This window comes from uncultured Aquimarina sp., from assembly GCF_947496855.1.
In the GTDB taxonomy this organism is placed as follows: Bacteria; Bacteroidota; Bacteroidia; order Flavobacteriales; family Flavobacteriaceae; genus Aquimarina.
Genome location: NZ_CANMED010000001.1, coordinates 807402 through 1038087, shown reverse-complemented (window position 1 = coordinate 1038087; position 230686 = coordinate 807402). Strand labels below are relative to the sequence as shown.

The window sequence follows — 230686 nt, the reverse complement described above, 5'->3', positions numbered from 1 at the left end:
TAGCCGAAAAAGCATCTTTAAAGTTTTCGAATTCGAACGACGTATGAAGCGCATTATCTTCATATTCCCAACCATCCATTTTTTCTAGTCGAGAGGTGATTTCAGTTTCAGTTAATTTCATAATAGTACAATTTTTATTTTATGTTATTATTTGAGGTGTTTTTTAAAGGTCTAATTCTTGTCTTAGCACTTCATCTTTATTGCTGTTCTTTCCCCAATAAGCAGATTTAATGCTTTTTAATTTGGTAGCCTTTGTGGTTAATTCTTTAGCGTTAGTCCCAAAACCACTTTTAAACGTTTCTGTCCAACCTTCTATCTCGTATGGGAAAGAACTATTAAAAGTAATACTGATACTTCTGTTTAATTCTGGGTAGTTTATTGTGTAAACATTAGAAGTGACATCTTTTTGTAAGGTAGCTTTTGCCGAATATGCCTTAATCTCTTTGTGTTTGAGTCTAGAATATTCAAAAGAAGGTATGATTTTTAAGTCTCCTTGAGGTAAATTATCAGGATCGATTCTGATTTTTGTCCACAATTCGTTTTCTAGAATATCTTTGTTTAATGTAAAGTTTTGATCTGCTTCTCCCTGAAAGTATGAGTGAGACATCACATCATATTTTTCACGATTATTTAATTGTGTATATACATGTCCGCACCACTCTTGCATAGAGCTAGATATTTTAATAGCGTGCTGGTTGCCTGCTACAGGAAAAAAAGTACTTTGCATAATTGAATATGGATAAATACCTGTATTGAACTTTTTGGTAGCATTTAATTTTAAGACAGGAATATTATCTGCATTTTGATAATCGGATTTCACTTGTTCTTTACTAAGAAAATCTTCAGTTACATAAATGAGAACAGCTTTTCCCTCTCTGATTTCTCCATATCGGGCTTGTTCTAGTGTATAAGATGTAATTTCTGCATCACCAGCATACCAGTATTTTTTAAAACTTTCTGAAAGCTCTTTTGCCGGTTTTAAAGCTGATGCTGTATTTTCGGTAACTACTTTTTTATCATTTTTGTTCTTTTCATCTGCTTTAATATTACTGCAAGCAATAATCACTAAAACACCTAATATTCCGAATAGGAGCAATGACTTTTTCATAATATATTTTTTATGCTTTTCTATAGCAAATTACAATAAAGCCACTTCCTGACTATTATGATTAACGTTTTTGTAACTAGATTTTATTTTTTGATTAAGAATTTAGGGGAATTAATCAAAAGAATGTTTTAATTATAGTAACAAATGTAGTCGTTCATAGACTATAAAGTAGAGCTATATGACAAAAAACATGTAGTAAATTCCAATTAACTTTTAAAACCTTATTATTTATGAAACTTTTTTTTAAATTTTTATGTGCAGTCTTTTTATTTACTAGTATTATTTCTTGCGAAACTGATAAACAGGATTTAATCGAAGAAACGGGAGCAGAGTTACAAGAGACAAATGATAGTACTTTTGAAAAACTTATTAGTGATCCAGAATGTACGCGAATATCAGGAGAATTGGGGCCTGTCTGTTTCACGGGAGAGAGAACGTATTCTGTGGTACATCCCTTTGGTTCCCAAGCATCAATTAAGTGGACGATTAGAAGTGGAAATGGAATATCGATTGAAGGCTCTTCTACAAGCATTAATGTGGTAGTAAGATTTAATAGTCAATTTAATGGTGGAGAGTTACAAGTAGTCGTAGGGAATTGCATTTCAATAGTACAATTAGGAGTATGCTCTGGTGGAATACAGTGCCCAACAAATGTGGCTCCGTCAAGACCAGGACCCATTACGTTTGATATATTTTTGGGGTCTCAGCCTACTACCGGAAATTTTTGCACCAATACAGTAGCAAATGTACTTTGGATTTCTAATGTAGAATGTGCAGTAGATTATATTTGGACAATTAGCCCATCAATTTTTGGTGCGAAATTGACCCAAAGCCCAGTACATCCAGGGACAGCTTTACTTCAGGTTAGTAGACCAGGTGAATATGTAGTATCCGTAAAATCGGTAGGTAGTAATGGATTAGTCAGTCCGGAAAGATCTATTAGTTTATTAGCAGAAAATTGTAGTGGTGGAGGCTTAGGAGGATTTTAGGTTAATTAATAATCCTAAAAAAGAAACTACATCATACGTGCAAAAATATTTTTGTGCGTATGATGTAAAATTATATTATAACGATACAAGTTTCATTAACGTTTCATAAACAAGTTGAACAGGAAGTCCCATAACATTAAAATAACTTCCTTCTATATGAGTAATACCTATATGTCCAATCCACTCTTGTATACCATAGGCACCCGCTTTGTCCATTGGAGAAAAGGTATCTACATAATAGTTTATTTCCTCTTTTGTGAGTGGTTTAAAAGTAACTTTTGTTGTTTGATTTATAATTTTGGTGGTATTAACCGTCTTAAAACATACAGATGTAATTACTTCGTGAGTTTCTCCGGATAATAAAGTTATCATATTTTTAGCATCTTGTACATCTTTAGGTTTTCCGATTGCTTTATTATGATGCCATACAATTGTATCACTGGTAACCAAAATATCATTTGACCTTAATCCAGTAAACTCTGCCGCTTTTAGTTTGGCTAAATAATCTGAAATTTCTGTTGCTTTAAGATGATCAGGATATATTTCGTTTACTTCTCTTAATTGGATTGTGAAATCCAAATCTAAATCCCTAAAAAATTGTTGTCTTCTAGGTGATCCGGAAGCCAGAATAAGGTTATGATTTTTTAATAATTCTCTTAACATATGTTATAATAGGATGAATTGGTATTGCAATATAGATAAAGAGGCTAAAAATAATACTGATTTTAAAATAAGACTCAACGTTTTAAAGTCCTGATTTGTTTCTGCACTCCAGCTTTTGAAAATAAAATATAATAAAGGTGCTACTAAGAACCCTAAAACCAATACAACTGCAATAGAATTACTAAATAGATATGTATAAACATAATAGATAATTAATCCAATTGGAATCATAGTTAATCCACTAATGAGTTTTACGGTGCGATCTTTTCCTAAAGCTATAGGAATTGTTTGTATGCCAGCATTATGATCCTTGTCTATTGAAAAGCAGTCTTTTACAATTTCCCGAATAGTAACAATAGTAAAAGCAAAAATAGAATAGTCAACTATAATTAAAAAAATAACTTTCTGAGAAGCTCTGTTCTCATCAGTAATGGCAGGAAGTAAATCAAAAATGGCAACAGAAATTAAAGCCAATGCCATTAGAAGACCTATAATCACATTTTTTATAACTAAAATTTCCTTTAAATATGTAGCGTAGATATAAAAGATAGCAGAGATTACTATAAATAAAGCAGATAACTTAGGGTTTCCTATAATATTAGATAAGTAGAAACCAATGGCAACACCAATAATATTAAAAATTATAAAAAGACGATTAGCGATCTTTTCAGAGATTATTGCATTTGCGTTTTCTTTCTTAATTGCATACTCCTTGTTTTCAATATATAGCATAACATTTGCTGCTGCAACCAAAGATGTTGTAGCGATAATCAAAAGTGAAATCCCAAACCCATTTAAGGTAATAGCAATGTCAAAAGGTTCAAAAAGACCATATTTTATACATAATTGTGCTATGGCTATAAGAATGAGATTATCGAATTTAATTAGCTTTAAATATGCTTGCATGAAAAGACAGGTTGATTAGTCAGCAAATGTAATAATTTATCCTTTTGGATATGGCATTAACTTATCGTCTTAAACCCATTGTTGTATATAGAGATAAAGATTTATTAACGTTAATGGTGGGTTAACGGTACTGAATTCTTCGGTTTGTTTAAGACTATGCTATAATTTTGATCTCATCAACAATCAAAAAGCGAATAGTAATGATAAGAATCATCATCATTTTATGTGTAGTGTCTAGTTCCTTTGGGCAAACTAAGTATCAGAAAGACTTTGAAGATTATTGGAAAATAGTTGATCAGTATTTTGCATATTTCGATGTCCAGAAAACTAACTGGGACGAAGTAAGAAGGATTTATCAACCTTCTTTTGATACAATTCAAAATGATGATGATTTTATTCGTTTGTTAGAAATGACTAATAATGAATTGTATAATGGGCATGTGGGTCTTAATAGAAATTTAGCATCTTCAAGTAGGGTAATTCCAACAGGATCTGATATTTGGGTGTCTTATAAAGATAATCGATTTATGATATCCGCCATTAGAGAAGGTTTTGAAGCAGAAAAAGCAGGTCTGTCTTTAGGAATGGAAGTGAAAAAATATAATGGGATTGCAATTACTGAAGCCATAAAGAGATTTTTACCTCAAAGTGTTAAAATACATACTAATAAAATGTATGAATATGCGGCTAACCTATTATTGGCTGGAACTCATAATTCGAAGAGAAGTCTGAATGTTAATGGCTCATTAACATTCAATATCGAAAATGTAAAGAATCATAAATCAACAAAGCTTGTAAAGGGAAAAATAATTAATGCTAATATCGGATACATCAGAGTTAATAATTCTCTAGGTAATAACAATACGATTCAAGATTTTGATAAGACCTTGGATAGTTTAAAAAATACGATTGGACTTATTTTAGATCTTCGCGATACACCTAGTGGCGGAAACACAACCGTAGCCAGAGCTATAATGAGCCGTTTTATTACTGAGGAAGCACCTTATCAAAGGCATAGTTTTTTTTTCGAAGAAAAATTGTATGGAGTGAAAAGAAATACTATTGAGTTAGTTTCTCCAAGAGGGAAAATATATGATAAACCATTAGTCATTCTTTGCGGAAGATGGACTGGTAGTATGGGAGAAGGTATGACTATTGGTTTTGATGGATTGAACAGAGCAGAAATAGTAGGCACAGATATGGGAGATTTATTAGGTGCCATCTATAGCTACACATTGCCAGAAACCAATATTGGATTTCAGATTCCTGTAGAAAAGTTATTTCATATAAATGGAATGCCTAGAGAAGATTTTAGTCCAAAACATTATATCTTAGATACCCAGGATCAATTGCAAAAAGCTATTGAAATTATTAAAGAATCTCTATAATGAAGCAGAAAGTAAATACACTTATTATTACATCTATCATAGCACTGTTGGCACTTTGTATTATACAAGCATATTTGATACATAATACCTATCAGTTAAAGAAAGATGCTTTTATTAGAGAAACTAAGAAAGCTATTAGCAATATTGATAATACTAAGGAGATGGATTCATTGGCAGAGACTTGGTATACATATCTTAGTGAAAATCTTGTAGAATATAAAAAGAATAATATTCGTAAAAAAGAAGCTCTCAGTAGGTTTAAACCCATAACAGATTCTCTTAATCATTTGTTTGTGTTGTATTATAAGAAAGAAATAGCGAATCGTAATTTAGAATATGAGATTCAATATAAAAAGGATATTAAAAGTATTGTTATCTATGAAGAAGAAGAATTGGACACTATTTTTTCAACGATAGATGGTGAAAATGTGTACTCATTTGGAGAAAAATTTTCTAAGGAAGATGAAGTAGTGATGAGTAAAGCTCGTTGGTTTACTGATCTTGATTATGAAAACGAAATTAACGGAGGGTCGATCAATGTGTCTTTGGATATAGAAGTTAGAACTGTGGACTATATCAACATTATAGGGTGGAAGCGAATAGTATTTAAACAGATGGCTATGCTTTTTATTTTTTCGGTATTATTATTTCTTTTCGTAGTCAGTTTGTTTTTTTATTCTATTAGGAATTTGATACGTCAGAAAAAATTAGCAGATATTAAAACTGATTTTATCAATAATATTACACACGAGCTTAAAACTCCATTGGCAACCTTAGGAATAGCTTCTAAAAGCTTAAGAAAATCCGAAATACAGAATTCTTCTGATGCATTCGCAAATACATTAGATATTCTTGATCGTCAGAATAATAGATTACAAAAACTTGTTGATCAAGTAGTTACTAATAGTTTGGGTTCTGAAGAAATAGTGCTTAAAAAAGAAGAAATATTAGATGATATGTATTTTCAGAATGTTTTGAAGGATTTTGAATTATCTGTTCAGAATAAAAACGTTAGTATTTCCTCAAAGATTGAATTTAGAGAAGTGCATTTAAGCATTGACAAATTTATGTTTACTACAGCTTTATTAAATGTTTTGGATAATGCGGTAAAATATGGCAATGAAAAAGTAGAAATTGTTTTTAGAACCTATTTAAGAGACGATCAATATGAGATATCTATTCATGATAACGGGATAGGAATTCATGAGAAGGAACAGCGTAAGATTTTTGAGAAATTCTATCGGATCAACAAAGGAGATGTTCATGATGTAAAAGGTTTAGGGTTAGGATTGTTTTATACCAGTCAGATCGTTAAGGCTCATCAAGGAACAATTTCTTTAGAGAGTAAACCTGATTTAGGTACTACGTTTACTATAACATTACCAATAACCGAGTAATTATGAAGCATATATTATTAGCAGAAGACGACTTTGATTTTGGAAGTATTTTAAAACAATATTTAGAGCTTCATGGGTATAAAGTGGTTTGGGCTCAAGATGGCAAAGAAGCTTTACAAGTCTTTTCTGAAGAACAATTTGATATATGTGTTTTTGATGTAATGATGCCTAAAATGGATGGATTTACATTGGCAGAAAAAGTAATAGAATTAAACCCAGAAATTCCTTTTGTTTTTCTTACCGCTAAAAAAATGAAAGAAGATAAAATTCGTGGTTTAAAATTGGGGGCTGATGATTATATCGTAAAACCTTTTGAAGCAGACATATTGGTTCTAAGGCTTCAGAACATTCTAAAGCGATCACAAAGAGTTCAAGCTATACGCGAAGAAGTCATCGCTATAGGAGATTATAAGTTTGATGCAACTAATCATTGCTTAAAACTAAATGAAGAGCGACAAAAACTTACAGAAAAAGAAACCATTTTGATTCAATATCTGTACGATCATAAAAATACAATGATAAAACGTGAGAATTTATTAAAGGATGTTTGGGGAAATGACGATTTCTTTTCTGGTAGGAGTATGGATGTGTTCATCAGTAGATTAAGAAAATATTTCAAACAAGATAATAATATAACAATAGAAAGCGTAAGAGGAGTAGGCCTCACATTTAATTTTAAATAAAGAAATTTTAACAATCATCAATCTATCAATCAAAAAACGAAAAATCATGAGAACAATCAGTAGTATTTTGTGCTTAGTAGTGTCATTTTATATTAATGCACAAACACCCCTAGATCAATTAGATAAAAAAATAGACTCTATATATGAAACTAGTAAAATAGCTGGATTTGGAGTTTCTATAATGACACCTGATAAAATACTTTATAAAAAAGGCTTTGGGTATGCAGATATAGAGACAAAGAGAAAATATACGGTAAATACGATACAGAATATAGGATCCGTTTCTAAAACATTTATAGGGATAGCACTTATGAAAGCTATTGAACAAGGTAAATTATCAGAAGGTACTCCAATTAACAATATCCTTCCGTTTAAAGTGCAGCATCCTAAATTTCCAGAAACACCAATTTTAGTAAAGCATTTGGCAACCCATACATCTTCAATTTTGGATACCGATGCGTATGAAAAAAGTTATGTTTTTGAAGAAGAAGTTGAGTTAAAGGAAGAAAACTTCACTAAAAAAGAATATAAAGAGTTGAAGGCGATGGGAGTTAATAAAAAATGTAGCCTAGAAAATTTTCTTAAAAATCATCTTACTACTGATGGTGATTGGTATAACAAGAGTAATTTTTTAAAGCAAAAACCAGGAGACAGATATGAATATTCTAATGTGGGATCAGCATTATTAGCATATATTATTGAATTAGCTACAAATACCTCTTTTGCAGAGTATACGCAACAACATATCTTAAATCCATTAGAGATGAAAGATTCAGGTTGGTCATATCAATCTATTGATAAAACGAAGTATGCTTCTATATACACTGAGTCTGGAAATAAAATTCCAAGATATCAATTAATTACCTATCCTGATGGAGGATTTAGAAGTACTATAGAGGATTTATCTATATATCTTCAAGGTTTAATGAGAGGATATTATGGAGAGGAAAGTGTTCTCCAAACATCCTCTTTTCAGGATATGATGTCCCCTAAGTTAACTAAAGAGCAGTATAAAACTAAAAAGGAAATAAAAGATAACTACGGATTCTTTTGGGAAGTTTCTCCTTCCGGAAAAATGGGACATAATGGATCTGATCCAGGGGTTCTAACACTTATGTACTTTAATAAGAACGATAAAGTAGGAGCAGTGTTCTTTATGAATACGGGTATAAATGACGATAAAGATGTTATTAATTCTGTTAGGAGTATATGGATGCTGATCAAACAATACAAAAAAGATCATATCAATAATATATAAAATATTTCAATCCTTAATCAAAAAATAAATATCATGAGAACATTAATATTATTTATTATTACATTAATAATGGGCGTATTGACTATTAATGCTCAATCCTCATTAACAAGTACAAGCACAAGTACGTCTTCCTCTTCAGTAACTGTTGAAGATGATGGCTCAGTAGAGAGTGAATCGTTTTATAGGTCTTATGTCTTTTTGGATTTAGATAATAAATTTAAAATCAGACTAAAATTCATGAAGAATAGAAAGAGTTTAGTAAAGTCGTATTTGATTGAGCAGTTTGGTAAAGAAAATATGACTATTGAAGATGATGCCTATTCTTGGAAATCAATATCAAAAGAAGAAACCTTATATGAAGTAAAACTAAAAAAGAACAAAGTAACAATAACTTTTAATAAAGAAATAGGCTCTCATAGTGAATCAGAAAGGTTTAAAAGTATAGGGGAAGAGTTAAAATTAATTACAGGAAAGAATAAATCAATCAATTAAATCAATCATTAATCAAAAACCGAATATTATGAAAACAATCATTTTTATGTTATGTGTGGCGCTAGCTATGCCAATTGTAAACGCACAAACAAGTTTTAATACTAAAGTAACCGTTGATTATTCTAGCGATGATGATAGTAGCGGATATAAAATAAATATTGCTGTTTCTAATACAGATGATACTTATAAGTTAAAGGCAAGTTTTCCTTCCAATAAAACAGATAAGGTTAAAGAGTTTATAAAGAATTATTTAGAAACAAAAATGTCTGAAAGTTATGGGTCATATACCTGGAGTTATAATAATAAAGGAGAAGAAGGGTACAAGGTTAAATTAAGAAAAGGAAAACTATCTGTCTTTTTAGATAAAGAAGCTATGTCTATTGACCAGGTAGAAGATTTGGTAGATTCGTTTAGTGACTTGAGAGAATTAATCAAGGATTAACACATATGATAACTGTTTGAATGAGTCTTATCTATGATGATAAGGCTCATTTTTTAGAATGGTAAATCCTCGATACAACTGTTCTATAAAAAATAAGCGAATCATTTGATGAGAGAACGTCATTTTAGATAAAGAAAGTTTACCGTTAGCTCGATTATAAACATCAGGACTAAATCCATATGGTCCGCCAATTACAAATATCAATTGTTTGATGCCACTATTCATATGCTTCTGCAAAAGTTGAGAAAAACCAACAGAATCAAATTGTTTACCATTTTCATCTAATAGTATCAAAACATCAGAGGTAGTTGTTTTATTTAAGATAAGTTTCCCTTCTTTGTCCTTTTGTTGTGCTTCGCTTAGGTTTTTAGAATTCTTTATATCTGGTATAATGTCAAAAATAAATTTGATATAAAACCCTAATCTTTTAATATACTCTGCAGTAAGATTTTCCAGTTGCTTATGATCCGTTTTACCTACAGCGATTAATTTAATTGTCATGGATATAGTTTCTTTATTGACTTCGTACTTCCAGCTTCGTACTTCCAACTTCTTTTCCTACTTTAGCAAAAATAACCATTCAATATGATTACAAAAGCTCAATTTGATAACGAAATTGAATTAATAATTGAAAATGCTATAAGAGAAGATGTAGGTGACGGAGATCACAGTTCGTTAGCTTGTATTCCTGATGAAGCAACAGGAAAAGCTAAATTATTAGTTAAAGATGAAGGCGTATTAGCAGGTGTAGAATTTGCTAAAAAAGTATTTAACTATGTAGATTCGAAAATAAGAATTGATGTCAAAATTGAAGACGGGTCGAACGTTAAATACGGCGACATTGCTTTTTATGTATCAGGAAGTTCTCAATCGATTCTAAAGGCAGAAAGATTAGTACTTAATGCAATGCAAAGAATGAGTGCTATTGCCACAAAGACAAATCAATTCGTAAAGTTATTAGAAGGAACAGGAACTAAGATTTTGGATACAAGAAAAACTACACCAGGAATCAGAGCTCTAGAGAAATGGGCAGTGAAGATTGGAGGGGGAGAGAATCATAGATTTGCATTGTACGATATGATTATGCTCAAAGATAATCATATTGATTTTGCAGGCGGTATTACCAATGCGATAGAAAAGACAAAGAAATATCTGGAGGATAGTAATAGAGACCTTAAGATTATTGTAGAAGCTCGTGATCTCGATGAAATTAAAGAAATATTGAAAACTCCAGGAGTGTATAGAATTCTTATAGATAACTTTAATTATGAAGATACTAGAAAAGCGGTAGAACTTATCGGAAATACATGTCTTACGGAATCGAGTGGAGGAATAAATGAAAAAACGGTTCGAAAATATGCGGAATGTGGGGTAAACTATATAAGTAGTGGTGCTTTAACTCATTCTGTTTATAATCTCGATTTGAGCTTGAAAGCAGTATAGTGTATGTCAAAAGCAGTTGAAGATAAGCTCGATAAGATTCCGATTATAAATATTTTGGTTAAAATCGGAAAGAAAATTATTCTTCCGGGTTTTGAAGGACTTTCTCTTTATGATTTAGTTGAAATTTATACAATAGGGATTCTTAAAGGAACATTCTCGGCAAGAGCCAGCGCGATTTCTTGGAGTTTTTTTTTATCTCTATTTCCTTTCCTGTTATTTTTATTAAATTTAATTCCTATTATACATATAGATGGTTTTCAGGAAAATTTCTTTGAATTTATAACATCGGCTTTACCCAATCAGTCTAAGTTGTTTTTTGAAGAGATATACAATGATATTTCCGCTAACCCAAGAACAGGTTTGTTATCTACAGTTTTTGTGCTTTCACTTTTTTTGATGACAAATGGAATCAATGCGGTATTTTCAGGATTTGAATACTCATATCATGTTACGCTGAACCGAAATTTTGTAAAACAATATATAGTAGCGTTAGGAGTCTCACTTATTGTGGCATCGTTATTGCTAATTACCGTAATAGTAACACTATACTTTAGCTACTTATTGGAAAACTTAAAAGAAATTGGAGTCATGGATAATACTGTTTTCTGGTTACAATTTGGAAAGTATGGGTTATTCGTTTTAATGATTTTTCTGGTAATAGCAACGTTGTTTTATTTTGGTACCACAGAAGGAAAAATGAACAGGTTTTTTTCGCCTGGAGCCTTTATGACTACCATACTTATTATGATAACAACATATTTTTTTGGAGTATATATTGATAATTTTTCTAACTATAATAAATTGTATGGATCAATTGGAGCTATGCTAATATTAATGGTATACATATGGTTGAATGCAAATTTACTATTATTAGGATTCGAATTAAATGCTTCACTTATAAAATTGAAGAAGAATTTTTAATATTTTAGCATAATACAAACAATTAATTTAATAAAAATGAAAAAATTAAGCTTATTATTTATTCTTTTAGTAACTCTAGGAACTACTCAAGCGCAGGTAAAGGTTGGCGATGCTACATTGCCAGATACGGTAACGTTTAGTGGAGATGATTTGATGATTAATGGTGCAGGAATGAGAGAAAAGTTCTTTTTTGATATATATGCTGGAGGATTATATCTTAAGAAAAAAAGTACTAGTGCTAGTTCAATTGCAGCTGCAGATGAGACAATGGCAATAAAATTACATATACTATCAGGTATGATGTCTAGAAGTAAAATGGAATCAGCTCTTAGAGATGGCTTTAAAAAATCAACAAAAGGTAATACAGCTTCTTTGGATAAGAGAATTAATACGTTTGTTGGTTTTATTAAAGATGAGATAGAAGAAGGACAGATTTATGATATTGTTTATGAGCAAGGTAAGGGAAGTGTAATCTATAAAGATGGAGTAGAAAAAGGATTTGTAGAAGGATTAGACTTTAAAAAAGCATTATTTAACATATGGATTGGAGATAATCCTGCTGACAAAGGGTTGAAAAATGAAATGCTAGGTGCTTTTTAGGATAAAAAGTTGTTTTTTAGCGATGAAATACACAAATTAACATTTTTTTTCAATTCTTACTGTGCGTGCATAATATATTTTATTACTTTTGTAGTAAAAGAAAGAAAAATTAGTATTAATACACCCCAATAAAATTTTAACAAAGATGAAAAAAATTACTTTACTAGTTGTAGCGTTTGTTTCTTTAACGACTGCTACAGCGCAAATCAGAATCGGTAAAGCTGTATTACCTTACGAAGAAAGTTTCGGAGATGCAGATCTTAAGTTAAATGGAGCGGGGATGCGTGAAATGCTTTGGATCGATTTATACGCAGGAGGACTTTATTTACAGAAAAAAAGTAAAGACCCAAGAGCTATTTTGGATGCAAATGAAACGATGTCTATAAAATTGAACATAGTATCTGGTTTTGTGACTCAAAAGAAAATGATCAAAGCAGTTCAAGACGGTTTTAAGAAAGCGACGTTTGGTAATACAACAGCGCTAGATGAAAGAATCAACATGTTCATCAAATTTTTTAATGAACCTATCGTTAAAAACGACATTTTTGATATTGTATATATAAAAGATAAAGGAGTAAAAGCTTTTAAGAATGGAAAAGAACTTGGACTTATTGAAGGAAGAGACTTTAAATATGCTTTATTTAAAATATGGTTAGGGGATGAACCCGCTAGTGAAGGAATTAAGAATGGAATGTTAGGGCTTCAATAGTTCTTTATTCTATTGTCTAGTCCTAAATAATCTGTATCGATATTTCAGAACGGGACATATATAGTATTAAAAAAGCTATCTGAATTTCAGATAGCTTTTTTTTTAGCATCATATTTTCTATATTGAAACTTAAAACTATTAATCAGATGAACTTATCTAAAATTCTTATTATAGCCTTGATATTTGTAACAAATTTTGCCAATGCTCAGAGTGAAATTATTGGTAAATGGAAAACCATCGATGATAATACAGGAGAGGCTAAATCAATCGTATTAATTTATAAGAAAGGAAGTGAAATATACGGTAAAATCGACAGAATTTTAAAAGAATCTGACCGCGATAAGCTATGTCAAGAATGTGAAGGAGAGGATTATAATAAACCAATAGAAGGAATGGTAATTCTCAAAGGTTTGCAAAAAGATGGAGACGAATATGAGGATGGAACCATTATGGATCCAGAAAATGGAAAAGTCTACAGATGTAAAATATGGGTTGATGAACAAGATCCTAATGTATTGAATGTTAGGGGGTATATAGCATTTTTATTTAGAACGCAGCAATGGGTTAAAGCCTGATCTTATGAAGTAAAATCTTCCTTAAAGGAAAATTTTAACATTTCTGATTGTTAGTTTTTTTAAAATTATAGAACTAATAACTTATAATTTTAAAAAAACTAGACCATGAAAAAAATAATTACCCTATGTATCTTATTAGTTGTTACAACTATCACAACTGCACAAATCAGAGTTGGAGATGCAGTCGTTCCTTATAAAGTAACTTTTGAAGGAGAAGAACTTACTCTTAACGGAGCTGGTGTGCGAAAAGTATTAGGAGTAGAAACATATTCTGGAGGATTGTATACTGTAAATAAGTATAGTGATGATAGAAAAGTTTTAGATGCGGATGAAAGTATGTCAATTCGACTAGTAATCAATTCTAAGAAAGTGACTAATAAAAGAATGAAAAAGGTGTTTAGAAAAGGTTTTGATGATGCAATGTTTGGTAATACTCAGAGTCTAGACACGAGAATTGATAAGTTTTTAGAGATATTCGGAAGTAGTACTCAGATTAATGATTTTTTTGATCTAGTATATATAAAAGGAAAAGGAATTAGAACTTTTAAAAATGGGGAAGAAGTTGGATACATAGAAGGACGAGATTTTAAATATGCGTTATTTAAAATTTGGTTAGGTGATGAGCCGGCGTGTAAGCTAATTAAAGGTGGAATGCTAGGACAGAACGGATAAATAAATTTACAACGAAATAAACAAAAGCCTGATCAATTGATCAGGCTTTTGTTGTATGTAATAGGGTTAAAGATGTATTTTTGTAATCGGTGTTAGAATCAAAAGTATTGATGACGTATTTTATAGATGTAATCCTTCCTATTCCTCTTGATAAAGAGTTTACTTATAGTATTAATGAAAATGAAGCTCATTTCTTAAAACCAGGAATGAGAGTTGCTGTACAATTTGGTAAAAGTAAAGTGTACGCAGCATTGGTTACAAAAATACATCAAATAGCACCTCAAGTATACGAAGCTAAAGAAATAGAGCATATTTTGGACGAAACTCCTATCGTTACAACACATCAATTGGAGCTTTGGTCTTGGATTTCTGAATATTATATGTGCTCAAAAGGTGAGGTTATGCGAGCGGCACTTCCAAGTGCATTTTTATTAGAGAGTGAAACAATTATTCTAAGAAATGATAATGCTTCAGTTGATGAAAGTTTATTAAAAGATGATGAGTTTCTCTTATATGAAGCACTACAACATCAAAGCTTACTGCGTATACAAGAAGTAATGGATATCATTGGTAAGAAAAGTGTACTTCCTCTGATTAAAAGATTAATAGAAAAACAAGTAATTACAGTTCAAGAAGAGATTTACGAACAATACAAACCAAAGCTGGTAAGATACGTTAAACTACAATCCGAGTATACAAGCGAAGAAGGTTTACAATCATTATTAGACTCCTTGACCCGTGCCCCTAAGCAAAGAGATGTCTTAATGCACTTGTTTATGCTACAGGCAAAGAGTAAGAATGCAATCAAAGTGAGTGAACTTGTAAAAGTGGCAAATAGCAATGCGGGAGTTATTAAGGTGTTGATAGATAAAAATATATTAGAAGAATATCATTTACAGACAGATAGAATTCAATATAAACAGGATTCGGTTAATGCTACTAAAGAATTAAACATACACCAACAGCAAGCTCTAAAAGAGGTTAGAGAAAGTCTTATACAAAAGGATGTTTGTTTACTGCATGGAGTAACTTCTTCAGGAAAGACTGAAGTGTATGTAAAATTGATCGAAGAGGAGTTACAAAAAGGGAAACAAGTTCTGTATTTGTTACCAGAGATTGCGTTAACGACTCAACTAATAACAAGATTGCGAGAATATTTTGGAGAGAGATTAGCAGTGTATCATTCTAAATATTCTGTAAATGAGAGGGTAGAAGCTTGGAATAATGTAAAAGATGCTAAGTCCAAAGCTCAAATTGTTATTGGAGCAAGATCTTCAATCTTTCTTCCTTTTACGAATCTTGGATTAATCATTATAGATGAAGAACATGAAAGTTCGTTTAAGCAATATGATCCAGCACCCAGGTATCACGCTAGAGATACAGCTGTTGTGCTATCCAATATGTTTCATGCGAAAGTAATGTTGGGGTCTGCTACACCAGCATTAGAGTCGTATTATAATGCGAAGCAGGGAAAATATGGGTTGGTAGAATTAACCAGACGATATGGCGATGTGTTAATGCCAGACATAAATTTGGTCGATCTTAAGACCAAATACAAAAAGAAGGAAATGACGGGTCATTTTAGTGACACCTTGTTAACTGCTATTCAGGAGGCGTTAAAAGAGCAAGAACAGGTTATTCTGTTCCAAAATAGGAGAGGGTATTCTCCTGTGGTAGAATGTAATACTTGTGGGCATTCACCTCAGTGTCCTAATTGTGATGTTAGTCTTACTTATCATAATTATCGGAATCAGTTGCGATGCCATTATTGTGGGTATCATATAGCAATGCTACAGAAATGCATGGTGTGCGATAGTAATGAGTTGTCCACCAAAGGCTTTGGAACAGAACAAATAGAGAATGAACTTAAGGAATTATTTCCTGATCATAATATTGGTAGGATGGATCAGGATACCACCAGAGGAAAACATGGATATGAAAAAATAATAAACAAATTTGAAGAAGGAGAAATAGATATCTTGGTGGGCACCCAGATGTTAAGTAAAGGATTAGATTTTAGAAATGTAACTCTGGTTGGAATTATGAATGCTGATAACCTTCTTAATTTCCCAGATTTTAGAGCACATGAGCGAAGCTTCCAATTGATGCTACAAGTAGCAGGTAGAGCTGGGAGAACTCGTAAAAGAGGAAAAGTATTGATCCAGACCTATAATCCATTCCATCAAATTCTTCAACAAGTGTCGGTTAATGATTATACCGCAATGTATAAAGATCAAATAGAGGATCGATATCAATTTAAGTATCCTCCTTTTTATCGTATTATTAAGATTACAGGTCGTCATAAAGACTATAACAAAGTCAATGAAGCTACGATGTGGTTAGCAAAATCATTAGCGATATCTTTTAAAGAAAATGTTCTGGGACCTGAATTTCCTCCTATTTCCAGAATAAGAAATCAGTACAATAAGAATATCTTAATAAAAATACCCCAGGGGCAATCACTAAAGAAAACTAAAGAAGTGATCAAAAAAATACAAAACTCCTTTAAAAGTATTAAAGAGTTTTCTGGAGTAAGGATTATAATTAACGTAGATAATTATTAACGAAATATTACTTTCTTAAACAGAAAAAGCCCCACTTTAGAAAAAGTGAGACTTTTATAATATATAATAAACATTCCTCTATCCGCTTAATGCTTCAATTAAAGAATGCTTTTTATGTCTACTTAACGGGATCTTTTCATCAGCAATCTCTATATTACGACTGTTATAGCGCTCTACTTTATCAAGATTTACGATATAAGATTTGTGTATTCTAAGAAAACGATCATTAGGAAGTTCTGCCTCAAAAGATTTCATTGTTGCCAATACCACTATAGGATCACCATCTTCCATTATTAATTTTACATAGTCGCCTAAAGCTTCAACATACTTTAATTGACTTAAAAATATTTTACGCTTTTTGAGATTACTTTTCACAAAAATATAATCATCATCTTCTAGAGAGGCTTGTTCAGAATTTAAACGAGACATGCTCAATGCTTTTTCCACAGCAGCGTTAAATCGATCCTTTTTAAGAGGTTTTCTTAAATAATCAATAGCATCATAGTCAAAAGCTTTAAAAGCATATTTAGTTTTTCCAGTTACAAAAATTATATGAGGTTTATTTTCTAAATCATCTAAAAGATCAAATCCTGTAAGGATTGGCATTTCTATATCTAAAAATAATAAATCCACCGGAGTATCTAATAATCCGTTTTTTGTCTCAATAGCATTGTTCCATTCAGCCACCAATTCTAGTGATGAATGTTCATCTATTAATTTAACAATAGCTAGTCTTTGTAGACGGGAATCGTCCACTACTGCACATTTTAATTGAGATTGTTCCACTTGCATAGGTTAATATTCTATACAATATTAATGAATATATATTATTTCCACAAACATTTTACGCTTTTTGTCGATAAAAGATGTGTTTCGTCGAAGTGTATTTTAGTTTGAAAATCAAAAAAATAGTGTTACTTTTGCAGCCAATTTAATTAAAAATAGATTTTTTATGAATCATTATGAAACTGTTTTCATCTTGAATCCCGTTTTATCTGAAGAGCAGATAAAGGAAACAGTTAAGAAATACGAAGACATTCTTGTTTCTAACGGCGCCAAGATGATATCAAAAGAAGACTGGGGGCTAAAAAAGCTTGCTTACGCAATCCAGCACAAGAAAAGTGGTTTTTATCACATGTTTGAGTACACTGTACCAGGAGAAGCTATAAACACAGTAGAGGTTGAGTTCAGAAGAGACGAAAGAATAATGCGTTATCTTACCGTTCGTTTAGACAAGTATGCAATTGCTTGGGCTGAAAAGAGAAGAAATAGAAACAAACAAAAAGCTTAATTATGTCATCTATAGAACAACAAGCTAAAGGAAAAAAAGATGGAGAGATTAGATATCTTACTCCATTAAATATAGATACTGCAAAAACGAAGAAGTATTGTCGTTTTAAAAAATCAGGAATCAAATATATTGATTATAAAGATCCTGATTTTTTAATGGCTTTCGTAAATGAACAAGGTAAATTGTTACCTCGTCGTCTTACAGGAACTTCTTTAAAATATCAACGTAAAGTGAGTGTTGCTGTAAAAAGAGCTAGACATTTAGCATTAATGCCATACGTTGGTGATTTATTAAAATAAAATTCGTCATAACATTATGGAACTTATATTAAAGAAAGACGTTGAGAATCTAGGATTTGCAGACGATGTAGTAGAGGTGAAGAACGGTTATGGACGTAACTTTTTGATTCCCGGAGGTTTAGCTGTATTAGCAACTCCATCTGCTAAGAAAGTATTAGAAGAAACGTTAAAACAGCGTGCTTTCAAAGAGAAAAAGGAAATTGAAGATGCTGAAAAAATAGCTAAGAAAATAACTGAGTTCGAAATCAAGATCGCTGCTAAGGTGGGATCTGGAGATAAATTATTCGGTTCTGTTTCTAACGCTGATGTTTCAGAAGCTATAGCAAAACAAGGTGTAGAGCTAGAGAAGAAGTTTATTACTGTACCAGGAGGAACTATCAAACGTTTAGGTCAGTATGAGGCATCTGTTCGTTTACACAGAGCAGTAATTGCTCCAGTTGCTTTTGAGATTGTAGCTCAAGCTAAATAGTTTGAAAATCTCATAATCAGTTAATAACTGGTTTATAAGAATATAGAAAACCGCTCTTTTGAGCGGTTTTTTTTGTTTATTTTGATTGTATTCACACAAAAATATCAATCAATGAAAAAAACGCTAATCACTTTGGTTTTTGCATTTTTGGCAATAACAATTGAAGCTCAGGTAACAACATCGAACATTTCTGGTTTAGTATATGACAATGCGAACCAGTTATTACCTGGAGCAAATATTACTGCGGTACACTCCCCAACAGGAACTACATATGGAGGAACTACTAATTTTGATGGTCGTTTTGACCTTATTAATTTAAGAGTTGGTGGTCCATATAGAGTAACTATAAGTTATATAGGTTTTAAGAAAAAAGTATATGACGAGGTTTTTCTTCAATTAGGCCAAACCTATAATATAGATGTGGTCATGATAGAAGATGATAATCAGCTAGAGGAGGTTGTGATCACCACCAGTAAAAATGCTACGTTTAGTAGTGAAAGAACAGGAGCGGAAACAAGTATTGGTAAAAGGGAATTAAAATCTTTACCCACAATCACACGCTCTGCAGCGGATTTTTATCGCTTAGAACCAACTGCTTCTAGTAATGGATCCTTTGGAGGAAGAAATGATCAGTTTAATAACTTTAGTTTAGACGGGTCTATTTTTAATAATCCTTTTGGTTTGGATGCAGCAACTCCTGGAGGTCAGACAAACGCTCAGCCCATTTCACTGGATGCAATAGATCAGATTCAAGTATCAACTGCGCCTTATGATGTAACTCAGGCAGGATTTACAGGTGCATCTGTTAATGCAGTTACTAAAAGTGGTACCAACGAATGGAAAGGTACAGTTTATGGCTTTTATCGTAATCAGGATATGACAGGGGATCAGGTAAGTGGAGACGAGATTATAGTGCCTGATTTAACTCAGGCTCAGTATGGTCTAAGTATAGGTGGGCCAATAATAAAAAACAAATTATTCGTTTTCGGGAATTTTGAAATAGATGATCGTGAAGATTTAGGTTCTAATTTCATAGCGGAAAGACCCGGATTAACAGGAGCAAATGTATCTCGTGTTTCAGCTGATGATTTGGATTATGTTTCGCAACAACTTAGCTTGTTAGGTTATGAAACAGGGGTATATGAAGGCTATACGCATAATACAGAATCTACGAAAGGTATTTTGAAATTAGATTGGAATATCAGTAATAATCATCGGTTAGCCTTGATTTATAATTTTCTAGACGCTTCACGTGATCTTCCCGGAAATCCAGAAGCAATCGGAAGAAGAGGACCAGATTTCACAACCTTACAGTTCAGAAATTCAGGATATAGTATTAATAATAAAATTAGTTCATTTTTGGTAGAATTGAATTCCAATTTTAGAGGAAACATATCAAATAAATTTCAGGCTGGATATACATTTTTTGATGATAATAGAGATCCTTTCTCTACACCTGCACCTCCAATTAATATTCAGCAGGACGGTGTTCGATATATAGTTGCGGGACATGAACCTTTTTCTATTAATAATAGATTAGAACAAAAAGTGTATCAGATAACTAATAATCTTAATATTGTAACAGGTAAGCATACGATTACCTTAGGAGGGAGTTTTGAACGATTCGAGTTTGATAACTCTTTTAATCTTGGAGTATATACTTATTTTAATGCTGATGGAGGTGTTGGTACATTTGCACCTGATTTTGATAGTGTTCGTATTACAGCTGGTTCTACGAATAGCTTCGAACGAGCAATAAATAATGGGTTGATTGCAGAGGCATTGGCAAATGCTCAAAACATTTTTGATACAAATAATACAACAGATAATTGGGCATTAGCAGAAACTAATGTTGGTCAATTGGCTTTCTACGCCCAAGATAAATGGCGAATGAGTGATAATTTTACACTGACATATGGCATAAGAGTTGATCAGCCGTTGTTTTTTGATACTAGAGATAAAATTGCAGAAAACATAGAAAGAGCCGCTGGTGGAACATTTCCTGAGGGTAATTACCAACCAGAAATTACATATTTCGATGAAAACGGAACTCCAACTAATTTGAATAGTTTGGATTTACCATCTAAAAAGTTATTGATTTCTCCACGTTTAGGATTTAATTATGATGTAAAAGGAGATAAGACATTACAAATAAGAGGAGGTACAGGTATTTTTACGGGACGTCTTCCTTTTGTTTGGATCGGTAATCAGGTAGCGAATCCTAATTTCTTTTTCTACACTACTTCGGCACCTAATTTTAAGTTTCCACAAGTTTTTAGAAATAGCTTAGGAGTTGATTATAAATTTAAAAAGGGATTGATTGCTTCTACAGATATTATTTATACCGAAGATATTAATGCGCAAATGGTTAGAAACTATGGACTAGCGAATCCTTCGGGAACACTCAACGGGGTAGATGGTAGACCAATTTACTTACCATCTGACAGGGCGGTTAATGAATTTGGAGGTACGACGAATGCGTATGTGTTTACAAATACTAGCGTAGGATATTCATTTAATTGGTCTTTTAAATTACAGAAGAATTTTAAGAATGGATTATTTGCTAGTGTTGCTTATAATTTCTTAGAAGCAGAAGATGCAAGCTCACTAGATGCAGAAATCTCTAGTGACGCGTATGACAGAAATCCTGCTATTGGGAATGTTAATCAAGCGGTAAGTACTGCATCCAGATATGGTGATAAGCATAGGGTAGTAGGGCAAATCAATAAATCTTTTAACTACGGAAAAAATAAACAATGGAGGACTTCATTAGGAGCTTTTTATGAGTATGCTAAAGGAGGAAGGTTTTCATATACATACTCAGGGGATATTAATAATGATGGCTCTGTATTAAATGATTTAATTTATATTCCTACGGAAGCAGAGTTGGCTACCTATAATTTTAGTGGAGGAGCTACAGAACAAGAAAATCAAAGAGTAGCTTTTGAAACATTTATCCAACAAGATAAATATCTTAGGGAACGTAGGGGGAGTTACGCCGAAAAATATGCGATTCTTAGTCCTTGGAGAGGAAGATGGGATGTGAAGTTGTTGCAAGACTATAATTTCCAAATAGGTGGTAAGACAAACACCATACAATTGAGTATAGATGTTCTTAATTTTGGAAACTTGTTAAATTCTGACTGGGGAGTGATTGAGATTCCGGTAAATAATCAGCCTATTGGTGTTGTCGTAGATAACGCTAATACACCAACATATTCTTTTGATACGTCTCAGACAAGTACATTTGCAAATGATTTCAGTTTAAATTCCAGATGGCAAGCGCAGGTTGGACTTCGATATATTTTTAACTAGACCACTAGATTGATAACATAATTAAAAAATCCGTTCTTGACTTATTAGGAACGGATTTTTCTCTTGTAGAGGGTTTTGTTTTTAAGGCTTTCTAGAAAAAAGGCATTAGTTTTTTAAAAACATACTTAATAGACTTGCATAGTGATTATTGATTTATGCTTATTTTTGCAGCCAATTTTACCAGAAAAGATGAAATATCAAAGGCTTACTAAAGAACAATTAGAAGAATTACACCAGGAATTTATCAATTTTTTAGCTACACAATCTATTACTGCAGACGAGTGGAGTGAGATTAAAGAAAATAAACCCGAAGTAGCGGAAGAAGAACTAGATATCTTTAGTGATTTAGTTTGGGAAGGAGTGTTAAGCAGCGCTCAGTTTTTAGAACACTTTTCTAAAGATCAAATACATCTTTTTTATCTGGGTGAAACAGAAATGAATTTAATAGCTATAAAAGTAAATGTTTCTGATATTGATATTACTACGCAAGAAGGGTATGATTGGTTAAGAAATAACCTATTGGATGATCAAGTGGCTTTTTATAATGCTAATAAGGAGTATACTGAAGACCCTAATATGGATAAGTTTAAGCTTATTCTACAAGGTGCAAATATCACAAAAGGTGAATTATATCAGTATTTTGAAAAAATTGTAGAGAATAAAAATAACTAGTATTCTCTATTTTTCAGTTTTAGTAAGTAACTGTTTTAAACCTTTGTTAGATGATCCTTGAATTGATACATATTTTGTTTTGAAATGATCTTTTTGAAAAGATCATTTCATATAATTTGTGGTGGCTTTAGATCATAATCCTTAATTTTATGAGTAAATAGTAATTACTCATACCTCAATGATTCTATAGGGTCTTGTCTAGCGGCTTTTACCGCTGGATATGAACCAGAAACCACAGCAGTCAAGAAGGATGTAACTACAGCTGCAAAAATAGCTAACCATGGGATGCTAAACTCGAAACCAGAAACAGCTACGATGATTGCTCCAATGGTTATACCAAGTATAATACCTACCAAACCTCCAATTTGGCCTATAATTACAGTTTCCATAAAGAATTGACTAGATATTGTGTTCTTTTTGGCTCCCAAAGCTTTACGTACACCAATCTCTCTAGTTCGCTCGGTAACAGAAACCAACATAATATTCATCAAGGCTATAGAAGAACCAAGGATGGTAATGATACTAATAATCCATGCAGCCCAATATAAATAACCAGTAATACTTGAAATCCTATTTATTAAATCATCGCTTCGCTCTAAGCCAAAATTATTTTCTTCTACCGGATTTAATCCTCTTATCTTTCTAAAAGTTATAATTGCTTCGTCTTGTGCACCTTCTAGGAATTGTTTGTCATCAACCTTTACACTAATGTTATAGTTTATACTGGGTAAAGTGTAGATAGAGCGAGCAACTTGTAAAGGTATGAGTACTTTAAGATCCTGATTGTCTCTGAAGGTGGCTCCTTTACTTTCTAATACGCCAATAACTTTAAATTTAACACCTCTGATACTAATCGTTTTGTTAATAGGATCGTTGTTTTTAAATATATTCTTTTTAAAATCCGATCCGATTAAACATACATTGTTATTGTTTTCTATATCGAAAAAGGTAAAGCTTCTTCCGAATTCAACTTCAGTTCCAGTATTCTCCAAATAATTTTCGTTTACACCTACTACGGATGCTTCTGGATCAGTTTTTTCATTTTCGAATTTAACTTCGGCATTTCGTGTTCCTGTAAAGGAAACAGAAGTTTTAGAAAAGGGATATTGAAATTTTTCTTTAAACTGTCTTACATTACGATAACTAATGATTGGGTTTATTTTCTCTCTTTCACCGCTTCCACCACGTCTTGTGGAGAATTCATATCGTTGAATGTTAAACGTGTTAGAGCCCATAGACGCAAAATCACCGGTAATAGTATTTTCCAAGGCTCCTAGAAATGTTAGAATACCAACTAGAGCAGTAATACCAATGGCTATAATCAAAACGGTAAGAATGGTTCGTAAAAGCTGGCCTTTTATAGAGTCTAATGCAATACGGATATTCTCTCGAAAAAGTGAAAACATAGAGGGTTAATTAGTATCTTTTGAAGTATAAGACTACAAAACGAGCTTAAAGTTACTCAAAAAACTAAATTTTCTGGATATAAGTGAAACTCTTTATGGTTTTCGTTTAAAATTTTAAACCTTTTTTAGATATTTACATCCTTTAAGAAATGATAATTATTGATGCGGATAGCTAATAAAATATCCTCTATCTATCAAAATATATAGAAAAATATACATGGCACAAAAACCATCCATACCAAAAGGAACACGAGACTTTTCTCCGATAGAAGTAGCAAAGAGAAGTTATATAATGAAAACAATCAAAGAACAATTTCAGTTATTTGGTTTTCATCCTATAGAGACCCCAAGTTTCGAGAATAGTGATACTTTAATGGGTAAATATGGAGAAGAGGGAGATCGATTGATTTTTAAAATACTAAATAGTGGAGATTTTCTTAGTAAAGTTGATGATGCTTTGTACACTGCTAAAGAAAGTGTAAAGATGACTTCTAAAATAAGTGAAAAAGCACTTCGCTATGATTTAACCGTTCCTTTTGCTCGGTATGTAGTGCAGCATCAAAATGAGATAGATTTTCCGTTTAAACGTTATCAAATACAACCTGTATGGCGTGCAGATCGTCCTCAAAAAGGTAGATTTAGAGAATTCTATCAATGTGATGCAGATGTAGTTGGAAGTAAATCTTTATGGCAAGAAGTTGATTTTATTCAATTATATGATAAAGTTTTTAGTAAATTAGGGTTAGAAGGTATTACTATTAAAATGAATAATAGAAAGATTCTTTCTGGTATCGCAGAAGTTATTGGAGCGAGTGATAAATTAATTGATTTTACCGTTGCACTTGATAAGTTGGATAAAATAGGGGAAGAAGGAGTTAAAAAAGAAATGCTTGCTAAAGGAGTTTCTGAATCAGCAATTGATAAAGTAAAACCACTTTTTAATTTTGGAGGGACTACTTCTGATAAAATTAGTAAATTAAAGGAATTATTGGCTTCTTCCGAAGAAGGAATGAAAGGAGTAGAAGAGCTAGAGTTTATTATAAATAGTATTAACGAGATACCTTTAGATAAATCATCTCTTGATTTAGATGTAACATTGGCTAGAGGATTAAATTATTATACGGGTGCGATTTTTGAAGTTTCTGCTCCGGAAGGAGTGAAGATGGGCTCTATAGGAGGTGGTGGACGTTATGATGATCTTACTGGAATTTTTGGACTAAAGGATGTGAGTGGTGTTGGTGTTTCTTTTGGATTAGATAGAATATATCTTGTGTTAGAAGAATTAGAATTGTTTCCAGAAACAGTAGCTCCATCTACAAAAGCATTATTTATTAATTTTGGAGACAAGGAAGCATTATATTGTTTAAAAGCTATACAGGAACTTAGGGGTAATGGTATTATTGCAGAATTATATCCTGATAGTGCTAAAATGAATAAGCAGATGAAGTATGCTAATAAAAGAGCTATACCTTTCGTAATTCTTGCAGGCGCTTCTGAAATAGAAGATAATGGTTTTACAGTCAAAAATATGGAGACAGGTACTCAAGAAACAATCAATTTAAAAGAATTAAAAGCACTTTTACAGTAAGTGATTTTTAATAAAAAGGAATCAAATAAAAATAAATACTATATTAGTTATCCTAAAATTATTATTATGAAAAATATCGTATTGGTTTCATTTCTATGCCTTTTGTTAGTTTCTGTAACATCTTGTAAAAAAGATCTTAAATCTGATAAAGTAGAAGTTGTGGAAGAGGTAGTAGACTCAACGGATGTTGTAGAAGTTGTAGAGGAGAAGAAACCAGTCGTAAAAAAGAAAAAGAAAACTATTAAAAAGAAGCCAAAAACTAATGAGATAAAAGTTCCTGCGGGCGCTCCTAGTTTTAATAGTGTAGCAGCCAGAAAATATGTTAGAGACTATGAGGCTTATGTTGCTAAATATAAGAAAGCTGTTGAATCAAAAGCTGATATGGATTCTTTTTTGAAACTTAGTGAAGCGAGTAGTAGTTTAACAAAACAATATAGAAAATTGATTTCTACGCTACCTGCTGGAGAAATTGAAAAAATGAGTAAGTATATACAGAAAAAGACAAAACAGATAGATGCATTAAGTAGGCAGATGTAAAATCTGTAACTAACATTATATTTTATAAAAAAAACATCCGCTAAGTGCGGATGTTTTTTTTGTAAAAACTAAAAAAGCCCTTAATAATAAGGGCTTTTACGAACTAGTGTAGCGAGAGGGGGGCACGATCCCCCGACCTCTGGGTTATGAATCCAACGCTCTAACCAGCTGAGCTACCTCGCCAAATAGATGCTACATCATTTTAATTCGGGTGCAAATATAAAAACAAAAAGTATTGTAGCAAACAATAAAGTAGAATTAATTTTTTTTAAATACTCTTTTCAAATACTTTTAAAGTCAATAATTAATCTATATATTGGCTTACTAACAAATTTGCAATATGTCTGAAAAAATAAAATACGAACTTGAATTTGTAATACAATCCTCTCCACAGTTACTATATCAATATATCTCTACACCTTCAGGGCTTTCTGAGTGGTTTTCTGATAATGTAAATTCGCGCGGAGAAATGTTTACGTTCATTTGGGATGATAGTGAAGAGGAAGCAAAACTTCTAAGTAAAAAAAGTGGAGAAAGAATTAAATTCAGATGGGTTGCTGATGATGAAGACGGACATGACTATTTTTTCGAATTGCGTATACAAGTTGATGAGATTACAAAAGATGTTTCTTTAATGGTTACTGATTTCTCTGAAGATGATGAAATTGAAGAAAGTAAAATGCTATGGGATAATATGATAAGTAATTTAAAACAAGTTTTAGGTTCTTCATAATTCCTTTTATTTTTATAATGTATATTTGCCCCGCCCAATAACAATTGGTAATAAGGGGCTTTTTTATGATCAATATTAATGGAAATTTGTTAACTGATAATGAAGCTACATTATCAATTACTAATAGAGGATATGCATACGGAGATGCATTATTTGAAACGATACGAGTAAATTCTAGAACTATTCTTTTCTGGGAAGATCATTATTTTAGATTAATGGCTTCTATGAGAATTTTGAGAATGGAAATTCCTATGAATTTTACACCAGAGTTTTTACAACAAGAAATTCTAGATCTTATTGAGAAAAATGGTTTGACAAATTCTTCTGTTAGGGTCAAAATTATGATCAACCGTAAAGAAGGCGGGTTATATACTCCGACGGCTAATGGTATTGATTATAGTATTTCAGCAAAGCCATTATCTACTAAGTTTTACACTCTTTCTAGCGATTTATATGAAGTAACCTTGTTTAAGGATCATTATGTAGCTGCGGATCTTCTTTCTACATTAAAATCAAACAATAAATTAGTGAATATATTAGGAGGAATTTTTGCAGAAGAAAATGGATTTGAAAACTGTTTGTTATTGAACGCTAATAAAATGGTAATCGAAGCATTGAATGGTAATTTATTTTTGATTAAAGGAAATAAAATAAAGACGCCACCTGTTTCTGATGGTTGTTTAAAAGGAGTTTTAAGAACTCAATTATTGAGAATTCTTGAAAAATTACCCGAATATGAGATAGAAGAAGCTTCTATTTCGCCATTTGAGCTGCAGAAAGCAGATGAATTGTTCATAACCAATGTAATAACCGGAATACAACCCGTTACTAAATTTAGGAAAAAAGAATATAAATCTGAAGTGACCCGCAGATTGTTAGGGATATTGAATGCAAGGATTCGAATAGGAGATTAGTTATAACTAGGATCCTCTGGAGCATTGGACCATAATAGGTAATCTCCACCTAATTCTATCATTTTTTCTTTCCAAAATGTATTATAGGACTTTCCAATAATGTTTTTTTCGTAGGTGTTTTTTACAATTACCCAAGAATTTGCCTCAAGTTCCTGAATTAGCTGTTCTGCATCCCAGCCAGAATAACCTAAGAAAAACCGAATTTCATTGGAAGTGATTTTGTTTTGAGCAATTAATTCTGATACCACAGAAAAATCTCCACCCCAATAAATACCAGAAGATATTTCTACACTATTAGGTATTAAATTTGGAATTTTATGGATAAAATATAAATTGTCTTGTTCAACAGGTCCACCATTATATATTTTAAATTCAGCTTCTACTTCAGGAACCAAATCAGATAACACATAATCTAAAGGTTTATTCATAATAAAACCAATAGACCCTTGATCACTATGATCCGCAAGAAGAACAACCGAACGGTTAAAGGAAACATCACCTATTATAGATGGCTCGGCAATTAAAAGATGTCCTTTTCCGGGTTGAAGTGATATCATGGATGGTGTAGTTTATACTAAAACTAAATAATTATTTCTAATAATCAAAGCGGTTACTTGATTTTTACGGGGAATCCATAAAAAAAGCTCCCCGAAAAGAGAGCTTTCTATAATATCAAAAACTAATTAAATTAGTTAACTGAACTAGATAAATCTGCACCAGCTTTGAACTTTACAACGTTTTTAGCAGCAATCTTGATAGTTTTACCTGTTTGAGGGTTTCTACCTTCTCTTGCAGCTCTTTTAGAAACTGACCAAGAACCAAATCCTACTAAAGAAACACGGTCACCTTTTTTAAGAGAACCTTCAACATTTCCTAAGAAAGATTCTAAAGCTTTCTTTGCTGCTGCTTTTGTAATTCCAGCGTCAGCTGCCATTGCATCGATTAATTCTGTTTTGTTCATAATTCTGTTTTTAAATTAATTGTTGGTTAAACCAAATTTTTGTTAAACGCTCTACAAATTTATACGGATTTATGATTCATGCAAGGATTAGCCCAGTAAATACGGGGTTTTGTTGATAACTCGAGGTGATTGTTAATAAACAAGTACGATTTTTATGAATTTTCTTACTCTAGTGATAGCAAGGGCTCAGCCCATTTTTGCGTCTTTATAAAAGGTGTACCCATTTAGTAGCGCTTTTGCATCCATGGCTTTTTTCCCCGGAAGTTGGATTTTATTGAGAATAACATATCCTTTTTTGACAGCTACCTTAATTATAGCATCCTCTACTATAACCTTTCCAATATCAAAATTGTGGTCCTGATGCTCCATTTCAGCATTATAGACTTTTATAGAAATCTCTTCTCCTTTATTATATAGTGAACACCAAGAAGCTGGATATGGGCTCAAACCTCGTATAAGATTATAAATAGAATGTATCTCATCATTCCAGTTTATTTTAGTATTATCACGATTCAGTTTATAGGCGGTTTTTAGTTTTCCTTCTTTGGGTTGCTCTTTAGTGGTTACCGTTTTGTTTTCTATTGCTTTAATAGTTTTAATAACTAATAAAGATCCTTCTACCATTAACTTATCGTGAAGAGCACCTGCTGTATTATTGTCTTGAATCTCAACTTCCTTTTGAAGAATAATATGGCCTGTGTCTATTTTTTCATCAATAAAGAAAGTAGTGATACCAGTTTTTTGTTCTCCATTAATAATAGCCCAGTTAATTGGAGCAGCACCTCGGTAATCAGGAAGTAATGACGCGTGTAGGTTAAATGTTCCATACTCAGGCATATTCCAAACTACTTTGGGTAACATTCTAAAGGCAACAACTATATTAAGATTAGCTTGTAATTTTTTTAGTTCTTCAATAAATGCTTCGTCCTTTAGGTTTGTAGGTTGTAGTATAGGCAGATTTTTGGATACTGCATATTCTTTGACCGCAGATGCTCTTAGCCTCCTACCTCTTCCTGCTGGTCTATCTGGAGCCGTAATAACACCCACTACGTTATAATTATTTTCTATAATTGTTTTTAAGGTTTCTACGGCAAAATCCGGAGTACCCATAAATAGGATTCGTAAGTCTCTCATTATATGTTATACTAGTTGATAGTTATTGTGTGGATCAATTTTTATAATGTTGTGTTCATTTAATTCTCTTAATATTTCCAGAGCAGCTTCTTCGGGGCATCTTAATTGAGTTAAAATGTCCCTAGAGGATAATTGTCTTTCTTGTAAAAGATTTACGATATTATTTCTAATCTCTTTAGGATCTATAGTAATCTTTTTATTGGCAATACATACACTACAAATACCACAGTCTTTTGAATCTTTTTCTCCAAAGTAAGCAAGTAGTTGTCTGCTTCTGCATATTGATTCGTTTTGTACAAAACGAATCATGCTTTTTACTTTATTTGCTTTAGAACTGCGTAATTCTTTAATATAAGGTTTTACTCTGTTAATAGTGTGATCATCTTCTCTAGGTACTAAAAAAACAATGTCAGCATCAGTTAATTTGTGTTGAAATTCAAGCAATTCTGCATCTTGTAATTTTTTTAAAACCTCGATAACATTCGCTTCTGTAGTATTTACTTTAGAAGCGATAAGGGATAGGTTAACCTTTACTTCTTCATCAAAAACACCACCATAAGTTCGTAATATAGCTTTAGTAATCAACTCTAAGTGTGGATTTTGTTCTAAATATACCAGAAGATGATTTCCTGTAGACGTAATGTGGATGGCACTTTTTTTGGTAAATCGTTGTGTGAAATTAATGACACTACAGCGATCTAAAAATTGTAGCGCATTATAGGTCATTAATGTATTTAGATTGTATGTCTTACAAAAGCTGTTAAAATTAAAACCATGCACGGATTGTTCTCCTTCTCCATAGGATATTCTGAAATAATTAGACAGCTTGCGATATACTAACTTTACAAAATCAACATCAGGAAGTACTTTGATAAATTGATTTTGTACTCTTAGGATATCATTTTCGTTTTTAAGAAGAAAAGCGTAAGACGTTTCTCCATTTCGTCCTGCTCTTCCAGCTTCCTGAAAGTAACTTTCCATACTCTCAGGAATATTATAATGGATAATAGTTTTTACGTTTGCTTTGTCGATACCCATTCCGAAGGCATTTGTAGCTACCATAACACTAACTTCTTCTGCTAACCATTGTTGAAAGCGTTTGGTTTTTTCTTTTGCGTCTACACCACCATGATAATAGGTAGCCGCATAACCGCTGGCATTTAAAAATTCGCTAATTTCTAAAGCCGATTTTCGATTACGGACATATATAATTGAGCTTCCTTGATATCGCTTTAGAATTCGGATAAGTTTATCATTCTTATCTAACGTATGATAAACCATGTATCCTAAATTACCCCTAAAGAAAGATTGTTGGAATATTTTTGGTTGAAATAAATCCAGTTCTTTAATGATATCATCTACGACTTCTGGAGTCGCAGAAGCTGTCAGTGCTATAATAGGAACCGCTGGTTTAATCTCTCTTAGAATTTTGATTTTTTTATAAGAAGGTCTAAAATCATTACCCCATTGCGAAATACAATGTGCTTCATCTACAGCAATAAGGTTAATGTTCATTCTTTTTAGTCGTTCTTTTACCAAATCCTGCTGAAGACGTTCTGGTGATAAGTATAAGAATTTATAATTACCATAAATACAATTATCCAATAAAGTGTCTAATTCAGAGTATTTGATTCCACTTGTCAAAGCGATGGCTTTAATACCTTTTTGTTGTAGATGCTGTACCTGATCCTGCATCAAAGCAATCAAAGGTGATATTACAATGCAGATTCCCGGTTTAAGCAACGCAGGTATCTGAAAACATATAGATTTACCACCACCAGTAGGAAGTAAGGTAAAGGTGTCATTGTTTTCAATAACAGCATTGATAATTTCTTCCTGTAAAGGTCTGAAACTATTATGATTCCAATTCTCTTGTAATAGCTGGATTGGGGTAGTCATTAATACGGTATTGTTATTTTGTATGTTGTAATATAAAGGTACTGCGTTCTTTTACATTTCCAAAAGGAACTTCAATACAATTGTATCCAAATTTTGTATATGTTTCTAATAAATGATGATGAATTTGTTGAGCTTCTTCAAAACTTTCATAACGTTCAGCATCAGATATATAGATTTCCTTCCAAGGAGGTAATAGGAAAACCTTATCATAAACAAAGTCCTTACATGCTTTTATAAACGGAGCATCGTAAGATTGTTTAAAAAGATCCATATATGCTAGTACGTCTGGTATTCCTCTATCATAAAAAGCAATATCCTTACTGTTAACGATAGGGTCTTTGTATTGATTGATCCTTCCATTTATTAATTGTGTATTGAAATCATAAGGATCGGAAACAGAAGCGATAGGATTAGAAACAATGTTTATAGCGTCATTATTTTTCGCTTCTTGAGTAATACTTCTGATAAATTCAGGAAAACAAAAGAAACCATCTTCTTCAAGTGCTTTAATGATTGATGTTTTTCCTGTAGAAGGGCCTCCTGTGATAACTATTTTATGATTTGCCAAAGAAATAATTTTAATGCGAATTTCGGAATTATAAAATGATTTTGAAAATACTTTGGTAAGTATACCATAAAGCTCTGTTAAAATTGAATTTGTCAATCCGTATTTTTAGTAACTTCAATAACAAAATAGTAATTATTCTTTTATTTAGACTAATTAAATACAAATCTTAAAATTTAAACTCATGCCTGTTTATAATCTAAAAGTAAATGGTCAATCGCTTTCTGTGGAAGCGGATGAAGATACGCCTCTTTTATGGGTATTACGAGATCATTTTGATCTGGTTGGAACTAAATTCGGTTGCGGTATTGGACAATGTGGTGCCTGTACTATTCATGCAGATGGAGTAGCAACCAGGAGTTGTTTGTTAAAAGTTTCTGTTGCTACAGAAATGGAAATTAAAACAATCGAAGGTTTATCCAAAGACGTTTCCCATCCGGTACAACAAGCCTGGAAAGAGATCGATGTTCCTCAATGTGGATATTGTCAAGCTGGTCAGATCATGACTGCAGCAGCTTTTCTAGAACAAAACTCTAACCCTAGCAGAGAAGAGATTAGAGATGCTATGAGTGGTAATATTTGTAGATGTGCTTCTTATAATAGAATAGAAAAAGCGGTACAACAAGCAGCAAGTAAAATAAGCTAACCAATTTAAATCCCACGAAAATGAAACGAATAACAACTCCTTCTGTAAGTAGAAGGTCATTTATAAGAACATCTGCATTAGCTGGTGGAGGAATTTTGATTGGTTTTAACCTGTTTCAGGCTTGTAAGCCCGAAGTTACTCCTCCTACAGATATTGTAGATATTGCTGATTTGAACTTTAACGATTTTAATGCTTTTATTAAAATTGCAGATAATGGTATGGTAACTATTTTTTCGCCCAACCCAGAAATTGGACAAGGTGTAAAAACATCAATGCCTATGCTCATAGCAGAAGAATTAGATGTTGACTGGAAAAATGTTCATGTAGTTCAAGGAGCATTAGATACCAAAAATTTTACCCGACAAGTAGCTGGAGGAAGCCAATCACTAAGACAAGGTTGGGAACCTTTACGACAGACTGGTGCTACTGCAAAACAAATGTTAGTTAATGCAGCGGCTGCAAAATGGGGTGTAGATCCTTCAACATGTACTACAAATAAAGGGGTTATAAAAAATGGTAATGGTGATACACTAGGATATGGAGAAGTAGTAAAAGAAGCAGCATCTTTAAAAGTACCAGAGAGTGTAAAACTTAAAGATTCTAAAGATTTTAATATTATAGGGAAAGATATCCATAATGTAGATGTAGATAAAATTATAACAGGTAAGTCTTTATTTGGCTTAGATTATAAAGAAGAAGGCATGCTGTATGTATCTGTAGTTAGACCTCCAGCTTTTGGAAAAAAGTTGCACGATTTTGATGCTACAGAGGCTAAAGAGGTTATTGGTGTGATAGATGTTTTTAAGTTTGGTGATAAAATCGCGGTATTAGCAGAAAATACTTGGTCAGCAATGAAAGGCAAAAAGATTGTAAAAGCCAAGTGGACGGATGATTCTAAACTCGAAAACACGAGAGATCACGATAAAGCTCTAATTGACCTTTTAAACGGTAAAGAGTTCGATACAATGCGTGCTGATGGTGATGTCAAAAAGGCATTCGCGGCAGCAGATAAAGTGCTGGAAAGAGTATATGAGTCTCCTTTTCTTCCACATAATTGCATGGAGCCTATGAATTTCTTTGCTCATGTTACTGATGACAAAGTTAGATTGGTAGGACCGATACAAACACCAGCAGGTACGGCCAGAAGAGTTGCGTCACTTTTGGATAGAAAACCAGAGGAAGTTTCGGTAGAAATGACTAGAATGGGAGGTGGTTTCGGTAGGAGGTTATACGGTGATTTCGCCTTAGAAGCTGCAGAAATTTCTAGTATCTCCAAAAAACCGGTTAAGGTTGTGTATTCTCGAGAAGATGATATGTCTGCAGGAATTTATAGACCTGCGATTAAATATAAAATTAGTGCAGCGATCAAAGATGGTAAGTTAACAGGGTATCATTTAAAAGAAGCTGCGGTTAATTCTAATATGTATGGACTGATTCCAAACTTCTTTCCAGCAGGTGCTGTAGAGAACTACCAGGTAGATGTAGCAAAATACGATAGTAATATAACTATTGGCGCTTGGAGAGCCCCGTACACAAATTTCCTAGCTTTCGCAGAACAAAGCTTTTTTGATGATCTTGCAGAGTTAATGGAAGTGGATAATATTCAATTGCGCTTGGATTTGTTACAAAAGGTCAAAGGAAATACAGATGAACGAATACAATATTCCCCGGAACGTCTAGAAAAAGTAATTAAAACAGCAATTGAAAAATCCGAATGGGGTAAGAAACCTGAAGGCGTATACCAAGGATTTAGCTCCTATTATTGTCATAATACCCACGTTGCTGAAGTAGCAGATGTAGTATTAGTAGATGATCAACCTGTAGTAAAAAAAGTTACCTGTGTGGTTGATTGCGGAATTGTAGTGAATCCATTAGGGGCTAAAAATCAGATAGAAGGTGGTGTGATTGATGGAATAGGTCACGCTATGTATGGAGATTTCTCTTTTAAAGATGGAGAACCTCAGGACACTAATTTTGATACCTACCGTTTGATACGAATGAATGAGACTCCTATTGTAGAAACGCATTTTATCGAGAGTGATATTGCTCCTACAGGATTAGGAGAGCCTACACTGCCACCAGCAGGAGCAGCAGTAGCCAATGCTATCAAAGCAGCAAAAGGAGTGAGATTGACAAAACAACCCTTTGTTAAGAATATGGAAAACAAAGCAGTGTTAGGATAATATATGACACACGAGTTTAAAGAGATAATAGCATCATATCATAAAGCGAGTCAGAAGGGAATTCGAGCCGTCATTGCAACAGTAGTTGATATTGACGGCTCGTCGTACCGACGACCTGGAGTAGGAATGCTTATTTTGGAAAATGGTCAAATGACTGGGGCTGTGAGTGGCGGTTGTGTGGAAAAAGAAGTATTAAGACAGTCGCAATCGGTTTTTATCACAGGCAGAGCAAAGATGATGACCTACAATGGCCGATATCGTTTAGGCTGCGAAGGAATCTTATTTATATTAATAGAACCTTTTTCTATAAGTTTTGATACCATTAGTAATGTGCAGCAATATTTAGTTTCACGAAAACCATTTGAGATTAAGTCTTATTTTAAAAAAGAATACGGAAGTGATTTTTCAATGGGATCAATAGTTTCGTTTGGAGAAACTCAGGAATTTAGATTTTCGGATAATTTTGAGGCGAGTAATTTGAAACAAGATACTGCTTTAGACTGTTTTGATCGTGAAATGCAGCCTTGTTTTCGATTAATTATTATAGGATCAGAACACGATGCTAAACAATTAAGTATTATTGCTAACGCAACAGGATGGGAAGTAGAAGTGGTGAATACTCCCAAAAGCCCAAAAACGTTGTCTGACTTTCCTGGAGCTCAAAAAGTATGGAATCAATCTCCAGAAAATTTGGTCATAGACAAGATAGATAAACAAACCGCAATTATCTTAATGACTCATAATTTTGCTAAAGATTTAATGTATTTACAGGCAATAAAAGATACGCAACCGATTTATATAGGTTTATTAGGACCTTCCAGAAGACGAGAAAAGTTGCTTTCTGCCTTTATTGAATATTCTCCAGATGTAACAGATGAGTTTATGGATTGCATTCATGGACCAGCTGGATTAAATTTAGGAGCAGAAACACCACAGGAAATAGCTATTTCTATTATTGCTGAAATTTTATCAGTAGTCCGTAATCAGAAACCTATTCCATTACAAGAGAAAGCAGGTGGAATTCATGGAAATACTCAAAAGGAAACAGTAGATACTATTGTAAACAATCACTAAGAAAATTGCACATATCATTCTGGCAGCAGGATCTTCTAGTCGTTTAGGAAGTCCAAAGCAGTTATTACCGTGGAAAAACACTTCGTTAATTGCTAATGAGATTGAAAAATCACTAAAATTAAAAAACTTAGAGACTCTTATTGTTTTGGGAGCTCATTTTGAAATAATTCTAAAAGAAATCAAACATTTTCCTGTAGTAATCCTTCATAATAAGAACTGGGAATTAGGAATGGGGGCATCCATTAGTTTTGGAATACAACAAATTCTTAAGTACAAAGAAAACTTTGAAGGGGTACTGATTACTTTGGTTGATCAACCGTTAATTGATGAAGAGCATTTAAATAACTTGATTTCGAAATTTAATGAAAATCAAGATGCTATTATTGCTACATCAATGAAGGATAGAATCGGTGTTCCTGCTATATTCGCCAGGCATTATTTTAAAGAACTGTTATTGCTAAAGGAAGATTATGGAGCCAGACAGATTATAAAAAAGTATGAGAGCCATATAATTAATATTGATGGAAAGGATAAAACTGATGATATTGATACAAAAGAACAGTATAAAGCATTATTAGAAAGGGTTAAACAGTAAGTAAAAGCATTCCGATATGTTAATGAGAAGACGTATCTTTGTTAAAAATTTTGTGATACATGAGTGATGCTTCTAAATCTGAAGAATTTTATAAAAAATTAAAAGTACAATTGGCAGATACAGCATTGTGGCCGACTGCTTATTTATATAAATTTATAGTTCCTACTGATTCTGATAAAGTGAGTCAAATAGAAGGGATTTTTGATAACCTTGGTGCTGTAATTACAACCAAACAATCTAAAAATGGTAAATATACAAGTGTATCTGTCAATGTACGGATGAAAAATCCGGATCACGTTATTATCAAGTATAAAGAGGTTGCGGAAAAAGTAGAAGGGGTTATTTCTTTATAACCAAAATATTTTTACACACTTAAATAAGCATACTGATTTTATTTTAGTATTTTGCAAACCAATTAATGAGCAACTGAAAAGTCTACACTTTAGAAAGTCTATTTTATAACTTACCATTCCTTTTTAGAAAAGCTCATACTACTATACATTTTATGGACGTTAACAATCATACGGAGATTAATAATTTAGAATATAATACAGAACGCGAACAGCTTATTATACCAGAGTATGGTCGTCATTTGCAGAAAATGATTGATCAAGCTGTGGCTATAGAGGATAAAGAAGAAAGAAATAAAGTAGCAAAAGCAATTATTGCGGTAATGGGAAATCTACAACCTCATCTTAGGGATGTGCCAGATTTTCAGCATAAATTGTGGGATCAACTATTTATTATTAGTGATTTTAAATTAGATGTAGAAGCTCCATATCCTATCCTTACTAAAGAGAAGCTGGAAGAAAGGCCAGAGCCATTAGAATATCCTCAGAATTTTCCGAAATATCGTTACTATGGTAACAATATCAAGAGAATGATCGACGTAGCTATTAGTTGGGAAGAGGGAGATCTAAAAACAGCATTGACCTTCACCATTGCTAATCATATGAAGAAGTGCTACCTGAATTGGAATAAAGATGTAGTAGATGATTCGGCAATATTTAAGCATCTTTTAGAATTAAGTGATGGTAAAATTGATTTAAGAGATAGTGAGGAAGATCTTAGTTCACCTTCAGATTTAATGAGAGGTAAGAAAAAAAACTATCGCACTAATAATTCTGGAAAAAAGAATTTTAGAAGCGGAGGAAACAATCGTGGTAAAAAACGTTATTAACAAATACCAACACCTATAACCATTCAACTTTTATGAGTACTTTTCAGATAGAAGGCGGACATCAGCTCAAAGGAGAGATTACCCCTCAAGGAGCTAAAAATGAAGCCTTACAGATTCTTTGTGCTGTATTACTAACCCCAGAAAAAGTAACGATTTCTAATATTCCTGATATTAGAGATGTTAATAAATTGATCGAGATTCTTAGAAATCTTGGAGTCAAAATTCAAAAGCTTGGAAAAGGTAAGTATACCTTCAAAAGTGATGAGCTTAACTTAGCGTATCTGGAAAGTGAACAGTTTAAGCAAGAGGGTAGTGGACTTAGAGGATCGATAATGATTGTAGGACCATTACTTGGAAGATTTGGTAAAGGATATATTCCACGTCCTGGAGGAGATAAAATAGGCCGACGTAGATTAGATACACATTTCGAAGGTTTTATTAACCTAGGAGCGGAGTTTAGATACAATAAAGAAGAACGGTTTTATGGAGTAGAAGCACCAGAAGGATTGATAGGAACTCATATGTTATTAGACGAAGCTTCTGTTACTGGTACTGCTAATATTGTTATGGCAGCAGCTTTGGCAAAAGGAAAAACCACAATCTATAATGCCGCTTGTGAACCATACTTGCAACAATTATGTAAGATGATTAACTCTATGGGTGGTAAAATCGAAGGAGTTGGCTCTAATCTATTGAGTATCGAAGGAGTTGAATCTTTGGGAGGATGTGAACATCGAGTACTGCCAGATATGATCGAGATTGGTTCATGGATAGGATTAGCAGCTATGACCAAAAGTGAAATTACAATTAAGAATGTAAGCTGGGAGAATTTAGGAATTATACCAAATACATTTAGAAAACTAGGAATCACTTTGGAACGTGTAGGGGATGATATTTATATTCCTGCACATAAAGACGGTTATCAGATTGAAAGTTATATTGATGGATCATTTATGACAATTTCAGATGCTCCTTGGCCAGGTTTCACACCTGATTTGTTGAGTATTGTCTTAGTAGTGGCAACACAAGCAAAAGGCGAAGTGATGGTACATCAAAAGATGTTCGAGAGTCGTTTGTTCTTTGTAGATAAATTAATTGATATGGGGGCAAAAATTATTTTGTGTGATCCGCATAGAGCTACTATAATTGGTCATAATTTTCAGTCTACGCTAAAAGCTACAACTATGGTATCTCCAGATATCAGAGCAGGAATCTCTTTACTGATTGCAGCATTAAGTGCAAAAGGAACTTCTACGATACACAATATCGAACAAATCGATCGTGGATACGAAAATATAGATGAACGTTTAAGAGCAATTGGAGCAAAAATTATCAGAATAGAGTCTTAACAACAATATTTTATATTATATATCTAAAGAGGAGCTAAAGTAAACGAGGTTCCTCTTTTTTATGGAGTTACTTTTTTTAAATAAGTATTCATCTAGAACAGAGCTAAGAAGTAATGTTTGTAATCAATGAGATCTTAACTTTTCCTAAAATGGAGATGTAGATTAAACTATTTTAGTACTAGGTTGTTTTTATATTACCGAAACTCGTACCTTCTTTTTCTTAAGCCTTGTGTTGGTTACTTGTTCTATAACCTTATTTGCTTTAGAAGCTTTTACAGCTACAAATGCGCAATCAGGTTTGATTTCGATAATCCCTAGTTCATCCTTACCTAGTTTCCCTTGTTTAAAGAAGAGTCCCGCGATATCTCCTTTAGAGATTTTATCCCTTCTTCCTCCAGAAACAAATAGAGTTTCCCAGTCCGACGGTTTCGGAATAGAAGCATCTTCTAATACTTCCTCATCTAGATCTGTTATGAATTCTGGGAGTTCCTCATTTTTCCATTGTAGAATATAAGCAGTTCCATCTGCGTTCATCCTAGCTGTTCTTCCGTTTCTATGGGTAAACTCTTGACTTTTAAGCGGTAAATGATAATGAATAATATATTTGATTTCTGGAACATCAATTCCTCTAGCAGCAAGATCTGTTGCTATAATAATCTGGTGAGTTCCGTTACGAAACTTGATCAAAGCACGTTCTCTGTCTTTTTGCTCCATACCACCATAAAAACAACCGTGATTGATCTTATGCTCTTTTAAAAAGTCACTCACTCGCTGAATCGATTCTTTGTAATTACAAAAGATAATTCCTGGTTGATTACCAATATGACTTAGAGCCTTTACGAGTGTTGGTAGCTTGTCCTTAGTATCAGAAATAATGGTTTTGATCTGTAATTGAGAAGAACCTTCACCTAGGTAATCAATTTGTACTGGGTTTTGTAACCCTACGAATTCAGGAATGGCTACTTCTTGTGTTGCTGAGGTCAATACTCTTTTCTGGATATTAGGCAAAGCTTCTATAATCTCTGTCATTTCAGATTCAAAACCTACTTCTAATGATTTATCAAACTCGTCCAAAACAATCGTATTAATATGATCTACCGAAAAACTGTCTCTTCGTAAACGATCCGCAACTCTACCTGGTGTTCCAATAAGAATTGCAGGACGATGTCTTAGATCTAATTTATCTTGAGATCCTGATCGACCTCCATATACAGCATTCACCTTATAGCCTGTGCCCATATCTCTCGCCACTTGCTCTATCTGTATTGCTAATTCTCTGGATGGCACCAGAACCAAAGTTTGGATCTCATCACAATCCGAATCTAAGGCGTCAATTATAGGTAACAAAAAAGCAACAGTTTTACCTGTTCCGGTAGGAGATAATAACACCACATTATCACTAGATGAAATCGCTAGTTTTGCTTCTTCCTGCATAGGATTAAGCATGTCTATCCCTAGTTTTTGTAATATATGTTTCTGATTTTTTATAATACTTGACATTCGGCAAAGGTACAGTTAATTAGTGCTTAAATTCAATAAAATTTTAAAGAGAAGGGAATCGTTTTGCAAATTTTATAATAATACTTTTTTTAGTTTTTAAAGAAATTTAATAGGATATATTTTCATATTTGTATATATTACTAAAGGTATTAAAATGACATTTTTTCTAAACTTTATACTCTGTAGTTGGTTTTTTTTGGAGAAAATTCCCTAATTTTAATTATTCAATACCTTTATAACACATTTCATTCCATATTTATTTAACGGAGTCGGCTTTTAATTTTCTAAGGATTAGCTCAAATTTTGTTTAAAATATTTAAAAGTTTAATTATGAAAAGAATTTTAGCGATAGATGATCAACAACTAATTTTATTATCTCTGGAAAAGCATCTTACAGATCTTGGCTATTCAGTAAAATGCGCGGATAATGGAAAAGAAGGCTTATCGCTATTCGAATCTTTTGCTCCCGATTTGGTTATTGTAGATATTAATATGGATGAAATGTCCGGATTGGAAGTTATAAAGACCATAAAAGAAGAAAGAAAATCAGATGTTAAAATATTGGTACTTTCTGGTAATAACGATGAAGATACTATTATTGATGGGTTTGATTTAGGCATTGATGATTATATGAAAAAGCCTTTATCTCTAAATGAAGTTTCCGTTAGAATAGGAAGAATTTTAGGAGTTAAATATGAAAGATCTCCTTCTGAAGACTCTAAAGGCAAAATGTTACAAAGAAATTGTATTGGAGTTGTAATACCTTGTTACAATGAAGAGAAGCGATTACTTAGTAAAGAATTTATAGATTTTACCAATAGTAATTTAGGGTATCACTTGTGTTTTGTTAATGATGGTAGTACAGATAATACCTTAAATGTATTATTAGAACTAAGTAAAGGAAGAGAAGATAATATAAGTGTATATAATTGTGAAAAAAATGGAGGTAAAGGAGAAGCTGTAAGACAAGGAGTTTTACATTTAGCACAAGACAAGCAATTGGATTATATAGGGTATTTAGATGCGGATTTATCAACGGATTTCAAAGATTTTGATGATCTTGTTCAGACAATGGCTACATCCGATTTTAAAATAGTTAGTGGCTCCAGAATGAGTAGAATGGGTGCAGATATAACCAAAGAATCAGCTCGTAAAATTATAAGTAAAACTATTAATTTGATTATCCGGAATATTTTAGGAATGTCTTTTAATGATACTCAGTGCGGAGCTAAAATTATGGACAAAGAGGTTTTTAATGAACTTTTTGAAGAGAAATTTATAACTCGATGGCTATTTGATGTAGAAATTTTTATGAGAATGCGTAAATTCTATGGTAAGAAAAAAGCTATTTCCTATATCTGCGAACAGCCTCTAAAAAGATGGATTCACGCTGATGGCTCTAAGCTATCTATGAAAGATTCTGTAAAAATAGTGGGGCAACTTGGACATATAGCATATCATTATAGTTTCAAAGCAAAAAACAAAGTTTTAAAGACTTGATTTAATGATTTTCTTGAAGATACTTAGTAATGTTCTTTAAAATACTCTCAAACTCTTCTCTAAAAACTTCAGATGTATTCTTTAGGTTATCTTCGTATTTCTCTGCTAAATCGTAACTTTTTTGTAAACCCAAAATACTGATTTTGTGTTTAAGTTTATGAACATCTTCTGCCGCTTTTTTATAGTTTTTAGACTTTATACTCAAGAAGTATTTTTCTTTTTCCCCCGGGAATTCTTTGTTAATAACCCCAAAAATTTTCTCTTCAAAAGCTTTATCTCCGTTAGATAGTTTAGTGATAAATGATAAATTCGGTTCTTCCATAAATTTTTATTGTATTTAATGATATTTCAAATTTACATGTAATTACGATATTTTGAATCTATTTCTCAACAATAATTAGAAGGTTTTTTACAGTAATTATATGTTTTAATTATGTAATAATTTGATTATGTGTGTATTGAATATATTTCGTTTCAGTTTTGTTAATTTATTAGTTAATATAAAAAGGTGTTTTTTCCCTTAATTATGTTGATAAGAGAGGTTGTCCACATTTTTTTGTTTACAAAATGGATGTTTTTAACATTTTTATCTAGGTTATCAACATTTTTTGTAGGAAAATTATGTTTATAAACAATTTTATTAACAATATTTGTGTTTTTAATCGATTAAAATGATGTTTATATAAAATTATTAACACTAACTTGCTGATAATGTTGATTATATGTTAATAACTTTGTATATTTACTACAGTTAAACCTAAAATCACACAGTTATGAATCATCTTTATTCTTCTATTGATCTTATTTTAAAAAATGTTTTAGATTTCTTAAAAGACCTTCCCGGTGCATCTAGTTATGCGATGCGTAAATAATAATAAATTGTTTAGTGTAGTTTATAATAGTGAAAGAGGTTGTTTCCCATAAACAACCTCTTTCTGTTTTTAATAGAACCTATCTTGATCATGTATAAGAGATTAAATTTACACAATGAAAATTAATAAGATGAAGGTTTCGAAAACTATTGTACGTACATATTTAGAAATATATTTTTTCACTTTAATCTCTAGGATAACTTCTGCCATACTTGCTCAATACCTAAATATTTTGTTCTTTCGTTATCATGCCAGACACCTTGAAAGATTTAGAACAAAAAATACGCTCCTTTACTCCGGTTAGTGACTCGGACATGGAGTTCGGATTACAGTTTTATAAAAGGAAAACCTTTAAGAAAGGTCAGTTTCTGGTACAACCTGGTCAGTACATTCGGGATTTTTATTTTATGAAGCAAGGATGTGTTACGTTCTATACCATAGAAGAGGGAATTACCAGAGTTATGGAGTTTTACACAAGTGGCTCTTTCTTTACAGATCTTTATCCCTATATAGAAGAAATTCAGTCAGAATCATATCTAGAAATTACGGAAGATTCTATAGTGTATGTTATTTCTAAATTAGATGCTTTAAAAGTTTTTGATCATTCTCATGCTTTAGAACGTTTTGGGCGATTGTCTATGCAAAAAGCTTTTATAAATAATTTCCAGCGTATCAATCGAATCAAAAACTTATCGAACCAAGAGCGCTATTTACAGTTATTAGAAAAGAGACCATCACTTTTTCAGCGTGTTCCACAATATCTTATTGCATCTTATTTGGGGTTAACACCTGTGGGGCTTTCTAAAATTCGAAAGAGATTAAGTAAGAAGTAATTACTATTGATTTAATTACTACTTCTAGTTTGTAAACTTTTGTGGGAGTAAGAGGTTTTGTATGCTTAAGGTATTTTTAGAACCCATATCAGAGTTTTTTTTATTTAAAAACCAAAGGATATCTTAAAATTAATATTTATTAAACTAGTTTAATTAGAATCTACTAAATATTCACGAAATTTATTGTGTTGTTAACAATCAACTTCTTAAAATTTCACACAATGGCTAAAGAATATATAGATTTAGATACGCTAAAATACCTTTTATATGATGTTCATCAATTAGAAGAAGTATTACAGCAGGATCGTTTTACAGATCACGATAAAGAATCATTAAACTTATTTTTAAATTCAGTAAAAGAATTCTCTGATAGAGAATTGTTCCCCTATTTTAAAGAAATGGACGAAAAACCTGCCTATTATAAGGATGGGTGCGTAGTAGTTCATAAACAGGTAGAAGTAATGATGAAAAAAGGAGGAGAGATGGGACTCATTTCTGGTACTTTTGATTATGAAGCAGGAGGATTACAATTACCTATGATGATTTATACAGCTTCTGCTTTTATTCAGGATGCGGCTAATAATCATTTGCCGGGATATGTAGGATTAACCCTTGGTGCTGCGGAACTAATTATTCATTTTGCTAGTAAAGAGTTAAACGATACTTATGTTCCAAATATGCTTTCAGGAAATTGGGGAGGAACTATGTGTTTAACAGAGCCGCAAGCCGGTAGTTCGTTATCAGATGTGGTAACCAAAGCAACACCTCAGGAAGATGGTTCTTATAAAATTTTAGGGCAGAAAATTTTTATATCTGGTGGTGACCATCAATATGCGGATAATTTTGTACATCTGGTTTTAGCTCGTATCGAAGGTGCACCAGCAGGAACAAAGGGAATTTCTTTATTTATAGTCCCTAAAAAGCGTCCCGATGGAAACGGTGGTTTGGTAACTAATGATGTAACGACTGTTGCAGATTTTCAAAAAATGGGTCAACGAGGATATTGTACTACGCATTTAGGTTTTGGAGATGCAGATGACTGTAAAGGTTGGTTAGTAGGAGAAGCACATCAGGGACTTAAATATATGTTTTTGATGATGAATGGTGCTCGTATTGCTGTTGGGCGAGGTGCTGCCGCAATTGCTACTGCTGCGTATCAGGCTTCATTACAATATGCTAAAGAACGTCCTCAAGGAAGAAAACTAGCCAGTACAGGTAAAAAAGATCCTGAACAAGGACAAACATTGATTATTAATCATCCAGATGTGCGCAGAATGTTGTTACTACAGAAAGTGATTGCAGAGGGTTCCTTAAGTTTAGTGTTATTAGCTTCAAAATATTATGATCTTAAGGAGACATTGAAGAACGAAGCCGAAAAAGAAAAATATAGCTTGTTATTGGAACTGATCATCCCTATGGTGAAAACTTATCCATCCGATATGGGTGCACATGCGGTTTCTAACGGGTTACAAGTGCTTGGAGGGTATGGGTTCTGTTCGGATTTTATATTACAACAGTATCATAGAGATATTCGGATTTTTCCTATCTATGAGGGAACGACAGGTATTCAATCTCAGGATTTATTAGGAAGAAAACTCCTAATGGAAAACGGAAAAGCGCTAGAGTTACTAAATAACGAAATAATGCAAACGATCCGACAAGCATCAGAATATGATGACCTAAGGCGATATGCTAATGCATTAGGAGAAAAACTATTATTGACTCAAAAAGTAATAGGATTCTTAGTTGGTTTTGCTAAAAATGCAGATTATGAACGTTTTCTGTCTGATGCGACACCTTTTATGGAGTTCTTTAGTAATATTACAATGGCTTGGATTTGGTTGGATATGGCAGTAAATGCTAAAAATGCTATCATAACCGGAAAGAATACTTACTCTGAAGAATTTTACGAGAGCAAGATTCACGCTATGAAATTCTATTTTAAATATGAACTACCTAAAACTAGTGGTCTTGCAGAGATTCTTATGGATGAAGAAGTATTGACTATAGCAGAAGAGAAAGAGGTTTTTAATTAATTCATTGAATAATTTTTAGTTTTTCAACATTTTATTATTAAAACATTAATTCATTAACTCGATAATGAACAGCATAAAACAATCATTTAATTTAGAAGGGAAAGTAGCTATTGTTACAGGTTCAAGTAAAGGAATAGGGAAATCTATAGCACAAGGATTAGCAGAACATGGCGCTAAAGTAGTTATTAGCAGCCGAAATCAAGAAGCTGTAGATGAAGTAGCGAAAGAGTTTAAGGTAGCTGGATTAGAAGCCGTTGGTATTGCTTGTCATATTGGTAAAGCAGATCAGAGGAAACATCTTGTTCAAAAGACGATCGAATATTATGGAGGAATCGATATACTAGTAAATAATGCAGCAATTAATCCTATTTATGGTCCAATTGAAGATGCAGACGAAGAAGTATTTGATAAGATTATGGATGTTAACGTAAAAGCACCTTGGATGTTATCCAATCTAACCTTGCCTTCTATGCAAGAGCGGGGCGGCGGTAGTATTATTAATATTGCCTCAGTAGAGGCGTTACATCCTGGAGCAGGATTAGGGTTGTATAGCACTAGTAAAGCAGCTTTATTGATGCTTACTAAAAATCAAGCAAAAGAATGGGGTCAATACGGAATTCGAGCAAATGTACTATGTCCAGGTTTGATAAAAACGAAATTTAGCGCTGCACTTTGGCAAAACGAAAAGTTATTGAATAAAATTGAAAAGACGTTACCAACATCGCGTATGGGAATGCCTGATGAAATGGCGGGTATGGTTTGTTTATTAGCATCAGAAGCAGGAGCCTATATGACAGGAAGTGTTTATAATGCAGATGGAGGGTATATGATTGCGGGTTAATTAGGTTTGATTTACTAGAACAAATACTTTATTATTTGAAAAATAGTAAAACTAATAAGATACATATAAAATGAATTTTGAGTATTCAGAAAAAATTATAAAACTTCAAAAAAAACTTACAGTTTTTTTTGAAGAACATATATTACCTGTAGAAGAAGAGGTAAATATCTTTCTCTATAATCCTGAGAATAGATGGAAAGCCTGGTCAGGAATGGAAGACTTAAAGGCAAAAGCAAAAACAGCTGGATTATGGAATTTGTTTTTACCCAAAAGCTATGGGGATCTAAGTCCAGGATTAACAAATCTAGAATATGCCCCTTTAGCAGAAATAATGGGTCGCATTTTATGGTCTTCAGAAATCTTCAATTGTAGTGCTCCCGATACCGGAAACATGGAAGTATTAGCAAAGTATGGATCTCCAGAACAACAGGAAAAATGGCTAAAACCTTTGATGAATGGAGATGTTCGATCTGCTTTTTTAATGACCGAACCTGATGTAGCTTCATCGGATGCTACGAATATAGAGACTTCTATTGTAAGTGATGGCGATGAATATATTATTAATGGAACAAAATGGTGGTCTTCTGGAGGAATGAATCCTCATTGTAAAATTGCTATTGTGATGGGTAAAACAGATCCCAATGCTTTAAGGCATCAACAGCAAAGTATGATATTAGTGCCTATGGATACACCAGGATTAAAAATTATTCGACCCTTATCTGTGTTTGGATTTTATGACTCTCCAGAGGGACATGCGGAGATTGTTTTAGACAATGTGCGAGTGCCAAAAGAGAATTTAATTTTGGGAGAAGGAAGAGGTTTCGAAATTGCTCAAGGACGATTAGGACCTGGACGGATTCATCATTGTATGCGTTTGATAGGGATGGCGCAACGTTCTTTAGAATTAATGTCGAAACGAGCTTCAGAACGCATTGCTTTTGGAAAGGCATTTAGAGATTATAGTAGTATCCGTCAAGAAATTGCTCAGTCACAATGTGATATTGAACAAGCAAGATTATTAACACTTTCTGCAGCTTATAAAATGGATAAGTTGGGTAATAAAGCATCCAAAGATTTAATCGCAATGATCAAGATAGTGGCTCCGAATATGGCATTAAAAGTAATTGATAGGGCTATGCAGATACATGGTGGAAAAGGAGTAGGACCAGACACTCCTTTAGCACATTTCTTTGTTGCTGCAAGAATGCTGCGCTTGGCGGATGGACCAGATGAAGTGCATATGTACCAGTTAGGGAAAAGCGTAATTAAAAAATATTCAGAGTAATACATAATAATATTAGATACAATGTTTTGTACTAATCAACCACATCAATAATGCAAAACGTACGCAAAGGCGAAGAGCTAAACGAGAAAACTTTAAAATCATTTCTTCATAAGCATGAATTGATAGATAATGACCAAAGCAGTTGGCAAGTAGAACAATATACACATGGCTATTCTAATCTTACCTATTTGATTAAAATAGAAGATAAAGAATATGTACTCCGTCGCCCTCCTTTTGGAGCTATTAAACGTGGTCATGATATGGGGCGTGAGTTTAAAGTGCAATCAGGTGTATATAAAACGTTTCCGAAAGTCCCAAAAATGTATGCTTTTACAGATGATGAAAGTATCCTAGGCTGTCCTTTTTATATCATGGAAAAGGTAGATGGGATTATTCTGAGTGCTCGAGAAGCTAAAAAAAGAAATATTTCTGCAGGTGATTTCAAAATCATTGCAGATTCTTGGTTAGATACGTTTGTAGAATTACATAAGATAGATTACAAAAAAGTAGGTCTATCAGATCTAGGTAAGCCAGAAGGATATGTAGCAAGACAAGTACTAAATTGGGGGAAACAATACCTCAATGCAGCAACAGGTAATGTTCCAGCAGCAGAAAAGGTAATGAAATGGATGGAAGAACATCAGCCTAAAGACTATAGATATAGTTTGGTTCATAACGATTTTAAATATGATAATGTAGTTTTTAAAGACGATAGTTGGAAAGAAGTTATAGCAGTGTTAGACTGGGAAATGGCAACTCTAGGAGATCCATTAATGGATTTAGGAACTTCTTTAGGGTATTGGACTATGAGTAGCGATCATGTATTTGTTCAACAAGGAATTCCATCACCAACCATTATGCAAGGGAATCCTAGCCGAAGCGAGATTGTAGAATTATACACAAAGAAAAGTGGTAGAGATGTGGATCACCTTGTATTTTATTATGCTTTTGGGCTTTTTAAAATAGCGGTGATTGCGCAACAGATTTATTATAGATATGATAAAGGACTAACTACAGATCCTCGTTTTGCACAATTAAACAAAGCAGCAGAATTGCTTTGTAACTTAGCTTGGCAAGCAATTCAGACCAAGAAAATAGATTAAAATTAGATATAATGGATTATTTAGAAGCAACATACTATTTTGATTATGAATCAGATGAGATCCAGAACATTATTAGAGAATTTAATACAGATAAATTATCCTCTAAGGAAAAAGCTATACGATTATATCTTAAGGTGAGAGATGATTGGTGGTATGATCCATATCATATTAGTTTTTCTAAAGAAGGTTATAAAGCAAGTAGGACCGCAAAAAAACAAAATGGACATTGCCTCGATAAAGCAATTCTATTGATCGCTTGTTTACGATCCTTGGGAATACCAGCAAGAATTCATCTTGCTAAAGTGAAGAATCATATTGGAGTAGAACGATTAATAGAAAAATTTGGAACCAATGAGTTAACACCTCACGGAATGGTAAATGTCTATCTAAATGGAAAATGGCTAAAAGTGTCTCCTGCTTTCAATAAAGCTTTATGCGAAAAATGTAATGTAGCTCCGCTAGAATTTGATGGAGAACGAGATTCAATGTTTCAGGAGTATGATAATAAAGGAGGAGTTTTTATGGAATACCTAGAGGATTATGGACATTTTGATGATGTACCGTTTGATTTTATATTAAATAATATGAAAGAACATTACTCGGAAATCACCAAACTATACAAAGGACAAACCGAAATTAGATTATAAAACTACTTTTATGAATAATACGCATATAGGGATTACTCAAAAACAGTTTCATGATTTCCTGGAATTTCAGGTCAATGGACCTTTTCAGATGATTAATCTGCTTAAATTTAAAGATGTTGTAGAAGAAACTGGGACTACCGGAGCAGAGGCTTATGCTCAGTATACGAATGCTATATTACCCTTTTTTCAAAATACAAAAGCCAAAGTGGTGTATCAAGGGAAACCATTATTTGGTTTAATTGGTCCAGAAGATATTATCGAGTGGGATAAAATACTTATTGTAGCATATGAAAGTAAACAAGAGTTTATTTCTATGATTACTAAAGAAGGATACCCAGCAGAAATGCGCAGTCGAGCACTGGCTGATTCTAGATTGATTTTGTGTACTGAAAAATAAAATAACGAACTTAAATAATAACATGCAAGTAAAAGATAAAATAGTCATAGTTACTGGATCGGGCTCTGGAATTGGAGCAGCTACGGCAAAGCATTTTGCAAAACATCAAGCTACCGTAGTGGTTTCGGATATTAAAGAAGAAAAAGCTAATAACATTGCTAATGAAATTAATAATGCAGGAGGTAAAGCAGTTGTGATTACTGCCGATGTTTCTAATTTTGAAGAAGTACAACAATTGATTAATAATACGGTAGAGCAGTTTGGACAGCTAGATGTTATTGTAAATAATGCTGGGATTGGTCCTAGAAATATGGCGAAAACTGGAGAATATACTTTAGAAGATTGGGATAGTGTCATTGCTGTAAATCAAACAGGAGTATTCTACTGTATGAAACTAGCATTACAACAAATGATGAAACAGGGACATGGTAATATAGTAAATCTAGCCTCTTTAGCAGGTTTAAAGGCATCATTAAACAATCTTTCTTATAGCGCAAGTAAATTTGCAGTTGTCGGAATGACTAAATCCGCAGCTTTAGAATATGCTACTAAAAATATTCGTGTTAATGCAGTGTGTCCTGGTTATACGGAATCTGCTTTATTAGAAAAATTATTATCGGTACGTCCAGATATGGATCAAATGCTTAAGAGTGTTATCCCAATGAAACGATATGGACTCGCGGAAGAAATAGCTGAAGCTGTTGTGTGGTTAGCTTCTGACAGTACTAAATTCATTACAGGACAAACCATTACTTTAGACGGTGGAACCTCTTTGTAGAATAATTAATTAATATCAAATCAAGTTAAATTCGAGAATGCAGACAATTAAAATAGAAAGAAAACAAAATTACGCAATTGTTCAGTTAAATAGAGGCAAGGTAAATGCGATTAACCATCAAATGACCAAAGAGATAAGACAAGCTTTTTCAGATTTAGAAACTGATGATACAGTAAAGGGAGTCATTATTACTGGGACTCCACATTTCTTTTCTGCAGGTTTGGATGTGATTGAATTGTATGCTTACGATAAACCAAAGATGAATGAGTTTTTTAATGATTTTGGAGGGATGTATATTCAGTTGGCTAAGTTTACCAAACCGTTTGTTTGTGCAATTACAGGATATTCTCCAGCAGGAGGATGTGTAATTGCTATTACTGCTGATTATAGGATTATGGCTGCTGGAGAAAAGTACACGATTGGATTAAACGAAGTTGCAGTGAATATTCAGATTTCTAATAACCTTATTAGAGGATACTCTTATTGGTTAGGAGAAGGAAAGGCAAACGAATGTATTCTTGGAGGAAAGTTATTGAATGTAGAAGAAGCTTTGACCTTTGGATTAGTCAATGAGATATGTGATTTGGAAGAAGTGTTACCCAAAGCAGAAACTCAGATGCAGCAATATTTACGAGCAGATCAGGATATTTTTAAAAATACAAAATATAAACTTCGTAAAGATTGGTTAGAAGGTATGGAGGAAAATCCTAAAATAGATCTAGAACAAGCAATTTCCCTTTGGTGGAAACCAGAAATAAGAGCAAAAATGAAAGCTTTTGTAGAAAGCCTTCAGAAAAATTAAAAATACTAGTAAAATATAATAATACACAAAAAATGAATAAACAAATCATCTTAAAAAACCGTCCAGAAGGATTACCTGATACTAATACTTGGGAATTACAATCTAATGCAATTCCTGAACCCGCAGAAGGAGAAGTACTTGTACAACATCATTATATTTCATTGGATCCTGCAATGAGAGGATGGATGCGTGAAGGTAAATCATATATAGAACCTGTGGAATTGGATAATATCATGCGTGCTGGTTCTATTGGAAAAGTTATAAAATCAAATAAACATCCAAAGTTTAAAGAGGGTGATTATGTCACCGGTTGGGGTGGTGTACAACAATATACCGTTACTAATGGAGATAATTGGTATTCAGTGGATCCAAGTTTAGCGCCTTTACCGCTGTACATAGGAACTCTTGGAATGCCAGGAATGACAGCGTATTTCGGAATTTTGGAAGTAGGGAAAATTAAAGAAGGAGATACTGTTTTGGTTTCTGGAGCCGCAGGAGCTGTAGGGAGTGTTGTTGGACAAATTGCAAAAATCAAAGGATGTCGTGTTATTGGAATCGCAGGAGGAAAGGATAAATGTGACTATGTTGTGAATGAATTAGGCTTTAATGCCGCAATTGATTATAAATCCGAAGATATTTATGATGCAATCAAGCGAGAATGTCCGAAGGGAATTGATGTGTATTTCGATAATGTAGGTGGAGAAATTTTAGATGCTGCTCTGTCAAGACTTCGTATGCATGCTCGCATTGTGATTTGTGGAGCCATTTCACAATACAACAATATGGAAGATATGCGTGGGCCTAAGAACTATTTGTCATTATTAGTAAACCGAGCTACCATGCAAGGAATGGTAGTAATGGATTATGCTAAGGATTATGGAAAAGCTGCTATGGAAATGGGAGGTTGGATTGCTAAAGGAAAGCTAAAAACAAAAGAAGATGTGTATGATGGAATTGAAAATTTCCATGAAACGTTTCTACGTCTTTTTTCTGGAGATAAAATGGGTAAGCTTGTACTAAAAGTTATTGAAGAATAGCGTATCCAGACCTTTCAGGTTTTTAAAACCTGAAAGGTCTATTGATAAAGAACACTCTAATATTCACAAACCAATTATGAAAGCAATAGTCTGTAAACAATATGGATTACCATCCAGTCTGATATTAGAAGATATAGAAATTCCAAAACCAAAAGAGAATGAAGTTTTGGTTTCTGTTAGCGCTTGTGGAGTCAATTTTCCGGATACCTTAATAATTCAAGGCTTATATCAGTTTAAACCAGAGTTACCATTTATTCCAGGAAGCGATGTAGCAGGAGTAGTAAAAGCAATAGGAGCTGAAGTAAAACACTTAAAAGTAGGTGATGCCGTTTTTGGATTTGTAATGCAGGGAGGATATGCAGAAGAAGTTGCAGTACCTGCCAATGTATGTTTTAAAAAGCCACCAAAAATGGAATTTCCTATTGCTGCATCTTTTATGATCGCCTATGGAACATCGTACCATGCATTAAAAGATAGAGCAAAGCTTAGAGAAGGAGAAACGCTATTAGTTTTAGGAGCATCAGGAGGTGTTGGGTTGGCTGCTGTAGAATTAGGAAAGTTAATGGGAGCCAAAGTAATAGCTGCTGCTTCATCAGATGAAAAACTCAAACTATGCAGAGAATATGGTGCTGATGAAGTCATTAATTATATGGAAGAGGACTTGAAATCTAGAATAAAAGAGCTAACAAACGGAAAAGGAGCAGATGTAGTTTATGATCCTGTAGGCGGTGATTATTCGGAACTTGCATTGAGAGGTACAGCTTGGGAAGGCAGGTATCTGGTGATAGGTTTTGCAGCAGGACATATCCCTAAGATTTCTTTGAACCTTACATTACTAAAAGGTTGCTCAATAGTAGGAGTGTTTTGGGGTAATTTTGCAATGAAAACCCCTAAGAAAAACAAGGAAAATACTATGCAATTAATGCAATGGCTAGAAGAAGAAAAACTGAAACCACATATACATAAGATATATCTATTAGAAGAAGCTCCTAATGCTTTAGAAGAGATGATGAACCGAAAAGTGAGAGGAAAAGTCGTAATTCAGTGTTCATAAACTGATTGGTAGCATAATAGATACATTAATTGTTAGCCTGAACTTATCGAAGGCCGTTTTAAACTAAAGTTTCATTATACTTCGATAAGTTCAGTGTGATATTAGAATATTTGATAAACAATTTGAAAGTATGAGATTAAAAGATAAAGTAGCTATTATCACAGGCGGTGCCAGAGGGATTGGCAAAGCTATTTCGGAATTGTTCGCTCAAGAAGGTGCAGCCGTGATTATATGGGATTTATTGACTGAAGGTGAAACTGTTGCAGAAGGAATTGCAGCAAAAGGACAAGTGTCAGAATTCACGAATATTTCTGTAACTGATAAAACAGCTATCGTGAATGAAGCTGAAAGAATCCATAAAAAATATGGTAAAATAGACATCTTGATCAATAATGCTGGTATTACGAAGGATCGGACGCTTCATAAAATGAGTGAAGCAGAGTGGGATGCAGTAATCGATGTAAACCTGAAAGGTGTTTTTCTATGTACACAAGTAGTTTCACAATACATGAAAGAAGCTGGATATGGTCGTATCGTTTCTGCAGCATCTAATGTAGGATTGCGAGGTAATTTTGGACAAACCAACTATGCTGCTACAAAAGCAGGAGTGATTGCCATGTCTAAAACCTGGACGATGGAATTAGGAAAATACGGTATTACGGCAAATGCATTAGCACCAGGCTTTACCTTAACAGAAATGACGCAACAAATACCTGAAGAACATATAGAAAGTATTAAATCACAGATTCCACTTAGAAAAGCGGCTACGCCACTAGATATAGCTTATGGATATCTTTACCTGGCATCAGACGAAGCATCATATGTTTCGGGTATATGTCTAACAATTGATGGAGGAATTTCAAGATAGAAGTAACAAGTTTTGATATTTAAGTTGTTATATGTGACTAGAATGCAACTGTTATATTGAATATGTCTAAGTAAAAGTAAATGAAGCGTTTACTAAAGAAAAAGCTATGGATAAATTAATTTGTAAAAATTTTACAGAATTTAGAACTCATCAGGGTAAATCATTGCCAATAGGGCAGTGGCTTATCGTTACACAAGAGATGATTAATGCTTTTGCAGAAGCTACGCAGGATTTTCAATGGGTGCATGTGGATCAAGAACGTATCAAAAAAGAATCACCTTTCAGAAAACCTATCGCACACGGATTTCTGTCGATTTCATTACTATCTAAAATGTTGATGGATCTTATCCAGATAGAAAGTTTTGCGATGGGAGTTAATTATGGGTTGAATAAAGTGCGGTTTCCGCATCCGGTTTTAGTTGATAGTAGATTACGATTACATAGCAGTATCCAGATGATTGAAGCCTATGATGAAAACGGGCTAAAAATCACCTGGGACTGCTCTGTTGAGATAGAAGGTATTAATAAACCTGCTTGTGTCGCAGAATTTGTTTCTTTAATGTTTGAGAAATAATTTTTAGATCGAACATTTATACTTTTAATTTTATATGCTAACTTTTAATAAATTTTAGCGTTTGATTATTATCAAGTTTAATCAGGTATATTCCCTTTGAATAGTTTTGAATGTTAATTCTTTTATTTTTATAGATAATACCATCTTCTATTTTATTGCCCAGTAGATTATAGATTTCATATTTCTCGTTAGTTGTTATGCCAGAGATAGATATTACATCATTAGATGGATTAGGGAACAATTCTAATTTCGTAACAGATCGAAATTCTTCTGTACTTAGTGTAGACCTTGTAAATTTATAAATAGTTCCATTTGGAATTACTCCATCTAAAAAAGTGTTGTCATCTACTGTTGAAAGAATAACTGTTGGATTAATAGGATTACCAGATAAAAAAGTGGCATTCTCTTCAAGAACTTCTGTTCCAAAGTTATAAGAAGGAATTAATGCAATTAAAGAACCGGCCTCTCCATCAAACGATTCATCTGGGTTAGATATAGAGTTAGGTCCAAAATGAATTTCTATATCATTGGAACCTTCAAATAACCACATCTGAAAATTTGTAAAATCTGTAGAGATTCCATCTACAAAAATGTCTGAATGGAAACCTACATTATTCCATTCAATTTTTAAGATTCTATTTCCGACAGAGCCTTCTACTAAGTAGGAGATGTTTGATAAAGATCCCGTGGTGGCATTCTCATTATTAAAGTCATAACCTCTATCGGCAATATCGGCTCCATAAGGAATCAATACAGGTAAGGTTCCAGTTTCATTAGGATTGGTAGTTAATCCAGCTCCAAAGCCCCAGTCATCTATGTAAATTTGATTTATTGTAATGTCAAAATATTCGAAATCAAATCCAATAGGAATTGCAAACTCGGGATCGTCCCACGGTGCTGTATTGTTTAAAGATGTGCTACTGGTTAAGTTAATATACGCAGCTGTAGATGTACTTAATTCATAAGATTGAGAGTTGACAAAGAATGATAACCCACAAATAATTGCCGTAAATATTTTTTTTGTGTTCATAATTGAATAACTAATGATTTGTATTCAAAAATAAGATCACTATTTTACTAAACCATTCAGTTGTGCTCGAACCGCAAGATATTGTGGATGAATATTCACTAATTAAGGGGTAAAGGTAAATTAGTTTAACGAATATGATGTAATCATTTTTCTTTTCTCCTCAAAGTAATTATTGGTTGAATATTTCCTGTTTTATTTCACAATACCTTCTTTTATTTCTTCTCCATGTGCATTTAATTGTTTGTCCAAAAAATATAAACCGTTCATCGCTTCTTCATAAATTATTTCTGCAACACCATCTTCATTTTCGGTTAGATCGCCATTTTCATTGTAATATTTGACACTGCTTATAAGACTGGAAATTGCCCTAGTGTACTCATATTGGGCAATTCCGTCTTCATCTTTTTTAAGAGTAAGATCAATTCCATAAGTACTTTCCTTAATTAACAAATCAGAATCGTCATACACATATGCCACTTTGTGATATCCATGAGGTCCCGTTGTTGGCTGACCTTTTTTATTGAAATATTCGTGAGAAGTTAGATAACTAGCAACATTAAAGGTCTGCTTTTCATAAAAAACACCATTTTCGTCTTCTGTTGGAACATCGTATTTGTTATAATTCTTATAACCTATATACCGTTGTTGATCATCATAAAGGTATTCAGTAGCGCTTATCCCATTTTTATTGGATGCTCTTTTGTTTTTGGAATTGTAGTATGTTTCCCGTATTATTTTTCCATATTGATTATAAGTATAACGGGTAGTACTTACTCCTTTGATTAGTTGGTTTCTTATGTCAAATTCTTTTACTAGAGAATCCTTGCCAATGGTATTGTAATAGTATTTTGTTTTGAAAACCCCATCTAATAAAGCTGGTTTCATATTTTTATCATAATTGGTACGCTCTATTAGAAGGTTGTTGTTATTATAGGTAAATATATTATGCGTAATATTTTGACTGGCATTAGTTAATTCATCTTCTGTTTTGTAGTAAGTAGTTTTGGTCTTGTTATTTTTGCTATCATATTCCCAACGTGTAATTGTTATATCGAAGCTATAAGGTTTTAAAACATTCATTGAATCTAATCTTCTTTCCTCAATAAGATTTCCTCTTTTGTCATAGGTGTATTTGTGTATTTCAACTCCATCTGCTGACGTAGCGAAACATTCTTTATCGTCTAGAAATAGTTCTCGGATTACTTCTGCATTGTTATTAAGATTTTGTTTTATAATTGCATATCCAAAATCGTTTTTAAAAATTGTATTGTAAGCATCTATATTTAAAACATTACGAACCGAATCATTAATGTATTCATATTTACTAGCACCATTTCGATTGTTATCAAAAGCTAATACATAACCTTCATAGTATTTAGCAGCAAATTTAATCCTGTTTTTATGGTCGTAATCCCATACTTGTGCGAAATAATCATCATTTCCTATAACAGGTAATTCTGATGCGTTATATCTTTTAATAGAAGTATAATTATCCTTTAAATCATAGGAATATTTATAAATACTAATCCCGTCTTTATTTTCAATTTGATCTCCATTTTCATCAAGATTAACAAATTTGATCAGATTACCTCTTTCATCATATGTATAATGAAGATTGTATTCTGTTAAATGAGTGGCGAAACTACCATTTTTATCATAAAGTCTTGTTCTTTTAGTTTTATGATAATCGTCTAAAATATAATCATAAATTGAGATGTAATCTTTGTCATTCATTGGTTTGCCTTTGGAGTTAAAACTAGAAATTTTAATGGTCCTTCCTTGTTCGTCGAACTCTCTTTTCTCATGAAAAACTCTATCACTGTTGTTAGTTTGCTGCCCGTTTATATCATAGTAGGAAGAATATCTATTTTTTGTTTTTGAATCATATTTCCATAAAATTTTGTGTAAAGATTTATATTCAATAGGATCACCATCTGCATTAAAGTACGAGATGGTCATATCGTTATTGATATTCCAAACTGTTTTAGAAATGGATCTGTTAAGTATAGTATTCCGTGTTAAGTTTTTATTGTAATAATGCATCTCAGACGTAGAATCTGTAGAATTAATTATTTTAGTAATAGCGGTTTTAAAAACCCCACCATTAGTGAGCTCCCCGTTTTTATAATAGCTAATGATAACTTCATCATTATCATTACGCTCAACTTTATAGCATTCTCCATATTTATGGTCGTCTTTACTTATTGGATATGAAGTCAGTATTTTGTGGTCAAGCGTGTGATAAATATGTTTGTAATATTCTGTGCTTCGTTTAGTGAAGTTATAGTAACTATAAATATTTGGGTTTTTGTAATAAGCCGTTTGACGTAGTAAATCATCAATTTTAAGTTCCCAATATCGTTGTTTTTTTTGGTTTATATTATGTTCTGAAACTTCATCATACTCTATTTGCATTTTTGCTCTTTCCTGATCGTATCTATCGTACAAATCTTGAAGAGTAGATGTCGACATGTTTTCCTCTCCTTTCTGAATAATTTGTTTACGCAATAAACGAGCGTGATATTCTGTGATATTAAAATGATATTGTTCGTGTTTTAATAATTGAGGATCAAACACAGAATCTTTTAATCTCTCTGATTGGTTAGGATCCATAAATGCATATATTAATGGAGTGTCTTCATTAATCTTATTTGGGCAGTATATCTCCGAAAAAATTGCGGCATCAAATTTATCATCAATGTGTTCTACTTCCTGAAAATCTAACCAGTTTACCGGTTGATCGGACCATGTAACTATATTAATCAGCTCCACTTTGTTTGAATAACCGACTATTAAAATTAAAAGAAATAATACTAGAGAAGTGCAGAGGTAGTATTTAGTTTTCATATTCAAATTCCTCCTTTCTTTTCTTAAAAATTGATTTGTATATTATAAATGGAAGATAGGTAATACCAAGTATTACTATTGCTAAGAAAATGGCATACGATATATCTTCTAATTGAAATGATGTGTAATTAAAAGTAAGATTATATATGTAAATGCTTATCGATAGTATTACGGAATAGGTTAATCTTTGTCTAAATAAATAAAGATTAAATTTTGGCAAAGGGCCTTTGTTATTTGCAAATATCAATAATAAGAAGAAACACATGAAGACAGAAAGGAATATACATAAAAATCTAAAAAACTCCTTTTCTATATAATTGTTAAAAAGTTGAATAAGTAATGTGTTTAATAAAACAAAGCTCAGTATTTCACTTAGTATATCGATATTTGATTTTCCCGGAGGTAATAGTATCCTCAATTTAAATGGTTCTCGTTTAGCGATTGGGGTATCAATTTCTTTAGGATTGTAACCATATTTATTACCTCCGTGATTTCCTTCTCCGAAGAGCATCAAAATCCCATAAAAAGGAATCAACTGAAAAAAACCACTATTGCCTAGGTCATGACAACGCTTAGCGCCTTGCGCCAGTAAAAACCAGTATGAAGGCATAATCATTAATATAATTAAAGATTCTGTTTCTGGTATGATTTCGGTGACAACTCCTACCAAAAAAAAGGATACCATAAATATTATGTAGCTTAGACCATATTCCAGCCGACGTATCCTTCCTGAGAAGGAAAAAGGATTTTTGAACATATTTCTAGGACTTAAGTGATTTTATTTATCGAATTACAATTAATGTTTAATGTATGTGTCCTAACTATATGAAATGTTACCTATCAATACTAAATTTTTACTAGTTTTATCTCTATATATAATGATTTACTATAAAGTTATATATAATTAATTATAATGGTACTGTCTATAAATGATTATAGGAAGCCAAACATTAATAATATACAGCTAGTTGTAAAAAGGGCTTTATTTTAATAATATATTTAAATCATGCAACATCAGGAATTTTTTTTTGAATATATAAAATACAAACTCTTCGGACAGTATTGGTTACCTAAAGATTGTAAAGCAATAACCTTACTAGTACACGGTATGGGAGAACATTCTTCTAGATATACTGATTATGTTATTCCCGAATTGCTAAAGGAACACATAAGAGTTATTACTTATGATAATTTTGGTCATGGAAAGAGTAGTGGTAAGAGAGGACATTGCTCAAGTTATGATGACTTAATGAAGGTTATTGATATTGTGCGTATTAAAGCTAATAAGATTACAAGCGATGTTCCAGTTTTTCTATATGGTCACAGTATGGGAGGAAACCTAGTGATTAATTATATCATAAGAAACAATCCTAAGATTACCGGAGCAATTTTGACTAGCCCGTTTTTACGTTTATCATTTGAACCGCCTGTTTGGAAAATGATAATGGGTAAAATATTTCAAAAAATTGCGCCTTCCGTAACATTACCTTCTGGGTTAGATGTACAAGCAATCTCTAGAGTAACAAAAGAAGTAGAGAAATATAAAAATGATCCTTTAGTACATGATAAGATAAGCCCTAATTTCTCTTTACCTATAATAAAAGCAGGTGAGTGGGCTATCACTATGGTTTCTCAATTAAGAATTCCCATTTTGTTAATGCACGGAACTGCCGATCAAATAACTAGTTACACTACTAGCAAAGAATTTGCAATGAAAACAGACCTTGTTGATTTTGTTTCCTTTGATGATGGGTATCATGAACTCCATAATGATCTGGAAAAAGAAAAATTTATCTCCATTATCACTACGTGGATTCATGAAAGGGTTTAAGGTTTTGATTTATAGTTGTTTGCACTTTGTTTTTGTAGGTGTTTTCATACCTTAATATTATTGCTCTGGTGTTAATTTTTGATTACTTTTATTAGCGATAGAAATAAGTTTTGCCAAATACAACCAACTTATATATAAAAACAAAAAAAAGCATTATGAGTGAAGTAACAGACGCCAAAAGAAAAAAGACATCGGTACTTGATATTCTACCAGAACAACAAATTGGTAGTAATAATTGTTGGGCTGCAGCTTTATCCATGGCATTACAAAGTTATAGATTACATATGCCTGAAAAAAAACTGGATGAAATGTTCGAAGCTAATAGCCAAGGCTTAGATTTATTCACCTTACAACCGCAAATATCTAAGCATTTCTCATATATTGATACAGAGTATAGAAGCTTAATTTTTGGAAATGACCCTAAATTGACCTTTAAAGAACTACAAGGTCGAATTGATAGAGATCAACCTATCCTTATTGGGACTCAGAATTACAATAATTTTGCAGCACATGCATTGTTGATTATTGGATATACTGATGATGATACGGTTTTAATAATAGATCCTTGGGTAGGAGCGATGAAAGAGATAGAGTATGAAGAATTAGGAAATTATTGGGTAGAAACCATTGTTTTTGATAAGTAGTTATTTTTTAATGAGTTAGCCTTGTTGCTATCTAATGAGTCTTATTTTATTTAAGCTTTAGTGTATGGGATGGTGAAGTAGAAAATCGTACCTAAGTCTTTTTTGCTTTCTAACCATATTTTACCACCTAACATTTCGCTATAGGCTTTGGCAATAGATAAACCTATGCCAGCTCCTTCTATAGCGTAGTTGTTTTCAATATCTGCTTGTACAAAACGTTCGAAAATAGCTTTTTGCCGATCTTTAGCAATACCCATGCCAGTATCTTTTACATAAAATTGTAAGAACTCATCTTTTACTTCATAGCCAAACGAAATAGAGCCTTCAGGAGTGTATTTAAGAGCATTCTTTACAAGATTAGTAAGTATAGCATTAAATTTTTCTTTATCGGTTTTAATAAGAGTGTCATCATTCGGTAAGCCATTGCTGAAAGACAATTGTAACTCTTTTCGATCTGCTTCTGGTTTAAAGAATTGATATAAATAGGTTACTTGTTCATTAATGTCTACTTCAGAAAGAAAAACTTTTACCTGTCCGGACTCTATTTTGGAGATATCAATAATATCTCTGATAATATTGAGCATACGTGCACCGCTTTCTTCGATCAAACTAATATACAGTTGTTGTTCGTCTCCTGTAAGTATAGGTTCTTTGAGCAACTCTGCAAAACCCAATATACCGTTCATAGGAGTACGGATTTCGTGACTCATATTTGCTAAAAAGGCAGACTTAAGCCGATCACTTTCTTCGGCTTTATCTTTCATTTTATTTAATTCTATTTCATAAAGCTTTAATTCAGTAATATCTGTAGTGGTACCTACATAACCAATCACTTCTTTTTTATCATTATATTCTGGAATCGCTTGTCCTAAAACCCATTTAATAGTACCGTCAGGACGAAGAAATCTATATTCTGCATGAGAAGAGTCTCTTCTTTCGGCATCATCATACCAACCTAATTTTAGTTTCTTCTTATCTTCAGGATGAACCGCTTTGAGCCAGCCATCGTCCATTGCTTCTTGCTGTGATAAACCAGAAATTTTGCACCATTTTTCATTTACAAAAGTAGTCTTGCCATTAGCTTTGGTCATAAATATACCAACTGGAGATATATCTGTCAGTGTTTGATATCGACTTTCACTAAGTTGGATAACCTTCTCTGCCTCTTCAAATTTTTGTCGGTAGGTAAGAGAATGGTACACATCTTTAAATGTAGAATAGCTGTTTTCTGATACTTCTTTTTGAAAATATTTTATATAGATAGTAAACAATATTCCGTAGTAAAAACTCATCACTATTTTGGATGATAATCCAGAAACTAAAATACTGGATATGTTACCAGTATTCCAAAACCCTATCACACTAAACAATATAGCATCAAAGGAAAGGATTACAAGCATTGTTAGAAATATCCTCAAGAATAAAGACTGGATGTATTTTGAAATGTATTCAAAGATAAAAATGATCAAAATTGAATCTATAAAAAGGAGCGTAGTACCATAAACTAAAAGAATAACATTTGTATTAAAAAAGTCTGATAACATCGTAAATGATACTTGATGCATATTAGAATCTTCTAAATTAATTCCAAAAAGCAGTAAAAGAATTACAATTGTTAGATTGGCAATTACCAACGCATAGATCAGTCTTCTTGTTAATAAAGCATCTTCTTTAATATAAAATATAAGTACAGAGAAAAGAGTGACAGAGAATAGGACAGAGGAGCCGGGAGATACTGTAATACCATCATATACTTCAAAGTACATAGTAGTAGCTGTAAATACCTGAATAAACTGAAATATACCTAATGTAGTAAATAGCAATCCGTTACCGGTAACTTTTCGAAAGTGAAATAAGGTTAAGACTAAAAAGGAAACAACGAATCCTTGTAAAAGAAAAACTGATATTTGATAAAAATTAATTGTCTCCATAAAACATAATTAATCACCTTTATTTTTCGACAGATAAAGAAATAGTCTTTTTAATAATGAAAGCCCGAAAGATGATCAATGTGAATAATTCCCTAAGGGAAAATTGATTGTATACGTATTTTTCGAAGATACAAAAGTAATTAGATTTTAGTTACTGAAAAAGCTTATGTTTTCTAAGGGTAATATTATCCTATTGTTAGGATGTTTATTCGGTTTTATATTTTGGTAATTTTTCGTATCCAAAAAATAATAAATAGTAAGGTGATAATTGAAAGGAGTAAGCCAGACTCATAGTGCGCTTGAATTTAATGCTGCTAACAAGAAGGTAGTTATAGCTGTCCCATAAGTACCAGACAATAATCCAATATCGTCAAAGAAAGCATGAATGTAAATAAGTGCTAGAACAATTTTTTTCTATTGTAGCTATTGAGAATTAGCTTATCAGGGATAAATACTATTATAGTAATGATGTCATTAAGAAGGGATGAATTTCATGATATAGTAAGCTAATCTAGCACTTAATCTAGCGGTACAATTATCTATGTCGTATTTTGGATTTAGTTCTACGATATCTGTACTAATCAATTTACCTGATTTGCAGATTTGTTCAATAACGGCCATAGCAATATCTGAAGAAAAACCAAATGGAGAAGGGGCACTAACTCCAGGAGCATAGGCAGAAGAGAAGCCGTCCAGATCAATAGTTAGATACACAAGATCTAACGGAGCTATGAATCTATTTATAATAGTAAATACATGTTTTTTGTTTTCGAATGTGAAATCAGTATTCTTGATATATTGCACTTTGAGTTCATTGGCAGTTTTGAATAATTCTTTGTTATTTGATTCTTCTTGAATTCCCAAGCAGAGATAATTGAAACGATCGTTCTCTTTTGCTATTTGATAAAAAGGAGTTCCCGAGTTCCCTTCAGTTTTTATCTTTCTTAAATCAAAATGTGCATCAAGATTGATAATTCCGATAGTGGTGTTTGGTTTATGCTTTTTTATTCCGTTATAATGTGCATATGCTAAATCATGACTTCCTCCAAATATAATTGTAAAATATTTATTATTAAGTAGTTGTGATATTTTATCTAAAGTGTAGCTTTGAGTTTGTTCTAAATCATTTTTATTACAAAAAATGTTTCCAGTGTCAATAATCTGAACTTCATTATTAAGGTGGTTAGATAGTGATCCCATCATTTTTCTGATGGTGTCCGGAGCTAATGCTGAGCCAATTCTTCCTGAATTCCTTCGAACTCCTTCGTCACAAGCATATCCTAACAAGGCAAAAGTTGTATTCTTATTTTTAGGTAGTTCATCATTTTCTAAATCAATACAAGTAACTTTTTCATGAAGATATAATTGATCATTAGATATCCGTCCTGTCCAAATGTTTACGTCTGTTTTTTTGTAAATGCTCATATGCTGAAATAATGCTTGTGTGTAAAATATTATACAGGTGTATTTTTTATCAAAATAAATTGTCTAAAATTTTGTTGTCTAGAATATTAGGAATGGTTACTTTAAGCTTTGGTGTACGTTTCATTTCTCTTTTAATAGCGAATAATGCCTCTTTATTTCTAGCCCAACTTCTGCGGGATATACCGTTATTTACATCATAAAATAGCATATTTTTTAGACGTTTAGATGCCTCCTTTGACCCGTCGAGTAATAATCCGAATCCCCCATTGATTACTTCACCCCATCCAACACCACCGCCATTATGGATAGATATCCAGGTTGCGCCCCTGAAACTATCGCCGATCACATTATGGATTGCCATATCTGCTGTAAATTTACTACCATCATAAATATTACTAGTTTCGCGATAAGGAGAATCTGTTCCACTTACATCATGATGATCTCTCCCTAATACAACAGGAGCCGATATATCACTTGATTTAATGGCTTTATTAAACGCTTCAGCAATCTTTGTTCTTCCTTCTGTGTCTGCGTATAGAATTCTTGCTTGAGAGCCTACAACGAGCTTATTTTGCTTTGCTTCATTAATCCATGTAATATTGTCCTGCATTTGTTGCTGAATTTCTTCTGGAGCTGTTGTTTTGATTTCTTGCATCACCTTTATTGCAATTTGATCAGTTTTTTCTAAGTCTTCAGGATTACCAGAAGTGCATACCCATCTAAATGGCCCAAAACCGTAATCAAAGCACATGGGTCCAAGAATATCTTGTACATATGATGGATATCTAAAATCAATTCCGTTTTCTGCCATAACATCTGCTCCTGCTCGGGATGCCTCTAAAAGAAACGCATTTCCATAATCAAAGAAGTAAGTCCCTTTTGCAGTGTGCTTATTGATAATAGTAGCGTGTCTTCTTAGTGATTCTTGAATCTTTGTTTTGAAAGTGTCAGGATCATTTGTTATCATTTTATTTGATTCCTCGTAACTCATACCAGCCGGATAATATCCACCAGACCAGGGATTATGTAATGATGTTTGATCAGATCCCAAGTGTATATAAATATTTTCATCATAAAAACGTTCCCAAACATCTACAATATTTCCTTTATAAGCAATAGAAACTACTTCTGCATTCTGAGTTGCTTCTTGAACTCTTTTAACCAGGGTCTCTAAGTTGTCTATAATTTCATCTACCCATCCTTGCTCATAACGTTTTTGTGCGGCATTCGAGTTTATTTCTGCACAAACAGTGATACATTTTGCAATATTACCTGCTTTGGGTTGTGCACCGCTCATTCCTCCTAAACCTGCTGTGAGAAATATTTTACCCGCACTATCTTCTCCTGGTTTTAATGTTTTTCTAAAAGCATTCATTACCGTTATAGTAGTTCCATGGACAATACCTTGTGGGCCAATATACATATAACTTCCTGCTGTCATTTGCCCATATTGAGTAACACCTAATGCATTATATTTCTCCCAATCATCCGGTTTAGAATAATTTGGAATCATCATTCCATTTGTTACAACTACCCTAGGAGCTTCTTTTGATGATGGGAACAACCCCATAGGATGACCAGAATACATGTGTAATGTTTGTTCTTCCGTCATGGTTGCAAGATAATGCATCGTAAGTAGATATTGAGCCCAGTTCTGAAAGACCGCTCCGTTTCCACCATAGGTTATTAATTCATATGGATGTTGAGCGACTGCAGGATCTAAGTTGTTTTGTATCATTAACATAATACCTGCTGCTTGTAATGTTTTAGCTGGGTATCCATCAATGGGTCTAGCATATATTTTATAGTCAGGTATAAACCGATACATATAAATTCGACCATATTCATTAAGTTCTCCAAGAAATTCTTTCGCTAGTTCTTCATGCCAATTTGTTGGAAAATATCGCAAAGCATTTTTTAGTGCAAGTTTCTTTTCGTTGATAGATAGTATTTGCTTGCGTTTAGGTGCTCTGCTTATCTTTAGACTAAGATCTTTTTTAGCTGGAAGTGTTTTTGGAATACCTGTTATGATTTGTTCTTTGAAAGTCATTTTGTTTTTGAATTTTCAGGTTTTAAAGTTTCTACAGCGTTTTGTTTTTGAAACATTACTCTTTGCTTGGTACTTTTTTACTCTTAATTGTTAGTATTTATACTGAGTGTTATGAAGGGTTTATTATTGCTTATATACGACATCTCCTCGTTTCCATACTTGTGAAGGAGTTAATTTGCCTTGATGGTATAGTATTTCATTAAAATTGTTGGTAGAAAAAAGACAAAAATCCGCAAGCATTCTTGGTGCTAGTCTGCCGCGATCCTCTAATTTTAAGGCGGCTGCGGCTCTCGATGTAATTCCGGTTAATACTTCTGCATTACTAAGCTTCTGAAAAGTTCCTAAAATACAAGCTTGTGTCAATAAATCTCCCATCGGAGCGGATCCTGGATTCCAATCACTAGCAATTGCTAGAGCGCCTCCTGCATCTAGAATCTTTCTTGCAGGAGTAAAATCACACCCTAAACCTATGGAGGCTCCTGGTAGTGCAACGGATATGACATCACTTTCTGCAAGCATCGTAATTTCGTTATCTGTACTGGCTTCTAGATGATCAGCACTTACTGCATTTACTTTTACTGCTATCTCACTACCGCCTGCAGTAAACTGATCTGCATGCACGGTAATATCAAATCCCATTTCTGTAGCTTTCTTGAAATAAGGTGCTATGTCTTCTTTAGAAAAGGCACTTTGTTCCACAAAAGCATCAATTCTATTTGTTAGATTTTCTAATTTAATCTTTGGGAATAATGTAGACGCAATTTCATCTAAGTATTCCTGCTGACTCCCATCATAATCTTTTGGTAGCATATGAGCTGCCAAACAAGTAGAGACTAAATCAGATTCTAAATGTAAGTTGGCTTCTTTTATAGCACGTAACATTTTAAGCTCTTCCTGAGTAGAGAGTCCATAACCACTTTTGACTTCAATAGTAGTGATTCCGTTTTTAAGAAGATGATTGGCTCTTTTGATCACTCCATGGCATAGTTCTTCTTGACTAGCTGTTCTTGTGTTGGTTACAGTGTCCCAAATTCCACCACCTGCCTTTGCAATTTCCAGATATGATTTTCCGGAGTTACGCATTGCATAATCATTCGCTCTGGAGCCGGAGAAACAAATGTGAGTATGTGCGTCGATAAATCCGGGTAGGCATACGTACTCCGATTGTAGTTCTGTAATTTCCGCTTTAAGACTATTAGCAACTTCTTTTAGCTCTATGTAGTTTCCAATGGAGTGAATATGTTCTTCTTCAATTAGAATTCCTGCATTTAGAATTATGGGGAGCTGTTCATCCTTTAAAGCACCTTTTAATGGTAATCCATTCATAGATACGAGTTGCGTAATAGGACCAATAAGTTTGTACTTTGTCATAATTAATAGGTTTCAAATTCAGTAGAGAATTTAGTTTCTAAAGACAAATTCTCCTTGTTTGCTACGTTGTTCGCTAATGTTATGATTGTTTTATTTTTAATAATATCAATTCCCTTATTTATATCATCAGCAAAAACGCGATCTTTTGCTGCAAAAGGGACCTCTTTACGTATAGTTTTATGAATTTCATCCAGAATAATACCGGATTTCATAGGTTTTCTGAATTCAAAGGCTTGTGCAGCGGTTAAGAGTTCTATTGCTAATATTTTTTCTACATTTTCAATCACTTTTAATGCTTTTCTGCCACCTATAGACCCCATGCTCACGTGGTCTTCTTGTCCTAATGATGTTGGAATACTGTCGGCGCTGGAAGGGAAACACAATCCTTTGTTCTCGCTCGCTAATGCAGCGGTGGTGTATTGTAAAATCATATAACCTGAATTAATACCGGTATCATCCATTAATAATTTAGGAACTCCTGGAGAGTTACCTTCTAATGCCAGGTATATTCTTCGGTCAGAAATATTCCCAATTTCAGAAGCTGCAAGACATGCATAATCTATTGCCATGGCTAAAGGTTGTCCATGAAAATTCCCGCCACTAATAGTAAGCTCTTCATCAATGATAATAGGATTGTCGGTTACAGAATTTAATTCGGTTTCTACTAATTCCTTAAGATGAAGCCAAGCATTTCTAGAAGCCCCGTGTACTTGAGGAATGCATCGCAGTGAATATGGATCTTGAACACGATCGCAATCAATATGATCTTCCATGATTTCAGATCCCTTTAATAAAGATTTTACTCTAGAAGCAACATGAATATTTCCTTTGAAAGGGCGTAATTCATGTAATTCATTAAAAAAAGGTTTTACAGAGCCTTGTAACCCTTCTATCATCATAGCTCCGATGATATCTGCTTGCGAAAGACAACTATGTAGTTTTTCCACAACTTTTACAGCATGTGCAGCTATAAACTGTGTTCCGTTTATTAAGGCAAGGCCCTCTTTTGGGCCAAGATCTAAAGAAGTTAGTTCTGTTTTTTTAAATAAAGTTGAAGTATCGATCTCATTATCGTTATACATAATTTTTCCTAAACCGATTAAGGGCAAAAAAAGATGGGAGAGTGGTGCTAAGTCACCGGAAGCACCTACTGATCCTTGAGAAGGAACTACAGGAATTGCGTTATTATCAATATGCCAAAGGATACGATCCAAGGTGCTTTCTGCAATACCAGAATATCCTTTCGATAATGATTGTAGTTTTAAAATTAGCATGAGTTTTGCTATTTCCGAATCAATAGGGGCGCCCACACCAACGCTATGGCTTTTTAAAATATTGGATTGAAGTATTTTTGTCTCCGCTTTAGAAATCATAGTGGTACACAATGGGCCAAAGCCAGTATTGATTCCATAAACAGGGTGACCTTTGTTCACTATGTTTTCAACGACCTGGCGACTTTTCCTGATCTTTTCTCTTGAGGTTTCAGAAATGATTCCTTTGATTTCTCCTGAAGCTATTTTGATGGCTTTTCCGACGGTTAAATGATCTTCTCCGAAACGGAAATATGATGTTGTTCTAGACATTATTAGTTATTCATATTTGTATACACTAAGATAATGTGTATTTTTAATACTTATAAATACTAATTTTGTCAATAATTAATAACTATGGGTTATCAATTAGAATTACGTCACTTTACTTATTTTTTGGCTGTGGCCGAAGAATTGCATTTTAGAAAAGCTGCAGAACGCTTGTTTATTTCGCAACCTGGTTTGAGTAGGCAGATCAAAAAAATGGAAGAAATTATAGGGGCTAAACTGTTTATTAGAAATAAAAGAAATGTTAGCTTAACAGTAGCAGGAGAGTATCTTAAGAAAGAAATCGCCTATATTTTTAATCATATTGATTTTACTATAAAACAAACAGTATTAATTGATAAAGGAAGCGAAGGGGAGATTAGAATTGGTTTTTTGGGTTCAGCAATACAGACCGTGATACCAGAGCTTTTGGTTAAAGTAGATAAGGAGAATCCTAAAATACAATTTAGCTTAGAAGAAATGTCTAATTATGATCAGGTAAAGGCGATTGTGAGTGATCAACTTGATTTCGGATTTGTTCGATTAGCAAGAGTGCCTGATGGATTATGCATAAAAGCGGTGCAAACGGATACGTTTTCATTGGTTCTGCCAAAAGGCCACCAGTTAAATGAGTATAATTTTAGAAACGTGGCTCAGGTTTCATCAGAACATTTTGTTTTATTTTCTTCTGATTATAGTTCAATATATTACGATAAGATTATGAGTATCTGCGAGGATCAGGATTTTACTCCTATAGTTTCTCATAAGTCAGTACACGCTCAAACAATTTTTAAATTGGTAGAAAGTGGATTAGGAGTAGCAATTGTGCCAACTTCACTACAATATGGTTTTGACCTAGATGTAAAATTTTTAGAAATCCCAAAAATAGCTCAACGAGCAGAGCTCTCTGTAATCTGGAAAGAAGATAATCGTAATCCTGCTTTAGAGAAGGTGAGGAGGTTTTTGTAGTTACCGCAATAGGTTTTCGAAAAAAGAAGTGTGATTGTCAAACTGAACTTATTGAAGTTTTAGAGATTAGATTTGTAATCTGTCTTCGAAAGGCTCAGTTTGACAATTAATAGCTTTCTGATTTTTTAAGAGCAGTGCTTATTGAGCAGGCATCGAATAAAAGAACTGCTCTTCTACTATTTTACCATTATTCACATTATAGATGGCTAGTTCTTCTATCTGCATACGTCCTTGTCCTTTAAATGTGCAATCCATTTTCATTTTACAAGTAAAATGATTTTCTGCTACAACAGGCTCAGAAACTTCTCCACCATGAAATTCTTCTACACTTGCATACCAATCCTGACTTTTTTTGGTGACAGCTTCTTTTCCTGTAACTATAGCATTTGGAGCTCCAGGCATTTCTTTGCTGATTATATTATCAGCATACAGTTCCTTTAAAGCTTGCATGTTTTCGCCCTTACGGCAAAGTTCGACTAAACGATTGGCTACTTCTTGTGTATTCATTTGTATGAAGTTTATTGGTTTATAATTAATTTGCAACGCTTTTAAGTTACAAAAAACTTCAATTTATATTTTTAAATAAATGTTATAATTTAATTTTTACGAGACCGCTTCTTTGTATGTTTTAAGACAACGTTCTCTAGCTTCTTTATGGTTAACAATAGGATTTGGATATGTTAGCTCATTGATATCCTTAACCCAAGTCTTAATATATTCGTGGTTTTTATCAAATTTAGCTATTTGTGTCGTAGGATTAAAAATTCTAAAATATGGAGCTGCATCTACACCAGAACCCGCTGCCCATTGCCAATTACCTACATTGGCAGACATATCATAGTCTAATAGTTTTTCTGCAAAATACGCCTCACCCCAACGCCAATCAATTAATAAGTGCTTACATAAAAAACTAGCCACTAACATTCTTACTCGATTGTGCATAGAGCCGGTTTCATTAAGCTGACGCATTCCTGCATCTACCAATGGGTACCCAGTTTCACCAGTTTTCCAAGCTTCGAATTCCTTTTCGTTATTACGCCATTCTATGCGATCATATTTTGGCCTAAAAGCTTTGTTTTTAGTATGAGGAAAATGCCAGAGAATTTGCATAAAAAATTCACGCCATATAAGCTCTGACCAAAAGACTTCATTTTCTTCGGCAATTGCCTTTTTCATCATTTTACGAACACTCACAGTACCAAAACGTAAATGTGGCCCTAATCCTGAAGTGCCATTTTTCTTTGCTGGAAAATTACGAGTATCTTCATAATTATCAATAAGAGAAGGAGTAACCAGGTAATCGGGTACTTTAATTGATGATTTTTTAAACCCTAAGTCCGATAATGAAAGATCTGGAAGTAGAGTGTTTTGGATTAGATTGTTTAAGTATGTATTGGTTTCGTGAGTTTTTAGTTTTGACCTATCAAATTTCTCTTTCCATTTATTTTTATAAGGAGTATAAACAACATAAGGGTTTCCATCAGATTTTACGATTTCGCTTTTCTCGAAAATCACTTGATCCTTGTAAGTTCTAAATTCTATAGAGTTATTTTTTGCTAGGTTTCTTATTTCTAGGTCTCTATTATTTGCATACGGTTCATAATCGAGATTAGCATATATTTTCTCAATACTATGATCTCTTATTAGATTCCTAAAAACTTCAATAGGCTTACCTTTAAAAAAGGCAATAGAGCTATTATGATTATCCTGTAATTCTTTACGTATTTTTTGTAAAGTATCATGTATAAAAGATAATCTGGCATCATCTTCAGGTAGTTTATCTAATATTTCAGTATCAAAAATAAAAATAGGTAGAACAGGTAAGTCATTTTTAAGAGCTTCCAGAAATCCTATATTATCATTAAGTCTAAGATCTCTCCGGAACCAGAAAATGTTTACTTTCTGAGTCATATTAATTTACGTTTAATGTAGACATTCCTCCATCGACACCTAATACTTGTCCTGTAATCCAGCTACTATCATCACTTAATAAAAAATTTGCAATATTAGCAATATCCTCTGCCTCACCAACACGCTTAAGAGGATGACGTTCATCCATTTTTTCTTTCTTTTTTTCATTACCTAAAAGTCTTTTGGCTAAAGGTGTGTCTGTTAATGAAGGTGCGATTACATTTACTCTAAATTTAGGGGCATATTCTGCTGCTAATGCTTTTGCGAAACCTTCTATAGCGCCTTTTGCAGCTGCAACACTAGTATGAAAAGGCATACCAACTTTTACAGCAACAGTGCTAAAGAAAACTAGACTAGCTTGGTCGGACTTTTTTAATTGAGGAAGTATAGAATGTATAATTTTTATTAAGAACATAAAATTGATCTGCATATCTTCCTGAAAAGCCTCTGGGCTGAGCATTTTGAATGGTTTCAAATTTATGCTTCCGGGGCAGTATACAAAACCGTCTAATTGCTCAGGTAGTTTTGATGCATCAATTTCGTCTGTTGATGCATCGTATGGAATGTGCGTTACTTCTAGGTTGCCTAAATTCTCAGAAGTACGAGAAGCTATAAAGATGTTATGTTTGTTGTATAGTTTTAATGCGATTTCAAATCCTATGCCATGGCTACCACCAATAAGTAAAATATTTTTTCTCATTCTGTATAATTTCTAAATAATTAAACTAGTTCGACTTTCTTTTCTGTTGGATGATTGAAAGCTCCGAACATTTCGATTAGTTTTTTTTCTCTGTAATCAAAAATCTCTTTTAGCTTTGGTTTAACTAAAAAAGGATGTACTAGTTGTCCCAAAATTCCAAACGGTACTTTATAGTCAATAATATCTTCCATTTCTACGCCTCCTGGAATTTCTTTAATAAAATGTTTATGATGCCAGAGGGCATAAGGACCAAATCGTTGCTCGTCCACAAAATATTCTTTGTCTACGGCATGAGTAATTTCGGTAACCCATTTTGTTTTTATGCCAGCTACCGGCGTAACTATGTATTGGATGATTTGTCCAGAATACATTTTTCTATCTGCACCGGATAAAATCTTGAACCCCATATAATCTGGAGTTATTGTCTTTAAGTTTCTTGGATCTGATAAAAAATCCCAACCTTCTTGAAGAGAAATTGGTAAGTTTTGTTTTGCTTTTAGTGTATATATTTTCATTTGCACCTCTTTTTCAGGATAAAGGTACAATCATTTTGTTTAATCTTTTAATCATAAATGTTAAACAATAAATAAAATTAGAAATTATATTGTTTGTATGTTTAGTCTATTAATTATATTAGAAAAAAGATCTTATTTAGTGTGATCAACATTCTTTACAGCAATTGTCTGCTTTAATAAGTTTGCAGGTCATGACAGCGAATATTGCTCCAATTATTGGAGCAATCATATACAGCCATTGATGTTCCCAATGGCCAGATAATAATGCAGGGCCCAAGGATCTTGCAGGATTCATTGAAGCGTTGGTCATAGGTCCAGCAAACATAGCTTCTAGAAGTACAACACCTCCAATTGCTATTCCAGCCATCATACCTACTTCTTTTGATCCAGTTGATACATTAATAATGACTAACATCAAAAAGTAGGTAAGGAGTAATTCTAAAATAAATGCCCTGAGATCATCAAATGAAGGTAATGTTCCGCCTAGGAATTCACTATCAGGAAACAGAAAAAGTAAAATACTACTAGCTGCAATTGCACCAACAAATTGTGCTGCGATATATTTAGGAACTTCTTTCCATTCGAATTTTTTAGCATATGCAAAAGCTATTGTAACCGCAGGATTAAAGTGTGCTCCCGAAATATCACCAAAGGCATAGATCATTGCCATAACTATCAGTCCCCAAGTAGCAGCAATACCCACGTGGGTAACATCACCTCCAGTTATTTCATTAATCGTCATCGCACCGGTACCACAAAATACCATTGAAAATGTGCCTATAATCTCTGAAATATATTTACGTCTCATACAATTAGAAATGATGGCAAATATAGCATTCCTTATTTTAAGTTTTTGTTAACTCTTAATATATGTGTAATTGTTAATTTCGTCATTAGTAAACTAATTAATAGACTAAATTTAAACACAATGAAAAAGATCATCTTATTTGTATCCGCAGCCTTACTATCTTTTGGGATAGAAGCTCAGATAAAAACACCTCAGCCTAGTCCTACCTCTAAAATAGAGCAAGTAGTAGGTTTAACAGATGTTACCGTTGAATATTCACGTCCAAGTACGAAAGGCCGTGCCATTTTTGGAAACTTGGTTCCTTATGATAAATTATGGAGAACAGGTGCTAATAAAAATACTCAGATTACTTTTAGTGATGACGTTAAAATAGGAGATGCGGAACTTAAAAAAGGAACGTATGCTATTTTTACAAATCCAGGAAAAGAAAGTTGGGAAGTTATATTTTATAGTGATGCAACTAACTGGGGAACACCAAGAGAGTGGGATGACAGTAAGGTAGCTGCTAAAGTAAAAGTGAAAGTGAATACATTACCGTTTAATGTAGAGACTTTTACAATTATGTTTAGTGATTTCACTATGGATAGTGCTCATTTAAACTTTGTTTGGGAAAAAACAGAAGCTGCTGTGAAAATAAACGTTCCTACTAAGGAATTAGCAGCTGCTAGTATTGAGACAGTAATGGCTGGACCATCTGCTAATGATTACTATCAAGCAGCAGTATTTTATAAAGACACTGAGGATTACGCTAAGGCTAAACAGCATATTGAAAAGGCTGTTGCAGGTAAAGCAGATGCTTTTTGGTTTCATAGACAACATTCTTTAATTCTTGCTAAAACTGGAGATAAAGATGGAGCAATAAAGGCGGCTAAAACATCTTTAGAACTTGCTGAAAAGGCTAAAAATGCAGATTATGTAAAGCTAAACAAAGACTCTCTTGCAGAGTGGGGAGCTAAATAAATATCTTTTTTTTTTGCACAAATTAAAAGCGTTTGGTCAATCGACCAAACGCTTTTTTTATTCTAGGAGGTTCACTACCCCGAGGCTTGCCTCGTTAGTAAATGTTTAAAGTTTGAAAACGTGTTCCTTTAAAATGCTCCGTGGGCTTGCCCCGGAGAAATTTACTGCTGATTTTACTACCAAAAGAGAATAGAGTTTCTGGAAAAATTGTTTTTGAGCTTATTCGTAATGCAAGTCTATTTCGTCTCTTACAGTATCTAATAAACGAATTAATTGTAGACTTTTATCGAATGTCATAATTGTACTTTCTATATTTCCTTGTTCTAGCATTTCTTGAACATGAATTGCCTCGAAGCTATAACCATTTGTATCTACAGCGAATTCATGTATTTTCGAAATTCCATTACTTGTGATGGTGACAGAAGAAGGTTCGTGAAAACGACTATTAATGGTAATAGTTCCCTTTTCTAATTGGATAATAGCTTCAGTATTTGTTTTTTCTGTAATCGAAGAGTGTAAAGATGCTTGGATATTGTTTTTATAGGTGAGTAGCATAGAACATTTCTCATCTATTCCATCATCATTAAATTTTGCGTTCGCTTCAGTTTCTTCTGGATATCCCAGTATACTTAATGCTGCAAATAATGGGTAGATTCCTACGTCTAGTAAACTTCCTCCGCCAAGTTTTTTGTTAAATAATCTATTTTCCGGATCATAGGTGCTAGCAAAACCAAAATCAGCTTTTAAACTTTTTACTTCGCCAAGCTCATTAGATTGTATAATATTTAAAACATACTTGTAATGAGGCAAGAAATAGGTCCATAAGGCCTCCATTAAAAAAGTGTTATTATTTTTTGCCGCAGTAATCATTTCTTCTACCTGTTTTATATTTATGGCAAAAGGTTTCTCACATAGCACTGCTTTCTTATTAGTAAGGCACATTAGCGAGTTTTCGAAGTGAAAAACATGAGGAGTTGCGATATAGATAATATCAACTTCAGGATTTGTCGCAAGTTCCTTGTAACTTCCATAACAACAGTAGACATCATACGTTTTTCCAAAATCTTTAGCTTTTTTTAGATCTCTGCTTGCCACGGCGTATAATGTAGCGTTTGGAACAGTTATTAAGTCTTCTGCAAACTTATGGGCAATTTTACCACAGCCAATGATCCCCCAATTATATTTTTTTTTCTGATTCATTAGTTAATTACTAAAAGAGTTATTTAAAAATATAAACATTTTATAGAAATTTCCCCTCATTTTATAAAGTATAAGAATTGTTTTTTTTAATTCTAATCCAGATTTGATGATAATTCTTTTATAAATCGTTCAATTATTTAACATAAATATAAAACATGTGTATATACTAGTAATTTTTTTTGAGTTCTTATTAATTATTGGTAAATTTAATACACTCACCTTTAAAACCAAACCATTATGAAAAATCAAACTACTCTAAAAGAATCTCCAAGCCGTCAAACACATACGCTTAGATTAAGCCGAATGAAAGAAGAGCTTTCTGGAATGCTTACTGAGTTACATTCTTATCGATGTGAGCCCTGCACTCCGGAGATGCATAAACAATTTTTAGAGTTGGATGATAGTGGACGTAGACTAAAACAAACTATTAATAAAGCAGCAGATTTATTAAAAGATTCTGTAAAGTTTTCAAAAGAAATAGGTGATGAAGTTTTTGTGACAATGAAAAAGTATCATAGTTTTCAAAAGAACATGTATGTATACAGATCTGAAGCTGTTGTACATCATTAGTATTAATGACTTAAACATTATATTAAAAAACCTCGATGTACTCAATCGAGGTTTTTTAATATAGTTACCTTGTAATTTAACGGTTTTATAAGGTTTAAATAGTCTTAACTATCATATAATCAAGTTTCTAATTAAATAAAATACTTCCTGTTATTTCTAGTATGGGATTAACAAGATTTTTGTGTACAAAACCTAATATAAATCAAAGAGTTTATTGTTGGTGACCTCTTAGTAATTCTTATATTTGAAAACACAAAATTATATGTATCATATATAAATGGTATGTAATCAAAAAAATATTACAGAGCGAATGAATCTCTTACAAGGTAAAACTGCTATTATTACGGGGGCTACTCGTGGTATCGGAAAAGGAATAGCACAAGTTTTTGCAAAACATGGTGCAAATGTTGCATTTACGTATAGTTCTTCAGTAGATGCTGCAAAAGATTTAGAAAAAGAATTAAATGATTTAGGTATTCAAGCCAAAGCATATCAAAGTAATGCTGCCAGTTTCGTAGAATCTGAAAGTTTGGTTAAGGATGTTCTTGAAACTTTCGGAAGTATAGATATCCTGGTCAATAATGCGGGTATCACTAAAGATAATTTACTTATGAGAATGAGTGAGGAAGATTTTGATAAAGTTATCGAAGTTAATCTAAAAAGTGTATTTAATATGACTAAAGCAGTACAGCGAACAATGCTGAAACAGCGAAATGGAAGTATTATTAATATGAGTTCCGTAGTTGGAGTAAAAGGAAATGCTGGTCAAGCTAATTATGCTGCTTCAAAAGCTGGTATTATTGGTTTTTCTAAGTCAGTAGCTTTAGAACTAGGTTCTAGAAATATACGAAGTAATGTAATTGCTCCTGGTTTTATCGAGACTGAAATGACAGGTAAACTAGATGAAAAGGTTGTTGACGAATGGAGAAAAGCTATACCACTGAAGCGAGGAGGAGCGCCAGAAGACATTGCTAATGCTTGTGTGTTTTTAGCTAGTGACCTAAGTGGTTATGTTACAGGACAGGTCCTTAATGTAGACGGCGGAATGCTAACTTAAATCAAACTCTAGAATTACGATTAACGATTTTTGAATAGTTTTTTAATAAGTTTAAGACCTTTTTAATTAAATGTTTTTATTTTCAGGTTTGTAATTGATTATCTTAAAAATGTGAAAAGTGAAAAATTGTAAATCTGAACGTTTACATCGTAATTAATAAGAATGCAGACACAAAATATAGGATTGATCATAGCAGCTGGAATAATTGCATTAATTATCGCGCTATTCCAATATATGTATAAAGCAAAGAATAGAACCAAAAGGAACTTGTTCTTTGCTTTTTTACGCTTTCTAAGTGTATTTGCACTGCTGGTTTTATTGATTAATCCAACATTTCGAAAAAACACATATTTTACAGAAAAGCCAACATTAGTAGTTGCGGTTGATAATTCTGCTTCAATAAAACATCTTAATCAAGATCTGAAAGTATCACAGTTTGTAAACCAAATCGAAACGAATGAAAAGCTTAAGGAGCAATTTGACATAAAATACTATTCCTTTTCTGATGATTTAAAAGATACTTTAAGTCTTACGTTTAATCAAAAACAAACAAATATTTCTAAAGCGTTAGATAATCTAGATCAGATTTATAAAAATTCTAATGCTCCAACAATATTAGTAACAGATGGTAATCAAACTTATGGTCGAGATTATCAATTTAGAAGTAGTGCATATAAACAACAGATTTACCCTGTAATTGCAGGAGATACAATAAAGGTAACCGATACTAAAATCCAACAGCTTAATGTAAATCGGTATGCATATCTTAAAAACAAGTTTCCAGTAGAGGTTATTCTTACCTATTCTGGAACTGAAAATATCAACACAAGGTTCGAAGTAAAATCAGGTAGAAACATGATATACTCGCAACCTGTTTCTTTTTCTAAAGAGAATAATTCTAAAGTGATCAATTTTACCTTAGCGGCAAGTAATGTTGGTGTATTACAATATAATGCCACACTTATTCCTGTGGACAATGAAAAGAATAAAGTTAATAATAGTAAAGACTTTGCAGTAGAAGTTATTGATCAGAAAACAAATATATTACTTGTTAGTGATATAACTCATCCTGATTTAGGTGCGATCAAAAAGAGTATAGAAAGTAATGAACGTAGAAGCCTTACTGTTATTAAACCGTCTGAGGTAAAAGAGGTTGATGATTATCAATTAATCATTTTATACCAACCTAATGTCAGATTTAGAAGTGTATATGAAAAAATAGAGAATGATAAGAAAAACCAGTTTACGATTACTGGTTCTCAAACTGATTGGGTATTTCTTAATAAGATTCAGAGTAAATATAGACAAGAAATTACAAGGCAAACGGAATATTATTTACCAAGATTTGAGGCTAACTATGGAACGTTTCTAGCAGAAGATATAGGTTTTAATGGATATCCACCATTGGTTGGAACCTTTGGCGAAATACATGTTGATTTTTCGCATGATGTGCTATTACAGAGAAATGTTGGTAATATTACTACCGATGAACCTATGTTGGTTACTATAGAGGATAATGGAATAAGAGAAGCATTGTTGTTAGGTGAGGGTATATGGAGATGGAGAGCTCAGAATTATTTGGACAATAAGAATTTTGAGAGTTTTGATGATTTTTTTGGAAAGATAGTACAGTTTTTAGCTTCTAATAAACGAAAAAGTAGATTAAATACTATTTCAGAATCTTTCTATTATGGTAATGCTAGTATCAAAATCAAAGCAGAGTATTTTACAAAAAACTATGAATTTGATCGTAGAGGAAGTCTGAGTATAATAGTAAAAAATAAAGATAAAGAAACGTCTCAGACAATTCCGATGTTATTAAAAAATAACTCGTATGAAGCTGATCTCAGTAGTTTGTCATCTGGTAATTATGATTATACCGTAATAGTTACAGGAGAAAATATATCACGTTCCGGAAGTTTTAGCATTTTGGATTATGATGTAGAGCAACAATTATTGAATGCAGATGTAACAAAACTAAGACAAGTAGCGACTAATACTGAAGGAAAGGCTTATTTTATGAATCAAAATAGTATTTTGATTCGTGATCTAATTGAGGATCAGAGGTATCAAGCAATTCAGAAGAGCAAAGAAAATATCGTATCTTTAATAGATTGGAAATATCTTTTAGCAATTATCATATTTTTACTAGCTGTAGAGTGGTTTATGCGAAAATATAATGGGCTTATTTAAAATTTAAAAACTAAAAATTTATCATGGAAAAATTACCTAAAATAGGATTACCTATTCTTATTGCTGTAGTACTTTTAATTGTCTTTATTTCAAAATCTACGGTTACTATTGGCTCTGGAGAAGCCGGAGTGCTTTATAAAACGTTTGGAGGCGGAGTTGTAACTGATGAGCCACCACTAGGAGAAGGATTTCATTTAGTAGCTCCTTGGAACAAAGTAATTGTATATGAAGTTAGGCAACAAGAAGTTTTTGAGAAAATGCAAGTGCTTTCTTCTAATGGTCTTGAGATAAAATTAGATGCATCGGCTTGGTTTCAACCTCAATATGAAAAATTAGGGCTATTACATCAGGAAAAAGGAGAAAATTATGTGCAAAGAATATTATTACCAACAATAAGATCTGCGGCGCGTAGTGTTGTAGGTAGATATACTCCAGAGCAATTGTATTCTAGTAAAAGAGATGTTATTCAGAAAGAGATTTATGAAGAAACTAAAAAAATTGTTGGAGATCAGTATGTACAACTTAATGAAGTATTAGTTCGTGATGTAACGTTACCTCCAACAATCAAAGAAGCAATTGAGCGTAAGTTAAGGCAAGAGCAAGAATCATTAGAGTATGAATTTAAATTGACAAAAGCTCAAAAAGAGGCAGAAAGACAGAAAATTGATGCGGAAGGTAAAGCTATCGCCAACCAGATTTTAAGTGCTTCGTTAACAGATAAAATTCTTACAGAAAAGGGAATTGAAGCTACTTTAATGTTGGCTAAATCTCCTAATGCAAAAGTAATTGTAATAGGTTCTGGAGAAAGTGGAATGCCTATAATTCTCGGGAATCAGTAGAGGATAGAAGATATATACTTAAGTGTGTGTAACCATCATATAATTTTATATGATGGTTTTTTTGTGTTCATTAATTAATCTGAGAAAGTTAGTTAACTATCTTGTTATGTATTGTTTATGCGTCAAAAATATACGGGTATATAGTACTTAGTTTTAAAAAAGATGTATTTTCGTCCTGTTAATAGTAGCTTATTTTTTAATAAAAGTCTCACGATATCATTATCCGTATGAACGAACAGGATATTTCTATATCTAAAATCACTCACTTGCTTGATGAATCCTATAAATTAAGGGTTAATAATTTAAAAGAAAGCGTTAAACTAGCTAATGATGCATTATTGTTAAGTGAAAAAATAAATGATAAGGCATGTATTGGGAAAAGTCTAAATATGCTTTCATTGTTCAATATGATTTGCGGAAAAGGTAGTGATGCACTTTCCTTTGCAGAAAGGGCCATTACTTGTTTTGAAGTATTAGGAGATGAAAGAGGTGTAGCCGATGCTAAATATAGTATAGCAGGGATATATTATAAAACAAACAATTATCATCTTGGGATGATTTATCTGATAGATGCTTTAGTTGTTTATCAAAAATATAATGATTGGCATAATCAATCTAGAACTCAAAAATCACTAGGTACTATTTATGAAATTCTAGGTGATGAAAATAATGCTTCAGAGGCGTATAAAATAGCAATTGAAACAGCAAAAAAATGCAAGAATAAAAACCTTGAATCCAATGTGTATAATCCTATGTCTGGCATTTTACTTAAAAAACATAATCCAAAAGAAGCATTAAAAATAATTAATAGATCTATAGCACTAAAATTAGAAACAGGAGATGATCGTGGTCTTGCTTTTGCTATTTATGGTCGTGGTAAGGTTTATGCTTATAATGGAAAATACGAAAATGCTAGTGATGATTATAAAAAGGCTTTAAACATACATGAAAAATATAATGATGTTTTCGGTATAGGAATGACGAAGCATAAATTAGCTCAATTACATTTGGAAATAGGAGAAAAGGAAATAGCAAAAACCTTATTAAAGGAAGTTGTTGTATTTGGTGAAGAATATAATCTCTCTAGAACTAAATTTAAAGCGAGTCATCTTCTTTATGAAATATATAGGGGTGAAAATGAATATAAAAAAGCTTTACAATACCTCGAAAGTTATTTGGTAGAAAAAGATGCATCGGTTAATTCTCAGACTGTAAAGGTTATCGAAAACTATGAACGTATTTCAAATATGAAATATGAGCAACAAGAAGAAAACTTAAAAAGAGAAAAAGAAGCAATCATTCTGAAGAAAAAACAAGCCGAAGAAACGGCTACAATGAGGCAATCATTTTTATCAGCAATGAGTCATGAAATCAGAACTCCATTGAATGCTGTAACAAGTATTATCTCTTTGCTAAAAGAAAGAGCTGATGTAGATGATCAAAAGTTATTGACTTCGTTACAGTTTTCGGCGAAGAATTTAATGCGCATTATTAATGATATTTTGGATTTTTCTAAGTTAGACTCTGATAAGATGGAATTAGAAATGCATGCTATTAATTTCGAAGAGCTTATCAATAATATTAGAGAAACCTATTTAGGTATGGCTCTAGAAAAAGGGATCGAGTTGAATGTTCAAATCGATGTAGCATTAAGTAAATTTTATATACTAGACGAAACAAAATTGTTTCAAATTTTAGGAAACCTGGTCAGTAATGCCATAAAATATACCAATAAAGGATTCGTAAGTATAGATATCGAACTGATATCTGTAAAAGATAATAAAGATACCATATCATTTAGCATAAAGGACACAGGAGTTGGAATAGCTAAGAAAGAGCAAACGAAGCTCTTTGATAGTTTTTATATACCTACAACAATAACCACAAGAAATAATGGCGGTACCGGATTAGGTCTTGCTATTGTTAAAAAAATAGTGGAGCTGTATGGCGGTAATGTATTGTTAACGAGCGAGAAAGGTAAGGGCTCCATCTTTCAGTTTGAGTTAGTATTACAACGAGCTAAAGCAATTGTTCATATTGATCAGAAGCAAACAAATCAGTTAAAGGATAAAACAGCAATTCTTGCGGAAGATAATGAAGTAAATGCGCTAGTTATGGGTCAGTTACTTAAAAAATGGGGAGTAAAAATAGAGCGAGTAAAAAATGGATTTGATGCTGTCGAGATAGCTAAAGAAGTAAAAGTTGATTTTATTTTAATGGATATTCATATGCCAGAGATGAATGGTTTTGATGCAGCTAAACGTATTAGGGATTCTGTAAACGAAAATAGAAATACACCCATTTATGCTCTTACTGCTGATGTAACGGCTGTCAATAACAAAGATTATTTAGCTTATTTTGATGGTTTTTTATGGAAACCATTGCAAATAGATAGGCTCTTTGATACATTGGTAAATCAAAAAAAGAAATAATCCCTATTCGCCTGTTTCTCTAAATAAACTTTTCTTATTATGTAACAATCTATCTAATAACTCTACTAATAGTTAGATTAAAATATGAATTGTTTTTTTTCATTGCTGGGTTTCACTAGCATCATTTCGGTTAAAAAAAAGAAAGATACAGAAGAAGAAATATTTTTATTATTGTACACTTTTTTGATAGAAATTGTTTTAGGTGTGCTTTTGGAGAATTTATAGTTTATATGCTCTATTAAGATTAAAAATTTATAGAATATGAAAAGGATAGAACCTTTTAAAAATATTGATGAAGCCATAGGAACATTAGATAACGGAGGTAGATTTTATAATATACTTACCAAAGCAGATGATGGTGTAATTTCGCCAGCAGAGCTAGGAAAAGTAGCGGGTGTTTTTAATGATAAGCAAACAATGATTCTTTTTTTGAACTTATCAATCTCCAAATTAGATATTATTGAAAGAAACCGAATAGTTCCTTCACTATCAAAGGATTTACAATCTATATATAGTAAATATAATCCTATGGAATTATTGCCATCAGAAGTTGATCATAAAGGAGAGTTATCTTCTAATACAATCATTACAGGTATTCCTAAAAAAGTAATATCACAATCAGATTTCAATGGGTTTATTATGGTGCCTATTGTTGCGGGAAAAGTAACAACATTTTCTATGATTCCTATAATAGAAACCTATGATGTGTATGAAATAATAGAGGAAGAGTCATCAGAAAATTTTCTTATTGCTCATGCTAAAGGTTCTTATAAACTTCCTGAAAAAAAGATAAAAGTAGCTGGAATTCTAAAGGAATTAAAGTCTAAAAAAGATGAAAAAACAGCTTCCAAAAAGTATTTAGAAGCTGTTTATTATGTTGATATATAATTTTAAATTAATTATGATCAATACGCTATTATTTGTTTTTTAATTTTTCAGCCTGAGCGGTCCAGTTGTCACGTTCAATACGACCAGGAAAAAACTGTATCAAATCTGTTACAGTTTCTATATCTTCTTTTGTAAACTTGCTTATTTGATCAAAAGTGTATATTCCTATACTGTTTAACTTCTTTTCTATAAAAGGACCTACTCCACTAATTAGTTTTAGATCATCTTTTTCTGATTCATTCGCTTTTCCGAAACTTTCAAAATTCAATGTGGGTTTTTCACTATCTTCAAGTTTTGCTTCCGTTTCACCAGATGTTATTGCTGTTACTGTACCATCGGCTTCAACTGGAATAGGAGCAGAAAATGTAGTATTTGCCTTTTTAAAATTTCCACTTCTTAATTTTTCCTTTTCTCTAAGGCATTGATCTAATTTTTCTTGATATTTATTTTTGAGTGCCCATTTTGATAAAAACCATCCTAATAAGAATGCAATTAATAACAATAGTAGTAGGCACCACCAGTTTGCTTCGTTTAAAAAATCTAACATATTTGTAGTTATTTAGTTTACAATTATTTCTATTCTTCTGTTTTTTGCTTTGTTTATATCAGTATCATTTGGAGCGATAGGATTTGATTCTCCTTTAGATTCTGTAGTAAGTTTCTCTATAGGGATACTTTGAGAAACTAAATATTTTTTCACGTTATTTGCTCTAACTAATCCAAAATATTGATTACCTTCATTAGTGCCTACATCATCCGTGTGACCTGTGATTAAGACTTTTTTATCAGGATATTTATTTAAATATGCCTTAAGCTCCAAAGCATAATTTGTTAATGTAGCATCCGGTTTAAAATCTTTAGATCCAAAATCAGAATAAAGGGTTTTATTTGCGATACCTTTTTCGATTTCTTTTAACCTGGATTCATCAATTTTATCAAAGTTCAGAAGAATACCTCCATTGTAATATCCGTCATTGTTATAATCATAAGTGTTTAATTTCGCTTTAGTAACAATACGATCCCCATTTATACCCGCGTTAACCAAAATATCTTTCATGAAATTTGCTCTAGACACTCCAGTTAATGTATCTTTCTTTTGTTCCTCAAGGGTTTCATAACCATAAATGGTTAATTCTTGACCTTGATTTTCTCCAAGATAATCAGCTATCTTATTTTCAAAACCTCGAATACCATCTGGAATATTTACTGTAAAGTCAGTGTTATTAATCTGAAGATTTTCTGGATATCTAAAAACATCAGTATTTTGGGTATTCTTAGCGTAAAAGCCATGAGCTAGTGCTAAACTATCTTCATAGGTCTTTTTTGCTTTTGCCTCTGTTTCAGTATCGATTTGTTCTTCTACAATAGAAGATCCCTTATTTCTATCCCCAAGACACCAATTACAAGAGTAGTACCACCACATTCCCAGTAAGGCGAACAGAATAAAAAAAAGGAAGGAAATTAAATTTTTCATATGTTGATGATTAGTGTTATTCTTTTAAAGTTATAAAAATGTTTTAATTAATTTATTATGATTGAGTGATTTATGGTTTAAAAAAGACGAATAGCAAAAATTTAAGCTGAAATACATTTCAGAAAAAAATATTTTTTATACATTCGCAGAGTATTACAGAAAACATGAAAAATATTCTTTTACATCATCATCATTCTTGCATTTCCGCTCAGGCGTGGTAAGTTGATATGTGTATAAGTTAATCATATATAATAACCCGTTTGAGCATTCTCAAACGGGTTTTTTTATTTTAAAGCTTGTTTTGAATTGATCAAACACAACAACAAAAATATAATGTCAAAAATTAAAATTGCTATCCAAAAGAGCGGTAGACTTAACCAGGATTCCGTTCAGATTTTAAAAGATTGTGGGATTTCCATTGATAATGGAAAAGACCAACTAAAAGCAGCCACTAGAAACTTTCCAATGGAGGTTATGTTCCTTCGTAATGGCGATATTCCTCAATACCTAAGAGATGGTGTAGTTGATATAGCTATTATCGGAGAAAATGTCTTAGTGGAAAAAGGTAAGGATATCACTATAGCCGAAAGATTAAATTTTTCTAAATGTAAAGTATCTCTAGCAGTTCCGAAAGATGTGGAATATAATTCCATCAAAGATTTGGACGGAAAAAGAATTGCTACTTCATATCCAAATACGGTAAAGGAATATTTAAAAGAAAAAGGAATCTCTGCAGACTTACACCAGATTTCTGGATCTGTAGAAATTGCTCCAAATATTGGTTTGGCTGATGCTATTTGTGATATTGTGTCCAGTGGTAGTACACTGTTTAAAAATAACCTTAAAGAAGTAGAGGTTATGCTAACGTCTGAAGCTGTATTAGCAGTTTCTCCCGATATTAGTAATGAGAATAAAGAAATTCTGAAAAAACTACAATTTAGAATACAAGCTGTGTTAAAGGCTAGAGCTTCTAAATATGTATTGCTTAATGCTCCCAACGATAAAATTGATCGTATTGTAAATATCCTACCAGGAATGAGGAGTCCAACAGTTTTACCGCTTGCAGAAAAAGGATGGAGTTCGATTCATACAGTTGTAGAAAAGAATAAATTCTGGGATATTTTGGATGAATTAAAAGCAGAAGGGGCGGAAGGCATTTTGGTATGCCCAATAGAGAAAATGGTATTATAGTTAATTTTAAGAAAATGCAGAAGATATATAATCCAGATAGAAATACTTGGGACAAAATTTTAAGACGACCAACCCAAACCGTGGCAGATATTGAAAGTATTGTTTTAGATGTTTTTAAAGAGGTAAAAACTGATGGAGATGTTGCTATTGATAAATATACTCAGAAATTCGATAATGTATCTCTAGATTCAATATTGGTTTCTGAAGAAGAAATCGAAACAGCGAAGCAATTGGTTAGTCAAGAACTCAAAGATGCTATTGTACTTGCCAAATCAAATATAGAGGCTTTTCATGCGGCCCAGAAAACTGAAAAGGTATCCGTAGAAACTAAGGACGGAGTTAATTGTTGGCAAGAAAAGAGACCTATAAAGAAGGTAGGATTGTATATTCCTGGAGGTACCGCACCTTTGTTTTCTACAATTTTAATGCTTGCGATTCCAGCTAATATTGCAGGTTGTAAAGAAATAGTGCTATGTTCACCTCCTAATAAAGAAGGAAAAATAAACCCAGCTATTTTGTATACAGCGAATCTTTGTGGTGTAACCAAAATTTTTAAAGTAGGCGGAATTCAGGCGATTGCGGGAATGACATTTGGAACAGAAACTATTCCACAGGTATATAAAATTTTTGGTCCAGGAAATCAGTTTGTTACTGTGGCTAAACAATTAGCTACAAAATTCGGAGTTGCAATTGATATGCCAGCTGGTCCAAGTGAATTATTAGTAGTAGCAGATGATACGGCTAATGCATCTTTTGTAGCTTCAGATCTACTAAGTCAGGCGGAACATGGTAAAGATAGTCAAGTGATTTTAGTGTCTACTTCAAAAAAACTTATTTCAGAAGTAGAAAATGAAGTAGCTAACCAATGCAAGGTTTTACCAAGAAAAGAAATTGCAGAAGTGGCTATCTCTAATTCTAAACTGATTTATATTGATAATGATAAAGAAGCATTAGAGTTAATAAATGAATACGGCCCTGAACATTTTATTGTTTGTGTAGCAGATCAGAATTTTTATGTGGATAATATTATCAATGCAGGATCTGTATTTATAGGTAACTATACTCCCGAAAGTGCTGGAGACTATGCGTCAGGAACAAATCATACCTTACCAACCAATGGATATGCTAAACAATATAGTGGTGTGAATTTGGATAGTTTCATGAAGTCTATGACATTTCAGAAAATAACGAAACAAGGAATTAAAAATATAGGTAATGCTATAGAGATTATGGCAGAAGCGGAAGGATTACAGGCGCATAGGAATGCTGTAACTTTAAGATTGAATAGTTTAACAAAAGAATAAAGACTTAGGTTATATACAAGAAGTAAAAAAGTAAGATGGAGTGTAAAAATTGTAAATATACTTTAATTGAAAAAGCAGATTACTGTCAGGGTTGTGGTGCGAAAATTGTTACAGAAAGACTTACGGTAAAGGGGATATTTCTGGAATTTCTTAATAAGGTTTTTGGATGGGATAATACGTATCTAAGAACATTTAGAACAATGGTAGTAGCACCCGACAAAGTCGTTAAGGATTATATCGGTGGGGTTCGGAAAAAATTCATGCCTCCATTTACATTTCTTTTGATCGGTCTTACTATTGCAACACTCGTTTTTAATTCTTTTTCAGATAAGTATGCTGAGTTCTCCTCTGGTATGTTTGGTGAAAATTTTTATCGATTACAGTTCGATAGTGCTAAAGAAAAAGATGATTCTCTCAAAAGTTTAGAAAATGACGAGAAAGCATTTGAAGATTTCATGAAGGAGCAAATAGATAGTCATAAAAAGATGCAAGGTATGTTGCTAAAATATTTTAACCTCTTCGCTTTTCTGTCAATGCCTATGTATACTTTTATAGCATTTCTAGTTTTCGGAAGAAAAAAGTATAACTACGCAGAACACTTAGTTGTTAATTCTTATATACAAGGAGTCTCAATGATTGCAACCACTTTTTTGTTTATAATGGCATTGGTGATTCATCCATACATATTTTCTTCAGGTGTTTTAGTTGCAATTTTTTATTATTCGTTTACCTATAAAAGATTGTGTGATCTTACATTAGGCAGGACCTTATGGAAATTTATAAAATTTCTATTAATCTTAATAACTGTGTTTGTAGGAATAAGTTTTTCAATAGGAATAATACTGGCTTTATTAGCCAAGGTTTTTGGATTAAACTTTATGGATTAATGTTAGAAAATTAAAAACAATTAAATTATGAGATCCTGGAACAAATTCAGGACGTCAATAGAAATGAACAAAACAGAATTTAATATAAATAAAATAATAAGAGAAAACGTAAAAGGATTAAAACCATATTCGTCAGCAAGGGATGAGTATGTCTCTGATGGCTCTGAAATGATTTTTTTAGATGCGAACGAAAATCCTTTTGAGAATGGAGTAAATAGATACCCGGATCCTCAACAACGTAGTCTAAAGAAGGTATTAGCGGACCAAAAAGGAGTTTCTGCTCAGAATATTTTATTAGGAAATGGAAGTGATGAAGTTTTGGATCTTTTGTTTAGGGCATTTTGTGAACCTAAAGTGGATAACATTATAACATTACCTCCAACATATGGAATGTATAAAGTGTTGGCTAATATTAACAATATCAGAGAAAAGGAAGTTTTGTTAACTAAAAATTTTGAACCAAATGTGTTCGAAATTATAGAGGCAATTGATGCTGCTACAAAAATTATCTTCTTATGTTCTCCAAATAATCCTACCGGTAATTCTTTCTCAGAAGAAAATATTATTAAAGTCTTGCAGAGTTTTGAGGGTTTAGTTGTGATTGATGAAGCATATGTCGATTTTTCGTCAAAAGAAAGTTGGATCAACAAAATAGATTTGTATCCTAACCTTATTATTACACAGACATTGTCTAAAGCGTATGGTATGGCAGGAATTAGACTTGGGTTATGTTATGCTTCTGAAGAAATTATTAGTGTTTTGAATAAAATCAAGCCACCGTACAATGTAAATGAACTTACGCAGAAAAGAGCATTAGATCGAGTGATGGATGTAGCAACCATAAAAGGAGAGGTTACTAGTATTTTAGAGGAAAGAGAGAAAATGATTACTTCCTTAGAAGATGTTTCTTTTATAAAAGAAATTTATAAAACAGATGCTAATTTTGTTTTAGTAAGAGTGGATGACGCTAATAGGAGATATGATGAATTGCTCAAAGAAGGTATTGTAATACGTAATAGAACAACTCAGCCACTTTGTGAAAATACACTACGATTTACAGTAGGAACAAAAAAAGAGAATGAGAAATTAGTAGAAGTATTAAGACTGTTATAATTATTATTCTGGATTTGATCCGGAATTCAAGAATAGTAAAAAGTGTTTAATTAAAATAGATCCCGGCCTACGCTGGAATGATAAAACAATGAAGAAAGTATTATTTATTGATAGAGACGGAACCTTGGTTTTAGAACCACCTGTAGATTATCAACTAGATAGTTTAGAGAAGTTAGAGTTCTACCCAAAGGTATTCCAATACATGGCTAAAATTGCTGAAGAACTGGATTATGAATTGGTGATGGTAACCAATCAGGATGGGTTAGGAACTGATTCTTTTCCAGAAGATACTTTTTGGCCAGCACAAAATAAGGTAATGACTGCATTCGAAAAAGAAGGAGTCGTGTTTAATGCTGTTCATATTGATAAAACATTTGCTCATGAAAATGCCGATACGCGTAAGCCTAGAACAGGTTTGTTAACTGAGTATTTTGATAAAGAGAAGTACGATCTAGAAAATTCATTTGTATTAGGAGATCGAATCACAGATATGGAATTGGCAAAAAACCTTGGAGCAAAAGGTGTTTTTCTATCAGAAGATCCACAATTAGGTGCAGATGAAATAGAAACGGATACAAAAGCTATATCAGAAAGTATAGCGCTGACATCTACAGACTGGAAAGAGATTTATGAATTTTTGAAGTTAGAAGATCGAGTTGCCGAAATTACTAGAAATACAAATGAAACTAAGATTTATATCAAGCTAAATTTAGATGGTTCTGGTAAAAATAATATTTCAACAGGTTTGCATTTCTTTGATCATATGTTGGATCAGATTGGACGTCACGGTGCGATGGATTTGACTGTTAAGGTAGATGGTGATTTACACGTAGATGAACATCATACGATAGAAGATACTATGATTGCTTTGGGAGAATTGTTTTATAAAACCCTTGGTAATAAATTAGGTATCGAGCGTTATGGGTTTTGTTTACCTATGGATGATTGTTTAGCACAGGCAGCTGTTGATTTTGGAGGTCGTCCTTGGTTAGTTTGGGATGCTGATTTTAAAAGAGAAAAAATAGGTGATATGCCAACAGAAATGTTTTTCCACCTTTTTAAATCATTTACAGATGGTGCTAAGTGTAATTTAAATATAAAGGCAGAAGGAGATAATGAGCATCATAAAATAGAAGGTATATTTAAAGCATTTGCCAAAGCTATGAAAATGGCGGTTAAAAGAGATTCCAATAAGATGTTTTTACCAAGTACCAAAGGAATGTTGTAAAAAGATAGTATTGAATTTTTGTTAATAAAAACAAATACTTAATACTTAATACTTATTACTCACGACTTAATACTCATAATATAAATGAAAATAGTAATCATAAATTACGGAGCAGGAAACATTCAATCAATCAAATTTGCGATTCAACGATTGGGGTATGAAGCCGTCTTAAGTGATGATCCTCAGGAAATAAAATCGGCTGATAAAGTTATTTTTCCTGGAGTAGGAGAAGCAAGCAGTGCGATGGGTAAATTAAGAGATTCTGGTTTGGATACATTAGTGCCGCAATTAAAACAACCTGTTTTAGGAATTTGTTTAGGAATGCAATTGATGTGCAATTACACAGAAGAAGGCGATACTACTGGACTAGGTATTTTTCATATAGATGTAGTAAAGTTTAATCACGGTGTAAAAGTTCCACAAATTGGGTGGAACCAAATCGAATCATTAAGCTCTGCTTTGTTTCTAGGAATAGAAGAGAAGGAGTATATCTATTTAGTTCATAGTTATTATGCTCCAATAATGGAAGAAACTATTGCTCAATCTACCTATGGAGTAACTTACAGTACAGCTTTACAGAAAGATAATTTCTATGGAACTCAATTTCACCCAGAGAAGAGTAGTGATGCAGGAGAGAAAATTCTTCAGAATTTTCTTAGTATTAAGTAAAGAGTATAAAGTACTTAGGTTAGCAGTGTTCCAAAGAATTAGTATAAATAATGAATAAATATCAAGAATTAAGAATATGGGATAAGGCAATGAACTTGGTAGAGCAAGTCTACTCGCTAATGATGTTACTACCGGAAGAAGAAAAATTTGGTTTGGTGTCTCAGGTAAAAAGAAGTAGTGTTTCTATACCATCAAATATTGCTGAAGGAGCTGGAAGAAACTCAAGTAAAGAGTTTATTCGTTTCTTGAGCATAGCGAATGGATCAACAACTGAACTTGAAACTCAATTAATTTTAATTGTAAGGTTAAAATTTGTTTCAGAAGAAAAAGTAGAAGAATTATTAAAATTGTGTGCAGAAATTAAGAAGATGAATTATGCACTTCAAAAAAGTATTGAAAGAACTTAATACTTTATACTAAATACCTATTACTTGAAAATATGAGAATAATACCTGCAATAGATATCATTGATGGAAAATGTGTTCGACTTTCTAAAGGAGACTATGATACTAAGAAAGTGTATAACGAAAATCCACTAGAAGTTGCCAAAGAATTTGAGGCACACGGAATTCAATATTTGCATTTGGTTGATTTAGATGGGGCAAAATCTAAACATATTGTAAATCATAAAGTGTTAGATCAAATAGCATCTAAGACAAGCTTGAAGATCGATTTTGGTGGAGGTTTAAAAACAGATGAAGACTTAAAAATAGCTTTTAATAGTGGAGCTAATCAGGTTACTGGAGGTAGTATTGCTGTAAAAGACCCTGATGTTTTTAGATCTTGGTTAGAGAAATTCGGGAATAATAAAATTATTTTAGGAGCAGATGTACATAACGAAAAGATTGCGGTTAGTGGTTGGCTAGAAGAAAGTGATGAAGAGTTGATACCTTTTGTTAAAGAATATCAGAAAGAAGGAGTGTCCTATGTGATTTGTACTGATATTAGTAAAGATGGAATGTTAGAAGGACCTTCTTTTGATTTGTATAAAAAAATGTTGAAAGAAATAGAAGGTATAAAGTTAATTGCTTCTGGAGGAATTTCAATTTTTGATGAATTACCAAAACTTGCACAATTAGGATGTGAAGGAACGATTATAGGAAAGGCAATCTATGAAAATCGAATAAGTCTAAAACAATTAGCGAATTATATTCTTCAAAATACCTAGGTAAACAATGAATGAAGAAATATCACAGGAATTTAAGGAGCAAATTATTTATAGGTTGGATGAAAGCCTTAGGATGATTACTATTAGTTTTGGCAAACTTTCTGAAGATGATATCTGGAAACGATTTAATCAATCTTCAAATAGTGTGGGGAATTTAGTACTTCATCTTTGTGGTAATATTACTCAATATGCTATAGCTTCCTTAGAAGGTTTAGAAGATAAACGTGATAGAGATGCTGAGTTCGAAGCTAAAGAAGGCTTTGCTAAAGCAGAATTGTTATTAAAGCTAAAAAAAACAATAGAAGAAGCAAAAACAGTTCTATTAAATTGTTCGCTTGCTGAATTAATGAGAAAACGAGAAGTGCAAGGGTTTACTTTTTCAGGAATTGGTATAATGATTCACGTGACCGAACATTTGTCTTATCATACAGGGCAAATAGCTTTCTGGACAAAACAATTAAAAAATAAAGATTTAGGTTTTTACGATGGTATGGATCTAAATATTAAAAATGAATAAGTAATTAGTAGTTAGTAAAGAGTGAAAAAGAAAATACAGTTTTAGTTAGATAGATAAAACTTAATACTCGATACTTAATACTTATAATCTCAATATATGTTAACTAAGAGAATTGTACCCTGTTTGGATATTAAGAATGGTCGAACTGTAAAAGGCGTCAACTTTGTTGATTTAAGAGATGCAGGAGATCCTGTAGAATTAGCAGACGCTTATTCTAAAGCAGGAGCGGATGAGTTGGTGTTTTTAGACATTTCAGCTACTGAAGAAAGGAGAAAAACACTTGCAGATTTAGTACTTAGAGTCGCAGAAAAAGTGAATATTCCATTTACTGTTGGTGGAGGAATATCATCGATAGAAGATGTAGATATTTTACTTCAAAATGGAGCGGATAAAGTTTCTGTAAATTCATCAGCTGTAAAAAACCCGCAGCTTATTAATGATTTAGCGGGAAAGTTTGGAAGTCAGTGTATCACAGTGGCTATAGATGCTAAGCAAATTGATGGAAAATGGATCGTACATTTAGTAGGAGGAAAAGTACCAACCGAGCTTGATTTGTTTGATTGGGCAAAAGAAGTAGAAGAAAGAGGCGCTGGAGAAATATTATTTACCTCAATGGATAATGATGGGACTAAAGATGGTTTTGCAAATAAAGCATTAGCAAAATTATCAAATGATTTAAATATTCCAATAATAGCTTCTGGTGGAGCAGGTAATATGCAACATTTTGTAGATACTTTTAAAGAAGGAAAAGCAGATGCAGCATTAGCTGCAAGTGTTTTTCATTTTAAAGAGATAGAAATAGAAGATTTAAAAAGGGAATTGAGATCAAATGAAATTCCTGTAAGGTTATAAATGATTTATTATTCCAACTAAGATTGGGATTTGTAATATAAGATGAAATGATGGAAATAAACTTCAATAAAAATAATGATGGACTGGTTCCTGTTATAATTCAAGATGCAACCACGAAAAATGTCTTGATGCTTGGCTATATGAATGAGGAGGCATACAAAAAAACTATAGAAACTAAAAAGGTTACCTTTTTTAGCAGAACTAAAAATAAATTATGGACTAAAGGAGAAGAAAGTGGTAATTTTTTAAATTTAGTTGATATAAAGAATGATTGTGATAAAGACACACTACTGATTTACGTTGATCCTGTTGGTCCGACATGTCATACTGGTTCGGATACTTGTTGGAATGAAAATAACGAGCAGTCTTTTGGTTTTTTGACGGAATTAGAAAAAACAATTGAAGACAGAAAAGAAAATCAAGATAATGAAAATTCTTATGTTGCTTCTTTGTTTAGAAAGGGGATAAATAAAGTTGCTCAAAAAGTTGGAGAAGAAGCAGTAGAAGTTGTTATTGAAGCAAAGGATGATAATGAAAAATTGTTCTTAGACGAGAGTGCAGATCTACTTTTTCATTATTTAATTTTGTTACAAGCTAAAGGATTTAAACTTAATGATATAGTAAAAGTTTTAAAATCCAGAGGTTAGAGATGTAGGTGAAGATCAATTTTTGTAAGGGAATGGTTGTTTTTTAACATATTTTTATAATTTCGCCGGGCCTTTTGGTTTTAGTTAATTTTATTTCATTTTGACTGGTAACAAAAAGCTTAAAAATGACACTTACAGATAAACTAATTGATTTTGAAACAAAATTACACAAAGTTATTATTCGCTTTATTAATATTTTTTGGCAGTATTGGGAAAGTTTTTTCTCAATGTAACCAAGAACAAATGATAACCATTTGTAACATGGAGGCTATCGATTTCGATACAGATGGCACTCCGGATGGTATCATTAATTTGTATGATGAAACAGGTATAGTGTCAGAATCAGGAGATTTTTGGGAATCTACAGGAATAGAAGAAGGTGAAGAGGGAATAGAAGCTTCCGGAGTTTTAAGATTATGGCAGTTAAGAAATGCTTCTGATGGTTATTTTTTTGAACTTAAGAATCCGAATTGCCCAGATGGCTACAGAGTTAGAGTCAATGTTAAACTCGGGCCATATGCTGGTATTGCGGCAACAACTGGTTTCTTTCCTGTTTGCGATAATGATGATATTTGTACGCCTGGATTTGAAATAGACATTAACCTTTTTGATACATTAGAATCAAGAGAAGGATTCGCTCTTCCTCATCTAAACGGTATGTGGACTTATACAGGGGCTCTACCTTCTGATACATATATTCTAAGCGGCCCCAATTTTGGTACAACCATTGATAATAATGGAGGTTTCCCTGTGGATAGTGAAGATTTTAGTTTTAGGTATACAGTTGCTAATGTAGATACTTGCATTACTGAATTTGTAGATGTTCAGGTGACTGTAGTAAGACCTGTTACAGCGGGTTATGGATCATCATTTTCTATCTGTGAAGATGATATCGGATCATGGGATATGGATATTAATTTATTTGATGATCGATTTTTAAATGGAGAAGAATTAGGAGGAAGTTGGGAAGATGACGATAATACTGGTCAAATTACAAGTGCTACCGACGCAGTAATTAATTTAAAAGAGGTCTATGATGCCTTTAGAGCTTCTCCAGAATATGTTCCAGGCTTTAGTTGTATAGATTTTAGTTATACTTATAAGATCAACAGTAGGTCTCCTATATGTCCTAATGATGAAACAACGGTAATGTTTGTTATATATGAAGAGTTAAGGCAGTTTGCTCCTGAGAATTCCGTGGAAGAAATTTGTCCTAATTCTTCTCCAGCTCAGATTAATCTTTTTGATTTACTTGAGTTTGAACCTGGTTACGTTTATGTAGATGGTTCATTAGTAGATGATTTTGCGTATTGGACATTTCTTGGTGGTATTCCGTTCAATGGGGATCTTAATTTAGAAAATAATTTAAATAATACGCCAGAAGATGAACAACACCTAGGACCAATTACTATTACGGGAGCTAGGCCAGGAACTTATAGATTTAGATATGATGTAGTTCCTAGACAAAGCTGTGGCGCAACATTTTCTTATTCTGGTGATGTTTGTGATCCTATTAGTATAGAGAGTAACCCTTGTCCTTCTATTTCTACTGTAGTTACGATTGTAATTTTACCTCATGATTATGCAGGAGAAGATACATTAGATCTAATTATATGTCAGACAGATGCCGATCAATATAGTTTAAGAAGTTTGTTAAACTCAGATGGACGAACTATCGAAGAAGGCATTTGGACAGATAATAACAATGGAGGTAATGTAGTTGATAATATATTCTTGGTTCCTGAAGAAATTAATGCTCCTATTTCCTATTCTTTTACGCATACAACTACTAATCCTTCTGGGTGTGTTGATGAAGCTTTATTAGAGTTTACTATTTATAAAGAAGCTAATGCTGGAGCAGGAAGTGGGGTCGATACAACATTATGCTCTGATAATTTAACGGTAACGCTTTTCAATCTTCTAGAAGGTGACCCTGATCCGACAGGAATTTGGATTGGACCTTTTGGCTATATGTCACCAGACCATCTTGGTATTTTTGATGCTTCAGATAATTCATTGCCAATTCTTGGTCCAGGGGATTATGTATATACTGTTGGTGGTAATATTGGTTGTAGTTCTCAAGATCAAGCAACAGTAACTATAGCTATTATAGAACCTACGGAAATTGGTAACGATAGAAGTGATTCTTTTTGTGAAATTGATGGGCGGGTAAACTTGTTTACAATTTTAGATAATGATACTCCAAGAACAGGAAGTTTTCAGGATATAGAAAATACAGGGGCCTTGACGCCAGATGGAGTAGTAGAGTTTGATTTATTACCAAATCCTGATAATGAAATTAATAAAATATACAATTTCAGATATGTAATTCCTAATACTGTTCCTTGCGATGAATCTTCATTAAATGTAGAGGTGCAGATTATAGACTTACCAGAGCCTAATGTGCCAGATCAAGAATTCTGTATTCTTGATGGAAAAAGATTGGATGATATAGAGGTTGATGTATTAAACTATAATTGGTATCCTACGTTAGAAAGTGATATGCCTATTATTGATAATCCATTACTTTTTGATAATCAAATCTATTATATCGCAACGGTAGATGCTGATAATTGCGAGTCAGAAAGAGTAACGGTTGCTATCAATATTCTTAATATTGGTGAACGATTCTCTAATGGGGATATATGCGCATTGGATTTTCAAGATGGAGTTTCCCCAGATGGAAATAATCAGAATGATACTTTTGATTTGTTTATTGAGGATCAATTTAATATTCCTGTTGCTTTCCCAGATTTTGACTTGAAGATATTCAACAGATACGGAACTGAAGTATTTGTGGGTAACAGAAATACAGGGGAGTTTAGAGGAGAAAGTAATGTTTCTATTCGATTAGGAGATGATTTACCTTCTGGAACTTATTTCTACATTTTTACACCAAATTTTGAAAACAACTTTCCTATTCAAGGAAGCTTTTACCTAAGCAGATAAACAATGAAATCACGATTAATTTTTAGTATAGCGATAGTTTTCTGCTCGGTATTGTATGCACAGCAGGAACCACAATATTCTCAATATATGTATAATATGAGTACGGTAAACCCTGCTTATGTTACGAATCAAAGTGGGTTAATTTCTACGGGTTTATTATATAGAAGACAGTGGACAGGTATTGAAGGTTCACCAGAAACAGCAAATGTATTCGGAAATATTCCTTTAAGTGAGAAGATTGAATTAAGTGTAAATTATGTAAATGATCGAATTGGAGATGCAATTAGCACTAACAATAATTTTTTTAATATTGATTTTGCATATATAACCCGTATTTCAGAACGTTTTAAAATGTCTTATGGTCTAAAAGCTGGGATTAATAGTTTTAAATTGGATGCTTCTGGTTCTGATGTTGCAGATGATCCTGCATTTGCAGCGAATAATTCTGAGTTACAACTTAATATAGGAGCGGGACTATTCTTGTTTTCTAATAATTTTTATGCAGGAATCTCTTCTCCCAATTTATTGCCTAATGATGTGGCTGTTGATGGTATTGGTATTTCTCAATCAAAGACTCACTTATATGGAGTTACAGGTTTTGTGTTTGACCTAGTGGATGAGGTTAAACTAAAACCATCTATGGTCATAAAACAGGTGTTAGATTCTCCACTTACATTTGATGTTTCGCTTAATTCTTTGATTTATAATAAATTCGAATTAGGAGTTTCTTATCGTTACGAGGATGCTTTTATTGCTTTAGCAGGTTTTAATATAACAAGAAATCTAAAAGTAGGATATTCATATGATTTTAGCACAAGTGAATTAAGTGGATATAATAATGGAAGTCATGAAATTATTCTGTTGTATAATTTCGATTTACTCAATTTTAGTAATAAATATACATCTCCAAGATTTTATTAAGATATGAAAACTAAAATAATATTTGTATTCATTTTATTGATTACACAAGTTATCTTTTCTCAGAAAAAGAGTAGAGCAGATCGTTTTTTTGACAATGGAGATTATATAAATGCGGCGCTGCAGTATGAAGACGAATTAAACCAAGAAGGATATGAGAAGCATATTCTTGAGAATATTTCTACCTCATATTACAATACATTTCAGTTTAAAGAAGCGTATAGATATCTTAAAATTTTGACTTCTGGAAAGTTTTATGGAAAGGATAAAACTATTGATAATTCATATAATTTCATGATGTATCAGGTGCTTTCTGCATTAGGTAAATACGAAATGGCCATTGACTTTCTGGCGTTATACAAAAAAAACGAAGAAACAGCTGCCTTAGATAAATCAAATGCAATAGCAATTATAGAAGCATTTAAACTTAAAGATGATGATTACACCATAACGCCTTTGGAGTTTAACTCTAAAGGATCAGAATTTGGTGCTGTAAAACTGGATAGTACTATATATTTTACCTCGGATAGAAACTCTACTGGTTTTATGAGTAAGAACTATAAATGGACACACCGACCGTTTTTGGATATATATGCAGTAAAAGTTAATCAGGAAAATGCTACAGTTTCTGAGATTGAAGCTATTTCTGGAGAAATTAACTCTAAGCTTCATGAAGGTAACTTTTGTTTTACCTCTGATGGTAATACTATATATTTTTCAAAAAGCAATTCAGAGAAAGGGAAAATAAAGTTTGATAGCTTAAGGAATAATTCAATTCACTTGTATAAAGCTGACAAAGTTGATGGTTCTTGGCAGACTCCAGTAAAGTTAGCATTAAATAATAGAGAGTACTCTCTAGAACATCCAACAATTACTGCAGATGATAAAATTTTATATTTTTCATCTAATATGCCAGGAGGATATGGAGGTTTCGATATTTATTCGACAGAGATAAATGCAGATGGAACTTATGGAGTTCCAGTTAATCTTGGAACTACTATAAATACAGAAAACAGAGAACAATTTCCTTTTATTTCTAAAGAAGGACATCTATTCTTTTCTTCTAATGGTCATTTAGGATTAGGGATGATGGATGTTTTTGTGTCAGAAGTAAAAGAAGGAGTATTCATGAAGCCTATAAATTTGGGAGCGCCAATCAATTCTAGTTACGATGACTTTTCTTTAACTTACTATAATGAGGATGATGGTTTTTTTGCTTCGAACAGAAAAAATAAAACAGAAGATGATATGTATTCTTTTTCGCAGATAGGAGAGATATTTTTAAAAGAATATCAAGTAAGGTTCGAAGTAAGAGAATTTTCTACAGATAATTATATTCCTAACGCTAGTGTGATTCTATATGACACTGATAAGAAAATGGTTTATGAAAAAGAACTAGACTCAATAGCGTCTTTTAATATAAATATTTTTCCAGGGAAGTATGATTTTAAAGCTTCTTCTAATGGGTATCAGACTAAAATTAAACCCATTTTGATTAAGGAAAAAGAAGAGGAGACTTATAAGATTTATTTAGAGAAGAAGAAAGAACCTATTATTGCAGAAAATTCTGAAGAAAATAAAATTGAAGTTATTGATACTGCTAAAGATAATAAACGAACAAAAAAAGAAGAACTTATTGGCGAGGAGCTTAGGCTTAAGTTGCTTTCAGATAAAGTAGGTCCGCAGGTAATAGAAAAGAACGGTAAGCTCTATTTTGATCTTCCTCCAATTTATTTTGATTATGATAAGTGGAATATTCGAGTAGATTCTAAAAAGGTATTAGATGAGTTTGCATTAAAATTAGATAAATATAAAACTGTATATATTAAGATAGATTCTCATACTGATAGCAGAGGAACTGATTCGTATAATCAGGTTTTATCGGAGAAAAGAGCGGAGTCTACTCGTAATTATCTGGCATTAGTTGGGTATGTGAATGCTAGGAGAATGAAGTTTGAAGGATTTGGAGAGTCCCAACCCTTAATAAATTGTGAAGATAAAATATGTACAGAAGAAGAACATCAAACAAATCGTCGGAGCGAGTTTGAGATCGTTAAATACTAAAGAATTTGATATAATCTATAATACTTTGCTTTCTAGTAAATTAAATTGTATTTTTGCAGCCCTTTTTAACGAATAAGAGAATATAAAAAGGATTGAAATAATTTAATTTAACGCTTCTGTATACGTTTTCGTATTGATTCTCAAACAAATACAGGATACAAATTTTATCTTCAATGTCTGAAGAAACAAAAAACACAGACGTTCAGGAAGTAGAGGCTCCAAAGGCAGCTCCAGCTGTATCTCCTCAACAAGAAAACCCTGAGCAATTTTTAAAAGATTTTAACTGGCACAACTACGAGGAAGGTATCGATCCAATCGAAGATTCAAAACTTGTAGAATTTGAAAAGCTAGTTGCAGAAAATTTTGTTGACACCTTAAATGATGAAGTAGTTGATGGAACGGTAATTAATATTACTGATCGTGATGCTATTATTGACATTAATGCAAAGAGTGAAGGTGTTATTTCATTAAATGAATTTCGTTACAACCCAGACCTTAAAGTAGGTGATAAGGTTGAGGTATTAATTGATGTGCGTGAAGATGCAACAGGTCAATTAATTTTATCTCACCGTAAAGCACGTGTGATCAAGGCTTGGGATAGAGTAAATAATGCTCACGATACAGGCGAAATCGTAAACGGTTTTGTTAAGTGTAGAACTAAAGGTGGTATGATTGTAGACGTTTTCGGTATCGAAGCGTTTTTACCAGGTTCTCAGATTGATGTGAAGCCTATTCGTGATTATGATGCATATGTTGGTAAGACAATGGAATTTAAAGTGGTTAAAATCAACCATGAATTCAAAAACGTTGTTGTATCTCACAAAGCGCTTATCGAAGCAGATATCGAAGAGCAGAAGAAAGAGATTATTGGTCAATTAGAAAAAGGTCAGGTATTAGAAGGTACTGTTAAGAATGTTACTTCTTACGGTGTATTCGTTGATCTTGGTGGAGTTGATGGACTTATCCATATTACGGACCTTTCTTGGTCTAGAATTAACCATCCAAATGAGATTGTTGAGCTTGATCAGAAATTAAACGTAGTAATCTTAGACTTTGATGAGGCTAAGACTCGTATTCAATTAGGTCTTAAGCAGTTGAAACCACATCCGTGGGAAGCTCTTAATAATGAACTTAAAGTTGGAGACAAGGTAAAAGGTAAAGTTGTTGTTATAGCTGATTACGGTGCGTTTATCGAAGTTGAAGAAGGAGTAGAAGGATTGATTCACGTTTCAGAAATGTCTTGGTCAACGCATTTGCGTTCTGCACAAGATTTCGTAAAAGTAGGAGATGAAGTAGAAGCTGTAATCCTTACATTAGATAGGGAAGAGCGTAAAATGTCTCTTGGTGTTAAGCAATTAACTCCGGATCCTTGGACTGATATTACAACTAAATACCCTGTAGCTTCTAGGCACACAGGTATCGTTCGTAACTTCACTAACTTTGGAGTATTCGTAGAGTTAGAAGAAGGTATCGACGGATTAATTTACATCTCGGATCTTTCTTGGACTAAGAAAATCAAGCATCCATCAGACTTTACTAATGTTGGTGATAAACTTGATGTTGTAGTTCTTGAATTAGATGTAGAAGGACGTAAATTAAGTCTTGGACACAAGCAGACTGAGGATAACCCTTGGGATAAGTATGAAAAAGAATTTGCTGTTGGAACTAAGCACACTAACACCATTACTGAGATTGTAGACAAAGGTGCTACTATCGATTTTAATGAAGATATCGTTGCTTTCGTGCCATCTCGTCATCTAGAAAAAGAAGACGGCAAGAAGCTTACTAAAGGCGATGAAGCAGAATTCCAGATCATTGAATTCAATAAAGAATTCAAGAGAGTTGTAGCTTCTCATACTGCTTTATTCAAAGAAGAAGAAGCGAAGATCGTTAAACAAGCTGCTAAGAAAGCCGCTGCAGGTAACTCAGAGAAAACCACTCTTGGTGATATTGACGCATTAGCAGATCTTAAAGCTAAAATGGAAAAGGGAGGTAACTAAATCTCTTAATTTCAATATATAAGAAAGACCGTTCGTAAGAACGGTCTTTTTTTGTTTATATATTTCTTTATGATATTCGGTATAATGAAAACAGAATTGTTAAAACTTATATAGATCCACTGATGTAATAACTCTAAATTTTATTACTTTTGTATACCAAATATCTATTTGGAGATTATGAGTCAAAAATTACTACTTAGTGCAAAAGAGATAGATATTATTCTGCACCGTTTGGCTTGTCAATTAATAGAGAATCATACTCATTTTAAAAATACTGTTCTTATAGGTGTGCAACCTAGAGGGATTTTCTTGGCCGATAGAATAAAAAATATTTTAGTAAAGGATTATAGCCTTTCCGACGTTAAAATGGGGTATCTTGATATTACATTTTACAGAGATGATTTCAGAAGAGGAGAAAAACCTTTGGAAGCTAATAAAACCCATATCGATTTTACTGTAGAAGATAAACGTGTGGTTTTTATTGATGATGTTTTATATACCGGAAGAAGTATTAGATCAGCGTTAACGGCGATACAATCTTTTGGAAGACCTAGAGAAATAGAGTTACTTACGTTAATTGATAGACGTTTTAGTAGACACTTACCAATACAGCCTAATTATCGCGGAAGACAAGTGGACGCAATTAATCAAGAAAAAGTAAAAGTGCATTGGTTGGAAAATGGTGGAGAAGATGCTGTATATTTAATAAATAATTAAAGTTGAATAATTTCTGAAATGCTATCAAAAACATTTTGGGAGTATAATAAGAATATAAACGAATGAGCGAATTAAGTGTGAATCACTTACTGGGAATTAAATATCTTACTGAAGAAGATATAAACCTCATTTTTGAAACTGCTGATCATTTTAAGGAAGTAATTAATAGACCGATAAAAAAAGTTCCTTCGCTTAGAGATATAACGATTGCTAACCTGTTTTTTGAGAATAGTACAAGAACAAGGTTATCATTTGAACTTGCTGAAAAAAGATTATCTGCGGATGTTATTAATTTTTCTGCGGCGTCATCTTCGGTTAAAAAAGGAGAAACTCTTATTGATACAGTTAATAATATCCTTTCTATGAAAGTGGATATGGTGGTGATGAGACATCCTAATCCGGGAGCTGGTGTTTTTCTTTCTAAGCATGTAAATGCAAGTATTATAAATGCAGGTGATGGGGCTCATGAACATCCGACTCAAGCGTTATTAGATTCATATTCGATAAGAGAAAAATTAGGAGAAATACAAGGAAAAAAAGTAGTTATTGTTGGAGATATTTTGCACTCTAGAGTGGCATTATCAAATATTTTTGCGCTTAAATTACAAGGAGCAGAGGTAAAAGTCTGCGGTCCGAAAACCTTAATACCAAAGTATATAGAAAAACTTGGGGTTACTGTAGAAACCGACCTTACTAAAGCTTTAAAATGGTGCGATGTTGCTAATATGTTACGAGTTCAAAATGAACGTATGGAAATAAGTTATTTCCCCTCTACTCGAGAGTATACTCAGCAATTTGGAGTAAATAAAAGGTTATTAGATAGCCTTGATAAAGAAATTGTAATAATGCATCCGGGACCTATCAATCGTGGCGTAGAAATCACGAGTGATGTTGCTGATTCTAAGCAAGCCATAATATTAGATCAGGTTCAGAACGGAGTAGCAGTGAGGATGGCGGTTATTTATCTTTTAGCTTCAAAAATAAAACAATAGACGTATGATATTTAATAAAGAAGGTGCAACAACTATAATTACACAAGAAAAAGCTACTATAGTAGATTTCGTAAAAGGAATTGAGGGTAAATATGAATCCCTAAAAAATGATAATATCGTGGTGAATCTTTTTTCATTGAAAGAGTTGTCTGTAAACGATATTAATGAATTTCTAAGAGTTTCGAAAAAACATAAAACCAATAAGCGATCGTTTGTTATTGTTACCGATAAAGTGTCGTATGATGAAACTCCAAAAGAGATTACAATTACCCCAACTTTAATAGAAGCATTAGACTTAATTGAAATGGAAGAAATCGAAAGAGATCTAGATTTCTAATTTTTTTTCTTGTTCTGTAATTTTTAAAGTTTTTTTACGTCATAATTACTATGAATAAATTAGCCCCATCATTTATTCTTGTGTTTGTATTTATATTTTCTGGAACTACTTATGCACAAGATTGGAAATACGATTTTGACGAAGCAAAAGCTTTAGCAAAAGAAAAAAATCAAAATATAGTCTTACTTTTTACAGGATCTGATTGGTGCCCTCCTTGTATAAAATTAGAAAGAAAGATATTCTCTGATCCCGAGTTTAATAAATTTGCTGATCAAAATTTTGTTTGGGTAAAAGCAGATTTCCCTAAGCGTAAAAAAAATAGGTTGCCAGAGATTCAGCAAAAAAAAAATATGGAACTTGCGCAACGATACAATAGAAAAATGGTGTTTCCGGTTATTTTGATGATTGATAAGCAAGGCGAAGTTCTCGGTGCTACTGGGTATAGAAAAATGTCTGCAAAACGGTATATAGAATTGCTTACTACTTTCGATTCTTTTGGACACTGAGATTGATTAATATATAAGATTAGAGTATATTCACACAGTTTAAAATTAAGAAGTAAAGACAATTGAAAGTAACAATTTTAGGTTGCTATTCGGCAACTCCCAGAACGTTTACGAACCCAACTTCACAGGTGTTAGAAATAAACAATCATATTTTTCTTATTGATTGTGGAGAAGGTACTCAGGTGGAACTTAGAAGAAATAAGGTGAAGTTCTCTAGGATCAATCATATTTTTATTTCTCACCTTCACGGAGATCACTTTTTTGGTTTAGTAGGTTTAGTTTCTACGTTTAGGATGTTAAATAGAGAAAATCCACTACATATATATGGACCAAAAGGAATTAAAGAAGCAATTACATTACAATTAAAACTTTCTAATTCTTGGACAGATTATCTTTTGCATTTTCATGAGCTTAGTAACCCAGATTCTGAAGTAGTATTTGAGGATGAAAAGGTGGTAGTTCGTACAATTCCACTTCAACATCGAATTTACTGTAATGGGTTTTTATTTCAAGAAAAATCTGGTGATCGAAAACTACTAATGAGTAGAGTTTATGATTATGAGATAGATAAAGTGTATTACAAGTCGATTAAGAAAGGAAAAGATGCAATATTGGAAGACGGAAGGATTATTCCTAATACTGAATTAACAGATGATCCGCTTCCTGTTAAAAGTTATGCTTTTTGTAGTGATACTAGGTATGACGAGTATAAAATACCTTTAATTGATGGGGTTACCGCTTTGTATCACGAATCAACCTTTCTAGAAAGTCACAAACATTTATGTCAGAAAACTGGCCATAGTACTGCTATTGAAGCAGCAACTATTGCAAAAAAAGCAAATGTAAAAAACTTGATTTTAGGACATTATTCAACAAGGTATGGTAATATTGAGCAATTTAAAGATGAGGCATTAACAGTCTTTGATAATGTAGAAATTGGAGATGACGGCAAAGTTTTTGAATTCTAAATAGAAGAATTCACTATTTTCGGATTAAAGAAAAATACTAATTAAATAACGATGAATAGAGACCTTACGGATTATAGAAAATCTTATGATAAAAAAGCGTTGGAAGAAAATGAGTTACCTAAATCTCCTTTGCAATTGTTTTCCAATTGGTTTAAAGAGGTTGAAGAAGCAGGAGGAGTAGAAGAAGCGAATGCAATGACGCTGACAACTTCTGGGTTAGATGGTTTTCCTAAGGCGAGAATAGTATTGTTAAAACATTTTGATGAAAACGGATTCGTGTTTTATACGAATTATGAGTCTGAAAAAGGAAAAGCTATTGCTAACGATAATAAGGTTTGTGTTTCTTTTTTTTGGCCTAATTTAGAACGTCAGATTATAATCAAAGGAGAAGTAAATAAAGTTTCTAAGGAAATAAGCACTGATTATTTTGAATCTCGTCCACGAGGAAGTCAATTAGGAGCTTGGGCATCTGATCAAAGTAGTATTGTTGAATCACGAGAAGTTTTAGAAGAAAAACTGGTATTATTAGAAAAACAGTATCAGAATAAAGAAATACCAAAACCTGATTTCTGGGGAGGTTTCTGTATAAAACCTATTGAATTTGAATTTTGGCAAGGTAGACCGAATAGGCTACATGACAGAATTAGGTATGCTGCTGGAAAAAATACTTGGAAAAGAGAAAGATTATCGCCTTAGATAAAAAAGATTAATCCATTATAACAAAGTTAGATCTTCTGTTCTTTCGGTATTCATCTTCTTCGCAATTCTGGCCATCAAGACAGTTATTTACAGGCCTTGTCTCTCCAAAACCTCGATAAGAAAGTATTCTGTTTTCTGAGATATCTTGATTAACCAGGTATTTGAATATAGACTCTGCTCTTTTTTGCGATAATACTAAATTATAATCTGTATCTCCACGACTATCAGAGTGTGTTTCTATTTTAATAATCATATCAGGATATTTCGCTTTCATTAATGATACGACTTTATCAAGCTCTACGATCGCTCTTTCTGTAATATCCCATTTGTCAAACTCAAAATAAATTTCGTTTAATTTGATTAAGTCATTTAGAGTTTTGCTTAATTCTATATTAGATGTTAATCCAGATTTTGGGTCTTGCGATGTTTTAACTACATCATCATTGTTGATTCCTGTGCTTTCTGTATTTTCTGATTTATTTGATGTATTTAATTCAACAAGATTCTTATCCAGTTCTTTTGTTCTATCTACAAAATTAGTATTGGCATTAGGACAATTTAATCCACTTATATCAACAGCTAACTTAAGTTGATAATAATCTGGAAGATTACATTTATTCATGTAATTGTAACCTTTAGAATATTTCTTAGTTTCATTAAAAGAGCCATTGAATTCTGCCACAACCGGCTGATCTACAATAGTAATTTCTCCTGTTTCATTTAATAGGTCACAACTAGTATTTACTTTAATCGAATACTTAATCTCAAAAGGTTCGCTATCAATTCTTACCATTTTGTTTGGTACCGAAAAACTTAACGCCCTAGAAGCTTTATCGTATAATACTTTTATTCTTTTAGAAGGAAGGACAACCGACTCTTTTGTAAATATTACATGTTCCGGCAAAATATCTTTTATAATAGTATTTTTAGCATCATCATTACCATCATTATTAATAGTAAGACTGTAAATTATATCCTGATCAGGTGCAACCATATCATTAGGAAAGACAAAACTATTGTCCGTATAACGAGATCTTTTTATAATTTGAATAGCCGGTTCATATATTTCTACGCTAAAAGCTACTGCCATAACAGAATATCCATCATTGTCAGTAAGTAATCGAAAACTTGATTTTGTTTGATTATTGCCTATTACACTATTTCTTGGGTTTTTAATATCAAATAGATCCGCATCATATCCTAGTGTATTCTGACTAGCAGGAACTCTGGACGTAATATTCTTTCCGTTTTCAGTTATGTTAGCGTTAAAGAAATTGTTCATAGGATTGGTATTGTCTGTAATACCTTTGTACTTGTTAGTTTCATTAGACATTACCTGAAAACGATCTCCTCGTATTCCCTTGTCACCTTCATAAGATATTACCCCAATTTTTCCATGCACAGCGCCTTCCGGAATCGTTTGGAAGTTATCAAAAGAAAACTCTACAGGTTTAGCCTTAGAATCAATGTTTACAAAACCATCGTATATATAAAAACGTTTGCGAGGTTTAGATGTATCTTCATAAATAACAACCATTGTCCAACCACCTGCTAAACCATTTCCGAGAGTGGCATTATCGTTAACCTCTGATGTTGTAGCAGGAATATTTGCTACGGTATATGTTCCTGTTGGGTTATCAAGATTCATTACCTGATTCGTAATGTCTTTATAACAAGAGTATTGTTTAAACAGAGATTTAGAGTCATTGTAGTAATCATGGATTACGGTTGCATCAGTAATAGATGTATAAGATTCGTTACCTGGGTATTTAATTTTTATTGAAGTAATATCATTTTCTCGATTTTTATCCGCATACGAAGCGGTCCAATACAAGCCTACGTGTTTTATAGAAGCACAACCTGAAGTAATGTTTAGATCTGCACTACTAGAATTAAAAGTAGAAGGGTCATTATCTATATCTATAAAGCCCATTCTAAACTGATTGTTTAACCCACCGCTGTTATAACTTTTATTAGGATTAAAAACATCAGTACCATCATCATTACTTACTTTTCCTAAAATAGTATTAGAAACGAACTTAAAATCTCCTTTAATAGTAAACTCAGTTCTTTTCTCAAGGGGTACTTCAACCTGACCATATATATTAAATGAAAAATATAATATAGCAATGACAAGGCTTAAATTCACCTTTTTAATATTTATTATTTGTCTACAAATTTTCTCCACTTTTCCTTATTTAATCCCTATTGTTAACTTAAATATTGTTCTTAAATTGTGTTTAATTACTAAGGGTACTTGTTTTGATGTTAAGGGGAAACCGTAGGTAAATTTAAATTTTAACATTTGATTATGTAAGTAAAAACTACTCTTTTCGATATAAAATATAGTTTTATCGATTAAATGCATCTAATTATTTAACTCATTTTCATTGAATTAGCGGTTTTCTTCGAAATAATCTAGGATATGATGTGTATACCATTACGCTAATAAAAAATGTTTTTTGATTAAACATTTTTTATTATTAAAGAACTTTTTTTTATGATATTATACTTAGAATTGTAAATGCTTATTCTTAAACTTGCGTACATATAATTTATCTTGATTAAAATAATCCTGAAGTATGAAAACTTTATATATCATTAGACATGCTAAATCTTCTTGGGAATTTGATTTGGAAGATCATGAAAGACCACTTAATAAAAGAGGGTTAAAAGACGCAGATTTAGTTGGTAAAAAGCTAAAAACCCTTGTTAATACTATAGATAAGGTATTAAGTAGTGATGCAGAAAGGGCAAAAACTACCGCAAAAATTATTTTAGATAATCTTGATATTGATAAAAAGGTATTCAGTTTAGAGTCAAAGCTTTATGATTTTAGTGGTCATCAGGTTATAGAAGTAATTAAAAGCTGTGATAAAAACATTGATACTTTGATGATTTTCGGACATAATCATGCATTTACATCAATAGCAAATTTATATGGGAGTAAAGTAATAGATAACTTGCCAACTGCAGGAGTTGTAGGTATTCAGTTTAGTGTCGATAATTGGAAAAATATAGAAGTAGGAAAAACCGTACTATCTCTATTTCCTAAGGAATTAAGGTAAAGTTAAATGGAAGAAAATCAAGTTAATAAGTATATAAATAGAGAGTTAAGCTGGCTGCAATTTAATGCTAGAGTATTACAAGAAGCATCTGATGATAGTGTGCCATTGTTAGAAAGATTGCGGTTTATCGGTATATTTTCTAATAATTTAGATGAATTTTTTAAGGTACGATACGCCGCAATTAAGCGAATAGACCTTGCAGGTCGTGATGGTAAAAATGTTCTTAAAGGAAAAACAGCAAGTGAATTGTTGGAGCAGATTACTAAAATTGTAATTAAGCAACAGTCCGAAAGTTTAAAAACAATTAATACTATTGGAGAAAGATTAAAAGAGCACGACATTTTTATCATTAATGAAAATCAAGTAACTACTGAGCAAGATAGTTTCATACGCAGATATTTTGTAGATAAAGTTAGTCCTGCATTAGTTACTTATATATTAAATGATCTAGATAAGTTTCCACACCTTAAAGATAGTGTTGCTTATCTAGCTGTGAAATTGGTGCTAAAAGAAAGTGTGCCTAAAGAAGGGACAATATCTAAAATCTTACATCAAAAAACGAAGGAAAAAATTTACGCCTTAATCGAGATACCTAAGAATACAGAGCGTTTTGTAGTGTTGCCAGAAAAAGATGGTAAAAAATACATTATTATATTAGATGACTTGATTAGGTACTGTATGCAAATTAACTTTAGTATTTTTGACTATATCAGTGCTTCTGCACATATGATTAAAATTACTAGAGATGCACAGTTAGATTTTGATAACGATTTTAGTAAGAGTTTTATACAAAAAATTTCGAGTAGTGTAAAATCCAGAAGAGATGGAGAACCTGTAAGATTTGTATATGATAAAACCATAGATAAGGATACACTTAATTTTTTAATGGAAAAAATGGGTGTGGATAATACAGATAGTATTATTCCTGGTGGTAGATATCACAATCGCAGGGATTATGTGAATTTCCCGGACTTAGGTAAAAAAGAATTGGTATATCAGCCATTATTGCCGTTAACCATTCCAGGGTTAAGTTTACAAGGTAGTTTATTAGATAAGATTGCAAAAAAAGATTATTTACAGTATACACCCTATCACACCTTTTCTTATACGGTGAAGTTTTTGAGAGAATCAGCAATTGATCCAAAAGTAAAAACAATTAAAATAACTATCTATCGATTAGCAAGCATATCTCACATTGCGAGTTCATTAATCAATGCTGCCAAAAATGGAAAGAATGTGACCGTACAAATTGAGCTTCAAGCGCGATTTGATGAAGAGGCAAATATTGGTTATGCAGAACAAATGCAAAGAGAAGGTGTAAACCTTATTTTTGGAGTTTCTGGGTTAAAAGTTCATTGTAAAGCATGTGTAATTGAGAGAGAAGAAAAGGGAAAATTAAAGCGATACGGGTTTATAAGCACTGGAAACTTTAACGAATCTACCGCAAAAATATATACTGATTATACATTGTTTACAACAAATGAAGCAATTCTAAAGGAAGCAAATAAAGTATTTAAGTTTTTTGAAATTAATTATAAGGTAAGTAGGTATAAGCATTTGTTGGTTTCTCCACATTATACTAGAAGTTCTTTAGTAAAACTAATAGATACCGAAATACAGAATAGTAATGAAGGTAAGCCATCAGGTATTAAACTAAAATTGAATAGCCTTAGCGATTACTCAATGATCGATAAATTATACGAAGCTAGCAGAGCTGGAGTAAAGATTGATTTGATTATTCGAGGAATATGCTGTTTAATTCCAGGAATTCCTGGAATGAGTGAAAATATTAGAGCAATAAGTGTCGTAGATAAATTTTTAGAACATCCAAGACTTTTGATTTTTAAAAATGGAGGAAGCCCTAAAGTATATATATCATCTGCAGATTGGATGAGAAGAAATTTAGATAGAAGGGTAGAAATAACGTGTCCTATATATGATGATGATATTAAAGAAGAGCTGATGGATACTTTCGAAATTTGTTGGAGTGATAATGTCAAGGCTCGAAAACTTTCAGAGAATCAGGATAATGGGTATATTCGAAACGATAATGTGAAAGTGAGATCCCAGATAGCCACATATGACTATTATTTAAGAAAACTAGGAAATTAATTATTTTGTTGACTATAGAAAAATATGGAGCCATTGATATAGGCTCCAATGCAGTTAGATTACTGATCAGTAGTGTCCACGAAGAAAATGGAAAAACTACTCGGTTTAAAAAAACCAGTTTAGTTCGTGTACCTATTCGATTAGGCGCGGATGTTTTTTTGACCAATAGAATTTCTGAAGAGAATATTACCAGAATGATCGATGCTATGCAGGCATACCATCTTTTGATGAAAACGCATAAAGTAATTAGATATAAAGCTTGCGCTACATCTGCAATGCGAGAAGCAGAAAACGGAAAAGAAGTAGCCGATCTAATTAAAGAAAAAACAGGAATAAAGATCGATATTATTGATGGTACTGATGAAGCAGCAATTATAGCGATGACAGATCTTCATGATTTAATTAATTCTGATGCAACTTATCTATATGTTGATGTTGGTGGTGGTAGTACTGAGTTTACTTTATATCATAATGGTAAAACGGTTACTTCCAGGTCGTTTAAATTAGGAACAGTAAGGTTGTTAAACAATGTTGTTTCCGAAAGTACTTGGAAAGAAGTAGAAGAATGGATAGAAAATGTGACTAGAGGATATTCTAGGTTATCTTTGATCGGATCTGGAGGGAACATAAATAATATTTTTAAAAATAGTGGAAAAAGTAATGGCAAACCTCTTTCATTTTTATATCTAAGTTCTTATTATGATTTATTGAATTCGTTGTCATATGAAGAGAGAATATGGGAGTTAAACCTGAATCAAGATAGAGCAGATGTAATTTTACCTGCCACTAGGATATATTTATCAGCCATGAAATGGAGTGGTGCTCAGGAAATTTTTGTTCCTAAAATTGGTCTTTCTGATGGAATTATAAAATCACTTTATAGTGAAAAATTAAATGAAGACTAGTATTTCATCGTCTTTTTGATCTGTTCATCAATATTTACAAGAAAAATTTCACCTATTAAAATTGAAAGATTTAAAAAAATCATTTTTTTGTCTTAAATTGTTCTTGTAACCAAATATTATTAAATTCTTATGCTATGAATAAAATTTTACTTTTTACTTTTTTAATCGCAATTATTACCGTTAATGCTCAGGAATCTAGATATGGAATTAGGATAGGAGCAAATTTAAGTTCTATAAGTTCTGATGATATTACAGGGGATTTGGATGAGAGTAGAATAGGTGTTGTGGTAGGTTTCTTTGCGGACTATAGGTTAACGGATAAGTTAAGGTTACAACCTGAATTTCAGTATTCTGGACAAGGAAATAAGGATAGAGACTTACGAGTTAATTACCTTCAATTACCAGTAATGTTTAAATATAATATCACTGATCTTTTTAATGTTCAATTAGGGCCACAAGTTGGACTTAAGATATGGGAATGGGAAGATAACCAATCCGGTGATACTGATTTTGGTACGTTTGATTTTGCTGGAGTAATTGGAATTGGAGCTAATATTACGGATAACTTTTTTGTAGATCTTCGTTATGCTTTAGGGTTTTCTAATGTTTTTGATGATGGAGCTGGTGTGAATATAGATGGTACAAACCGCAATATTCAATTATCTGTTGGTTATAGATTATAACTACTATTTCTTAAAATTCCTTCTGATAGTCAAAAAAGCTTTTTTTTAAAATTAATTTTTCTTGATTTGATTCGATTAGGAGGTCTTTTTTAAGTTTATTAATTATTTTATTTATAGTCACTCTTGTTACTCTAATATAATTAGAAATTTCCTCTTGATTGAGCGGCATATCAATAATAATATTTTCTTCGTTATCGGATATTGATTCAAACTTTTCTTTGAATTCCAATAGGACATTTATTAATCGTTGTTCTGCACTATTATCGCATAATGTTCGTATTCTTTGTTCTAAATGGTAATATTGGTTTCCTAAAACTGCTAGTATATCTTTATACTTGGAATGATTTTCTGTTATAAATTTTTTTACATACTGAACATCAAATTCATATAATATCGTTCCCTCATTAAGTGATTCACAGAAATAATTGATATAAGAATTTTCTATGATGGGGTTCGAACCGAAAACTTGTCCTTTACTTAGTACGAATAAGATTATTTCGTCTCCTTTTTCTGTAAGACTACTAACTTTTACTACTCCATTTTTAATAATATAGAATTTGTTACATATACATTCTGGATTGGTTATAATTTCTTTTTGAGTGTAGTGGTTCTGCTTATATTGATCAGCCTTTATGAGGCCATCTAATAAATTGATATACATTCTTTTTTTTTGATTTTTTACAGTAAATCTTTATGAAATGTTAAAATAATATCGATTTAACGTATACAATCACTTTTGATTATCATTTATACATATTTTTTTTATGGTAATTATGTCATTTGTTAATACTCATAACGATAATAAAGTAGAGTTTGTGTTAGAATGTTTATAACTAAGAAAATGATACCGTTATAATTTCGAACCTTATAAATATTAATTTTTAACTCTTAAACTCAAACCAGTTATGAAAGCAGTTAGTCTAAAACCAACTTGGACGTTTTTTATCGGAATTTTTATCTTAACCTTATCATCATCATTTTTGGTAATAGCGAAATCAACTCAAGCTAAGATTAAATACAAAGATTCTGTAGTTAGTTATTTCGGAAATGAAAATATTACCGAAAAAGACCTTCTAAAAGAAGCAAAACTTATTGATAAGGCAGATCGTCGTTTCGAATCAAAATGGAGGAATAAAGATCCAAAAGGAATTTCGGAAGAATATACGAGCACAGGTGCCGTTTTTATGAAACCAGGAGTCAAACCAAAAACCGGTAGAACCCAAATTGAAAAAGAATTTTCTCTAAGTGTAAAATCAGTAGATAGGGTTCAATTTTTTCAAGATGAATTACAGTTTTTTGGAAAAATGGATGTCGCATTTCAAAGATGTCATATGCTAGGATATTTAGATTCAAAAGAAGAGCACATTTTTGAAGGATCTTATGTGATTCTATGGAAAAAAGAAAAAGGTCAATGGCTTATAGAGTATGATATGTTTAATTCTGATAAATAGAATATCACACTTTTCTTAAAAACACTCTTAAAAACTCAATAATTAATAAGAACATAGTATTCAATGGAGTAGTATGTCTTAATGTGGTCAAACTTGTATGTCCTGTTTGCTACTGATAACTATTAAAAAATGAAAAACAATAATAAAGAAATTATATCTGCTGTAGAAAAATATGGTACACCTACATATTTTTATGACGGAGAACAGTTGATTACCAACTATCAAAATTTAGTTGATGCTTTGCCTCCTTGTGTGGATGTATTTTATGCGCTTAAAGTAAATCCAAATGTTTCTCTGGTAAAATTGCTAAGAGAGCAAGGAGCTTGCACCGAAGTATGTTCTATTACAGAAATGGAGATTGCTCTTAAAGCAGGAACGGCTACACAGGATATTATATATTTAGGCCCTTGTAAAAAAGATGATGAGCTTAAAAAAGCTATTGCATTAAACATATTTGCTATAGTAATAGAATCTGAAATAGAATTAGAAAGAGTATCTTCTTTTGCAAGAGAATTAGGAGTTACTGCTAATGTGGCTATTCGTATTAATCCAGACTTTTCTGCAGAAGGATCACCTTGGAAAATGGGAGGTAGACCAACTCATTTTGGAATAGAAGAGCAGCAAGCCATTCGAAATTTTGAAATTTATTTAAAGACCCCTAATGTAAATGTTAGAGGAATCCACGTGTATAACGGAACAAACATTCTAGAAGCTAAATCAGTATATGAAAACACTAAATATATTTTAGAATTATATGAAAAGATTGTTCAAAAAAACAATTGCGAATTCACTATGATTGATGTAGGAGGAGGAATGGGAATTCCATATTTTAATAATCAAGAAGAACTAGATCTTAAGGAATTCCGAAATCTGATGGTTCCATTATTTGATAATTTTAATAAAAAATTCCCCAAGACTAGAATTATAATGGAATCTGGAAGATTTATAATTGGTACCGCAGGCGCTATGGCTGTTAAAGTGAATAACATGAAATTTAATCATGGAAAAACTTTTGTAGTAACCGATGGTGGAACCAATTGTCATTCTGCGGCGGCTGGTTCAGGAAGAGTTGTAAAAAGAAATTTTCCAATGAAAAATATATCAAATTCCGATGATAATGTTGTGGATAAATATCAAGTTTCGGGACCATTATGTAGCCCGGATGATATTATAGGGCGCAATATTATACTTAATAAAGTAAATGTATCTGATATTTTGTTAGTTGAGTTGTCAGGAGCTTATGGTCCTACATCTTCTCCAGGGCTTTTTCATAGCCATGGGTTTCCTGCTGAGATATTATTATATCGAGGAGAAACCTATCTTATTAGAGGCAGTGATACAACAGAAGATATTGTAAATAAGCAAATACTAGTAAATTTTAAACAAGAAGAACTAATCTTAAGTTAATGGATACGATAATGGATACTGATAAAATTTTAGATATAATAAAAGATGGTTTACTAGATAGTATTCCGAATATAACCAAAGAAGATATCTTAATAGAATCTCATCTTAAAAATGATTTAGGGATTGATTCACTCTCATCTATGTTTTTTCTAACATATTTAGAAGATAATATTAATGGTTTCGAGGTAAATCCTGATAACATAGAAGCCAAACATTTCAATACGTTACAGACAATTTACGAATACGTGCTTACCGAGATGAACACAAACGTTTCCGTTTTATAACGTATAAGATTTCCATTCTAACTATTATAAAGAGACTCTTAGTCTCCTTAATTCAAGTGCTTATTGATATTCCAGTTGTTTTCTGAATATCAATAAGCCACTTGTTAATTCAACTCATAAATATTTTATAATGATACCAAAAATTCAAAATTTCTTGGAAGAATCTGTATGCCTATATCCTAACGAAATAGCTGTCGTATTCGGAGAAGAAAGATGTACATTTTCTGATATAAATAAACAATCAGATTCACTTGCCAAATATTTTCAAAGTATTGGTGTTGATAGAGGCGATCGTATTGTACTTCAATTAGGAAATGCCTTAGAAACCGTTATCTCCTTCTGGGCAGTTCTAAAAATTGGAGCTATTGTCATTCCTATTGGAACTGAACTAAAACCCAATAAAATAGCATATATACTTAATGACTCTGGCGCGATAGTTTTAATTACCAATGAAGATATAGCAATTCAGAATAAAGAACTATTAAACAAGTCTAAACTTAAAAAAGTTATTATACCTAATAAATCTATAAGGCTAGAAGAAGGGTTATTTGTTGATTTCAAGACTGTATTAAATAAAACAGAAAAACAAATAGTTTCTTCTGGTCTGATAAGTATTGATTTAGCAGCTATCATATATACATCTGGTTCTACAGGTGAGCCAAAAGGAGTGATGTTAACTCATCAAAATATGATAGTCGCTACCAATTCATTAAATAGTTATTTAGGTTATAATAAAACGGATAAAATCTTATGCGCTTTGCCTTTATCATTTGATTATGGTTTATATCAAATGATTATGAGTATTTCTGTAGGAGCTACATTAGTATTAGAAAAAGAATCCACTTGGCCCATATTTCTATTAAAAAAAATAGAAAAAGAAAGAGCAACAATACTCCCCGCAGTGCCAACAATGATTATGTTATTGTTTGAACAAAGTAAAAAACATGAATTTGATTTAACAAGTATTCGTTCTGTTACAAATACTGGAGCAGCCCTTACGGGAAGTAATATTAATATGATCAAAAACATATTTCCAAAAGCTCAAATATTTTCAATGTATGGCCTAACAGAATGTAAGAGATGTACGTATTTACCACCAGAAGATGTTGAGAATAAACCGGATAGCGTAGGTATTGCTATTCCGAATACTGAACTCTGGTTAGTGGATTCTGATGATAACAAAATAGCTACTCCAAATACAATAGGTCAATTGGTAATAAGAGGGGCAACTGTTATGCAAGGGTATTGGAATAAACCAATGAAAACATCAGAAAAACTTAGGCCAGGAAAATATCCAAGTGAGAAAGTATTGTATACAGGTGATTATTGTGCTATTGACAAAGATGGATATCTCTATTTTAAAGGTAGAATGGATCATATGATTAATTCTAGAGGCATAAAAGTAAGTCCAAAAGAAGTTGAGGATTTTATAGGAAGTATTAAAGAAGTCAACGCTGTTCTAGTAACTGGTGTTCCTCATAAGGATTATGGAGAAGCATTATTTGCCTTTATTGTTCTTAATCCAAATGAGTCAATTACAGAAAAAGAGATTGTAACACATTGCTCTTCTAATTTAGAAAATTATAAAGTACCTGAGTATATTCAGATTATAGAATCAATACCCAAAACCCCAAATGGGAAATTTAATGCAATTGTATTAAAAGAAAGGGCATTAAAAATAATAGAAGAAGCTAACAATACCATATCCATTTAGCTATGGAGTTAATTTTGGATATAGAAGGTTTTAAGATAAATGCTAAAACCTGGGGCGATAAAAGAGGTCGACCACTGCTTGCTATTCATGGATGGTTGGATAATGCGAATACATTCGATAAAATAGCTCCTTTACTTCCTGAAGATATATATATGGTAGCTATTGATTTAGCAGGTCACGGTTTTTCTGATCATCGATCACTTAATGGATGCTATTATTTATGGGATTATGCATTGGATATATTGAATATAGCAAATATTTTAAAGTGGAAGAGTTTTTCGATTCTAGCACATTCTATGGGCACAGGGATAGCCACTATAATTGCGAGTGCGATGCCAGAGCTCATTGATAAACTAATTTTTATAGATGGTTTAGGTGCTCCTTTTGTGATTAATGAAGAAGATGTAGTATCTAATTTTAGAAAATCAGTAAAGCAATTTAAAATGGCCAAGAAATCTAAGTTGTTTGGTTTTTCTTCCGTAAATACATCTCAATTTAAGACCAAGGAAGAAGCCATTCATGATAGAATGAAAAGTAATATAAGTTCCATTTCATATGAAGCATCTGCTTGTCTTGTAGAAAGATCTTTAAATCAAACACCCTATGGATACAGGTGGCGATATGATCCACGCATCCCATTACCAGAATGTTATAAAATGACGGAGACTCAAGCACAACTTTTTATTGAAAAAATATCTTGTCATATACTTATCATTTTAGGAAAAGAGGGGCTTTTCGCAAATGGAATGTTTAACGAAAGGCTTAAGAGGTTTAAAAAAGCCAATATGTATTGGGTTAAAGGAGGTCATCATTTGCATCTCGAAGAAACACATAAAGAAACCTCAACATTAATAAATCAATTTTTACAAACAGAATTTTAATTATGAAAAAGAATATATTAACGATTCTAGTATGCCTATTAATAATGCATGCTTCTAATGCTCAGGAAAAAAAAGAAGAGAATAAAACTACATTTGCAACTAAAATAATTCATAATAGTGTTGCAGGTTTTTACCCTATCTTCTTTGGAAATTTTGAAACTAATAAAAATTTTGATATTACTTTTTATACTATTTTTTGGACAAATCCGTCTTTTGGAAATTTACCATCTGGAAGTGACTTATTATTAGAAACTTCGGTTGGATTAGGTTTTAAGTTATTTGATAAATCTTTATATGTAAATCCATCTTTTGGTTTTACTAGTGGTAAGTTTTCATCTAATAGTACAGGAACTAAAATAGGAGAGGGTATTGTACCTAGTTTATATGTAAACTATCAAAAAGGTTTGATTGATTTTGAAGGATATATATCTTATTATAAATCAATACGAGAAGATGATGGTATTTTGACTAAAGATTATCTTTTAAATTGGATGGCTCCGGGAATAAGTGTAAGTAAGCGCGTAGTCTTAGGAGTTTTTTATGAATCATTTGGAGTAACACGACAAGAAGAAGGGGATCCTTTATTAGTATATCAGTGGTTAGGAGGGTCGATTAAACTAAAATTTGATAAAGGAATTGCTTTTAGAATATCAGCAGGAGCAACCTTAAATACGGATGCAGGAACCTCTGATGAGTTTTATAAAGTTTCTGCATTTATACCGTTATAAATTATATAGAAATAAACGTAAAGCGAGTGTGAAAAACAAGTTATACTCGCTTTATACTATCCGTGAATAGTTTCTTTTTTACTAAGAGATTTCATGATGTCTGCTTCATATACAAGCAAATCTTGCCATTTCTTATCGACCTCTGTTCTTTCTCCATATTGGCGTGCAAAGTTTAGAAACATGGTATAATGATTCGCCTCGCTTACCATTAGATCTTTATAAAACTTTGCTAATTCTTGATTGTTTAATTCTTCAGATAGTAGTTTGAAACGTTCACAACTTCTGGCTTCAATCAAAGCTGCATATAATAAACGATGCACTAATTGTGTTGTTCTACTGCCACCTTTTGGGAAAAAAGTAATTAATTGAATAACGTATTCATCTTTGCGATCTCTGCCAAGAGTCCATCCTCTTTCTATAATCTTATCATGAACCATTTTAAAATGGCTGATTTCCTCTTTAACTAGTTTAGTCATCTCCTGAACCAATTCTGTATACTCTGGAAAACTAACGATTAAAGATATGGCGGTCGATGTTGCCTTTTGCTCGCAATATGCGTGATCCGTAAGGATTTCTTCAATATTTTTTTCTACAATATTGACCCATCTTGGATCTGTTGGAAGTTTTAAACCTAACATCATCTTTTTTCGTTTATGGAAAACAAAATTAACGTTTTGTAGTTTCCTAAACTAATTAGGTATGTGAAAAATAGTAACTGTAGAAAAGGAAATAGTATTATATATCCAAATCAAAATCAGAACGTAGTTTGTCAATTAGCGGATTTTTTTCTCTTAGTTTATCATATTTATCCTGCGGGGTGAAGGCGTATTTTTTAGATGCTTCTTCATTTACCTTTATGTCAAGAGCAATACTATAATTATTTAGTTTTTTATATAAAAACTGAAACAATCCAGGAAGTGCACTTTCCATATCTATTTTCATAGATTGGTTAGGGAGCTCTAAATGAATTTTACCTTCCGTAAGGGTTGGAATATTCATCGCAAACATTGATCCTACAATTCGTTCCCCTTTTTTATCTTGCATTTTTCCGTATTCCTCCCAGAAGGTTTGCATTTCTGATTCTGTGAATTCATCGCTAGGTAGATTTTTGGGATCAACAATGGTGTCTACCTTTTTCTCTTCGTGTTCTTTTTTCTTTCTAATGCTACTAAGAGATAAACCAGAAGTTCTACGTTCTCTTTTTTGTACTATAGGCTTATTTTCTTCGGTAGCACTTATGGTTGCCGTTTGCGCGGAATTATCAGCAGATGATAAAGGTTCTTCGGTTGCACTATCTACTATCTTGTTGGGTACCGAAGAAGGTATTTCAGAAGTTTCTTTAGATGTAACATCTTCAGATTTATCATTAGCTAGTTTTTCTTCAGCTTTCTCTTTAAGTTCTGGAGCTATTTTAACTGGTTGTATTCCTTTTTCCTTAAAATAATTAGGTGGAATTATGTAGGGTTGGTCATTTTTTTTTTCTCCGTCTTTAGTAAGAACAGAGGCAAGTTGCATTAAACATAGTTCAACCAAGAGTCTTTGGTTGCGACTAGTTTTGTATTTGAGATCACAATCGTTAGCGAGTTCAATTCCTTTAATCAGAAATGGATGGGGCGATTTTTGTGATTGTTCTAGATACTTTGCTTTCGTTTGTTCGCCGACCTCTAGAAGACTAATAGTTGCTTGATTTTTGCAAACTAATAAATCCCTAAAATGGGATGCTAATCCAGCAATGAAGTGATGACCGTCGAATCCTTGAGCAAGAATTTCATTAAATTCTAATAGTAATTGAGGAATATTATTTTCTAGTATAAGATCTGTAGTTTTAAAATAGGTTTCGTAATCTAAAACATTGAGATTTTCGGTAACTGCTTGTCGGGTAAGGTTTTTTCCGCTAAAACTTACAACTCTATCAAAAATAGATAAAGCATCACGCATAGCACCATCTGCTTTTTGAGCGATAATTTGTAAAGCATCTTCATCTGCAATTATTCCTTCTTGCTCAGCTACTTGCATCAGATGTTTTTTTGCATCAGTAACAGTAATTCTTTTAAAATCAAAAATCTGACAACGTGATAATATCGTTGGTATGATTTTATGTTTCTCTGTAGTAGCAAGAATAAAAATAGCGTGTTTTGGTGGCTCTTCTAATGTTTTTAGAAACGCATTAAACGCTGCTTGAGATAGCATATGTACCTCATCTATAATATATACTTTGTATTTCCCAACTTGAGGAGGAATACGGACCTGATCAATGAGGCTTCTAATATCATCTACAGAGTTGTTAGAAGCTGCATCTAGTTCAAATATATTAAAAGCAAAATCTTCGTCTGGATTTTCGTGACCTTCTTGGTTAATAGTTTTAGCCAAAATTCTCGCACAAGATGTTTTACCAACTCCTCGAGGACCTGTAAATAATAAGGCTTGGGCGAGATGGTTATTTTCTATAGCATTAAGCAGCGTATTGGTAATAGCTTGTTGACCCACAACATCCTTAAATGTTTGGGGTCTATATTTACGCGCAGATACTATAAAATGTTCCATCGATACAAAGTTAAAAATTGCTTGCAAATAAAGAATTATTGGATTTGGTTTTTATCTCGAGTTATTAACAGATAAAAAAAACCTGAATTATGAATTCAGATTTTCTAATTATTCTATTTTTGCAGCAAGCAGATCACCTTATCGCTGTTCGCTTTACGCGGAGAGAGGAAAGTCCGGACACCGTAGTGCAGCATAGCGGGTAACGCCCGTCCGTCGTGAGATGAGGACAAGTGCAGCAGAAAGTATGTACAGGTAATGCTGTAGTGAAACCAGGTAAACTCTATGCGGTGCAACGTCATGTAAACCAACGCTTAAGAGTTGCGCGCTCAATGTTGGAGGGTAGGCGGTTTGATATTGATAGTAATGTTAATACTAGATAAATGATAAGGAGTCCGTCTTAGATGGATTACAGAATCCGGCTTATGATCTGCTTTTTTTATTTTTTACAAAAATCAAATAACTTTTTTACAAATCCTTTAACAAGGAGCAATACTAATTTTCTTGTACATTGTGCGATGAAAAGAAAATTGTATTTATGAATATTGCTATTGTTTGTTATCCAACTTTTGGAGGTAGTGGAGTAGTGGCCACGGAATTGGGAATTGCCCTCGCTAAATTAAACCATCAGGTACATTTTGTTACTTATAAGCAACCAGTACGTCTTGGATTACTGAATCCTAATATACATTTTCACGAAGTTACTGTACCCGAGTACCCACTCTTTCAGTATCAACCATATGAATTGGCTTTATCTAGCAAACTAGTAAATACGATAAAGAAGTATGATATCGAGTTATTGCATGTGCATTATGCAATACCACACGCGTATGCAGGCTATATGGCAAAAAAAATGTTAGAAGAAGAAGGGATACATATTCCAATGGTAACTACTTTACATGGTACAGATATTACTTTGGTTGGTAATCATCCGTTTTATAAGCCTGCAGTTACTTTTAGTATAAATAATAGTGATATTGTTACATCTGTTTCACAAAGTCTAAAGGATGATACGTTACGACTTTTTGATATTAAGAAAAATATAGAAGTAGTTCCTAATTTTATTGATGCCAGTCTTCGTAAAACTAATTTTACAGATTGTCAGAGAGAATTAATGGCAACTTCAGAAGAAAGAATAGTTACTCATATTAGTAATTTTAGACCGGTAAAGAGAATTATGGATATTGTAGATATATTTTATAATATTCAGAAAGAGCTTCCTGCTAAGTTATTGATGGTCGGTGATGGACCGGAACGTGAACCTGCAGAAAAAAAATGTAAAGAATTAGGAATTAAAGATAAAGTCATCTTTTTAGGTAATAGTAATGAGATTGATAAAATATTATGTTTCTCCGATTTATTCCTGTTACCATCAGAACGAGAAAGTTTTGGACTAGCGGCTCTGGAGGCTATGGTGAATAAAGTACCTGTAATATCTAGTAACGCAGGTGGTATTCCAGAAGTTAACGTTGAAGGAGTTTCGGGTTATTTAAGTGATGTTGGCAACGTAAAAGAAATGTCTGAAAATGCAATCCGAATTCTTCAAGATGACGACACTCTAAATACCTTTAAAGAAGGAGCATTTAGTCAAGCATTGAGGTTTGATATAGATAATATTGTTCCTATGTATGTGGAGCTGTATGAGAGTGCATTAGCGACAGTATAAAAATAAAGCACCATTGTGTTTTAATCAATAGTGCTTTACAACTAAACATAAATCAAATCAATTGATCTACAAGGGTAATTAAAAGGTATATCTTGCTGCGATACCAACATTTACTCCGAAATTATCGACATCGTTAAATCCTGTTGAGTTTTCTATATTATGAATATCATAGGTAGGACGAATGCTAAAGGCTACCTGTAACGGGAAATCAAAACGATAATCTGCTCCAAAATCTGCTCCTACATATGGAAAGAATTCACTATCTCTATTGTTAGATATTCCTATACCAAAGAGGCTGGTTTTAAAATCAATATATCCAGCACCAATTCCTGGGCCTGCAAACCAATTTAAGTTATCCCAAATATTATAGCTCCAGTGAAAATAACCACCTCCGCGATAGGTGTTGATAAATGAATTGGTTCTCCAACTTAGGTTAACATCAATTCGGTTATGTTCTCCGAACATTTGTCGTTGATATGTGATTTCTGGACCAAATCCTTCGTCACCTACTACACCTTCGGATATTCTGATGCCAATGGCACTTTTAGGGATATCCTGAGCTAGTAAGTTAATACTTGTTGCGATTAGGAGTACTCCAAAAAATAATTTCTTCATGATTATAAGGTTTTTTTAATTTACCTTTTTGTGTCATTTAGAATTAATAGGTTAACATATAAACCATTTTTTTTTATAAAAAGAAAACCCTGAACAATCAAGTTCAGGGTTTTCTTAGTTTGTAATTTTATTTACGATATACTAGAACTTGTATCTAGCACTAAGACCTAGATTAAATATGATATCCTCTTCAATATAATTATCGAAATAAATTTCTGGTCTGAAATCTAACGAAATCATTAATGGGAAATCAAAATTATATTCGATACCTACGTCACCTGTTACAAAACCAAAAGTTTCCAAATCACCTCTATTATCAAGGTCATCATCGAAATTTACTAATCCACCACCGATTCCTGGGCCTACGTACCAATTAAGACCTCCATCTATATTAAATACCCATTGATACATTCCTGTAAGCTTCAAGGCACTAAATTGATTTCTTCCTTGAACTCCTAGATCCAATTCGATTCTGGTATCGGAACTTAATTTAGCTTGATAAGTAGCTTCTGCCCAAAACCCGTCACTTTCACTCAGTCGTAAACCAACTGCATGTTCTGGAATATCCTGTGCTTGTAAACTGAAAATAGAAGCTAGTAATAATGTGGAAAAGATAAAAATACGCTTCATCATTATAATGTTGTTTTTTATTGTTATCTCAATATAACGTCTGATCTAATTTTTTAATGCAATAAGATTACTTAATATTTTGTTAATTTAGTTAGCGAATTCTTAATAAAAATTAAGTGTATTCTATACTTCTTGGAGTTTCATATCGGTACTTTCGAAAATTTTATCTGCCGAGTTTGCAATAAATCCAGAGAAGAGTTGTCCGTTTTGTTGTTCGTATCGATAGGCAAATTCATAATAACAAGAAGTAATTTCCTTAATTCCTTCTATAAACTCAACCTCTACTTTGTCAGCAAGGATACTAGATTGTTCTAATAATTGAGCAGGAGTACCTTTGATTTCTCCTCCTGAAGAATTCATTACAAAACCATTATTCTTTAGAAATTCGTTTAAACTACTTAAATTTTCAAATCCTTTTAGTTTATTAACGTTCACTGTAAAATGATTAGAACAAAATCCATTAACATACATCCACGCGGCATATTCTGATTCTTCTTGTAATTCTTTGTAGATTTCATAAGAAGGTGTTTCCCAAACTCTACCTTTTAAAATGAGATCATTTTCATTGAAGATATTACTATCACAATTATCTAGTATTCCCTTTATTGTCAGTTGTAATTCCTCAGAGAAATGATGAGTTAATAGTTGACTTATAAATATTTTAGGTGCGTTTGGATTATCAATATGCTCGTAGTGCTTTGCATATAGTTTCTTGGTTTCAAAATGATATTCACCCTTTTCTTTATATCCCATTCCTATAAATGGTTTAGCAATTATCTCTATATCTGTTCTGGGATCATCAAAGGTTCTAATAGCGATATGATCATTAAAAATAGTTTCTCCTTCTCCTTCCAGAAGTGAGTTCACTTTATATGCAGATGGAGTTTTACTTACATATTGTTTCCATAGCGCTGATAAAAAAAGTGTAGAATTCATTTTTGTCTGTTTATTTTTGATGTGAAAGTACTATTTTTGACTAATTTTATTAATTAAGATAATTGATTTTATTAATTATTGTTTTATTTTAAGTCAAATTGATTTTGCTTTAAAACAAGCTTTCTTGTTTGAGTATAGATCTTTCTAAATTTCACTATTTATGAATCATTTTGATTATATAGATCAACAGATACTATTGCAGATCCGTAAAGATGCTAGAAAACCTTTTTCTCAAATTGCGGAAGAATTAAAGATTTCTAATTCTTTAGTACATCAAAGAATCCGAAAGTTGAAGGAAAATGGTGTAATACATAAAGCAGAATTTGTAATCGATGAAAAACAGATAGGGTATAAGACCAAATCTTATGTAGGTATTCGACTCAAAGAAGCTAGATATGCTAAATCTGTTGTTGATGATCTCGCTAAAATACCGGAAATATTAGAATGCAATTATGTTTCCGGAAATTACGCACTTTTTATTCTGATATTTGCATACGACAATCATCATCTGCGTAATATATTATATGAACAGGTACATCAAATTGAAGGAGTAGGTGGAACTGATAGTTTCATTTGTTTTGACACTAATTTTAAAAGACAAATTACCTTAGATTCATTAGTAAAAGGAATACAATTATGATTAGAGAAACTGACCTTAAAATACTAAAAGATCGGTTAGATGGAGAATTGAGATTTGATTCACTTACAAGGTCATTATATGCAACTGATGCATCGGTATATCGAAGGATTCCTGCTGCGGCAGCGTTTCCAAAGAATATATCAGATATAAAGAAAATTATTGATTTTGCTAATATTCATAATTGCGGCTTAATTCCTAGAACGGCCGGGACATCTTTAGCAGGACAATGTGTTGGAGAAGGTATCGTAGTGGATATTTCTAAATATTTTACTAACATAATTTCTGTTGATGAAATTAATAAAACAGTAACCGTTCAACCTGGGGTTATTAGAGATGATCTTAATCGTTTTTTAAAACCATATGGCTTGTTTTTTGGTCCAAATACATCTACCTCTAATCGATGCATGATTGGCGGAATGGTTGGTAATAATAGTAGTGGAACGACTTCCATACAATATGGAGTAACTCGAGATAAGGTAATTGAATTACAAACCTTATTGTCTAATGGTAGTGAAGCTGTTTTTACAGATATTTCTAAAGAAGATTTTGAATTCAAAATGAGTCAAAATACTCTAGAAGGAAAGCTATATCAAACTATTTTTGAAGAGCTTTCACCAAAGGATATACAAAAGCGTATAGTTGATAGTTTCCCGAAAAAGGAGATACACAGACGTAATACTGGATATGCTATTGATGAGCTTTTAATATCAGATATTTTTTCTGATGAAAAGGATCGTTTTAATATGTGTAAGTTATTATCTGGTAGTGAAGGAACACTGGCTTTTACCACTCAGATTACATTACAATTGGATGAATTACCTCCACAAGAATCATTGATGATTGCCTCGCATTTTCGCTCTATTGAAGATTGTCTTAATGCTGTAGCACCCGTAATGGAACATGCATTGTTTACTTGCGAGATGATGGATAAAACGATTTTGGATTGTACTAGGAATAATATAGAACAGCTTAAAAATCGTTTTTTCATAAAAGAAGATCCTCAGGCAATTTTAATGCTTGAACTAAGAGCTAACACTAAAGAAAATCTTGAGAAACAAAAGTTAGCACTTTTGTCTACTTTGGATAATTCTAACTTATCATATACAAATCCCATTTTATTGGGTGAAGAAATAAATCAGGCTTTAGAACTTCGAAAAGCGGGGTTGGGGCTATTAGGTAATATTGTAGGTGATAAAAAAGCAGTTGCTTGTATAGAAGATACAGCGGTCGCTTTGCCTGATTTAGCTAATTATATTGCCGAGTTTTCTGAACTTATGAAGAAACACGACCAGCAAGCTGTGTACTATGCACATGCTGGTGCTGGAGAATTGCACCTGAGACCTATTCTTGATTTAAAGAAGAAAGAAGACGTGGTGCTTTTTAAGAAAATAACGGATGATGTAGCTGCTTTGGTAAAGAAGTATAAAGGATCCATGAGTGGAGAACATGGGGACGGAATCGTACGTGCAGGATATATTCCTTTTATGATTGGGGAAGAGAATTATGAATTACTAAAGCGAATTAAAAACGTTTTTGATCCAAAAAGTATTTTTAACCCAGGTAAGATTGTAGATGCCTATGCTATGGATGAACAATTGCGATATGAAATTGATCGTGAAGAACCGGAAATAGAAACATTGTTTGATTTTACAGATTCACAGGGAATACTTAGAGCAACTGAAAAATGTAACGGTAGTGGAGATTGTAGAAAATCTGTAGAAGCAGGCGGTACTATGTGTCCAAGTTATAGAGCAACTAAAAATGAAAAAGATACTACTAGGGGTAGGGCAAATGCTCTAAGAGAAGTGTTAACCAATAGCACGAATGAGAATAAATTTAATCAAAAGGAATTAAAAGAAGTTTTTGATTTGTGTCTTAGTTGTAAAGGATGTTCTAGTGAGTGTCCGTCTAATGTGGATGTGGCAACATTAAAAGCGGAATTTGAATATCAATATCAAAAGGAGAATGGAGTTTCATTAAGAACTAAATTATTTGCATATAATAATAAATTAAATAACCTAGGAAGAATTGCTCCTGGATTAACAAATTTCGTTTTTAAAAATCCAATTACTTCTGGAATTCTAAAATCTACATTGGGTATAGCTAAATACAGAAATCTACCCTTACTAAGTAAACAATCTCTAAGGAATTGGTGCAGTAAAAATTTAGCATCAATCCAACCAAAGAAATCTATTAAAACTATTTATTTTTTTATAGATGAGTTTACCGATCATTTAGATTCTAATATCGGGATTGATGCTATAGAATTACTTACTCAATTGAATTATGAAGTAAAAATCACTAAGCACAAAGAAAGTGGTAGAACTTTTATTTCAAAAGGTTTATTAAAACAGGCCAAAGCTTTGGCAAATCATAATGTAAGTGTCTTTGATAATCTGATTTCGGATGAAATACCTCTAATTGGTTTAGAACCTTCAGCGATATTAACATTTAGAGATGAATACCTCCGATTAGCAGATCAGAAGGTAGATGCCAAAGCACTTTCCAAAAATGTTTTCCTTATTGATGAATTTTTAAAATCTGAAATTGCAGTAGGCAATATTACTTCGGATCAGTTTACTAAAAAAGAAAGAGTAATAAAGTTACACGGACATTGTCATCAAAAAGCACTTTCGAATATACATACAACGTTTGTATATCTTAACCTCCCAGAAAATTTTAAAGTCACTATAATTCCATCTGGATGCTGCGGTATGGCTGGATCTTTTGGATATGAGAAAGAACATTATGATATCAGTATGCAAGTAGGAGAACAAACACTGTTTCCAGCTGTTAGAAAAGCTTCAGAAACAACTATTATTGCTGCTGTGGGAACTAGTTGCAGACATCAAATCAAAGATGGGACACAACGCATTGCGTTACATCCTGTAAGTGTTTTAAAAAATGCTTTGTTATAGTTTTATCGGATATAATTCGCTTAAAATCAAGTCATTTTAAAATTGTGAATATCTATTGATATAATTCGTGTTCAGATTTTTTTTTAAGATTTATATTTGGCATCCTAAAAAAGTAAATATATGAGCGCTACTTGGTATGAATGTAAAGTAAAGTATAGAAAAATAAACGATTCTGGAGTACAGAAGGTTACTACAGAGCCTTATCTGGTTGATGCAGTATCTTATACAGAAGCAGAAACTAGAATTAATGAAGAAATGGCGGCTTATGTTAGCGAAGAATTTAAAATCACTAATATAAAAGTTGCAAATTTCGCAGAGATACACCCGTTTGAGAATTCTGATCGTTGGTTTAAATCTAAGGTGTCTTTAATCGCTTATGATGAAGAAAGTGGTAAAGAGCGAAAAACGAATATGTACCTTTTAGTACAAGCAAATGATGTAAAAGAAGCTTTTGATAATACGAATAGTATGATGAAAGGTACTACAGGAGATTATACCATACCGGCTATTACAGAATCACCAATTATGGATGTGTTTCCTTATTTTACCGGAGAAGAAGATCAATTAGAAAAATTTAAAGCATTACGAGATTCTGTTCCAGTTGTAGAAGAAGTAGAAATCGATGAAAACGTACCTGCAGCTCCCGGTTTTATAGGAGAAGAGGAAGAATAATTTTCTTTATATTTCATGTTCTAGAAACCTAATATGGAACTGATCTATGTAAAAAAGTTTTTATGATTATACTATTTAGTGTTATGTAAAAACTTTTTTACTTTTTTTAAGAATACTGTGGTTAGTTATTTTAATTAAGTTTTTGGTAACTTATTCTTCAATTGATCGTCAAATTGATAACACAATCTTATATCAGTCAAAATAGCAATCACATGAAATCATTACAAAGAATTAAATTCTTTTTATTATTCTTTACCTGTACAGTAATATTCTCTACTGTACAAGCTCAAAACATGGAAAAAGAAATTGATGCTATCATTTCTTCGATGTATACAGCAGATGAACCTGGAATCTCAATTTTAGTCGCAAAAGATGGCAAAACATTATATCGAAAAGCGTTTGGAAAAGCTAGTTTAGAATTAGATGTTGCTTTAAAACCCGAAAATGTATTCGAAATAGCTTCAATAACTAAACAATTTACTGCGGTAGCGATCCTAATGTTGCAGGAACAGGGTAAATTAAAAGTTGAAGATGAGATCACAAAATATATTCCTGATTATCCTACCAATGGTAAAAAGATTACGGTTCATCATCTATTGAACCATACTTCTGGTATTAAAAGCTATACAGGGATGGATAGTTTTATGAAATCTGCCCGTACTGATATGACTCCAAAAGTATTGATTGATGTTTTTAAAGATGAGCCTATGGATTTTGATCCTGGAGAAGAGTTTAAGTATAATAATTCGGGTTATATACTTTTAGGCTATATTATTGAAGTGATTACAAAAGATACCTACGAAAACTTTATAGAGAAGAATATATTCGAGAAGATAGATATGAATTCTTCTTACTACGGAAGTATGAGTGAGCTTATAAAAAATAGAGCATTGGGGTATAAACAACAAGGAGATATATATTTGAATGCAGATTATCTCAGTTTGACATTACCATATGCCGCTGGATCATTGATGTCTACAGTAGATGACTTGTTAAAATGGCAGAATGCAATAAGTGCAAATACCCTTATTAAAAAAGCGAGTTTAGAAAAAGCTATTAATGGTTCTACATTGAATAATGGGGAAGAAATTAACTATGGATACGGTTGGAGTAAAACAGATATACAAGGTTCTAAAGGATATGCACATAGTGGAGGTATTTTTGGATATACAACGAATGGGATATTTCTTAAAAAAGAGAATGTGTATGTAATAGGACTCACGAATTGTAATTGTAAAAATGTACGTGACATTACTATGAAAGTAGCAGCTGCTGTGATAGGGAAGCCGATTCCAGATAAAAAAGATGCAATAGCATTATCTATTGATAAAGTAAAGCAATGGGTCGGTGCTTATCAATTCGAAGAAGAGGTAATAAGGCATATAATTTTAAAAGATAGTAAATTATTTAGTCTTAAAGAAGGCGAGAATTTAAGAGAATTTGAAATATTTCCGATGAAAGATGGTTCATTTATTTTTGATGATGGAACTATTTCATATACTTTTTCTTTGACGGATGATGGTAAACGGCAAACAGTTTTTAAAACTGCTAAGGAAAGCTTTATTGGAAAAGGAATTGATAAAGCACCTCCTGCAGAAAGAAAATCTATAACAGTCGCTCCAGATATTTTAAAACAATATGTAGGTAAGTATGAACTCCAACCAAATTTTATTATAGATATTACTGTTGAAGGAAATTCAATATATGTAGTGACTACGGGTCAACCTAAATTTGAGATTTTTGCAGAAAGTGAAACATTATTTTTCTTAAAAGCAGTGCCGGCAGAAATCACATTTAATAAAAATAATAAAGGAACAATAGATAGTTTGACCTTAAATCAAGGAGGAAGACAAATGCCTGCTAAGCGAATAGAATAAAATAGTAAAGATACTTTTATGAGCCTATTAGTTAACTAAGCCTGGAAGTCTTTTTATTTAGAAATTTTCAATTTCAAATAAGTAACTCATCCAGACCACATAATAGGTTACTAAACAATAGGCTAAAGTTCCGACAATAAAAAATGGATACCTATACTTATGTAAATTTGCTTTTCCCTTTAAGTAATATAAGTCCAATAGTTCAGATAAAATCCCAACTGAGTAGAAAATATTAGCAATAATTCCCCATACAATTATTGATACTATTTCTGAATACAAAAAAGGCCAAAAAAAAAGATACTTATAATTCCAGTCAGCCCTACAGCGAGATTAAACCATCGTCTTTTTTTTTCCCACCACTCGACAGTATCGTTATCCATGTATCGTTTCCTTTTTACCGTATTTTTGGATAAGTTCTCCTTCAAATTGTAGTAAATCCTGCCATTGCTTATCTACATCAATATCTTTTCCATATTTTCGAGCAAAACCAATAAATGTGGTATAATGACCTGCTTCACTAATCATAAGATCATGATAGAATTTTGATAATTCGGGATCTTTTATTTTCTCGGAAAGAAGCTTAAAACGTTCACAGCTACGAGCTTCAATCATAGCAGAAAAAAGTAATCTATTGACTAATCCTTGCTGTCGACTTCCACCTTGCTTTGCTTTATATTTAAATAATTCATTTACATAACTATCTTTTCGCTCACGACCTAATGTATAACCACGTTTTTTTATAAGTTCATGCACCATTTGAAAATGTTCTAATTCTTCTTGAGCTAAGATCAATAAATCGGTTACAAGATCTTCATGTTCAGAGTTTAATGTGATGATTGTAATTGCATTGGTTGCTGCTTTTTGTTCGCACCACGCATGATCTGTAAGGATTTCTTCAATATTTGATTCTACTAATGCAGCCCAACGAGGATCAGTAGCTAATTTTAAACCAAGCATAATCTTTTTATTTTTGTAGGATTTGGATTATCTAGCCAAAGATACGTATTACAGATTTTGTTTTTGAAAATGGAATTTCTTAATAATTTTGTCGATTTTAAATCAATTTAGAAAATTCCCTTTACATATATAAGTTTCTTCTTAAGATATTGTAAATAATTCCATTTGTTCGTTTTTCCCCCTTAAAGAAGTCTTATCTATGGTCTTGTAGGTAAAACTTGAATTCATTTTTAATTTCTGAACTAAATCATCAGAAATAAGAATTACTTGTTCATATGTGTTACAAAGCCCTTGAATTCTAGCTGTAGTATTGAGAACATCTCCGGTAAACACGATATCCTTTTTTATAGTTCCAATTTCACCGGCTGTAATCATTCCACAATGAAACCCTGCTTTAAATGTTGGTAAAACTCCAAATCGTTCAAGATATTTTGGAGATTGTTTTTTGAGAGCTTCTTGCATAGAGTAAAAACAATAAATACAATTATCACTTTTAAGCCCTTTATTCAAAGTCCAGGAAACTACTACTTCATCTCCTACATATTGATAAACTAAACCTTGATGTTTTACTATAGCATTAGATAAATCGGAATAATATTCCGCTAGCATTTCAAAGTATTTTACGTGACCCAATTTTTCAGCGATGGTTGTTGATGATTTCATGTCTAAAAACATAAAAATTCTCTCTTCTTCAATCGGTTTATGATATTTACCAGTGAAAAAATTAAATAATACTTCTTGGCCAATATTATCGCTTACTTCTAGATAAAATAAAGAAAATCCAATAGTCGCTATGATATATAATATAATACTGAAAAAAGCAATATTAGTAACAAAATTACGCAAGTTTATCCATACGTTTTTATCAAATAAATTAGTATTAAATTCAACTATGAATGATATAGTAGCAGTGCTAATTAAGAAAATAATTACTACAGTTATATAAAAAGCTATTTTGTATATTATTTTTTTTATAAAGCTTTTAGAAGAAAAGAATTTACTAAAATATAATACTTCAAAGGAACCTATAATCAATCCAAAAAGAGTTGCAGAAATTATGGAAATAATGATACTGTTAGTAAAGTTATAAGGGTTGTTTGTAGAAGGGTAATGGGTCGCATTACCGAGAATTCCTTTTTCTAAAAATAAATAAATAAAAGATGAAATGATAAAAAGTATAATGAAAGGAACAATCCTATATAGTAGTCTTTTTTTTAAAGGAGAAAGTATACTCATTAAAAGTATGAATGTTAACGAATCGGTTAAGAGAGTATTACTCTTTCAAATTTAGGAATAATAATTTGTGTATTAACAATTTATCGGTAAAAGGATTGATTACATTGTTGTAGTTTAAAAAGAAGTATTAACTATCCCTTAATTAAAAATAAATTATTGTTTTTTTATTAGGCTACTGATAGCAAAAGATGCTTGAATATTTTCTATACTAATATCTAGATCTTCTATTTCGTCATCAACTGATGTTCCGGTTTCAATATCTTCATTGTGGTACGTTATAAGTTTCCACTTTTTCTCATTGTACTCTAAAGCTGTTAGGTTTTCAATCCAATCACCAGAGTTTAGATACATACAGGATCCATTTTTATTGAATTTTTTAGTTATTTGAGGTTGATGAATATGTCCGCAAATTACATAATGATAATTATTATCAATAGCTAAATCCGCTGCCACTTGTTCGAAATCGGTTATATATTTTACAGCTTTTTTGACACTGTTTTTGATTTTTTTAGATAGAGAGAATTTTTCTTTACCAAACTTTACCAAACACCAATTCATAAGTTGGTTTATTAATATTAGAATATCATAGCCCCAACCACCGAGTTTTGCTAGCCATTTTGCATTTTGTATAGAAGCATCAAAAATGTCTCCATGAAATATCCAGGTTTTTTTATTATCTAGCTCTAAAACTACTTTATCCACTAATTGAAAATTACCCATTTTGGTATCACTAAATTTTCTTAACATCTCATCATGATTACCAGTAATGTAAATAACTTCAGTTCCTTTTGAAGCAAAATTGATAATCTTTTTGATAATTTTAAGGTGTGATTTTGGAAAGTAATGTTTTCTAAATTGCCAAATATCTATAATATCCCCATTCAGAATAAGTGTTTTCGGTTTTATACTATTTAGGTAATTTAACAATTCTTTTGCTTGACACCCAAATGTCCCTAGATGGATATCAGAAATCACAACAACTTCTACAATACGTTTTTTCATAAACTATAGTAAGCTCCAAATTAACCACACATAGATTAAAAAACAATTAACTGATTATAAGTAGATTGTTATGATTCATACCGTATACAACACCTATGTTATCTTAATGTTAATACATAGCCTTCATTCCCTAAAAAGTTGTCTGTATTTCGATACAAAGTTTCTATATACTTTCTTAACAACTAAAGAATTGGTTTGTTTTACTTTTTTCTTATCCTGAAGTATATCTAAATTCGTCTTGGAAATCTTAACAGTATTCTTACTGAAAAATTGAAAAAAATCTTTCTCTAATTAAAATTATTTTATGGCATTTTTACAAATGAAAAGTTATGCAGGACGATTACTGTTAACTGTTTTACTTGGTTTATTTCTATCCTGTGAATCTAAAGTTACTAATACTTCAAAAAAAGAAGAATCAAAAGATCCAATAGCGTATAAGATAGACAGTATACTTTCTAATATGTCTTTAGAAGAGAAAATTGGTCAAACAGCCCAAAGAGGTAAATCTAGTAGAGTAAAAGAGTTGCCTAAAGATCTTAAAGAAGCTGTGAGAAAGGGGCAGATAGGCTCTTTTCTTAATATAATGAATAAAGAAGATGCTAAAGAATTACAAATGTTAGCTGTTGAAGAAAGTCCTAACAAGATTCCGTTAATTTTTGCACGAGATGTAATCCACGGTTTCAAAACAATTTTCCCTATTCCGCTAGGGCAGGCGGCTTCATTTAATCCCATGTTAGTACAAGAAGGTGCTAGAGTAGCCGCGATAGAAGCAAGTACCAGTGGAATAAGATGGACTTTTGCCCCAATGTTAGATATATCAAGAGATCCTAGATGGGGTAGGATTGCTGAATCAGCTGGAGAAGATCCTTATTTAACAGGTGTTATGGCAGAAGCATATATAAAAGGTTTTCAAGGAGAAGATTTATCATCTCCAACAAGTATGGCGGCCTGTGCAAAACATTTTATAGGGTATGGAGCAGCAGAAGGAGGAAGGGATTACAATACAGCGAATATTAATGAGAATTTATTACATAATGTTTATTTAAAGCCATTCAAGATTGCCGTAAATGCTGGTTCGGCAACTTTTATGACTAGCTTCAATGATCTTAATGGTGTTCCGGCATCTGCTAATAAATATATCCTAAAAGATATTTTAAGAGATGAATGGGGTTTTGATGGTTTTGTTGTAAGTGATTGGAACTCGATTATAGAAATGATAAATCACGGATTTGCAAAAGATAAAAAGGAGGCAGCAGAGAAATCTATAAATGCAATGTTGGATATGGAAATGACTAGTACTTCGTATCAAGATTATTTAAAAGAATTAATAGAAGAAGGTAAGTTTTCTGAGAAAAAATTAGATGTAATTGTTAGAAATATCCTTCGTATAAAATTTAGATTAGGGCTATTTCATAATCCATACTTCGATTCCAATGATACAATTCTTTATGATAAAAAACATTTAGCATCAGCACAAGAATCCGCTGCGGAAAGTACAGTTTTGTTAAAAAATATTAATAATCTATTACCAATAAATTCAAAAAAGAAACTAGCGATTATTGGTCCATTAGCAAATGCTCCTCATGAACAATTAGGAACCTGGACTTTTGATGGCGAAAAGGAACATACAATTACTCCATTAAAATCATTTCAGCAAGATGGTCAGTATACGATTCAATATAGTGAAGGGGTATCATACAGTAGAGATAAATCAACCAAAGGTTTTGGTAATGCAATAAATACAGCAAAATCTTCGGATGTAATACTGTTTTTTGCAGGAGAAGAAGCTATTCTTTCTGGAGAGGCGCATAGTAGAGCCAATATTAATCTTCCAGGAGTTCAAGAAGAATTAATTAATGAATTACATAAAACAGGAAAACCAATTGTTTTAGTTATTATGGCCGGTAGACCAATTACTTTGGGTAATATTATAGATAAGGTAGATGCTGTGTTAATGGCTTGGCATCCAGGTACTATGGGTGGACCAGCTTTAAAAAATATTATAACAGGGGTAGTTTCACCTTCAGGGAAATTACCAGTTACTTGGCCAAAAGAAGTAGGGCAAATTCCGATTCATTATAATCACAAAAATACTGGTAGACCTGTGATTCCAGAAGAATTTGTACATATGGATTCAATACCCATTGCAGCTTGGCAAAGTTCTCTTGGTAACACCTCACATTATTTAGATGCAGGTTTTTTACCACAGTACCCTTTTGGGTATGGGTTAAGTTATAGTAATTTTAAATATTCAGATGTTCGTATTTCATCCGCTAACCCTAAAATTGGAGATACAATTACTGTAAAAACTATTATTACCAATACAGGAAATATTAAAGCTAAAGAAACCGTACAGTTGTATTTTAGAGATATGGTTGGTAGCTTAACTAGACCAGTTAAAGAACTCTTACGTTTTAAAAAGGTAACTTTAGAAGCAGGAGCATCAAAAGAAGTTATATTTAATTTTTCTACAGATGATGTATCTTTTTATGGACAAGATAAACTATGGGTTACAGAACCAGGTGATTTCAAATTATGGGTCAGTAAACATTCGATGGATGAAGCAAATGAATTAGAATTTACGTTAGAATAAAAGTAATAATGATATAGTGAATAAAAGTGTTGTATATATTATTTATGGAGTTTCCGGAAGTGGAAAAACTACTATCGGTAAGGCATTAGCTAAAGATTTTAAGATTCCGTTTTTTGATGCTGATGATTTTCATCCGGAAAGCAATATTAAGAAAATGTCAAATGGATTTCCACTGGATGATACTGATAGAGCACCTTGGTTAAAAAAAATGGCTAATGAAATTAGTTATTGGAGCACTAAAAATGGAGCAGTATTAGCTTGTTCCGCTTTAAAGCAAAAGTACAGAGAAACTCTACAATCTATTGATTCGGAATATATAGAATGGATATTTCTGGAAGGAAGTTTTGATTTGATTGCTCATCGAATGGAAGTAAGAAAACACCACTTTTTTAAAAAAGAAATGTTGGTATCCCAGTTTGAAACCTTAGAAAAGCCAAAAGAAGGTATCGTAATAAATATAGATAAAAACAGTGATGAAATAGTGAATGAAATTAAATCTAAATTGCACACAAATAAATCGCAGTTAGGTCTTATAGGATTGGGTGTGATGGGTAAGAGTTTAGCTAAAAACTTTTTATCTAAAGATTTCACACTTTCTGTATATAACAGACAGATGGGTAATTATGAGGTTGATGTAGCAAAAAAATTTGTGAGTGAGCAGCCAGATAGCGATGATGTACTGGGATTTGATGATTTGCAATCTTTTGTAAGTTCACTAGAACAACCGCGTACCATTATGCTTATGGTAAATGCAGGTAAACCGGTTGACTTAGTAATCGATTCATTAATTCCGTTGCTCTCTAAAGAAGACTGCATTATTGATGGAGGGAATTCTCATTATAAGGTTACATTAGAAAGAAGTAAAAGACTTGCTAAACATGAAATTGATTTTTTAGGAACAGGAATATCAGGTGGAGAAGAAGGTGCGTTAAAAGGTCCATCAATAATGCCGAGTGGTTCGAAAAAAGCATATGATACATCTGGATTGTTTTTAGAAACTATTTCAGCAAGAGATAAGAATGGTAATAGCTGTTGCACATACGTAGGACCCGAAGGATCAGGTCATTTTGTAAAAATGGTTCATAACGGCATTGAATATGCAGAAATGCAATTATTGGCAGAAACCTATCATATATTGCGATTTTATGCTGGTAAAACTCCAATTCAAATATCAGACATTTTTGATAAGTGGATTGAGAATGGACTAAAAAGTTATTTATTAGAGATTACTTCAGGTATTCTTCTTGAAAAAGAAGGAGATGATTTTCTAATTGATAAAATTTTAGATAAAGCAGGGCAGAAGGGAACAGGTGGTTGGTCCACTAATGCTGCTTTAGAATTAGGGGTTTCTTTGTCTACAATTTCAGAGTCTGTAATGGCTCGTAATATTTCTGGAATGAAATCTCAACGTGTAGAAGCTTCAGCGATATATCAGCTAAAAACAACTACTATTGCTTTAGATAATACCGCATTTGTTGAAAGTTTAGAAAAGGCTTTTAAAGCGACTAGTATTATTAATCATCATATTGGTTTTGAGTTAATCAAAGAAGCTTCTAAAGAATATAATTGGGAACTAAACTTGTCTGAAATAGCAAGAATATGGACCAACGGTTGTATAATACGAAGTGATTTAATGGAACAAATTTGGGAGTTGTTTTTTAATAACAATGATACTTCTTTGTTAACGTTTCCTGATATAGTTACTATCATGAAACCTAGAGTAACTTCACTTTCAGAAATAGTCTCTATTGGCTTAAAAGCTGGATTTTCATTGCCAGTTTTTTCTGCCGCGACTAACTACTTTTTAGCATATACATCTGCTCAGTCATCGGCAAATATTATACAAGCACAACGGGATTATTTTGGAGCGCATACCTATCAAAGAGTAGATACATCACTAGATCAATATTTTCACACAAACTGGAAACACTAATTTATGGACTATCAATTATTAATTGCTGTAGCAGTAGGTATCATTGCATTACTTTTTATGATCCTGAAATTAAGAATGCAAGCATTTATTGCATTGCTTATTGTTTGCATTTTAGTTGGCATTGTCGCAGGATTACCAGCAGATGACATTCTTAATAGTATTAAGAATGGAATGGGAGGAACCCTTGGTTTTGTTGCTACGGTTGTAGGTTTAGGAGCATTGTTTGGTGGTTTGTTAGAAAATTCTGGAGGTGCGCAAGGATTAGCTAATTACATCCTTAAATTGGCCGGAGAAAAAAATGCGTCTTGGGCATTGATGATTACAGGTTTTATAATCGCAATTCCAGTCTTTTTTGATGTAGCTTTTATAATTTTAGTACCAATAGTGTACGCGATTGTAAGAAAAACTAAAAAATCTTTATTGCTTTATGCAATTCCCTTATTAGCTGGATTAGCAATCACACATAGTTTTATTCCACCTACTCCAGGTCCGGTTGCTGTAGCAGATATATTAGGCGCTAATCTTGGTTGGGTAATTGTATTTGGATTTATCACAGGTATTCCAGCTGCGATTATTAGTGGACCAATATTAGGAAAATATCTTGCTAAGAAAATAGTTTTAGTAGTTCCAGAAACTGATGAGTCCAATATAATTATTGATAATCCACCAAATCCAATTAGTATTATAATAATTATAGCCTTACCTATTTTATTAATAGTATTAAAAACAGTTTTGTTAGGTGATTGGTTTAGTGAAGATGTATTGCCTAAATCGATGGTATATATGATTACACTTTTAGGGCATCCGTTTACAGCTTTGATTATAGCTAATTTAATAGCTTGGTATTTTCTTGGAATAAAGAGAGGCGTTACTAAGGATGAACTTTTAAAATTATCAATGAAATCTTTCAAGCCAGCAGGAGCGATTATTTTATTAACTGGTGCTGGTGGAGCTTTTAAACAAATATTAGTAGATACTAAAGCAGGAGAATTATTAGCTTCTTCACTACAGAGCTCTTATATACATCCATTGCTATTTGCATTTATAGTGGCAGCTTTGATTAGAGTTTTACAGGGTTCAGCTACGACTGCTATGATTGCAGCGGCAGGAATCACATCACCGATTATTTTGGCGGGAGATTTTAGTGCTGCACAGATTGCTCTTTTTGTAATCTCCATAGCTTCTGGAGCAACAATCTTATCCCATGTAAATGATAGTGGATTTTGGTTAGTAGGTCAATATCTGGGAATGACAGAGAAACAAACCTTTCGTTCATGGACGGTTATGACTACGTTGATTGCAGTTACAGGAGTTTTGATGTCATTACTTTTGTGGTATATCTTTTAATTATTTTAGAACTGGTTTAAGTTACAGATTAATAAGAATTATCTACAGTCATTACTTAGATATCTATTTTTGGATTGTAATCAGCACAAAATAAAAAGAGAGCCTGAAAAGGAATAGAATAATAAATTATCAGTTTAACAATTTAATGATACTTTTCAGACTCTCTGTTTATTTAGATACTATTCTATTATTTTAAATAATATTAGTATACAAACCTTAAAGCAGTTCTGTCCGAGGCAGTAAATGGACGATCGTTTCCTCCGCTACAAGCCAACATCCAAGAACCAGCTTCTGCACCTTCTGGAGTGCCAGGAACATATAATGCACCAGAACGATTTTCTTGATCAAATCTACCACCACAGCTAAAAGAACGATCGTCCCAATCAGTGTGACGAAATCCAATTGCATGGCCAATTTCATGGGCAACAACAGTTGCCGCATCTGCACGAACGCTAGTTCCACCAAATACCCTAGAGTTTAATACAATAGGAGTAGCAGGTCTACTATTTCTAGGAAATCCAGCACTTCGTCCTAAAACAACACCTCCTGTTGGAGTGTTAGGAATATTTTCTGAAAGAATAGCAATATCAGAACTATTTCGTTGAAAAGTTCTTCTAAATGTAAGGTTAATATTTATTGCATTGTACCTATTTAATGCATCATTAAAAGCGGCAACCATAACATTACTAAAAGCAGGATCTAAAAATACATCAACAGTAATTGCTCTGTCTCTAGGTAATAAATTAGGAGTTACATAGTGTTTCTCATCAGTATCAGGATCATAAGCTTTAAGCATATCCTGAATCATTTCTTTATCTAAGAAAATGTCACTTTCTATTGCATAACCTAGTTTACCATCCATTTCAGTTTCATACATTCCTTCTGTATTGAAACCTAAAGATTTAATTTGTGTACCAATTAGAGATTGTTCGAGTTCTTGTAGTGTATCTACTTCAGAGTCGGATTGACAAGAGATCACGGCAGCACTTACAAGTACTAAGCAGATTTTTAAAACATTTGTTTTCATAATTAAAATTTTTGAGTTTATGTATGGAGTAAATGTATGTATAATTTGAAAAGTAAATTTTAACAGAATGCCCTATATCAGGGGCTCCGGGCTGAGGTATTACCTTATCTAATGACTGGTTTTTATAGAATGAAGGAATAATTAGGCTATTCGATTATTTTTGAAAGTAAAACAATTAAAACTCTCTTTATTATATGTTTAAACGTTATGCAGATTTAAAATTTAATGACATGTAAGAAGATTATTTAATGTTATAATTTATGATAATATAGTTGAGTTATGAAATAACTAATTAACACTAATTAACACTAATTAACATTTTTTTATAAAAAAAGTATAAGAAAACAAGTTTTTTCTCCAATCTTGGTTAAGATGTGTTTTTTAGTATAGCTATGATTATTGAATAATTCTGCATCCCTATTGCATAATATGATTTGAGATTATCAAACTATCTAATTCGATATTTATTTTTAATAACAGGGAAACGACTCTTTATAGAATCATTGGGATAAACAAAGGCGAAAAATTACTTTCTTTGTTTAATAATGAATCCAGAAATTTTTAAACATATAGAATTGTTATTGGGTAGTGTAGGTTTTATAATTGCATTATTCTTTGGGTTATTCTTAATAATAACGAAGGAACAACGAACTAGTGGCAATGTATTTCTAGCAATGTACCTTTTGGCTATTAGCCTGAGGATTGGTAAATCTCTATTTTACAATTATTTTCCGATTGACCCTATAATTCGAAATGTTTTTCTTGGATTGTTATTAGCAATTGGCCCTTCACTATGGTTTTATGCTAAGAGATCGTTTTTAATTAATGAAATAAATAATAAGCGATCAATTTTCATTCAGTATGCACCATGGCTTTTGTTTGTAATATTTTGTTGGGTAATTCCAAATGATGATTCTGTATTTTCCAGAATCATATTTTTAGGATTATTATCCCATATTTTATTATACGGATTATATACGTTGTATTGGTTGTTTGCAAATAAAAACCAATCTAATCATAAACCCTATAAGGTATATTACTGGTTATTGTTTTTTACGATGCTGACTATTGCGATGTCACTAATTCAGATTGGAGTGTTTTTGCGTATAGTCCCGTATTTGAGTACAGCTTTTTTATTCTCAGCGATAGTTCTTGTTTTATTAATCTATGCTTTAAGAAACCCTTTTTTGTTTAAGATAGAAAATAAAAAGTATGCTAATTCTTCATTAACTAATCAGAATATAAAAGTCTATTTGGATCAGTTAACATATCTAATGGATGAAGAAAAATTGTTTTTAGACCCGAAAATCACATTAACAAAACTCAGTAACAAAATTGGAATAACCTCTAAGCAATTATCTCAGGTGATTAATCAGAGTAAAAATGAAAATTATTCTCAGTTTATCGCTAGACATCGAATAACAGAAGCAAAGCGATTATTGCAGTTGCCGGAATATCAAAACTATAAAATATCTAGTATTGCTTATGATTGTGGGTTTAATAGTATATCTTCTTTTAATACAGCTTTCAAAAAAATAACTAATACCACCGCAGTACAATTCAGAGAAACTCAATTAGATTCTTTATAAGGGTTTAAAGTTTTATAATAGATCGTTTACTATATACCTTTTATAAGTCGATTCTATTTCAGCTTTCTTATTAACTAAAGTAACTACTTTAATGTCACTTTTATTTACAATTGTTTTATGAAACTCAATTACATTTTTCTGAATTATTTCATTATGATTCAGATTTATAGTAAGTGATTTTTCCGTAACTTTAAATGTAAATTTAATGGGAGTTTGTAGGTTGTTTTTAATTTTCAAATCTTTATATCCATATGCAACAGTAGCGTCCGAACCTAATGGAGTAAACCTAGTTTCATCAGTATATATATCTTTAGAGTGATTATGTCTTTCTATAATTTCAAGATTGGCATATAAGCTACTATAGTATATAAGACCAGCTAACTGACAAAGCCCTCCTCCGATTGAAGGTTTTATTTTTCCGTTGACTAAAGATCGACTTTCTTTATACCCTTTTTTTAGAGTAGGGTTGCCTACTATTTTCCAAAATGAGAATATTTCATTTGGATTAATAATAAAACATTCAATAGATTTTATAGCAATTATTAAGTTTTGTTCTTTCGCTTCATTAGGTTTTAATTGCTGTGATATTTCATGAATGAATTGAAAATCAGTGGTCATTGGTTGTTTTTTAGCATATAAAAAGAAGTAACCATTAAAAACATCAAAAATGAAATTCTTTACTAAGTGGATTTTAATTTTAATATTTGGTGGAATAATTTTTCTTATCATTTTTTTCTAAGCACAAAAGTTAGATGAGAACTGTATTCTTTTAAAAAAGATTCACACAATATATTATCAATTAGAATAAAGAATTTCCTTATTTTTTTGGGAATTCTGTGAATTGGGAAAAAAGCAATGCCGCAATAACATTCCATATTCCAATCTTTATAAGTAATACTCTTGAGTTTTTCTACTTCTATTTGATTTCCACCATGCCAAGATTCACTTTGATACCCTGATATTTTTCTCCTTTTTAAAGAAGGGATATCAAAAATAAAAAGACCTTCTTTTTTTGTAACACGACTCACTTCAGAAAGGATCTTTTCCATAGTAGTTATGTCTAAATGCATAAATAAATGAAAAGAAATTATGTTTTCGAAGTATTCGTTTTTATAAGGAAGTTGTTCCGCATCTCCTATAATAATATTTTTAGAGGGGAATTTACTTTTAGAAATTTTAATCATTTCAGAACTTATATCTATTCCGTAATCAGCATAATTTAAAAACCGACCAGTACCACAAGCTAAGTCTAAATTTAGTTTTACGTTTTCTTGATTTAAATATTTTTTTAAAATTCTATTTTCTTGATTGTTAATATATTTCCCGTATGAATTAGAAAACCTACTGGAATCATAATTTTCTGCTATTTTATCATAATATTGATTGATTTCCTCTTTCACTTTTTATAGGTATGTGATAACGATGGGAATATTTTTCTGCCGTAATCGAAAGATAATTAATAAGATTGAATTTTTGAAAGAACTTTTAACTCAGTTTATATACTTAAAGATAAGCGTAGTTCATTCTAATAATTTTAATACACTACTAGAATTTCTTTTCCTGTAATCCAACTTTTCAAAAATTCCTCGTTAGTACTAATTTCTGCGAGATAAAACTTATTGTATGAGGCAAAAACAAGAGAATTTTGAATTTTTTCGATTTCTACTCCTTTACGGTTAATATAGTTTGAATGAATCAAATATAATTGTCCATTGTCCTTAAAAATGTATCCAACGTGACTAGAATCAAATCCAATGAAATGAATTCCATTTTTCAGGCTATTATTAATTTTTATAATATTTTCTTCATTAGAATCTTCAGCTATTTCAATTACTTTAGTGTTTAAGGCTAAACTTTTTGCTTCATTTATTGGAGATTGTTGTGCTAATTTATACCTGTTTAAATTTATTCCAATATCTCTTAATGTGGTTGAAACAAAATATCCACAGGCAATTTTTCCTCTCTTCGGGATTGATGTATGCCCTTCAAACGACCATTCGGTTCCTTCCCAAAAAGTAATTATTCTATAAATCAAAGAATATTTAAAGACGTTCGATATTGAGTCGATTGATAGTTCTTTATTATTTAGTTTGAGTTGTACATTCTTGATTTGACTTTTTACCAGTCTATAATCTTTAGAAGAATCACTTTCTGGTTTTAATTCATTAAGAGTCTTTATAAAATCGTTTTTAGTTATATTAATAACTGGGGTTGTATTATTGTCAGAAGTATTTGAAGCTCCCTCATTATTCTGTCCAATACATCCAAAGTTCATTAATACGAATATTGTCAAAATAAACTTAGCCATTTTTTTATGAGTAGTTGTTATTAACCTTTAGTGAAAGATACGTTTTAGTTCATAAAGATTGTATTAGCAATATGTTTCTTTACTTTTCATCAGTTTTGAATCCGTAAATGGTTGTCTGCATCCCGGCAATTTTCCATTCTCCATTTACTTTTTCCATAAGCCTCGTTTCGCGTTTTAGTCCACGTATTGAGTCCTGTTGTTCATATGTAACCCAAGCTCCTTTTCCATAGAGCCTTACATCAATTTTGTCTAACAATTTAGGTATTGGCTCAGGTTCCGGATGTTCTTCAATAAATGTTTTAACAAATTGATTTATTTCATTCCAGCCTATAGACTCAGAAAAAGTATTATCTACAAAGTCAATGTAGGTTTTGCTGATATCAGGGTCATGTACCCATTTATTTTTCCAGTCCTTGTAGTTTCTTTGAAAAGCAGCCTTAGTCTCGTTATTAAGGGTTTCTAAAATAGCTTTTTTTTCGTTTTCAATATCGATTTCTGAACTTGTTACTTGATCTACTTTAATTATCTTATTCTCTTTACAACTTACTAAGAATAAAAAAAAGATAATTGAGAATGTTGATAATAATTTATTAATCATTTTTTTAGGTTTCAGGTAACGTTCTTTTAAAAGAAACTTAAAGCAGATTATAAGCAATACGTTTCGGTTTGGTACTAAGTTAAATACCTTGTCGTTTAATTGGATAAATAATAGCGAAGTTATGTATGTGTGTATTTGGCAGAAACTTCGCAGAACAGTTTTTAACTATATCAAGAGTTCAATCTCCAGTAAAATGATGGAAATCTACTATTGTTTTTCTTTTTTCTTACCTAATGAAACTTTATAGTCATCTATGCTTCCTTTTATCTTTAGGTTGAGATATTTTATTTTTTCGTTAGGATCTACTTCTACAATTTCATCTTCTTGCTCTTCACTAATAATAGTATCTTTCTTCTTTCCAAATAATTTTTTCCAAGAAGCTTTTCGAACAGTTTCCCAAGGAATACGTACATAATAATCGATATTTTGATTATTATCATGCGTCCCCGACAATTCCATATGACCTAATGTAGATTCGATTCTCATAGCGGGAATAGTAATCTTTCCTTTCTTTATATCTAAGCTATTCTGTAAGGTGTCAAACCGAATGTTCTGGAGGTTTTTATCTCCCATATAATCCGAAAGTGCTAACATTGGATCGTAATTTTTTAATCTACCATTTAGTACTTTTACGTCCATTTCTATAGTAGATTGGTCGAGATCAGGAACCATATCTGGGTATACTCTAATCTTACCTTTAATTCTAGAGGTAAGCTTTCCTTGTAAATTTTCTGAAACGAGATGGTCTTGCCCAAAGTTTTCGAATTTGAACAGCAATTTATCCAAATCCACATTATTCATAACCAAATCTGGTTGCATATAAATATGTTTTGGATCGCTACCATTAAAATAGCCAGTTAATCGAATATTTCCTCCTGCAGCATCCATAGCTAATGTATCTATATACATATAATGATTGGGTGTTGTTCGTATAGCTGCTTTTATATTCTGAAGATCTATTCTATGATATATAAAGTGAGTGATATCTACCTTAAATTGCATATCAGTAAATGGTAATTCATACAGATTGAAGGCATCAGCATGTTCCTTTACATCCGCAATTTGTGAAACTACCACTTCTGTCGGTTTTGGTGGACTTAAATCGAACTTGAAAAGTGCATCAAAATCGATATAATTAGCCTTTAATTCTAAATAATTATCTCTTTTCTTTATTTGTGGATCTTCTCCCAAATAATAGTTTAAATCGAAATTAAAATTGGTAGTTCCTATTTCACCATGAAAATCTTTTATCACCAAGTGTTCTTCTTCGTAATGTATATTTCCTCTAAAATTATCAAAGCGAAGCGGATGTAATTTCATTTTTGCATCTAACTTATCTAAAGCAAGATCAATGGAATGTAATGCAGAATCCTTATAGTGCATACTAGAGCCAATGTGCAATGCTAAATCATCAAAAGTTTCATGTCGGTACTCTTTTGGAACATAATTCTCTCCCTTATATGAAAAGACATCTTCCAATCTTAACTTATTAGAGGTAAGATTGATATCTAAATCTACATCTCCGTTAAGTTCAGGTTGCATCCAGAAAGCATACTCGTGTATGAGCCCGTCAACGTGAAAATCACTATCATCGATAAACCCCGTGAAATCTACTATTTTTAAGTCTTTGTCATCTATTAGTACATCGGCATGAAAATCGTGTAGTTTATGCGGATAATGTTTAAGGTCTGCGTATAAACTATCGATAAAAAATTCACCTTTCGGGAGATACTTAGATTCTGTGAAATCCTTGGCAGAAGCTTTAAAGGAAAGTCCCAAGCTTAGCTCTTTTATTTGTTCATCGAAACCAGTTTGGGTAGTGTCTTGCTTTGAAAAGCCTGTTAATTCCGCAATATCTAAATACTTGGAGACAATATCTAAATGAGCTTCTACTGGGATGCTCGTATGATGTACAACTGCAGGTAAGTCTGAAAGAAAACCACGTATCGATATATCAGATTTTCCCATTAACAGCTCAAATTGGTTCAGAGTAGCTTCTTTACCATTCATTACTAAATGGACATTCAGGTCGTGCAAGGGAACTGGAAGTTGTTTAGCGACTAAACTCAGGTCTTTTACAATCAATTCTGTAAAGTATGCCTGATTGAGTTTTTGCAACGCCTTTTCCGGTTCGTCAAGATCGATAATATCATGAAAATTCATTTTCAACGAAACTTCTCCGGAGGCATCCTGTACTTGCGCTAGTTCAAAAAAGTCCGTAATAAAATCAAGATTGAAATTCGAGTTTATTTTCATATCCACTTCTGGGGATTCAAAATTTTTCACAAAAATGGACCCTTCAAACTCTCCTTTTTCCAAAGAAGCAGTCATATCAGTTAGAGAAAATTCCATGGTACTGACATCTCTATTTTTTCCATTAGTAAAATGACCATTGAAACCCATATTATCAATTTTTTTTGCTTTTTTAGTATTTTCTAAAAAAGCCTTTCCAGCTCCAAAATTGGCGTTTATAAAAGGTCTATTTCCTTTATTAGCAGGTCCTTGTATACTCGCGTTAAAATAAATTTCACCAGCATTTTTGTATTTCTCTAATACGGGTATGACATCTGTTGGAGCAAAAGCAATCAGCATATCAAAATTGGGCTTTGTTCCTTTTATAGAAAGGTCAAGATCTACATCATTTTTAGTATCTATAGATCCTTCTAACTCAAAATCGCCATTTTCCATGGAAATACCAGAAGGTTGTATGTCAAGAATACCAGTATTTTCATTAAACACCAAGTCTGTATGAACCTCAAAATGTTTATTATGGATAAAGGTGGTATCGCCATCTTTGATCACATTTAATTCAAAATGAGTATCTATATGTCCAGCGATGACACTATCTTTTTGACTAAAACCACCTGTACCGGCATATATGAATTTTTCGACATCTGTATTCGTAGCTTCGTCTAAGGTGTGGATATCTAGACTTTTAAATTTGATTTTTTTGAGATGAATATTGGTGGAAGGTGTTTCTGTTTCAGAAGTGCTGGCTAAGGAGTTTTGAATATTTGTTGTATTATTCTCATGAATCACAATATTAAAAACGCCTTCTTCTATTACTAAAGACTGAATATCGTAATTTCCTTTTACCATATCCCATAGGTTAAAACCTATGTAGATATCTTTTACATCCATTATAATAGGGGCATTATTTTCTTTAGTTTCCAAAATTCGCACATCATATACTTTTATAGAGATGTATGGAAAGTTGCTAAAAATGGATAATTCACTTTCACTAACACTAATAAGACCTTTGTGTTCTTTATTTAATTTTGTGATCTCTCCTTTAATAATTTCAGATTGGTTGCTCTGAATATATAGTATTAGGCTTCCTATTACTAAAATTGGTACCAAAATTAGTACTAATAAAATTCGTTTCCAGAATTTTTTACTTTTCAAAGTAGATGTCTTTAGAGTTAGAAAAGGTACTAGACCTTAAAAATAACGAATTCGTATGGAAAAATCTTATTTTTAGAATACGATTTAGTTTTTAAGTCAACTGTGCTTATTGACTAGATATTTTAACGCTAATTATGTTATGATATATCTACTACTTCTTGAAATAACTTCAAAGTATAGTGCTATGCTCTATTTTTAAGTTTAAATAGTAGATCAAAATTAATTTAAAACTTTCGACCTTGAGTCAAGTGCTAAACCCCGTATTAATTAAAGCCATTGTAATAGCACATATTTTACGTGTCATTTTCCTATTCGGAAATCAATTCGTAATAATTCAATAAGTCATTTATAATAGTTGACTCGATTCCACTACAAAAGCTATGCTGATAATCAACAGAATTAAAAAGAGTACCAATTCTTATATATTGACTTGAAGTACAACCTCCATATTCTTTTTTACCAATTTTAGACTTTAAATAATTTTTTAGGGAGTCCATTTTAACTTGTAATACTAAGTGACTTTTTCCTGTTCTTTTTGATGTTAAATGATATTTATTATCCTTTATTCTCACAGTGAAGTATTCCTCACTTCCTCCAAAACAACCCCAATTCTGAATTTCAATATCAAAATCTACCATACTAAAAATTTTTTCCAAAGTTTCTGGATTGTTCTTTATTCTTGGTTTACAAGAATAAACCAAAACAATTAATATGATCAGGAACAATTTTTTTATAAGGGTTACAGCGTTCATTATAAATTCAGTAGTGGGTTAAATACACTTAACTTTCGGATCGTAAGATATTTATTATAATCCAAAAACGGTTCAGGTTTTACCCGAACCGCTATTGCTTTTATACTTTGTTATAGGCAGTTATTATGAAATTAACTTATCATTCAAATTCAGTGAAAATTACTTCCCTAATAACTTGCCAACGGTTTTCTTCCCAAATTAAATCAATACTCAGCGCTATTTTTTGTTCTACTCCAGTTAAATTAACTTTTCGTTTTAAAATCACATGACCTTTATTTCCATTATGTTCTATATGGTTAAATTCTGCCCACGTATTCAAAGGAACATCGCCATTATCTCGTTTAGATTGGAATAAATCTTTAAACATTTGTTTATTAGAGATCATTTTTTGCCCATTAGCATCAATCATAATGATTTTCATATCATTGTGATATATAGATTCTAGTTTATCTAGATCAAAGTTCGTAGCCGTTTTAATCAGGCTATCCATTGTTTCTTTAATCCCTATTTTAGATTGTTGTGTCATTCTATTAGATTTTAGAAATATTAAGATTTTGCTTATAATTACCGAATACTTTCCTATCATAAATCCAGGAAATAATAAGTAGGAGGACAGAAACAATAGCTGGAGCATATTCTCCATCATTCACCATGATATGAGCTACCAAAGCTAAAATAGCATCAAATAAGAAACCAGCATAAGCGAGTTCCTTTAAAAAATTAGACTTTTTTGTTAGTATGGCAATTATTCCAGAAATTTTAAGGAATGCTAGCGGGTATATAATCCAGGTAGAAAAACCAAGACTAATAAAAAAACCTTCAGCTCTTGGGTAATTAAAAATATACATCATTGCTCCAGCAAAAAATAGGAGACATAAAAGTCCAGTTGTAATCCAATAAATAATTTTATTCTTTTTCATATTTTATTTTTAACGATTTTTTTTAAAAAAACTTATAAGTTCTGTGGGTTCAAGACGTGTCATGTAATCCTCCTCAAAATGAACGAATACGACTTCCATTTTTTTATTAATAACATATACCGCAGGAACTGGTAGCTCAAAATTATTGTTCTTATGAATTTTAGTGAAATCCATTCCGAAATTTTCGAATTCCTTTTTGGATGCTTCATCTAATTTAAAAACGATACCAATTGCTTTCATCAATTCTGCATTAACATCTGTTAAGACAGGAAACGAAAGCGCATTTTTATCGATGGTTTGATTTACTAGTTCTGGTATTTCTGCGCTAATTCCTATGATGTCCGTATCCAATTCATTGAAGGTTTTACGTAATCTTTCATATTCTCGCAATTCCATATTGCAGTAGGGACACCAACCACCTCTGTAAAAATTTAGAATTAGGAATTCCTGTCCTATTAAATCACTTAGTAATGAATTGTCTCTATTGATATTTTGAAGATTCATGTCTGGAACATAGTCTCCTATCTTAAGCGCATTTTCCTTTAACTGATTTTTACTAATGTCATTAATACTATCAGTAAACACTTTAATTATTGATTGCGGCATCCTTTCCATTGTAGCATTCCGCATTTGTCTTAGTTGTTCTTGTAATGTCATATTGCACCAAATTTTATGGGTACAAATATCTTGTCAAACAATGGAAACTTGATAATCTATGTTTGCAAACAAATAGTCAATATCTAACCGAGTGTGGTTTTGTCTAATTTTTTTTGAAACTGATTAGGGGTAAGATCCGTGAATTTTTTAAAAAACCGAATAAAATTTGAAGGTTCTTTAAATCCCATTTTGTAGGCAATTTCTTGGGAAGTGTATTTATTTTCCGAAATATTTCGTTTGGCTTCAAGTAGTATCCAACTATCTAAAAAAGCCTTTGCTGTTTTATTACCAATCTGCTTACAAATGTCATTTAAATACTTATAAGACACCGATAATTTTTTCGCATAATCCTTTGCATTATGGCTTTGGTGATAAAATTCCGTAATCAATTGTTTAAACTTAATAAAATCTTTGAATCTCTGGCTTTCGAATGTTTTATGCTGATAAATAGAAAGGCGTTTAATTTGAAATAACAAAGCAATAAAAACTGAGTTGATTATTTCTGCTTTCATTATATTATTGGATTCTAAATGTAAATTTTCAAGAAGTTGTAAAAGGGGAGTTAAGTTTGCCATATTTTCATTTCCTATCAAAATACTTGGGGTGTGATAAATATGAAGAAAATGGAATAGATTCTTTTCACTTATATTTTCGGTGATAAAGTTTTCTTCAAAAGAAATAACAAACCCTTTAACTATAAGGTCTTTGTTAAACGAATGAATTTGGTCTTTTGTTAGAGGTAAAATTACTCCTGGAGATAAAATTTCCTTTTTAAAATCAATAGTATGAAAACTCTCGCCTTCTGTAATAAGTATTAAGGCACTAAATTTGATTCTATGCGGATTGGATAGATCATAATTACTTTCTTTACATCGTCTGTATAATTCTTTAATAGATATAAATTCAAAGGGAATATCCTGTTCTACAAAACGTGAAAAAATAATATTCTCTATATTATTATGCATTAATCAATCAATGTTATTTTTAAATGGCTAAAAGAACTCTATATAATTAAAAAATATAACTATACATCTATCTTTGGTTTATCTTTAAACGTTTACAAACTTATAACAAACGTTTAATTCTACGGTTATGATTTTTTTATTAAATAAATAGGTAATTCCCTAATTATAAAAGAATCAAGTAAACCGTTTTGAGTAACATAAATATTTTTCAATGGCTATCACTTTTTAAAATTGAATATACCAATTCTTTAGACATAACCTGTCCAATTGCTTTATTTCTAACCGTTTCAAAAGAGCATCTAAAATTACAACCATTTTTGAATTCACTACATCCATAAGCTGTCTTACCCTTTAGGATATATCCAAGATTACATTTAGGACAAGACATTTGATCGGTTTTTTTATCGGATGTTCGAGTAGGAGTAGCTTTCTTTGGCTCTAAAAGTATTTTAAAATTAGTATCAAAACGCAATAACCCTTCTGCAGAACCAGTATCGGTTTTGAAACCCTTTAGATTAACCGTACATCCTTTTTTGAGTAATCGAATATATTGTTTTTCGGATATTTTCTTGCCTAAATAATTAAAGGGTAATTGAAAATCGCATCCATTTTTAAAGGTACTACATCCATATGCAGACTTTCCTTTTAGAATTTTTCCTTTGTTACATTTTGGACATGGCTCTGTAGTGATTCCTGAAGTCTTTTTAGTTACTTTTTTTTGTTTTTGATTTGTAGTATGAGATATATTGGCTCTTACTTTTTCAGTTCTTACTTCGTATACTAAATGATCTACCATCTGTTTCATATTCTGTATAAATGCACCAGCATTAAAAGTTCCTTTCTCAATTTCCTTAAGTTGCTTTTCCCATCTTCCGGTTAGCTCCGCAGAAGTCAAAAGTTTGTTTTGAATAGTGTCAATAAGTTGAACTCCAGTACTTGTGGGTAGAATTTGCTTTTTGTTTCGCTCTATGTATTTACGTTTAAATAATGTTTCAATAATATTTGCTCGAGTAGAAGGTCTTCCAATTCCATTTTCTTTCATCAATTCTCTCATTTCATCATCATCGACCTGCTTTCCTGCTGTTTCCATGGCTCTTAATAAGGTCGCTTCTGTAAATTGTTTAGGGGGTTTGGTTTCCTTTTCTAGAAAAGAAGGCTCATGAGGGCCTTTTTCTCCTTTTGTAAAATCAGGAAGAATTCCGGTTTCTTTTTTACTGGGAGTATTAGGATTTTCAAAAACAACGCGCCATCCTTTTTCTAAAATTACCTTACCTGTAGTCTTAAACGAAACTGCATCTGCTTTTCCAATAACAGTAGTATTTGCAACCTTACAATCGTCATAGAAAACAGCTATAAAACGTTTTACAATAATATCATACACCTGTTTTTGATTGTATTGTAGATTCATTTGTTCTCCAGTAGGAATAATCGCGTGGTGATCTGTTACTTTTTTGTCATTAAAAACTTTAGTAGATTTCTTAATTTTCTTACCTAATAAAGGTTTGGTAAGTGAATTATAAGCTGTTAGTTTTTCTAGAATACCAGAAACTTTGGGATATACATCATTAGGTAAAAAAGTGGTGTCTACTCTAGGATAGGTTACTACTTTCTGTTCATATAATTTCTGAACAATCTTTAATGTTTCATCTGCAGAAAACCCAAACTTCGTATTACAATATACTTGCAACCCAGTAAGATCGAATAACTTAGGAGCATATTCTTTTCCGTCTTTTTTAGTAATAGAAACAATCTCAAAATCACTTTCTTTTACCTTGTTAGCTAATAATTCACCATCTTCTTTTTTTAAGAAACGCCCTTCTTCATAACTAAATAAGGTATCTCTATATAATGTCTGTAGTTCCCAGTAGGGTTGTGGTTTAAAGTTTGAGACCTCTTTATATCGATTAACTACCATTGCCAAACTTGGTGTTTGTACTCTTCCTATAGATAATACTTGTTTGTAGCCTCCATGTTTTACCGTGTATAATCTGGTAGCATTCATGCCTAATAACCAATCACCAATTGCTCTAGAGAAGCCAGCATAATATAAATTGTCATATTGTTCAGAAGGTCTTAAATTATTGAACCCTTCTTTTATGGCTTCAGTAGTTAAGGATGAAATCCATAAACGTTGTATTTCTCCAGTATATCCAGCTTGATGAATCACCCATCGTTGTATTAATTCTCCTTCTTGTCCTGCATCCCCGCAATTGATTATCAAACTAGCTTTGTCAAACAAAGATTTTACAATATTAAATTGTTTTTGAATCCCTTGATTATCTACAACTTTGGTTTTAAATTTCTCTGGAAGCATAGGCAGATTATTCAGATCCCAACTTTTCCAATATGGTTTATAGTCATTTGGCTCATATAAAGTACATAAGTGCCCAAAGGTATAGGTAACCGCATATCCGTTTCCTTCGTAATACCCATCACGTTTTGTGTTAGCACCCAGAACGGCAGCTATTTCTCGTGCAACACTTGGTTTTTCGGCTATACAAACCTTCATGAATAATCCTCTTTTAGTATCGGGGCGAAAATTAAGGAATTTAAAATAAAAAATATAACTATGGTTATGGAGTATATCACGTTTTAGTTTACCAAGATCACGATCTTGATAGGAAAATTACTAGATATCAGTCAATTTTGTATAAAACCTTATATAGATATGGATACAGTAGGATTTAATAGAAGAAAATTTTTACAATTAGGAAGTGCCGTTGCTGTAGCAAGCGCAGTAACGCCTATAACATACGGAGCTTCTTTATTCGAGGATGATATTTTAGAACTTTCTCTAGATAAAGAGAATCTTAGATTATTCTCTAATGAAAACCCTTATGGACCTTCCAAAAAAGTATTAGATGCTATTATTGAAAATACTAATCGAGTTAATAGATATGCCTCTTTTAATACATATGATACAGACAATTTAAAAAAAATGATTGCGAAGCGTAATAATATTAAAGAAGATCAGGTGATTTTAGGACATGGTTCGTTTGAGATATTATGTATGCTCACTAGGACCTTTGGCAAAGAACAAAACAGTATTATAGTTCCAGCAACTACGTTTAATGTCACAGCAGGTTTTGCAGATAGAATATTTGATCATAAAGTAAAAAGAATACTGCTTAACCAAGCTATGAATATTGATTTACAAGCTACAAAAAAGGCAGTTACTAAGGATACAAAACTGGTATATATCTGTAACCCTAATAACCCAACGGGAAAAGCGTTACCTGCTACTCAATTAGAAGCCTTTTGTAAAGAAGTTGCTTCACCAAGCTGTACGGTAGCAATAGATGAGGCGTATATAGAATTAATGAATCCATCAGACAAATTAGATACTATAAAATTATTAAGAGATAAATTTAATGTTTTAATCATACGAACTTTTTCTAAGGCGTATGGTTTAGCAGGTTTACGTGTAGGATATGCAATGGGATCATCAGAAACGATAACATTGCTTAATCACGAATTTTATAATTTTGGAGGTTTAATTAGTAATCCGGGAGTAGTAGCTGCTATGACGGCTCTAGAGGACACCACTTATATCGATACATATCGAAAAAAGAACTCTGAAGTAAGAGCTTTTGTAGAAAAAAGGTTGGATACATTCGAAATTAAATACCTAAAAAGCAATACTAATTTTATACTTATGGATGTAAAAGATGCTAAACGTTTTAGATCCGAATTAAAACCATTTGGGTTTGCAATTGTTCCTGGTGGAGGAAAACATTATCCTACTTGGGTAAGGATTAGTATTGGTACTTTAGAACAAATGAAAATATTCTTAAAAGTTGTAGGAGAAATGAATTGGTTAAACCCCTAAATAAGTTCAAAATAATCATAGTGTAAAAAAAGAGTTTGAAATCTGAAAGAGTTGTAATTTTTAGGAAATAAAGGATGGTTTTTCTGTCAAATTACTAGCATGTTTTTAAAGATTAACAAGTACATTTGTTGAAAATTGTTTTTTAATGGCAGGAAATACATTTGGAAACCTATTTAAGGTAACCACTTTTGGAGAATCACATGGAGTTGCAATTGGTGGAATTATAGATGGATGCCCATCTGGTGTGCAATTAGATTTAGAAGCTATACAAGCTGAATTAGATCGTCGTAAACCTGGACAATCAGTTATAGTTACTCAACGTAAAGAACCGGATACTGTAGAATTTTATTCAGGAATTTTTGAAGGAGAGACAACAGGTACTCCTATAGGTTTTGTTATTAAAAATGCCAATCAGAAATCAAAAGATTATTCTCATATAAAAGACTCTTATCGACCGTCACATGCTGATTATACGTATGATCAGAAATATGGAATTAGGGATTATCGCGGAGGTGGACGCTCATCTGCCAGAGAAACAGCAAGTAGAGTAGTAGCTGGCGCTATTGCAAAACAAGTGCTTTCTGAACTAACATTTAATGCATATGTAAGTGGTGTAGGAGCTATTAAATTAGATAAACCCCATACAGAACTTGATTTCTCATTAACAGAAAGTAATATTGTTCGTTGTCCAGATACGGAGAAAGCGACAGAGATGGAACAATATATCAAACAGATTAGGAAAGAAGGAGATACCGTAGGAGGAGTAGTAAGTTGTGCAATTTCTGGTGTTCCGGTTGGATTAGGTGAACCTGTTTTTGATAAATTACACGCAGAATTAGGAAAAGCAATGTTATCGATCAATGCGGTAAAAGGTTTTGAATATGGAAGTGGTTTTGCTGGAGCAGAACTAAAAGGTAGTCAGCATAATGATTTATTTAATGCAGATGGAACGACCAAAACTAATCTTTCTGGTGGAATACAAGGAGGTATTTCTAACGGAATGGATATCTACTTTAATGTAGCCTTTAAACCTGTGGCTACTATTATGCAAGATCAAGAAACGATCGATAAAGATGGAAATATTGTAAATATGCAGGGTAAAGGAAGACATGATCCTTGTGTAGTGCCAAGAGCTGTTCCCATTGTAGAAGCCATGGCAGCCCTAGTTTTAGTAGATTATTGGTTAATGAACCGAACGATCAAGAAATAGATAATTGAAAATTTAGTTAATAGTGCGGTAATCTTAGTAAGGTTACCGTTTTTTTGTTTTTAATTTATATCTTCGACTTTTTGTATTCAAAAAATTAGATAATTCACATGAAGAAGCTTGCATTGCATTGGCAAATAATGATCGGAATGATCGCTGGTATATTATTCGGATTTTTAATGACTCAGTTTTCTTGGGGAAAAGAGCTAGTCATGGATTGGGTAAAACCTTTTGGGAGTATTTTTGTAAACCTTCTGAAATTGATAGCGGTACCGTTAGTTTTGGCTTCTTTAATAAAAGGAATTTCCGATCTAAAAGATATTTCTAAGTTTAAATTAATAGGAGGTAGAACCATTATAATTTATATAACTACTACTGTAATTGCTATTACTATAGGATTAGTAGTTGTTAATATTTTTAAACCAGGATCAGGGATTACTCCAGAAACTGTAGAGAAACTTACTCAGGAATATGCAGGTAATAGTACCATCTCCACGCGCATTCAGACAGCGGTAGAACACAAGGATAAAGGGCCGTTATCTTTTTTAGTAGATATGGTTCCATCGAATGGTATTAAGGCAATGAGTGATAATAGGCAAATGCTACAAGTTATATTTTTTGCTATTTTTTTAGGAATATGTATGTTATTGGTTAAACCGGAACAAGCCAAACCATTAAAGAATTTTTTTGATTCTCTAAATGAAATAGTGCTGAAGATGGTTGATTTGATTATGTTAACCGCACCATATGCTGTTTTTGGATTGTTAGCTAATGTAATTGTTTCATCCGATGATCCTTCTATTTTGCTAGCTTTATTAAAATATGCAGGAGTAGTTATGTTTGGATTATTTTTGATGATTATTTTTTATTGTATTGCTGTATCATTATATACTAAGAAATCAGCATTTTGGTTTTTAAAACAAATAAGTCCAGCTCAATTATTGGCATTTTCTACGAGTTCTAGTGCGGCAACACTACCTGTAACGATGGAGCGTGTAGAAGAGCATATCGGTGTAGATAAAGAAGTATCTAGTTTCGTACTTCCGCTAGGAGCAACGATTAATATGGATGGCACTAGTTTATATCAGGCGATAGCATCTGTTTTTATTATGCAAGTTTTATGGCCAGAAGGATTGTTTTTTTCTAATCAATTAACTATTGTTTTTACAGCTATTTTAGCCTCTATAGGAGCAGCAGCTGTTCCTGGTACGGGTATGGTAATGTTAGTAATTGTTTTAGAAGCAGTCGGATTTCCATCTGATAAACTACCAATAGCACTGGCATTAATTTTTGCAGTAGATAGACCTTTAGATATGCTGCGTACTACTATTAATGTAACAGGAGATGCCACAGTAGCTATGATTGTAGCAAAATCTGTTGGGAAATTAGGAGATCCTAAGGTGAAAAATTGGGATGACAATCAATAAATATTTGTCTCTTTTTTTTCGGTATTATCATTACCGTATAGATTGGAATCCCTCTTTCATAATAATAAAAAGGAGTAGGTTAATCAAAAATCATTTTTCTAGGTATATCACAGAAGGTTTTACCTTTTTATATAGGATTTTCCCTGATACGTTAAGATAGATGCGCTATGTAGCTAATGATTTCTATAGTTGTAACACCATTTACACTTTGTAATTACCGTAATAAAATACTCTATTCCGTCTCTGTTTCAGAATAAAAACCAACCTTAGCGCTGCTACACTGAGTTTTTATTCTTCGCAGTGACAAAAAAACAACTAATTTTCTTTAATAATAATTTCAAAGTACAACTTGTATAATCGTAATTTTAGATAATATAGCTACTGTTTTTTTTTATAGGTACACTAAAAATTAGTTTTTTAGTATACCTATTTCTTTTTTAAAGAAATAGGTAGCACAAGAATAATATTTGGCGTTTTTCTGATAATGATACCTTTACTTAATACATATATTTAATTTACATTTTATTTCTTATTAGTAGTTTTATAAAACCTATGTTTTGTTATTGAATCGGAATCCCTCGGGTGGTTCATTTTTAATTGATACCTCTTTGTATATATTTTACATAGGGAGTCATGAAGGTTTGTTTTAAGGGACTTAATTTCATAAATATACTTTTTTGTTTGTAGTTTTCTTTCTTTTAGTTGTTTTGGCACCTGTTTTTTTAGAACATTATGAGTATTCTTTTATATAATCAATTAATAGTTGTTTGCTAAGAAAATAGTAGAATTGTTGTATTATGTATTTGTTAAAAAAGGGGTTTTTTCCCTATATTTGATAACCTATATTTAATTACTTGGTTTCATTTCTGATATTGATAAATATGTAGTTTTGAGTATTAATCAATTAAAGCTTAGATCAATGAATAACGCAGAAAAAACACAGGTTTTAGAAAAACAACAGCCAAATGTTGATTTCGCTAAGGAATTAGCTACTAATTATCACGCCTTGCTTGCTGGTAGCGATATTACACAGAAAAGCAATAGTACCCAGAGTGATATTAGAAATTTTAAAGATTTCTGGAATAATTTAGAACTTGATCCATATATGCCAGATGGGGGAAAATATAGATATCGTAGGATTGGTTATCTTTCTTTTGATCCAGTAACAAAAGAACTAAAGATTGACAATGGGAATATGGCGTTTGTACAAAGTAAATCAATCAATAAATTTGTAGGTGATGTAGAAAGGGTATTTGCACCAGCAGAAGATGAATTTTTAAAATTACCAATACTATCATGTTTGATACAACAAGTAATTGATAATCTACCTTTGGCTAGTGTAAAGGTGCCGCAAAAAATAAATATCAATGTACATCAAATGCGTATTAAAGCATTTTATGGAGCTTTAGGTTTGCCAACCCCTGAAGGAATTCATCAGGATGGACATAAATATGTTTCACAACATTTGATAGCTCGTAATAATATTGCAGGTGGAATTTCTGGATTATATGATTTGGAAGAAACCCCAATTGTACATAAACAACTTTGCGAATTTTTAGACACTATAGTTGTTTGTGACGAATACGTGAAGCATGATGTGTCACCTATTTATTCTTTTTCGGAAAAAGAAGGGTATCGAGATATGTTAATCATTGATTATAACATATCATCGTAAAGATTCATAAAGTTGTTTATGTAAATTAATTGAGATGATTATTAGAGTTTTCTAATGATAATATCTCACTAAATATTAATAATTTTTTATATGAAAGAAGCATTAAGTAAGGCGTTGTCATCATCCTGGATGATTGTTAAATTGGTAGTTCCTTTTGCTATTGGGGTAGATATACTTAATTATTTAGGTATTATAGACCATGTTTCCTTTTTATTTGAACCGATATCAGACTTGTTAAATCTACAAGCTGGAGTGGCCTTAGTATTTGCTGCGGGTTTTTTCTTTAACCTTTATGCAGGTATAGCAGTGGCAGCAAGTTTGGGGCTAACTGGATTCGAATGGACAGTAGTTGGAACGTTCTTGGCAATTTGTCATTCGATTCCTTTAGAAGTAGCTGTTCTAAAAAAAGTTGGATTTCCAATCATTACCCATGCAGTATCAAGATTAGCAGCAGCATTAGGATGTGCAGCATTAGTATCTGTTATTGCTCCAGCAGAATTGCATACGATTACTAATAGTCTAGCGGTAACTAATGTAGATTCTGATTTTTTATCTATGATTATTTTATCAATTAAAAATAGTTTTATTTTAACTTTTAAGATCATTTTGTTAGTCACTGTGTTGATTATAGTTTTTGAACTTTTAAGAAAATGGAAGCCTATAGCTAGTTTTCTTGATAAACATACTTACATGTCTAGTTTGTTGGTAGGAGGTTTATTAGGGGTTACCTATGGTGCAGGAATCTTATTGAAAGATATGTCCAAGGTAGATAAAAAGCATAAAATTTACTTATTAACTTTTTTAATGTTAGCACATGGCCTTATTGAAGAAACTCTTTTGTTTGGACTCTTTAATGCTAATTTGCTAATTATTTTAGGTTTAAGAGTGGGAGTGGCGGTAATAGTAGTACTATTTCTTTATTTGATTTCTAGTTTTAGACTATTTCAAAATATTAAATTTTTAAGAATAACAAATTAGTATAAGATGATAGGTAATGTGTATATAACGGATAGAATTAAAAATCCAACAATAGAAGAACAAGTATTAGCTGAGTATCTAACAGATAACCCAAATGATCATATCGAAGTGTTATTAGTATGGCATCAAAATATTACAGAAGAATATTTAGAGCAATTTCCTAATGTGCATACTGTGATACGGTATGGTGTAGGGTATGATAAAATAGATGTTCAAGCTTGCTTACGAAAAGGTATAACAGTATGTAATAATCCCGATTATTGTACTGATGAAGTTAGTGATACGGCTTTAGCAATGATTCTTAACTGCAGCAGAGAAATTACAAGATATGATGCTGTTAGTAGGTTTTATACTAATGGATGGCAAGAGAATGTAAATAAAAATATTTCAAGAAACAGTGAAACTTTAATTGGTTTTGTAGGTGTCGGAAGAATTGGTTCTCTAACATTGAAAAAAGCAAAATACTTGGGATATCAGACATGTTTTTATGATCCTTATGCTAGTTATGGGGTGGCTAAGGTATTTGAAACAAAAAGAATGAATTCATTAGAGGAACTACTAGGGAGTTGTGATATAGTTTCTTTGCATTGTCCTTCTAATTCAGAAACCTTGGGTATGGTCGATGATGTTTTTATTGATCAAATGAAATCCGGAGCTTCATTAGTAAATACAGCAAGAGGAAATCTTGTAAAAGATCTTAGCGTTATAGAAAGAGGTTTAAAATCAAATAAGTTAAATATGGCCTGTTTAGATGTATTGCCTCAGGAGCCTCCATTAGACGATTCATTAATACAGGCGTGGAAAAACCATGAATCATGGGTGAGTGGTCGTTTAGTTATTAATCCACACTCATCTTATAATTCTATACAGAGTGAAATAGAGCAACGCTATAAAGCTTCAGAAAATGCGCTGACTTCTTTGTTAGACAGAAACCCTAAATATGTTGTTCACCAACCATTACTTAAAGAAGAGCATGAGGTAGTATAAAGGATATTATATATAAGTTTAAACTCGTTATGTCTCAGAAATATGTTTGTGTTTTTGATACCTCATAAAACTAAAGGAAATATTCATATATTATACTAACCCGAAACATGTAAGTTTCGGGTTTAATTTATTCCATAATTTACTATACATTAGTTTATCTTTTTTAAACTTATTTATAAAATTAATTGCTGTAATAAGATTGCATACTATGAACGAAACAGAGTTATCGAAACTATATAGCCCATCGGATTTTAGAGAAATTGGCCATCAGTTGGTTGATATGCTTGCGGATCATCTTGATCAAACACAATCACAAAAAGAACAGGCTGTGCTTACATATCAGGATCCAGAAAAAGAATTGGCTTATTGGAAAGATGATATGTCTTCTGATTCTAATATCATGGACTTTTATAAAAAGGTTCTAGATCGATCTATTCATGTGCACCATCCAAGGTATATGGGGCATCAGGTAGCAGTACCTTCAGTAATCAGTAGTCTTTCAGGATTAGTGACTGATGTGTTGAGTAATGGTACTGGAGTTTATGAAATGGGCATGGCATCTAATGCCTTAGAAAGAATTGTTACCGATTTTGTAGCAAAAAAAATTGGATATGAATCTGATGCAGCAGGTTTTCTTACTTCTGGAGGAACGTTAGCAAATCTAACGGCACTATTAGCTGCAAGAAAAGCAAAAGCACCTGGAATGGTATGGGAAGAAGGTCATAAGGAGAAATTAGCGGTTTTGGTTTCTGAAGAAGCACATTATTGTATTGATCGTGCAGCAAGAATACTAGGATTTGGTGCGGATGGAATTATAAAGGTTCCTTCTAATGAATTTTATAAAATAGATACTTCTTTACTAGCAGCGTATTTAGAAAATGCAAAAAGTAAGGGTTTAGCTGTCATAGCAGTTGTTGGATGCGCTTCTTCAACTTCTACGGGATCCTATGACGATTTAGAAATGTTAGCTACTTTTGCAGAAGACAATAATTTATGGTTTCATATAGATGGAGCTCATGGAGGTGGAGTTATTTTTTCAGAGAAATATAAATATCTAGCAAAGGGAATTGATAAAGCAGATTCGGTTGCGATTGATTTTCATAAAATGTTATTAACCCCCGCTTTAAATACTGCGTTAATTTTTAAAAACGGTGAAGATTCTTATAAGACTTTTGAGCAAAAGGCTCAATATCTTTGGGACTCTCAACATTCTAGGGAATGGTATAATTCTGGGAAAAGAACTTTTGAGTGTACTAAATTAATGATGTCACTAAAGGTGTATTCAATCATTAAGATGTACGGTGAAGATATTTTCGAAAAGAACATGGATCGATTATATGATCTTGGGAAAGTATTTGCTAAACTTATTAAAGAAAGAGCCAAATTTGAATTACTCATAGACCCAGAAGCTAATATTGTAAACTTTAGATATAATGATGTTTCTTCAGAAGTAATAAACTCATTTAATTCACGAATACGTGAGGAGTTGATCTTATTAGGAAAATTTTATATAGTACAAACAATGGTAGGAGAGAATCGTTACCTAAGGACTTCCATAATGAATCCATTAACAGAAAAAGAGGATTTTATAGCGCTTTTAGATGAGATCCAAAGAATCGCTGACTCTTTTAAATAGGGACTCGTTAGGACCTTTTAGATTTTATTATATATTTCTTGTTATATAATTAGCATTTTACAGCACAACGGATTTTGATTAACTTCATCTATTAGTATGTTTAGTGATTTTATACATAAACAGATGAGGAATTTATATTTTTTACTGATTTCACTCGTATTTATTAGTTGTAGTAATGATGTTCATAATCCAAGCGTAAGTCTACAAGGAGAGTGGAATCTGGTTAATGTTACTGGTGGATTTACTGGAATAGATCAGGATTTTGAGAGAGGAACAATTATTTAGGATTTTAATGAATCTACTAATATGGTAACCGTTACCAATAATAGTACGATCACTGTTGTGTATGATGGTTTTCCTTCTGGAATAGATATGTATTCTATTGTTACAACTTCAGATATTGATGAACTAGTTGTTAATTAAATCAATTTAGGAACATTTAATGCTACATCTAATAGTTTTACAGTTAATCAACAGTTTAGAGACGAATTCAAGATTTAGTTTGGTAGGTAATTAATTTAGTCACTCATTTTTAGACGCAACCAATATAGAGGTGTACCATCTATTAAGAGAATTAACTTTTAAATTATATCATATGAAACGCTTATGTATTTTATTGCTCTCCATTGTACTTTTTAGTTGTAGTAATGACGATGATAATAATGCTCAACCAACACTTCAAGGAACTTGGAATCTTGTAAATATATCAGGAGGTATAACCGGATTGGATGAAGATATAGCTAAAGGAATTGTTGTTTGGGATTTTAATGAGACTACAGGGATGGTTACTATTGTTAATAGTAGCACAACCACCTCTGCAAACACATTATTGGTATCGGGGACATACACATATAGTGTTTCTGCTCCAGCGGATGCTGACATCCTTATTGTTAATGAAGTAAATTATGGTAGATTAAACTTAGAAAACACCGTATTTACTGTAACAGAAAGTGCTATTGACGGATTTATATTTCGTTTTGAACGATAATACTACTTAAAATACTTGTGCCGTTTTTATATAAATTAAAAACGGCACAAGTATTCATAAACAAGAGTGTTATAAATTAACTCTTTTGTTTTTTGGATATTTTAGTTGATAAGAAAATTGTTTTTCTAATTGTACTTTTGGTTTTACTGTTAGTTTCCATTTCATAATTCCTGTTTTCGGATCGTAATTACCATCATTAGTTTCTATATTATCCACTTTGATGTCTTTATTTTGAGAAATAGGAATTCGATCTTCGAGAATCAAATGAATTGTACTTTGTTTATTGTTTTTTAACTGTATCGTATATCCAAGATCTACAATTCGATTACTACCGTAAAAAGATTTGCTTTTAAATTTTTTTAGCGGTTCTCTTTTTACTACAATGTTAGGATCAGTTCCTAATGAGATCATCAAACTATCTGTTGTTGCTTGTGGATCAATATTGGTCTTACCGGCATAACTACCTTCAAAATATATATTGGCTTCTCCTGCCAATAGATCAAATTGTTCCCAATTTCCTAATTTGGCAGTTAAAAATACATTTTCATTGAGTTCTGGAGCTACATAATAACTGTAATCAGCATTCATATCGAAATTGTCAATTTCTATAGTAGTGATATCACTATTGGATTTGATAGTATATTTCTTTTTGATCACAAATCGAGTATTCGTAATTCCTTCTTCTTTGGACGCTACAGTAACATTATAGGTTTCTTTTTTTCTTTTCGATTTACTACGTGATGCTCTCCTATATCCTGATGAAGTTCCATAACCTACTACAACTACTTCATCTAAGGTACTATTATCTTCTTCTAGACTTATATTGACGATAGAACTTCCTATCGTTATTTCTTCTGTAGTATAACCAAGGTATGAAAATACTAATTGTTTTCCTTGTTGGATGGTAATTGTATACTTGCCATCAAAATCTGTTATGGCGCCGTTATTGAATCCTTTTTCTACTACGTTAACACCAGGAAGCGGAAGCCCTTTTTCATCCGTTACAATACCGCTCACTGTTTTTATATTAGGATTATAGGTGGAGGAATATCTATTTACAGCACTTCTTCTTTGATAACTACCATAACTAAAGTTTAAATATCTGGTTGTAAGATCTGGCTTTATGTTATTAGTGTTAGGATCACCTGTAGATAAGATGACTTTTGTATTATTCCAATCGGTACCGGTTTTTTGATATACATTAGCTTTGTAAGTTATTTTAAGAGGAGTTTCGGTATTTTCTGATTTGATGTCATACAAAGGAAACCATCCTGCATCGGTTACATTATACCTTAGCATTAATACAAGATTTGTAGAAGAAGGTACATCTATTTTTACTTTTATTTCTCCTCGTTCTTCTTTAGTATGATCACTAAGTTTATCAATTTGATTCATTATATCTCTAATATCATCATTTAATTTATTTTTTTGCAAATTGATGTCGTATGCCTCATTTTGTATAGCTACTGATCTTTCTCGGTAATAGGTAGATATTTCTTTTACTTTGTCTAATGAAAGCGCTGTTTGATCGCTACCTATATGTTGATTATTTTCCAATATCTTCTTTTCCTGATTCAGTCCTGAGAGTAGGTTTTCTAATTTGCTTTTCTTTAATAATAATAATTCTAGTTGATGTTCTAATAATTCTAACTCCTTCGAATTCTTCTTCTTTTCTAAATAATTTATTCCATAATTTATGGATAAGATAGAAGCGTTTTTTAGACCTGAAATTTGAATACTATTTTCATCAATTTTATTAGAAAGGTCATAAAATATAATTTCATTTACTCCTGGAAGCACTTCTGCTAAGGCGGTTCTTTGAATTCTTGCTCCTGATACATAAACGGTTACTTCTTTAATGGTAGAGGACACTTTTTTATCATTATTACTAAAAATGATAGTAGGCAAGAGTAGTATAAGTAAGGTAAAGGATCTCATGATTATGTGTTGTTTTTGGATTTTGAACGAAAATATAACCATAGCATATAAAAATAAACTCATATTGAGTGAAGTAGCTTTTTGATTGAGTAAATCTATATAAAGACTTAGTTTACAGCTTAAAAAGCCTGTGAATACCTTATAAATAAAGAAAAAGGGGGAAAACCCCTATATGATTTCTAGCTAAAGTCCCCTTAATTTGTGTGCTAGATAAGTATACTTTTGAACCACACTTATTAATAAACTTAAAATAAACTCATTATGAAACGGCTTTTTCTACCCATAGCTTTAATCTCATTTGCAGTTATATGCCTAAGTATTGTGCATATCGATAATGTGAATAAGCTAGATGACGAATACAATCAATTGAGAGAGAAGCATCAAATCGATAGTGGTACTGATGCAGAAATTACAACAATAGATAAGTTCGATATTAAATGAAGAGTTGAGAAGGATACGTTACAAACCAATAAAGAAAAAGAATTAATACCTTCTGAATTGGAAAAATAAAAAGGGAAAACAAAAAAAGTAACGGGATCACTCCAAGACCGCTGCCTTGCATATTATTGCAAGGCAGTTTTTTTGTTAAATGAGATGAGATGGAGCATGATAATTATAGCTTAAAAAAGAGATGCTTTACGAATTCTAAATGAATCCCTACGAATTCTAAAATACCTATAGATAGAAACCGTAATCATGATTACTTTTAAACCGTAATTAAAGAATGGTCTTTTTTTGCTGCCAAATCATTTAATCCCAAAATAAAATGAAAAAGCTTTTAATACCAATAATACTAATTTGCTTTGCAGTAGCATGTTTAGGATTTGTACATATAGATAATATGAATAAATCTGAATTGAATAGGGTAACATCAAAGGGGGAAAGTTTTGATTTTAATTCATAATGCTATTGCAAAAGTAAATTATATGTTATTGGTCTATAAAGAGGGCTTTTAGCTTTGGAGTTGGAATCATGCAACTCTCTTTTTTGCCAAACCAGTTATATCTGTTTCTTGAAATTATATCGTAAACACAATCTCTTAAGAATTTAGGAAAAACAAGAAAAATAGAAAGTAACGGATAACCACCAGACAGCTGTCTTGCAATATGCAGGGCAGCTGTTGACTTATGGTAATATGCTGTATTAGGCTCAATGAGTAGAATTGTGTCTAATTTCGAAGTGTCAATACCCCTCTCTTCTGCCAATTTTTGTCCTATCTTACTCTGTAAAGAAGCGTATCGAAATACGTCATTCTTATCTCGTTTAATAATGAAATTGACCGCTCCATTACAAAGATTACATACTCCATCGAATAATATAATTTTTTTCCCTTCGATATTCATAATACAAAGATAAGAACCAAATATAGAATCTTGTTAACCAATTATCATTTCATTAAGAATCATTTTAGGGTAATAGAATCAATAACTTGTTTAGTTGTGATTTGTAAATTTTTTGGTAACAAATTATCCTTAGGTAAGACTGCGAGATAGCGATCGTTATTAGAATCAAAAACTTGCTTAAAAGTTGGGTCTTTTAATTGAAGCATGTCACATATTTCCGTAATGAGGTCCAAATGATAAATAAGATCATTACTTCCAAGATGAAAGATACCTTTTTTACTTCGGTTGATGATATAATGTAATTGTTGTGTAAGTTTAGAAATAGCTGTTACATTAATGATTACATTAGGAAAAACCTCTATTGGTGCTCTAAGATCGTGCAAGGTTTTAAGTTCCTGTACACGGGGTGTACTGGCTCCAAAAATCATCGGTATCCGAGCGATTACATACTTGTGGGGAGGTAACCTCATTAATGCATTTTCAATTTTAATTTTCAACCTTCCATAAACACTATCGCTCAATGTTTTATCATGTTCATATGATGGATAGTTGCTAAATGTATCAAATACATTAGCACTGGATAGAAATATCAATTTTGATTTATTCTTTTTTAACCAGTTTATAATTCGTTGATGAGCATCTAACTGCGCATTAAAATTCCCTCTAATAGCAGAAACTATAATAGTAGGTTTTAGGTTATCTAATAATATGGAGATATCTTCTAGTTCCATATCATACTGAAAGAATTTTTGGTTTTTTTCGTAAAAAGTATTGTCTGTATGGTAGGTGCCATAGGTGTCAAAATAGGAATTAAGCTCTTTGTATAGAGCATTTCCTATAAAACCACTGGATCCTATGATTAAAATTTTTTTCAATACTATTCTATTCTAAAAAAGTTAAGTTTCAAAGATTACTAAACTACGTAACTTTGAAACTTAACTTACCCTTTATTATTGTTATAAAATAATTATCCTTTATAAAAAGGCAGTTTTACTACCGTTGCAGGAATCGCTTTTTTACGAACCTGAATATTGATCTTACTACCAGGAGCAGCAAAAACTTTAGGCACATATCCTAATCCAATTCCTTTTCCTAAAGACGGTGACATGGTACCAGAAGTTACAATTCCGATTTTATTACCATTTCCATCTACAATATCATAATCGTGTCTTGGAATTCCCCTTTCATCTAATTCAAAACCTACTAGTTTTCGTTCGATCCCACGTTCTTTTTGTTTAGCTAAAGCTTCTGCATTGACAAAATCTTTGGTGAATTTAGTGACCCAGCCTAATCCAGCTTCAATAGGAGAGGTTTCATCATTAATATCATTTCCATAAAGACAATATCCCATCTCTAATCGTAATGTATCTCTAGCAGCCAGACCAATAGGTTTGATTCCAAAATCCGCACCTGCTTCTAATACTTTGTTCCAAATTTGTTGTACTTCTGAATTTTTACAATAAATTTCAAAACCACCGCTGCCGGTATACCCAGTTGCTGATATGATTACGTGGTCAATTCCAGCAAAATCAGATACTTCAAACGTATAAAACTTCATAGCTTCAAGATCTACAGATGTAAGGGATTGCATTGCTTCAGCAGCCTTAGGACCTTGAATTGCTAATAAAGAGTAATCCTCGGATAGATCCCGCATATCTGCGTTCATCGTATTATGACTCTTGATCCAATCCCAATCTTTCTGTATATTAGATGCATTGACTACCAATAAGTATTTTTCATCAGCCATTTTATATACAATTAGATCATCTACGATACCACCTTTATCATTTGGTAAACAGCTATATTGAGCTTTTCCGTCTACAAGCTTAGCCGCATCATTAGAAGTTACTTTTTGGATTAAATCCAAAGCATTAGGACCTGTAATTAAAAACTCGCCCATATGGGATACATCAAAAACACCAACATCATTACGAACCGTTTCGTGTTCTATATTTACTCCTTCATAGGATACAGGCATATTATATCCAGCAAATGGAACTATCTTGGCACCTAATGCAGCATGAGTTTCTGTTAATGCAGTATTTTTCATAAAGAGTCGATTTGTAGAATTAAGAATCAAATTGAGGCCGAAAGTAAAAAACTTTGCGTTGGTAAACAATCCTTTTTTATGATTAATTGTTAACTTTTTCCTAATCTAAAAGCTAATAATTATGGATACAATAATATGTGATTTGATTTTCTGTGTTTTTTAATAACTTTATAAAAAACCGTTATTAATTAAAAGATGATGTCAGCAGGATATTCTGGAACACCACTTACCAAAAAAATGGTAATAAAGTCAGGAAATACCTTGTTGTTTTATAATCTTCATGATTACTATTGGAATTTATTTTCGGACTTACCAGAGAATATAAAAGAGTTAAACTAAGTTTTTTTTATCGTATATCAGATAGAAATTAGTGCATCTATTTGATTAAAATACCCGATCTGAAGCAACCTAATTGTGTAAAATGTATCTACATCATAAACAATATAGTTATGAAAAAATATATGTTTCTTTTTTTGATTCCACTTTTATTTGTTTTCTCTTGTAGTAGTGATGACGATATTATAGTAAATCCAGATTTATTAGGAAAATGGCGGCTAATAGAACAATTAGTAGATCCTGGCGATGGTAGCGGTAGATTTGAACCAATAAATAGTGATTTAGAATTAGAATTTTTTGCCGCTGGTGTACTTCAGGTATCTAATGGAACTTTGTGCTCATTAAATATTGATAGTGAGGGTAGTAGTACAGAAAGTTATTCCATTGACGAAAATGTAATCAATGTAGATTGTGATAATGCTATCGGTATTAGTTTTGAAATAAAAGAAGGAAGTTTGTTTCTATATTTTGCTTGTATCGAAGGATGTGGACAGAAATATCAGAAACTTCCTTAAACTTGTTTTTTACGAATTAGATATAGAAGCTAATAAATAGTAAATCCTGTTCTAAGTTAGAACAGGATTTGAAAAATAACCCTTATCAATTATGATAAGTTAACTTAATAAGTTAATAATGATTACTGCATTAACTTTTTAGATAGCTCTTGTAACTCAGTTGACTTAGCCATCATATAATCATTTAATTTTTTTACGTCATCACCAGAAAGGTTACCCATAACTTCTTGAGCTTTGGTACCTAATTCTTGTCCTTTTTGACCTAAAGAAGCAAAAGCACTCATATCTTTACTCTCTACTACTTTCTTATATTCTTCGATATAAGCTTCATAAGAATTTACATATTCTTGTACTTTTTCGTCACTAAAGCTAGGTACACCTTCTGATGCTGCAGTTTCAGTTTTTTCTTCAACTTTTTCTTCTGCTTTTTCAGTCTTTTCAACTTCTTCAGTCGTGTCCGCACTATCAGTTGCTTCAGACTTAGTTTCGTTTTTACAAGAAGCTGTAAAAAGAACAGCCATAACTAATGCGAAATTTAAAATGGTTTTTTTCATGATTTTTATATAAGTGTTAATTAATTGGTTTGTTTTATTAACAATGCAAATATACACTAGTTTATTACTTTAGTCAAACACTTTTTTCAGTGAATAAAACACCCTGAAAACAGGGTGTTAACAGATTAATGCTGTGGTTTTAGCATTTAGTAAATACTGTTTTTCGTCAGATAAGTGTTGTGCGAAAGTTTGGATTAGCCATTTAATCAGCTCTTTAAGCAATTAGTCGATTAATAAGAAATTTTTAAGATCTTTACTACCAGATTTGACAATCAATTGTAATATTTTTGCCGTATGCAGTATGTAAAAGATTCTATATGCTATCAGGATGCTATACACGAATTAAATTATTCGTTTGGTGACTTTTACTTGTTCGATAGATTTGTAATAGGAGAATTTAAGGAAGATACTGTAGTCACCTGGGATGATCACGCAAAACTATTAGTAGAGGATCTAACTAATTTATACGATCACGATGGTTCTAATGTGGTCTATATTACTAACAGAGTGCATAGGTATGCTGTAAAACCAAGTGATTGGTTAAAGTTTTATAAGAGTGATTATAAGATGAAAGGCTATGCTATTGTTAGTTATACTCCTAAGGGTTTATTGAACTCATTAATAGAAAAATTATTTATTAAAAGTAATTTTAAAAGCTTTGAATCTATAGAAGAAGCTATCCATTGGGCTAAAAGTTTAACCGAGGCAGCAGTTTCTAATTAAAATCGGAGATAATATTGTTGTCTGATATTTTATTTTCTTATTAAAAAGAAGTTTTCCTTTTTTACGGCTTTTAATAACTTTCGACAACTATTGGTGTAATGTTAATTATGATCGTATATACTCTACAGTACAACATACATTATACAATGAAATCTTCCTTTGATAAAGGTGGTTTACAGGGGTGACTACTATTTAAAATATTATTTACTTTGAATCAAAGAATTAGATAAAAGTAAATCATGCCGATCATATCTATCAGTGAACATCTCGAACATTATCATACATTAAAAAGTAAGTTTATTTCTCCTAATAATAAGATGGAGGTTTTAATGGAAGTGTGTTTGTATAAAAAGGTTATTAGTACCGGTTTGGTAGAAAATATTAAAAAGAAACCGGTAGTTGCATTCTATACAGCAACGAATCGAACGGAAGTCCCGAAACGGGATTGGACACAACAAATGAAACAGGCAGCCTTGCGATATGCTCAGGAATATCCTGTTATAAATTCAGGAAAAACATATTCTTTATTTGGTAAGATACTTTTTTCTACAGCTACTATTGGCGTAATTGGTGCTTTTGCGTTGGTTTTTTACTTAATATATTTTAGCGCACCTCAATCCAAAATTAATATAGAAGAGTTTGTGTCCTTACCAGAAAAAGGAGATAGATATTATGGTTTTATAAATCAAACGATAGATGACAAGCAAACCCCTTTTTTAGCACATGGATGGATTCAGATTGTAGACGTCAATCCAATCGATAGTACTTGTGTTTATGTAACAAGCACGGGAGTAGGTGAACTTACCTTTGAGACTTTAGAAGCGGAACATATTAGTTTTTCGAATCAAGAAATTGAAGGTAAATTTAATTCAGATAAACGTGCACAGAAAATTAGTATTATTTCACAAGATAAACGCTGGCGTTTTAATTCACAGGTAATGAGCAATAAAACTAAAAATTATAAAATTACTGCAGAATAGACCAAACATGGAATTATTACAGAACACTCCACTAAGTCGTAAAAACCCACTGAAGAATGACACTTTTTTACAAGCGTACCAAAATTTAGAATCGAATGCTAAGGTAGGCTTGTCAATCCTAGGTACTGCTACTCTATTTTTTCTTTTGGTAATTGGTATGGGGTTTTATGAGGTTTTCGGAAACCCATCAAACGGAAAAGGAATGCCTATTAGTAGTCTACTAGAATTAGATTTTATAGCTATTATTATTGGAGTAGGAGTATCTATATTTTTTATAGTGTTCTTTCTTAATAAACAACGAAAATTAGCAATCAGAGAACAACAAATATATTATAAGTTAGGAAATGTACAGCCGTTGGATATAGATCAGAAAAAGGCAATAAGACTTAATCTGGTACAGGTGTTTTACGGTGGTGGTTGGTCAAACACCTTAGAAGTTTTTCCGTGTAATATTCGTTTAGACAAGCAAAATTTTAAGCCTAAGACATTTGATATACAACATGATAAATTATACCAGCAATATTTAAATGAAGACTGGGGTGTTTTAAATAAAGAGCAATACCAAGAAATGATAGCACGATTATTTGAAGGTATGCATTCTAAATGGTTTGCCCAAGATATCCAGTCCGACTCTGCAGAGGATATGATAAATCAAATCTCTGGACTTACTAAAGTAGATGAGGAGTATATAAATGAGTGTGGGGTAATATCAAGCGATAAACCTAAGAAATTGATATGGGGATTTGATTTATTTAGAGTAATCCCAATGAGTAGATGGGCTTTTATGTCGGGGTATATTACAGAAGAAGAAGCTTGGTCTAATATCCTAAAAGCATCAAAACTTGTTTACTTTCTTTTTGATAGCCATGAAGATTTTTATAATAATTATCGGGTTGGTCATGCATTTTGGGGCAATAATTTTGAAGCGTCTACTGATCGATTAGAAAAATGGAAATATTTTAAAGAGCATTGTGACTGGCCTGCTAGAGATTTAGAATGGACAAAACCCACAGAAGTAAAGTTACCTGAGAATATGAAGACAAATTTTGCAGAACATCTTTCTAACATCCAAAAACAACAACGTAAAACAACCATCGGTTTTCGAAAAACATAGGAAAGCGAGTAGCAACGAGCCCTAGGTATAGCGGAAAGTTTATACGTACAGAACCTTAGTCTTCAGTAATGGCAAGGATCCTTAGCAGAGTCAAAGGGGGACATCCAAATCAAATTAAAAGACAAAAATGTCAAATACAAAGAAAATAGTATTTCAAATATTAATAGTTTTTACTTGTTTCGTAGTACTATATACTAGTTTCACCCTTTTAAAATCTAGGTATGATGAAAAGGAAATAGCGAAAACGGTTAAATATGAAGCCCAAAAAGATGTCATTAGAGATCTGGATTATCAATATGCTAAACTAAAATCAACAGCACGTTATTGGAGTACTTTATACGCTAAAATTACAACTATCCATAACAGAGATACAATAGAACATCCAAAATATACAGTAGCAGAATTACCCAGGAAACACCAGGAGATAGTGCAATTTTGGGATCGATACGAAGAAGATGTATATATCCAGCATTATGCAACAGATAAATCGTATCTCTCAGAAATACTTGCGATAGGGGATACGTTAAGGCAACTTTCTAGAGCATACACGATACAAAATAAAATATCAAACTATTTAGGATCTCTGAATATGGCCTATGCGGATATTTTAAATCACTTGCCGAAAACCGATAGTGTTTCTAGGTATTCATCCAGAAATGACCCAAGACTTTCAACCTATTTTTATTATCTGGATAAAATTGATCGTGCATATTATGAATTGTTATTCGAACATTATCCAACAGCATTGCATAGTCTAATTTATCGTACTCAGGAATTCGAAAAAGATGCTGTTCGCAGTTTGATATACCGACAAACACAAGGATTAAATAATTCATGGACTCACTTAAATACTCCAGAAACAAAAAAGTTTAGAAAACATATGAAAGCGTATCTGGATATCGAAACAGATTCTCTAAACACTTATATTGTTAAGAAAAATGGCGATAAGTTGTTATTGTTGGTAAAAACATTACAATTTACCGGAGAAGATGATATGGCATCAAAAAAAGCATATCTCAATGCGTTGACAGAAGGATTCCATCTCATTAAAGATCAGTATAACAAAGAAATATATGTGTATCTGGAATTCTTTAATCAAGAAACGTTTTATACCGATATTTGGATTAAAACACCAGATGAGCTTCATCTAGAAATAGACTACCGTGATGACACCCCAAAAATCTTATCAAAGTTTTATGAGGTAGACGCTTATCAATACTATATTAAGGGATCCTTTAATATATTAGAAGCTTGGTATCCTAATAGGACAGAACAAAAGTTTCTAGAGAAATAAATCAAAGTATATGCACCATTTACCGAATAATTTCAATAACAGGAAACTATTCTTCTATCAGGTTCACTCGCTGAGAAACGGCATCCAACTGCGATTACTTTTTTGAGTATTCTTTTCTTTCTATAATACAATAACTTGACACATAAGACTTAATTACACTGTTTCGTAAAAAGTGGGGAACCATTGTAAAGCATTCATAACCTAAACCATTATCCTTACCGTTTTGTAGAAACAAAAATGCATTTCATCTATACCCTAGGTTCATTGATAGAGTTATTCTGAAAAATTAATATCTTTCTAATATCTTCCTAACATGATATTTTAAAATTTTTAACGTATGGAATACGTAAGAGATACTCCTTTTTATCGGGAAGCTATACATATACTTAAATATCCTTTTGGGGATTTTTATCTTTTTGAAGAATTTGTGATAGGAGAGTTTAAAGAAGACTTAGTAGTAACTTGGGATGATCACGCAAAAGTATTAGTAGAAGACCTTACTAATTTATATGACCACAATGGTGTAAATGTAATATATCTTAGTAATCGAGTACACTCATATGCTGTAAAACCTAGTGACTGGATAAAGTTTTATAAGAGCGACTATAAGATGAGAGGTTACGGCATTGTAAGCTATACTCCCAGAGGCTTATTAAATTCGTTAATAGAGAAATTATTCATAAAAAGTAAATTCAGAAGTTTTGAATCAATAGAAGAAGCCGTCTACTGGGCAAAAAGTAGAATAGCTAATAAAGCTTCTTAATTAGGTTATGATTTTGGTACTCATTGATTATATTAAATTGATAATAAAACCCTGAGCATTTTTATCCTGAGCACTTGGAAATGCCGAAGGGTAAATCTACAGCAGTGCACATTTTTTTTTACTTACTCAACGTCTACACATTTAATAAGCAATATAGATATGTAATTCGTATCATAAAAATCCTGTCCGTTATTATAACAGACAGGATATAAGTTGCTAGGGTAGTAGTTTCAAAATGTAATGGTATAAGAAACTAATTATATTAGTTATCAGATACTACTCCTATATTTTCCAGAACAATTACATTAACTTCCCCTGATACAGAGAGATCATTTTGTGAATCATTATTTATTCCTTCTACTTCAAAGGAAAATGAAAACGTTAAGGTATTTGTGTCGTCGTTAAAGTTAAAATCGGCAATGCCAAAATTTAAAACTTCTATAGCATTATTTTTAAAAAGTGTTTTTTCATTTTTTTGTTTTAAAAGATTTATATGAATTAGTTGGCAAATAACTTGCTATCAGATCCTTTTATGAAATAAAAATCTGGGAAACGGAAAAAATGAACTTAAAAAGGAAAAAATAGAAGTGAATCGAATGCTATTTTTTCAGATAAAGAAAATTAGTAAGCATTATGGTTGCCGAGCCTCAGCCCTCGCTTTCCGTCGAACCCTGAGGCACTCGAAGGGTGGTGAACCGGGTTTCGGCTCCACGGATGCTGAGCCGCCGGGCTTCGAGAGCCTCAGCCCTCGGACGTGATCGAACCCTGAGGTGTCACACTGAGCTTGTAGAAGTGCACTCGAAGGGTGAATTGATATGGTAACAATTAGTTCATTTTTGATACATAGTAATATGGATACGTTAATATAATAGAAATGACGGGATATATGTACATATTAGAATGTAGTGACGGTAGTTACTATACAGGAAGCACAAAAGATTTAGATAAAAGATTAGAACAGCACCAAAATGGAGAAGGTGCAAATCATACAAAAAAACGATTGCCAATTAAGCTATTATACTATGAACAATATAACCGGATTGATATAGCATTCTATCGAGAGAAACAAGTACAAGGGTGGAGCAGAGCGAAAAAGGAAGCGTTAATGCGGGGAGAATTGGATACATTACCGGGATTATCCATTGCCTATCGTGATATTAGGTGACTGAGGCTCTCGAAGTCACCGGGCTTCGACTCCACGGATGCTGAGCTGTCACACTGAGCCTGTCGAAGTGCTGCCGGGCTTCGAGTCCGCGGATGCTGAGCCTGCCGAAGTACAGCCCTCGCTTTCCGTCGAACCTTGAGGTGTCAAACTGAGCTTGTCGAAGTGTAGTCGAAGGGAGATGAACCAGACAGGGCAACAATATATATTGTTGCCCTTGTAACTAGGTAAAAGGTTTTAAGAATATTTAAAAAAAATATAGTATTCTAGATATTAAATCCAGGATTGGTATTAAACGCATTGTTTTGAACACTTCTAGCACGATTCCTAGCCATGTTTCTTACGGCACTGGTAGTTCTGGTACCGTCTACAGCAAACCACCAGAGGTAGAGTACTTCATACATATTAGAACCTTGATATGACCAATTGGTATCACAAGAAGCTGCTCTGGGACAACCACTGCCGCCATTATGACTTTTTCCTCCATTATGTCTGGCTTCGTGTAACAGTGTCCCTGCTCGTGTAACGACATCGAATGAATAAAAATATGGAATGTATAATTCTACTCGACTACCATATGCCCAGCCAGCCCATTGTCCGGGATTAGAACCAGGTTTATAACATAATGCTTGTAACCTACCCGTATTATTGGCAGTGTATGGATATGCCCAGCGTAGTGCATTACCACTGTAGTCTCCAGTATTGGTTGCATAGTCTTCTGCAGAATAGGTGAGTAGGTATAAAGCTGCAAAAGTTCTAGCAAGTGGTAAGTCTAAGTTACAAGGGTCGTGAAACCCAAAACCACTGTCCCAATCTTTTTTTCGCATATTAAGAACACCCCACCAGTGATCTACGCGTGCTTGATTACATAAACCGGATGCGTATACAGAAGTTCCATCTGCAACATTATCGTGTGGAGGTACTGTACAGCTTTGTTGTGCGTTTAAAGTTATTGAGAATAGTAGCAAAAAAAATAGTGACATAAAAAATGTCGTGCTTTTATAAAAATGTATATTTTTCATGGTTATCTTACTTTTGGTGTTTCTTTAGATTCGTTTACTTTTAGGTCAAAGTTTTCTGGCATTTCTGGATGTTCTACTTTTCTGATATCTGTAGATGTTTCTGTGATATACCAGTATTCTTCTCTAGGTAATTTTTCATATAACTCTTTTTTCTTTTCTTCGATATTTCCGAAAGGAGATAATAAATAACTACGTACTGCCATCTGGCGTATGGATAAATCCTGATGATCGATTAGCTTAATTAGTGCGCTTTCTGCATCTTCATTTTTATTAATAGCTAGTATGCCAATTCCTTCAACCGCAGTTAGTCGTATGATAATCTCATCCATCTGCGTATTAATTTCTTCATTTTCTGGTTGTGTATCTCTGGGAATTCTTATAGTAGCAATTTCATAAAGGTATTTTAGAGAAGTATCAGAGTATAATTCTTTTAGCGCTTCTACTATCATTGTGCGATACAGATAATTTTCTGCTGGGACTTTCTTGTATATTTCGAATAGTGATTTATCGATATCACGCTGTTGCCTAAGCATGGAAAGAGAACGCTGATATTTTTTCTCTGCATCTTCTCCAAATCCCATAGATAGACTAATATGCTCTTTTATAAGATTTCCGTATGGGAGACCAGAAAAAATTTCTTCAATAGATATGACAGATGATTCATCGAATGTTAATACAGAAGAATTTTCCTGCGCTTTTTCTAAGTTATCCTGTGCTTCTGTTTCCGAAGCGGTCGGATTATCACGTTCGCAACTCGATATTACTAAAAGTAGTAAGAGTGATAATGATGTTAATTTAAAAATGTGTTTCATAATTTTAGAATGAATTAGTTAGAGAATTAGCGTAAAAAGAATACGAAAACAGTACTCTTTACTCTATGCGGTAAAAGTACTATGGCGTTCATCCTGTTTTAAGAGGTAATTAACTTTAAAACAAAACGTTAAAATCCCTATTTTTTTTAAGTTAAAAAGCGGTTTGTGTAAGGTGTAAAATCCCCTAATTATAGATTCGATTTCATACTTTATGAATACTGAATATATTAGAAATAGTACGTGTTAATATCTGATAATTTGGGATTTGACAGATGTATAGGCGTGAGGTAGGATTGATCTTAAACGGTAGTTTATAACAGTTCTATAAAAATAAAAAAGTCGAAGCGTATAGCTATAAGTACGCCTCGACTTGCTCGGATTTTCCCCAAAATCCTCGCTATTTAAACTCTCGCAATCGTATGAATATTGACTTCTTCTTGTTTGCCTTTTAATAATACACTGCCTAAAAACTGACAGGTTAAATTGGCATTGATCTTTAGATCCTGGATTAGTTTATCGGATATCAATAAAGGAACCTTATAAGCATTACATTGGCCCTGTATGCGGGCAGAGGTGTTGATAACATCTCCGTGATAAGCTATTTCTTTTTTTACAATACCTACTTCTGTTACCATCAATTTACCGCCGTGTAATCCCGCTTTGAATTCTGGTACTACTCCATATTTTTTTAGGTAATATTCCGCTTTACTTTGTTTTTTTTGCTGAAAAGCAAAGAATAGATTCACACAATTGTTATTCGCTAACCCTTTTTTGTAAGGCCAACTTAGTACTACTTCATCACCTACGTATTGATAGATTTCTGCATTGTGTTTAGGAACTACTTTATTAAGGTCATAAAAACAATCTTGTATTAATTGACTGTATTTAAAATGCCCTAATTTTTCTGCGATTGTTGTAGAATCTTTTAGATCAAGGAACATAAAAATTCGTTTCTCTTCTTGTGGGTTTTTATATTTTCCTAATAGCATGTTAACAAAAACACCTTTTCCGAATTTTTCATTAGCTATTTTGATAAAAGAAAATACAAAAGATGCGAATACAATATAAAGGATAACTGCCCAAAATGATTTATTGAAACTAAACCAATCGGTATGTACATTAGTATGTGGAGATGTAAGAGTTGTAAAAATATCAGTAATCAGGATAAATACAATGAACGTTACCAAAAAGTGAAGTAGTGTTCTGATAATAATGTTATTAGTAAGTGAGATTTTACTTTTGGTAATAGCATCAAAAACAAAATCTACAATAGCATATAGCGCTCCGATTAAAATTCCGATGTTGATTAATTTTACAAAATAATACAGTACTCCTAATGTCCCATTGTATTTTTTGATCACAGAAAGACCTTCTTCTGAGTCAATCCCATAATACCTAAATATAGAATATAACATCATGGCTATAGTCCAAAAAAATATAGACTGACTAACAAGCTGTGCGTATTTTTTTAATGTATAATTCATAATCGGTATAGTTTTACGTGATTACTTATAATCCTGATCAATAATGATCTCGTATTTTCCATACCTAAAACACATATGTAGAAGTAGACCCTACTTTTTTGTTATATGAAAGTAGAATAATAATGAAGTTGTTGATGTAAATTACTGTTTTTTAGATGTTTATAATATTGAAGCTTTTTTTTCTATGGTATGAATATTTATCTCTTTTTGTTTCCCTTTTAGCAATACACTGCCTAAAAAAGAAGAGGATAGATGTGTACTTATGTGTAGATCTTTTAGTAGTTTCTCAGAAATTAGGAGTTTCACCTTGTGTGTGTTACATTCTGCCTGGATACGAGCAGACGTATTAATCACATCTCCGTGATAAGCTATTTCCTTTTTGATCACACCCACTTCGGTAACCATTAGTTTACCACCGTGTAACCCTGCTTTAAACTCAGGAATAATACCATACTTTTCTTGATAGTAATCTGCCTTACTCTGTTTCCTTTGCTGAAAAGCAAAAAATAAGTCTACACAATTGTTATTTGCTAACCCTTTTTTATAAGGCCAGCTCAATACAGCTTCATCTCCTACATATTGATAGATTTCTGCATCGTGTTTAGGTACTACGCCATTTAGATCATAAAAACAATCTTGTATGAATTGACTGTATTTGAAGTGTCCTAAATTTTCAGCAATAGTAGTAGAATCTTTTAGATCAAGAAACATAAAAATACGTTTCTCCTCTTGTGGATTTTTATATTTACCTAGTAACATTTTTATAAAAACACCTTTCCCAAATTTTTCTGTAGCGATTTTGATAAATGAAAAAACAAAAGAAACCAAGACGATATATAGAATAGTAGCCCAGAATGATTTGTTTTCTTTCCACCAACCCCGATCTGTATCCAGATTGAGATCGTAGAGCTCAGAAAACAAATTCATAACAAAGGTAAAAATGAGAATAGTGGTAATAAAATAAAGTAAAGTTCTAATAATAAGATCCCACGCCAGTGATAGCTTGTTCGAGGTATATCTATCAAAAAGAAAGTCGATACTAGCATATACAAAGCCTAACATAGCACCAATACCAGTAAATCCCATTAGGGCACGTACTGTTCCTGTATTTCCACTATACTCAGGGATCACAGTAAAACCTTCTTCTTCATCAATCCCGTAATACCTAAATATAGAATACAACCCCATAACAATGAACCAAAAAAGGACGGATTGCCATAGTAGGCGGATATATTTTTTTAAGTTATATGCCATTTAAATTGATAATAATACGGGAAAGTACATTAAAATATTTTAACCAAGATTATGCATTGAAAAATCTATTGCATCTTTCAGCTGCTAGAACATTGAGTAAATTATAACATAGTTTCTGACTGTAACTGTATCTTGAGCCGAGCTTAATGATGTCAATCTCGAATCCCAAATAACGTGGTAAAAATACACAGTTGTGGAAAATATACACACTTCTGTTTTAGTGTTGTTTTCTTAAATTGCTGTTAGTCAGTTGTGTTTGTAAATGGTATCAAATTTGGTTATGCTGATTGGTACAAAAAAACACTATGGAAATATCAAGATCTTTGGAAATTACAGAAGCACCTGTAATTGAGAATACATTTAGCAGTCGTTTAAAAAATAATATTCTTAATGCATCGTCATTTTTTGTTTTATTAGGAACATTCATTTTATTGTTTGGTGCAGCTTCTTTATTCTATTTTTTACAACCCTATTTCGAAGAAATTCATTTAGAAAGAATGAATACTGTTTGGGGAATTAGTTTAATGGTAGCAGGGATCTCTTTGTTATTAATTAAGGTAAGTTTTTTAGTATACATTTTATTTCTATATCAACGTTACAAGGTGATCGATACAGTGTCAGATAAAGAATTACCCTTATGTACGGTAATTGTACCTGCTTATAATGAAGGAGAACTGGTATATAAAACATTATATAGTTTAGTAGAAAGTGATTATCCAATCGAAAAATTACAGATCATTTCTATAGATGATGGAAGTCAGGATGATACTTGGCAATGGATGAAAAAAGCTAAATCAGAATTAGGTAATCGAGTTTCAATCTACCAACAACCAGAAAACAAAGGAAAGAGACATGCATTATACAGAGGATTTAATCTCGGTATGGGTGATGTGTTTATTACTGTGGATAGTGACTCTATAGTAAAAAAAGATACATTACGTGTTATGGCTTCTCCTTTTGTAACGAATGATGAGTGCGGAGCAGTTGCTGGTAATGTGCGTGTTTTAAATAAAGATGAGGCATTGATTCCACGTATGCTTAATGTAAGCTTTGCTTTTAGTTTTGAATTTATTCGATCAGCACAAAGTGCTATAGGTTCTGTGTTGTGCACACCAGGAGCCTTATCCGCATACAGAAGAGAAGCTGTAATGAATTGTAGAGAAGCTTGGATCACACAAACTTTTATGGGACAGGTATCTAAAATAGGAGAAGACCGTGCTATGACCAATATGATTTTAAAACAGGGATATAAGATCTTATTTCAGCGAAAAGCGTATGTATATACTAATACTCCAGAACGATATAAAAATTTATATAAGATGTTTATTCGTTGGGAGCGAAGTAACATTCGTGAGAATATTGCGATGAGTAAATTTGCTTTCAGTGATTTTAGAGAAGGATATAAAAGTGGAACAAGAGTACTACTTTTAAATCAATGGTTAAAAATGACAATGGCATATCCTGCAGCATTATTAATGTTATTTTTTATCTGTACATATCCTGTATTATTCCTTAGCTCTACATTAGTTAGTATATTGGTATTCTCTAGCATACAGGCATTATTCTATGCTAAGAAGCATAGCGTGGCAGAATCACTTTGGGCATATCCATACAGCCTTTTTTATGCTTTTACATTGTTTTGGATCACTCCATATGCGATCGCTACCGCAGGCAGAAGCGGTTGGCTCACACGTGATCTGACTAAAAAAGAATTAGACAAACAACAAGAAGTAGTTTCAATACCTTCATAGTATCCCATATTATTTTAAAATTAGCCAACCTGTTTATTTCCGCGTCAGGGTTCTAAATGTTTAAACCCCAATAAACTTTTAGGCCCTGAGGAGATATACATTTATTAAAATAAACGATTAAAATAGCAACACCAAACTCAACTATATTTACATTTTTTTTTGCACTATCATTTATCAATGATAACCTACCTAAAACTCCTCCTTCCCCAAACAGGAGGGGTTTTGCTATTATTTACAAAAAGATAATTCCATACCATTTTGTTTACTCTTTTTATCAATATTCCTTTCGCTACGACAGCTGTTTTTATAAATTAATACTGATATAATATAGAATACCGTTCGGACACACACCCAACATTCTAGTTACAGGTCAAAAATAATATAGAAATTAGGTTTAATCTGTACGAATTAGTTCGATAATCTTTTTTCAGGGGATTCAATATCCTTGTTTTCAGGGGTAGTTATTAGTAATGCGATGTTTACTTTTACACTTCTTAAGGGATAATAAATTAGTAAATCGATTATGTGGATTACAAATAAAAATAGCATCAAATTCTTAATTATTTATATAGTAATATGCCATATAAACTTTAGCACTTTTGCGCAGAAGGATACAATATGGTATAACGAAAAATGGCAAGTAACCTCTAAAGAAGATGCTGCATTTTATCGTCCTCCGGTATTTAAAAAAGGTGATGTATATCTAATAAAAGATTACTATAAGAACGGCAAATTACAAATGGAAGGTACTTCTACCGAAAAAGACAAGAATTTTTGGATAGGTACTGTAAATTGGTATAAAGAAGATGGAAAAATTCTTCAATCTTTTACGTATAAAAATAATCGTTTACACGGCGATTTTATAACCTATTATAAGGATCAAAAGCTAATTGCCAAGTATAAAGATGGACGATTTTTTTCTGGTGCAACCAATTTTGAAAATACAAATTCGAAGAGGTATTCAGAAAAAAAAGATAGCATCATCAGAGAAGTTGTTTATGATAATGATCTTAAGGGTGTGCGGTATGAGGTTTTTAAAAAAATCACAAAGGATTATCCAAAAGAACTAGAAGTAAAGTATTATGGAAATAATGGAGCGTATTTGGGGACCTCTTCCATTGATCCGGAAACAGGAAAGTATCAAGGTGTTTTTGTCTATTACTATAAAAACCCTTTACGTGTAAAAAAGATAGTAGATCATAAATATAAAGGAGGAAGAATTAAAATAGGGTATTACCCTAATGGTGTCGTAAGAGAACGTTTTATAGATAAACCTGAACTAAAAATAGAATACTATAATCTAAAAGGTGAAAAGATAAGTACTGTAGGTGTTGGAAACCCCAATAAAAACTGGGATTTTAGAGATGGGAAACGAGTCCAATTCTATTCGGATTCTGAACCGGAAAAAATGCATTTAATAAGCTTTACCGAAGAGTTTGATGAAGATGGAAATGTTATATATGTAGAACATTTTCATGAGAACCAGCAAATAAAATCAAAAGTGTTTTATGAAAACAAATCTAAAAAAGAAGCAATAAGTTTCGATGAAAAGGGCAACCAAATTGCTAAAATCATTTTTAAAAATTATGCGCCTTTTCAGGGAACCTTATTAGAGAATTCAAGATCTAAAGTTTATGAACAAGGAAAATTGATAAAGGAAATTAATTTTTATCCAGACATAACCATGCCTTTTAGTGTCTTTGAAAATAAAAAAGCAATTTTTTATAATAAGAAAGGCGATGTGCTAGGCGAAATCACCTCTAAATTAGATGATTATTTAAGTGAAGAAGATGGTACAAAATATTTTATAGATCACAAAGGAAGAATTATTCGCACATCTACTTTTGCCGAGGGAATAAAAACCTATGAAAAAGAATATCGATATTTTGATAAGGAAGAGAATAAGACAAGTATCCAAGAGCGTTTCTATGAAGGATATGATAAAATAAGAGAAGTTTTTTATTATCACGATGAGCCAAAAAAGCGCTCAACACGTTTTTATAATAAAGGATACAATACTAGAGAAGAATTTTATGATAGAACGGGAAAAGAGATCGCTACATATGATTATGAACAAAAAAATGGTTCACTTTTTACTTATTTTTATGATACAGATATCATAGAATATTATCAAGAATTTAATAAAGGAAATCTTACAAAAAGTAAAAAATATCAGAAGAAGTATAATCGTAATACTAATGAATCCTATACTTACACACTTATAGAGGATCTGGATATTGATACTGGAGCAACTTTTTATGATAAAGAAGGAACGGTAATAGCTAAGCTATTGTTTAAGGATAAAAAACCGTATGAGGGAGTTGGCTATGATCATAAAAGTAGAACATATTACACATTTAAAGAAGGTAAAAAGAATGGTGCATATAAAAAAATGAGATATTCTCAGAAGGTTCTAGAAGAAGGTTTTTATATCAATGATTTAAAAGAAGGAGTCTTTATTACCTATGATTATAATGGAAATAAGTCTGTAGTTAAAAACTATAAAAATGACGTATTAGAAGGAGAGACAATTTATTATAACGCACAGGGTGATGTTATAAGTAGCCTTGTTTATAAGGAAGATCTTCCTTTTCAAGGAAAAGAAATATTGAGAGATGAGGAAATTTGGTATGAACAAGGACTAATCACAAAAAAGATAAAAACTACCGACAAAAAGAAGATAGTAACTACATATATTTCAGAAAACATTCAGGAAGTAACTGAATATGCTATTGGTACGAAAAATAAGAGATATAATTACACCGTAAAAAATTATAAGTTACACGGTATGGTGGTGCGATATGATGATAAAGGAAGTGTACTTCATCAGGCTACATTTGATAAAGGTATTCTAAAATCTGGCGAGGTTTTAATAAAAGAAAATTCTTATAGTTTAAGGGATTATACGAAGCTGTTAGTTACAATAAAAGACAATACCTTATCTCTAAAATGTTATAATAAAAATAATGAAATTATACTAGAGGTTACGGAAAAGGCTAATAGTTATGGAGAATATACGAGTATAAAGAAATTAGGCTTGAATCTAAACTATATTAGTCAAAACATATTGTTATAGTACCTTTTGGCCGTTTAGAGATATTGAAAAAGTTTATATTTTATGATCAGCTTTATTTCTGAAATTAGCCGAACGCTGCAGTATAGTTGATTTTTTATTCTAAGTAAAGGATATGAGAGGTCATATCCTTTTAAATATTTTAAAACATCTCTAATGGTATCAACCAGATTATAACAATCCTACAGAAGTAAGTCTTAATACATTAGAAAAAGCCAACATTACCCTTTTTAAAGTTGCTGAAGGGCGAACCAAGAAGAAACCTTAAGAACGTGAATTGGCATAAAGATACAACCCTGTACAAAATACCAGTTGATGATGGGTTTGCGGTTAATATTACTCATTTAAGAATCAATGGCGGTGAAGTGATCCTTAGTACAGGAGATATAAAACACTCAGAAATTATGGAAGAACCATTTAAATATGCTAATGATTATTATTCTGAAAGTGAACATAGCTCTAGTTGGATTTTTAAATTTGATGGTGAGAAATTAAGATTGGTAGAGCATATGATAGCAGGCTTATTTACTTATGTTGAAATTAAATTCCTTGCTTAAAATTGGTGATTTCCAATCGTGTCAAAAAAGGATTTTCTATAAGTGTTGCCGATCGGAAGTTCTTGGTTATGTACCCAGATTGAATCATTATCAATTTTATCAATATGTTTTATAGAGATGATATAAGATTTGTGTATCTGTATAAAACTAGATGTAGGCAAAGTTTCTTTAAAATATTTTAACGTGTTATATGTGATAATTTGTTGATCACACAAATGTATAGCAATATAGTTTTTAAGGCTTTCTACGTAGCTAATATCTTTTAAAAACACCTTCACAGACTTGTTTTTTCCATCCGTTTTGAAAAAGAAAAAATCATCCGTAGTTGTATTTTTGACTGAGTTTTTTGAGGTATTACTAAGTTTTATTTTTGATACAGCTGCATAAAAACGCTCAAATTCAATAGGTTTTAGAAGATAATCTATCGCAGCAACTTCATAACTATCTAAAGCAAATTGAGGATAAGCAGTAGTGAAAATGATTCTGGTCTTTTTGTCAATAATTTTAGATAATTGTATTCCTGTTATTTCCGGCATTTGTATATCTAAAAAAACCAAATCTATAGGTTCATTTTCTAAATATTTTAGTCCCTCCAAAGGATTAGTAAACGTATTTTTTAAATCTAAAAAGGAAACCTTAGTAATGTATTTTTCGAGCAACCTAATAGCAGCTGGTTCATCATCTATAATTACACAAGTAAATTTATCCTTCATTTTTAGAGTATTATAAACTTAGAGTGTAAGTTTTAAAAATGCTTCAAACTGATCACTATCTTTTTGATGTTCCAAGATAAAATTATCTTTGTAAATAACCTCAAGTCTTTGCTTAATATTTTCTGTTCCAATACCCGGTTCTGTGTATTTAACCGAAGTATTAATATGATTTTTGGTTCTTAATTCTAATGTATTCTCATTAATTAGTAATGATATACTAGCCGGACGATTCTTATCATTTATAATACCGTGTTTACAGAGATTTTCCACAAAGTGTATTAAGATAAGTGATGCTACTTTTTGGGAATGTACAAAGCCATCGATATGTAATGACACGTGAAAATTATCTTCATATCTGCGCTTAAAGAAATATAGGTAATCTTCAATAAATGTTATTTCCTTATTTAAGAAAGCGAAGTCTTCATTAGTTTCGTAGGTAACGTATCTCAATAGTTTAGATAATTTCATAATGTCACTAGCAGTTTCCGGTTTGTCATCATACAGTTCTTCATAAAAATTATTTAGTGTATTGAATAGAAAATGAGGACTTATCTGTGATTTTAATACGGAGAGTTTAGCTTTTTCCTGTTCAATTTGTAAATTATGTATCTCTTCTTTATTTTCATTATATCTAAAAAATAAACATATAACTGCACTTACTAAACAAACTCTTAGTGTGTAATAAAAAGAATCAAACAAATATGTATTTATGAATTGTGATACAGGAATATTCATAACATAATTATGCATTCCTATGATATTGTATAAGATAATTTCTTCTAGTAGAAACCGTATTCCTGCGAATAAAAAAATCATAATAATAAAGGAAAAGAAATATTGCTTGTATTTTTTCTTAAATAAAAATAGCGGCACACTGTATATGTAATTTACAGCGTATACAATTAATAATGAAATTGTAAATGTTGTTTTAAATAAAAACAAGTTAAGGCTTGAAGAAAAAATATCTTTATCAAAAATTATATAATCACCCAGAACATCTAGTATCAGTATAGTTATTATAATTAGTACGTTGTAAAGAAATTCCTTTTTTGTATTCATATATCAAAAGTACTTTTTAATAGATACTGTTTTAGTTAATTAATACGAATAATTCTTTTTATCGGACGAACTACCATTTTGGTACAACAAATACGAATGTTTTATAATAATCAGTATTGGCATAGTCATAATAGGTGTTTGTGTAAAATTTATAAAATTCTTGTGATAGGATTATAACATTGTATAGAATTTAATAAATCAAATATATAATGAAATATAGTCTATTATTACTCGCCAGTATCAGTGTTGGTTTTTTAACAACAAAAACAACAGCGCAAGAAGTATCAAAGGAAAATGAAGCAATCTTGAAAGCATATGCAAGCTATTATCCAAAACAGAAAACAAAAGTATTAGTGGTCGGTACTTTTCATTTTTCATATCCAGGTTTGGATTATACCAAAACAAATGAAGATGATAAAATTGATGTGCTAAAAGAGCCTAAAAAATCTGAGGTTGAAGAATTAGTCGCTTATATAAAACGCTTCAAACCTACCAAAGTAACCATAGAGGCAAAAGAAGATTGGGGAGCGGATAAAAAATATGAAGAATATAGAGAAGGAAAACATAGAGATGATAGAAATGAAAGTTATCAACTAGGAATGCGTATAGCAAATGACCTGAAACATGATAAAATCTACTCTATAGATGCTACTACCTTTAGTTCAGATTTAGAAAAGAAGTATCCCGAAATGATGAAGGAACTTACAGAAGGATATGATTTTAAGTCAGATGATCCTTATACTCAGATGGTACAGAAGTCATTTGATGAGTCTACTCAATTTCCTTCAAAAGTGAATATTCTAGATTATATTAAATATATGAATACAATAGAAGGGCATAAAAATAATTATGGCGCTTATTTAATAGGTGATTTTAAATTGGAAGATAATAGAGGTGCTGATTTTTTATCAATATGGTGGTATAATCGAAATCTACGGATGTTTAGAAAAATTCAGCAAATAGATCAAAATAAGGAAGATAGAATACTGGTAATTGTAGGTAACGGACACGCATCTGTGCTCAGACATCTTTTTGAATACTCACCAGAGTATGATTTTATAGAGTTTAGCAGTTTATGAGGTGACTTAGAAAAATACCAGATTAATAATAAACAAAAATATCGAACGCACAGCGCTCGATATTTTTGTTTATTAAAGTAAATTTAATATACGTGATATAATTAATACTAAAACTGATCATTATTTCACAGTAACTGCACTCTTTTTTAACTTAATAATACGTAGTTTATCTAACAGTAGCATGATAAAATATGTAGGATCAATTTCGTGCCATCTCACACCACCAAAATTAGCTCTACCACTATGTTTATGATGATTATTATGATAGCCTTCGCCCATCATCAAGAAATCAATTGGTAATAGGTTTTTAGAAGTGTTATCGACTTTAAAATTAGTGTATCCTATGATGTGTCCAAACCAATTAATAATGACTCCGTGTATAGGTGCCATAAAGAAAGCTACTGGTAAAAACATCCAATGCCACCAAACCGAAGCAAAAAAATAAAAGAATATAATATATCCTAAACCCCAAGCAATTCTAGAAAAATTGGAGCTAGCAAAACTATCAAAAGATTTCCATTGAGGAGTGTTTTTAGTAAACTTGGTATCAAGCGAAATTCTTTCATTATTAATATCCTGATATATATTTTTGGTACGCCACATCATACTAAACATATTATTATCATATTTAGGAGAATGTGGGTCTTTTTCTGTATCTACAAAAGCGTGGTGCATGCGGTGCATCACACCATAACCATAAGCACTTAGGTAATTAGATCCCTGACACACCCAAGTAAGAAAAAAACATACTTTTTCAGTAAAATTAGACATAGTGAATGTCTGATGTGCTGCATACCTGTGTAAAAAGAAACTTTGAAAAAATAAACCTGTATACCATAATACAAGCATAAAAATTAGAATAGCCATTTTTAATATGATGTTGAGTTTGTAATTATTTTAAATAGTAAACATCTTAACTAAAAATCCAATGCTGACTACTTTAGATACCTAGAAAAGAATACTACAAAAGTAAGGATATAAACTAGATGGATATCGTTATATTAAAGTTATATTTTCTATAATACTATCTATATATAAAGATTAAGGGAAATAACTTTTGATCAAGATAGATTCCAATCATAATCTTCTTAGATTTGATAAACAATGTTAACAATTAATACACAATGATTCAATCCTATAAACAACGTCCGAAGTTAGAAGAAAGGTATGATACGATTATTATAGGATCTGGAATGGGAAGCCTTACTGTAGGAGCTATTTTGGCTAAAGAAGGGCAGAAAGTACTTATCTTAGAAAGTCATTATACAGCTGGTGGTTTTACACATGTATTTAAGCGTAAAGGATATGAATGGGATGTTGGGATTCATTATATAGGTGGTGTACAACAAGAGAATAGTCCTATACGAAAACTGTTTGATTATGTATCTGATAGTAAGTTAAAATGGGCTGATATGGGAGAAGTATACGATCGTATCATTATAGGCGATAAATCATATGATTTTGTAAAAGGTGTTGAGAATTTTAGAAACCAAATGGTCAGCTATTTCCCTGGAGAGGAAAAAGCAATTGATGGTTATATAAGCTTGGTTTTTAAGGCTAATAAAGTAATGGGATCTTTTTATAAAGAAAAAGCATTACCTGATTTTGTACGTTTTATAATCGGTGGGTTTTTAAAAAGACCCTATTTAAAATATGCAGATCAAACTACCTATCAGGTACTTAGCAAGCTTACCAAAAATGAAGAATTGATTAAAGTATTATCGGCACAATATGGTGATTATGGTTTACCGCCAAAACAAAGTAGTTTTGCGATGCACGCCTCTGTCGCTAGACATTATTTTGGAGGAGGTAACTTTCCCATTGGCGGGTCTTCCAGAATTGTGGATACCATAGATCCTGTTATAGCAGCTTCCGGAGGTACAATATTAATAAATGCAACTGTAGATGAAGTGATTATAGAGAATGATAAAGCGAAAGGAGTTAGAATGATTGATGGAAAAAAATTTTATGCTAATATGATCATTAGTGGAGCAGGAGTCTTTAATACGTTCGATAGGTTAATTCCTAAAGCTATAGGTGTTAAACATAAATTACACGAAAAGTTACAGAAAGTGACACCATCAGTTTCTCACGCTTGCCTATATATGGGGTTTAAGAGTTCTCCAGAAGAACTAAGATTGCCTAAAACAAATTTTTGGATCTATCCGAAAGAAGGAGATCACGATAGTTGTGTAGATCGATACTTAAAGGATGAAGAATCTCCGTTTCCTGTGGTATATGTTTCCTTCCCGTCAGCCAAAGATCCTGATTGGTCTAATAGATATCCTGATCGAAGTACAATCGATATCATTACGCTTGTGCCTTATGAAACGGTTTCAGAATGGAAAGATACACGTTGGATGAAGCGTGGAGAATCTTATGAAGCTTGGAAAGAAAAGATTGCCCAACGTCTGATGAAAGAACTTTTTAAACAAATTCCTCATTTGGAGGGACAGGTGGATCATTATGAACTTTCTACACCACTGAGTACGCAGCATTTTGTGAATTATGAAAGGGGAGAGATTTATGGGATCGACCACACTCCAGACCGTTTTCGTCAAAAATTTTTACAACCTAGAACTCCGATTAAAGGTTTGTACCTAACGGGGCAAGACATTGTTACAGCTGGTGTTGGAGGAGCACTATTTGCAGGGGTTGTAACTGCATCAGCTGCTACACGAAAAAACTTCAAGAATAAGATTTTTGGATAGTTTGTTAGGAAAAAACTGTACGTTATTAAACTAGAAGAATTGCGTATATTTAGAATTAACAATTAAAACTTCGGATATGGCAGCAACGAATAATACAAGAAAAGAATATACGAATGGAGAACTCACCATTGTATGGAAACCAGAAAAGTGTGTTCATGCTGGAGTTTGTGTAAAGACACTCCCAAAAGTGTATGACCCTAAGAGAAAACCTTGGATTCAAGCAGAAAATGCTTCAACAGAAGCATTAAAAAGTCAAATAGAAACTTGTCCTTCTGGTGCATTGAGTTATTTTAAGAATACTTGAGATATATTTTAAGATTTAGTATGGAGTATATAAAAAATGCCTGAAAATTATTTTCAGGCATTTTTATTTTTTTAAAGCTCCCAAGAATGATAGCAGTCACAAATGTATTCGATCATACCGGGATCACAAGGCGGAGCAAACGGACAAGGTGTAGTAATACCATTTCCCATAATCTCTTTTTGTTGATTCTTGTTTAATACTTTAGCACTGTTTAAGTTTAAAATGTATTTTAACATAATTAAGGTTTTAAGAGTTAAAATTTATTATAAGTATTTACCTGTATAACAACAAAACTATACGCTTAATTGTTTGAATTTTCCCTAAGTATTATAAAGTTTTATTAAAGTTATTGTGCTGCTTAAAAATACCCCAATGCTTTTTTTACTGCTTCTTTATATTTTCTGCCTACAGGAACCTTATTTCCTTTTAATTCTATTTCTATTGGAGAAAAAGCATCGATATGGTCTACTGATATTAGAAATGATCTATGAACTCTAAGGAATTTATCAATTGGAAGTATACTTTCTATTGAAGATATGGGTCTATGGGCAATGATTTCTTTTGTATTAGTCTTAACTTTGATATAACTTTTTAAGCTTTCTATGTAGAGAATATCTTTAAGATATATCTTTTGCATCTTTTTTAATACCTTAAGATATATATAAGGTTTATCTTCTAAGCTATTATTTTGTATTTCAGTACGTGTTTCTTGTATAGGTTTTGATTGACGATATACTTTGTTAACAGACTTCAAAAATCTAGAAAACTCTATCGGTTTTAGGAGGTAATCAATGGCATCCAGATTGTATGCATCTATAGCATGATCTTTGTATGCAGTAGTAAAAATAACGGTGGGAGCAGGAGATAAATCTTTAAGAAACTCTATTCCTGTAATCTCAGGCATTTGTATATCTAAAAAAATAAGGTCTATATCTTCTTTATGCAACACATTAAAAGCTTCGTGAGCACTGCTACATTTAGCAATTAATTCCAGATCATCAATACGTGAAATAAAATTTTCTATTATATCTCTTGCTAGTGGTTCGTCGTCTACGACAAGACATCTTATTTTTTGGTCATGCATTTTGTGTCAAATAAGATTTAATGTTAATACTATTTTGTAATATGATACTGTTTCATTTTGTATCAGCTCATATTTATCTTTATACAGTAATTCTAAGCGTTTTTGTACATTAACTAAACCAACTCCTGTTTCGTCACCTTTATTTTTAGTGGAGTTTATTTTTTTAGTATTGTAAACCGTCATTGTCAGTACATCCTTATCACTTATAACACTTATTTCTATAGTGGATACTTTATCATTACTAATCCCGTGTTTAAAGGCATTTTCTACAAAAGGCATAAGGATAAATGGTGCTATTTTACTATCCTTATTCATACTTGTTGTAAAATGAATAGTATTCGTACTATTAAGTCTTAGCTTCTCCAGATCAATATAATTTCTTAGATATTCTATTTCTTTTGACAATGGTACCTTGGGCACATTAGCTTCATATAACATATATCTCATCAATCCTGATAACCTAATTAGCGCATCTTCTGCGTCATCAGATTTTTTAATAATTAAAGAATATAAATTATTTAACGTATTGAACAAAAAATGTGGATGTATTTGATTTCGAAGCTGAGTTAATTCTGATTTAAACTGTTCTCTTTCTAGAGTTAAAGTTCTTTTTTGCTCTTTGTTGTAAAATTTTATGAATACAAAGATGATAGGAATAATAGCTGCGCGATTAATGTCAAACAAATTTCCCATAATTTCGGATAATGTAAACATATCATAAACTTTCCATTCTGGAAAAAAATGTGCCCTGCTTACATCCCAGATAGGTCTTTGGACAAAAACGGTCACTAGTACTAACCAAATCGAGTAGCTTATACCAAATATGAAGATATTTTTTTTGAAATAAAACTTAGGAATTAATATATACAAGGTTACATACACAAGTAACATTCTTGCAGGTAATAATAAACATTGGACAATAATAGCAATGGAGTAATTATCATCAAAACTTCCCCAAATAAACCCTAAAAAAAGATTGAACCCCAACCAATAAAGAACATGTCTGCTAATTCTATAGGGAAGCTTATTGTTACTTAAAAAATCCGTCATTATAGATGTTATGGTGGAAAAATAAGAATAAAATTTTAAAACGGTTGCTATTTCATTAGGTCTAATAACAGACTGCAACTATCTGTACACAAACAACCATTTATCGTTTATGAACATCGTTATATCATTAAAATATAAGTAGAAACTGAAATAACATAAATAACCTGTTTTTTGTTACTCTACGCTGTTGTTTGTTCAATCAATTTTCAGACGCTGTTCATTTTTGATAATATGTACTCTAATTCAAACAATTAGTACAAAATGTCTATGATCTTACTTAAAGAAAAATTGCTTCTTTATAAGTGGTGTATTGCCATAACCACATATCTAATGATTAGAAAATCATAGGATGAAATTAATTCTCCCTAATCGCACTTATGAAAACTACCTACTGCTTAACTAGCTATTTAATTTAAACTCTTAGAACAAAATTAGTGTATGAAAACAAAACAAAAACTAGTATTTCTTTTAGTCACTTTCATTTCCTTTGGGGCTTTTGCACAAAACCAGGTTAGTGGAATCATAACAGAAAAATCTACTGGGAATTCTATCCCCAGAGTTAATATTATTATTAAAGGAACAAGCAATGGAGCTGTGTCGGATTTCGATGGAAAATATAGTATTGATGCAACTACCGGAGATGTATTAGTATTTTCTTATTTAGGATTTAAGAATTTTGAATTAGTTGTTGATGCTATTGTTATTAATATTGTATTGGAAGAAGATGCAGCATCATTAGACCAAGTAGTTCTTATTGGGTACGGTACAACAACCGTAAAAGATGCTACTGGAGCTATAGAAAAAGTAGATTCTGAAGATTTTAATCAAGGAGCAATTTCTTCTCCAGAACAATTAATTACAGGAAAAACCGCGGGAGTTAATGTAATTCCTCCAGGAGGACGACCAGGACAAGCAGGAACTATTAGTATTAGAGGAGGTAACTCTTCTTTATCTGCAAATAATAGTCCATTGGTAGTAATTGATGGAGTGCCAATAGATCAGGGAACAACAGGAGGTAATGGAGTATCGGCACTTAATGCTATCAACCCTAATGATATAGAGAGTTTTGTAGTGTTAAAAGATGCATCATCTACCGCTATATATGGATCCAGAGCTTCAGCTGGTGTTATATTAATTACTACCAAAGGCGGAAAATTAAGCTCTCCTTTTAGAATACAAGTAAATACTACAGGTTCTATAGGAATGGTACAACGAAAAACAGATGTACTTAATGCTGATGAATATAGACAAGTGGCTGCTAATAGTCAAAATGCAGCATTAATTCTGCCGTTATTAGGAAATAGTAATACAGATTGGCAGAATGAAATCTTACAAGAGGCAGTTGGTACGGATACTAACATTACACTCACACAAGGTTTTGGCAGTACATCGTATAGAGTTTCTGCAGGATATACTACACAGGAAGGCCTTGTGAAAACTTCTAAATTCGAACGTAGTTCTGCTTCTATAAATCTGCTTCAGAAGTTGTTTGATAACAGTCTATCTGTAGATATAAATATTCGTGGAGCACTTACTCAGGATGATTTTGCAAATGGAGGGGCATTAACAGCAGCAGCACAATTTGATCCTACCCAATCCGTATTTAGTGGATCTAATCAATATGGTGGATATTGGGAATGGTTACAACCTAATGGTAATCCCGAACCACTAGCTCCAAGAAATCCTGTTGGATTGTTACAACAGTTAACTAACATTGCAGAGACAGAGAGAGCACTAGGAAATATTAAATTTGATTATAACGCTCCATTTTTAGAGGGACTGAATGCCAATATAAATTTTGGATTTGATTATAATGAAGTAAGTGGTAAAACAAATACACCTGTATCTTCTGCTTCAGGGTTTCTTTCTCAAGGCACCTTAGGTGATTATGGAAGTATCAGAAGAAGTACATTAGTTGATTTGTTCTTAAACTATAAAAAGGAAATTGAAAGTATACACAGTAATATTGAATTAACTGCAGGACATACATTTCAGAAGTTTTATAGAAAAAATTACAATAGTACTACGCCAACAGTAGGAGCACCTATAGAAAATAGCTTTGCCACACAAAACGCATTAGAATCCTATGTTACTCGATTGCGATATTCTTACGATAGCAGATACCTTTTAACTTTAAGTTATAGATCAGATGGGTCCTCTCGATTTAGTGAAGACAATCGTTGGGGTAATTTTTATGCAGCGGCACTGGCCTGGAATATTTCTGAAGAAAATTTTCTAAAAAAATCTGAAATCATTTCCAATCTAAAACTACGGTTAGGATATGGAGAGACGGGTCAACAGGAAATTGGTGTTGATTTTGGATATTTACCAGTATATGTAAACGGTGCGGATAATCAACAATACCAGTTGGGTAGTACATTTTATAATACGGTACGTCCACAAGGATATGATGAAAATATAAAATGGGAAGAATCTGAAACTTATAATATTGGTTTAGACTATGGGTTTCTAAAAAATCGAATTTCTGGAAGCATAGAATATTTTACTAGAGAAACTAACGATGTATTAAACTTAATCCCAATACCATCGGGAACAAATCTGACCAACCAACTAACAACAAACATTGGAGATTTAGAGAATAGTGGTTTTGAGTTTACTATAAGCTCTGATATCATCAGAAAAAAAGATCTAAACTGGAATGTAAGTTTTAATGCATCTTATCTTACTAATGAAATTGTAAAACTGAATATTGTAGATGATCCTTCATTTATAGGTGTTCCAACTGGCTTTATTGCAGGAGGTATAGGAAATACAGTACAAATACATAGAGTAGGTTCTCCACAACGATCTTTTCTTTTATACAAACAAGTATACGATAACAATGGAAGACCCTTAGAGGGTGTTTATGAAGATATGAATGGAGATGGGGTGATAAATACAGCAGATTTATATGTAAATGAAAGCCCAGCTGCAGATTATTTATTTGGTCTATCTTCTAGTACTAGTTATAAAAATTGGGACCTGAGTTTTACCATAAGAGCTAGTATAGGGAACTATGTCTATAACAATGTAGCATCCTCAACAGGAAATGAGTTTGGGTTACATTCTTTAGGAACGAATAGAAATGTTCACGTTTCTATATTGGATACCGGTTTTAGAAATAACCAATTATTATCTGATTATTACCTAGAAGATGCCTCTTTTTTAAAAATGGATAATATAACCTTGGGATATGATTTCAAGGACCTGATACAGGATGATAAAATCGGTTTAAGACTACAGCTAACTATGCAAAATGTTTTTACCATTACTGATTATGATGGTATTGATCCCGAAATTCCGAATGGGATTGATAATAACTTCTTCCCAAGACCTAGAAATATAGTGTTTGGAGCTAATATGAACTTTTAAAAAAAATGAACATGAAAGCAATTAAAATATTAAATAAACTAACGAATATCTCTGCAGTTCTGATACTACTGATGCTATTGGTTTTAGCTTCTTGTGCTGATGAACTGGACTTAGAACCATTAAGCGCTCAAACATCAGAAGTTACTTTTGAAAACCCGGAAGCATACAAACAGTTTTTAGCTAAGATTTATGGTGGTATTTCTCTAACAGGACAGGATACCAGTGGAAATTTTGATGACATAGCAGGAATCAATGGTAATTTCTCGAATTATTTACGCTTGCTATTTACAACTCAGGAACTAGCAACGGATGAGTCGATTATTGCCTGGAATGATCAGACAATTCATGATATTCACAATCACGTATGGACATCTTCTGATATATTCATAACTGCAATGTATGCAAGAGTTTATTTTCAGGTAGGACTGGTTAATCAGTTTTTAAGAGAAACAGAATCTGGTGTACTTGATGAAAGAGGTAATGTGGATGCCACATTAAGAGAAGAAATTGCAGGATTTAGAGATGAAGCACGTTTTATGAGGGCTTTTAGCTATTGGCATGGAATTGATATGTTTGGAGATATTCCTTTGGTTGATGAGAATGATCCCGTTGGAGCTTTTTTTCCTGAACAAATGTCCAGAATTGATATGTTCAATTATATAGAGTCCGAATTGTTAGATATTGAAACGAGATTACCAAATCCTCGTCAGAATGAATATGGTAGAGCTGATAAAGGAATTGTATGGATGTTACTAGCAAAATTGTACTTAAATGCAGAGGTGTATACAGGTACAGGAAGATATACAGATGCTTTTGAGTATACGAATAGAATCATTAATGGCGGATATGGTTTAGTATCTAATTATAATTATCTATTCTTGGCTGATAATGATCGGAATGGAGCAGAAGCTGAAATTATATATCCAATACTTTTTGATGGAATTGCTAATGGATCTTTTGGAGGAGCAACATATTTAGTTCATGCCGCTATCGGTGGAGATATGAATCCCGCTGATTTTGGAGTGAACTCGGGATGGGACGGTCTTAGGAGTACCAGTGCTTTCGTAGACAAGTTTGATGATATCTCAGGAAATACAGATACAAGAGCAATGTTTCATACCGGTGGTCAAACGTTAGAAATAGAGAATCCATTTGATTTTAGACAGGGATATGCAGTAACCAAATATCGTAATGTAGATGTTAATGGAAATATAGGCTCTGATGCTTCAGGAAATAACGTAGATGTTAATTTTCCAATGTTTAGATTGGCAGATGCGTATCTGATGTATGCCGAGATATTTCTTAGAGGCGGCGGCGGAGATGCTAATACTGCAATTGGATATATCAATGATCTAAGAGAACGTGCGTATGGTGATCCTAGCGAAAATATTTCTATAGCGGATCTAAAATTAGATTTTTTATTAGATGAAAGATCCCGTGAATTATACTGGGAGTGCCATCGAAGAACTGATTTGATTAGGTTTGGACAATTCTCTGATCAAGGAATATGGCCCTGGAAAGGAAATATAGCTGCAGGAAGAACTACTGAGAAATTCAGAGATGTATATCCAATGCCAAGCGCAGAACTTAACGCAAATCCTAACTTGATTCCAACTCCCGGTTATTAACTAAATAGTATTAAATTATGAAAATTATATATAATAAAATAGTTATCGTATTCATAGCATTGCTATTCGCGATATCGTGTAAAGATAATGATGATCTAATAAAAATTTCTCCAACGGCATCCACGGGATCTGCAATTTTGTCGACAAATAGTATTGTATTAGATAGAAATAATGAAGAAGATGAAGCGCTAACAATCACTTTTCAAGAACCAGATTTTGGATATGATTCGGGTTCTATTGGTTATCAATTGTTATTTGATTTAGCAGATGGAGATTTTAGTTCAGCTGAAATTAAAGCAGTTGGGAATAATTTTTCTACAACTTTAATTACTTCAGAGTTGAATCAAATATTAATTAATTTAGGAGCTAATTCTGGAGAAGCATCAGAACTTTCTGTAAAAATAGAAACGGTACTATCAGGGGATACTAGCTGGTTTTCTGATGTAAGCAATCTAACAGTTACACCTTATGCATCGGCATTAGATTTATCATCCAGATGGGGACTAGTGGGTAGTGCGACTATAAATGGTTGGGATGGACCCGATATGCCATTTTATCAATCTACTGATGAAAATGATCCACAAGGTACTTTTGTTGCGTATGTAAATCTTACTGATGGAGCAATTAAAATTAGAGCAGATAATGTCTGGGATATAAATTATGGAGATAATGAACCGGATATTACCTTAGAATCCGGAGGAAATGATATTATTTTATCTGCCGGAATTTATAAAATAGTATTCAATGAAAATTCATTAAACTATTCAGTAGAACCTTATTCGTGGGGGTTAGTTGGAGATGCTACTGTGAATGGCTTAGATGGTCCAGATATGGTATTGACCTATGACCCCTTATTTGATGATTGGAAAGCAGAAGTAACACTTCTTGAAGGAAGCTTAAAGATACGATTCAATAATCTTTGGGATATAAATTATGGTGATGTAGATGATGATGGGGTATTAGAACAAGGAACACTAAATAATAATATTCCAGTTACTGCGGGAGACTATTTGATAATTTTTAATCCTAGAACATTAGAATACAGTTTAAAATAAAATTAACTAGCTAAAAATAACATAGTATATAAGTGAGGTTTTCATCTTTTAATTGTTTTAGATAAAGCCCGTTTGTTTGTTCTGAATTAGTTTTTATTTCATTTCAACTGAAAAGGGGCTAGAACCACATGGTCCCTTTTTTTAAAATAGATTATTATCATATTTTATAAAACTATAAATGTTTAAAATAGTAACTTTTATAATTATTACTTTTCTATTTCTTGTAAAAAGTAGCGGGCAGGAAGCTAATTTTTCTGAAGAATTATCATATCTAAAAAAGCAAGGTGCTGATCCAATTTCTTATTTGATCAAAAAATTCAATGATTATGATTTTGTAATTCTAGGAGAAGATCATGCTATTAAGGATAATCTTGATTTTATAAAGGAATTAATACCCGAATTGTATGCCGCAGGTGTATATACCCTAGGAATGGAATTTGGTGCTTATGAAAAACAATCCGTTGTAGATTCATTAGTCCAGTCCAAAATATATAATGAGCAATTGGTAAGAGATGTAATGTACTTCTATAATGTAGGTTGGGCATATAAAGAATATATGGATATCTATAAAACTGTTTGGAAATTCAATAAAAACCTACCTCTGAAATCTAGAAAATTTAGAATACTTAACATTAGTTATCAATATGATTGGAGCGAATTTTTTGATATTCCAACACCAGAGAATATGTCCAAAGTATTTCATAAGGGACCACCAAATATGTTTAGAGCAAAAGTAGTAGAAATGGAAATAGCTAAAAAAGATGATAAAATCTTATTATTAGTAGGAACACCTCACGCTTTTACTAGGTATCAACAAGCATCTTTATCTGTTAATAGTGATAGTTTTTGTATCTACGATAACGGAAGTCTTGGAAACAGATTATATAACAAATATCCCTCTAGGGTTTTCTCTATTTTCTTGCACGGTCCTTTTTATAACAAACCGAACAAAACACCTTTTATGTTATCACCAGCCTTCGATAATATTGAAAAAATAGCTACTCTATATAATAACAAATCGGTGGGTTTTGATTTGCGAAACACACCCTTTGGAAACCTAAGAGATAATAGTATTTATGAAACTTGTTATCCACGTTTTAGATTGCATCAACTGTTTGATGGTTATATTTTTTTAGTACCATTCGAAAAGATGAAAAGCTGTACGATAGATATTGACTTTTTCAAAGGTAAAGATTGGATCACAACAAAAATGCACCTACCTGATCCACATTGGCATGAAGAGGTAAATAGCTTTGATGAATATTGGAAACAAATAAGGAATTATGGAGATATAAAATCTCGATATAAAACATTGATTAATAAATAATAATATTCTTATGAAACAAATTATAAGAGGTATGCAAATATCAATTTATGTAATACTCTTTAGCGTAGTTGTAGTTGCACAAGAATCAAAAAAAATTAAAATAGGAACAGAATATACTATCCAGTCAGAAATTCTAAAGGAAAAGAGGAGCTATATTATTAGTCTTCCAGCATCATATGATAATACTAAGAAAACCTATCCGCTATTGGTACTTTCTGATGGGGATTATAGATTTTTATATACATCTGGACTTGTTGAATATTTAAGTAAAAAAAATAGAATACCTGAAACTATTATAGTAGCAATACCCAATATCGATAGAACCAGAGATCTTACGCCAACAAATATTATTTATGCTAATAATAGCGGTGGAGGTAAGAATTTTTTAGATTTTATAGAAAAAGAGCTTTTAGCAGAAGTAGATAAAAAATTTAGAACTAACTCGTATAGAATACTTACAGGACATTCATTGGGAGGGCTTTTTGCAGGTTATGCTTATCTATCAAATAGTACATTTAATGCTTATATAGCTACAGATCCAAGTTTTTGGTGGGATTCTCAATTATTAGTAAAAAAGATTCATCCAGATCTGGTAAAGAACATCAAATATAAACCTATTTATATTTCTAGTGCAGATAATTATAAAAGTAACCCAAAAGGTGTTAGTGCTATGCGTAATGCTCACGAACTCTTTAGTGTTACATTAAGAAAACATGGAGTTCCAAATTCTAATGTAAAACTTGAATATTTCGAAGATGAAAATCACGGGACATCTGCTTATAGAAGTCTATATTATGGATTGCTTTATGTGTATGATTCTTTAGGATTAAAAAATACAATTGAATAATAACAGCGGTTGAAAAGGAAGTATTATTTCTTTTCAATTTATATACATAGAATACATGCATCTACATAAATTACTATTAGGCTTTGCATTCTTGATAAGTACAATTTATATTTTTGGACAAGAGGGTAAAGGAATCTACCTAAATACATCAGAACACTCAGTATTTTCAGAATGGGTATATAAAGAAATGCATTATACCGTGAGTCTTCCGCCTTCTTATGAAAATAGTACTACTTCAAGTTATCCCGTGATCTTTCTTTTAGAAAGTGATTATCATTTACATTATACAAGTACAACAGTTGAGGTAATGAGTAAGGAAGGTCAGATACCAGAAATGATAATTGTAGGGATTCCAGTATATGACAGTAAAAAAAAATACTTTATAGAGGATGAAACGTTAAGCGAAATCGACCTTAAGATACGGGATAATATCAGGATGAATGATAAAAAATTTTTTAAGTTTCTTGAAAAAGAATTACTTCCTGAAATCAATAAAAACTTTAGGACTAAAAAATATAATCTATTGGTTGGCAATATATCAGATGGTCTTTTGGTTACCGAAGCGTATTTAAATAATAGTATATTTAATTCATATATAGCTATAAACTCAGGTTTTTGGAAAGAGGATTTATCTACAATTAATAGGATAGATACTACGTTAACGAATGCCATAAAAAAGAAACGGTTTTATTTTTCTGGTTTCGATAATGTAAAAAGTGCAAAGAATACAGAGGTCGATATCAGAAATAACCAAGAATATCTATATTCATTACTTAAAAACAAAGGGATACCCTATAGTAATCTAAAGTTTCAGGTTTTTGGCGAAGAAAGTAATGAAAGTATTTCTTTAATAAGTTTATACCACGGACTTCGATTTATTTTTGAAGATTATGTATTGCCAATGTCAGCTGATATAACTATAGATGTTGTTGTTAATCATTATGATACATTGTCCGAAAATTTAGGAGTTAGTTTCTTACCTCCCGAAAATGTGGTGAATATGATTGCCTGGACTAAATTTAATGGAAATGAGAGAAAAGAAGCTTATAAACTTTTTAATTTGAATATTAGAAACTACCCATTATCTCATACCGCATACGAAATGCAGGGATATGCGTATAACAATGAAGGTAAGTATAAAGAAGCCATTATAAGTTTTGAAAAATCTCTGAAAGTAAATGCTAATAACAATGAAAGAATTGTAAAGTTGATAGAAGATCTTAAAACAAAAAAATAATAATATCATTTATAAAAATGATATTGCTTCTATGTGTAAACAGGCAATATAAAGTCTAATAGTACGTATCAATTGACCTAAGCTCAAAAGAGGAAAAAAGATTCGAGGGTTTTCTCGATAGCGCATTGTGAGTTTGCTATTAGAATCGAGTTAAAGGTCATAATATAAGATTTGTAGTAATGAATACGGATACCTATAACCTCCGAACAAAAAAAACCTTATGGTTTTGAAGGCTTGATACCTACATAATGTATTATTAATCGGGTTAAAGAATATAAAAGAATCCAGATATAGATCATATTTTTGTTTTAGGTCATAAGCCTTATTATGTAGACGAGAAAACAGAAACAAGGCATAAGGGAATTCCTGAGGGGCCAGTTCTTTGGCCGGAACTTCAAAAAAATAAAGCCTTAGCGATGTTGTCAGCTTACGTTCATGATTATCAGCGTATGCAACCAAAGGGTAAGGGCACCTATCAGATCATAGCAGGAAACTGTGGAAGTGATGGTTCTGCTGATTTTTTTTCTATAGTACGATTCATATTATGAGTAGTGGAGAGATCCAGTTTATTTCTAGAGGGTTTGATAAAGGAAACCCTTATTATCAGGATGTGTCTGGAAATCTTATGAAAGTACAAGATAGTGCAATACTAAGTTGGTCTAAGAATGCTAATCCGTATCAAAATAATAAGGAAAAAGTCAATTTTTGTAAAATAACATCAATTTTTATAAAATGGGATATCAATGTTCTGATTAGATTTGTGTTAAATGAAGATAAATAGCATATCTCAATTAGCATAAGTCTAAATCTGTAATATCTAAGGTTTTTATTGTATTTTAAAAGAAGTATGTGATACTATATCAGCTAAATACAATGAATAGAAAGAGGTTTTTTATAAAATTAAGAGCAATATTAATACTAGTTTTTTTTTATCAGGCTTCTGGATTTTGTCAGGATGGTAAATCTATAAGAGAACGTATTGATAGTCTACAAGTTCTTTTGCAATCCAAACAATCAGATAGCCTACCTATTTTCATAAACCTGACGGATTGTTATAATAATCTCCAAAATGATTCCGCTAGTATTTATATAAACAAATCCCTATCTGTATTAAATACAGTTATTTCTGATAACAAGAAACTTTATGAAGTACTAACACAAAAACATTTGTTCTTTGTGCAAAAGTATGCAATGGATAGTATAAAAAAGATAAACTTTAAGAGATTAAATATTGCTAATGGAATTGAGGATGATAAACTAATTTTTGATTGCTATAGCGATATTGCAGCATATCACGTTGTAATGAGAAGATTTGATTCAGCAACTTATTTTTTTGATAAGGCTAAATTGATTTTACCTGAAATTAAAAATAAGGAATCGATAGCAAGCTATTATACAAATTTAGGAATGTTTAATGCAGAAAAGGGAGATTTTGATCCTGCAATTAAAAACTACATAAAAGCTTTAGAAATACACGAGAGCATTAATGACATATTTGCACTTGCTTCCATATATAATAGTATTGCTGTCCTGTCTTGGCATACAAGCGAAAAGGAAAAAGTTATTTATTACGTAAAAAAATCACTTCATTACAGTAGGATAATAGGAAACGAAGGACTCATTTGTACTAATTTGTATAATTTGGGTAGTTGTTATCTAGAATTAAAGAATACTAAAGCTGCTTCAAAATTTTTAAATGAGGCTTTAGTATATGCAAATAAATTAAGGTTAGATTATATGAAAGCTGATATATATAATAACCTGGGAGCTATTTCTGTTTTAGATAAAAAAGATTATGCAACGGCTATTATATATAATAAAACTGCATTAGGGATTTATAAACAAACAGGTGATGAAAAACGATATATATCCACGTTACAGAATTTATCAAAACATTACCTTCATAAAGGCAATTATGAGAAATCTAAGGCGATAATTGATAGTGCTATAGTATTATCAGATCAAAAACAAATTATCGAAGAAAAACCAGGTCTATATAAATTGTTGTCTGAAATTGATTCTACTCAAGGAGACTACCTTTCTTCTCTTACTAATTATAAATCATCCATACGAATAATGGATAGCTTAGAGAAGGTTAAAAATGCTGATAATATAAAAGAACTCCAGGTTAAATTTGAAACTTCTGAGAAAGAAAAAGAGATTACTAGTTTAAATAGTGAAAATAAAATAAAGGAATTAAGAATCATACGCCAACGATATCAAAACTATATTCTGTGGGCAATTTTAGGAATGTCAATTATTGCTGTAGGAAGTATGCTTTTTCAATACAGAATAAAGAAACGTAATAATAAACTATTGTCTATTAAGAATGAAGAGATAGAGGAGAAGAATCAGATCCTGATAGATAAAAGTGCTCAATTAAAGAAAGCATTAGGAGAAAAAGAAGTCTTACTAAAAGAGGTACATCATCGAGTAAAGAATAATCTGCAGTTAGTTACAAGCATATTGAATCTACAAGCAGACCGTCTTAATGATAAAAAAATTGAAGCTTTTGTAGAAAGAAGCCAAAGTAGGATTACGTCTATGGCATTGGTACATCAGATTCTATATTCTAATGATAAAATTGAACGAATAGATTTTCACAAATATTTATTGAAATTAGTAAAAGCAGGATATGATTCCTTTGACCTTAATGATCAAAGAATAAAATATAGTATAGATGCCGAAGAATTTTATTTTCATATAGATACAGCAATACCCTTGGGAATTATCGTTAATGAATTGGTACATAATGCTTTTAAATATGCTTTTAAAGGAAAGAAAGCAGGGGTATTAGCAATTACAATATATAAAGAATCAGAAAAAATTGCGATCCTCATAGAGGATGATGGTATTGGGATTTCGAAAGAGGATGCTAATAAAAAATCTTCATCTTATGGTCTGAAACTGGTAGCTTTATTAGTAAGGCAAGTAAATGGGAAAATGATTGTAAGTCAAAATAATGGAACATCGATTAAAATTTTATTCGAACCTTAAAAAGCGTAAAACAATCATGTCTAAAAAAATACTAATTGTAGAAGATGAGTTAATCATAGCTGCAGACCTAGCACGTATTCTAAAAAATAATAACTGGAATCCTATAGCAACTTGTACTAGTGCTGAGGAAGCTTTGGAAAAAATAATGGTATTATCTCCAGATATGGTACTCATTGATATTAATTTAAGAGGAAAAAAGCTAGGAACTGATGTTGCTAATTATTTACTAGAAAAGGATACCATTCCTTATATTTTTATCACATCGCTTTCTGATAAGTTAACATTGGATGAGGTTAAGAAAACCAGACCTATGGGGTACATTATTAAACCATTTAAACCGGAAACTATTATTTCTACTATAGAAATAGCTTTTTCTAATCATAAACACAGAAAATTAGACCCAGTTCGTAATTCTGAAACTCCAGCAAGCGATGTTCCATTTAAACTTAGGAAAGTAACAGATTACATTGCTAATAATTTAGATAAAAAATTAGTAGTAAAAGAATTATCCGAAATGACGGATTGGCAACAACATCATTTTATAAGAAATTTTAAAACCTATATCGGTTCTACGCCTTATCAATATATATTAGAGCAAAAGATCAGTAAAGCAAAATCATTACTTACCGAAACAAATCTACCAATATCTACAATTGCCTATGATTTAGGATTTCAGAGTCATTCTAATTTTAGTGTGACTTTTCAGAAAAGTGTAGGGACAAATGCAGAAAATTATAGACGAAGTTTTAAAAGTAGATAATTTTAGTCTTTTAAATTTGAATTATTTTTTTTTCAATAATCCATTCTTTTTCAGTTTAATAAGGACATAAGTAATGTAAAGATTAGCGCTCGTTAAATACATTAAGGTATATAATTTAGTCATTTATAGTAAAGCGCACACAACTTTAATAAACTCTTTTTTAATACAATAGCATAAATTTGTAATAGAAATATTTCTAATAAAACAAGAAATTTTAATAAGTACAGAAAAAGCTATTATCTGATCAGTTTTCTAAATTATTATTTTTTGTAAACTATTAAAATAAGTTAAAATCTTAAAACCAAAAACAATGATAAATTATAAAAAAATTTTTTATTTAATGTCGTGTGTACTAATGTTATCATTAGGTATTACATCTTGCGAAAGCGAAGAAACGGAAACAAATTCAATTGAGGCTCAGATTGAAATCGATGATAAGGCTATTGAAAGCGATCCAGATTACTTAGCATTAGAAAAATTACTTATCAATAATATTTCTTTAGTTCAGTCTTCTTTAAAAAGCAATAATGTTTCTCTTGTAGAATATAAGAAAGTTATTATAGCTAAAGATGAGGAAAAAATGCAAGAAATTTTTAATAATAATCAGGTGAAAATTTCAGAGAATTTTCTTTTAGCAAAAATGCATTATGAAAGTTTAATTTTAAAATTTCCTCAAATTAAACAAGAAGTAGGAACTGGTGTAGATTATAATAACTTGTCTAAGTCTGAGGCAGAAAATCTATTCCAAAACTTAGATAAATCGGATTTCTTAGATGTTTCTTTTGTTGGGAAAAACAATAGACGTTGTGGTTGGAGATATATTACTTGTTTATTAGCAGTGGGATTACCAGCATGGGCTTGTGTAATAGGTGGTTCTCCTACTATTGTTGTATCTGCTGCTTGTATTGCTGGATATGGTGCTGGTGCTATACTTTGCATGGATTCTTATTGTTGGGTTTTCTAAATAATTCGTAACAAAAATATTCAATCAACGGAGCTGTTTATTTAAACAGCTCCGTTTTTATATATAGTTAGTCATTACAATCTAAAATCGAATGGATGCATTATTTATAAAAGATCTCATACAACATCTACAAATTGAAAAAAATACTTTTTTAAGAAAAGTTATTTTTAAGTTTTTTTTGTAAACAAAGTTAATGTCAATTTTTATAAAATGAGAGCATTTTTTATAAAGCAATAACTGGATATCAACTGTAAATTTGCACCGTTAAATAATAAAGGTTAAATATTTAAATAACAATAGGTTATGAGGTTAAATTTGAAGTCATTTGTAATGTCAGTATTTGTTTTTTTAGTAGTATTATTTATTTCTTGTGAAAAAGAGGAGGTAGTAAACGAAACTAGTTTAATAAATGAAGGAAATTTAAATTTTCCAAAAATAAGTGATGTGAAAATTATGTACGGAGGACAGTGGGTGCCTGCTGAAATAACGGAAAATAATGAGTATATTATAGAAGGAGATATTATTGTGGAACCTGATGGTATCAATAAATCAATCGGTTTTTCTGATTTACAAAGAAGATGGCCAAATAAAACAGTTAATTATGTAATTTCTCAACAATTCCGAGATAGAGATGCATTAAGGCCCAATGACATGAATGGTATGTTGATTAGAGCGATGCATGAATGGAAAGCTAAGACTGGTATTGAATTTGTGCAAGTCAACCCGGTTAACACTTTGGATTATGTAGAAATAATGGAGGGTGGAAGTGCTGCCGAAACTGGATATAGAAATAGGAGACAAACTTATTACATATCTTCTGCAGCAAATTATGGTGTATACTTACACGAATGGGGACATGTTCTTGGTTTACTTCACGAACATACAAGACCTGATAGAGATAATTATGTTGTTGTTCATCCTGATTTAAAACTAAAAGCTGCCTATTTTCGTGCAGGCTCTTCAAATACGACATTATACACATCACAATTGGATTTTAATAGTGTAATGTTATATCCATCTGCTCCATACAGTAATACATATGATTTGGTAAGAAAAGACAACGGACAACCTTTCGAAGCGATAGGTTATAGTCAAGGAATTTTATCAGAAGGAGATATTAATACCATAAACTCTATGTACTCTGATGAAAACAATTGTGATTCTAGTGGTAATTTACCAAACGATGTCTCATGTGATCATTGGGCTTATAATGAAATTAAGTTTATGTGGCAGAATGGTTATATAGTGGGGGATGGTACATCATTTAATCCCGAAGAAATATTAAGTAGAGCTCAATTTGCGGCTCTTGTAGCGAGTGTTATTAACCCAGTTCCAATACGTTCAGCAAGAAATTTTATTGATGTACCGACTAATCCTAATAGACATTGGGCTTACGATGCTATTTCAAAAACTTATAGAGGTGGATATATGAGTGGAGTTTCTAATATTTTGTTTAATCCCGATGGAAAATTAACAAAAGAACAATTAGTAGTTGCGATTGCATCTGGTAATGGACTTTTAGGAGGGAATAGTAGTCATTTAAGTTTATTTTCTGATCCAGATTCGATTTCCGATTGGGCAATAAGTGGAGTTCAGCACGCAACAGCAAATAACTATGTAACCAATTATCCAGTCAAACAACAATTTAGAGGTAAATTATTTGTTACAAGGTCTGAGGCGGCTATGATTTTTTACCAAGTACTAGTCGATCATGGTATAGCACCTTTCAGAAACAATCCATATTTAGTGACACGATAATAAAATAGGAAGATAGATGATATAAGAGAACTTAATAATCCTTCAGGAGTCTTTTTACACCTGGAGGATTATTTATATTACTAATCTTAATCATTCAGATCCCAGTTATATTCTAAATACTTAATTTTTATAGAATCATTAACTTTTGTATCGGTATACTGGTTAATAAAAGGAATAATTCCTTTCTTGAAATCAACACCATACCAATCGAATATTTTGCTTATTTCTAGATCATTTTCAGTAACCTTGTTTTTAGAAGGATCATTGATCCAAGCGCTAGAGAGTTTGCTTAATTGACTATTAAGCTTAGTAGGAGTAAAGGCTTCATTTAATAATTTAGGACAAGATACTGCTGCACAATTAAAAGCCACGTGTAACCTTGGTTCATTAAAATTAGGACGAACAATCGTATTTTCTATTTCATTTAAGGAGTATATTTCACTTCCTGATTTTATAAACTTCTTATCCCAAGGTTTCCCATTATTAATATCTTTAATACTCTTTACTGGATATGTACTAGCGACTAAGTGTATCGTTGAAGCGTTATATAAGTTAAACCAATATGCTAATTTTTCATTTTTTGTCCAATCTTTTTGTGGAGCAATATTCTGAAGATGTAGTAAATAAGTTTCTATTTGAGCAATATTAGCTTTAAAACCTTTATAGTTTACTTTTCCTGTAGTAGAAACATACTTTTTAGTCAATAGATTCCAAATGGTATGATCAGATTTAATTTTTTCTATTTCTTTTACTACAACCTTTTCTTTTGTTTCTTCATTTCTAGGAGTATCATCTTTAGTTTTTTCCTCAACTTTCTTATTTCTTGTAGAATTTAAAACATAATCTATAGTTTCTTTTTTTACAATTATTTTTGTTTTAGTAATTGTATCTTTTACTTTATTTTTATTGATAGGGTCTTCAATAACAATAGTGTTTTCGGTTTGGATATTTATTTTCTTTTCCTTTTTTTCAGAAGTACATCCTGATAAAGAAACAAGTATCGATAATAGTAGGAATACTTTTTGCATCTATTTTTTTATTTTAATAATTGTAAGATAGTCTGATTATTAACTAATACTTACTTTTTCTAGTAAGGATTTAGAATTGAATCTATAGAAAAATAACTATTAAATACAATCTAAATCTACCTGTACTTCATTTAATTTTTTCCAAACGGGATGATCAATTTGTTGTGGTGAGATCCTGAAAATAACTAGATATTTGTCAATTTCCTCACAAGTTTTATAACTAACAACTACATTAAGATTTACTTCTTTTTTAGTGATAAATGCATCGTAGGTTAATATTTTACCAGCATAGGATTTATCATCAATCTTTTCGAAAAAAGCTTTGGCCTTTGGAATGTTGTCTATAGATTGAGAATTTACTTCAGAAACTGATTGTATTAAACCGTTAAAATAGATTTCTAATTCTGATTCTAAAGTAGTAGTTGATAATTTTGGATCTTCGTCAAGATACCAAAGAAAAGCATAAGAAAAATACTCCTTAGAATCGTGTTCACCCCATCCTGGAGAAAATCGAACATATTCAGTACCTTTATAGTTTATAGATGGTGCAAATGATAGAGGGAATTCTATCGTTTCTTTTCTCCAATTATCAGGAGCGGATAAGAGATTGATTGATGCATCCTCTTTTTTACATTGTATGCATACCAACAAGATGATAATAAAAAATGGTATGGTTTTTGAAAATATCATATGTAAATAATTATTTTAAGCAATAAAAATACTAATTGTAAAATTATATATTGTTTTTTATAAATTTGTAAAAAGAAGAAGGAAAAAATACGAATACAAAAATTTAAAAATGAAATTATTTAAGTTTAAAATATTACTACTCTTTATTTTTTGCATTCAGATTTCAATGGCTCAATCGTTAGATGATCAAACGGAGGCTGAGATAATTAACATACAAAAAGATATTGTAGGTAAACTTACGGGACACATTCCAATAAAAGGGAAAAAAAAGTTATCAAGTCGCGCTAGTAAGTCTGAACGGAAAACAACGGCAGATTATTTATTTAATTCCCTTAAAGAAATGGGCATTAAACCTAAGCGTAATACTTACAACGTACAGGATAAAAAAGGAAACCAATATAGTGGATCAAATGTTTATGCAGAAATTCCTGCAACTAATGGGAGTGATGAGTATATCGTTCTAGGTGCTCATTATGATACAACAGAAGGTAGTCCTGGTGCGGTTCATAATGCAACTGGAATAGCCTTAACCATTTATGTTGCTGAGAAATTAACAAAATTAGCAAATAGAAGTATTAATTTTATGATTGTGTTTTTTGATCAACAAGAAACTAATATGATTGGTTGTAGAATGTTTGTAAAAAAATTACAAGATGATAAATATAATATAAACTCCATGCATAGAGTGGATTATGTAGGATGGGATAATGACGAAGATAGGGCTATAGAACTATTAGCTTCTAATATAAGTTTAGAATCTGCATATCGATTAGAATCGGGTGTTCCAGTGTTTAAAAGAAGAGTTTCAACTCCAGAAACTAGAGTTTTTTCCACTTTAGGGTATGAAACCATTACTATTACAGCAGAATTAATGAATGGAGATAATTCACCTTATGTTCATCAGAGCGCTGATAAGTATACAACAGTAAATTTCAAATATTTAGCATCTACCTCAGATATTGTTTATAGAGTGATGAAGTCTCTTTCTAAATAAAATATTGTAAAGTTATATTTTTAAAGGAGTTCTTCTATTTCAGTAAGAACTCCTTTAATTTTTTATAATCATTTGTCTTAATACTTACTTTTTGTTTATTCATTACTTTTTGAATCTGCGGAGGTATTGGTATTTTGACATTTAAGGTTTTCTCGACAATATCCATGAATTTAACTGGATGTGCGGTTTCTAGAAAAACACCATATTCATTTTCTTGTAAATCATATTCTTTTAGACCTAAATAGCCAACAGCTCCGTGCGGATCTGCAATATATTTACTTTTATTATATACTTCCTTCATAGCATCTCTGGTGGTAACATCATCAAAACTATAGGCAGAAAAATTACTCTTTAAAGATTCAAATTTATTATCAAACAATTGTTGAATTCTAATGAAATTACTTGGATTTCCAACATCCATAGCATTTGATATAGTTGCTTTAGAAGGTTTTGGCTCATAATTCGATGTTTTCATATATCGAACTACAGTATCATTTACATTAGTAGCCGCCACGAAATGTTTTACAGGGAGTCCTAATTTGTGTGCTACAATACCCGCACAAATATTCCCAAAATTACCACTAGGAACTGAAAAAACAATTTCTTTCCCTTTGTTTTTTAGTTGCTTATATGCAAAAACGAAATAGAATAATTGAGGTAACCATCGGGCAATATTAATAGAATTAGCCGATGTTAATTTCATATGATTCGTAATACTTTCATCCAGGAAGGCCTTTTTTACCATATCCTGACAATCATCAAATACACCATCTACTTCTAGAGCAGTAATATTTTGGCCTAGTGTAGTAAGTTGTCGTTCTTGTATATCACTAACTTTACCGGAAGGATATAAAATAACTACATCTACACCTTTTACACCTAAAAAACCTTGTGCAACAGCACCTCCAGTATCTCCCGAAGTAGCAACAAGTACAGTGACTTTATCATCGTTATCTTTGTTAAAATATTCAAGACATCGAGCCATAAAACGAGCTCCTACATCCTTAAAAGCCATAGTCGGTCCATGAAAAAGTTCTAGCGTCCCAATATTTTTTGTGATATCGATTACAGGAAAATCAAAACTAAGTACATCTTTTAGAATGTCTCTTAATTCGTTCTCAGGAATCTCATGACCCACAAATTGTTTAATAGTCTGAAAACCAATTTCTATAGTATCCAGATTTTCTATGTTATCAAAGAAAGACTTTGGAAGAGGAGTTATACTTTCCGGAAAATATAATCCTTTATCTGGCGCTAACCCTTTTATGACAGCTTCAGAAAAAGAGACTTTAGGAGCCTTATTATGTAAACTATAGTATTGCATTTGTATTCTAATTTTTATTTTGGAAGTATAGCAGAAAACTCTATTTCTACTAAGATATTTGGATCTATTAATTTTGAAACCTCTACCATCGCTGTCACTGGTTTTATCTCCTTGAAGTATTCTCCGTGAGCTTTACCGATTTCTTCCCATTTAGAGATATTTGTGCAGTATATTCTAGTACGAATTATATGACTAAGATCAGCATCTAATTGATCAAGAACTTTTTTTACAGATTCAATAATAGCTACAGTTTGTTCATATTCATTAGCTCCTGGAGCCGTAGTACCCGAAACTTCTATAGTATTACCAATTTTTATAGCCCTTGAGTATCCAACGATATCTTCCCAAGGAGAACCGGTCGATATTTTTTTAATTTGTTTCATTTCAATAAATTATTTTTATTCCTTGACTATTTATTTTAGAAATGTGAATATCAAAATCAAGTCCTGTTTTAGTATATACTTTTCTTATTGCTTCTGCTACGTTTTTTGCAGTATCTAAGCCTTTACTTAATGCAAAAATTGAAGGTCCAGATCCTGAAATTCCACATCCTAAAGCACCTTGAGCAATAGCAGCTTTTTTAACATTGTTAAATTCGGGAATAAGAATAGAGCGCATAGGTTCTACGATAACATCTTCTAAACTACGACCGATAAGATCATAATCCTCCATAAATAGTCCAGAAACTAATCCTCCTACATTTCCCCATTGATGAATAGCCTGTTTTAGGGTTACATTTTGTTTGATCACCGATCGCGCATCCGAAGTTTTTACTTCAATTTGTGGATGAATTACAGTCATTACCAAATCTTGTGGAGTATGCAGTTTTATAACATCTAGCGGATTATAACTTCTTACCAATGTAAATCCACCAAGAAGGGCAGGAGCTACGTTGTCTGCGTGTGCATTTCCACTAGCAAGTTTTTCACCTTCCATGGCAAAAGCTACTAATTGATGTGGTGTAAAAGGATGGTCAAGAAGATAATTCACTGCCCAAACAGCTCCTGCACTGCTTGCTGCACTACTTCCTATGCCACTACCTGCTTTGATTTTTTTATAAATCTCAATATCAATACCTACTTTTTTATAGTAATTTTTTAACAAAGCTTCAACGGCCACACCCGCTACATTTTCCTTAGTACTTAATGGCAAATTTGCTCCTTCAATTTTGGTAATTCTAACTCCTGATTCTGAAGTTAGTGAAATAACCATTTCATCACCCACGGTATCTAAACAACATCCAAGCACATCAAAACCGCAAGAAAGATTGGCTACAGTAGCAGGTGCGAAGATTTTTATACTTTTTATTGACATTTTATTATCATTGATTGTATTGTTTGTAGTCATTATAATGAAATTACCCTCTACGTCTTTCTAATAAAATCATCATCATCAATCCGAGAATTATCCTTTCATCATCATCACTATCAATATCTTTCAATTTTATGATTTCAAATTTTCTTCCGAAGAATGAAGGCTGTTTTTTTAATCTTACAATGATTTCATCGTTTAGATTGGTAACTTTATAAGAAGGGTTAAATAAATACCCTGTTAATATACTTAATATAGGGATTTCTCCTAGTAGTTTATCAAATACTTTAACCCAACCATTTTCTTCTCGAATATGATATTGAAGTTTCTGATTTTGATCAATCAATTCATATTCGGCTTTCCATAAAGAAGCCCATCCTTTTCTTACAATTTTCCCGGTTTCTTGCCCTTCATTATTAGAAATTACATAAGCAGCAGAAAAGTCTAACCACTTATCAGCCTTAATGGTGAAATTAATTTTACTTTTAGTTTCATTTTCATAAACAGTGATAGCTTCTTTTAGTTTAAACATTTTTTGTTTAACATAAGCTATCGTAGTACCACTTGCATCTTGAGCAGTAAAGTCATTAGCAAGCGTAGTAATATTGAAAATTAATTTTATAGGAAAATTAGCTTGTTTCATAAAGTGTTTTTATTTTTTACCAATTCTAATGATATCTGCAAATATACCCGAAGCCGTAACTTCTGCACCGGCACCAGCGCCTTTTACAATTAGTGGTTGTTTAGGATATCGGTCTGTATAAAAAAGAACTATATTATCACTCCCTTCTAAGTTGTAAAAAGGATGATCAGCAGGAATATGTTGTAGCCCTACTTTTGCTTTCCCGTTTTCATATTGTGCAACATATTTTAGGCGACAGTCTTTCTTGTTAGCTTCATCAAGAATTTGTTCAAAATGAGCTTCATTAGCTTTTAGAGATTGGAAGAAATCATCGACGTTACTGGTGTCTAGACTTTCCTGAGGCAGAAATGCTTCTTTTTCAATATCTTCTAGTTCCATAATATTTCCGCTTTCACGTGCTAAAATAAGGATCTTTCTAGCAACGTCTACACCACTAAGATCAATCTTAGGATCTGGTTCTGTATAGCCTTCTTCTTGTGCTTGTTTTACTACATCATAAAATTTGACTTTTTCTTTATAATTGTTAAACACAAAATTAAGACTACCAGACAACACTGCTTGAATTTTATGAACATTATCTCCAGAAGCAATCAAATTATTTAGTGTGTCGATGATTGGTAATCCCGCTCCTACATTAGTTTCATATAGAAAAGATGCACTGAATTTTCTAGAAAGCTCCTGTAATTCTGAATAATTTACATACTCATCAGCACAGGCAATCTTGTTACAGGTAACTACAGCCATGCTTTCTGCCAAATAATGTTTATAAACCTTTGCTATATCAGGGTTAGCCGTGTTATCAACAAAGATAGAATTCCGAATATTCATTTCTTTGGCTGTATTAAAAAATTTCTTAGAATCTGCTTTTTCTCCTTCTGTAAGTCTATCTTTCCAAGAATCTAATTTGATTCCATTTTCATCAAACACCATGGTTCTAGAATTAGAAATTCCGACTACACGTATTTTAAGACGTAGTTTATCTTTTAAGTAGCTTTTTTGCTGTTCTAATTGTGAGAGTAGTTTACTACCTACATTTCCAACACCAGTCACAAACAAGTTTAATTGTTTCGTTTTTACTTCAAAAAAGCGTTCGTGTAAAATATTTAGTGCTTTTTTGATATCTTTTTTCTCAATAACTACAGAAATGTTTTTTTCTGAGGCTCCTTGCGCTATGGCTCGGATATTTACATTATTTTTCCCCAGTGTACTAAACATTTTACCACTTAATCCCTGATGGTGGTACATATTATCACCAACTAATGCTACAATGGCTGCTTCGTTTTCAATTTTTACTGGATCTACTTTATGTTTTGTGATTTCAAATTCGAATGCGGTATCCAAAACTAATTTAGCTCTTTCTGCATCCTCAGCATCTACAGCCAAGCAAATAGAATGCTCAGAAGAAGCTTGAGTAATTAAAATTACATTGATGTTTTCCAGAAATAGTGCTTCAAATAATCGTTTAGAAAAACCTGGAATACCAACCATTCCACTTCCCTCTAGTGATATTACGGAGATATTGTCAATATGACTAATCCCAGTAACAGGTTTTTGTCTATTGGTTACTTCTCTAGTAACTAGTGTTCCTGCATCTTCTGGCTGGAATGTGTTTTTTATTATAATTGGAATATTTTTGTCTAGTATGGGATGGATAGTGGGTGGGTAAATTACTTTGGCTCCAAAATGAGATAATTCCATTGCTTCCTGATACGAAATGTGTGATACAGGTTTGGCTTGTTTTACTAACCTCGGATTTGCTGTATACATACCACTAACATCTGTCCAAATCTGTAATTTATCAGCTTGGACAGCAGAAGCCAAGATTGAAGCAGTAAAATCAGAACCGCCTCTGCCTAAAGTAGTAGGTTCTCCTTCTGATGTTTTGGCTACAAAACCAGGAAAAAGACTAATCTGATGCGTATTATCTTGTGCATATCTTTTGATTCTGAAATTAGTCTCCTCATAATCAATAGTAACTTTTGCAGCATCTGTAGTGATGATGTAGTCTCTAGAATCTTTAAGAACAATATCTAACCCTTTTACCTTTGCCGCTTCAGCAATGATGAATGAGGATAACATTTCGCCAAAACTGGCAATTACAGATTCAGTTTTAGGAGATAATTCACTTAATAGAAATACTCCTTCACATAGAGATTCTAGTTTGTTTAATTCTGATTTTACTTTACTAATTATAGAACTTTGAGAAACAACTGGAATTAATTCTTTAATAGCTTCCAGATGTCTATTTTCTATAGTAACAAGAGTGTTTCTATATTTTTCGTTGTTAGAGGAAGCTTCCTTTCCAGCCTGTATTAAAAGATCTGTTACTCCTCCCAGAGCGGAAACAACCACATAAAGCGATCTATTGTTAGACTGCTTTTCTATGATTTCTATAACTTTTTCTATCGTTGCTGCATTTGCAACTGAAGAACCTCCAAATTTTAGAACGTTCATATGATATTTTTTAAAATGATGTATTTGATAAAGCTTTTCGATAGTTTCTTTACGTAAAATAAACTACTTACTTGATTTCTGTGATATATAAATAATTAACCCCTAAGGGTAATAATTGTAGCTGTAGTACGTGTAAAAGAAGTGTAAGCGAAAGCCGCTGTTGTTCCTAACGCGAAAAGTAAAACCGAGATTGAAACCGTACTAAACATTAGTTTGCTTTATATTTAAGTTCAAATGTATAATTTTTTACTTTTGAACAAAATAAAAACGTTACTAATCATAAACTTTTATTGATCCTTTAATTTATGAGTTGATTCGTTAAAGCATTCTTAAAAAAATAAATTAAAAAGGATTATTGTATTTTGAAAACGTATTATCAAATAATTACTAAAAATTAAACTTGTGAAGATATTTTCCGCTACTCAAATGCGAAAAGCAGACGAATTTACTATTCAATCCCAAAAAATCACTTCTTTAGAATTGATGGAAAGAGCTGCTACTCAAATATTCAATGTATTGCATCAACGATTACAAGGTGCTCCAATTCCAATCCATGTTTTTTGTGGTATAGGAAACAATGGGGGAGATGGACTAGTAATTTCTCGATTATTGATAGAGCATGGATACCATGTAAAAACCTACATTGTTAATTTTAGTGATAAGAGATCAGAGGATTTTTTGGCAAATTATGATCGTCTAAAAGCTATAGGTACAGAATGGCCAATACAGCTAAAGTCAGAGGAAGATTTACCTGATATTAAACAACAGGATATGGTAATAGACGCCATTTTTGGTATTGGACTAAACAGACCTTTATTACCTTGGGTAATCATTTTAATTAAACATATCAATGCCTCCAGATGTTTTACATTATCGATTGATGTACCATCTGGTTTATATGCAGATAAGGCTCCCGATAATCCAGAAGGTGTTATTTATGCATCTACAACGGTTACTTTTCAATTACCAAAATTGATATTTTTCCTACCGGAAACAGGTCAATATTCCCAAGACTTAGAAGTTATAGATATTGGCCTTAATAGAGATTTTATCGCAGAGACCCCGGGTTTTGCCGAGTTATTAGGTAAAAACGAAGTACTTTCTTTATACAGGCCTAGACATAAATTTGCCCATAAAGGAGATTATGGACATTGTTTAATCGTAGGAGGTAGTTATGGTAAAATCGGTAGTGTAGTGTTGGCTACAAAATCAGCATTACGTATTGGAGCTGGTTTGACAACAGCTTATATTCCTGAATGCGGATATAATATTCTTCAAACCTCAATTCCTGAAGCTATGGTTGTCACTGATTATGAGGATGATTATATCTCTAACATAACTGTTGATTTTGATCCATCTGTTATAGGAATAGGAATAGGACTTGGTACTCGTGAAAAAACGATAAAAACTTTTGGTGAATTTTTGAAACAAAATAAAACAATGTTGGTTGTTGATGCTGATGCGATTAATATTTTGGCAAAAGCACCAGAATTCTTACAATTTTTACCTAAACATACAGTATTAACTCCACACCCTGGAGAACTAAAGCGTTTAATTGGTGAATGGAATGATGATTTTGATAAAATTAATAAGGTAAAAGAGTTTTCTAAAAAACATGATTGTATTGTTGTGATTAAAGGAGCAAATACGATGATTATTTACAAGGATGATATTTATGTGAATACTTCTGGGAATCCAGGAATGGCTACAGCTGGAAGCGGGGATGTTTTAACCGGAATTATTACTGGATTAATTTCTCAAGGATATGATCCATTACATGCAGCAGTCTTTGGAGTGTATTTGCATGGTAGTTCAGGAGATTTGGCAATTCAAGAAACTGGTTATCAAGGTTTATTGGCTAGTGATATTGTTTCTCATATTGGAAAATCATATTTAGAATTGTTTAAACAGCCAGAACCAGCCCAACAATCATTAGAATCCTAAAAAGATCATATAGCCGTAATGCGTTTAGTAATATGATTTTCCAATATGAAAAATGTAATAATAAATTATGTAAATAAAGAATTGACTGAGGAATGTTCTTGATGAATTCTATGAATTCTATGAATTGATTTTTTTGTTGATCAAGTTAATAACTGTTGTTATTATTTTTTGTTTCAGTGTCATACTAATGATAGAATGTCTAATTAATAATTAATTAAAACAAAAAATGATGAAAAAATTAATAATAACAGCTGTCATGATTGTTCTTATTGTAATGAGCTTACAATCTTGTTCTAAAGATGCAGATGGAATAGTTACAACTCCTTTAACTACCTTAACACTAGAGTTAAATGGACTCGAATCTCTGAACAATGGAGCAAGTTATGAAGGTTGGATTATTGTTGATGATGTGCCTATGTCTACTGGGAAATTTATAACTATTGAATCTGTACAAACATTTATGGTTAATGCCAACTATTTAGAACAAGCCACTGAGTTTATAATATCTATAGAACCGTCGGGAGATGAAGACGCCATACCTTCTGAAACTAAATTATTAAGTGGATTGTTTAATGAGAATGATGAAGCAATGATTACTATTGACGAAGTTATTGGAGATTTCTTTAGTGCTTCAGGAAAATTTATAATTGCAACTCCAACGGATTTGGACAGTACTAATGAGCAAAATGGTATTTGGTTTGAAGACCCTACAGGTTTCGCAGGTGTTGTTCCAGGTTTAAATTTGCCAGACTTAGAAAATGGATGGAAATATGAAGGCTGGATAGTTTTTAATGAGATACCTGTAACCACAGGAAAGTTTACTTCTGTAAATAGTTCTGATGAAGCATCTTCATATGGTGGTACCAGCATAAGTAGACCATTTCCGGGAGAAGACTTCTTAAGCAACGCTCCAAATCCTCTTATTTTTCCTTTAGACGGAGATGTACAAGAAAAAACTGTTTTTATTTCTGTAGAGCCAGACCCTGATTTTGATACTTTATCGCCATTTTTTGTAAAGCCATTACTCGGCAAGGCGGGAAAAGTTAATACTACGTTACATTCTCTTTTGATTAACGATAACCCTCCTTTTGGGAGAGTATTGAGATAATTATAGATGAAAGTAAGTCAATTGACTTACTAAAACATATAAAAATAGTGGTTTTCGCGTACAATTTTGTTTAGTTTTTATAGTTATGGGTATTGATGAATTTTATAATTTTATCTCATTAATAAAAAAGCAAAAAATGATGACAAAAAAAATGATGGCGATTGCAACAATTGCCTTGGGATTATTAGGAGTTTCTTGTTCAAGTGATGATGGGCCAGCGGTGGCAAATTTGACATTGCAAACATTTAATTTAGAGACATTGACAGGCGGAACTACGTATCAGGGTTGGATACTAGTTGATGGTGTGCCTAAACCAACAGAAAAATTTACTAATCCAACTGGAAATAAAACTTTTACTTTTATTGCGGATGAGCTAAATAGAGCGACAGAATTTATTTTAACGATAGAACAAGCTGGTGATACGGATAATGTGCCTTCAGAAACTAGAATTTTAAAAGGAGATTTTAATGGAAACTCTGCATCTTTAAGTTTTGAGGATGCTGTAACTTCTTTTAATGGAACGGCTGGAACCTTTTTTATGGGTACACCAACGGATAATGATGATACCAATGAGGATTCTGGTGTTTGGTTTATTGATAATTCTTCTGGTTCTGCGGAAGCTGGTTTAACACTTGGTACTTTGAGAAACGGATGGAAATATGAAGGATGGGTTGTAATCAATAATGTACCTGTTTCTACTGGTACATTTACAGACCCAACAATAGCAGATGATTTTAATTCTTTTAGTAGTACTGCTAACCAGGCTCCACCATTTCCAGGTGAAGATTTTCTTAATAATTCAGCGTCTCCTGACGGCGTTACATTTCCTGTAGATCTTAGAGGGTCTACTGTTGTGATTTCTGTTGAACCTGCAGATGATGAAGATAAAGCACCATTTTTTCTAAAACCATTAACAGGAAATATACAATTAACTGATGCTCCTGGAGATTTGTTAACTATGAATTCAAATACTGCAATACCTCAAGGACAAGTAATCCGATAAGACGGTAAAATTTTCATAACAAAAAACTCTCGAAATTTTCGAGAGTTTTTTATTTATACCCTTTTTGCCCAAAAGAGAGTAAAAAGAATCCACTAAATATTTTTTTTGCCTTTTGTTTCTCCGCTTCAGGAAGAGGATTATTATCCAGTAATAGTCCTGCTAATGGGTATTTTTCAGTTTCATAAGCTTTAGGAATCACTTGAATTTGATTATTGTTAACATGAATCATTAATAACGCTTTCATTGTTGTGAAAACTTCGGGGAGCTCAGTGAATTTATTATATCCAGCGTGTATGACCCATACTTTTTTCATATTAACTAGTTGATCGGGTAAATCTTTTAATTCATTATGATCAACGTACAAAAATCTGATTTGATCAAGTTCTCCAATAGTTTTGGGCAGTATTTTCAAGTGATTGTGATCAATCCATAATGAATACAACTTTGGCAGTTTTCCTAGGTGTATATAAGTGTTAGGATCATTTATAGAGTTGTAGGATACATTAAGATCTTTTAAATCTTGTAATTTGGTAATGTTTTTAGGAAGACTGGTGAGTTTATTGTTTTTTAAATTTAGAAATTCAATTGGTAATTCTGAAATTTGCGTAATTGCTTGTTGCAGATTTAGATTTGGATTATTTACAAATGAAACTTGTTTAAGATTAGGAAACAATTTTATGGAAGCTGGAACTTTTTTAATATCTAGATTGTCAAGGATTAAAACTTCTAAGTTTTTATGAACAGCAAGTTTTTTTAATGTATTATCAATGTTAAGCTTAGTATTGTTGCTTAAATTAATCATTTTTAGATCCTTTATATTTTCAATTGAAACTGGCAACTCTTCAAGGTCTTGATTACTGAGATCTAGCCGATAAATTTTTGAAGATTTTGCAGGGTTGATCTCTTGATGAGTTTTACTATAAAATGTGGTATAGGTAGAACAACTAAATGATAGCAATGATATGGATATATAAAGTAGGTGTCTTTTAATCATCTGTAATGGTTTTAAGAAACCCACTTCCGCTTACTTCTAGATAGATTTTATCTTTGGTTTCTACTGACCAAGGAAATCTAGGGTTTAGTCCTAATCCATCGTGTAGTATATTCTGGATGTAAGCACCAGCTTTTTGACTATTGATGCCTACGTTAGAATGAATAGAAAAATTATTTTCTTGATAAGAACCATACGCATACAGATTACCATAAAAAAGTTCTTTAAATGGAGGTAATGTAAACCATACATTTTTACGTTGATCATCTGAGTTAATTGAATTTCTAGGAGATCTACTATAATCTGGTCTTGCCGTAAATAGGTCAATTCCTATTCCCAATTTATATAAAGTTTGTTGATTTGTAATTTTTGTAAAACCAATATCTAACGAACCAGTTACTCCATAGTCTGTACCTGCACCACTGAATAAACCGATGCTAAAATCGTTCTGAAAAACAAGATGAAGATTATGATCTGCATTACTAAAACGCATTAATAATGCTCCACGTTTTAATCCGTAAGATTTTAGTGATTTAGGAAGATAATCTTTACTAAACCCAAAGCCTAACCCATTAAATCCTCCTTTTCCATTCGGATTAAAGATAATTGAAGTATTCATGCTCGATATAGAGGATCCTAATAAGTTACTATTTTTACCAAGTCCGGCTAGTGCAAAGAAATCATACGAATAAGCCAATCCATTGGTCTTTACTGTATGCCGCTTTAGAATTTGATAGGATGCAAAAGATAATCCGCTTTCTACAGAAATATCTCCATAATTAAGAGTGCCAAAACCAAAAATACCTAGTTTTAACCATAGATTTTGGTTTCCTAAAGTGATTTCTGTTTTTAACATAATACCACCATCCGCACTAAATCTTTGTGAGTATATAAATGAGCAGCTTAGAAATATAATGTATATGATATTTTTCCTTAACCAGTTTACTTTCATATTTATCTTCTGGGATGAAATGTATTGATAACTTCGGTTAGGTGACTTCTGTCAAGATGCATATATATTTCTGTAGTAGTAATACTTTCGTGCCCTAACATAAGTTGTATAGCTCTTAGGTCAGCTCCGTTTTCTAACAGATGGGTGGCAAACGAATGCCTAAATGTATGTGGACTTATATTTTTATGAATACCTGCTTTTTCTACAAGTCTTTTTACAATCGTAAAAATCATTGCTCTAGTAAGTTGTCTTCCTCTGCGATTTAAAAATAAGGTATCTTCATGTCCTTTCTTGATATCTAGGTGAATTCTTATTTCGTTTTTATAAATATTAATATATTTCTGTGTTATTTCTCCAATAGGTACAAATCGTTGTTTATCTCCTTTTCCTGTTACACTGATAAAACCTTCTTCAAAAAAAAGATTAGAGAGCTTTAAATCGATTAATTCACTAACTCGAAGTCCGCATCCATAAAGAGTTTCTATAATAGCTTTATTTCTTTCCCCTTCGGGTTTGCTTAAATCTACATGTGAAATGATACTGTCTATCTCTTCTAGAGATAACGTGTCTGGCAACTTTCTGCCAGTTTTAGGGGCTTCTATAAGTTCCATAGGGTTGATTTCTCTATAATCTTCGAAAATTAAATAATTAAAAAAGCTTTTTAAGCCAGAAATTATTCTAGCCTGAGATCTAGCATTTACTAGTTTAGCAGTTTCATAAATAAATTGTTGAAGGGTGTCTTTTTCTATAGAGATAGGAGTGGTCTTTATATCATTCTCTTCTAGATACCTAAGTAATTTTTGGATATCTAAACTATAATTGATAATTGAGTTATCAGAGAGGCCTCTTTCAATTCGTAAATAATGTTCGTAATCCTTTATAGCATGATTCCATTTCATGCTTCCTAATATAAAAAGAAAAACCATCTTGATCTAATCAAGATGGTTTTTATAGGTTTTTTGTAAATTGTTTTTATAAATGAATAGCAAATCCAATATTTACTTGGAAAGCGTCAGTATAGAAGTCATCGTTTAAGCTTAAATTGTATCTTAAACCAGGTTCAATGCTAACATTTTCTCCTAAGAAAATAGCATAACCACCCTGAATACCAAAAAATGAAGGATCTTCATCAGCA

General features: G+C 32.1%; 212 protein-coding genes, 1 tRNA gene and 1 other RNA gene (2 of these 214 only partly in view). 135 read left to right on the top strand and 79 right to left on the bottom strand.

What is annotated here, in order from left to right; all coding sequences use genetic code 11:
- Nucleotides 1-124 carry the 5' end (the start) of a 4a-hydroxytetrahydrobiopterin dehydratase gene (locus Q0921_RS04645; RefSeq protein WP_118455154.1) on the bottom strand. Its footprint begins 164 nt before the window's first position, so only the first 124 of its 288 coding nucleotides appear in the window; its start codon is at nt 122-124; its stop codon lies off the left edge, out of view.
- A 39-nt stretch (nt 125-163) separates the two neighbouring features.
- Nucleotides 164-1108, bottom strand: coding sequence for a septum formation inhibitor Maf (locus Q0921_RS04640; protein WP_299253969.1), 945 nt, complete (start codon nt 1106-1108; stop codon nt 164-166).
- Between the two features lie 230 nt (nt 1109-1338).
- Here Q0921_RS04640 and Q0921_RS04635 point away from each other — a divergent pair, with 230 nt between their 5' ends.
- A complete protein-coding gene (locus tag Q0921_RS04635) occupies nt 1339-2097 on the top strand; it encodes a hypothetical protein (protein WP_299253966.1) in 759 nt (252 codons plus the stop codon).
- 75 nt (nt 2098-2172) lie between these two features.
- Here Q0921_RS04635 and Q0921_RS04630 read toward each other — a convergent pair whose 3' ends face one another.
- Nucleotides 2173-2760 carry a Maf-like protein gene (locus Q0921_RS04630; RefSeq protein ID WP_299253963.1) on the bottom strand — a complete coding sequence of 196 codons (588 nt, stop codon included), beginning with the start codon at nt 2758-2760 and terminating at the stop codon, nt 2173-2175.
- Nucleotides 2761-2763: 3 nt separating this feature from the next.
- A complete protein-coding gene (locus Q0921_RS04625; RefSeq protein WP_299253960.1) occupies nt 2764-3666 on the bottom strand; it encodes a geranylgeranylglycerol-phosphate geranylgeranyltransferase in 903 nt (300 codons plus the stop codon).
- Nucleotides 3667-3866: 200 nt separating this feature from the next.
- Here Q0921_RS04625 and Q0921_RS04620 point away from each other — a divergent pair, with 200 nt between their 5' ends.
- Genes Q0921_RS04620 through Q0921_RS04595 form a run of 6 tightly spaced genes read left to right on the top strand, consistent with a single transcriptional unit; the run spans nt 3867 to nt 9326 of the window.
- A complete protein-coding gene (locus tag Q0921_RS04620; RefSeq protein ID WP_299253957.1) occupies nt 3867-5054 on the top strand; it encodes a S41 family peptidase in 1188 nt (395 codons plus the stop codon).
- Entirely contained in the window at nt 5054-6451 is a 1398-nt protein-coding gene (locus tag Q0921_RS04615) for a HAMP domain-containing sensor histidine kinase (protein ID WP_299253955.1), read from the top strand. Before Q0921_RS04620 ends, Q0921_RS04615 begins: the two co-directional genes overlap by 1 nt.
- A gap of 2 nt (nt 6452-6453) precedes the next feature.
- Nucleotides 6454-7134 (top strand): response regulator transcription factor, encoded by a 681-nt coding sequence (locus Q0921_RS04610; protein ID WP_299253953.1) that lies wholly within the window; start codon nt 6454-6456, stop codon nt 7132-7134.
- 46 nt (nt 7135-7180) lie between these two features.
- A complete protein-coding gene (locus Q0921_RS04605; protein WP_299253950.1) occupies nt 7181-8392 on the top strand; it encodes a serine hydrolase in 1212 nt (403 codons plus the stop codon).
- A 33-nt stretch (nt 8393-8425) separates the two neighbouring features.
- On the top strand, nt 8426-8884 hold the full coding sequence (locus tag Q0921_RS04600) for a hypothetical protein (RefSeq protein ID WP_299253947.1): 459 nt from the start codon (nt 8426-8428) through the stop codon (nt 8882-8884).
- A 28-nt stretch (nt 8885-8912) separates the two neighbouring features.
- On the top strand, nt 8913-9326 hold the full coding sequence (locus Q0921_RS04595) for a hypothetical protein (RefSeq protein ID WP_299253945.1): 414 nt from the start codon (nt 8913-8915) through the stop codon (nt 9324-9326).
- A gap of 27 nt (nt 9327-9353) precedes the next feature.
- On the opposite strand, the gene rlmH is transcribed toward Q0921_RS04595, so the two are convergent.
- Nucleotides 9354-9827 (bottom strand): 23S rRNA (pseudouridine(1915)-N(3))-methyltransferase RlmH, encoded by a 474-nt coding sequence (gene rlmH, locus Q0921_RS04590; protein ID WP_299253942.1) that lies wholly within the window; start codon nt 9825-9827, stop codon nt 9354-9356.
- Nucleotides 9828-9911: 84 nt separating this feature from the next.
- Between rlmH and nadC the strand changes: the two genes are divergently transcribed.
- The 7 genes from nadC (at nt 9912) to priA (ending at nt 16810) form a co-directional block, all read left to right on the top strand.
- On the top strand, nt 9912-10769 hold the full coding sequence (nadC, locus tag Q0921_RS04585) for a carboxylating nicotinate-nucleotide diphosphorylase (RefSeq protein WP_299253939.1): 858 nt from the start codon (nt 9912-9914) through the stop codon (nt 10767-10769).
- Nucleotides 10770-10772: 3 nt separating this feature from the next.
- Nucleotides 10773-11690, top strand: a complete 918-nt coding sequence (locus Q0921_RS04580; protein ID WP_299253935.1) for a YihY/virulence factor BrkB family protein — start codon at nt 10773-10775, stop codon at nt 11688-11690.
- Between the two features lie 36 nt (nt 11691-11726).
- Nucleotides 11727-12290, top strand: a complete 564-nt coding sequence (locus Q0921_RS04575) for a chalcone isomerase family protein (protein ID WP_299253932.1) — start codon at nt 11727-11729, stop codon at nt 12288-12290.
- 145 nt (nt 12291-12435) lie between these two features.
- On the top strand, nt 12436-12999 hold the full coding sequence (locus Q0921_RS04570; RefSeq protein ID WP_299253929.1) for a chalcone isomerase family protein: 564 nt from the start codon (nt 12436-12438) through the stop codon (nt 12997-12999).
- A gap of 146 nt (nt 13000-13145) precedes the next feature.
- A complete protein-coding gene (locus Q0921_RS04565) occupies nt 13146-13574 on the top strand; it encodes a DUF2147 domain-containing protein (protein ID WP_299253926.1) in 429 nt (142 codons plus the stop codon).
- 105 nt (nt 13575-13679) lie between these two features.
- Nucleotides 13680-14246, top strand: a complete 567-nt coding sequence (locus Q0921_RS04560) for a chalcone isomerase family protein (RefSeq protein WP_299253923.1) — start codon at nt 13680-13682, stop codon at nt 14244-14246.
- Nucleotides 14247-14356: 110 nt separating this feature from the next.
- The gene (priA, locus tag Q0921_RS04555) at nt 14357-16810 is read left to right on the top strand and encodes a primosomal protein N' (protein WP_299253920.1); all 2454 of its coding nucleotides are present in this window, start codon (nt 14357-14359) and stop codon (nt 16808-16810) included.
- A gap of 78 nt (nt 16811-16888) precedes the next feature.
- On the opposite strand, the gene Q0921_RS04550 is transcribed toward priA, so the two are convergent.
- Nucleotides 16889-17602 carry a LytTR family DNA-binding domain-containing protein gene (locus tag Q0921_RS04550; RefSeq protein WP_299253917.1) on the bottom strand — a complete coding sequence of 238 codons (714 nt, stop codon included), beginning with the start codon at nt 17600-17602 and terminating at the stop codon, nt 16889-16891.
- A 160-nt stretch (nt 17603-17762) separates the two neighbouring features.
- Here Q0921_RS04550 and rpsF point away from each other — a divergent pair, with 160 nt between their 5' ends.
- The 5 genes from rpsF (at nt 17763) to Q0921_RS04525 (ending at nt 22856) form a co-directional block, all read left to right on the top strand.
- On the top strand, nt 17763-18101 hold the full coding sequence (gene rpsF, locus Q0921_RS04545) for a 30S ribosomal protein S6 (RefSeq protein ID WP_118463382.1): 339 nt from the start codon (nt 17763-17765) through the stop codon (nt 18099-18101).
- Nucleotides 18101-18400 carry a 30S ribosomal protein S18 gene (gene rpsR, locus Q0921_RS04540; protein WP_199912764.1) on the top strand — a complete coding sequence of 100 codons (300 nt, stop codon included), beginning with the start codon at nt 18101-18103 and terminating at the stop codon, nt 18398-18400. Before rpsF ends, rpsR begins: the two co-directional genes overlap by 1 nt.
- Before the next feature lie 16 nt (nt 18401-18416).
- Nucleotides 18417-18869, top strand: coding sequence for a 50S ribosomal protein L9 (gene rplI, locus Q0921_RS04535; protein ID WP_299253914.1), 453 nt, complete (start codon nt 18417-18419; stop codon nt 18867-18869).
- Between the two features lie 111 nt (nt 18870-18980).
- The gene (locus Q0921_RS04530; RefSeq protein WP_299253911.1) at nt 18981-22184 is read left to right on the top strand and encodes a carboxypeptidase regulatory-like domain-containing protein; all 3204 of its coding nucleotides are present in this window, start codon (nt 18981-18983) and stop codon (nt 22182-22184) included.
- Between the two features lie 189 nt (nt 22185-22373).
- Nucleotides 22374-22856: a DUF6495 family protein gene (locus Q0921_RS04525; RefSeq protein ID WP_299253908.1), complete on the top strand. Its 483-nt coding sequence runs from the start codon at nt 22374-22376 to the stop codon at nt 22854-22856.
- Between the two features lie 164 nt (nt 22857-23020).
- Here Q0921_RS04525 and Q0921_RS04520 read toward each other — a convergent pair whose 3' ends face one another.
- Nucleotides 23021-24262, bottom strand: a complete 1242-nt coding sequence (locus Q0921_RS04520; RefSeq protein WP_299253906.1) for an ABC transporter permease — start codon at nt 24260-24262, stop codon at nt 23021-23023.
- 217 nt (nt 24263-24479) lie between these two features.
- Between Q0921_RS04520 and hisS the strand changes: the two genes are divergently transcribed.
- On the top strand, nt 24480-25850 hold the full coding sequence (gene hisS, locus Q0921_RS04515; protein ID WP_299253903.1) for a histidine--tRNA ligase: 1371 nt from the start codon (nt 24480-24482) through the stop codon (nt 25848-25850).
- Between the two features lie 66 nt (nt 25851-25916).
- Nucleotides 25917-26387 (top strand): hypothetical protein, encoded by a 471-nt coding sequence (locus Q0921_RS04510; RefSeq protein WP_299253900.1) that lies wholly within the window; start codon nt 25917-25919, stop codon nt 26385-26387.
- A gap of 109 nt (nt 26388-26496) precedes the next feature.
- On the opposite strand, the gene Q0921_RS04505 is transcribed toward Q0921_RS04510, so the two are convergent.
- A tRNA-Met gene (locus Q0921_RS04505) sits at nt 26497-26570 on the bottom strand.
- A gap of 157 nt (nt 26571-26727) precedes the next feature.
- Between Q0921_RS04505 and Q0921_RS04500 the strand changes: the two genes are divergently transcribed.
- A complete protein-coding gene (locus tag Q0921_RS04500) occupies nt 26728-27120 on the top strand; it encodes an START-like domain-containing protein (protein ID WP_299253897.1) in 393 nt (130 codons plus the stop codon).
- A gap of 65 nt (nt 27121-27185) precedes the next feature.
- On the top strand, nt 27186-28034 hold the full coding sequence (locus tag Q0921_RS04495) for an aminotransferase class IV (protein WP_299253894.1): 849 nt from the start codon (nt 27186-27188) through the stop codon (nt 28032-28034).
- Here the strand turns inward: Q0921_RS04495 and Q0921_RS04490 are convergent.
- From Q0921_RS04490 to Q0921_RS04470, 5 genes are all read right to left on the bottom strand, one after another.
- Nucleotides 28031-28591, bottom strand: coding sequence for a YqgE/AlgH family protein (locus Q0921_RS04490; RefSeq protein WP_299253893.1), 561 nt, complete (start codon nt 28589-28591; stop codon nt 28031-28033). The genes Q0921_RS04495 and Q0921_RS04490 overlap by 4 nt on opposite strands.
- 131 nt (nt 28592-28722) lie before the next feature.
- Entirely contained in the window at nt 28723-28995 is a 273-nt protein-coding gene (locus Q0921_RS04485; protein WP_027391128.1) for an HU family DNA-binding protein, read from the bottom strand.
- 186 nt (nt 28996-29181) lie between these two features.
- A complete protein-coding gene (gene fmt, locus Q0921_RS04480; RefSeq protein WP_299253890.1) occupies nt 29182-30129 on the bottom strand; it encodes a methionyl-tRNA formyltransferase in 948 nt (315 codons plus the stop codon).
- A 6-nt stretch (nt 30130-30135) separates the two neighbouring features.
- Nucleotides 30136-32028, bottom strand: a complete 1893-nt coding sequence (locus Q0921_RS04475; protein ID WP_299253887.1) for an ATP-dependent DNA helicase RecQ — start codon at nt 32026-32028, stop codon at nt 30136-30138.
- 13 nt (nt 32029-32041) lie between these two features.
- The gene (locus Q0921_RS04470; RefSeq protein WP_299253884.1) at nt 32042-32692 is read right to left on the bottom strand and encodes an ATP-binding protein; all 651 of its coding nucleotides are present in this window, start codon (nt 32690-32692) and stop codon (nt 32042-32044) included.
- An 85-nt stretch (nt 32693-32777) separates the two neighbouring features.
- Here Q0921_RS04470 and Q0921_RS04465 point away from each other — a divergent pair, with 85 nt between their 5' ends.
- The 7 genes from Q0921_RS04465 (at nt 32778) to murA (ending at nt 39620) form a co-directional block, all read left to right on the top strand.
- Nucleotides 32778-33239, top strand: a complete 462-nt coding sequence (locus tag Q0921_RS04465) for a (2Fe-2S)-binding protein (protein WP_299253881.1) — start codon at nt 32778-32780, stop codon at nt 33237-33239.
- A gap of 20 nt (nt 33240-33259) precedes the next feature.
- Nucleotides 33260-35422, top strand: a complete 2163-nt coding sequence (locus Q0921_RS04460; RefSeq protein WP_299253878.1) for a molybdopterin cofactor-binding domain-containing protein — start codon at nt 33260-33262, stop codon at nt 35420-35422.
- A 3-nt stretch (nt 35423-35425) separates the two neighbouring features.
- Nucleotides 35426-36496, top strand: a complete 1071-nt coding sequence (locus Q0921_RS04455) for an XdhC family protein (RefSeq protein WP_299253875.1) — start codon at nt 35426-35428, stop codon at nt 36494-36496.
- Nucleotides 36489-37091 carry an NTP transferase domain-containing protein gene (locus Q0921_RS04450; RefSeq protein ID WP_367183321.1) on the top strand — a complete coding sequence of 201 codons (603 nt, stop codon included), beginning with the start codon at nt 36489-36491 and terminating at the stop codon, nt 37089-37091. The genes Q0921_RS04455 and Q0921_RS04450 overlap by 8 nt, the downstream gene beginning before the upstream one ends.
- A 59-nt stretch (nt 37092-37150) precedes the next feature.
- Nucleotides 37151-37444, top strand: coding sequence for a DUF493 family protein (locus Q0921_RS04445; RefSeq protein ID WP_299253872.1), 294 nt, complete (start codon nt 37151-37153; stop codon nt 37442-37444).
- A gap of 152 nt (nt 37445-37596) precedes the next feature.
- Nucleotides 37597-38271, top strand: a complete 675-nt coding sequence (locus Q0921_RS04440; protein WP_299253869.1) for a DUF4290 domain-containing protein — start codon at nt 37597-37599, stop codon at nt 38269-38271.
- A 32-nt stretch (nt 38272-38303) separates the two neighbouring features.
- Nucleotides 38304-39620, top strand: coding sequence for a UDP-N-acetylglucosamine 1-carboxyvinyltransferase (murA, locus tag Q0921_RS04435; protein WP_299253866.1), 1317 nt, complete (start codon nt 38304-38306; stop codon nt 39618-39620).
- A 189-nt stretch (nt 39621-39809) separates the two neighbouring features.
- Here murA and Q0921_RS04430 read toward each other — a convergent pair whose 3' ends face one another.
- Nucleotides 39810-41120: a DEAD/DEAH box helicase gene (locus tag Q0921_RS04430; protein WP_299253864.1), complete on the bottom strand. Its 1311-nt coding sequence runs from the start codon at nt 41118-41120 to the stop codon at nt 39810-39812.
- A gap of 330 nt (nt 41121-41450) precedes the next feature.
- Here Q0921_RS04430 and Q0921_RS04425 point away from each other — a divergent pair, with 330 nt between their 5' ends.
- Complete coding sequence (locus Q0921_RS04425) at nt 41451-42620, top strand: response regulator (protein ID WP_299253861.1); 1170 nt, start codon at nt 41451-41453, stop codon at nt 42618-42620.
- Nucleotide 42621: 1 nt separating this feature from the next.
- Here the strand turns inward: Q0921_RS04425 and Q0921_RS04420 are convergent, their stop codons facing one another.
- Nucleotides 42622-42942 (bottom strand): Hpt domain-containing protein, encoded by a 321-nt coding sequence (locus Q0921_RS04420; RefSeq protein WP_299253858.1) that lies wholly within the window; start codon nt 42940-42942, stop codon nt 42622-42624.
- 798 nt (nt 42943-43740) lie between these two features.
- Here Q0921_RS04420 and Q0921_RS04415 point away from each other — a divergent pair.
- The 13 genes from Q0921_RS04415 to Q0921_RS04355 all read left to right on the top strand — a co-directional run bounded on the left by Q0921_RS04415 (nt 43741) and on the right by Q0921_RS04355 (nt 55747).
- Nucleotides 43741-44325: a Crp/Fnr family transcriptional regulator gene (locus Q0921_RS04415; protein WP_299253855.1), complete on the top strand. Its 585-nt coding sequence runs from the start codon at nt 43741-43743 to the stop codon at nt 44323-44325.
- Between the two features lie 221 nt (nt 44326-44546).
- The gene (locus tag Q0921_RS04410) at nt 44547-46361 is read left to right on the top strand and encodes an acyl-CoA dehydrogenase (protein ID WP_299253852.1); all 1815 of its coding nucleotides are present in this window, start codon (nt 44547-44549) and stop codon (nt 46359-46361) included.
- Between the two features lie 64 nt (nt 46362-46425).
- Nucleotides 46426-47202: an SDR family NAD(P)-dependent oxidoreductase gene (locus Q0921_RS04405; protein WP_299253849.1), complete on the top strand. Its 777-nt coding sequence runs from the start codon at nt 46426-46428 to the stop codon at nt 47200-47202.
- Between the two features lie 70 nt (nt 47203-47272).
- Nucleotides 47273-48487 carry an acyl-CoA dehydrogenase family protein gene (locus tag Q0921_RS04400; protein ID WP_299253846.1) on the top strand — a complete coding sequence of 405 codons (1215 nt, stop codon included), beginning with the start codon at nt 47273-47275 and terminating at the stop codon, nt 48485-48487.
- Nucleotides 48488-48537: 50 nt separating this feature from the next.
- A complete protein-coding gene (locus tag Q0921_RS04395) occupies nt 48538-49590 on the top strand; it encodes a phosphotransferase family protein (protein WP_299253843.1) in 1053 nt (350 codons plus the stop codon).
- A gap of 11 nt (nt 49591-49601) precedes the next feature.
- Nucleotides 49602-50237, top strand: coding sequence for a transglutaminase family protein (locus Q0921_RS04390; protein ID WP_299253840.1), 636 nt, complete (start codon nt 49602-49604; stop codon nt 50235-50237).
- Between the two features lie 10 nt (nt 50238-50247).
- Entirely contained in the window at nt 50248-50634 is a 387-nt protein-coding gene (locus Q0921_RS04385) for a hypothetical protein (RefSeq protein WP_299253837.1), read from the top strand.
- A gap of 22 nt (nt 50635-50656) precedes the next feature.
- Complete coding sequence (locus Q0921_RS04380) at nt 50657-51412, top strand: SDR family NAD(P)-dependent oxidoreductase (protein WP_299253834.1); 756 nt, start codon at nt 50657-50659, stop codon at nt 51410-51412.
- Nucleotides 51413-51449: 37 nt separating this feature from the next.
- A complete protein-coding gene (locus Q0921_RS04375) occupies nt 51450-52214 on the top strand; it encodes an enoyl-CoA hydratase/isomerase family protein (protein WP_299253831.1) in 765 nt (254 codons plus the stop codon).
- A gap of 32 nt (nt 52215-52246) precedes the next feature.
- On the top strand, nt 52247-53251 hold the full coding sequence (locus tag Q0921_RS04370) for an NADP-dependent oxidoreductase (RefSeq protein ID WP_299253829.1): 1005 nt from the start codon (nt 52247-52249) through the stop codon (nt 53249-53251).
- A 76-nt stretch (nt 53252-53327) separates the two neighbouring features.
- Nucleotides 53328-54305 (top strand): NADPH:quinone oxidoreductase family protein, encoded by a 978-nt coding sequence (locus Q0921_RS04365; RefSeq protein WP_299253826.1) that lies wholly within the window; start codon nt 53328-53330, stop codon nt 54303-54305.
- 130 nt (nt 54306-54435) lie between these two features.
- Nucleotides 54436-55173 (top strand): 3-oxoacyl-ACP reductase FabG, encoded by a 738-nt coding sequence (fabG, locus tag Q0921_RS04360; RefSeq protein WP_299253823.1) that lies wholly within the window; start codon nt 54436-54438, stop codon nt 55171-55173.
- 106 nt (nt 55174-55279) lie between these two features.
- Nucleotides 55280-55747: a MaoC family dehydratase gene (locus Q0921_RS04355; RefSeq protein ID WP_299253820.1), complete on the top strand. Its 468-nt coding sequence runs from the start codon at nt 55280-55282 to the stop codon at nt 55745-55747.
- A gap of 37 nt (nt 55748-55784) precedes the next feature.
- Here the strand turns inward: Q0921_RS04355 and Q0921_RS04350 are convergent, their stop codons facing one another.
- The 3 genes from Q0921_RS04350 to Q0921_RS04340 form a co-directional block, all read right to left on the bottom strand.
- On the bottom strand, nt 55785-56777 hold the full coding sequence (locus Q0921_RS04350) for a T9SS type A sorting domain-containing protein (RefSeq protein WP_299253817.1): 993 nt from the start codon (nt 56775-56777) through the stop codon (nt 55785-55787).
- Between the two features lie 192 nt (nt 56778-56969).
- A complete protein-coding gene (locus tag Q0921_RS04345; protein WP_299253814.1) occupies nt 56970-59624 on the bottom strand; it encodes a hypothetical protein in 2655 nt (884 codons plus the stop codon).
- Nucleotides 59614-60381 carry a DUF805 domain-containing protein gene (locus tag Q0921_RS04340; RefSeq protein WP_299253811.1) on the bottom strand — a complete coding sequence of 256 codons (768 nt, stop codon included), beginning with the start codon at nt 60379-60381 and terminating at the stop codon, nt 59614-59616. The genes Q0921_RS04345 and Q0921_RS04340 overlap by 11 nt, the downstream gene beginning before the upstream one ends.
- 249 nt (nt 60382-60630) lie before the next feature.
- Here Q0921_RS04340 and Q0921_RS04335 point away from each other — a divergent pair, with 249 nt between their 5' ends.
- Together Q0921_RS04335 and Q0921_RS04330 are read left to right on the top strand one after the other, a co-directional pair.
- Nucleotides 60631-61455, top strand: a complete 825-nt coding sequence (locus Q0921_RS04335; protein WP_299253810.1) for an alpha/beta hydrolase — start codon at nt 60631-60633, stop codon at nt 61453-61455.
- 155 nt (nt 61456-61610) lie between these two features.
- Nucleotides 61611-62099, top strand: coding sequence for a papain-like cysteine protease family protein (locus tag Q0921_RS04330; RefSeq protein WP_299253807.1), 489 nt, complete (start codon nt 61611-61613; stop codon nt 62097-62099).
- 50 nt (nt 62100-62149) lie between these two features.
- Here Q0921_RS04330 and Q0921_RS04325 read toward each other — a convergent pair whose 3' ends face one another.
- The 5 genes from Q0921_RS04325 to hutH all read right to left on the bottom strand — a co-directional run bounded on the left by Q0921_RS04325 (nt 62150) and on the right by hutH (nt 70459).
- Nucleotides 62150-64030, bottom strand: coding sequence for an ATP-binding protein (locus tag Q0921_RS04325; RefSeq protein ID WP_299253804.1), 1881 nt, complete (start codon nt 64028-64030; stop codon nt 62150-62152).
- A 474-nt stretch (nt 64031-64504) separates the two neighbouring features.
- Nucleotides 64505-65455 (bottom strand): formimidoylglutamase, encoded by a 951-nt coding sequence (gene hutG / locus Q0921_RS04320; protein ID WP_299253801.1) that lies wholly within the window; start codon nt 65453-65455, stop codon nt 64505-64507.
- Nucleotides 65456-65504: 49 nt separating this feature from the next.
- Nucleotides 65505-67505: a urocanate hydratase gene (locus Q0921_RS04315; protein WP_299253798.1), complete on the bottom strand. Its 2001-nt coding sequence runs from the start codon at nt 67503-67505 to the stop codon at nt 65505-65507.
- A 123-nt stretch (nt 67506-67628) separates the two neighbouring features.
- A complete protein-coding gene (gene hutI / locus Q0921_RS04310) occupies nt 67629-68876 on the bottom strand; it encodes an imidazolonepropionase (protein ID WP_299253795.1) in 1248 nt (415 codons plus the stop codon).
- A 2-nt stretch (nt 68877-68878) separates the two neighbouring features.
- Nucleotides 68879-70459, bottom strand: coding sequence for a histidine ammonia-lyase (gene hutH / locus Q0921_RS04305; RefSeq protein WP_299253792.1), 1581 nt, complete (start codon nt 70457-70459; stop codon nt 68879-68881).
- An 84-nt stretch (nt 70460-70543) separates the two neighbouring features.
- Between hutH and Q0921_RS04300 the strand changes: the two genes are divergently transcribed.
- A complete protein-coding gene (locus Q0921_RS04300; RefSeq protein ID WP_299253790.1) occupies nt 70544-71422 on the top strand; it encodes a LysR family transcriptional regulator in 879 nt (292 codons plus the stop codon).
- 138 nt (nt 71423-71560) lie between these two features.
- On the opposite strand, the gene Q0921_RS04295 is transcribed toward Q0921_RS04300, so the two are convergent.
- The 5 genes from Q0921_RS04295 to Q0921_RS04275 form a co-directional block, all read right to left on the bottom strand.
- Entirely contained in the window at nt 71561-71929 is a 369-nt protein-coding gene (locus tag Q0921_RS04295) for a SnoaL-like domain-containing protein (RefSeq protein ID WP_299253785.1), read from the bottom strand.
- A 96-nt stretch (nt 71930-72025) separates the two neighbouring features.
- Nucleotides 72026-73333 (bottom strand): deoxyribodipyrimidine photo-lyase, encoded by a 1308-nt coding sequence (locus Q0921_RS04290; RefSeq protein ID WP_299253783.1) that lies wholly within the window; start codon nt 73331-73333, stop codon nt 72026-72028.
- Between the two features lies 1 nt (nt 73334).
- On the bottom strand, nt 73335-74033 hold the full coding sequence (locus tag Q0921_RS04285; protein ID WP_299253780.1) for an SDR family NAD(P)-dependent oxidoreductase: 699 nt from the start codon (nt 74031-74033) through the stop codon (nt 73335-73337).
- A 20-nt stretch (nt 74034-74053) separates the two neighbouring features.
- A complete protein-coding gene (locus Q0921_RS04280) occupies nt 74054-74548 on the bottom strand; it encodes an SRPBCC family protein (RefSeq protein WP_299253777.1) in 495 nt (164 codons plus the stop codon).
- Nucleotides 74549-74693: 145 nt separating this feature from the next.
- The gene (locus tag Q0921_RS04275) at nt 74694-75356 is read right to left on the bottom strand and encodes an MIP/aquaporin family protein (RefSeq protein ID WP_299253774.1); all 663 of its coding nucleotides are present in this window, start codon (nt 75354-75356) and stop codon (nt 74694-74696) included.
- 120 nt (nt 75357-75476) lie between these two features.
- Between Q0921_RS04275 and Q0921_RS04270 the strand changes: the two genes are divergently transcribed.
- Entirely contained in the window at nt 75477-76316 is an 840-nt protein-coding gene (locus tag Q0921_RS04270) for a DUF2911 domain-containing protein (protein WP_299253771.1), read from the top strand.
- Between the two features lie 219 nt (nt 76317-76535).
- Here Q0921_RS04270 and Q0921_RS04265 read toward each other — a convergent pair whose 3' ends face one another.
- Nucleotides 76536-77516: a Gfo/Idh/MocA family oxidoreductase gene (locus Q0921_RS04265; protein WP_299253769.1), complete on the bottom strand. Its 981-nt coding sequence runs from the start codon at nt 77514-77516 to the stop codon at nt 76536-76538.
- A gap of 237 nt (nt 77517-77753) precedes the next feature.
- Between Q0921_RS04265 and Q0921_RS04260 the strand changes: the two genes are divergently transcribed.
- The 6 genes from Q0921_RS04260 to Q0921_RS04235 all read left to right on the top strand — a co-directional run bounded on the left by Q0921_RS04260 (nt 77754) and on the right by Q0921_RS04235 (nt 85495).
- Nucleotides 77754-78086 (top strand): hypothetical protein, encoded by a 333-nt coding sequence (locus Q0921_RS04260; RefSeq protein WP_299253765.1) that lies wholly within the window; start codon nt 77754-77756, stop codon nt 78084-78086.
- Between the two features lie 310 nt (nt 78087-78396).
- Entirely contained in the window at nt 78397-79143 is a 747-nt protein-coding gene (fabG, locus tag Q0921_RS04255; RefSeq protein ID WP_299253762.1) for a 3-oxoacyl-[acyl-carrier-protein] reductase, read from the top strand.
- A gap of 162 nt (nt 79144-79305) precedes the next feature.
- On the top strand, nt 79306-81336 hold the full coding sequence (locus Q0921_RS04250) for a VWA domain-containing protein (protein WP_299253759.1): 2031 nt from the start codon (nt 79306-79308) through the stop codon (nt 81334-81336).
- Between the two features lie 23 nt (nt 81337-81359).
- Nucleotides 81360-82175, top strand: a complete 816-nt coding sequence (locus Q0921_RS04245; RefSeq protein ID WP_299253756.1) for a prohibitin family protein — start codon at nt 81360-81362, stop codon at nt 82173-82175.
- 227 nt (nt 82176-82402) lie between these two features.
- Nucleotides 82403-84607 (top strand): ATP-binding protein, encoded by a 2205-nt coding sequence (locus tag Q0921_RS04240; RefSeq protein ID WP_299253753.1) that lies wholly within the window; start codon nt 82403-82405, stop codon nt 84605-84607.
- A 261-nt stretch (nt 84608-84868) separates the two neighbouring features.
- Complete coding sequence (locus tag Q0921_RS04235; RefSeq protein ID WP_299253750.1) at nt 84869-85495, top strand: hypothetical protein; 627 nt, start codon at nt 84869-84871, stop codon at nt 85493-85495.
- A gap of 28 nt (nt 85496-85523) precedes the next feature.
- Here Q0921_RS04235 and Q0921_RS04230 read toward each other — a convergent pair whose 3' ends face one another.
- A complete protein-coding gene (locus Q0921_RS04230; RefSeq protein ID WP_299253748.1) occupies nt 85524-86042 on the bottom strand; it encodes a hypothetical protein in 519 nt (172 codons plus the stop codon).
- 12 nt (nt 86043-86054) lie between these two features.
- Nucleotides 86055-86969: an OmpA family protein gene (locus Q0921_RS04225; RefSeq protein WP_299253745.1), complete on the bottom strand. Its 915-nt coding sequence runs from the start codon at nt 86967-86969 to the stop codon at nt 86055-86057.
- Between the two features lie 333 nt (nt 86970-87302).
- On the opposite strand from Q0921_RS04225, the gene hisG reads away from it, so the two are divergent.
- The 21 genes from hisG (at nt 87303) to pdxH (ending at nt 108692) form a co-directional block, all read left to right on the top strand.
- The gene (hisG, locus tag Q0921_RS04220) at nt 87303-88160 is read left to right on the top strand and encodes an ATP phosphoribosyltransferase (protein ID WP_299253742.1); all 858 of its coding nucleotides are present in this window, start codon (nt 87303-87305) and stop codon (nt 88158-88160) included.
- A gap of 14 nt (nt 88161-88174) precedes the next feature.
- Complete coding sequence (gene hisD, locus Q0921_RS04215) at nt 88175-89464, top strand: histidinol dehydrogenase (RefSeq protein ID WP_299253738.1); 1290 nt, start codon at nt 88175-88177, stop codon at nt 89462-89464.
- A 35-nt stretch (nt 89465-89499) separates the two neighbouring features.
- A complete protein-coding gene (locus tag Q0921_RS04210) occupies nt 89500-90351 on the top strand; it encodes a DUF3667 domain-containing protein (RefSeq protein ID WP_299253735.1) in 852 nt (283 codons plus the stop codon).
- A 27-nt stretch (nt 90352-90378) separates the two neighbouring features.
- Nucleotides 90379-91464: a histidinol-phosphate transaminase gene (gene hisC / locus Q0921_RS04205; protein WP_299253732.1), complete on the top strand. Its 1086-nt coding sequence runs from the start codon at nt 90379-90381 to the stop codon at nt 91462-91464.
- An 88-nt stretch (nt 91465-91552) separates the two neighbouring features.
- Entirely contained in the window at nt 91553-92692 is a 1140-nt protein-coding gene (gene hisB / locus Q0921_RS04200) for a bifunctional histidinol-phosphatase/imidazoleglycerol-phosphate dehydratase HisB (protein WP_299253728.1), read from the top strand.
- An 84-nt stretch (nt 92693-92776) separates the two neighbouring features.
- Complete coding sequence (gene hisH / locus Q0921_RS04195) at nt 92777-93361, top strand: imidazole glycerol phosphate synthase subunit HisH (protein WP_299253725.1); 585 nt, start codon at nt 92777-92779, stop codon at nt 93359-93361.
- A 50-nt stretch (nt 93362-93411) separates the two neighbouring features.
- Entirely contained in the window at nt 93412-93768 is a 357-nt protein-coding gene (locus tag Q0921_RS04190) for a four helix bundle protein (RefSeq protein ID WP_299253722.1), read from the top strand.
- Nucleotides 93769-93800: 32 nt separating this feature from the next.
- Nucleotides 93801-94529 carry a 1-(5-phosphoribosyl)-5-[(5-phosphoribosylamino)methylideneamino]imidazole-4-carboxamide isomerase gene (gene hisA, locus Q0921_RS04185; RefSeq protein WP_299253719.1) on the top strand — a complete coding sequence of 243 codons (729 nt, stop codon included), beginning with the start codon at nt 93801-93803 and terminating at the stop codon, nt 94527-94529.
- Nucleotides 94530-94536: 7 nt separating this feature from the next.
- Entirely contained in the window at nt 94537-95046 is a 510-nt protein-coding gene (locus Q0921_RS04180; protein ID WP_299253716.1) for a DinB family protein, read from the top strand.
- A 96-nt stretch (nt 95047-95142) separates the two neighbouring features.
- Nucleotides 95143-95898 (top strand): imidazole glycerol phosphate synthase subunit HisF, encoded by a 756-nt coding sequence (hisF, locus tag Q0921_RS04175; RefSeq protein ID WP_299253713.1) that lies wholly within the window; start codon nt 95143-95145, stop codon nt 95896-95898.
- Nucleotides 95899-95948: 50 nt separating this feature from the next.
- A complete protein-coding gene (gene hisIE / locus Q0921_RS04170) occupies nt 95949-96545 on the top strand; it encodes a bifunctional phosphoribosyl-AMP cyclohydrolase/phosphoribosyl-ATP diphosphatase HisIE (RefSeq protein WP_299254748.1) in 597 nt (198 codons plus the stop codon).
- 243 nt (nt 96546-96788) lie between these two features.
- Nucleotides 96789-99494 carry a gliding motility-associated C-terminal domain-containing protein gene (locus Q0921_RS04165; protein ID WP_299253710.1) on the top strand — a complete coding sequence of 902 codons (2706 nt, stop codon included), beginning with the start codon at nt 96789-96791 and terminating at the stop codon, nt 99492-99494.
- A gap of 3 nt (nt 99495-99497) precedes the next feature.
- Entirely contained in the window at nt 99498-100415 is a 918-nt protein-coding gene (locus Q0921_RS04160; RefSeq protein WP_299253708.1) for a type IX secretion system membrane protein PorP/SprF, read from the top strand.
- Between the two features lie 3 nt (nt 100416-100418).
- Nucleotides 100419-102476, top strand: coding sequence for an OmpA family protein (locus Q0921_RS04155; protein ID WP_299253706.1), 2058 nt, complete (start codon nt 100419-100421; stop codon nt 102474-102476).
- Between the two features lie 173 nt (nt 102477-102649).
- Entirely contained in the window at nt 102650-104476 is a 1827-nt protein-coding gene (gene rpsA / locus Q0921_RS04150; protein ID WP_299253704.1) for a 30S ribosomal protein S1, read from the top strand.
- Between the two features lie 177 nt (nt 104477-104653).
- Nucleotides 104654-105193: a bifunctional pyr operon transcriptional regulator/uracil phosphoribosyltransferase PyrR gene (gene pyrR, locus Q0921_RS04145; protein WP_299253701.1), complete on the top strand. Its 540-nt coding sequence runs from the start codon at nt 104654-104656 to the stop codon at nt 105191-105193.
- A 62-nt stretch (nt 105194-105255) separates the two neighbouring features.
- Entirely contained in the window at nt 105256-106185 is a 930-nt protein-coding gene (locus tag Q0921_RS04140) for an aspartate carbamoyltransferase catalytic subunit (protein WP_299253698.1), read from the top strand.
- 4 nt (nt 106186-106189) lie between these two features.
- On the top strand, nt 106190-106522 hold the full coding sequence (locus tag Q0921_RS04135; RefSeq protein WP_299253695.1) for a ribonuclease Z: 333 nt from the start codon (nt 106190-106192) through the stop codon (nt 106520-106522).
- A 50-nt stretch (nt 106523-106572) separates the two neighbouring features.
- Nucleotides 106573-107028 carry a thioredoxin family protein gene (locus tag Q0921_RS04130; RefSeq protein ID WP_299253692.1) on the top strand — a complete coding sequence of 152 codons (456 nt, stop codon included), beginning with the start codon at nt 106573-106575 and terminating at the stop codon, nt 107026-107028.
- A 62-nt stretch (nt 107029-107090) separates the two neighbouring features.
- Nucleotides 107091-107996 carry a ribonuclease Z gene (locus Q0921_RS04125; protein ID WP_299253689.1) on the top strand — a complete coding sequence of 302 codons (906 nt, stop codon included), beginning with the start codon at nt 107091-107093 and terminating at the stop codon, nt 107994-107996.
- Between the two features lie 51 nt (nt 107997-108047).
- Nucleotides 108048-108692 carry a pyridoxamine 5'-phosphate oxidase gene (pdxH, locus tag Q0921_RS04120; RefSeq protein ID WP_299253686.1) on the top strand — a complete coding sequence of 215 codons (645 nt, stop codon included), beginning with the start codon at nt 108048-108050 and terminating at the stop codon, nt 108690-108692.
- 10 nt (nt 108693-108702) lie between these two features.
- Here the strand turns inward: pdxH and Q0921_RS04115 are convergent, their stop codons facing one another.
- Nucleotides 108703-110844 carry an OmpA family protein gene (locus tag Q0921_RS04115; RefSeq protein ID WP_299253683.1) on the bottom strand — a complete coding sequence of 714 codons (2142 nt, stop codon included), beginning with the start codon at nt 110842-110844 and terminating at the stop codon, nt 108703-108705.
- Nucleotides 110845-111277: 433 nt separating this feature from the next.
- On the opposite strand from Q0921_RS04115, the gene Q0921_RS04110 reads away from it, so the two are divergent.
- The 4 genes from Q0921_RS04110 (at nt 111278) to Q0921_RS04095 (ending at nt 115463) form a co-directional block, all read left to right on the top strand.
- Complete coding sequence (locus tag Q0921_RS04110) at nt 111278-111763, top strand: histidine phosphatase family protein (RefSeq protein ID WP_299253680.1); 486 nt, start codon at nt 111278-111280, stop codon at nt 111761-111763.
- 6 nt (nt 111764-111769) lie between these two features.
- A complete protein-coding gene (ppk1, locus tag Q0921_RS04105; protein ID WP_299253677.1) occupies nt 111770-113875 on the top strand; it encodes a polyphosphate kinase 1 in 2106 nt (701 codons plus the stop codon).
- Between the two features lie 5 nt (nt 113876-113880).
- Nucleotides 113881-114780, top strand: a complete 900-nt coding sequence (locus tag Q0921_RS04100) for an exopolyphosphatase (protein WP_299253674.1) — start codon at nt 113881-113883, stop codon at nt 114778-114780.
- Between the two features lie 134 nt (nt 114781-114914).
- A complete protein-coding gene (locus Q0921_RS04095; protein WP_299253671.1) occupies nt 114915-115463 on the top strand; it encodes a porin family protein in 549 nt (182 codons plus the stop codon).
- A gap of 10 nt (nt 115464-115473) precedes the next feature.
- Here the strand turns inward: Q0921_RS04095 and Q0921_RS04090 are convergent, their stop codons facing one another.
- A complete protein-coding gene (locus Q0921_RS04090) occupies nt 115474-116124 on the bottom strand; it encodes a Crp/Fnr family transcriptional regulator (protein WP_299253668.1) in 651 nt (216 codons plus the stop codon).
- A gap of 244 nt (nt 116125-116368) precedes the next feature.
- On the opposite strand from Q0921_RS04090, the gene Q0921_RS04085 reads away from it, so the two are divergent.
- The 6 genes from Q0921_RS04085 to Q0921_RS04060 all read left to right on the top strand — a co-directional run bounded on the left by Q0921_RS04085 (nt 116369) and on the right by Q0921_RS04060 (nt 121928).
- Entirely contained in the window at nt 116369-116914 is a 546-nt protein-coding gene (locus Q0921_RS04085; RefSeq protein ID WP_299253666.1) for a nuclear transport factor 2 family protein, read from the top strand.
- A 129-nt stretch (nt 116915-117043) separates the two neighbouring features.
- Complete coding sequence (locus Q0921_RS04080) at nt 117044-118321, top strand: alanine racemase (protein WP_299253663.1); 1278 nt, start codon at nt 117044-117046, stop codon at nt 118319-118321.
- Nucleotides 118321-118605, top strand: a complete 285-nt coding sequence (locus Q0921_RS04075) for an acyl carrier protein (RefSeq protein WP_299253660.1) — start codon at nt 118321-118323, stop codon at nt 118603-118605. Before Q0921_RS04080 ends, Q0921_RS04075 begins: the two co-directional genes overlap by 1 nt.
- Before the next feature lie 130 nt (nt 118606-118735).
- Nucleotides 118736-120319, top strand: a complete 1584-nt coding sequence (locus Q0921_RS04070) for a class I adenylate-forming enzyme family protein (RefSeq protein ID WP_299253657.1) — start codon at nt 118736-118738, stop codon at nt 120317-120319.
- A gap of 2 nt (nt 120320-120321) precedes the next feature.
- The gene (locus tag Q0921_RS04065; protein WP_299253654.1) at nt 120322-121200 is read left to right on the top strand and encodes an alpha/beta hydrolase; all 879 of its coding nucleotides are present in this window, start codon (nt 120322-120324) and stop codon (nt 121198-121200) included.
- Between the two features lie 2 nt (nt 121201-121202).
- Nucleotides 121203-121928, top strand: a complete 726-nt coding sequence (locus Q0921_RS04060) for a DUF6733 family protein (protein ID WP_299253650.1) — start codon at nt 121203-121205, stop codon at nt 121926-121928.
- A gap of 56 nt (nt 121929-121984) precedes the next feature.
- Here Q0921_RS04060 and Q0921_RS04055 read toward each other — a convergent pair whose 3' ends face one another.
- Complete coding sequence (locus Q0921_RS04055) at nt 121985-122566, bottom strand: tRNA-(ms[2]io[6]A)-hydroxylase (protein ID WP_299254745.1); 582 nt, start codon at nt 122564-122566, stop codon at nt 121985-121987.
- A gap of 97 nt (nt 122567-122663) precedes the next feature.
- Nucleotides 122664-124472 (bottom strand): DNA polymerase III subunit gamma/tau, encoded by a 1809-nt coding sequence (locus Q0921_RS04050; RefSeq protein WP_299253648.1) that lies wholly within the window; start codon nt 124470-124472, stop codon nt 122664-122666.
- A gap of 125 nt (nt 124473-124597) precedes the next feature.
- Between Q0921_RS04050 and rnpB the strand changes: the two genes are divergently transcribed.
- Nucleotides 124598-124910, top strand: an RNA gene (gene rnpB, locus Q0921_RS04045) — RNase P RNA component class A.
- Between the two features lie 97 nt (nt 124911-125007).
- A complete protein-coding gene (gene bshA, locus Q0921_RS04040) occupies nt 125008-126135 on the top strand; it encodes an N-acetyl-alpha-D-glucosaminyl L-malate synthase BshA (RefSeq protein ID WP_299253646.1) in 1128 nt (375 codons plus the stop codon).
- 78 nt (nt 126136-126213) lie between these two features.
- Here bshA and Q0921_RS04035 read toward each other — a convergent pair whose 3' ends face one another.
- The 3 genes from Q0921_RS04035 to Q0921_RS04025 all read right to left on the bottom strand — a co-directional run bounded on the left by Q0921_RS04035 (nt 126214) and on the right by Q0921_RS04025 (nt 128316).
- Complete coding sequence (locus Q0921_RS04035; RefSeq protein WP_299253643.1) at nt 126214-126750, bottom strand: hypothetical protein; 537 nt, start codon at nt 126748-126750, stop codon at nt 126214-126216.
- 141 nt (nt 126751-126891) lie between these two features.
- Nucleotides 126892-127383, bottom strand: a complete 492-nt coding sequence (locus tag Q0921_RS04030; RefSeq protein WP_366519983.1) for a hypothetical protein — start codon at nt 127381-127383, stop codon at nt 126892-126894.
- A 120-nt stretch (nt 127384-127503) separates the two neighbouring features.
- The gene (locus Q0921_RS04025; protein ID WP_299253640.1) at nt 127504-128316 is read right to left on the bottom strand and encodes a DUF1338 domain-containing protein; all 813 of its coding nucleotides are present in this window, start codon (nt 128314-128316) and stop codon (nt 127504-127506) included.
- A 160-nt stretch (nt 128317-128476) separates the two neighbouring features.
- On the opposite strand from Q0921_RS04025, the gene Q0921_RS04020 reads away from it, so the two are divergent.
- The 4 genes from Q0921_RS04020 (at nt 128477) to Q0921_RS04005 (ending at nt 134423) form a co-directional block, all read left to right on the top strand.
- Nucleotides 128477-128956 (top strand): Lrp/AsnC family transcriptional regulator, encoded by a 480-nt coding sequence (locus tag Q0921_RS04020; protein ID WP_299253637.1) that lies wholly within the window; start codon nt 128477-128479, stop codon nt 128954-128956.
- On the top strand, nt 128953-131874 hold the full coding sequence (locus Q0921_RS04015) for an FAD-binding and (Fe-S)-binding domain-containing protein (protein ID WP_299253634.1): 2922 nt from the start codon (nt 128953-128955) through the stop codon (nt 131872-131874). Before Q0921_RS04020 ends, Q0921_RS04015 begins: the two co-directional genes overlap by 4 nt.
- Nucleotides 131875-131994: 120 nt before the next feature.
- Nucleotides 131995-132546: a DUF4494 domain-containing protein gene (locus tag Q0921_RS04010; protein ID WP_299253631.1), complete on the top strand. Its 552-nt coding sequence runs from the start codon at nt 131995-131997 to the stop codon at nt 132544-132546.
- Nucleotides 132547-132758: 212 nt separating this feature from the next.
- A complete protein-coding gene (locus Q0921_RS04005) occupies nt 132759-134423 on the top strand; it encodes a serine hydrolase (protein ID WP_299253628.1) in 1665 nt (554 codons plus the stop codon).
- Between the two features lie 372 nt (nt 134424-134795).
- Here Q0921_RS04005 and Q0921_RS04000 read toward each other — a convergent pair whose 3' ends face one another.
- From Q0921_RS04000 to Q0921_RS03990, 3 genes are all read right to left on the bottom strand, one after another.
- The gene (locus Q0921_RS04000) at nt 134796-135380 is read right to left on the bottom strand and encodes a tRNA-(ms[2]io[6]A)-hydroxylase (RefSeq protein WP_299253625.1); all 585 of its coding nucleotides are present in this window, start codon (nt 135378-135380) and stop codon (nt 134796-134798) included.
- A 141-nt stretch (nt 135381-135521) separates the two neighbouring features.
- Entirely contained in the window at nt 135522-136616 is a 1095-nt protein-coding gene (locus tag Q0921_RS03995) for an adenylate/guanylate cyclase domain-containing protein (protein ID WP_299253622.1), read from the bottom strand.
- Between the two features lie 153 nt (nt 136617-136769).
- Nucleotides 136770-137618, bottom strand: a complete 849-nt coding sequence (locus Q0921_RS03990; protein WP_299253619.1) for a UDP-2,3-diacylglucosamine diphosphatase — start codon at nt 137616-137618, stop codon at nt 136770-136772.
- A gap of 304 nt (nt 137619-137922) precedes the next feature.
- On the opposite strand from Q0921_RS03990, the gene bglX reads away from it, so the two are divergent.
- Genes bglX through Q0921_RS03975 form a run of 3 tightly spaced genes read left to right on the top strand, consistent with a single transcriptional unit; the run spans nt 137923 to nt 143491 of the window.
- Entirely contained in the window at nt 137923-140211 is a 2289-nt protein-coding gene (gene bglX, locus Q0921_RS03985; RefSeq protein WP_299253616.1) for a beta-glucosidase BglX, read from the top strand.
- A 16-nt stretch (nt 140212-140227) separates the two neighbouring features.
- The gene (gene gndA / locus Q0921_RS03980; protein WP_299253613.1) at nt 140228-142144 is read left to right on the top strand and encodes an NADP-dependent phosphogluconate dehydrogenase; all 1917 of its coding nucleotides are present in this window, start codon (nt 140228-140230) and stop codon (nt 142142-142144) included.
- Nucleotides 142145-142147: 3 nt separating this feature from the next.
- Nucleotides 142148-143491, top strand: coding sequence for a gluconate:H+ symporter (locus Q0921_RS03975; protein WP_299253610.1), 1344 nt, complete (start codon nt 142148-142150; stop codon nt 143489-143491).
- Between the two features lie 202 nt (nt 143492-143693).
- Here Q0921_RS03975 and Q0921_RS03970 read toward each other — a convergent pair whose 3' ends face one another.
- Nucleotides 143694-144518, bottom strand: coding sequence for a M57 family metalloprotease (locus Q0921_RS03970; RefSeq protein WP_299253607.1), 825 nt, complete (start codon nt 144516-144518; stop codon nt 143694-143696).
- A gap of 545 nt (nt 144519-145063) precedes the next feature.
- Between Q0921_RS03970 and Q0921_RS03965 the strand changes: the two genes are divergently transcribed.
- Nucleotides 145064-146107, top strand: coding sequence for a helix-turn-helix transcriptional regulator (locus Q0921_RS03965; RefSeq protein WP_299253604.1), 1044 nt, complete (start codon nt 145064-145066; stop codon nt 146105-146107).
- A gap of 12 nt (nt 146108-146119) precedes the next feature.
- On the opposite strand, the gene Q0921_RS03960 is transcribed toward Q0921_RS03965, so the two are convergent.
- From Q0921_RS03960 to Q0921_RS03910, 11 genes are all read right to left on the bottom strand, one after another.
- Nucleotides 146120-146836: a VanW family protein gene (locus Q0921_RS03960; RefSeq protein WP_299253601.1), complete on the bottom strand. Its 717-nt coding sequence runs from the start codon at nt 146834-146836 to the stop codon at nt 146120-146122.
- Entirely contained in the window at nt 146833-147507 is a 675-nt protein-coding gene (locus tag Q0921_RS03955; protein ID WP_299253598.1) for a class I SAM-dependent methyltransferase, read from the bottom strand. The genes Q0921_RS03960 and Q0921_RS03955 overlap by 4 nt, the downstream gene beginning before the upstream one ends.
- A 134-nt stretch (nt 147508-147641) precedes the next feature.
- Entirely contained in the window at nt 147642-148415 is a 774-nt protein-coding gene (locus tag Q0921_RS03950; RefSeq protein WP_299253595.1) for a hypothetical protein, read from the bottom strand.
- A 79-nt stretch (nt 148416-148494) separates the two neighbouring features.
- Nucleotides 148495-149013: a hypothetical protein gene (locus Q0921_RS03945; protein ID WP_299253592.1), complete on the bottom strand. Its 519-nt coding sequence runs from the start codon at nt 149011-149013 to the stop codon at nt 148495-148497.
- A 207-nt stretch (nt 149014-149220) separates the two neighbouring features.
- Entirely contained in the window at nt 149221-152418 is a 3198-nt protein-coding gene (locus Q0921_RS03940; RefSeq protein WP_299253589.1) for an AsmA-like C-terminal region-containing protein, read from the bottom strand.
- Nucleotides 152419-152726: 308 nt separating this feature from the next.
- Nucleotides 152727-153170 carry a hypothetical protein gene (locus tag Q0921_RS03935; RefSeq protein ID WP_299253586.1) on the bottom strand — a complete coding sequence of 148 codons (444 nt, stop codon included), beginning with the start codon at nt 153168-153170 and terminating at the stop codon, nt 152727-152729.
- Between the two features lie 139 nt (nt 153171-153309).
- Nucleotides 153310-153696, bottom strand: coding sequence for a hypothetical protein (locus Q0921_RS03930; protein WP_299253583.1), 387 nt, complete (start codon nt 153694-153696; stop codon nt 153310-153312).
- Between the two features lie 4 nt (nt 153697-153700).
- On the bottom strand, nt 153701-154090 hold the full coding sequence (locus tag Q0921_RS03925; protein ID WP_299253580.1) for a DoxX family protein: 390 nt from the start codon (nt 154088-154090) through the stop codon (nt 153701-153703).
- Nucleotides 154091-154099: 9 nt separating this feature from the next.
- Nucleotides 154100-154747: a peroxiredoxin-like family protein gene (locus Q0921_RS03920; RefSeq protein WP_299253577.1), complete on the bottom strand. Its 648-nt coding sequence runs from the start codon at nt 154745-154747 to the stop codon at nt 154100-154102.
- A gap of 83 nt (nt 154748-154830) precedes the next feature.
- On the bottom strand, nt 154831-155712 hold the full coding sequence (locus Q0921_RS03915) for an AraC family transcriptional regulator (protein WP_299253574.1): 882 nt from the start codon (nt 155710-155712) through the stop codon (nt 154831-154833).
- 208 nt (nt 155713-155920) lie between these two features.
- Nucleotides 155921-158221 (bottom strand): type IA DNA topoisomerase, encoded by a 2301-nt coding sequence (locus Q0921_RS03910; RefSeq protein ID WP_299253571.1) that lies wholly within the window; start codon nt 158219-158221, stop codon nt 155921-155923.
- 159 nt (nt 158222-158380) lie between these two features.
- Between Q0921_RS03910 and Q0921_RS03905 the strand changes: the two genes are divergently transcribed.
- The 9 genes from Q0921_RS03905 to Q0921_RS03865 all read left to right on the top strand — a co-directional run bounded on the left by Q0921_RS03905 (nt 158381) and on the right by Q0921_RS03865 (nt 168439).
- Nucleotides 158381-159541 (top strand): aminotransferase class I/II-fold pyridoxal phosphate-dependent enzyme, encoded by a 1161-nt coding sequence (locus Q0921_RS03905; protein WP_299253569.1) that lies wholly within the window; start codon nt 158381-158383, stop codon nt 159539-159541.
- Between the two features lie 145 nt (nt 159542-159686).
- Nucleotides 159687-160751 (top strand): chorismate synthase, encoded by a 1065-nt coding sequence (gene aroC / locus Q0921_RS03900; RefSeq protein ID WP_299253566.1) that lies wholly within the window; start codon nt 159687-159689, stop codon nt 160749-160751.
- Between the two features lie 107 nt (nt 160752-160858).
- The gene (locus Q0921_RS03895; RefSeq protein WP_299253563.1) at nt 160859-162175 is read left to right on the top strand and encodes a dicarboxylate/amino acid:cation symporter; all 1317 of its coding nucleotides are present in this window, start codon (nt 160859-160861) and stop codon (nt 162173-162175) included.
- A gap of 919 nt (nt 162176-163094) precedes the next feature.
- The gene (locus tag Q0921_RS03890; protein WP_299253560.1) at nt 163095-163850 is read left to right on the top strand and encodes a 2OG-Fe dioxygenase family protein; all 756 of its coding nucleotides are present in this window, start codon (nt 163095-163097) and stop codon (nt 163848-163850) included.
- Between the two features lie 90 nt (nt 163851-163940).
- Entirely contained in the window at nt 163941-164828 is an 888-nt protein-coding gene (locus tag Q0921_RS03885; protein ID WP_299253558.1) for a hypothetical protein, read from the top strand.
- A 6-nt stretch (nt 164829-164834) separates the two neighbouring features.
- The gene (locus Q0921_RS03880; RefSeq protein ID WP_299253556.1) at nt 164835-165815 is read left to right on the top strand and encodes an NAD(P)-dependent oxidoreductase; all 981 of its coding nucleotides are present in this window, start codon (nt 164835-164837) and stop codon (nt 165813-165815) included.
- Nucleotides 165816-166023: 208 nt separating this feature from the next.
- The gene (locus Q0921_RS03875; protein WP_299253553.1) at nt 166024-167451 is read left to right on the top strand and encodes an aminotransferase class I/II-fold pyridoxal phosphate-dependent enzyme; all 1428 of its coding nucleotides are present in this window, start codon (nt 166024-166026) and stop codon (nt 167449-167451) included.
- Between the two features lie 123 nt (nt 167452-167574).
- Nucleotides 167575-167736, top strand: coding sequence for a hypothetical protein (locus Q0921_RS03870; protein ID WP_299253550.1), 162 nt, complete (start codon nt 167575-167577; stop codon nt 167734-167736).
- A 310-nt stretch (nt 167737-168046) separates the two neighbouring features.
- Entirely contained in the window at nt 168047-168439 is a 393-nt protein-coding gene (locus tag Q0921_RS03865; protein WP_299253547.1) for a hypothetical protein, read from the top strand.
- Nucleotides 168440-168508: 69 nt separating this feature from the next.
- Here Q0921_RS03865 and Q0921_RS03860 read toward each other — a convergent pair whose 3' ends face one another.
- On the bottom strand, nt 168509-170377 hold the full coding sequence (locus Q0921_RS03860) for a mucoidy inhibitor MuiA family protein (protein WP_299253544.1): 1869 nt from the start codon (nt 170375-170377) through the stop codon (nt 168509-168511).
- Between the two features lie 261 nt (nt 170378-170638).
- Here Q0921_RS03860 and Q0921_RS03855 point away from each other — a divergent pair, with 261 nt between their 5' ends.
- Nucleotides 170639-170818 carry a hypothetical protein gene (locus Q0921_RS03855; protein ID WP_299253541.1) on the top strand — a complete coding sequence of 60 codons (180 nt, stop codon included), beginning with the start codon at nt 170639-170641 and terminating at the stop codon, nt 170816-170818.
- Between the two features lie 488 nt (nt 170819-171306).
- Here the strand turns inward: Q0921_RS03855 and Q0921_RS03850 are convergent, their stop codons facing one another.
- The 3 genes from Q0921_RS03850 to gcvT all read right to left on the bottom strand — a co-directional run bounded on the left by Q0921_RS03850 (nt 171307) and on the right by gcvT (nt 173770).
- A complete protein-coding gene (locus Q0921_RS03850; protein WP_299253539.1) occupies nt 171307-171720 on the bottom strand; it encodes a thiol-disulfide oxidoreductase DCC family protein in 414 nt (137 codons plus the stop codon).
- Nucleotides 171721-171779: 59 nt separating this feature from the next.
- Complete coding sequence (locus Q0921_RS03845) at nt 171780-172595, bottom strand: sugar nucleotide-binding protein (protein ID WP_299253537.1); 816 nt, start codon at nt 172593-172595, stop codon at nt 171780-171782.
- Between the two features lie 92 nt (nt 172596-172687).
- On the bottom strand, nt 172688-173770 hold the full coding sequence (gcvT, locus tag Q0921_RS03840) for a glycine cleavage system aminomethyltransferase GcvT (protein ID WP_299253535.1): 1083 nt from the start codon (nt 173768-173770) through the stop codon (nt 172688-172690).
- Between the two features lie 195 nt (nt 173771-173965).
- On the opposite strand from gcvT, the gene Q0921_RS03835 reads away from it, so the two are divergent.
- Together Q0921_RS03835 and Q0921_RS03830 are read left to right on the top strand one after the other, a co-directional pair.
- Nucleotides 173966-174109 carry a hypothetical protein gene (locus tag Q0921_RS03835; RefSeq protein ID WP_299253532.1) on the top strand — a complete coding sequence of 48 codons (144 nt, stop codon included), beginning with the start codon at nt 173966-173968 and terminating at the stop codon, nt 174107-174109.
- 110 nt (nt 174110-174219) lie between these two features.
- Nucleotides 174220-174621, top strand: coding sequence for a lipocalin family protein (locus tag Q0921_RS03830; RefSeq protein ID WP_299253529.1), 402 nt, complete (start codon nt 174220-174222; stop codon nt 174619-174621).
- 122 nt (nt 174622-174743) lie between these two features.
- On the opposite strand, the gene Q0921_RS03825 is transcribed toward Q0921_RS03830, so the two are convergent.
- A complete protein-coding gene (locus Q0921_RS03825; protein WP_299253525.1) occupies nt 174744-175175 on the bottom strand; it encodes a hypothetical protein in 432 nt (143 codons plus the stop codon).
- A 294-nt stretch (nt 175176-175469) separates the two neighbouring features.
- Between Q0921_RS03825 and Q0921_RS03820 the strand changes: the two genes are divergently transcribed.
- The 6 genes from Q0921_RS03820 to Q0921_RS03795 all read left to right on the top strand — a co-directional run bounded on the left by Q0921_RS03820 (nt 175470) and on the right by Q0921_RS03795 (nt 181214).
- A complete protein-coding gene (locus Q0921_RS03820; RefSeq protein ID WP_299253522.1) occupies nt 175470-175898 on the top strand; it encodes a hypothetical protein in 429 nt (142 codons plus the stop codon).
- Between the two features lie 239 nt (nt 175899-176137).
- A complete protein-coding gene (locus tag Q0921_RS03815; RefSeq protein ID WP_299253519.1) occupies nt 176138-176878 on the top strand; it encodes a hypothetical protein in 741 nt (246 codons plus the stop codon).
- A 7-nt stretch (nt 176879-176885) separates the two neighbouring features.
- Entirely contained in the window at nt 176886-177992 is a 1107-nt protein-coding gene (locus Q0921_RS03810) for a DUF1266 domain-containing protein (protein ID WP_299253516.1), read from the top strand.
- 127 nt (nt 177993-178119) lie between these two features.
- Nucleotides 178120-179286, top strand: a complete 1167-nt coding sequence (locus Q0921_RS03805; RefSeq protein ID WP_299253513.1) for a hypothetical protein — start codon at nt 178120-178122, stop codon at nt 179284-179286.
- A gap of 337 nt (nt 179287-179623) precedes the next feature.
- Nucleotides 179624-180049 carry a hypothetical protein gene (locus Q0921_RS03800; RefSeq protein ID WP_299253510.1) on the top strand — a complete coding sequence of 142 codons (426 nt, stop codon included), beginning with the start codon at nt 179624-179626 and terminating at the stop codon, nt 180047-180049.
- An 874-nt stretch (nt 180050-180923) separates the two neighbouring features.
- Nucleotides 180924-181214 (top strand): GIY-YIG nuclease family protein, encoded by a 291-nt coding sequence (locus tag Q0921_RS03795; RefSeq protein WP_299253507.1) that lies wholly within the window; start codon nt 180924-180926, stop codon nt 181212-181214.
- 263 nt (nt 181215-181477) lie between these two features.
- Here Q0921_RS03795 and Q0921_RS03790 read toward each other — a convergent pair whose 3' ends face one another.
- The 4 genes from Q0921_RS03790 to Q0921_RS03775 all read right to left on the bottom strand — a co-directional run bounded on the left by Q0921_RS03790 (nt 181478) and on the right by Q0921_RS03775 (nt 185783).
- Complete coding sequence (locus tag Q0921_RS03790; RefSeq protein WP_299253505.1) at nt 181478-182194, bottom strand: hypothetical protein; 717 nt, start codon at nt 182192-182194, stop codon at nt 181478-181480.
- A 41-nt stretch (nt 182195-182235) separates the two neighbouring features.
- Nucleotides 182236-183045: a hypothetical protein gene (locus tag Q0921_RS03785; protein WP_299253502.1), complete on the bottom strand. Its 810-nt coding sequence runs from the start codon at nt 183043-183045 to the stop codon at nt 182236-182238.
- A gap of 401 nt (nt 183046-183446) precedes the next feature.
- Complete coding sequence (locus tag Q0921_RS03780) at nt 183447-184529, bottom strand: adenylate/guanylate cyclase domain-containing protein (protein ID WP_299253499.1); 1083 nt, start codon at nt 184527-184529, stop codon at nt 183447-183449.
- Nucleotides 184530-184688: 159 nt separating this feature from the next.
- Entirely contained in the window at nt 184689-185783 is a 1095-nt protein-coding gene (locus Q0921_RS03775; protein ID WP_299253496.1) for an adenylate/guanylate cyclase domain-containing protein, read from the bottom strand.
- A gap of 305 nt (nt 185784-186088) precedes the next feature.
- On the opposite strand from Q0921_RS03775, the gene Q0921_RS03770 reads away from it, so the two are divergent.
- The 3 genes from Q0921_RS03770 to Q0921_RS03760 all read left to right on the top strand — a co-directional run bounded on the left by Q0921_RS03770 (nt 186089) and on the right by Q0921_RS03760 (nt 191164).
- Nucleotides 186089-187534, top strand: a complete 1446-nt coding sequence (locus tag Q0921_RS03770; protein ID WP_299253493.1) for a glycosyltransferase family 2 protein — start codon at nt 186089-186091, stop codon at nt 187532-187534.
- A gap of 523 nt (nt 187535-188057) precedes the next feature.
- Nucleotides 188058-190610 (top strand): hypothetical protein, encoded by a 2553-nt coding sequence (locus Q0921_RS03765; protein ID WP_299253490.1) that lies wholly within the window; start codon nt 188058-188060, stop codon nt 190608-190610.
- A 269-nt stretch (nt 190611-190879) separates the two neighbouring features.
- A complete protein-coding gene (locus Q0921_RS03760) occupies nt 190880-191164 on the top strand; it encodes a hypothetical protein (protein ID WP_299253487.1) in 285 nt (94 codons plus the stop codon).
- Here Q0921_RS03760 and Q0921_RS03755 read toward each other — a convergent pair.
- On the bottom strand, nt 191161-191877 hold the full coding sequence (locus Q0921_RS03755; RefSeq protein WP_299253484.1) for a LytTR family DNA-binding domain-containing protein: 717 nt from the start codon (nt 191875-191877) through the stop codon (nt 191161-191163). The two genes, Q0921_RS03760 and Q0921_RS03755, sit on opposite strands and share 4 nt — an antisense overlap.
- A gap of 18 nt (nt 191878-191895) precedes the next feature.
- On the bottom strand, nt 191896-192693 hold the full coding sequence (locus tag Q0921_RS03750) for a sensor histidine kinase (protein ID WP_299253481.1): 798 nt from the start codon (nt 192691-192693) through the stop codon (nt 191896-191898).
- 452 nt (nt 192694-193145) lie between these two features.
- On the opposite strand from Q0921_RS03750, the gene Q0921_RS03745 reads away from it, so the two are divergent.
- Complete coding sequence (locus tag Q0921_RS03745) at nt 193146-194015, top strand: DUF5694 domain-containing protein (RefSeq protein ID WP_299253478.1); 870 nt, start codon at nt 193146-193148, stop codon at nt 194013-194015.
- Between the two features lie 120 nt (nt 194016-194135).
- On the opposite strand, the gene Q0921_RS03740 is transcribed toward Q0921_RS03745, so the two are convergent.
- Nucleotides 194136-194882 carry an acyl-CoA desaturase gene (locus tag Q0921_RS03740; protein ID WP_299253475.1) on the bottom strand — a complete coding sequence of 249 codons (747 nt, stop codon included), beginning with the start codon at nt 194880-194882 and terminating at the stop codon, nt 194136-194138.
- Between the two features lie 257 nt (nt 194883-195139).
- Between Q0921_RS03740 and Q0921_RS03735 the strand changes: the two genes are divergently transcribed.
- Together Q0921_RS03735 and Q0921_RS03730 are read left to right on the top strand one after the other, a co-directional pair.
- Entirely contained in the window at nt 195140-196726 is a 1587-nt protein-coding gene (locus tag Q0921_RS03735; RefSeq protein WP_299253472.1) for an NAD(P)/FAD-dependent oxidoreductase, read from the top strand.
- A gap of 76 nt (nt 196727-196802) precedes the next feature.
- Nucleotides 196803-197030 carry a (4Fe-4S)-binding protein gene (locus tag Q0921_RS03730; RefSeq protein ID WP_299253469.1) on the top strand — a complete coding sequence of 76 codons (228 nt, stop codon included), beginning with the start codon at nt 196803-196805 and terminating at the stop codon, nt 197028-197030.
- A 71-nt stretch (nt 197031-197101) separates the two neighbouring features.
- Here the strand turns inward: Q0921_RS03730 and Q0921_RS03725 are convergent, their stop codons facing one another.
- The 3 genes from Q0921_RS03725 to Q0921_RS03715 form a co-directional block, all read right to left on the bottom strand.
- Nucleotides 197102-197266 carry a hypothetical protein gene (locus Q0921_RS03725; protein WP_299253466.1) on the bottom strand — a complete coding sequence of 55 codons (165 nt, stop codon included), beginning with the start codon at nt 197264-197266 and terminating at the stop codon, nt 197102-197104.
- 122 nt (nt 197267-197388) lie between these two features.
- Nucleotides 197389-198114 (bottom strand): response regulator, encoded by a 726-nt coding sequence (locus Q0921_RS03720; RefSeq protein WP_299253463.1) that lies wholly within the window; start codon nt 198112-198114, stop codon nt 197389-197391.
- Nucleotides 198115-198120: 6 nt separating this feature from the next.
- A complete protein-coding gene (locus Q0921_RS03715) occupies nt 198121-199164 on the bottom strand; it encodes a sensor histidine kinase (protein WP_299253461.1) in 1044 nt (347 codons plus the stop codon).
- 438 nt (nt 199165-199602) lie between these two features.
- Between Q0921_RS03715 and Q0921_RS03710 the strand changes: the two genes are divergently transcribed.
- The 12 genes from Q0921_RS03710 to Q0921_RS03655 all read left to right on the top strand — a co-directional run bounded on the left by Q0921_RS03710 (nt 199603) and on the right by Q0921_RS03655 (nt 215109).
- The gene (locus tag Q0921_RS03710) at nt 199603-202536 is read left to right on the top strand and encodes a SusC/RagA family TonB-linked outer membrane protein (RefSeq protein ID WP_299253459.1); all 2934 of its coding nucleotides are present in this window, start codon (nt 199603-199605) and stop codon (nt 202534-202536) included.
- Nucleotides 202537-202547: 11 nt separating this feature from the next.
- Entirely contained in the window at nt 202548-204164 is a 1617-nt protein-coding gene (locus Q0921_RS03705) for a RagB/SusD family nutrient uptake outer membrane protein (protein ID WP_299253456.1), read from the top strand.
- Nucleotides 204165-204181: 17 nt separating this feature from the next.
- Entirely contained in the window at nt 204182-205219 is a 1038-nt protein-coding gene (locus tag Q0921_RS03700) for a SusE domain-containing protein (protein WP_299253453.1), read from the top strand.
- A gap of 178 nt (nt 205220-205397) precedes the next feature.
- Nucleotides 205398-206546: a ChaN family lipoprotein gene (locus tag Q0921_RS03695; RefSeq protein ID WP_299253450.1), complete on the top strand. Its 1149-nt coding sequence runs from the start codon at nt 205398-205400 to the stop codon at nt 206544-206546.
- A 10-nt stretch (nt 206547-206556) separates the two neighbouring features.
- Nucleotides 206557-207393 (top strand): alpha/beta hydrolase-fold protein, encoded by an 837-nt coding sequence (locus Q0921_RS03690; RefSeq protein WP_299253446.1) that lies wholly within the window; start codon nt 206557-206559, stop codon nt 207391-207393.
- A 55-nt stretch (nt 207394-207448) separates the two neighbouring features.
- Nucleotides 207449-208630 (top strand): alpha/beta hydrolase-fold protein, encoded by a 1182-nt coding sequence (locus Q0921_RS03685; protein ID WP_299253443.1) that lies wholly within the window; start codon nt 207449-207451, stop codon nt 208628-208630.
- 416 nt (nt 208631-209046) lie between these two features.
- Nucleotides 209047-209178 carry a hypothetical protein gene (locus Q0921_RS03680; protein WP_299253440.1) on the top strand — a complete coding sequence of 44 codons (132 nt, stop codon included), beginning with the start codon at nt 209047-209049 and terminating at the stop codon, nt 209176-209178.
- Nucleotides 209175-209411: a hypothetical protein gene (locus Q0921_RS03675; protein ID WP_299253437.1), complete on the top strand. Its 237-nt coding sequence runs from the start codon at nt 209175-209177 to the stop codon at nt 209409-209411. Before Q0921_RS03680 ends, Q0921_RS03675 begins: the two co-directional genes overlap by 4 nt.
- A 92-nt stretch (nt 209412-209503) precedes the next feature.
- Nucleotides 209504-211627: a histidine kinase dimerization/phosphoacceptor domain -containing protein gene (locus Q0921_RS03670; RefSeq protein ID WP_299253434.1), complete on the top strand. Its 2124-nt coding sequence runs from the start codon at nt 209504-209506 to the stop codon at nt 211625-211627.
- Nucleotides 211628-211643: 16 nt separating this feature from the next.
- Entirely contained in the window at nt 211644-212387 is a 744-nt protein-coding gene (locus Q0921_RS03665) for a response regulator transcription factor (RefSeq protein ID WP_299253431.1), read from the top strand.
- Between the two features lie 340 nt (nt 212388-212727).
- Entirely contained in the window at nt 212728-213351 is a 624-nt protein-coding gene (locus Q0921_RS03660) for a hypothetical protein (protein WP_299253428.1), read from the top strand.
- Nucleotides 213352-213681: 330 nt separating this feature from the next.
- On the top strand, nt 213682-215109 hold the full coding sequence (locus Q0921_RS03655) for a M12 family metallopeptidase (RefSeq protein ID WP_299253425.1): 1428 nt from the start codon (nt 213682-213684) through the stop codon (nt 215107-215109).
- Nucleotides 215110-215195: 86 nt separating this feature from the next.
- On the opposite strand, the gene Q0921_RS03650 is transcribed toward Q0921_RS03655, so the two are convergent.
- Both Q0921_RS03650 and Q0921_RS03645 read right to left on the bottom strand, forming a co-directional pair.
- Nucleotides 215196-216137, bottom strand: a complete 942-nt coding sequence (locus tag Q0921_RS03650; protein WP_299253422.1) for a DUF547 domain-containing protein — start codon at nt 216135-216137, stop codon at nt 215196-215198.
- Between the two features lie 99 nt (nt 216138-216236).
- Nucleotides 216237-216827, bottom strand: coding sequence for a hypothetical protein (locus Q0921_RS03645; RefSeq protein ID WP_299253420.1), 591 nt, complete (start codon nt 216825-216827; stop codon nt 216237-216239).
- A gap of 109 nt (nt 216828-216936) precedes the next feature.
- Here Q0921_RS03645 and Q0921_RS03640 point away from each other — a divergent pair, with 109 nt between their 5' ends.
- Nucleotides 216937-217821, top strand: coding sequence for a M28 family peptidase (locus Q0921_RS03640; RefSeq protein ID WP_299253417.1), 885 nt, complete (start codon nt 216937-216939; stop codon nt 217819-217821).
- Between the two features lie 34 nt (nt 217822-217855).
- Here the strand turns inward: Q0921_RS03640 and thrC are convergent, their stop codons facing one another.
- The 5 genes from thrC to thrA are packed head-to-tail and all read right to left on the bottom strand — an operon-like array spanning nt 217856 to nt 223553.
- Nucleotides 217856-219145, bottom strand: a complete 1290-nt coding sequence (gene thrC / locus Q0921_RS03635; protein ID WP_299253414.1) for a threonine synthase — start codon at nt 219143-219145, stop codon at nt 217856-217858.
- Nucleotides 219146-219159: 14 nt separating this feature from the next.
- Nucleotides 219160-219528 (bottom strand): RidA family protein, encoded by a 369-nt coding sequence (locus Q0921_RS03630; RefSeq protein ID WP_299253411.1) that lies wholly within the window; start codon nt 219526-219528, stop codon nt 219160-219162.
- A 1-nt stretch (nt 219529) separates the two neighbouring features.
- Nucleotides 219530-220492, bottom strand: coding sequence for a homoserine kinase (locus Q0921_RS03625; protein WP_299253408.1), 963 nt, complete (start codon nt 220490-220492; stop codon nt 219530-219532).
- Nucleotides 220493-220502: 10 nt separating this feature from the next.
- On the bottom strand, nt 220503-221099 hold the full coding sequence (locus Q0921_RS03620; protein WP_299253405.1) for a hypothetical protein: 597 nt from the start codon (nt 221097-221099) through the stop codon (nt 220503-220505).
- A 9-nt stretch (nt 221100-221108) separates the two neighbouring features.
- A complete protein-coding gene (gene thrA, locus Q0921_RS03615) occupies nt 221109-223553 on the bottom strand; it encodes a bifunctional aspartate kinase/homoserine dehydrogenase I (protein WP_299253402.1) in 2445 nt (814 codons plus the stop codon).
- Between the two features lie 402 nt (nt 223554-223955).
- On the opposite strand from thrA, the gene Q0921_RS03610 reads away from it, so the two are divergent.
- The 3 genes from Q0921_RS03610 to Q0921_RS03600 all read left to right on the top strand — a co-directional run bounded on the left by Q0921_RS03610 (nt 223956) and on the right by Q0921_RS03600 (nt 227608).
- Complete coding sequence (locus Q0921_RS03610; RefSeq protein ID WP_299253400.1) at nt 223956-225497, top strand: NAD(P)H-hydrate dehydratase; 1542 nt, start codon at nt 223956-223958, stop codon at nt 225495-225497.
- A gap of 229 nt (nt 225498-225726) precedes the next feature.
- Nucleotides 225727-226605: a hypothetical protein gene (locus Q0921_RS03605; RefSeq protein ID WP_299253397.1), complete on the top strand. Its 879-nt coding sequence runs from the start codon at nt 225727-225729 to the stop codon at nt 226603-226605.
- Between the two features lie 136 nt (nt 226606-226741).
- Nucleotides 226742-227608 carry a hypothetical protein gene (locus Q0921_RS03600; RefSeq protein WP_299253394.1) on the top strand — a complete coding sequence of 289 codons (867 nt, stop codon included), beginning with the start codon at nt 226742-226744 and terminating at the stop codon, nt 227606-227608.
- Between the two features lie 49 nt (nt 227609-227657).
- On the opposite strand, the gene Q0921_RS03595 is transcribed toward Q0921_RS03600, so the two are convergent.
- The 4 genes from Q0921_RS03595 to Q0921_RS03580 form a co-directional block, all read right to left on the bottom strand.
- The gene (locus Q0921_RS03595; RefSeq protein WP_299253391.1) at nt 227658-228602 is read right to left on the bottom strand and encodes a hypothetical protein; all 945 of its coding nucleotides are present in this window, start codon (nt 228600-228602) and stop codon (nt 227658-227660) included.
- A complete protein-coding gene (locus tag Q0921_RS03590) occupies nt 228595-229551 on the bottom strand; it encodes a hypothetical protein (RefSeq protein ID WP_299253389.1) in 957 nt (318 codons plus the stop codon). The genes Q0921_RS03595 and Q0921_RS03590 overlap by 8 nt, the downstream gene beginning before the upstream one ends.
- Before the next feature lie 2 nt (nt 229552-229553).
- Complete coding sequence (gene xerD / locus Q0921_RS03585; RefSeq protein ID WP_299253387.1) at nt 229554-230450, bottom strand: site-specific tyrosine recombinase XerD; 897 nt, start codon at nt 230448-230450, stop codon at nt 229554-229556.
- Between the two features lie 73 nt (nt 230451-230523).
- Nucleotides 230524-230686, bottom strand: the 3' portion of a protein-coding gene (locus Q0921_RS03580; protein WP_299253384.1) for a hypothetical protein. 371 nt of this gene lie beyond the right edge of the window; the window shows 163 of its 534 coding nt (coding positions 372-534); the start codon falls outside the window, past its right edge; it ends in the stop codon at nt 230524-230526.

Excerpts from the sequence above, each read along its gene's own strand:
- Q0921_RS04640 (WP_299253969.1), bottom strand. The coding sequence starts at position 1,108 with ATGAAAAAGTCATTGCTCCTATTCGGAATATTAGGTGTTTTAGTGATT.
- Q0921_RS04635 (WP_299253966.1), top strand. The coding sequence starts at position 1,339 with ATGAAACTTTTTTTTAAATTTTTATGTGCAGTCTTTTTATTTACTAGT.
- Q0921_RS04630 (WP_299253963.1), bottom strand. The coding sequence starts at position 2,760 with ATGTTAAGAGAATTATTAAAAAATCATAACCTTATTCTGGCTTCCGGA.
- Q0921_RS04625 (WP_299253960.1), bottom strand. The coding sequence starts at position 3,666 with ATGCAAGCATATTTAAAGCTAATTAAATTCGATAATCTCATTCTTATA.
- Q0921_RS04620 (WP_299253957.1), top strand. The coding sequence starts at position 3,867 with ATGATAAGAATCATCATCATTTTATGTGTAGTGTCTAGTTCCTTTGGG.
- Q0921_RS04615 (WP_299253955.1), top strand. The coding sequence starts at position 5,054 with ATGAAGCAGAAAGTAAATACACTTATTATTACATCTATCATAGCACTG.
- Q0921_RS04610 (WP_299253953.1), top strand. The coding sequence starts at position 6,454 with ATGAAGCATATATTATTAGCAGAAGACGACTTTGATTTTGGAAGTATT.
- Q0921_RS04605 (WP_299253950.1), top strand. The coding sequence starts at position 7,181 with ATGAGAACAATCAGTAGTATTTTGTGCTTAGTAGTGTCATTTTATATT.
- Q0921_RS04600 (WP_299253947.1), top strand. The coding sequence starts at position 8,426 with ATGAGAACATTAATATTATTTATTATTACATTAATAATGGGCGTATTG.
- Q0921_RS04595 (WP_299253945.1), top strand. The coding sequence starts at position 8,913 with ATGAAAACAATCATTTTTATGTTATGTGTGGCGCTAGCTATGCCAATT.
- rlmH (WP_299253942.1), bottom strand. The coding sequence starts at position 9,827 with ATGACAATTAAATTAATCGCTGTAGGTAAAACGGATCATAAGCAACTG.
- nadC (WP_299253939.1), top strand. The coding sequence starts at position 9,912 with ATGATTACAAAAGCTCAATTTGATAACGAAATTGAATTAATAATTGAA.
- Q0921_RS04580 (WP_299253935.1), top strand. The coding sequence starts at position 10,773 with ATGTCAAAAGCAGTTGAAGATAAGCTCGATAAGATTCCGATTATAAAT.
- Q0921_RS04575 (WP_299253932.1), top strand. The coding sequence starts at position 11,727 with ATGAAAAAATTAAGCTTATTATTTATTCTTTTAGTAACTCTAGGAACT.
- Q0921_RS04570 (WP_299253929.1), top strand. The coding sequence starts at position 12,436 with ATGAAAAAAATTACTTTACTAGTTGTAGCGTTTGTTTCTTTAACGACT.
- Q0921_RS04565 (WP_299253926.1), top strand. The coding sequence starts at position 13,146 with ATGAACTTATCTAAAATTCTTATTATAGCCTTGATATTTGTAACAAAT.
- Q0921_RS04560 (WP_299253923.1), top strand. The coding sequence starts at position 13,680 with ATGAAAAAAATAATTACCCTATGTATCTTATTAGTTGTTACAACTATC.
- priA (WP_299253920.1), top strand. The coding sequence starts at position 14,357 with ATGACGTATTTTATAGATGTAATCCTTCCTATTCCTCTTGATAAAGAG.
- Q0921_RS04550 (WP_299253917.1), bottom strand. The coding sequence starts at position 17,602 with ATGCAAGTGGAACAATCTCAATTAAAATGTGCAGTAGTGGACGATTCC.
- rpsF (WP_118463382.1), top strand. The coding sequence starts at position 17,763 with ATGAATCATTATGAAACTGTTTTCATCTTGAATCCCGTTTTATCTGAA.
- rplI (WP_299253914.1), top strand. The coding sequence starts at position 18,417 with ATGGAACTTATATTAAAGAAAGACGTTGAGAATCTAGGATTTGCAGAC.
- Q0921_RS04530 (WP_299253911.1), top strand. The coding sequence starts at position 18,981 with ATGAAAAAAACGCTAATCACTTTGGTTTTTGCATTTTTGGCAATAACA.
- Q0921_RS04525 (WP_299253908.1), top strand. The coding sequence starts at position 22,374 with ATGAAATATCAAAGGCTTACTAAAGAACAATTAGAAGAATTACACCAG.
- Q0921_RS04520 (WP_299253906.1), bottom strand. The coding sequence starts at position 24,262 with ATGTTTTCACTTTTTCGAGAGAATATCCGTATTGCATTAGACTCTATA.
- hisS (WP_299253903.1), top strand. The coding sequence starts at position 24,480 with ATGGCACAAAAACCATCCATACCAAAAGGAACACGAGACTTTTCTCCG.
- Q0921_RS04510 (WP_299253900.1), top strand. The coding sequence starts at position 25,917 with ATGAAAAATATCGTATTGGTTTCATTTCTATGCCTTTTGTTAGTTTCT.
- Q0921_RS04500 (WP_299253897.1), top strand. The coding sequence starts at position 26,728 with ATGTCTGAAAAAATAAAATACGAACTTGAATTTGTAATACAATCCTCT.
- Q0921_RS04495 (WP_299253894.1), top strand. The coding sequence starts at position 27,186 with ATGATCAATATTAATGGAAATTTGTTAACTGATAATGAAGCTACATTA.
- Q0921_RS04490 (WP_299253893.1), bottom strand. The coding sequence starts at position 28,591 with ATGATATCACTTCAACCCGGAAAAGGACATCTTTTAATTGCCGAGCCA.
- Q0921_RS04485 (WP_027391128.1), bottom strand. The coding sequence starts at position 28,995 with ATGAACAAAACAGAATTAATCGATGCAATGGCAGCTGACGCTGGAATT.
- fmt (WP_299253890.1), bottom strand. The coding sequence starts at position 30,129 with ATGAGAGACTTACGAATCCTATTTATGGGTACTCCGGATTTTGCCGTA.
- Q0921_RS04475 (WP_299253887.1), bottom strand. The coding sequence starts at position 32,028 with ATGACTACCCCAATCCAGCTATTACAAGAGAATTGGAATCATAATAGT.
- Q0921_RS04465 (WP_299253881.1), top strand. The coding sequence starts at position 32,778 with ATGCCTGTTTATAATCTAAAAGTAAATGGTCAATCGCTTTCTGTGGAA.
- Q0921_RS04460 (WP_299253878.1), top strand. The coding sequence starts at position 33,260 with ATGAAACGAATAACAACTCCTTCTGTAAGTAGAAGGTCATTTATAAGA.
- Q0921_RS04455 (WP_299253875.1), top strand. The coding sequence starts at position 35,426 with ATGACACACGAGTTTAAAGAGATAATAGCATCATATCATAAAGCGAGT.
- Q0921_RS04445 (WP_299253872.1), top strand. The coding sequence starts at position 37,151 with ATGAGTGATGCTTCTAAATCTGAAGAATTTTATAAAAAATTAAAAGTA.
- Q0921_RS04440 (WP_299253869.1), top strand. The coding sequence starts at position 37,597 with ATGGACGTTAACAATCATACGGAGATTAATAATTTAGAATATAATACA.
- murA (WP_299253866.1), top strand. The coding sequence starts at position 38,304 with ATGAGTACTTTTCAGATAGAAGGCGGACATCAGCTCAAAGGAGAGATT.
- Q0921_RS04430 (WP_299253864.1), bottom strand. The coding sequence starts at position 41,120 with ATGTCAAGTATTATAAAAAATCAGAAACATATATTACAAAAACTAGGG.
- Q0921_RS04425 (WP_299253861.1), top strand. The coding sequence starts at position 41,451 with ATGAAAAGAATTTTAGCGATAGATGATCAACAACTAATTTTATTATCT.
- Q0921_RS04420 (WP_299253858.1), bottom strand. The coding sequence starts at position 42,942 with ATGGAAGAACCGAATTTATCATTTATCACTAAACTATCTAACGGAGAT.
- Q0921_RS04415 (WP_299253855.1), top strand. The coding sequence starts at position 43,741 with ATGCCAGACACCTTGAAAGATTTAGAACAAAAAATACGCTCCTTTACT.
- Q0921_RS04410 (WP_299253852.1), top strand. The coding sequence starts at position 44,547 with ATGGCTAAAGAATATATAGATTTAGATACGCTAAAATACCTTTTATAT.
- Q0921_RS04405 (WP_299253849.1), top strand. The coding sequence starts at position 46,426 with ATGAACAGCATAAAACAATCATTTAATTTAGAAGGGAAAGTAGCTATT.
- Q0921_RS04400 (WP_299253846.1), top strand. The coding sequence starts at position 47,273 with ATGAATTTTGAGTATTCAGAAAAAATTATAAAACTTCAAAAAAAACTT.
- Q0921_RS04395 (WP_299253843.1), top strand. The coding sequence starts at position 48,538 with ATGCAAAACGTACGCAAAGGCGAAGAGCTAAACGAGAAAACTTTAAAA.
- Q0921_RS04390 (WP_299253840.1), top strand. The coding sequence starts at position 49,602 with ATGGATTATTTAGAAGCAACATACTATTTTGATTATGAATCAGATGAG.
- Q0921_RS04385 (WP_299253837.1), top strand. The coding sequence starts at position 50,248 with ATGAATAATACGCATATAGGGATTACTCAAAAACAGTTTCATGATTTC.
- Q0921_RS04380 (WP_299253834.1), top strand. The coding sequence starts at position 50,657 with ATGCAAGTAAAAGATAAAATAGTCATAGTTACTGGATCGGGCTCTGGA.
- Q0921_RS04375 (WP_299253831.1), top strand. The coding sequence starts at position 51,450 with ATGCAGACAATTAAAATAGAAAGAAAACAAAATTACGCAATTGTTCAG.
- Q0921_RS04370 (WP_299253829.1), top strand. The coding sequence starts at position 52,247 with ATGAATAAACAAATCATCTTAAAAAACCGTCCAGAAGGATTACCTGAT.
- Q0921_RS04365 (WP_299253826.1), top strand. The coding sequence starts at position 53,328 with ATGAAAGCAATAGTCTGTAAACAATATGGATTACCATCCAGTCTGATA.
- fabG (WP_299253823.1), top strand. The coding sequence starts at position 54,436 with ATGAGATTAAAAGATAAAGTAGCTATTATCACAGGCGGTGCCAGAGGG.
- Q0921_RS04355 (WP_299253820.1), top strand. The coding sequence starts at position 55,280 with ATGGATAAATTAATTTGTAAAAATTTTACAGAATTTAGAACTCATCAG.
- Q0921_RS04350 (WP_299253817.1), bottom strand. The coding sequence starts at position 56,777 with ATGAACACAAAAAAAATATTTACGGCAATTATTTGTGGGTTATCATTC.
- Q0921_RS04345 (WP_299253814.1), bottom strand. The coding sequence starts at position 59,624 with ATGAAAACTAAATACTACCTCTGCACTTCTCTAGTATTATTTCTTTTA.
- Q0921_RS04340 (WP_299253811.1), bottom strand. The coding sequence starts at position 60,381 with ATGTTCAAAAATCCTTTTTCCTTCTCAGGAAGGATACGTCGGCTGGAA.
- Q0921_RS04335 (WP_299253810.1), top strand. The coding sequence starts at position 60,631 with ATGCAACATCAGGAATTTTTTTTTGAATATATAAAATACAAACTCTTC.
- Q0921_RS04330 (WP_299253807.1), top strand. The coding sequence starts at position 61,611 with ATGAGTGAAGTAACAGACGCCAAAAGAAAAAAGACATCGGTACTTGAT.
- Q0921_RS04325 (WP_299253804.1), bottom strand. The coding sequence starts at position 64,030 with ATGGAGACAATTAATTTTTATCAAATATCAGTTTTTCTTTTACAAGGA.
- hutG (WP_299253801.1), bottom strand. The coding sequence starts at position 65,455 with ATGAGCATTTACAAAAAAACAGACGTAAACATTTGGACAGGACGGATA.
- Q0921_RS04315 (WP_299253798.1), bottom strand. The coding sequence starts at position 67,505 with ATGACTTTCAAAGAACAAATCATAACAGGTATTCCAAAAACACTTCCA.
- hutI (WP_299253795.1), bottom strand. The coding sequence starts at position 68,876 with ATGACAAAGTACAAACTTATTGGTCCTATTACGCAACTCGTATCTATG.
- hutH (WP_299253792.1), bottom strand. The coding sequence starts at position 70,459 with ATGTCTAGAACAACATCATATTTCCGTTTCGGAGAAGATCATTTAACC.
- Q0921_RS04300 (WP_299253790.1), top strand. The coding sequence starts at position 70,544 with ATGGGTTATCAATTAGAATTACGTCACTTTACTTATTTTTTGGCTGTG.
- Q0921_RS04295 (WP_299253785.1), bottom strand. The coding sequence starts at position 71,929 with ATGAATACACAAGAAGTAGCCAATCGTTTAGTCGAACTTTGCCGTAAG.
- Q0921_RS04290 (WP_299253783.1), bottom strand. The coding sequence starts at position 73,333 with ATGACTCAGAAAGTAAACATTTTCTGGTTCCGGAGAGATCTTAGACTT.
- Q0921_RS04285 (WP_299253780.1), bottom strand. The coding sequence starts at position 74,033 with ATGAGAAAAAATATTTTACTTATTGGTGGTAGCCATGGCATAGGATTT.
- Q0921_RS04280 (WP_299253777.1), bottom strand. The coding sequence starts at position 74,548 with ATGAAAATATATACACTAAAAGCAAAACAAAACTTACCAATTTCTCTT.
- Q0921_RS04275 (WP_299253774.1), bottom strand. The coding sequence starts at position 75,356 with ATGAGACGTAAATATATTTCAGAGATTATAGGCACATTTTCAATGGTA.
- Q0921_RS04270 (WP_299253771.1), top strand. The coding sequence starts at position 75,477 with ATGAAAAAGATCATCTTATTTGTATCCGCAGCCTTACTATCTTTTGGG.
- Q0921_RS04265 (WP_299253769.1), bottom strand. The coding sequence starts at position 77,516 with ATGAATCAGAAAAAAAAATATAATTGGGGGATCATTGGCTGTGGTAAA.
- Q0921_RS04260 (WP_299253765.1), top strand. The coding sequence starts at position 77,754 with ATGAAAAATCAAACTACTCTAAAAGAATCTCCAAGCCGTCAAACACAT.
- fabG (WP_299253762.1), top strand. The coding sequence starts at position 78,397 with ATGAATCTCTTACAAGGTAAAACTGCTATTATTACGGGGGCTACTCGT.
- Q0921_RS04250 (WP_299253759.1), top strand. The coding sequence starts at position 79,306 with ATGCAGACACAAAATATAGGATTGATCATAGCAGCTGGAATAATTGCA.
- Q0921_RS04245 (WP_299253756.1), top strand. The coding sequence starts at position 81,360 with ATGGAAAAATTACCTAAAATAGGATTACCTATTCTTATTGCTGTAGTA.
- Q0921_RS04240 (WP_299253753.1), top strand. The coding sequence starts at position 82,403 with ATGAACGAACAGGATATTTCTATATCTAAAATCACTCACTTGCTTGAT.
- Q0921_RS04235 (WP_299253750.1), top strand. The coding sequence starts at position 84,869 with ATGAAAAGGATAGAACCTTTTAAAAATATTGATGAAGCCATAGGAACA.
- Q0921_RS04230 (WP_299253748.1), bottom strand. The coding sequence starts at position 86,042 with ATGTTAGATTTTTTAAACGAAGCAAACTGGTGGTGCCTACTACTATTG.
- Q0921_RS04225 (WP_299253745.1), bottom strand. The coding sequence starts at position 86,969 with ATGAAAAATTTAATTTCCTTCCTTTTTTTTATTCTGTTCGCCTTACTG.
- hisG (WP_299253742.1), top strand. The coding sequence starts at position 87,303 with ATGTCAAAAATTAAAATTGCTATCCAAAAGAGCGGTAGACTTAACCAG.
- hisD (WP_299253738.1), top strand. The coding sequence starts at position 88,175 with ATGCAGAAGATATATAATCCAGATAGAAATACTTGGGACAAAATTTTA.
- Q0921_RS04210 (WP_299253735.1), top strand. The coding sequence starts at position 89,500 with ATGGAGTGTAAAAATTGTAAATATACTTTAATTGAAAAAGCAGATTAC.
- hisC (WP_299253732.1), top strand. The coding sequence starts at position 90,379 with ATGAGATCCTGGAACAAATTCAGGACGTCAATAGAAATGAACAAAACA.
- hisB (WP_299253728.1), top strand. The coding sequence starts at position 91,553 with ATGAAGAAAGTATTATTTATTGATAGAGACGGAACCTTGGTTTTAGAA.
- hisH (WP_299253725.1), top strand. The coding sequence starts at position 92,777 with ATGAAAATAGTAATCATAAATTACGGAGCAGGAAACATTCAATCAATC.
- Q0921_RS04190 (WP_299253722.1), top strand. The coding sequence starts at position 93,412 with ATGAATAAATATCAAGAATTAAGAATATGGGATAAGGCAATGAACTTG.
- hisA (WP_299253719.1), top strand. The coding sequence starts at position 93,801 with ATGAGAATAATACCTGCAATAGATATCATTGATGGAAAATGTGTTCGA.
- Q0921_RS04180 (WP_299253716.1), top strand. The coding sequence starts at position 94,537 with ATGAATGAAGAAATATCACAGGAATTTAAGGAGCAAATTATTTATAGG.
- hisF (WP_299253713.1), top strand. The coding sequence starts at position 95,143 with ATGTTAACTAAGAGAATTGTACCCTGTTTGGATATTAAGAATGGTCGA.
- hisIE (WP_299254748.1), top strand. The coding sequence starts at position 95,949 with ATGGAAATAAACTTCAATAAAAATAATGATGGACTGGTTCCTGTTATA.
- Q0921_RS04165 (WP_299253710.1), top strand. The coding sequence starts at position 96,789 with ATGATAACCATTTGTAACATGGAGGCTATCGATTTCGATACAGATGGC.
- Q0921_RS04160 (WP_299253708.1), top strand. The coding sequence starts at position 99,498 with ATGAAATCACGATTAATTTTTAGTATAGCGATAGTTTTCTGCTCGGTA.
- Q0921_RS04155 (WP_299253706.1), top strand. The coding sequence starts at position 100,419 with ATGAAAACTAAAATAATATTTGTATTCATTTTATTGATTACACAAGTT.
- rpsA (WP_299253704.1), top strand. The coding sequence starts at position 102,650 with ATGTCTGAAGAAACAAAAAACACAGACGTTCAGGAAGTAGAGGCTCCA.
- pyrR (WP_299253701.1), top strand. The coding sequence starts at position 104,654 with ATGAGTCAAAAATTACTACTTAGTGCAAAAGAGATAGATATTATTCTG.
- Q0921_RS04140 (WP_299253698.1), top strand. The coding sequence starts at position 105,256 with ATGAGCGAATTAAGTGTGAATCACTTACTGGGAATTAAATATCTTACT.
- Q0921_RS04135 (WP_299253695.1), top strand. The coding sequence starts at position 106,190 with ATGATATTTAATAAAGAAGGTGCAACAACTATAATTACACAAGAAAAA.
- Q0921_RS04130 (WP_299253692.1), top strand. The coding sequence starts at position 106,573 with ATGAATAAATTAGCCCCATCATTTATTCTTGTGTTTGTATTTATATTT.
- pdxH (WP_299253686.1), top strand. The coding sequence starts at position 108,048 with ATGAATAGAGACCTTACGGATTATAGAAAATCTTATGATAAAAAAGCG.
- Q0921_RS04110 (WP_299253680.1), top strand. The coding sequence starts at position 111,278 with ATGAAAACTTTATATATCATTAGACATGCTAAATCTTCTTGGGAATTT.
- ppk1 (WP_299253677.1), top strand. The coding sequence starts at position 111,770 with ATGGAAGAAAATCAAGTTAATAAGTATATAAATAGAGAGTTAAGCTGG.
- Q0921_RS04095 (WP_299253671.1), top strand. The coding sequence starts at position 114,915 with ATGAATAAAATTTTACTTTTTACTTTTTTAATCGCAATTATTACCGTT.
- Q0921_RS04090 (WP_299253668.1), bottom strand. The coding sequence starts at position 116,124 with ATGTATATCAATTTATTAGATGGCCTCATAAAGGCTGATCAATATAAG.
- Q0921_RS04085 (WP_299253666.1), top strand. The coding sequence starts at position 116,369 with ATGAAAGCAGTTAGTCTAAAACCAACTTGGACGTTTTTTATCGGAATT.
- Q0921_RS04080 (WP_299253663.1), top strand. The coding sequence starts at position 117,044 with ATGAAAAACAATAATAAAGAAATTATATCTGCTGTAGAAAAATATGGT.
- Q0921_RS04075 (WP_299253660.1), top strand. The coding sequence starts at position 118,321 with ATGGATACGATAATGGATACTGATAAAATTTTAGATATAATAAAAGAT.
- Q0921_RS04070 (WP_299253657.1), top strand. The coding sequence starts at position 118,736 with ATGATACCAAAAATTCAAAATTTCTTGGAAGAATCTGTATGCCTATAT.
- Q0921_RS04065 (WP_299253654.1), top strand. The coding sequence starts at position 120,322 with ATGGAGTTAATTTTGGATATAGAAGGTTTTAAGATAAATGCTAAAACC.
- Q0921_RS04060 (WP_299253650.1), top strand. The coding sequence starts at position 121,203 with ATGAAAAAGAATATATTAACGATTCTAGTATGCCTATTAATAATGCAT.
- Q0921_RS04055 (WP_299254745.1), bottom strand. The coding sequence starts at position 122,566 with ATGTTAGGTTTAAAACTTCCAACAGATCCAAGATGGGTCAATATTGTA.
- Q0921_RS04050 (WP_299253648.1), bottom strand. The coding sequence starts at position 124,472 with ATGGAACATTTTATAGTATCTGCGCGTAAATATAGACCCCAAACATTT.
- bshA (WP_299253646.1), top strand. The coding sequence starts at position 125,008 with ATGAATATTGCTATTGTTTGTTATCCAACTTTTGGAGGTAGTGGAGTA.
- Q0921_RS04035 (WP_299253643.1), bottom strand. The coding sequence starts at position 126,750 with ATGAAGAAATTATTTTTTGGAGTACTCCTAATCGCAACAAGTATTAAC.
- Q0921_RS04030 (WP_366519983.1), bottom strand. The coding sequence starts at position 127,383 with ATGATGAAGCGTATTTTTATCTTTTCCACATTATTACTAGCTTCTATT.
- Q0921_RS04025 (WP_299253640.1), bottom strand. The coding sequence starts at position 128,316 with ATGAATTCTACACTTTTTTTATCAGCGCTATGGAAACAATATGTAAGT.
- Q0921_RS04020 (WP_299253637.1), top strand. The coding sequence starts at position 128,477 with ATGAATCATTTTGATTATATAGATCAACAGATACTATTGCAGATCCGT.
- Q0921_RS04015 (WP_299253634.1), top strand. The coding sequence starts at position 128,953 with ATGATTAGAGAAACTGACCTTAAAATACTAAAAGATCGGTTAGATGGA.
- Q0921_RS04010 (WP_299253631.1), top strand. The coding sequence starts at position 131,995 with ATGAGCGCTACTTGGTATGAATGTAAAGTAAAGTATAGAAAAATAAAC.
- Q0921_RS04005 (WP_299253628.1), top strand. The coding sequence starts at position 132,759 with ATGAAATCATTACAAAGAATTAAATTCTTTTTATTATTCTTTACCTGT.
- Q0921_RS04000 (WP_299253625.1), bottom strand. The coding sequence starts at position 135,380 with ATGCTTGGTTTAAAATTAGCTACTGATCCTCGTTGGGCTGCATTAGTA.
- Q0921_RS03995 (WP_299253622.1), bottom strand. The coding sequence starts at position 136,616 with ATGAGTATACTTTCTCCTTTAAAAAAAAGACTACTATATAGGATTGTT.
- Q0921_RS03990 (WP_299253619.1), bottom strand. The coding sequence starts at position 137,618 with ATGAAAAAACGTATTGTAGAAGTTGTTGTGATTTCTGATATCCATCTA.
- bglX (WP_299253616.1), top strand. The coding sequence starts at position 137,923 with ATGGCATTTTTACAAATGAAAAGTTATGCAGGACGATTACTGTTAACT.
- Q0921_RS03975 (WP_299253610.1), top strand. The coding sequence starts at position 142,148 with ATGGACTATCAATTATTAATTGCTGTAGCAGTAGGTATCATTGCATTA.
- Q0921_RS03970 (WP_299253607.1), bottom strand. The coding sequence starts at position 144,518 with ATGAAAACAAATGTTTTAAAAATCTGCTTAGTACTTGTAAGTGCTGCC.
- Q0921_RS03965 (WP_299253604.1), top strand. The coding sequence starts at position 145,064 with ATGAATCCAGAAATTTTTAAACATATAGAATTGTTATTGGGTAGTGTA.
- Q0921_RS03960 (WP_299253601.1), bottom strand. The coding sequence starts at position 146,836 with ATGATAAGAAAAATTATTCCACCAAATATTAAAATTAAAATCCACTTA.
- Q0921_RS03950 (WP_299253595.1), bottom strand. The coding sequence starts at position 148,415 with ATGGCTAAGTTTATTTTGACAATATTCGTATTAATGAACTTTGGATGT.
- Q0921_RS03945 (WP_299253592.1), bottom strand. The coding sequence starts at position 149,013 with ATGATTAATAAATTATTATCAACATTCTCAATTATCTTTTTTTTATTC.
- Q0921_RS03935 (WP_299253586.1), bottom strand. The coding sequence starts at position 153,170 with ATGAACGCTGTAACCCTTATAAAAAAATTGTTCCTGATCATATTAATT.
- Q0921_RS03930 (WP_299253583.1), bottom strand. The coding sequence starts at position 153,696 with ATGACACAACAATCTAAAATAGGGATTAAAGAAACAATGGATAGCCTG.
- Q0921_RS03925 (WP_299253580.1), bottom strand. The coding sequence starts at position 154,090 with ATGAAAAAGAATAAAATTATTTATTGGATTACAACTGGACTTTTATGT.
- Q0921_RS03920 (WP_299253577.1), bottom strand. The coding sequence starts at position 154,747 with ATGACATTACAAGAACAACTAAGACAAATGCGGAATGCTACAATGGAA.
- Q0921_RS03915 (WP_299253574.1), bottom strand. The coding sequence starts at position 155,712 with ATGCATAATAATATAGAGAATATTATTTTTTCACGTTTTGTAGAACAG.
- Q0921_RS03910 (WP_299253571.1), bottom strand. The coding sequence starts at position 158,221 with ATGAAGGTTTGTATAGCCGAAAAACCAAGTGTTGCACGAGAAATAGCT.
- Q0921_RS03905 (WP_299253569.1), top strand. The coding sequence starts at position 158,381 with ATGGATACAGTAGGATTTAATAGAAGAAAATTTTTACAATTAGGAAGT.
- aroC (WP_299253566.1), top strand. The coding sequence starts at position 159,687 with ATGGCAGGAAATACATTTGGAAACCTATTTAAGGTAACCACTTTTGGA.
- Q0921_RS03895 (WP_299253563.1), top strand. The coding sequence starts at position 160,859 with ATGAAGAAGCTTGCATTGCATTGGCAAATAATGATCGGAATGATCGCT.
- Q0921_RS03890 (WP_299253560.1), top strand. The coding sequence starts at position 163,095 with ATGAATAACGCAGAAAAAACACAGGTTTTAGAAAAACAACAGCCAAAT.
- Q0921_RS03885 (WP_299253558.1), top strand. The coding sequence starts at position 163,941 with ATGAAAGAAGCATTAAGTAAGGCGTTGTCATCATCCTGGATGATTGTT.
- Q0921_RS03880 (WP_299253556.1), top strand. The coding sequence starts at position 164,835 with ATGATAGGTAATGTGTATATAACGGATAGAATTAAAAATCCAACAATA.
- Q0921_RS03875 (WP_299253553.1), top strand. The coding sequence starts at position 166,024 with ATGAACGAAACAGAGTTATCGAAACTATATAGCCCATCGGATTTTAGA.
- Q0921_RS03870 (WP_299253550.1), top strand. The coding sequence starts at position 167,575 with ATGAGGAATTTATATTTTTTACTGATTTCACTCGTATTTATTAGTTGT.
- Q0921_RS03865 (WP_299253547.1), top strand. The coding sequence starts at position 168,047 with ATGAAACGCTTATGTATTTTATTGCTCTCCATTGTACTTTTTAGTTGT.
- Q0921_RS03860 (WP_299253544.1), bottom strand. The coding sequence starts at position 170,377 with ATGAGATCCTTTACCTTACTTATACTACTCTTGCCTACTATCATTTTT.
- Q0921_RS03855 (WP_299253541.1), top strand. The coding sequence starts at position 170,639 with ATGAAACGGCTTTTTCTACCCATAGCTTTAATCTCATTTGCAGTTATA.
- Q0921_RS03850 (WP_299253539.1), bottom strand. The coding sequence starts at position 171,720 with ATGAATATCGAAGGGAAAAAAATTATATTATTCGATGGAGTATGTAAT.
- gcvT (WP_299253535.1), bottom strand. The coding sequence starts at position 173,770 with ATGAAAAATACTGCATTAACAGAAACTCATGCTGCATTAGGTGCCAAG.
- Q0921_RS03835 (WP_299253532.1), top strand. The coding sequence starts at position 173,966 with ATGATGTCAGCAGGATATTCTGGAACACCACTTACCAAAAAAATGGTA.
- Q0921_RS03830 (WP_299253529.1), top strand. The coding sequence starts at position 174,220 with ATGAAAAAATATATGTTTCTTTTTTTGATTCCACTTTTATTTGTTTTC.
- Q0921_RS03825 (WP_299253525.1), bottom strand. The coding sequence starts at position 175,175 with ATGAAAAAAACCATTTTAAATTTCGCATTAGTTATGGCTGTTCTTTTT.
- Q0921_RS03820 (WP_299253522.1), top strand. The coding sequence starts at position 175,470 with ATGCAGTATGTAAAAGATTCTATATGCTATCAGGATGCTATACACGAA.
- Q0921_RS03815 (WP_299253519.1), top strand. The coding sequence starts at position 176,138 with ATGCCGATCATATCTATCAGTGAACATCTCGAACATTATCATACATTA.
- Q0921_RS03810 (WP_299253516.1), top strand. The coding sequence starts at position 176,886 with ATGGAATTATTACAGAACACTCCACTAAGTCGTAAAAACCCACTGAAG.
- Q0921_RS03805 (WP_299253513.1), top strand. The coding sequence starts at position 178,120 with ATGTCAAATACAAAGAAAATAGTATTTCAAATATTAATAGTTTTTACT.
- Q0921_RS03800 (WP_299253510.1), top strand. The coding sequence starts at position 179,624 with ATGGAATACGTAAGAGATACTCCTTTTTATCGGGAAGCTATACATATA.
- Q0921_RS03795 (WP_299253507.1), top strand. The coding sequence starts at position 180,924 with ATGACGGGATATATGTACATATTAGAATGTAGTGACGGTAGTTACTAT.
- Q0921_RS03790 (WP_299253505.1), bottom strand. The coding sequence starts at position 182,194 with ATGTCACTATTTTTTTTGCTACTATTCTCAATAACTTTAAACGCACAA.
- Q0921_RS03785 (WP_299253502.1), bottom strand. The coding sequence starts at position 183,045 with ATGAAACACATTTTTAAATTAACATCATTATCACTCTTACTACTTTTA.
- Q0921_RS03780 (WP_299253499.1), bottom strand. The coding sequence starts at position 184,529 with ATGAATTATACATTAAAAAAATACGCACAGCTTGTTAGTCAGTCTATA.
- Q0921_RS03775 (WP_299253496.1), bottom strand. The coding sequence starts at position 185,783 with ATGGCATATAACTTAAAAAAATATATCCGCCTACTATGGCAATCCGTC.
- Q0921_RS03770 (WP_299253493.1), top strand. The coding sequence starts at position 186,089 with ATGGAAATATCAAGATCTTTGGAAATTACAGAAGCACCTGTAATTGAG.
- Q0921_RS03765 (WP_299253490.1), top strand. The coding sequence starts at position 188,058 with ATGTGGATTACAAATAAAAATAGCATCAAATTCTTAATTATTTATATA.
- Q0921_RS03755 (WP_299253484.1), bottom strand. The coding sequence starts at position 191,877 with ATGAAGGATAAATTTACTTGTGTAATTATAGATGATGAACCAGCTGCT.
- Q0921_RS03750 (WP_299253481.1), bottom strand. The coding sequence starts at position 192,693 with ATGATTTTTTTATTCGCAGGAATACGGTTTCTACTAGAAGAAATTATC.
- Q0921_RS03745 (WP_299253478.1), top strand. The coding sequence starts at position 193,146 with ATGAAATATAGTCTATTATTACTCGCCAGTATCAGTGTTGGTTTTTTA.
- Q0921_RS03740 (WP_299253475.1), bottom strand. The coding sequence starts at position 194,882 with ATGGCTATTCTAATTTTTATGCTTGTATTATGGTATACAGGTTTATTT.
- Q0921_RS03735 (WP_299253472.1), top strand. The coding sequence starts at position 195,140 with ATGATTCAATCCTATAAACAACGTCCGAAGTTAGAAGAAAGGTATGAT.
- Q0921_RS03730 (WP_299253469.1), top strand. The coding sequence starts at position 196,803 with ATGGCAGCAACGAATAATACAAGAAAAGAATATACGAATGGAGAACTC.
- Q0921_RS03725 (WP_299253466.1), bottom strand. The coding sequence starts at position 197,266 with ATGTTAAAATACATTTTAAACTTAAACAGTGCTAAAGTATTAAACAAG.
- Q0921_RS03720 (WP_299253463.1), bottom strand. The coding sequence starts at position 198,114 with ATGCATGACCAAAAAATAAGATGTCTTGTCGTAGACGACGAACCACTA.
- Q0921_RS03715 (WP_299253461.1), bottom strand. The coding sequence starts at position 199,164 with ATGACGGATTTTTTAAGTAACAATAAGCTTCCCTATAGAATTAGCAGA.
- Q0921_RS03710 (WP_299253459.1), top strand. The coding sequence starts at position 199,603 with ATGAAAACAAAACAAAAACTAGTATTTCTTTTAGTCACTTTCATTTCC.
- Q0921_RS03705 (WP_299253456.1), top strand. The coding sequence starts at position 202,548 with ATGAAAGCAATTAAAATATTAAATAAACTAACGAATATCTCTGCAGTT.
- Q0921_RS03700 (WP_299253453.1), top strand. The coding sequence starts at position 204,182 with ATGAAAATTATATATAATAAAATAGTTATCGTATTCATAGCATTGCTA.
- Q0921_RS03695 (WP_299253450.1), top strand. The coding sequence starts at position 205,398 with ATGTTTAAAATAGTAACTTTTATAATTATTACTTTTCTATTTCTTGTA.
- Q0921_RS03690 (WP_299253446.1), top strand. The coding sequence starts at position 206,557 with ATGAAACAAATTATAAGAGGTATGCAAATATCAATTTATGTAATACTC.
- Q0921_RS03685 (WP_299253443.1), top strand. The coding sequence starts at position 207,449 with ATGCATCTACATAAATTACTATTAGGCTTTGCATTCTTGATAAGTACA.
- Q0921_RS03680 (WP_299253440.1), top strand. The coding sequence starts at position 209,047 with ATGTTGTCAGCTTACGTTCATGATTATCAGCGTATGCAACCAAAGGGT.
- Q0921_RS03675 (WP_299253437.1), top strand. The coding sequence starts at position 209,175 with ATGAGTAGTGGAGAGATCCAGTTTATTTCTAGAGGGTTTGATAAAGGA.
- Q0921_RS03670 (WP_299253434.1), top strand. The coding sequence starts at position 209,504 with ATGAATAGAAAGAGGTTTTTTATAAAATTAAGAGCAATATTAATACTA.
- Q0921_RS03665 (WP_299253431.1), top strand. The coding sequence starts at position 211,644 with ATGTCTAAAAAAATACTAATTGTAGAAGATGAGTTAATCATAGCTGCA.
- Q0921_RS03660 (WP_299253428.1), top strand. The coding sequence starts at position 212,728 with ATGTCGTGTGTACTAATGTTATCATTAGGTATTACATCTTGCGAAAGC.
- Q0921_RS03655 (WP_299253425.1), top strand. The coding sequence starts at position 213,682 with ATGTCAGTATTTGTTTTTTTAGTAGTATTATTTATTTCTTGTGAAAAA.
- Q0921_RS03650 (WP_299253422.1), bottom strand. The coding sequence starts at position 216,137 with ATGCAAAAAGTATTCCTACTATTATCGATACTTGTTTCTTTATCAGGA.
- Q0921_RS03645 (WP_299253420.1), bottom strand. The coding sequence starts at position 216,827 with ATGATATTTTCAAAAACCATACCATTTTTTATTATCATCTTGTTGGTA.
- Q0921_RS03640 (WP_299253417.1), top strand. The coding sequence starts at position 216,937 with ATGAAATTATTTAAGTTTAAAATATTACTACTCTTTATTTTTTGCATT.
- thrC (WP_299253414.1), bottom strand. The coding sequence starts at position 219,145 with ATGCAATACTATAGTTTACATAATAAGGCTCCTAAAGTCTCTTTTTCT.
- Q0921_RS03630 (WP_299253411.1), bottom strand. The coding sequence starts at position 219,528 with ATGAAACAAATTAAAAAAATATCGACCGGTTCTCCTTGGGAAGATATC.
- Q0921_RS03625 (WP_299253408.1), bottom strand. The coding sequence starts at position 220,492 with ATGACTACAAACAATACAATCAATGATAATAAAATGTCAATAAAAAGT.
- Q0921_RS03620 (WP_299253405.1), bottom strand. The coding sequence starts at position 221,099 with ATGAAACAAGCTAATTTTCCTATAAAATTAATTTTCAATATTACTACG.
- thrA (WP_299253402.1), bottom strand. The coding sequence starts at position 223,553 with ATGAACGTTCTAAAATTTGGAGGTTCTTCAGTTGCAAATGCAGCAACG.
- Q0921_RS03605 (WP_299253397.1), top strand. The coding sequence starts at position 225,727 with ATGAAAAAATTAATAATAACAGCTGTCATGATTGTTCTTATTGTAATG.
- Q0921_RS03600 (WP_299253394.1), top strand. The coding sequence starts at position 226,742 with ATGATGACAAAAAAAATGATGGCGATTGCAACAATTGCCTTGGGATTA.
- Q0921_RS03595 (WP_299253391.1), bottom strand. The coding sequence starts at position 228,602 with ATGATTAAAAGACACCTACTTTATATATCCATATCATTGCTATCATTT.
- Q0921_RS03590 (WP_299253389.1), bottom strand. The coding sequence starts at position 229,551 with ATGAAAGTAAACTGGTTAAGGAAAAATATCATATACATTATATTTCTA.
- xerD (WP_299253387.1), bottom strand. The coding sequence starts at position 230,450 with ATGAAATGGAATCATGCTATAAAGGATTACGAACATTATTTACGAATT.